The 214,556-nt window shown below is 51.6% G+C and carries 194 protein-coding genes, 1 tRNA gene and 1 other RNA gene (1 of these 196 only partly in view); 104 read left to right on the forward strand and 92 right to left on the reverse strand.

The genetic code is table 11. From position 1 onward, the window contains the following. From AArcSt2_RS10965 to AArcSt2_RS10975, 3 genes are all read right to left on the reverse strand, one after another. On the reverse strand, positions 1–900 hold the 5' portion of the coding sequence (locus AArcSt2_RS10965; protein ID WP_250584594.1) for a GDP-mannose 4,6-dehydratase. Its footprint begins 87 nt before the window's first position; the window shows 900 of its 987 coding nt (coding positions 1–900); its start codon is at positions 898–900; the stop codon falls past the left edge of the window. Between the two features lie 45 nt (positions 901–945). Further along, positions 946–1,773 carry an undecaprenyl-diphosphate phosphatase gene (locus AArcSt2_RS10970; RefSeq protein ID WP_250584596.1) on the reverse strand — a complete coding sequence of 276 codons (828 nt, stop codon included), beginning with the start codon at positions 1,771–1,773 and terminating at the stop codon, positions 946–948. A gap of 68 nt (positions 1,774–1,841) precedes the next feature. Beyond that, on the reverse strand, positions 1,842–2,273 hold the full coding sequence (locus AArcSt2_RS10975) for a VanZ family protein (protein ID WP_250584598.1): 432 nt from the start codon (positions 2,271–2,273) through the stop codon (positions 1,842–1,844). 180 nt (positions 2,274–2,453) lie between these two features. Here AArcSt2_RS10975 and AArcSt2_RS10980 point away from each other — a divergent pair, with 180 nt between their 5' ends. From AArcSt2_RS10980 to AArcSt2_RS10995, 4 genes are read left to right on the forward strand one after another with little or no spacing between them, the layout of a single operon-like run. Next, entirely contained in the window at positions 2,454–4,865 is a 2,412-nt protein-coding gene (locus AArcSt2_RS10980) for a transglutaminase TgpA family protein (RefSeq protein WP_250584600.1), read from the forward strand. Then, positions 4,865–5,614: a DUF7269 family protein gene (locus AArcSt2_RS10985; protein ID WP_250584602.1), complete on the forward strand. Its 750-nt coding sequence runs from the start codon at positions 4,865–4,867 to the stop codon at positions 5,612–5,614. Before AArcSt2_RS10980 ends, AArcSt2_RS10985 begins: the two co-directional genes overlap by 1 nt. Continuing rightward, positions 5,607–6,905, forward strand: coding sequence for a DUF58 domain-containing protein (locus AArcSt2_RS10990; protein ID WP_250584604.1), 1,299 nt, complete (start codon positions 5,607–5,609; stop codon positions 6,903–6,905). The genes AArcSt2_RS10985 and AArcSt2_RS10990 overlap by 8 nt, the downstream gene beginning before the upstream one ends. Then, the gene (locus AArcSt2_RS10995) at positions 6,902–8,410 is read left to right on the forward strand and encodes a hypothetical protein (RefSeq protein ID WP_250584606.1); all 1,509 of its coding nucleotides are present in this window, start codon (positions 6,902–6,904) and stop codon (positions 8,408–8,410) included. The genes AArcSt2_RS10990 and AArcSt2_RS10995 overlap by 4 nt, the downstream gene beginning before the upstream one ends. Before the next feature lie 164 nt (positions 8,411–8,574). Here AArcSt2_RS10995 and AArcSt2_RS11000 read toward each other — a convergent pair whose 3' ends face one another. Continuing rightward, positions 8,575–9,555 carry an AAA family ATPase gene (locus AArcSt2_RS11000; RefSeq protein WP_425493661.1) on the reverse strand — a complete coding sequence of 327 codons (981 nt, stop codon included), beginning with the start codon at positions 9,553–9,555 and terminating at the stop codon, positions 8,575–8,577. A 101-nt stretch (positions 9,556–9,656) separates the two neighbouring features. Here AArcSt2_RS11000 and AArcSt2_RS11005 point away from each other — a divergent pair, with 101 nt between their 5' ends. The 6 genes from AArcSt2_RS11005 (at position 9,657) to AArcSt2_RS11030 (ending at position 16,242) form a co-directional block, all read left to right on the forward strand. Continuing rightward, complete coding sequence (locus AArcSt2_RS11005; RefSeq protein WP_250584608.1) at positions 9,657–10,475, forward strand: DUF4330 domain-containing protein; 819 nt, start codon at positions 9,657–9,659, stop codon at positions 10,473–10,475. A gap of 6 nt (positions 10,476–10,481) precedes the next feature. Then, positions 10,482–11,213 (forward strand): hypothetical protein, encoded by a 732-nt coding sequence (locus tag AArcSt2_RS11010; protein ID WP_250584610.1) that lies wholly within the window; start codon positions 10,482–10,484, stop codon positions 11,211–11,213. A gap of 118 nt (positions 11,214–11,331) precedes the next feature. After that, positions 11,332–12,789, forward strand: a complete 1,458-nt coding sequence (locus AArcSt2_RS11015; protein WP_250584612.1) for a sugar transferase — start codon at positions 11,332–11,334, stop codon at positions 12,787–12,789. A 63-nt stretch (positions 12,790–12,852) separates the two neighbouring features. Beyond that, complete coding sequence (locus AArcSt2_RS11020; RefSeq protein WP_250584614.1) at positions 12,853–14,136, forward strand: nucleotide sugar dehydrogenase; 1,284 nt, start codon at positions 12,853–12,855, stop codon at positions 14,134–14,136. A gap of 2 nt (positions 14,137–14,138) precedes the next feature. Beyond that, a complete protein-coding gene (locus AArcSt2_RS11025; RefSeq protein WP_250584616.1) occupies positions 14,139–15,245 on the forward strand; it encodes a glycosyltransferase family 4 protein in 1,107 nt (368 codons plus the stop codon). A 61-nt stretch (positions 15,246–15,306) separates the two neighbouring features. Then, positions 15,307–16,242, forward strand: a complete 936-nt coding sequence (locus AArcSt2_RS11030; RefSeq protein ID WP_250584618.1) for an NAD-dependent epimerase/dehydratase family protein — start codon at positions 15,307–15,309, stop codon at positions 16,240–16,242. Positions 16,243–16,257: 15 nt separating this feature from the next. Here the strand turns inward: AArcSt2_RS11030 and AArcSt2_RS11035 are convergent, their stop codons facing one another. Beyond that, entirely contained in the window at positions 16,258–17,430 is a 1,173-nt protein-coding gene (locus AArcSt2_RS11035; protein ID WP_250584620.1) for a hypothetical protein, read from the reverse strand. A gap of 292 nt (positions 17,431–17,722) precedes the next feature. On the opposite strand from AArcSt2_RS11035, the gene AArcSt2_RS11040 reads away from it, so the two are divergent. Continuing rightward, complete coding sequence (locus AArcSt2_RS11040; protein ID WP_250584622.1) at positions 17,723–18,829, forward strand: glycosyltransferase; 1,107 nt, start codon at positions 17,723–17,725, stop codon at positions 18,827–18,829. Between the two features lie 90 nt (positions 18,830–18,919). Here the strand turns inward: AArcSt2_RS11040 and AArcSt2_RS11045 are convergent, their stop codons facing one another. Further along, on the reverse strand, positions 18,920–20,035 hold the full coding sequence (locus tag AArcSt2_RS11045; RefSeq protein ID WP_250584624.1) for a glycosyltransferase: 1,116 nt from the start codon (positions 20,033–20,035) through the stop codon (positions 18,920–18,922). Between the two features lie 89 nt (positions 20,036–20,124). Next, on the reverse strand, positions 20,125–20,832 hold the full coding sequence (locus AArcSt2_RS11050; RefSeq protein WP_250584626.1) for a ParB N-terminal domain-containing protein: 708 nt from the start codon (positions 20,830–20,832) through the stop codon (positions 20,125–20,127). Positions 20,833–20,946: 114 nt separating this feature from the next. Here AArcSt2_RS11050 and AArcSt2_RS11055 point away from each other — a divergent pair, with 114 nt between their 5' ends. Further along, on the forward strand, positions 20,947–22,371 hold the full coding sequence (locus AArcSt2_RS11055; RefSeq protein ID WP_250584628.1) for a flippase: 1,425 nt from the start codon (positions 20,947–20,949) through the stop codon (positions 22,369–22,371). 1 nt (position 22,372) lies between these two features. On the opposite strand, the gene AArcSt2_RS11060 is transcribed toward AArcSt2_RS11055, so the two are convergent. Then, positions 22,373–23,401 (reverse strand): alkaline phosphatase family protein, encoded by a 1,029-nt coding sequence (locus AArcSt2_RS11060; protein ID WP_250584630.1) that lies wholly within the window; start codon positions 23,399–23,401, stop codon positions 22,373–22,375. 812 nt (positions 23,402–24,213) lie between these two features. Further along, positions 24,214–24,390, reverse strand: coding sequence for a HalOD1 output domain-containing protein (locus tag AArcSt2_RS11065; RefSeq protein WP_302928891.1), 177 nt, complete (start codon positions 24,388–24,390; stop codon positions 24,214–24,216). A 424-nt stretch (positions 24,391–24,814) separates the two neighbouring features. Here AArcSt2_RS11065 and AArcSt2_RS16730 point away from each other — a divergent pair, with 424 nt between their 5' ends. Next, on the forward strand, positions 24,815–24,949 hold the full coding sequence (locus AArcSt2_RS16730) for a hypothetical protein (protein WP_302928894.1): 135 nt from the start codon (positions 24,815–24,817) through the stop codon (positions 24,947–24,949). Between the two features lie 230 nt (positions 24,950–25,179). Here the strand turns inward: AArcSt2_RS16730 and AArcSt2_RS11070 are convergent, their stop codons facing one another. Continuing rightward, positions 25,180–25,395 (reverse strand): hypothetical protein, encoded by a 216-nt coding sequence (locus AArcSt2_RS11070; protein WP_250584634.1) that lies wholly within the window; start codon positions 25,393–25,395, stop codon positions 25,180–25,182. Between the two features lie 232 nt (positions 25,396–25,627). On the opposite strand from AArcSt2_RS11070, the gene AArcSt2_RS11075 reads away from it, so the two are divergent. Next, complete coding sequence (locus AArcSt2_RS11075) at positions 25,628–25,942, forward strand: hypothetical protein (RefSeq protein ID WP_250584636.1); 315 nt, start codon at positions 25,628–25,630, stop codon at positions 25,940–25,942. Here AArcSt2_RS11075 and AArcSt2_RS11080 read toward each other — a convergent pair. Next, a complete protein-coding gene (locus tag AArcSt2_RS11080; protein ID WP_250584638.1) occupies positions 25,923–26,147 on the reverse strand; it encodes a winged helix-turn-helix domain-containing protein in 225 nt (74 codons plus the stop codon). The two genes, AArcSt2_RS11075 and AArcSt2_RS11080, sit on opposite strands and share 20 nt — an antisense overlap. Positions 26,148–26,409: 262 nt before the next feature. Here AArcSt2_RS11080 and AArcSt2_RS11085 point away from each other — a divergent pair, with 262 nt between their 5' ends. The 5 genes from AArcSt2_RS11085 (at position 26,410) to AArcSt2_RS11105 (ending at position 29,078) form a co-directional block, all read left to right on the forward strand. Further along, positions 26,410–26,619, forward strand: coding sequence for a hypothetical protein (locus AArcSt2_RS11085; RefSeq protein WP_250584640.1), 210 nt, complete (start codon positions 26,410–26,412; stop codon positions 26,617–26,619). Then, entirely contained in the window at positions 26,616–27,485 is an 870-nt protein-coding gene (locus tag AArcSt2_RS11090; protein ID WP_250584642.1) for a DUF8008 family protein, read from the forward strand. Before AArcSt2_RS11085 ends, AArcSt2_RS11090 begins: the two co-directional genes overlap by 4 nt. A 436-nt stretch (positions 27,486–27,921) precedes the next feature. After that, a complete protein-coding gene (locus tag AArcSt2_RS11095; protein ID WP_250584644.1) occupies positions 27,922–28,173 on the forward strand; it encodes an AbrB/MazE/SpoVT family DNA-binding domain-containing protein in 252 nt (83 codons plus the stop codon). Beyond that, positions 28,174–28,608 carry a PIN domain-containing protein gene (locus AArcSt2_RS11100; RefSeq protein ID WP_250584646.1) on the forward strand — a complete coding sequence of 145 codons (435 nt, stop codon included), beginning with the start codon at positions 28,174–28,176 and terminating at the stop codon, positions 28,606–28,608. Between the two features lie 272 nt (positions 28,609–28,880). Next, positions 28,881–29,078 carry a hypothetical protein gene (locus AArcSt2_RS11105; protein ID WP_250584648.1) on the forward strand — a complete coding sequence of 66 codons (198 nt, stop codon included), beginning with the start codon at positions 28,881–28,883 and terminating at the stop codon, positions 29,076–29,078. Between the two features lie 42 nt (positions 29,079–29,120). On the opposite strand, the gene AArcSt2_RS11110 is transcribed toward AArcSt2_RS11105, so the two are convergent. From AArcSt2_RS11110 to AArcSt2_RS11140, 7 genes are all read right to left on the reverse strand, one after another. Beyond that, positions 29,121–29,741, reverse strand: coding sequence for an ArsR/SmtB family transcription factor (locus AArcSt2_RS11110; protein ID WP_250584650.1), 621 nt, complete (start codon positions 29,739–29,741; stop codon positions 29,121–29,123). Positions 29,742–30,051: 310 nt separating this feature from the next. After that, on the reverse strand, positions 30,052–30,414 hold the full coding sequence (locus AArcSt2_RS11115) for a hypothetical protein (protein ID WP_250584652.1): 363 nt from the start codon (positions 30,412–30,414) through the stop codon (positions 30,052–30,054). Between the two features lie 9 nt (positions 30,415–30,423). Then, a complete protein-coding gene (locus tag AArcSt2_RS11120; protein ID WP_250584654.1) occupies positions 30,424–30,609 on the reverse strand; it encodes a hypothetical protein in 186 nt (61 codons plus the stop codon). Beyond that, positions 30,599–30,949 carry a HalOD1 output domain-containing protein gene (locus AArcSt2_RS11125; RefSeq protein WP_250584656.1) on the reverse strand — a complete coding sequence of 117 codons (351 nt, stop codon included), beginning with the start codon at positions 30,947–30,949 and terminating at the stop codon, positions 30,599–30,601. The genes AArcSt2_RS11120 and AArcSt2_RS11125 overlap by 11 nt, the downstream gene beginning before the upstream one ends. A gap of 85 nt (positions 30,950–31,034) precedes the next feature. Then, entirely contained in the window at positions 31,035–31,679 is a 645-nt protein-coding gene (locus tag AArcSt2_RS11130) for a helix-turn-helix domain-containing protein (RefSeq protein WP_425493662.1), read from the reverse strand. Between the two features lie 490 nt (positions 31,680–32,169). Next, complete coding sequence (locus AArcSt2_RS11135) at positions 32,170–33,444, reverse strand: RNA-guided endonuclease TnpB family protein (RefSeq protein WP_250584660.1); 1,275 nt, start codon at positions 33,442–33,444, stop codon at positions 32,170–32,172. Further along, positions 33,441–33,596 carry a DUF2080 family transposase-associated protein gene (locus AArcSt2_RS11140; RefSeq protein ID WP_084777756.1) on the reverse strand — a complete coding sequence of 52 codons (156 nt, stop codon included), beginning with the start codon at positions 33,594–33,596 and terminating at the stop codon, positions 33,441–33,443. Before AArcSt2_RS11140 ends, AArcSt2_RS11135 begins: the two co-directional genes overlap by 4 nt. Before the next feature lie 52 nt (positions 33,597–33,648). Between AArcSt2_RS11140 and tnpA the strand changes: the two genes are divergently transcribed. The 3 genes from tnpA (at position 33,649) to AArcSt2_RS11155 (ending at position 35,436) form a co-directional block, all read left to right on the forward strand. Further along, positions 33,649–34,092, forward strand: coding sequence for an IS200/IS605 family transposase (tnpA, locus tag AArcSt2_RS11145; protein ID WP_250584662.1), 444 nt, complete (start codon positions 33,649–33,651; stop codon positions 34,090–34,092). Between the two features lie 163 nt (positions 34,093–34,255). Then, positions 34,256–34,912 (forward strand): helix-turn-helix domain-containing protein, encoded by a 657-nt coding sequence (locus AArcSt2_RS11150; protein WP_250584664.1) that lies wholly within the window; start codon positions 34,256–34,258, stop codon positions 34,910–34,912. A gap of 110 nt (positions 34,913–35,022) precedes the next feature. Continuing rightward, the gene (locus tag AArcSt2_RS11155; protein WP_250584666.1) at positions 35,023–35,436 is read left to right on the forward strand and encodes a DUF7344 domain-containing protein; all 414 of its coding nucleotides are present in this window, start codon (positions 35,023–35,025) and stop codon (positions 35,434–35,436) included. Positions 35,437–35,566: 130 nt separating this feature from the next. Here the strand turns inward: AArcSt2_RS11155 and AArcSt2_RS11160 are convergent, their stop codons facing one another. Together AArcSt2_RS11160 and AArcSt2_RS11165 are read right to left on the reverse strand one after the other, a co-directional pair. Further along, positions 35,567–37,177 (reverse strand): bacterio-opsin activator domain-containing protein, encoded by a 1,611-nt coding sequence (locus AArcSt2_RS11160; RefSeq protein WP_250584668.1) that lies wholly within the window; start codon positions 37,175–37,177, stop codon positions 35,567–35,569. A 140-nt stretch (positions 37,178–37,317) separates the two neighbouring features. Further along, positions 37,318–39,054 carry a histidine kinase N-terminal 7TM domain-containing protein gene (locus tag AArcSt2_RS11165; protein ID WP_250584670.1) on the reverse strand — a complete coding sequence of 579 codons (1,737 nt, stop codon included), beginning with the start codon at positions 39,052–39,054 and terminating at the stop codon, positions 37,318–37,320. A gap of 19 nt (positions 39,055–39,073) precedes the next feature. On the opposite strand from AArcSt2_RS11165, the gene AArcSt2_RS11170 reads away from it, so the two are divergent. From AArcSt2_RS11170 to AArcSt2_RS11180, 3 genes are all read left to right on the forward strand, one after another. After that, entirely contained in the window at positions 39,074–39,214 is a 141-nt protein-coding gene (locus AArcSt2_RS11170) for a hypothetical protein (RefSeq protein ID WP_250584680.1), read from the forward strand. A 108-nt stretch (positions 39,215–39,322) separates the two neighbouring features. Beyond that, positions 39,323–46,357 carry a carboxypeptidase regulatory-like domain-containing protein gene (locus tag AArcSt2_RS11175; protein ID WP_250584682.1) on the forward strand — a complete coding sequence of 2,345 codons (7,035 nt, stop codon included), beginning with the start codon at positions 39,323–39,325 and terminating at the stop codon, positions 46,355–46,357. 391 nt (positions 46,358–46,748) lie between these two features. Continuing rightward, positions 46,749–47,894, forward strand: coding sequence for a Fic family protein (locus AArcSt2_RS11180; RefSeq protein WP_250584684.1), 1,146 nt, complete (start codon positions 46,749–46,751; stop codon positions 47,892–47,894). Between the two features lie 117 nt (positions 47,895–48,011). On the opposite strand, the gene AArcSt2_RS11185 is transcribed toward AArcSt2_RS11180, so the two are convergent. Both AArcSt2_RS11185 and AArcSt2_RS11190 read right to left on the reverse strand, forming a co-directional pair. Next, the gene (locus tag AArcSt2_RS11185; protein WP_425493663.1) at positions 48,012–48,350 is read right to left on the reverse strand and encodes a toxin-antitoxin system TumE family protein; all 339 of its coding nucleotides are present in this window, start codon (positions 48,348–48,350) and stop codon (positions 48,012–48,014) included. 89 nt (positions 48,351–48,439) lie between these two features. Then, on the reverse strand, positions 48,440–48,955 hold the full coding sequence (locus AArcSt2_RS11190) for a DUF7342 family protein (protein WP_250584688.1): 516 nt from the start codon (positions 48,953–48,955) through the stop codon (positions 48,440–48,442). Positions 48,956–49,460: 505 nt separating this feature from the next. Between AArcSt2_RS11190 and AArcSt2_RS11195 the strand changes: the two genes are divergently transcribed. Beyond that, positions 49,461–50,534, forward strand: coding sequence for an AI-2E family transporter (locus tag AArcSt2_RS11195; protein WP_250584690.1), 1,074 nt, complete (start codon positions 49,461–49,463; stop codon positions 50,532–50,534). A 231-nt stretch (positions 50,535–50,765) separates the two neighbouring features. Here the strand turns inward: AArcSt2_RS11195 and AArcSt2_RS11200 are convergent, their stop codons facing one another. Next, positions 50,766–52,364, reverse strand: coding sequence for a PAS domain S-box protein (locus AArcSt2_RS11200; protein WP_250584692.1), 1,599 nt, complete (start codon positions 52,362–52,364; stop codon positions 50,766–50,768). Between the two features lie 194 nt (positions 52,365–52,558). Here AArcSt2_RS11200 and AArcSt2_RS11205 point away from each other — a divergent pair, with 194 nt between their 5' ends. The 9 genes from AArcSt2_RS11205 to AArcSt2_RS11245 all read left to right on the forward strand — a co-directional run bounded on the left by AArcSt2_RS11205 (position 52,559) and on the right by AArcSt2_RS11245 (position 72,956). Further along, on the forward strand, positions 52,559–63,175 hold the full coding sequence (locus tag AArcSt2_RS11205) for a choice-of-anchor D domain-containing protein (RefSeq protein WP_250584694.1): 10,617 nt from the start codon (positions 52,559–52,561) through the stop codon (positions 63,173–63,175). Between the two features lie 367 nt (positions 63,176–63,542). Continuing rightward, a complete protein-coding gene (locus AArcSt2_RS11210) occupies positions 63,543–64,244 on the forward strand; it encodes a nitrous oxide reductase accessory protein NosL (protein ID WP_250584696.1) in 702 nt (233 codons plus the stop codon). Between the two features lie 784 nt (positions 64,245–65,028). Continuing rightward, on the forward strand, positions 65,029–65,442 hold the full coding sequence (locus AArcSt2_RS11215; RefSeq protein ID WP_250584698.1) for a DUF7985 family protein: 414 nt from the start codon (positions 65,029–65,031) through the stop codon (positions 65,440–65,442). A gap of 11 nt (positions 65,443–65,453) precedes the next feature. Next, a complete protein-coding gene (locus tag AArcSt2_RS11220) occupies positions 65,454–67,196 on the forward strand; it encodes a DUF8186 domain-containing protein (protein WP_250584700.1) in 1,743 nt (580 codons plus the stop codon). Then, on the forward strand, positions 67,193–68,038 hold the full coding sequence (locus tag AArcSt2_RS11225) for a hypothetical protein (RefSeq protein ID WP_250584702.1): 846 nt from the start codon (positions 67,193–67,195) through the stop codon (positions 68,036–68,038). Before AArcSt2_RS11220 ends, AArcSt2_RS11225 begins: the two co-directional genes overlap by 4 nt. Then, positions 68,035–69,111, forward strand: a complete 1,077-nt coding sequence (locus AArcSt2_RS11230) for a TrbL/VirB6 family protein (protein WP_250584704.1) — start codon at positions 68,035–68,037, stop codon at positions 69,109–69,111. The genes AArcSt2_RS11225 and AArcSt2_RS11230 overlap by 4 nt, the downstream gene beginning before the upstream one ends. Before the next feature lie 6 nt (positions 69,112–69,117). After that, positions 69,118–70,239: a TraC-like domain-containing protein gene (locus AArcSt2_RS11235; RefSeq protein WP_250584706.1), complete on the forward strand. Its 1,122-nt coding sequence runs from the start codon at positions 69,118–69,120 to the stop codon at positions 70,237–70,239. Next, the gene (locus tag AArcSt2_RS11240; RefSeq protein WP_250584708.1) at positions 70,232–72,328 is read left to right on the forward strand and encodes a VirB4 family type IV secretion system protein; all 2,097 of its coding nucleotides are present in this window, start codon (positions 70,232–70,234) and stop codon (positions 72,326–72,328) included. Before AArcSt2_RS11235 ends, AArcSt2_RS11240 begins: the two co-directional genes overlap by 8 nt. Positions 72,329–72,725: 397 nt before the next feature. Further along, positions 72,726–72,956 (forward strand): hypothetical protein, encoded by a 231-nt coding sequence (locus tag AArcSt2_RS11245; protein WP_250584710.1) that lies wholly within the window; start codon positions 72,726–72,728, stop codon positions 72,954–72,956. A gap of 731 nt (positions 72,957–73,687) precedes the next feature. Here the strand turns inward: AArcSt2_RS11245 and AArcSt2_RS11250 are convergent. The 4 genes from AArcSt2_RS11250 to AArcSt2_RS11265 form a co-directional block, all read right to left on the reverse strand. Continuing rightward, positions 73,688–74,026: a toxin-antitoxin system TumE family protein gene (locus tag AArcSt2_RS11250; protein ID WP_250584712.1), complete on the reverse strand. Its 339-nt coding sequence runs from the start codon at positions 74,024–74,026 to the stop codon at positions 73,688–73,690. Positions 74,027–74,163: 137 nt separating this feature from the next. Then, on the reverse strand, positions 74,164–74,616 hold the full coding sequence (locus AArcSt2_RS11255; protein WP_250584714.1) for a type II toxin-antitoxin system VapC family toxin: 453 nt from the start codon (positions 74,614–74,616) through the stop codon (positions 74,164–74,166). Beyond that, on the reverse strand, positions 74,613–74,906 hold the full coding sequence (locus tag AArcSt2_RS11260; protein ID WP_250584716.1) for an AbrB/MazE/SpoVT family DNA-binding domain-containing protein: 294 nt from the start codon (positions 74,904–74,906) through the stop codon (positions 74,613–74,615). Before AArcSt2_RS11260 ends, AArcSt2_RS11255 begins: the two co-directional genes overlap by 4 nt. Before the next feature lie 882 nt (positions 74,907–75,788). Next, positions 75,789–76,535 carry a DUF8170 family protein gene (locus AArcSt2_RS11265; RefSeq protein WP_250584718.1) on the reverse strand — a complete coding sequence of 249 codons (747 nt, stop codon included), beginning with the start codon at positions 76,533–76,535 and terminating at the stop codon, positions 75,789–75,791. Positions 76,536–76,635: 100 nt separating this feature from the next. Here AArcSt2_RS11265 and AArcSt2_RS11270 point away from each other — a divergent pair, with 100 nt between their 5' ends. Further along, on the forward strand, positions 76,636–77,109 hold the full coding sequence (locus tag AArcSt2_RS11270) for an ArsR family transcriptional regulator (protein ID WP_250584720.1): 474 nt from the start codon (positions 76,636–76,638) through the stop codon (positions 77,107–77,109). Between the two features lie 517 nt (positions 77,110–77,626). Here the strand turns inward: AArcSt2_RS11270 and AArcSt2_RS11275 are convergent. Beyond that, positions 77,627–79,009 (reverse strand): ATP-binding protein, encoded by a 1,383-nt coding sequence (locus AArcSt2_RS11275; protein WP_250584722.1) that lies wholly within the window; start codon positions 79,007–79,009, stop codon positions 77,627–77,629. Positions 79,010–79,481: 472 nt separating this feature from the next. Here AArcSt2_RS11275 and AArcSt2_RS11280 point away from each other — a divergent pair, with 472 nt between their 5' ends. Continuing rightward, positions 79,482–83,222, forward strand: coding sequence for an ATP-binding protein (locus AArcSt2_RS11280; protein ID WP_250584724.1), 3,741 nt, complete (start codon positions 79,482–79,484; stop codon positions 83,220–83,222). Between the two features lie 52 nt (positions 83,223–83,274). Here AArcSt2_RS11280 and AArcSt2_RS11285 read toward each other — a convergent pair whose 3' ends face one another. Continuing rightward, positions 83,275–84,567, reverse strand: a complete 1,293-nt coding sequence (locus AArcSt2_RS11285; protein ID WP_250584726.1) for a phage NrS-1 polymerase family protein — start codon at positions 84,565–84,567, stop codon at positions 83,275–83,277. Between the two features lie 1,102 nt (positions 84,568–85,669). On the opposite strand from AArcSt2_RS11285, the gene AArcSt2_RS11290 reads away from it, so the two are divergent. Next, positions 85,670–86,845: a sugar phosphate nucleotidyltransferase gene (locus AArcSt2_RS11290; RefSeq protein WP_250584728.1), complete on the forward strand. Its 1,176-nt coding sequence runs from the start codon at positions 85,670–85,672 to the stop codon at positions 86,843–86,845. Between the two features lies 1 nt (position 86,846). Next, positions 86,847–88,646 (forward strand): glutamine--fructose-6-phosphate transaminase (isomerizing), encoded by a 1,800-nt coding sequence (gene glmS, locus AArcSt2_RS11295; protein WP_250584730.1) that lies wholly within the window; start codon positions 86,847–86,849, stop codon positions 88,644–88,646. A gap of 66 nt (positions 88,647–88,712) precedes the next feature. Here the strand turns inward: glmS and aglG are convergent, their stop codons facing one another. Then, positions 88,713–89,666 (reverse strand): glucosyl-dolichyl phosphate glucuronosyltransferase, encoded by a 954-nt coding sequence (gene aglG / locus AArcSt2_RS11300; RefSeq protein WP_250584733.1) that lies wholly within the window; start codon positions 89,664–89,666, stop codon positions 88,713–88,715. A gap of 225 nt (positions 89,667–89,891) precedes the next feature. Between aglG and AArcSt2_RS11305 the strand changes: the two genes are divergently transcribed. Then, positions 89,892–93,065, forward strand: coding sequence for an oligosaccharyl transferase, archaeosortase A system-associated (locus tag AArcSt2_RS11305; RefSeq protein ID WP_250584735.1), 3,174 nt, complete (start codon positions 89,892–89,894; stop codon positions 93,063–93,065). Positions 93,066–93,088: 23 nt separating this feature from the next. Here the strand turns inward: AArcSt2_RS11305 and AArcSt2_RS11310 are convergent, their stop codons facing one another. Next, positions 93,089–93,616 carry a DUF8173 domain-containing protein gene (locus AArcSt2_RS11310; RefSeq protein ID WP_174653306.1) on the reverse strand — a complete coding sequence of 176 codons (528 nt, stop codon included), beginning with the start codon at positions 93,614–93,616 and terminating at the stop codon, positions 93,089–93,091. A 306-nt stretch (positions 93,617–93,922) separates the two neighbouring features. Then, the gene (locus AArcSt2_RS11315) at positions 93,923–94,672 is read right to left on the reverse strand and encodes a hypothetical protein (protein ID WP_250584737.1); all 750 of its coding nucleotides are present in this window, start codon (positions 94,670–94,672) and stop codon (positions 93,923–93,925) included. Positions 94,673–95,558: 886 nt separating this feature from the next. Here AArcSt2_RS11315 and AArcSt2_RS11320 point away from each other — a divergent pair. From AArcSt2_RS11320 to AArcSt2_RS11335, 4 genes are all read left to right on the forward strand, one after another. Next, positions 95,559–98,165 (forward strand): BGTF surface domain-containing protein, encoded by a 2,607-nt coding sequence (locus tag AArcSt2_RS11320; RefSeq protein WP_250584740.1) that lies wholly within the window; start codon positions 95,559–95,561, stop codon positions 98,163–98,165. Between the two features lie 891 nt (positions 98,166–99,056). Next, positions 99,057–100,004 (forward strand): archaeosortase A, encoded by a 948-nt coding sequence (gene artA, locus AArcSt2_RS11325; protein ID WP_250584903.1) that lies wholly within the window; start codon positions 99,057–99,059, stop codon positions 100,002–100,004. A gap of 256 nt (positions 100,005–100,260) precedes the next feature. After that, positions 100,261–100,818 (forward strand): DUF7342 family protein, encoded by a 558-nt coding sequence (locus AArcSt2_RS11330; protein ID WP_250584742.1) that lies wholly within the window; start codon positions 100,261–100,263, stop codon positions 100,816–100,818. Positions 100,819–100,823: 5 nt separating this feature from the next. Next, positions 100,824–101,264, forward strand: a complete 441-nt coding sequence (locus tag AArcSt2_RS11335) for a toxin-antitoxin system TumE family protein (RefSeq protein WP_250584743.1) — start codon at positions 100,824–100,826, stop codon at positions 101,262–101,264. Positions 101,265–101,342: 78 nt separating this feature from the next. On the opposite strand, the gene dph5 is transcribed toward AArcSt2_RS11335, so the two are convergent. Then, the gene (dph5, locus tag AArcSt2_RS11340; RefSeq protein ID WP_250584745.1) at positions 101,343–102,140 is read right to left on the reverse strand and encodes a diphthine synthase; all 798 of its coding nucleotides are present in this window, start codon (positions 102,138–102,140) and stop codon (positions 101,343–101,345) included. A gap of 216 nt (positions 102,141–102,356) precedes the next feature. Here dph5 and AArcSt2_RS11345 point away from each other — a divergent pair, with 216 nt between their 5' ends. From AArcSt2_RS11345 to AArcSt2_RS11355, 3 genes are all read left to right on the forward strand, one after another. After that, the gene (locus tag AArcSt2_RS11345; RefSeq protein WP_250584747.1) at positions 102,357–104,141 is read left to right on the forward strand and encodes a PAS domain-containing protein; all 1,785 of its coding nucleotides are present in this window, start codon (positions 102,357–102,359) and stop codon (positions 104,139–104,141) included. Between the two features lie 103 nt (positions 104,142–104,244). After that, positions 104,245–104,985 (forward strand): alpha/beta hydrolase, encoded by a 741-nt coding sequence (locus tag AArcSt2_RS11350; RefSeq protein WP_250584749.1) that lies wholly within the window; start codon positions 104,245–104,247, stop codon positions 104,983–104,985. A gap of 384 nt (positions 104,986–105,369) precedes the next feature. Further along, positions 105,370–106,560, forward strand: a complete 1,191-nt coding sequence (locus AArcSt2_RS11355) for an orc1/cdc6 family replication initiation protein (RefSeq protein WP_174653315.1) — start codon at positions 105,370–105,372, stop codon at positions 106,558–106,560. A gap of 970 nt (positions 106,561–107,530) precedes the next feature. Here the strand turns inward: AArcSt2_RS11355 and AArcSt2_RS11360 are convergent. The 3 genes from AArcSt2_RS11360 to AArcSt2_RS11370 form a co-directional block, all read right to left on the reverse strand. Next, on the reverse strand, positions 107,531–107,710 hold the full coding sequence (locus AArcSt2_RS11360; protein WP_250584751.1) for a hypothetical protein: 180 nt from the start codon (positions 107,708–107,710) through the stop codon (positions 107,531–107,533). Positions 107,711–107,872: 162 nt separating this feature from the next. Then, positions 107,873–107,945, reverse strand: a tRNA-Thr gene (locus AArcSt2_RS11365). A gap of 116 nt (positions 107,946–108,061) precedes the next feature. After that, positions 108,062–109,102, reverse strand: coding sequence for a class I SAM-dependent methyltransferase (locus AArcSt2_RS11370; RefSeq protein ID WP_250584753.1), 1,041 nt, complete (start codon positions 109,100–109,102; stop codon positions 108,062–108,064). A gap of 100 nt (positions 109,103–109,202) precedes the next feature. On the opposite strand from AArcSt2_RS11370, the gene AArcSt2_RS11375 reads away from it, so the two are divergent. Further along, positions 109,203–109,496, forward strand: a complete 294-nt coding sequence (locus AArcSt2_RS11375; RefSeq protein WP_250584755.1) for a hypothetical protein — start codon at positions 109,203–109,205, stop codon at positions 109,494–109,496. Positions 109,497–109,640: 144 nt separating this feature from the next. Here the strand turns inward: AArcSt2_RS11375 and AArcSt2_RS11380 are convergent, their stop codons facing one another. Continuing rightward, positions 109,641–110,864, reverse strand: coding sequence for an ATP-binding cassette domain-containing protein (locus AArcSt2_RS11380; RefSeq protein WP_174653319.1), 1,224 nt, complete (start codon positions 110,862–110,864; stop codon positions 109,641–109,643). Beyond that, on the reverse strand, positions 110,861–111,973 hold the full coding sequence (gene btuC, locus AArcSt2_RS11385) for a vitamin B12 ABC transporter permease BtuC (RefSeq protein ID WP_250584905.1): 1,113 nt from the start codon (positions 111,971–111,973) through the stop codon (positions 110,861–110,863). Before btuC ends, AArcSt2_RS11380 begins: the two co-directional genes overlap by 4 nt. 60 nt (positions 111,974–112,033) lie before the next feature. On the opposite strand from btuC, the gene AArcSt2_RS11390 reads away from it, so the two are divergent. From AArcSt2_RS11390 to AArcSt2_RS11410, 5 genes are read left to right on the forward strand one after another with little or no spacing between them, the layout of a single operon-like run. After that, positions 112,034–113,203, forward strand: a complete 1,170-nt coding sequence (locus AArcSt2_RS11390) for a PGF-CTERM-anchored ABC transporter substrate-binding protein (RefSeq protein WP_250584757.1) — start codon at positions 112,034–112,036, stop codon at positions 113,201–113,203. Between the two features lie 52 nt (positions 113,204–113,255). Then, positions 113,256–113,534 (forward strand): signal recognition particle subunit SRP19, encoded by a 279-nt coding sequence (gene srp19, locus AArcSt2_RS11395; RefSeq protein ID WP_174653322.1) that lies wholly within the window; start codon positions 113,256–113,258, stop codon positions 113,532–113,534. A gap of 4 nt (positions 113,535–113,538) precedes the next feature. Continuing rightward, positions 113,539–113,772 carry an H/ACA ribonucleoprotein complex subunit GAR1 gene (locus AArcSt2_RS11400; protein WP_250584758.1) on the forward strand — a complete coding sequence of 78 codons (234 nt, stop codon included), beginning with the start codon at positions 113,539–113,541 and terminating at the stop codon, positions 113,770–113,772. 39 nt (positions 113,773–113,811) lie between these two features. Further along, positions 113,812–114,771 (forward strand): presenilin family intramembrane aspartyl protease PSH, encoded by a 960-nt coding sequence (locus AArcSt2_RS11405; protein WP_250584760.1) that lies wholly within the window; start codon positions 113,812–113,814, stop codon positions 114,769–114,771. A gap of 38 nt (positions 114,772–114,809) precedes the next feature. After that, positions 114,810–115,217: a hypothetical protein gene (locus AArcSt2_RS11410; RefSeq protein ID WP_250584762.1), complete on the forward strand. Its 408-nt coding sequence runs from the start codon at positions 114,810–114,812 to the stop codon at positions 115,215–115,217. A 32-nt stretch (positions 115,218–115,249) separates the two neighbouring features. On the opposite strand, the gene AArcSt2_RS11415 is transcribed toward AArcSt2_RS11410, so the two are convergent. From AArcSt2_RS11415 to AArcSt2_RS11425, 3 genes are read right to left on the reverse strand one after another with little or no spacing between them, the layout of a single operon-like run. Beyond that, positions 115,250–115,735, reverse strand: coding sequence for a PUA domain-containing protein (locus AArcSt2_RS11415; protein ID WP_250584764.1), 486 nt, complete (start codon positions 115,733–115,735; stop codon positions 115,250–115,252). 52 nt (positions 115,736–115,787) lie between these two features. Beyond that, positions 115,788–115,988, reverse strand: a complete 201-nt coding sequence (locus tag AArcSt2_RS11420) for a hypothetical protein (RefSeq protein ID WP_250584766.1) — start codon at positions 115,986–115,988, stop codon at positions 115,788–115,790. Between the two features lies 1 nt (position 115,989). Next, positions 115,990–116,487 (reverse strand): LabA-like NYN domain-containing protein, encoded by a 498-nt coding sequence (locus tag AArcSt2_RS11425; RefSeq protein WP_174653328.1) that lies wholly within the window; start codon positions 116,485–116,487, stop codon positions 115,990–115,992. A 141-nt stretch (positions 116,488–116,628) separates the two neighbouring features. Between AArcSt2_RS11425 and AArcSt2_RS11430 the strand changes: the two genes are divergently transcribed. From AArcSt2_RS11430 to AArcSt2_RS11440, 3 genes are all read left to right on the forward strand, one after another. Continuing rightward, positions 116,629–116,871: a hypothetical protein gene (locus tag AArcSt2_RS11430; RefSeq protein ID WP_174653329.1), complete on the forward strand. Its 243-nt coding sequence runs from the start codon at positions 116,629–116,631 to the stop codon at positions 116,869–116,871. Positions 116,872–116,901: 30 nt separating this feature from the next. Next, entirely contained in the window at positions 116,902–117,276 is a 375-nt protein-coding gene (locus AArcSt2_RS11435) for a hypothetical protein (RefSeq protein WP_250584768.1), read from the forward strand. Between the two features lie 68 nt (positions 117,277–117,344). After that, positions 117,345–117,638 carry a hypothetical protein gene (locus AArcSt2_RS11440; RefSeq protein ID WP_250584770.1) on the forward strand — a complete coding sequence of 98 codons (294 nt, stop codon included), beginning with the start codon at positions 117,345–117,347 and terminating at the stop codon, positions 117,636–117,638. A gap of 5 nt (positions 117,639–117,643) precedes the next feature. Here AArcSt2_RS11440 and AArcSt2_RS11445 read toward each other — a convergent pair whose 3' ends face one another. Both AArcSt2_RS11445 and AArcSt2_RS11450 read right to left on the reverse strand, forming a co-directional pair. Continuing rightward, on the reverse strand, positions 117,644–118,663 hold the full coding sequence (locus AArcSt2_RS11445) for a sensor histidine kinase (RefSeq protein WP_250584771.1): 1,020 nt from the start codon (positions 118,661–118,663) through the stop codon (positions 117,644–117,646). Between the two features lie 82 nt (positions 118,664–118,745). Continuing rightward, entirely contained in the window at positions 118,746–119,717 is a 972-nt protein-coding gene (locus tag AArcSt2_RS11450) for a hypothetical protein (RefSeq protein ID WP_174653332.1), read from the reverse strand. Positions 119,718–119,923: 206 nt separating this feature from the next. Here AArcSt2_RS11450 and AArcSt2_RS11455 point away from each other — a divergent pair, with 206 nt between their 5' ends. The 3 genes from AArcSt2_RS11455 (at position 119,924) to AArcSt2_RS16910 (ending at position 121,960) form a co-directional block, all read left to right on the forward strand. Further along, positions 119,924–120,766 (forward strand): SDR family oxidoreductase, encoded by an 843-nt coding sequence (locus tag AArcSt2_RS11455; RefSeq protein ID WP_174653334.1) that lies wholly within the window; start codon positions 119,924–119,926, stop codon positions 120,764–120,766. A 146-nt stretch (positions 120,767–120,912) separates the two neighbouring features. After that, complete coding sequence (locus AArcSt2_RS11460) at positions 120,913–121,638, forward strand: DUF4013 domain-containing protein (RefSeq protein WP_250584774.1); 726 nt, start codon at positions 120,913–120,915, stop codon at positions 121,636–121,638. A 52-nt stretch (positions 121,639–121,690) separates the two neighbouring features. Then, positions 121,691–121,960, forward strand: coding sequence for a DUF8145 family protein (locus tag AArcSt2_RS16910; RefSeq protein WP_250584776.1), 270 nt, complete (start codon positions 121,691–121,693; stop codon positions 121,958–121,960). Positions 121,961–121,974: 14 nt separating this feature from the next. Here AArcSt2_RS16910 and AArcSt2_RS11470 read toward each other — a convergent pair whose 3' ends face one another. Further along, positions 121,975–123,003, reverse strand: a complete 1,029-nt coding sequence (locus AArcSt2_RS11470; RefSeq protein WP_250584778.1) for a succinylglutamate desuccinylase/aspartoacylase family protein — start codon at positions 123,001–123,003, stop codon at positions 121,975–121,977. 48 nt (positions 123,004–123,051) lie between these two features. Here AArcSt2_RS11470 and AArcSt2_RS11475 point away from each other — a divergent pair, with 48 nt between their 5' ends. Both AArcSt2_RS11475 and AArcSt2_RS11480 read left to right on the forward strand, forming a co-directional pair. Continuing rightward, a complete protein-coding gene (locus AArcSt2_RS11475) occupies positions 123,052–124,377 on the forward strand; it encodes an oxidoreductase (protein WP_250584907.1) in 1,326 nt (441 codons plus the stop codon). Between the two features lie 91 nt (positions 124,378–124,468). After that, positions 124,469–125,101: a VOC family protein gene (locus tag AArcSt2_RS11480; protein WP_174653337.1), complete on the forward strand. Its 633-nt coding sequence runs from the start codon at positions 124,469–124,471 to the stop codon at positions 125,099–125,101. Positions 125,102–125,133: 32 nt separating this feature from the next. Here AArcSt2_RS11480 and AArcSt2_RS11485 read toward each other — a convergent pair whose 3' ends face one another. Beyond that, complete coding sequence (locus AArcSt2_RS11485) at positions 125,134–126,864, reverse strand: sensor histidine kinase (protein WP_302928932.1); 1,731 nt, start codon at positions 126,862–126,864, stop codon at positions 125,134–125,136. Positions 126,865–126,998: 134 nt separating this feature from the next. Between AArcSt2_RS11485 and trxA the strand changes: the two genes are divergently transcribed. Both trxA and AArcSt2_RS11495 read left to right on the forward strand, forming a co-directional pair. Next, a complete protein-coding gene (trxA, locus tag AArcSt2_RS11490) occupies positions 126,999–127,418 on the forward strand; it encodes a thioredoxin (protein ID WP_250584782.1) in 420 nt (139 codons plus the stop codon). A gap of 55 nt (positions 127,419–127,473) precedes the next feature. Next, positions 127,474–127,989: a CNNM domain-containing protein gene (locus AArcSt2_RS11495; protein ID WP_250584784.1), complete on the forward strand. Its 516-nt coding sequence runs from the start codon at positions 127,474–127,476 to the stop codon at positions 127,987–127,989. 17 nt (positions 127,990–128,006) lie between these two features. Here the strand turns inward: AArcSt2_RS11495 and AArcSt2_RS11500 are convergent, their stop codons facing one another. Together AArcSt2_RS11500 and AArcSt2_RS11505 are read right to left on the reverse strand one after the other, a co-directional pair. After that, positions 128,007–130,526: an efflux RND transporter permease subunit gene (locus AArcSt2_RS11500; RefSeq protein ID WP_250584786.1), complete on the reverse strand. Its 2,520-nt coding sequence runs from the start codon at positions 130,524–130,526 to the stop codon at positions 128,007–128,009. Then, the gene (locus AArcSt2_RS11505; RefSeq protein ID WP_174653342.1) at positions 130,526–130,966 is read right to left on the reverse strand and encodes a hypothetical protein; all 441 of its coding nucleotides are present in this window, start codon (positions 130,964–130,966) and stop codon (positions 130,526–130,528) included. Before AArcSt2_RS11505 ends, AArcSt2_RS11500 begins: the two co-directional genes overlap by 1 nt. A gap of 70 nt (positions 130,967–131,036) precedes the next feature. Between AArcSt2_RS11505 and AArcSt2_RS11510 the strand changes: the two genes are divergently transcribed. The 3 genes from AArcSt2_RS11510 (at position 131,037) to AArcSt2_RS11520 (ending at position 132,943) form a co-directional block, all read left to right on the forward strand. Continuing rightward, on the forward strand, positions 131,037–131,672 hold the full coding sequence (locus AArcSt2_RS11510) for a DUF8102 family protein (RefSeq protein ID WP_174653343.1): 636 nt from the start codon (positions 131,037–131,039) through the stop codon (positions 131,670–131,672). Between the two features lie 113 nt (positions 131,673–131,785). Beyond that, positions 131,786–132,238 carry a universal stress protein gene (locus tag AArcSt2_RS11515; RefSeq protein ID WP_250584788.1) on the forward strand — a complete coding sequence of 151 codons (453 nt, stop codon included), beginning with the start codon at positions 131,786–131,788 and terminating at the stop codon, positions 132,236–132,238. A 69-nt stretch (positions 132,239–132,307) separates the two neighbouring features. After that, positions 132,308–132,943 carry a DUF8130 domain-containing protein gene (locus AArcSt2_RS11520; protein ID WP_250584790.1) on the forward strand — a complete coding sequence of 212 codons (636 nt, stop codon included), beginning with the start codon at positions 132,308–132,310 and terminating at the stop codon, positions 132,941–132,943. A gap of 24 nt (positions 132,944–132,967) precedes the next feature. Here AArcSt2_RS11520 and AArcSt2_RS11525 read toward each other — a convergent pair whose 3' ends face one another. Further along, positions 132,968–134,119, reverse strand: coding sequence for a pyridoxal phosphate-dependent aminotransferase (locus AArcSt2_RS11525; protein ID WP_250584792.1), 1,152 nt, complete (start codon positions 134,117–134,119; stop codon positions 132,968–132,970). Beyond that, on the reverse strand, positions 134,116–134,520 hold the full coding sequence (gene ribH / locus AArcSt2_RS11530; RefSeq protein ID WP_174653347.1) for a 6,7-dimethyl-8-ribityllumazine synthase: 405 nt from the start codon (positions 134,518–134,520) through the stop codon (positions 134,116–134,118). Before ribH ends, AArcSt2_RS11525 begins: the two co-directional genes overlap by 4 nt. A gap of 109 nt (positions 134,521–134,629) precedes the next feature. On the opposite strand from ribH, the gene AArcSt2_RS11535 reads away from it, so the two are divergent. The 3 genes from AArcSt2_RS11535 (at position 134,630) to purE (ending at position 138,475) form a co-directional block, all read left to right on the forward strand. Further along, positions 134,630–136,603: a flippase activity-associated protein Agl23 gene (locus AArcSt2_RS11535; protein WP_250584794.1), complete on the forward strand. Its 1,974-nt coding sequence runs from the start codon at positions 134,630–134,632 to the stop codon at positions 136,601–136,603. A gap of 70 nt (positions 136,604–136,673) precedes the next feature. Next, positions 136,674–137,858 (forward strand): 5-(carboxyamino)imidazole ribonucleotide synthase, encoded by a 1,185-nt coding sequence (purK, locus tag AArcSt2_RS11540; RefSeq protein ID WP_250584796.1) that lies wholly within the window; start codon positions 136,674–136,676, stop codon positions 137,856–137,858. After that, positions 137,855–138,475, forward strand: coding sequence for a 5-(carboxyamino)imidazole ribonucleotide mutase (gene purE / locus AArcSt2_RS11545; RefSeq protein WP_174653350.1), 621 nt, complete (start codon positions 137,855–137,857; stop codon positions 138,473–138,475). Before purK ends, purE begins: the two co-directional genes overlap by 4 nt. Before the next feature lie 8 nt (positions 138,476–138,483). Here purE and AArcSt2_RS11550 read toward each other — a convergent pair whose 3' ends face one another. Continuing rightward, complete coding sequence (locus AArcSt2_RS11550) at positions 138,484–139,797, reverse strand: hydroxyacid-oxoacid transhydrogenase (RefSeq protein ID WP_250584798.1); 1,314 nt, start codon at positions 139,795–139,797, stop codon at positions 138,484–138,486. Further along, positions 139,794–140,600 (reverse strand): N-acyl homoserine lactonase family protein, encoded by an 807-nt coding sequence (locus tag AArcSt2_RS11555; protein WP_174653352.1) that lies wholly within the window; start codon positions 140,598–140,600, stop codon positions 139,794–139,796. The genes AArcSt2_RS11550 and AArcSt2_RS11555 overlap by 4 nt, the downstream gene beginning before the upstream one ends. A 230-nt stretch (positions 140,601–140,830) precedes the next feature. Here AArcSt2_RS11555 and AArcSt2_RS11560 point away from each other — a divergent pair, with 230 nt between their 5' ends. The 15 genes from AArcSt2_RS11560 (at position 140,831) to AArcSt2_RS11630 (ending at position 157,465) form a co-directional block, all read left to right on the forward strand. Beyond that, on the forward strand, positions 140,831–141,244 hold the full coding sequence (locus tag AArcSt2_RS11560) for an NADH-quinone oxidoreductase subunit A (RefSeq protein ID WP_174653353.1): 414 nt from the start codon (positions 140,831–140,833) through the stop codon (positions 141,242–141,244). Further along, complete coding sequence (locus AArcSt2_RS11565; RefSeq protein ID WP_174653354.1) at positions 141,241–141,939, forward strand: NADH-quinone oxidoreductase subunit B; 699 nt, start codon at positions 141,241–141,243, stop codon at positions 141,937–141,939. The genes AArcSt2_RS11560 and AArcSt2_RS11565 overlap by 4 nt, the downstream gene beginning before the upstream one ends. Continuing rightward, positions 141,936–143,597 (forward strand): NADH-quinone oxidoreductase subunit D, encoded by a 1,662-nt coding sequence (locus tag AArcSt2_RS11570; RefSeq protein WP_174653355.1) that lies wholly within the window; start codon positions 141,936–141,938, stop codon positions 143,595–143,597. Before AArcSt2_RS11565 ends, AArcSt2_RS11570 begins: the two co-directional genes overlap by 4 nt. 5 nt (positions 143,598–143,602) lie before the next feature. After that, the gene (locus tag AArcSt2_RS11575; protein ID WP_174654597.1) at positions 143,603–144,694 is read left to right on the forward strand and encodes a complex I subunit 1/NuoH family protein; all 1,092 of its coding nucleotides are present in this window, start codon (positions 143,603–143,605) and stop codon (positions 144,692–144,694) included. A gap of 1 nt (position 144,695) precedes the next feature. After that, positions 144,696–145,157, forward strand: a complete 462-nt coding sequence (locus AArcSt2_RS11580) for a NuoI/complex I 23 kDa subunit family protein (protein WP_137198856.1) — start codon at positions 144,696–144,698, stop codon at positions 145,155–145,157. A 130-nt stretch (positions 145,158–145,287) separates the two neighbouring features. Beyond that, positions 145,288–145,548: an NADH-quinone oxidoreductase subunit J gene (locus AArcSt2_RS11585; RefSeq protein ID WP_174653356.1), complete on the forward strand. Its 261-nt coding sequence runs from the start codon at positions 145,288–145,290 to the stop codon at positions 145,546–145,548. Continuing rightward, on the forward strand, positions 145,545–145,940 hold the full coding sequence (locus tag AArcSt2_RS11590) for a proton-conducting membrane transporter (protein ID WP_174653357.1): 396 nt from the start codon (positions 145,545–145,547) through the stop codon (positions 145,938–145,940). Before AArcSt2_RS11585 ends, AArcSt2_RS11590 begins: the two co-directional genes overlap by 4 nt. Continuing rightward, positions 145,940–146,242 carry an NADH-quinone oxidoreductase subunit NuoK gene (gene nuoK / locus AArcSt2_RS11595; protein ID WP_250584800.1) on the forward strand — a complete coding sequence of 101 codons (303 nt, stop codon included), beginning with the start codon at positions 145,940–145,942 and terminating at the stop codon, positions 146,240–146,242. Before AArcSt2_RS11590 ends, nuoK begins: the two co-directional genes overlap by 1 nt. Before the next feature lie 3 nt (positions 146,243–146,245). Continuing rightward, positions 146,246–148,288, forward strand: coding sequence for an NADH-quinone oxidoreductase subunit L (gene nuoL / locus AArcSt2_RS11600; protein ID WP_174653359.1), 2,043 nt, complete (start codon positions 146,246–146,248; stop codon positions 148,286–148,288). Further along, the gene (locus AArcSt2_RS11605; protein WP_174653360.1) at positions 148,285–149,808 is read left to right on the forward strand and encodes a complex I subunit 4 family protein; all 1,524 of its coding nucleotides are present in this window, start codon (positions 148,285–148,287) and stop codon (positions 149,806–149,808) included. Before nuoL ends, AArcSt2_RS11605 begins: the two co-directional genes overlap by 4 nt. Then, positions 149,808–151,352, forward strand: a complete 1,545-nt coding sequence (locus AArcSt2_RS11610) for an NADH-quinone oxidoreductase subunit N (protein WP_250584803.1) — start codon at positions 149,808–149,810, stop codon at positions 151,350–151,352. Before AArcSt2_RS11605 ends, AArcSt2_RS11610 begins: the two co-directional genes overlap by 1 nt. Before the next feature lie 92 nt (positions 151,353–151,444). Beyond that, a complete protein-coding gene (locus AArcSt2_RS11615; RefSeq protein ID WP_250584804.1) occupies positions 151,445–152,908 on the forward strand; it encodes a DHH family phosphoesterase in 1,464 nt (487 codons plus the stop codon). Positions 152,909–152,964: 56 nt separating this feature from the next. Beyond that, positions 152,965–153,747: a CBS domain-containing protein gene (locus tag AArcSt2_RS11620; protein ID WP_174653363.1), complete on the forward strand. Its 783-nt coding sequence runs from the start codon at positions 152,965–152,967 to the stop codon at positions 153,745–153,747. An 83-nt stretch (positions 153,748–153,830) separates the two neighbouring features. Further along, positions 153,831–155,846 (forward strand): hydantoinase/oxoprolinase family protein, encoded by a 2,016-nt coding sequence (locus AArcSt2_RS11625; protein WP_250584806.1) that lies wholly within the window; start codon positions 153,831–153,833, stop codon positions 155,844–155,846. Further along, on the forward strand, positions 155,843–157,465 hold the full coding sequence (locus tag AArcSt2_RS11630; RefSeq protein ID WP_250584808.1) for a hydantoinase B/oxoprolinase family protein: 1,623 nt from the start codon (positions 155,843–155,845) through the stop codon (positions 157,463–157,465). The genes AArcSt2_RS11625 and AArcSt2_RS11630 overlap by 4 nt, the downstream gene beginning before the upstream one ends. 11 nt (positions 157,466–157,476) lie before the next feature. On the opposite strand, the gene AArcSt2_RS11635 is transcribed toward AArcSt2_RS11630, so the two are convergent. Beyond that, on the reverse strand, positions 157,477–157,704 hold the full coding sequence (locus AArcSt2_RS11635; protein ID WP_250584810.1) for a DUF7543 family protein: 228 nt from the start codon (positions 157,702–157,704) through the stop codon (positions 157,477–157,479). 35 nt (positions 157,705–157,739) lie between these two features. After that, positions 157,740–157,907 carry a hypothetical protein gene (locus AArcSt2_RS11640; RefSeq protein ID WP_250584812.1) on the reverse strand — a complete coding sequence of 56 codons (168 nt, stop codon included), beginning with the start codon at positions 157,905–157,907 and terminating at the stop codon, positions 157,740–157,742. A gap of 118 nt (positions 157,908–158,025) precedes the next feature. Here AArcSt2_RS11640 and AArcSt2_RS11645 point away from each other — a divergent pair, with 118 nt between their 5' ends. Further along, on the forward strand, positions 158,026–159,141 hold the full coding sequence (locus tag AArcSt2_RS11645; protein WP_250584814.1) for a M24 family metallopeptidase: 1,116 nt from the start codon (positions 158,026–158,028) through the stop codon (positions 159,139–159,141). A gap of 24 nt (positions 159,142–159,165) precedes the next feature. On the opposite strand, the gene AArcSt2_RS11650 is transcribed toward AArcSt2_RS11645, so the two are convergent. The 10 genes from AArcSt2_RS11650 to purH all read right to left on the reverse strand — a co-directional run bounded on the left by AArcSt2_RS11650 (position 159,166) and on the right by purH (position 170,494). Then, the gene (locus tag AArcSt2_RS11650; RefSeq protein ID WP_174653369.1) at positions 159,166–159,570 is read right to left on the reverse strand and encodes a GNAT family N-acetyltransferase; all 405 of its coding nucleotides are present in this window, start codon (positions 159,568–159,570) and stop codon (positions 159,166–159,168) included. Between the two features lie 18 nt (positions 159,571–159,588). Further along, positions 159,589–160,353: an archaeal proteasome endopeptidase complex subunit alpha gene (psmA, locus tag AArcSt2_RS11655; protein ID WP_174653370.1), complete on the reverse strand. Its 765-nt coding sequence runs from the start codon at positions 160,351–160,353 to the stop codon at positions 159,589–159,591. Positions 160,354–160,360: 7 nt separating this feature from the next. Then, entirely contained in the window at positions 160,361–160,843 is a 483-nt protein-coding gene (locus AArcSt2_RS11660; protein WP_250584816.1) for an Rpp14/Pop5 family protein, read from the reverse strand. Further along, positions 160,840–161,472, reverse strand: a complete 633-nt coding sequence (locus AArcSt2_RS11665) for a class I SAM-dependent methyltransferase (protein WP_250584818.1) — start codon at positions 161,470–161,472, stop codon at positions 160,840–160,842. The genes AArcSt2_RS11660 and AArcSt2_RS11665 overlap by 4 nt, the downstream gene beginning before the upstream one ends. Next, positions 161,456–162,151 carry an RNase P subunit p30 family protein gene (locus AArcSt2_RS11670; protein WP_250584820.1) on the reverse strand — a complete coding sequence of 232 codons (696 nt, stop codon included), beginning with the start codon at positions 162,149–162,151 and terminating at the stop codon, positions 161,456–161,458. The genes AArcSt2_RS11665 and AArcSt2_RS11670 overlap by 17 nt, the downstream gene beginning before the upstream one ends. 53 nt (positions 162,152–162,204) lie before the next feature. After that, a complete protein-coding gene (gene treF, locus AArcSt2_RS11675) occupies positions 162,205–163,749 on the reverse strand; it encodes an alpha,alpha-trehalase TreF (RefSeq protein WP_250584822.1) in 1,545 nt (514 codons plus the stop codon). 35 nt (positions 163,750–163,784) lie between these two features. After that, complete coding sequence (gene folP, locus AArcSt2_RS11680; protein ID WP_250584824.1) at positions 163,785–166,253, reverse strand: dihydropteroate synthase; 2,469 nt, start codon at positions 166,251–166,253, stop codon at positions 163,785–163,787. Positions 166,254–166,332: 79 nt separating this feature from the next. Beyond that, positions 166,333–168,093 (reverse strand): hypothetical protein, encoded by a 1,761-nt coding sequence (locus AArcSt2_RS11685; RefSeq protein WP_250584826.1) that lies wholly within the window; start codon positions 168,091–168,093, stop codon positions 166,333–166,335. After that, the gene (locus tag AArcSt2_RS11690; protein WP_250584828.1) at positions 168,086–168,859 is read right to left on the reverse strand and encodes an ABC transporter ATP-binding protein; all 774 of its coding nucleotides are present in this window, start codon (positions 168,857–168,859) and stop codon (positions 168,086–168,088) included. Before AArcSt2_RS11690 ends, AArcSt2_RS11685 begins: the two co-directional genes overlap by 8 nt. A gap of 51 nt (positions 168,860–168,910) precedes the next feature. Beyond that, entirely contained in the window at positions 168,911–170,494 is a 1,584-nt protein-coding gene (purH, locus tag AArcSt2_RS11695; RefSeq protein ID WP_250584830.1) for a bifunctional phosphoribosylaminoimidazolecarboxamide formyltransferase/IMP cyclohydrolase, read from the reverse strand. Positions 170,495–170,680: 186 nt separating this feature from the next. Here purH and purB point away from each other — a divergent pair, with 186 nt between their 5' ends. Continuing rightward, positions 170,681–172,087, forward strand: coding sequence for an adenylosuccinate lyase (gene purB / locus AArcSt2_RS11700; protein ID WP_250584832.1), 1,407 nt, complete (start codon positions 170,681–170,683; stop codon positions 172,085–172,087). Positions 172,088–172,168: 81 nt separating this feature from the next. Then, positions 172,169–172,489 (forward strand): zinc ribbon domain-containing protein, encoded by a 321-nt coding sequence (locus tag AArcSt2_RS11705; protein ID WP_250584909.1) that lies wholly within the window; start codon positions 172,169–172,171, stop codon positions 172,487–172,489. Positions 172,490–172,496: 7 nt separating this feature from the next. Here the strand turns inward: AArcSt2_RS11705 and AArcSt2_RS11710 are convergent, their stop codons facing one another. From AArcSt2_RS11710 to AArcSt2_RS11745, 8 genes are all read right to left on the reverse strand, one after another. Continuing rightward, complete coding sequence (locus AArcSt2_RS11710; RefSeq protein ID WP_250584835.1) at positions 172,497–173,294, reverse strand: universal stress protein; 798 nt, start codon at positions 173,292–173,294, stop codon at positions 172,497–172,499. A 73-nt stretch (positions 173,295–173,367) separates the two neighbouring features. Then, positions 173,368–174,507 carry a M20 family metallopeptidase gene (locus AArcSt2_RS11715; RefSeq protein ID WP_250584837.1) on the reverse strand — a complete coding sequence of 380 codons (1,140 nt, stop codon included), beginning with the start codon at positions 174,505–174,507 and terminating at the stop codon, positions 173,368–173,370. Next, complete coding sequence (gene dapF, locus AArcSt2_RS11720; protein WP_250584839.1) at positions 174,504–175,391, reverse strand: diaminopimelate epimerase; 888 nt, start codon at positions 175,389–175,391, stop codon at positions 174,504–174,506. The genes AArcSt2_RS11715 and dapF overlap by 4 nt, the downstream gene beginning before the upstream one ends. Next, the gene (gene lysA / locus AArcSt2_RS11725) at positions 175,388–176,731 is read right to left on the reverse strand and encodes a diaminopimelate decarboxylase (RefSeq protein ID WP_250584841.1); all 1,344 of its coding nucleotides are present in this window, start codon (positions 176,729–176,731) and stop codon (positions 175,388–175,390) included. The genes dapF and lysA overlap by 4 nt, the downstream gene beginning before the upstream one ends. Then, complete coding sequence (locus tag AArcSt2_RS11730; RefSeq protein WP_174653385.1) at positions 176,728–177,567, reverse strand: 2,3,4,5-tetrahydropyridine-2,6-dicarboxylate N-succinyltransferase; 840 nt, start codon at positions 177,565–177,567, stop codon at positions 176,728–176,730. The genes lysA and AArcSt2_RS11730 overlap by 4 nt, the downstream gene beginning before the upstream one ends. Before the next feature lie 25 nt (positions 177,568–177,592). Then, positions 177,593–178,372: a 4-hydroxy-tetrahydrodipicolinate reductase gene (gene dapB, locus AArcSt2_RS11735; protein WP_250584843.1), complete on the reverse strand. Its 780-nt coding sequence runs from the start codon at positions 178,370–178,372 to the stop codon at positions 177,593–177,595. Continuing rightward, on the reverse strand, positions 178,372–179,298 hold the full coding sequence (gene dapA, locus AArcSt2_RS11740; RefSeq protein ID WP_250584845.1) for a 4-hydroxy-tetrahydrodipicolinate synthase: 927 nt from the start codon (positions 179,296–179,298) through the stop codon (positions 178,372–178,374). Before dapA ends, dapB begins: the two co-directional genes overlap by 1 nt. A 223-nt stretch (positions 179,299–179,521) precedes the next feature. Then, on the reverse strand, positions 179,522–181,603 hold the full coding sequence (locus AArcSt2_RS11745; protein WP_250584847.1) for an alpha/beta hydrolase family protein: 2,082 nt from the start codon (positions 181,601–181,603) through the stop codon (positions 179,522–179,524). A gap of 102 nt (positions 181,604–181,705) precedes the next feature. Here AArcSt2_RS11745 and AArcSt2_RS11750 point away from each other — a divergent pair, with 102 nt between their 5' ends. The 5 genes from AArcSt2_RS11750 to AArcSt2_RS11770 all read left to right on the forward strand — a co-directional run bounded on the left by AArcSt2_RS11750 (position 181,706) and on the right by AArcSt2_RS11770 (position 186,513). Then, a complete protein-coding gene (locus AArcSt2_RS11750; protein WP_250584849.1) occupies positions 181,706–182,485 on the forward strand; it encodes an inositol monophosphatase family protein in 780 nt (259 codons plus the stop codon). 203 nt (positions 182,486–182,688) lie between these two features. Next, positions 182,689–183,381 (forward strand): YqjF family protein, encoded by a 693-nt coding sequence (locus AArcSt2_RS11755; protein ID WP_250584851.1) that lies wholly within the window; start codon positions 182,689–182,691, stop codon positions 183,379–183,381. A gap of 106 nt (positions 183,382–183,487) precedes the next feature. Further along, on the forward strand, positions 183,488–184,231 hold the full coding sequence (locus AArcSt2_RS11760) for a DUF7260 family protein (RefSeq protein ID WP_250584853.1): 744 nt from the start codon (positions 183,488–183,490) through the stop codon (positions 184,229–184,231). A 96-nt stretch (positions 184,232–184,327) separates the two neighbouring features. Further along, positions 184,328–184,786 (forward strand): PH domain-containing protein, encoded by a 459-nt coding sequence (locus tag AArcSt2_RS11765; protein ID WP_174653392.1) that lies wholly within the window; start codon positions 184,328–184,330, stop codon positions 184,784–184,786. Continuing rightward, a complete protein-coding gene (locus AArcSt2_RS11770; protein ID WP_250584855.1) occupies positions 184,783–186,513 on the forward strand; it encodes a PH domain-containing protein in 1,731 nt (576 codons plus the stop codon). The genes AArcSt2_RS11765 and AArcSt2_RS11770 overlap by 4 nt, the downstream gene beginning before the upstream one ends. On the opposite strand, the gene AArcSt2_RS11775 is transcribed toward AArcSt2_RS11770, so the two are convergent. The 4 genes from AArcSt2_RS11775 to AArcSt2_RS11790 all read right to left on the reverse strand — a co-directional run bounded on the left by AArcSt2_RS11775 (position 186,468) and on the right by AArcSt2_RS11790 (position 189,312). Next, positions 186,468–186,830, reverse strand: coding sequence for a VOC family protein (locus AArcSt2_RS11775; RefSeq protein WP_250584857.1), 363 nt, complete (start codon positions 186,828–186,830; stop codon positions 186,468–186,470). The genes AArcSt2_RS11770 and AArcSt2_RS11775 overlap by 46 nt on opposite strands. 43 nt (positions 186,831–186,873) lie before the next feature. Then, positions 186,874–187,524, reverse strand: coding sequence for a bifunctional 4-hydroxy-2-oxoglutarate aldolase/2-dehydro-3-deoxy-phosphogluconate aldolase (locus AArcSt2_RS11780; RefSeq protein WP_174653395.1), 651 nt, complete (start codon positions 187,522–187,524; stop codon positions 186,874–186,876). 61 nt (positions 187,525–187,585) lie between these two features. Continuing rightward, the gene (locus AArcSt2_RS11785) at positions 187,586–188,347 is read right to left on the reverse strand and encodes an ABC transporter permease (protein ID WP_174653396.1); all 762 of its coding nucleotides are present in this window, start codon (positions 188,345–188,347) and stop codon (positions 187,586–187,588) included. Beyond that, the gene (locus AArcSt2_RS11790) at positions 188,344–189,312 is read right to left on the reverse strand and encodes an ABC transporter ATP-binding protein (RefSeq protein WP_250584859.1); all 969 of its coding nucleotides are present in this window, start codon (positions 189,310–189,312) and stop codon (positions 188,344–188,346) included. The genes AArcSt2_RS11785 and AArcSt2_RS11790 overlap by 4 nt, the downstream gene beginning before the upstream one ends. 82 nt (positions 189,313–189,394) lie before the next feature. Here AArcSt2_RS11790 and AArcSt2_RS11795 point away from each other — a divergent pair, with 82 nt between their 5' ends. Then, on the forward strand, positions 189,395–190,858 hold the full coding sequence (locus tag AArcSt2_RS11795) for a molybdopterin-dependent oxidoreductase (RefSeq protein ID WP_250584861.1): 1,464 nt from the start codon (positions 189,395–189,397) through the stop codon (positions 190,856–190,858). 63 nt (positions 190,859–190,921) lie between these two features. Next, positions 190,922–191,938 carry an aldo/keto reductase gene (locus tag AArcSt2_RS11800; RefSeq protein WP_250584863.1) on the forward strand — a complete coding sequence of 339 codons (1,017 nt, stop codon included), beginning with the start codon at positions 190,922–190,924 and terminating at the stop codon, positions 191,936–191,938. Between the two features lie 6 nt (positions 191,939–191,944). On the opposite strand, the gene AArcSt2_RS11805 is transcribed toward AArcSt2_RS11800, so the two are convergent. The 4 genes from AArcSt2_RS11805 to AArcSt2_RS11820 all read right to left on the reverse strand — a co-directional run bounded on the left by AArcSt2_RS11805 (position 191,945) and on the right by AArcSt2_RS11820 (position 195,288). Next, positions 191,945–192,928, reverse strand: a complete 984-nt coding sequence (locus tag AArcSt2_RS11805; protein WP_250584865.1) for a Gfo/Idh/MocA family protein — start codon at positions 192,926–192,928, stop codon at positions 191,945–191,947. Positions 192,929–192,931: 3 nt separating this feature from the next. Further along, positions 192,932–193,168, reverse strand: coding sequence for an Rdx family protein (locus AArcSt2_RS11810; protein WP_174653401.1), 237 nt, complete (start codon positions 193,166–193,168; stop codon positions 192,932–192,934). Between the two features lie 65 nt (positions 193,169–193,233). Further along, positions 193,234–193,917, reverse strand: coding sequence for a DUF7546 family protein (locus AArcSt2_RS11815; RefSeq protein ID WP_250584867.1), 684 nt, complete (start codon positions 193,915–193,917; stop codon positions 193,234–193,236). 15 nt (positions 193,918–193,932) lie between these two features. Then, entirely contained in the window at positions 193,933–195,288 is a 1,356-nt protein-coding gene (locus AArcSt2_RS11820) for a heme o synthase (RefSeq protein ID WP_174654599.1), read from the reverse strand. A 177-nt stretch (positions 195,289–195,465) separates the two neighbouring features. Here AArcSt2_RS11820 and coxB point away from each other — a divergent pair, with 177 nt between their 5' ends. After that, positions 195,466–196,188: a cytochrome c oxidase subunit II gene (gene coxB, locus AArcSt2_RS11825; protein ID WP_174653402.1), complete on the forward strand. Its 723-nt coding sequence runs from the start codon at positions 195,466–195,468 to the stop codon at positions 196,186–196,188. A gap of 157 nt (positions 196,189–196,345) precedes the next feature. Here coxB and AArcSt2_RS11830 read toward each other — a convergent pair whose 3' ends face one another. After that, positions 196,346–196,786 carry an FAD synthase family protein gene (locus AArcSt2_RS11830; protein ID WP_174653403.1) on the reverse strand — a complete coding sequence of 147 codons (441 nt, stop codon included), beginning with the start codon at positions 196,784–196,786 and terminating at the stop codon, positions 196,346–196,348. Beyond that, the gene (locus AArcSt2_RS11835) at positions 196,783–197,259 is read right to left on the reverse strand and encodes a Mov34/MPN/PAD-1 family protein (protein WP_174653404.1); all 477 of its coding nucleotides are present in this window, start codon (positions 197,257–197,259) and stop codon (positions 196,783–196,785) included. Before AArcSt2_RS11835 ends, AArcSt2_RS11830 begins: the two co-directional genes overlap by 4 nt. A gap of 106 nt (positions 197,260–197,365) precedes the next feature. On the opposite strand from AArcSt2_RS11835, the gene han reads away from it, so the two are divergent. Further along, positions 197,366–199,267 (forward strand): Hef-associated nuclease, encoded by a 1,902-nt coding sequence (gene han / locus AArcSt2_RS11840; RefSeq protein ID WP_250584869.1) that lies wholly within the window; start codon positions 197,366–197,368, stop codon positions 199,265–199,267. A gap of 17 nt (positions 199,268–199,284) precedes the next feature. On the opposite strand, the gene AArcSt2_RS11845 is transcribed toward han, so the two are convergent. Both AArcSt2_RS11845 and AArcSt2_RS11850 read right to left on the reverse strand, forming a co-directional pair. After that, entirely contained in the window at positions 199,285–200,967 is a 1,683-nt protein-coding gene (locus tag AArcSt2_RS11845; RefSeq protein ID WP_250584871.1) for a phospholipase D-like domain-containing protein, read from the reverse strand. A gap of 52 nt (positions 200,968–201,019) precedes the next feature. Further along, positions 201,020–202,315 carry a HEAT repeat domain-containing protein gene (locus tag AArcSt2_RS11850; RefSeq protein WP_250584873.1) on the reverse strand — a complete coding sequence of 432 codons (1,296 nt, stop codon included), beginning with the start codon at positions 202,313–202,315 and terminating at the stop codon, positions 201,020–201,022. A 203-nt stretch (positions 202,316–202,518) separates the two neighbouring features. Between AArcSt2_RS11850 and dpsA the strand changes: the two genes are divergently transcribed. Then, positions 202,519–203,064, forward strand: coding sequence for a DNA starvation/stationary phase protection protein DpsA (gene dpsA, locus AArcSt2_RS11855; protein ID WP_250584875.1), 546 nt, complete (start codon positions 202,519–202,521; stop codon positions 203,062–203,064). 61 nt (positions 203,065–203,125) lie between these two features. Here the strand turns inward: dpsA and AArcSt2_RS11860 are convergent, their stop codons facing one another. Together AArcSt2_RS11860 and AArcSt2_RS11865 are read right to left on the reverse strand one after the other, a co-directional pair. Further along, entirely contained in the window at positions 203,126–203,302 is a 177-nt protein-coding gene (locus AArcSt2_RS11860) for a hypothetical protein (RefSeq protein WP_250584877.1), read from the reverse strand. Between the two features lie 62 nt (positions 203,303–203,364). Next, positions 203,365–204,201, reverse strand: coding sequence for a Nif3-like dinuclear metal center hexameric protein (locus AArcSt2_RS11865; RefSeq protein WP_250584879.1), 837 nt, complete (start codon positions 204,199–204,201; stop codon positions 203,365–203,367). Positions 204,202–204,317: 116 nt separating this feature from the next. Here AArcSt2_RS11865 and AArcSt2_RS11870 point away from each other — a divergent pair, with 116 nt between their 5' ends. Together AArcSt2_RS11870 and AArcSt2_RS11875 are read left to right on the forward strand one after the other, a co-directional pair. After that, positions 204,318–205,406 (forward strand): NADH:flavin oxidoreductase/NADH oxidase, encoded by a 1,089-nt coding sequence (locus AArcSt2_RS11870; protein WP_250584881.1) that lies wholly within the window; start codon positions 204,318–204,320, stop codon positions 205,404–205,406. Positions 205,407–205,461: 55 nt separating this feature from the next. Next, the gene (locus tag AArcSt2_RS11875) at positions 205,462–206,253 is read left to right on the forward strand and encodes a DUF7547 family protein (protein ID WP_250584883.1); all 792 of its coding nucleotides are present in this window, start codon (positions 205,462–205,464) and stop codon (positions 206,251–206,253) included. A gap of 21 nt (positions 206,254–206,274) precedes the next feature. Here AArcSt2_RS11875 and AArcSt2_RS11880 read toward each other — a convergent pair whose 3' ends face one another. Together AArcSt2_RS11880 and AArcSt2_RS11885 are read right to left on the reverse strand one after the other, a co-directional pair. Further along, positions 206,275–206,649: a Zn-ribbon domain-containing OB-fold protein gene (locus AArcSt2_RS11880; protein ID WP_250584885.1), complete on the reverse strand. Its 375-nt coding sequence runs from the start codon at positions 206,647–206,649 to the stop codon at positions 206,275–206,277. A 1-nt stretch (position 206,650) separates the two neighbouring features. Beyond that, the gene (locus AArcSt2_RS11885; RefSeq protein WP_250584887.1) at positions 206,651–207,802 is read right to left on the reverse strand and encodes a thiolase family protein; all 1,152 of its coding nucleotides are present in this window, start codon (positions 207,800–207,802) and stop codon (positions 206,651–206,653) included. Between the two features lie 88 nt (positions 207,803–207,890). On the opposite strand from AArcSt2_RS11885, the gene AArcSt2_RS11890 reads away from it, so the two are divergent. From AArcSt2_RS11890 to AArcSt2_RS11900, 3 genes are all read left to right on the forward strand, one after another. Beyond that, positions 207,891–208,304, forward strand: coding sequence for a DUF7548 family protein (locus AArcSt2_RS11890; RefSeq protein WP_250584889.1), 414 nt, complete (start codon positions 207,891–207,893; stop codon positions 208,302–208,304). Positions 208,305–208,377: 73 nt separating this feature from the next. Continuing rightward, positions 208,378–208,691: signal recognition particle sRNA (ffs, locus tag AArcSt2_RS11895), an RNA gene on the forward strand. A gap of 92 nt (positions 208,692–208,783) precedes the next feature. Then, positions 208,784–209,059: a DUF7111 family protein gene (locus AArcSt2_RS11900; protein ID WP_174653415.1), complete on the forward strand. Its 276-nt coding sequence runs from the start codon at positions 208,784–208,786 to the stop codon at positions 209,057–209,059. Between the two features lie 11 nt (positions 209,060–209,070). Here the strand turns inward: AArcSt2_RS11900 and AArcSt2_RS11905 are convergent, their stop codons facing one another. Further along, positions 209,071–209,784 carry a protein sorting system archaetidylserine synthase gene (locus AArcSt2_RS11905; RefSeq protein ID WP_250584891.1) on the reverse strand — a complete coding sequence of 238 codons (714 nt, stop codon included), beginning with the start codon at positions 209,782–209,784 and terminating at the stop codon, positions 209,071–209,073. A 113-nt stretch (positions 209,785–209,897) separates the two neighbouring features. Between AArcSt2_RS11905 and AArcSt2_RS11910 the strand changes: the two genes are divergently transcribed. Both AArcSt2_RS11910 and AArcSt2_RS11915 read left to right on the forward strand, forming a co-directional pair. Then, the gene (locus tag AArcSt2_RS11910; protein WP_250584893.1) at positions 209,898–210,311 is read left to right on the forward strand and encodes a cupredoxin domain-containing protein; all 414 of its coding nucleotides are present in this window, start codon (positions 209,898–209,900) and stop codon (positions 210,309–210,311) included. Positions 210,312–210,382: 71 nt separating this feature from the next. Beyond that, complete coding sequence (locus tag AArcSt2_RS11915) at positions 210,383–211,747, forward strand: hypothetical protein (RefSeq protein WP_250584895.1); 1,365 nt, start codon at positions 210,383–210,385, stop codon at positions 211,745–211,747. Between the two features lie 24 nt (positions 211,748–211,771). Here the strand turns inward: AArcSt2_RS11915 and AArcSt2_RS11920 are convergent, their stop codons facing one another. From AArcSt2_RS11920 to AArcSt2_RS11935, 4 genes are all read right to left on the reverse strand, one after another. Then, a complete protein-coding gene (locus tag AArcSt2_RS11920; protein WP_174653419.1) occupies positions 211,772–212,416 on the reverse strand; it encodes a 30S ribosomal protein S3ae in 645 nt (214 codons plus the stop codon). Between the two features lie 14 nt (positions 212,417–212,430). Further along, positions 212,431–212,691: a KEOPS complex subunit Pcc1 gene (locus AArcSt2_RS11925; RefSeq protein WP_174653420.1), complete on the reverse strand. Its 261-nt coding sequence runs from the start codon at positions 212,689–212,691 to the stop codon at positions 212,431–212,433. Beyond that, positions 212,688–213,899 (reverse strand): exonuclease RecJ, encoded by a 1,212-nt coding sequence (locus AArcSt2_RS11930; protein WP_250584897.1) that lies wholly within the window; start codon positions 213,897–213,899, stop codon positions 212,688–212,690. The genes AArcSt2_RS11925 and AArcSt2_RS11930 overlap by 4 nt, the downstream gene beginning before the upstream one ends. Before the next feature lie 71 nt (positions 213,900–213,970). Next, complete coding sequence (locus AArcSt2_RS11935) at positions 213,971–214,435, reverse strand: 30S ribosomal protein S15 (protein ID WP_174653422.1); 465 nt, start codon at positions 214,433–214,435, stop codon at positions 213,971–213,973. Positions 214,436–214,556: the final 121 nt, after the last annotated feature.

Raw genomic sequence — 214,556 nt, forward strand, 5'->3', positions numbered from 1 at the left:
GGTTGGCTCATAGCCAATGAGCCTGGTTGCTTTCTCGATATTTGCGTGCGTATGCTCGGCGTCACCATCGCGAGCATCTGTGTATTTGATGTCGAGTGTTGGATCGATCGCATCGCGAACGGCTTCAGCTAATGCCGTGATTGAAATGTTGTCCGTCGATCCGATGTTCATTGCCTCCCCATCAGCGCTGTCGTCTGTGAGGAGCCGGTGGTTTGCGTCAAGGATATCTGCAATGTACGTGAAGTCACGAGTCTGCTCACCATCGCCATATATTTCGGGTGGCTCACCGCGCATGCATCGAGAGACAAAATTACTGATTGCCATGTTTGGCCGCATTCGCGGTCCATACACGGTGAAGTACCGAAGCGAGACGGTTGGGAGTCCATACACTTCGTTATACACACGTGCGTAGTGTTCGACTGCAAGCTTGGACGCCCCATATGGAGAGACTGGCTCGTTTGGGTGGTCCTCGTCGTATGGAAGATACTGTGGCTTTCCATAGACAGATGAGGACGATGCATTCACAACCCGATCGATGTCGTGTTTTCGAGCGGCCTCAAGGATAGTTTGTGAGCCGTTGATATTGTATTTGGTTACCTTTGTTGGCTCCTCAACGCTTGCACGAACGCCAGCTTGAGCTGCTTGGTGGTACACAACATCTGTTTCCGCCATGAGCCGATCGACCAGTTCTGTATCCGTAACTGATCCTTCAACAAAGTTGTAGCCCCCATCTGTGTTCTCGGCAGCGTATTGTGCGACCTCTATATTGTGTTCTTTCAACCCGATATCATAGAAGGGCTCGAGAATATCGATCGCCGTGACGGTGTGGCCATCAGTGACAAATGACTCGGCCAAATGCCCGCCGATAAAGCCGGCCCCACCAGTGACGAGAATGTTCATACACAGACATGACTGAGTGTCCAAAAAGCAGTTTTGATTCAGTGGCTAGACAAGAATGGAGACGAGACCGCCGCCAACGATCGCCAATCCACCGAGTCCAAAACAGATGAGCCAGAACGGAAGGCGTTCAACGATTTTCATCAGCGCATCGATCGTCAGATAGCCCACGATTGCGCTGGTGATAGTTGCGAGAAATGCTGCAGTGGGGCTGATTCCAGGGAGGCCACCAGCTCCAACAACAGTAAGCGCAGCAGCACCAAGGCTCGCAGGGATCGATAGTAAGAATGAGAGTTGAAACGCGGCTGGTGGATCGTAGCTACGAAACAGGAGTGCACTCGTCGTGATACCCGATCGAGAAATGCCGGGGAGAATAGCGATTCCTTGGGCAGCACCGACCAGACAAGCATCGACAAAGGTTGGCTCCTCGCGAAATCCCATTCCAACAGACTCGGATGCGAGTTGGAGGACTCCAGTCAAGATTAAGAGCACACCAATGAGTGCAATGAAGATGCCGCCTGTAAGTTCGCTTGCAAAGTCAACAGCGTAGATATACAGTGGAATGCCAACAATCCCGGTTGCAAGACAGGCCAGAATAACAAATGAGACAAGGGCATTCTGGGGTGCAAACGCGGCTTGTGGCTGCCAGCCAGGAATCGATCGGGTTGCAGTTGCGATCTCATCGCGATAGTAGCTTGCCGCCGAAATCGTCGTTCCAATCTGTAAAAAGAGCGCGAGCTGCAGTGCAACATCTGGTGAGGTTCCGACGAATGTCAAAAACAGTGCCAGATTACCCTGGCTCGAAACCGGAAGCCACTCAACAACACCTTGAACAGCACCTGCAAGAATCGCAACAGCCAGCTCTGTGTAACTCACTGACAGGTACTTTTTGAGTAAGAATATAATAGGTGTCGATCCACCGTTTAGCGTGATACTCGGACGGGCTATTTGGCGAAGCCAATGACACGATCGGTGAGGTGCCACAGTGCAACGCCGGTTGCAGCGCCGATCGTATTCACCAGAATATCTACCAGACTAAATGTTCGGGTAGGGAGTGTGTATTGCAGCAGTTCGATGAGTGCCCCAAATCCAACGGTGATAAAGAAGACACCAATCAGCAGTTGTGATCGTGAGTAATCCAGATGAAAGGTTGCATATGAGAGTGCAACAGCAAGCCCCATGTAGCCAAGAAAATGCAGCCACATCGAGTATGGGAAGATGCCAAAGGGGCCAGACGAGATGCCACCGCTCCCTGGGGCGGGGACGATCGAATAGTACAGGAGGAGCAAAATTGCAGCCGTCGCAAGAAAGACTCGCACTGAAAACGGAAGCACTGGAAGGCGAATGCTGTGTTTCTGTTTAGGCGATCGGTCCATGGAGGTCTGTCTACTGTTTTGAAATGACTCAACACCCAAAGCAGTTCGTGATTTGAATTCGCGTTGTCAATTGGTCGCGGAAGAGCACTCGGTGAGTTTATTATGCGCAAAGCTACAATCGTCAATAGATAGATGAGTGCATCGAGTGGGCCCCGACAAGATCGTCGGGTCGGAGATTTTGTGATTGCTCTCACGTGTTTGCTTGCGCTTGGACTGCTTGCAGTCTCATTTACGGGCGGCGCAACACTCGGTGCACCAGGAACTGGGGATGAAACAGACACCACGACAGCGGCCGTTGAGCGAGTTGATCATCCTGGGCTTGTTGGCGGTGGGAGTCTGGGTGGTGCTGCAGAGAACCCGATCGGAACCGGTGTGGCAAACGAATCGAATCCGTTCACCAACAGCTCCGATGAATTGCAGTTTGTGGTAGAAACCACCCAGCCGAGCTACTGGCGTGTTGATGGCTACACCACATACGAGAATGGAACGTGGGTACGGACCGGTGACTCCGAGCGGTACAGCGACACACTCGCTGCGACTGGACGTATCAGTGATGAGGTGTCTCACCAAATAACACTCACACGACAGGCAAGTGCAGCACCAACATCCTGGCAGCCAGCGACGATCGAGAATCTCGATGATGTTGGCGTGGATGTAAGTTCTGAAACCGGGCTGTTGCTTGTTGAGCCAACACCAATCGGCCGTAATTACACTGTCGAGACATATCAGTACGAACCGGACCTCCAACAGCTTCGAAGCTCACAAGAAAACTATCCTGCCTCAATCCGACAGCAATACACCGCCCTGCCGGATGACCTTCCAGACCGTATCTCGGTGTTAGGTGATGAGCTAACTGAAGAGACCGAAACGCCGGTTGAAGCGGCCTGTGAGATCGAATCGTGGATTCAAGACACGCATGACTACGATCGATCGGTAACCCATGATGAAGCAGGGGCAGACCCGATCGAACAGTACCTGTTTGAGATGGACGCTGGGAACGCAGAGTATGCTGCATCGAGCATGGTCGTGTTGTTGCGATCGCAAGGCATCCCTGCTCGGTATGTCACTGGCTATGCGCCAGGTGCGATTGACGGAGATGGAACGTATACAGTACATAGCGTGCACTCACACGCATGGGTTGAGGTGTATGTGACTGGTCATGGTTGGATTCCGTTCGACCCAACCGATCCTGCCGATCGGATGGCTGTTGAGTCGGACGCGCTCGGTCCAGATACTGAGATGGCAGATGTTATGCTTCCATCCCAGTGTGGGGAGCCGATCGAGGCTGAAGAAGATGAAGAGAGTACACAGGACGACGATACAGATGATACTGAAGACGGCTCAGGTGGGACTGAAGATGGCTCCACAAACCAGACGGAAGAGAATGAGGAGGGAGACTCTGAAGAAGAAATCCAAGAGAGCGAACTAGAGATCACGGTCTCAGTTTCACCAGAGCCGCTTGTTATTGGTGGCGACGCAACGATCGGCACAGAGATCGAGAATGAAAATGATTCACTGTCGGGAGCGACAGTGATGCTGAATGAGAGCGTTGTTGGCGTCACAAATGACAGTGGTGGGCTTGAGTTTACAGTTCCATCATCGATCGACGAGGGTGAGACTACCCTTCGGATCACAGATGAAGATCGAGAGATCGACCATGAGCAGACGGTCACTGTTGGAGAGTTACGTCTCACCAGCGATTCCGAAGAGGTATTGGCGCTGCCGGGTCAGAACATCTCTGTAATAACAACCGTCGGCGAGGAGCCAGTCGAGAACGCGACGATCGCCCACGACGGTTCGACGCTTGCACAGACGGATTCGGATGGAGTCGCTTCGATCCCGATCTCAGCAACCGGCGTCACGGTGTCGGCTGAATACGTGGGGCAGTCTGTGACGCTCTCGGTGACGAATCAGTTCTTGCTTTTGACGGGATTGGGTGTGTTTATTCTCATTCTTGGCACCGTTGGTACAGTACTCTCATCCCGTGAATCGGATACAATTAGTACCGCACAGACACGGATTAGTGGGCTTAGCGATCGGATCGAGCAGCGACTCATCAATGCGATCGCATGGATCGAGGCAACACTCACACGCCCGGAGCTGCGCACTGAGACATCACTTGGCGCAAAACTGTGGTGGGTGGTTACTGCACCAATGGTTCTGCTCCGTGCAGTATGGAAGCGCCGCCCTGATTCGATCGTCAGCGCAATCTGGACATCTGTGTACGGATTCTATACGTTCATTCGTGGACTGTTTGGACGGGGAACAGAAGCAGAGACAGATCCAACAAGTGAGAATGCATCCGATCGAGATTCGACGGGATCGTCAGATCCAGAAGCGCAGGGCCGATCCATCGGTTCGATCTGGCGCTCATTCATTCGGGTCGTCTTTGGCCGTATCTCTCCGAACCAAACAGCAGGCGAGCTTGCACAGCAGGCAATTCAGAAAGGATTCCCACGAGAACCCGTGATTCGAATTACAACTGCGTTCCGTGAAGCTGTGTATGGGCCACGTCGAGACGGGCAGGATATGACAGAGGCGGCGACCGCACTGTCTGCGATCGAGCAATCACAATCGGAGGAGACAGAGTAATGCAGATTGATTTCAATCTGGATCGTGACCAGACGATCGCTCGTATCCAACAGGTTGGCCCGATCGCGGCTGCAGTGGTATTACTGCTTGTTGGCGGATTGCTTGCCTTCTTTAGCGGTCCACTGCCATCGGCCATCGCTGATCGGGTTATCACTGTGATTCCATCGCCGGTAACGACAGTACCGATCGTGTTAGCACTCCTTTTGGGGCTTGTCATGAGTGTCTATCTTCGGTCGGGACACACAGACCACCCTGGTGGATTAGTTGATCGTGACTCGCCACCCGAAAAACCACGCACAGCACCAGTTCGCGTTGGTGCTTCGTTTGAGTCGACACTCACAGAGGCAACAAACACGGTTCGCCTCAAAGACGTCTCATACCAAGAAACGGAGCCGTACGAACAACTCAGAGAAACAGCGATCGAGCGACTCCGACTCACACAGACACTTGATCGCGAGGAAGTCGTCACAATGCTTGAAGAAGGTCAGTGGACAGAGACCGCGGTCGCACAAGCATTCTTTGCCGAGACGCAGGCGTATCCGCCCGGGTTTCAACTTCGACGTTGGGGTGAACCAGGGGCTGCATATCAGGAGGCAATTAGACAGACAACTGTTGCGATCGGCCAGATTGGGACCGAGCGTGCTACTGAAGCGGAGTCAGACGCATCGATGACGTGGAGACAGCGCCTTGCGTCGGCAGTGGGAGTGGAAGCCACAACAGCAGATGAGCAGGTGACAGAGAATGTTTGAACGATCGACTCGCTGGCGGGTTGCGATCGCGATCACGATCGCACTCAGTGCGGTTGGGGTCTGGCTTGGCCAGTCGCTGTTGTTTGTGGCTGCAATGGTCCCGATCGTGTTTGTAGCGTACAGTGCATTGACGAGTGCACCTGCAATAGATGAGCAACTCGTACTGACACGCACCATTCGGCCACAGTATACGTATGCTGGTCGAAGCGTCTCAGTAACGCTCACCGTCGAAAATCAAAGTGCGCAGACAATTCCAGACCTTCGGATTGTCGATGGCGTCCCAGCGGAGTTGGCTGTGGAGGATGGCTCACCACGTGCAGGGTTGACGCTCCGTAGCGGAGAGACAGCGACTATTGATTATACGGTTCGGTCCCGCTACGGTGAGTTTCAGTTCGATCCAGCAACAGTCCGAACACAAAGTCTCTCCGCAGCAAGCATCTATACGACGACGGCTGCTGTGTCGGGTGACACGCAACTCACCGCACAGTTCGATCCACAGCAGTACCCACTGCGAGATGAGACAACGGCACTGTCTGGTGGGTTAGTTTCGGATCGAGCCAACGAAGGCCTTGAATTCCACAGCATCCGTGCGTACCACCCTGGCGATCCAATCGCACGGATTAATTGGCGACAGTATGCTCGCGAGCGGGTGCTCTCAACGATCGACTACCGAGAAGAAGAAGCCACAGAGGTCATTCTCCTTGTCGATGCTCGTGTGCATTCGGCAGTCGCGCGAACGGACACATCACCAACAGGGACGGAGCTGTGTGTCTCGATCGCTGCTGAAGCACACACGGCGCTCTTGGACGCACAGAACAGCGTTGGCGCAGTTTCTCTAGGTGTCGATGATGCAGAACGTCCGTGGGCGTGGGTTCCACCACAGACGGGACGACGCGCACAGTTACAGATCGAGCAGTGTTTGGATGCGGCCGCAGCGACCGTTGAGCCATCGATCAATCAGGCCGATCGAAATGAGGATGACCCTACACCGCAGGCACTTATTGAACAACTCCCTACGGGGAGTCAAGTGCTCTTTCTGTCGCCATTGTGTGATTCGTATCCCTTAGAGTTAATTCGGCAGTTGGATGCCACTGGCCATCCTGTGACGATGTACACTCCGGATGTGACTGGTGGTGAGACCGCAGGTGGGAAGCTTGAAGCCGTCCGCCGATCGAACCGGATCGAGACGCTTCAAAAACGAGGTGTGACTGTTATTGATTGGGACCCGGATGACCCATTGACTGCGGCGCTCAGTCGTGGAGCCGTTACTGGACGAGGGATCCGAGTATGAGTGAGAGAACGCTGTCTTCGGTTCGCAGTGCAATTCGTGTTGACGAGGGGACAGTCTCCTCGCAAAGCGCGCTTATTACGGCTGTGATTGCGATCGCCGCACTGCTTGTCGTCGGTGTGAGTACAGGCTATCCACTCTTTGCAGTGGGTGGTCTCATTGTCGGTGCGCTCTTTGCAGTGACGATCGCCACGGTTGGGACGGTTGGCCTTCTGATTCCGTTTATTGGTGGAGTCAGCGTGTTGGTTGTCGGGGCTGCAGCTGTTGGACTCCCTGGATACGCTGTTGTGTCTGGAGCGTCGATCGGGGCATGGATTGCAGTTGCTGGCAGCTGTGTCGGCTTTGGCCTTGCTCGATTCCGTGTTGCTGCATTCGGGGATGGATCCGTTGCACGGGTGATCGGATGGCTACTCCGTGTCGGAACCGTGGCTGGGATCTATGGACTCATTTTGTTCGCACTCCTGTTTGATCTCTCCTCACTGTTCGAGGTGACTGCACTTGGTGGACTTTCGGAACTCGTGGTTCCAACCACAGACACCGGACGTATTCTCGGCTTTGTCGTGGTATCGTGGCTTGCGGTTGGTGGTGTCTGGATTGTGTCGGTTGTTCTGCCGCCCGCATCTGTGCTTCCAGAGTCGAAGCGATCGGTGTATATGGCAATTGTCTCTCGATCTGTTTCGACAACTGGAGCAATACTTGGCGTTGGGAGTATTCTCGTTGCATTAGTTGTCATAATAAGCGTAGAAACAGGACTTGCAACTGGGACCGTTAATGCGACACTTGGCCTTGTGATGGACTCTGCGGCACTACGAACGAGTTTTGTGCGAGTGTTTCTCACCGCGGTAGTGCTGTCAGGTGTAATTATTCTGGCTCGATCGATCGGCATGGACACCCTGTTTGGCCATGTCTGGTGGTCCGTCTCTGCGATTGTCTGTGCAACCGGACTGTTTGTGGTAACGATCGTGAGTGCGCCAACAGTCGCAGGGGCTGTTGTCGGTGCAGAGCATGAGCATGTTGCGCTCATTGAGACGATCGTCTCGCTCATTGGCGCAGGGACCGCTGGAATGGCACTGTGGGTACTTGTGTTATTTTTGGTGAGTATGGGACTGCTTGTGTTCCCACTGCTTTCTGAAACCCGTCTTGTGTCGCCTGCAACTGCTGGACCACGGTTTGTCGTGTTCGGGCTCGTGATTGGTGTTGTGAGCAGTGTCAGCGCTGGCGTCTCATCGCTGGTTGTCCTGTCGGTTGCCGTCGCTTCCGTCCTTGTGTGGGATATTGGTTCATTCGGCGTTGGCGTGACTGCCGACCTTGGAGCATCTCCATCGCACACAGGTGGTGAGGTTGTTCATGCCGGGGCAAGTCTTGTGGTTGGCACACTTGCACTTGCAGTGACTGCGATCATCTCGTGGCTCCTCGAAGACGTGACAGCAAGTGCTGATGGAACGATCGTCGCGGTCATACTTGCAGTCGGTGCGGCAATCGTCCTCAGTGCGGTACTACGTGGTTAATTAGAAGTAGAAGGGAGATAACAATGCGACCGGATGGCGGAGAGATGGTATGCTCTCTGGCATGGCGATCGGTATTGCAGTGGCGCTCTTGTGGGTCGGCGCAGCGCTTTGTGTGCTCTCGTTGTTGTATGCGTTTGGTGAGTCAGTTGCTGAGCCGTGAGTGACTATGCTTCAATCGCGGGGACCGCAATCTCTGAGAGTACGTCTGAAACAACGTCGCGGCGTGAGACTCCATCAATGAGTGCCGCAGCGTTCAGCACCAGTCGGTGTGCAAAGACATCCACTGCAAGCTGCTTCACATCATTTGGTACAACGTAGTCTCGGCCACGGATGACTGCACGAGCACGCGAGGCTTCGAGCAATCGCTGGATTCCACGTGGGGAGACACCAACATCAGTCCGTTGGTGCTCTCGGGTTGCGCGCCCAATATCCACAATATAGTCACGAACGTCCGGGGCGACATGGATGTATTCAGGGACCTCTTGTACCGTTTTGAACGTCTCCGGATCGACAACTTGGTCAACCGATGGGGCCGCAACCATTCGTTCAATCCGTCGATCGAGCAGTAGTCGCTCATTCGTTCGATCTGGATAACCGATCGAGGTTTTGATAATAAATCGATCGCGCTGGGACTCAGGCAATTCGAATGTCCCCTCCTGTTCAACCGGGTTCTGTGTCGCAATGACAAAGAATGGTTCCGGGAGTGCGTATGTTGTGTTGCCAACGCTCACTTGCTTTTCTTCCATTACTTCAAGCAGTGCCGCCTGTGTCTTTGGTGGGGCGCGGTTAATCTCGTCTGCAAGCACAATATTCGAAAAGACAGGCCCACGTCTGAACTCAAAATCACCGTTTCCTTCGTTAAATATCGTTGAGCCAGTGATATCAGACGGCAATAGGTCGGGCGTGAACTGGATCCGGTTGAATTCCAATCCAAGTGCGCCCGCAAGTGATTGGGCGGTTAGTGTCTTGCCAGTCCCCGGGACATCCTCAATGAGAACGTGTTGTTTGGCAAGCACACCAGTCACAATTGCTTCCAAGAACGACTCACCGGCGATCACCGTCTCTGAGAGCCCACCCAGGAGCTCTGTCGTGATCTCCGCGGACCGATCGACACCGATCGGTGGCTCACCAGCATCCTCGTGCATGAATGTAGCCTTGCAAGGCGATCGGTTAACAGTTATTGAATTGGTGTTTCGAGAGTAATATTAAAGATTTTAACGCGCTGAGAACCAGATACGTACAAGTTATGGCTGATGATTCCAGGCTGTCCGCAGTTATTGATGATGACGGACAGCTGTTTGGCTTAATTAATGTTATTGACGCACTTGTTGTTCTTTTTGTTATTGCGATTATTGGTGCGGGGATTGCGCTTGTTGGTATTGGTGGTGAACCAGCTGATACCCGCTATGCTACGATCGATCTTGGTGAACAACCGGATTATACGGCGAACCAGATTACAGTGGGCGATGAATGGGATATTCAAGGAAGCGCGGATGTGTTGACTGTCACTGACGTCTTTCTTGCCCCAACCGAAGATGGCGATCGGAATGTGGTTATCAGAGCCGAAGTGAACGGTACGGCGATCGATCCGGAAGCGCAAGAACAGAGTGCGATCTCCTTTGCTGGTGAGCCGCTCCGGTTCGGTCGTGATCTTGAGATTGAAACACCACAGTATGTCGTCGAAGGTGTTGTTACTGATGTTGGACCAGAGGAGTCATTCGGTACCGAAGCAACTCGTACCGTCACTGTCGAGGCAACTGAAATCCCACAGAACCGTGTCGATCGGCTTGGTGTTGGCTTAACGGAAGTCATGCGAGATGATGAAACCGCAACCGTAACTGATGTCTCCGATGTGGCCAGCGAAGAGGTCAGAAGCGGCGGTGATGGGTTTGAGGTTGTTGAGCACCCACGCAACCGTGATGTGACGATGACAGTTGATATGACTGTCCGTGAGTTGGATGATGGCACAGTGCTCTTCCGCGGCAGTTCACTCCGAATCGATCAGTCGATCGTCTTCGAATTTGATGAAGTCACATTCGAAGGTGAGGTCGTCGCCATCGAGTAATAGCCTATGAGTACAGATTCTGAGCCGGACTTTAGACGCGGGTCGATCGCAGTCCGTATCTATACACAGTTGCGATCGTGGAGTCACGACTCGATTATTGTGACGTCGCTCACTGACGGTGCTGAAGAGCCACCGATCGGTGTCGATCGATCCGCAGGCACCGTCGAGAGTGAGAGAAGTGAGAGTCAGTTTGAGATGCCCACCGCCGGCCCACGATCGACATCAACTGTGTATCGTGTGTATGTTGGTATTCGTCGATTCGTTGAATCCTCGTGGCTCTATCGGTGGCTCACAGCAGAACCCGACTCGGAAGTGATTGTGATCGATCTTCGAGAGACGTTTTCTGCAGGTCCTGTGTTGCGACAACTCGATCGACGGATTCGTGACGTGATTTCGGTCATTCCATCTTCGCTCGGTCTTCGGAATGGGTTCCAGCTTCGATCGCGGTTCGTTGTGCGACCACTCCGTGTGTGTAGTTTTGTGTTGCTTGTGAGTGTGTTAGCTGGCCTTTCGAGTTTGGTTCTCACTGGAGCCGACATTGGGATCTCGACATTCCTGTTGTTAGCCTTGTTGTTAGTCGCGGTCCGTGGTACGCAGAGTACGCGATCGTTGGCTGCGGTACAGGCGACATGGTGGTATGAGCGGGTTTCGGCTGCGATCGAATCCTCTGTGTTCATGGACGCGGTTGATCCGCCACCAACTGCTGACGATCCTGAGTCGATGCAGAATCGTCACTGACTGGATCTATTTCGATCGATGAGTAGGATGGGTCCATCTGGAAACTACTCCTGTCATATCAAATAAATACTTCAACGTAAGGGAATGTTTTTGTAGCTAACAGGGTACTGTTTTTTCAATGATACATGGATGGTGGTACCGATCGTGTAGTCTGATCGGTGCTGTACTAATTACTGCCGTGGGAGTAGTAATCGCAAACCATCCGTTTGCACAAGCGCTGACAACAACCTATGTGCCACTACTGTGGCGGCTTGATCCTGTAACATTGACTGGAGATGCGTTCCAGATCGCGACTTGGACGAGCGTTGTTTTGGTTGCTGGCGCGCTTGTTCCGCTATTTAAACCACGGCCATGGCGAGTGTTGGATGTAATCACGTATACGCAGAAGCGAGTGGTTGTTGCAGGGCTTGCGCTTGCAACGCTTGGCTATTTTAATTGGAGCTACCGACTGCCACGCTCAACGCTTGCCATCTTGATTGCGGTGTTGCTCGTCTTGTTGCCGCTTTGGTTTGTTTTGATCCGAACCAAAACACCGAATGATCACGATCGGACAATCATCGTCGGCGACGACCTTGCACAGATAGAAGAGATTGCAGCATCAAGTTCCGGTGAGATTGTCGGCTATCTGAGTCCCCCAATTACGTACGCTGACGAACCGCCACAACATGATGCGACACAGCCGAGTCCGATCGTTGCTGATGGGAGTGGTGCATCGGTAAACGACATTGGCCTTCCTCGGCTTGGTGGGCTTTCAAAACTTGAGACGGTATTACTCGAACACGACATTGATACGGTTTGTTTGGCGTATCGCACTGCCGATCGGGGTGAGTTCTTCGGAACGCTCGATCTCTGTCATAAACACGGTGTTGCCGCGAAAGTGCATCGTGAGTATGCAGATGATGTACTGACGAGTGCTGAAGATGTCTCAACGCTTGCCCGTGTCGATGTTGAGCCATGGGATCCACAAGATTACGTCTTTAAACGGTTGTTTGACATCGGGTTTGCTGGATTTGGATTGCTCGTGCTCTCGCCGCTTGTTGTGGTTATTTCGATCGCGATCAAGTTGGATAGTCCAGGGCCGATCTTTTACACACAAGACCGGACGGCAGGCTTTGGGGATACGTTTCCTGTGTACAAGTTCCGGAGTATGGTTCCCGAAGGAGACTCTGCAGCACCAGTGGATGATGCAGAGAACGATCGGATTACTCGTGTTGGGCGTGTCCTTCGGAAGACACATATGGATGAGGTTCCGCAGCTATGGTCGATCCTTGTTGGCAATATGAGTGTTGTCGGCCCACGTGCGGCGTGGACTGAGGAGGAACGAATACTTGAACAGGAAACCGATGCTTGGCGAAAACGGTGGTTTGTCAAACCAGGATTGACTGGATTGGCTCAGATCAATGGGGCAAAGAGTACAGACCCAGATATGAAGCTCCGATACGATCTGCAGTACATCCGAAAGCAATCATTTTGGTTCGATCTGACGATCGTTATTCGACAGTTGTGGCAGGTCGCTGAAGATGTTATCAGAATGATTGTGCAAAACACCGGTAAAATAAATAAAAAAGGCGAATGAAAAACAGCCTTACAATATCAAGCATATTATAGTTTCATAAATAACAAATTAGTAAACAACACTATGAGTGAAAAATATAAGATAGACACGGTAGGGGTTATTGGATTGGGCTATGTCGGATTACCACTTGCATTAGCGCTTGTGAAATCAGGATATGATGTGATTGGTGTTGATATTGATGAGCAACGAGTAAATCAACTTCAAAATGGCAGTTCATACATTGGAGACATATCAGATGCGGAAGTAAGTAGAGCAATTGAACGAGGGTTTGAATCGACAACAGAATATAACGACCTCAGGCAAGTTGATGGCGTTTCAATCTGTGTCCCAACACCACTTAGAAAGTCTGGGCAGCCAGATGTTTCGTATGTGGTTGACGCAAGTGAGAGGCTTACATCAATTCTAAGTGAAGGCTGTACTGTAGTTTTGGAAAGCACTGTATATCCAAGTGCGACTGAAGAAGTTATCGCAGAGCAGTTTGAGGAGAATGGTTGGGAAGTGGGAAAAGATGTTTTTGTAGCGTTCTCTCCTGAAAGAATTGATCCCGGTAATGAACAATATGGTGTCCAAGATATTCCAAAAGTTGTTGGTGGCGTAACAGAGCCTTGTGGTGACCACGCTGTGGCATTATATGAGCCTGTTTTTGAAGAAGTCGTTCGTGTCGCTAGTAGTAGCGAAGCTGAATTTGTTAAGTTATTAGAAAATACGTTTCGTGGGGTCAACATTGGGTTAATCAATGAATTAGCAGTTACTGCTAATAGTATGAATATAGATATTTGGGACGCGATCGATGCAGCAGCAACGAAACCATTCGGGTATATGCCGTTTTATCCTGGCCCTGGGCTTGGTGGTCACTGTATTCCGATCGATCCGCAATATCTCTCGTGGAAAGCTAAACAACACGGACTTGAGACGCGGTTCATCGATCTTGCAGATCGGATAAACCGTCAAATGCCAAAACATGTTGTTAATGAAGTAACTGCTCTACTCAATAAGAATGGCCTTCCCGTGCTTGATTCAGAGATTCTTATTTTGGGAGCTGCTTACAAAGCTGATGTCTCAGATACACGTGAATCGCCCGCGATTGATATTATTGACTTATTACAGGAACGAGGTGCAAATATCAAATATCACGACCCTCATGTGGACAAAATCACCACTCGTGAATGGAGGCTTGAGTCCATACCGCTAACGACTGGCTTACTACAGGAACAGGACTGTGTAATAATTGTCACAAACCATTCTGATATTGATTTATCCATCGTTGTCGAGTGTTCATCACTCATTTTCGATACTCGAAATGCAACAGGAACATTTAGTGAACAATCACATATCTACCGCATATAAATATGACTGAGAAACCACGGGTATTTCATTTGATTACACGATTACTCAAAGGTGGTGCAGAAGCAAAAACGATTGAAACAGTTACCGGACTAGATCAGTATGAATTTGTTGTTGGATTTGGTTCTTCATTTGATTCAGATCAGGTTGAATATTTGAATGATAACAATATATACTCAAAACAATTCAAAACAATCCAACATTATAATCCAGTCACTAGTGTCCCAGCTGTGCTTTCGGTTGCAAGATACATACAGAAAGAAGACTTTGATTGTGTCCATACTCATTCAACAGAAGCCGGGATAATTGGTCGCTTTGCTGCAGCACTCACTGGTACTCCAGTTATACATACTGTTCACGGTGTTCCGTTTGCCGATGACCGGAATACAGTGCTAGAATCGTTTATTCTTACCTGTGAAAAACTCGCAGCTAAACGGACTGATTGCATAGTCACGAACGCAGATGCAATCAAGCAAGATTATCTTTCAAGAGGTATTGGTTCTAAAGATCAGTATACTACCGTCTACAGTGGTATCCAAATTGAACAGTTTGATAAAGCATCGCCCGCACCAGATCTTGACACATCTGCAATATCCATTATAATGGTTGGGCGGCTTGCAGACGGAAAAGGATTTGAGGATCTACTAGATGCTTTACAGCTGATCGATACCGAAAGAATATCAGTCTATTTTGTTGGTGAAGGCCCGATAAAAAACCGTCTTACAAGTCTTATTGACCAATATGACTTACATCAAACAGTACAAATGCTTGGATACCGTGACGATATTCCAGAGCTTATGGCTGGGGCTGATATACTTGTTCTTCCTTCGTATCGTGAAGGGACACCACGAGTTATAACTGAAGCAATGGCTAGTGGGCTTCCAGTTATTTCCACAAACATTGCAGGAATCCCGGAACAGATACAACATGGTACAAATGGCTACCTTATCTCACCAGGAGATGTTGAAAGTCTTGCAGTCTATATAGAGAAATTAGTTGAATCACAATCACTCCGAAAAGAGTTCGGGCAGGCAGGACAAGAGCGTGTAAGAAAGTTTTCTGTAGAGCGGATGCTAACTGATATTGACTCAGTATACCAAACAGTTATATAAAACAGATATTAATTCTAAGTGATATGAAAGTATTTATTGGGTTTCTTTCCAACTATGCGGTATGAAAACGTCTGTTATAACTGGTGTGGGTGGTTTTATCGGCTCAAATTTAGCTCGCGAGCTGCTTGACCGCGGACATCATGTTCGAGGTATTGATAACTTATCTACTGGAAGACGGTCAAACATAGAGGACCTCCAAGATCTTGATTCATTTGAGTTCTATGAGCGAGACCTCGCCACAGACTCAGTTGATGACATATTGTCAGAGGTAAATTATGTATTTCATCAGGCCGCTGTTCCCTCTGTTCCACGGAGTGTTGATGACCCTCTAACAACAACTGAAGCTAACTGTGTTGGAAGCACTAATCTATTGATTTCGGCACGTGATAGTAATGTGGAATCTGTTGTTGTTGCGTCTTCTTCCTCGGTGTATGGATCTGGCGGTCAGTTACCCAAACACGAAGAGCAAGCAGTGAACCCCGAATCTCCATATGCACTGTCTAAGTACTGGACTGAAAAACTTGCCGTACAATTTTCAGAATTATACGGACTAAACACGGTTGCACTCCGGTATTTCAATGTGTTTGGTCCTCGCCAAGATCCGTCCAGTAATTATGCAGCAGTTATTCCAAAATTTACTAACATGTTACTCAATGGAAACCAGCCACCAATATATGGTGATGGGGAGCAATCAAGGGATTTCACATATATCGATAATGTTATTCAAGCAAATATCAAAGCAGCTGAGAGTGGCGTTGGTGGTGAAGTATTTAATATTGCTTGTGGTGATCGGATTACTGTAAATGAGCTTGTCGAAAAGCTCAACGATATAATTGGGACTGACATTGGGCCCTTATATGATGATCCCCGTCCAGGTGATGTAAAACACTCACATGCAGATATTAGCAAGGCAAAATCCCAGATTGGTTATGAGCCACAAGTAACTGTTGATCAGGGCTTGACACAAACAGTGAACTATCTACAAAATAGTGATTAGAATATTATAAATTACTTATTTTGTTTTTGAACGGTAATCGGAATAAACTAATCTCATTTTATATTGCTCGGTAAATCCAATCGCACCAAGGGCAAAAATAACCCAAGAGAACGTTTGACGTTGTCGTACAGTTGTTCCAACATTTACAGAGATAATCCCATAGAGTGTAATAAAGAGAACCAAACCTGCCAGGAGCCCAGTAGCTAGCCCTAAATTACGACGTGAAAGAGCAACCCATCCTCGAATTGCAAAAATACTAAATACAATCATAATTACTGACTCAAATACCGTTAAATAATCGATGATATTCTCAGCCATCCAAGGGAAAGGGGCATATAAAAAATAGATTCCCATTAGTGGCGCATAGAGTAGAACATCTGTAGGCGTCTGTAATGTAACGTCTGTAAGGTACTGGGTTCTTCCCCCTTCACGAATCCGTGCACCACGCATCCACATTAGGAAATCTAAGATACCATCTCTGTGACGTAAGATACCCAACCAATTAAATATTTGATTTATTACGGGGGTAAGTAGTAAGGATGTCGCAAAAAAAACAAATACAGCAGTTAGATAATATTCTTTTTTTAAATGTGTTAAAGAAATTATTGTAAAGAATACCAGTGCATATATCGGCAAATTCTCTATTCGTAATAGCGATGCGGTCGTGATTGAAATTATAATAAGTATAAGTCTAGCAGACTTCTCGATCTGGTATGGAATAACAAATAGTCTAATTGAATATGTTAGTGACGCGAGAATTGCTGCGTCTCTAAGGATGACAGAGTGTAGTGCAACAGAGCTTGGAAGGAAAATAAGTGGTATAACAGTTAACAGAGCTGCTTGAGTTGAATGGAAGTATCTTATGAGTAAATAAATGTTAAAAATTGCAAACGATCCTAAGAACGCGACAAATATTTGTGCATATACCTCACTTGGCCCCGGCAAAAGCCAAAATGGTGAAATAAATAAACCCCACGTTGGTACTGTGCTTCCAAGAGAATTAACAAGATCACTGATAGGAACGTTTCCTGAAGCAATTTCATGCGCCTGATTGGCAAATGCGAACGTATCTGCACCTTGGTCTGGATTGAGTGTAGTAAGATTGGTAATCAAGACTCCACCAAGACGAACAATAAATGCACAAGTAAGAACAACAATTGGCTCAGTGACGTCCTGCTTGTTCAACACTAATAAAAAGAGGTTTGATTCACAAAATAAGTTTGTTGATTTGGTGCAGTCCACGTTACAAGCAGAAAATCAAAAACAAGGAAGGCGACGATCGTAGTAATTTGATAATACTGTCTCTGTAACAGATAGTAACTAATAAAACAAAAGAAGCCAACGACAACAGGCGTAGTAATCATTAATTTACCATTCTATATGAATAAAATAGATATATCCCTTACCAACTCTGGAAACTATTATTACTACTCAATCGCAATACGATTGCCTTTTCACTTTGAACATTTATCATAATCTAATGGTCGGTGTCAATCGCCAAACAATACTTTATATTGTGCCGGACCTCACAATCGGGGGGACAGAGACAACGTTGGTGCACCTAATTAATAATTTGGATCCAACGTTGTATGACATCCACATATGTACAATTACAACACCAAACCCACTCCGTGCTAAACTCCACGACCATATTGGATATCATAATATTGGTGCCGAAAAAAAAGAAAGTATTTTTGCAACAATTAAGTTTATCAAATTAGTCAATTCAATCTCACCAGATATCCTACAGACATTTCTTAGGTATGGAAATATTGTCTCACCTCTTCCGACCCTATTCAACCGCAAGATGTCTGTGATTACTGGTATACGTGCTGTACCAGACAATCTCTCCGCTCCAAAAGACTACGTTGAACGAGTTGGCTTGGTTTCGTCTGATTGTGTTGTCTCAAACTCTGCTGCAGGCAAAGAGCACGCTATACAGCGTGGTGTTTCTCCGGATAAAATTGAGGTGATACCAAATGGCCGTGATATGTCTATCTTTGAAAGGGCAACTCCCGCAGAAGATATTGAATCGCTCCGATCGAAGTCGGATACAAAAATTGTTGGAACAGTAGGCCGACTAATCAAACGAAAAGGTCACCACGATTTATTAATTGCTTGGGAGGAGATTTCATCCGAATATAACAATGCAGAGCTGGTTATCGTTGGTGGTGGGCGGGAGAGAGAAGCAATTGAAGACCGAGCATCTGAACTGGGCATTTCTTCGTCCGTACACTTATTAGGTACTCGAAGAGACGTACCTGATGTATTGGAAGCACTTGATATCTTCGTCTTTCCATCTCATTTTGAAGGGCTCCCTGGTGCACTTATTGAGGCAATGGCTTCTGGATTACCCATCGTGGCGACCAATGTTGATGGTAATGCAGAACTGATTGAGCATGGTACTTCAGGTCTTTTAGTACCGGCAAAAGAACCAACGCAATTAGCAGACGCACTTGTAACATTACTGTCGGATACCGATCGTTGCGAAAGGTACGGTAATACAGCTCATCAGCAAGCGATTTTAAATTATTCAAATGAGAAAGTGGTGACAAAGTTTGACCAATTGTACAGACAGTTACAGTAGAATTAATAATTAATTTATTGTTTGACGCTAAAACATAATTATAATAGATCTACTTATAATTCGTTCTGAACCGGTATGATTAGTCGTCATCTAATTAAACAGCACTGAGAGATACTCATTTACAATAACTGATTGCTCAAAGTCCATTGCTCTATTGACTAATTTGATTGAGTCGATCGGATCTAATAATGTGTTCTCTATGGCAGAAGCCAGTGCGGTTTCATCACCAACAGGAGTAAGCGTTCCAAATTCACCTCCTTGGAGTATTTCAGCAGGACCGTTCGGACAATCTGTAGAGACAACTGGGGTACCTGTTGCCATCGCTTCAACTAATGCAATCCCAAAGCCTTCCAGGCGAGATGAGAGAGCAAATACATCACTTCTATTCAGATATGGATAGACGTTATTAATATATCCAATTAAATCAACTTTATTCTCAATTCCAAGTTTTTTAATTAAATCTTCTAAATACCCCTTTTGTTCACCAGTCCCCATTATTATCAACCGAGTGTCTGGAAAAGTTTCTTCAATGATTTTAAAAGCTTGGATAAGAGTCTGGAAATCTTTCACGGGTGCTAGCCTTCCTGCAGCGATTATAACATCTAAGCGATCATTCTGTAACCATTGATGTTCGATCGGTTCGCTTATTTTGATGTCAAAATTAGGTCCAATTACAGGGTTGTATATCACTGATATTTTTGATTCAGTAATGCCTGTGACATTGGAGATATCCTTCGCAGATCCTTTTGAAACTGCAATAATATGATCTGCCATACGATAGCTCACTGGGAGAATCGCATCTATAGCTGCGGAGATAATGTTGCCATTTTTTGTTTTCTTCAATGATGGTGTACTATGTACACCGATCGCAACTTGAGTATCAGTAAAAGATAGTTTGGTACTCCAAACAGCAACGATATTCGCATGTGTATGTCCTGAGAGTAAGACATCAGGAGAGTACCTACGCAGATATTTTATCATCGGAACTATACTTTTTAGTACCCGCCCAGCTCTTAAATCTATAACTCGAACGCCGTCGGGGATCTGTGACTCAAATGAACCCCGACGATCGGCGACAACGATGTCAACCGCAATCCCTCGTTCAAGAAAGCCTTCTGCAAGATTCAAAAAACAACGTTCGATCCCTCCAGGAGTAAATGTGGGAAAAAAGAGAGCGATCGAGGGTACAGAATCAGCACGTGCCATTATATATAATAGATACTAATTTGGGCCAAATTACAGTTTCGTTTTATTACAGAGATCAAGTTCCGAGATTTATTCCGCTCCCAGATCACTTATTGAAACAAGATATCTGGATGATTAACATATTGTTCGATTCCATGCGTATTTCCAACGTACATTTGATCTCTGATCTTTTGCCATTCAGTGTGACGAGTTCTGATACGGACCGGAATACGGTCTATTTCCAGTAATTTGACTATTGAAAGACGGTGTGCTCCCCCTGACCACAAGAATTCGCCATTACGGCTGACATGAACTGTTATCTCTTTTCTTTCGGGAGGAAGCAATGCTTCAGTATCCAATGATTCGATTTTATTTTGTGTGATTTGTTTTTGTGGACGATAGCCATATTTCTTAATAGAATTGTATAATTGGTCAAGATGAGTACAGCGTTTGATTAGATTAGATTTATTTTTGATTTTCTTGTAAGATCCACTGTTCTCAACCTGTTCACACATGAACTCATAATAGTCTGTATCCTCCCAGCGAACATTATTTACAAAATGCTCTTCGAACGACCGATAAACCACGTCTGATTCGAATGGAACGGTGTCAAGATCCCAATCACCTCCAACAATATCAGTAGGAAGTATCCAACTAGTTGATGGCGATTTAACAGGCTTATTTTTTATTTTTTTAGGCGATATCCAATATAATTTATACGGAAGTAGTGGTGCGCAATTATTTTTTTCCAATAAGAATTTAGTCAACTGATAACCAATTATTTTTCTAGTGTTGACAATATTTTCAGTGAAATTCATTAAAAAGGTCTTTAATAATACGTTGCTATATCTCTGAATATAAGTCTATATGTTTCTTGTCTAGGTAGGTTCGAAAACTGTATTATTGTTTACCAGTGTACACTACATAATCAAATGCGCTTGGGACACACAACAATTATTTATTTTATTTCCAAGTTTGCCGGATCAATCATTAGCTTTATTGCAACAATCTATTTTACTCGCCTCCTAGGTGCCGAAATTTATGGGTATTATGCAATTATACTAGCGCTTGTCTCGTGGTTAACAATAATTAAAAGTATGGGATTAAGCCAAGCCGTGATTAAACGTATGTCTGAAGATGAGGAAGAAGCAGATGAATTTCTCGTTGCCGGGACGCTTATTATACTGGTAATTGTAACGGCGATCTCATTAGCAATCCTATATTTTGAATCCCAAGTGAATGCATACATTGGCATCCCTGCCACAGAATTTGTTATATTACTATTAGTTGCAACAGTATTCAACGATTTTACAAACTCTGCTCTGAATGGAACACACAAGGTACATATTTATGCTCCTTTGTCTGCGCTCCGGAAGGCTGGTCGTAATGTCATAATGGTCGGTTTGGTTGCGATCGGTTGGGGGCTTTCGGGGATGCTAGTTGGGTATGCTGTAGGAACAATCGTGATTTCGTTACTAGGTTTGTGGTACGTGAAAATATCGTTTGTCCGTCCAACTAAACGACACATATATAGCTTGATTAATTTTGCAAAATATGCATGGCTCGGAAGAGTAGATAAAAAAACGTTCAGTAACATGGATATTATTGTTCTTGGATTGTTTGTGCCCGCTAACTTAACTGGTATTTATGCTGTATCTTACACGGTAGCTACATTTTTGAGTCTTTTTGCGGCTGCAATCTCAACCACTCTGTTTCCAGAGATGAGTAAACTCTCAGCTCAAAACAATTTGGAGCAAATTAGTTCATTAACAAAAAAAGCGATAACATACTCTGGTTTACTCTTAATACCGGGCATTGTTGGTGCTGCAGTTGTTGGCGACTGGATCCTTCAAATCTATGGATCCGAATTTAGTGCTGGGTGGCATGTACTTGTGATTTTAATTGTTGGTGTCACAATATACAATTACAAAAAACAGATCAATAATGTACTTGCAGCAATCGATCGTCCAGACCTAACATTCAAGATAAATTTTATATTTATTGTGTCAAACGTATTATTAAACATTATTTTAGTTTGGAGAATCGGATGGATAGGAGCGGCTATTGCAACTACTGTTTCTGCAGTAATTGGGTTTCTGATTGCGTACCATTATTTAAATAAGAATGTACATATTAAGATACCATACACAAATATTGCTTATCAATGTATTTCAGCTCTTGTTATGGGAGGGTTTGTGTACTTCTTTAGATATTTAGGAGAGACATTTTTTATTGAAGCATATTCAGTTAGTTTTGTTCTATTACTGGTTGCTGCTGGAGCAATAATATACATAGCTTTCCTCTCATTGATCTCAAAGCAATTTAGAACAATCATAAAAAATAATATTTCAATTTAAATCAGTCTTTATAACCAAGTGCTGACAGTCGCTCTTCAATTAAATCATTCTCAATGGAGCTATTTTCCGGCTGGTCAGTATGAATTTCTGGTCGTTCTCCATTCTCAATTATAAACCAAGGTACCTTTCGTAATTCAGGTAAATATAACTCCCTAGGGTGGCCTATCGCAATATTGTTATTATTTGTGCGTTTTTTGTGTGCAAATCTCCAAATTCCAGACCGATCACCCAACAATTCGCCATGGTCAGACGAAATGACGATTCGTCCTTCTAGTTCAGACAAGAGATCTTCTACATTTGACAACACATATTCAAGATTTTCGTTATATATCTTTTGCAGTTCATCGACACTAATGTAACCTTTCCTTGCTGCGATTTTTAACGTACTTAAATATTCTTTTTTGTTTTGATCTGTTTTAGAGGAGCTACCAATTAAGATGCCATCTTCTGCGAGAGATTCTCGTATTTTTGATGCTTTCGTACCAAAATATGGGCTATGTGGCTGCATTAAATGAATAATCATACGTTTGTTAGGATACTTGTTGGCGGCTTTTAGTGCAGTATTAATAACCGTATTAGGATCTAAACTATCCCATGTGGGATGTAGGCTATCGCTCTTTTCTTTGTTTTTGGTAAAAATAATGTTATAAAAAACGTCTTGGCAAATTCTTGCACCCCAACCGTTTGCAGTAACGTAAACAGTATCAAAGTGTTGCTTGTTTTCAAAGTTTTTTCGACAAAATTCCTCACTGTGAGATCCTTTTGAAATGCGAGACTCAAGTGTTCCACCAAACGTATTGAACTCAATAAATGAATCATAACGACATGCGTCTAAAAGTATTAAATAGTCCCAATCTTCACTCATAACTTCGGTTCCTCGACCATAGTGTCGCGTGAATTTCTTTTTTCCTATTGTTTTATGTGGTATTTTACTTGTGTTTAATACGATTCTTTTTAATTCTTTAAGTATCAAACTTGGTTCCTTGATAGCACGAGAGAGATTACGTTGGTTATATTTCTTAGGAATCATAAATTAGTATTCTGCCTTACAATAAAAAAAAGCTCGAAATGATCTGGTATATGAATAGAATTTTAAATGGTAGGTTATTTCTGACTGTAGTTCGGAATACACTGGTTATGATCGAACAGGTGCTAAAATATGTAGCAGCATCAATACCAACTGTATACCAAGTTCCCCATGGCTCACTATTCCAACGACACGCCGAGATATAATTTGGATCCAATAATCATAAATTTGTTGATACTCATAGAAACCTACACTAACGTACTATCAAGTCCGGTAAGGTACACAAAGTAGAACTCCCAACAATGCCGATTTCAGTACTACTGCTCCCACACTAGGTACGCCTTGCAGCTGTTGGTGTCTTTCCGGCGATCATTTTTTCTGGGTCGCTGGTCACGGTCTCCTAAACCGCAATTGACGACGCCCAACCCTCGCTAGTACAGCTATCTCACTGACGACACGCCGCGCTTGTGATCGTCCTCGCTAGTGGTTCTGGTATCTTAATGGAAACTAGACAGGCATTCCTTCCGCATCGAACGCCATTTTTGATCACCGACGTCATCGTCAACACGATCGGAGCTAGTGGTGTCCTTATCTGGTTCGCTCTACGACCATATTTTAATTGTCGATCACTTACATCACTTGTGACCAGATCGAGAAAGAAATCAAATAAATAGCGAATTCTCAACCCACTTTGAGGTGGCTCTACTGTTCTACCTAATTGATCGAGGGTACAGTAATTATCTCAAATACGATCTCTGGTCGTATTGGCCCACGGTTCAATCACAACGGCCACGACATCGATCGATCCAAATTCTTCACTGAATTTCGATCGCCTCTTCATGAACTACGATCGTACAGTCGGCATACACAAACTGGACACAGACGCTGTCTCCAGATAACACAAGCGTGGTCAACGCCTCGACATCGATCGCGTGTTGCAGCGGTGGCAACTGCTCCACAGACGTACTGTTGGCACAAGCGATTCGCTCCACGATCGACAGTCAGATGCGACCCACATCGTGATACAGACAACTCATGTTTCCGAACCCCAACACGTGTGGACACACACGAAGGGAAACAAGACGAGTAGCGATCGATCGGTACAACTTGGGCAGACGGTCGAGAGAGCAGATGGTGAGACATATGCCTATGGTGTATCCTCTGAAATCCCACAGAGTAGCACTCACACCCAGACGCCGATCGTGGCAATTCGCCATCAGATATTTAGCACGACGTAGACAATGCAGAGACACTCCCCTCTGTGGGAGTATGTGCGAGAAGGAGCACTCGTTTCCACACTGGCGCTCCTTCTCCACGCACATTTTGTGCGCATCCTGTTGTTCTTATCGAAGTTTATAATCATTTTCGGGTTCCTGACAGTCACACATCACGCCACTCCCCAGTAGAGATGAAGATATGAGACGAAACAACGCATTCGATCGGCTCTCCCCCGCTTTTGAATTAAGCCGCTCACTCATCCACGCTGGCAAAAGAGTCACGGAGATGGCTATGGATGAGACAGTGTATGCAGATTGTGTTCATGTGTCATGAGTGTGGAGACTCGTTCACTGCCGGTGTGGATAACGAATGGGGCACGTACGAGTTTATTCGGTGTCCCGCCTGCGGGAGTGCTAAAACGACGCGTGCTGTAACGGTTACTGAAGATTGAACTGAAATAAATCAACGAACAGAATGACATAGAGACGATACTCCTATCCAGATCTCAAACGAGCGCTAGGTCCCTGCGTGGGTTCGATGAATACCCAAATACAGAGCGTGCATCACTCCAACGAGGCTGGCTCAGGATCTGTTGTCGTTTCGAAGAACAACGTCACCTGCTCGTTCGGGTTGAGATTATCGATCAAGAGGCCGAACTCATCTTTACCGGTAAACGATCGGACGCGAGGTTCAGGGGCTTCTGATGCCGATCGCTCACAGACGAGTTCGAGCGATCCGGTTGCATCGGCGCGTAAGCTGATCTGATCAATCTGTGCCATTTATGCACATACGATCGCCGATTAGATAACCCATTGTGTTGGTGTGTCATGGTCGCGTTCTTCTTATGACCGCGTGTCTAGCCACCGACAGCACCATTCGATGATGACGCTGCGAGGAGTGTAGGGCGATAGCGATCTCGACCAGATCCTCAACTGGAGTCCGATCGAGACCACACCAAGACATGTCGATCGAACCGAATGATTATACAGACCGCTCACAACAGAGTGTACAATGCTTGAATTCGGCTCGTGGTATCCATACAACCAGATACTCGCAGTGTTGTGTGGGTATGCGATCGCCGCAGTGGCGTTTGTTGCGTACACCCAGACTGATGATCGATCGTTGCCGTATTTTGGCCTCGGTCTCGTACTGCTTGCAACAACGTTTCTGTTGCCGTTACTTCCAACGGACACGATTCGACCATCAACAACCTTGACAGCCAACTTTGTGCTGCTCTTTGCCTGTTATGCACTCATCGGGTATGGGATTTTGTTGCTGTGGAAACGGCAGCGACCTCGATCGGCAGTTACTCACGCGGATCGTTAATCAGCTCGTACACGCCACGACCGATATTTCGAACGTAATCTGCAGCCTCTAACAGTTGGAGTCGCTGTTGTACATACTGTCTTGAAACGCCAAGATCGTCAGCCAAGTTTGATGGTACATTTCGCCCATCACGAAGCAAGTCTAAAATTTGGTCGTCTATTTCCTTTCGATCGAGGCCCATTGGCACCATATTCTCGGTCGACATAGTTTATTGTTGTTTTTGACTAGTTTAACTGTTGTCTATGGCTATTCTATTGTACTTGACGATAGTAAACTACTAATGAATACACGTGTAGTATTGAGACACAACACAGGATTTCGCCGCAGAATATCTGTGGCCCGGTGTACCAGCACCGGACCTGTGCCTGAGATAGGCAAATGATACAGACGCAAACTACATACAAACGTATTTCGGACGCCCAGCCCGATCGATCGACCCCCATCACCAACGTTTCGGAGGGGACTCAATGAGTCACACACACGTCGAATTGGTTTGTGAGTGGACACCCGAAACCGGCCAACCGCATCGAGCCGTGTACGCAACAGATGCCCACGGGTGGCTTCGGATTGAAGCGCGGTGGACAGGGACGGAGTGGCTCGAAGTTGGCTGTGAGCGCATTACCGCGTTCTCGATCGACGGGAACACCGCACACTCACTGGAGGAGGCCACCCAATGAGCACCCACGATGCGCTCCTCGATCGACTCGCAGAACTGGAAGCCACGGTCTCGTCTCTCCAAACAACAGTCAACAGACTGGAAACAAAAACCCAGACACTCGAAACCGAGAACGATCGCCTCCGATCGCAACTCGAACAAACGACGAGCGAACTGAACGCAAAGACGGACGCACTCACCAAGAAATCACAATACAACAAAGATCGCGTCGAAGAGCTGCAAGCACGGGAACTCGAAAAAGGTGCACATCTCCAGACCGAACACGTGGACACGCGGACGATCGACGTCCCGAACAACCGACTCGAAAAACTCGCGAAAGATGATGGGCAGACGTATTATCGCCTCCCTGAACAGGAGGACCCACTCGATCGAACGAGCACAATACAGCTCGCGTATGGAGATCTTCTCCCGATCCAACAACTCGCCAGACTCGACGAGGAGATGCTGCGATCGACCACGTCGGCACTCCCAACTCGACTGGCCGCGAAACTGTGGAAAGCCCGGATAGATGACACCGTCGGCGACAATCCATGGGAACGTGGCTCGAAAACAATCAAAGAGTACATCAAAGCAAGTGACCTCAAACACTGGATTCGCAGACAAGAGAAAGGAGTGAGCGACAGCTACGCAAAGAAGTTAGTCTCACGGACGATCGACGCCCTGTTAGATCTTACAAAAAACAGAGTCGCAATCAGACGGAAGAAAGAACGAAAGAACGGCCTCGCCTACACGGAGCGTCGACTCATCATTCCGAGTGATACAGCCATTCCAGGTGAGCGTCCAAACGTGACTCGATCGACAGCAGACACGGAGTCGAACAGCGATCGAGCCACACAGAAACCAGAGACAGCTGGTGTCCACGGGTAGGACTGTCCACCGGCTAGAGTAAGCCACATATCGCACTCCCAAGCGGGACTCTCACGGCTCACACCAACCCATTCACACCGATCGGCCCTGTGTTTGCACTCTCGTTACTGTACAGTCTGTCGATCGATCGGTCGTCGTCGGTCAGAGAGAGGGACTGCCCAGACATCCACATCCGAGGACACCAGTTGTCTCCAGAGCGACCCAACACGATCGGACTGCGACGCAGACAAAGAACGGTGGATCATACGTAAGCGACGAATCTTCGTCTCACGATCAGAGAGTATACTCCGAGGAACTCGCCCGGTTCTGTCTGCAGGGATGGGCAGTGAGTGGTTCACCTCGTTCGTTCTGTCGTGGAGTAACGCCTATGACCGCGATCGTGTGACTCGTATGAAAACACACTAGGCTTTTGACCGATTGTCTCATAGTGAGGGCTATGAGCAGCGATCGAACCAACGCCAAAAGCACGGTCTCGGGAAACCAAGCAAATATTCCCGCTCGTATTCGACGTGAACTCGGGATCGCAGATGGTGATCAACTCCGCTGGAATCTCGAAGCCGATGGGACGGTTCGCGTCCAAGTTGTCCAACAGCACACGGGGACGTTTGCGGAGTTCGACGGCTACGACGGTGAAAAGCCGACAGATGTGACAAGTGAACACGATAGTTGGGGCGTCGACGTCGAATAAATGCCACGAGCACTCATCGATACGACTGTTCTTTTTGCAGCCGCATATCGGCGAGACAGTTTACACGAGACCGCACTCCCAATCCTCAGGAGAATCGACGACGGGACCCTCCCCGAAGCGGTGGTCCTTGACTACGTTCTCGCGGAAACGCTTAACGGACTCACGACTCATGCTGGCCATGACGCTGCTGTTGATCTCCTCGACCGAATAGAGAAGAATCGTCGCTTCCATATCGACTCGCTCAACGCTGACGCCATTTCGACGGGGAAAGCCCTGTTCCGACAGCACAAACCCCTCTCCTTCGTAGATGCATGCATTATCGCATATATGCAAACCGAGGGACTCGGCTATCTATATGCATTTGATGACGACTTTGACGCAGCCGAGGACGTCTATCGGCTTGACACAGCGATAAACCCGTACGACCCAAACTGACGCCGACACACGTTTAATTTTTTGCGCTACCAATGAGTGGCTATGCGATCGAGATACAGACCTTGGACGCTTGCAAGTGAATTACAAAAATAAAGAATCACGTTAGTCGAAAAGCATTCGAAACGGCACTCATATGGATGGAAGGAGGAAGCCCACAACTGAAGTCGTGGGTTACTGACAAAGAACGGTTTCAAACCAGTGTCTGGACCAACACGTGTGAGCGGTCTCGATCTAGGTCATGAGTTTCGATCGCTCGATCGTGGATACTGATCGTGCCCCTAGCATACTCGAACTGGATGCAGACGTGTTTCTCTCCAGACAATGCAACCGCGGTGAGCGCTTCGCTGTCGATCGGCGCGTGGACCGATGATACTCGATCGATCGTCGTCGGTCAACACGAGCTTCAGCGACGGCTTGTTCCAACGATTCTAAATGGGGGCTTGGTGATTTTCCCAGACTTCGGAATATGACCGTATCTACAACGTTTGCCGTGTGCAGCTGTTTTAACCGACTCATTTATTATCGGTCAATTCTGAAAACAGATCATCTTCGGCCACATCAGCAGGGGAATATGTAGTCGGGCTTGGACCGTCGCCGCCAATGTCGTGAATCTCATACAGTGCTTCAAGGAGATCGTACGTTGTCCCATGTGAGAGGTCAGTCAGTGCCGCGATTTGTCGGATCGTGACTTCACCGTCACTGTGTGCGTTGATCAGATCGTGAGCAAGTGCAAATGTTACAAATCCATGTTCATCACAGATACGGTTGATGATCGGATACGCATCAGACCGTGAGATGACTGCAACAAGCTTTGGGGTAATGGTAATTTCTATCCCACGAATGGTGAGCGTCAGTTCGAAGTCCTCTGCATTGTACGCACGTGTGGCACTGTCATCTTTCGTTTCAGTAATGAGTCCTGCCCGTTCTAACCTGTGTAGATACTCATAGACCGTCTTTTTTGAGACTGCTACTTGATCGGCGATTTCGGGAGCAGTCACACCAGGTGACAGTCGAATAGCAATATAGAGGTCCGCAAGGTTCGTATTTGTGAGCAACTCTGTGAACGTCGATAGTCCAGTAATCATGGTTGGACCATTGCCCACGTTCCGGACATGCTCGGTATCGTAGCTCATTGTATACTGTTACGAAACTCGAAAATATAAACGTTGATGCAATCATCAGGTACTCGTGCGGAAAGTGTCAACACGCCGTTTGCAATGTATAGAAATACTTCGCCACCGAGAATCAGTAGGACAACTAAGCGACGAAGAAAAGACGATCGATCGGTCGTCGTCGGTCATAGAGAGGGACTCCCCACACACCTACTCCGAGGACACCAGTTGTCACCAGAGAGCTCTGATATACCGATCGTGAGGCATCTTTTCTACAGCCACTGACGATGAACGTCATGCGATCGCCGATCTCGACTACTCTGATATTGAATCACGGGTCGATCGACTTGTGGGCTAAAACAGAATAATCGTCATCGATCTGTGCAGGAAATCGACGCACCTCGTTGAATTCCATTCCTCGCCGTACCTCGTCTTCGAACCTATCGAACTCGACGAATTTCATATCCGATAACTCGGGGAGCAGGACGTGGTGGAGCTCGTAACAGACCGTGAGGTACTCTTCGTAATCAAGTGTCTCTCCCTTACAAAGTATCGGATCAGCAGGGATCGAACGTTCTTCCAGTAACGCACGTAATACTCGCCCCTGTTGCGCTGACAGCACGCTTTCGATTCGAGTACCAGTACAGAACTCGTCACTCACGGCTCTGTTACCTTCGATCGCTCCAGTCTTCATTGCGCTTGGTCACTCTGGATGCCCATTCTTTTTGACTTCAGTGACGACCACGTCCCAGTCCGGATGTTCGGCACCGTTCCGACATGCGAATCCTCCCTCCACATCGACTTCATTCTCGTAGGCCCTGCGAAGGAGCGCTTTCAGCTCCTCGCGCAATTCCATCTTCGAGGTGATGGGCGTCTCCTCAGAAGTCATCTTCCCCTGTTTCGTATTGATCCGCATGTTCGTGACCTTGAGAGATAGTGACCACACCGTAGCTGGACACGGTTATCGCGTGATCCGCATGTGTAAATGAGACGTTGATATCTCCGATCGTTCCGTTGCGAACGCGGACGAGCGCATCCAATGCGTCTGGGTCAACAGCGGAATAGAGCGGGTCCAGTTCAACCGAATCAACGGCCATCACTTCTGCCAACGTTGCGCTGACAGCCATGCTTGCAGGCGTCTTCTCGAGATCAAACTGGCTACGAACTGCCCCAGTCTCCTGATGATCCTCGATCGCCTCTACGCCCACTTTAGAAACTATTCCATCCATTTCAACTCATTCTATCAGTCTGAACCAGTTCAAAACGCGCACTGATAATACAGAGGGTTTATAACAAATCTACCCGCGAGAACGCTCACAGCGCACCCATGAGCGTCGCTCCAATGAGGCGTCGATGTCCGCGTCGGAGTCGTGACGAAAGCGATTGCTGAGTGATGCCGAGTTCGTCAGCAATCTCTTCGAGCGACGCCTCACGAGGGGTGTCGAAGTAGCCACGCTTGTACGCCAATACCAGCGCCTCGTGCTGGGTTTCGGTCAGCTCGTAGCCCTCCCCCTGGATCGGAAGCATTGCGTGGACTGCGGTGATCGTTATCGGGATATCGTTTTGCTGGCAGTACTCTCGAAAGTCAGCGATTGCCTGCCGAGCCTCTCCGCGCACCTCAAATTGCCACCCATCTTTCGTTCCAGTGCCGGTGAGCAGGACGACGTTAGCTTTGGCTAGGGCAGTCAGGACACCAAAATACTCGTCTTTCCACTCTGCACGCATGAGATACTCGTCCTCGACGCTATCGATCAATCGAATGCCCTTCACGCCAACGTGTCGTTCGAACTCGGCTTCGATGTCCTCGGTTTCCACGCCACGCACCCAGAAGTACGGGATGACCAGTGTCTGGTGTGGAATCAGTCGCTCCAGTTCGACTGTCACTCCCGGCAAGCTCTCGAAGATACTCCCCAGTGGAAACTCCGCTACCGGACTTGTAAACTCCATCACAGTCGCCATGTAGGAACCTTCGTCCGACATGTGGATAATTGACGTGGCTGGTGTACCATGGCGTCGAGACAGGCTAAAGCACGGCCTATGACATCCTCCTCGGCGTAAACGCCGAGGTTTCCTCTCGCTGTCTGTGGCGGGCCCACAGACACGGAGGCAAGATTCCCTTGCAGTACTCCGGTTTGTGTGCTGTTCGTCAGTCCTGTGAAGGAGTGGTGTACTTGAGTATCTGCTTGAACCACATAGGCCGTGCCATCGACCTGACTCAGCCTTACGGCAGAGTCTCACATCGGGCAGGCTCGCGTTTTTGATAACGGAGGAACGCCAAGCCACCTCCAATTTTCCCAAGTGAGCTATCTAAACATAAGGCTTGATTCAAATTAAAACCCCGGTTTGAGAGACACTCGGCGCGATTCACGCCCGGCGTAAACGCCGGGACTCTCTCGCTGTTATAGGTAGGTGAACTGCCTCGGGGTCAAGCCCCGAGGCTTCCCGTGGTTTAGTCGGACACTCCCATCCGACCATCGGCCTGATAGCCTCGAACGGTCGGGCGGGTCACGGTCGGGGCGTCCACAGCCCCCGATGCCTGCCGTCGCACCTTCCGAACAACGGGAAGGCTGTTGAGAGCAGGCACATTCCAATCGAGTTTCTTCACGCCTTTCACGGCGATGTTAACGCTTGCACCACGGTCGCTGTGGTCTTGATGGCCACAGTCTTTGCACTTGAACCGCTTCTTGTTACGGTTCGCACGTTCTGTATGTCCGCACATCGGACACCGCTGGCTCGTGTACGCAGGATCAATCCGCGAGGTCGGGATGCCCTCGAACGACGCCTTGTACGACGTATAGAACTGTAGGGCGCGGAACGGGAGGTGGTGCAAGCATCGGTTCATTCGCGTGCCGTAGTCGATACTGTCGCGCATCTCTTTGAGGTCTTCAAAGACGATGCACGGCTTCTCGAACTGTTGGCTCCACTCCACGATGTGCCGAGATACCTTGTGGAGTCGGTCGCGGACAAACCGTTCTTCGCGCCCTTCCAACGTGTCGTGGATGCTGTCTTTCCCGGCGTTCTGCACGCGCTTCCGCATCGTGAAGTAGCGGTGGCGCTCGAACTTGATTTCGGGGAAGTCGATGACCAACGAGTCCTCGACGCCATCCTCGGAGAGTGCGGTGAGAGCCACGTTGTCCTCATTCACGTCCACGCCGACAACCGTCCGTGAGTCCTGCTTGTCCCGAACTGTTTGTTCGGTGTTGGTGACGTTGACGTGCAACTCAGGAGTGTCGTTGTGGAACAGGGCCTCCGCCGTCCCAATCTTCCACTCGTCACTTTCGAGTGCGGTCTGGAGAATATCGAGGTGAGCGTCACTCCCTTCGAGGACGCCCTTGACGTGGTTGTACGGTTTCGCGCTGATTCGGAACGCCACATTGCCATCGTCGGTGAGCGACAAATTGTACCCCTCCTCGTAGTTCGCACGAAGCGGGTACGCACCGTCCTTGGTGTGGCTCGGGAGCCCGAAGTCGTCGTACTCGTAGTAGTTCTCCATTGCACCGAGAGCCTTAGCGACAACGCGCTGAGTCGTGTTCTTCACGAGGTTGGCATCGTCTGCCACGCGGTCGGGAATCGTATTCCAGTCCACATCTTCTTTGGCGAGACGGATGGTTTCGTTGTACACCGAGCGGGCTTCGAGCGTGGCGTCGTACAACAGGCTCTTGTTATCACTCTGGATGTTGAGCTGGAAGTCCAGAGTCTTGACGAGAGCCTGTGAGCCTGTCATTCTTCGTCTTGTTTGGCGGGTTCTGAGGTTCGGACGACTTTCACGTCGGCCCCACGCCAGCGTTTAGGAACGGTGACGTGGGCACTGTTCCCGAACGGTTTGACCTCACCGTCGAGAACTTCTTCGCCGTCGATTTCAAAGCGATTCACCATACCTATGTATATATTTTGGATATACTTAACTGTGTTGGTGGAGTGGTTCGATATGGGCGAGAAGCGGTCGAATCACACGGTGTACAACGTCAACTACCACTTCGTGTGGTGTCGTCAATCGGAGATTGACTGCTTGCAAATCTCCGGTTTGCAATGTCCGAAATATCGCCACTCGATTCTCGAACCCATCGAGGATTCGCTGGAAGCGAGTTTTCGCAACGTGTGCGACGAGTACGATTACGAGATACTGTCGTTCCACATCTCACCCGGCCACGTACACCTGTTCTTGTCAGCCCATCCGAAGCACGCCCCGAGCGAGATTGTACGAACTGTCAAGAGCATCACGGCGCGGGAGATGTGGGAACAGCACGAGTCTTTCTTGGAGGAGTATCTGTGGGGTGGTGGATTCTGGGAACAGTCGTACTACATCGGAACGGCAGGAACAGTCTCAACAGAAACGATTGAGCGGTACATCGAGCGGACAGAACACGTCTAAGTGTCGGCTTCACCTCGGGGTCAAGCCCCGAGGCACTCGCCTTGTTTTCTCTGTAGAATAGCGCATCCCCCGAACAGGGAGAGCTGGTTGAATAATGACTAGGCATGGTGTACCATGTCATTTCCTTTTGTACGGCCCAGAACAAGTATTCTTACATGAGAGTATGAGTGTGATCACGAAGATACGAATTCCACCCGACGACTTCGAACTCGGGCAGATACTCCAGCTTGATGAAGCATCGGCTATCGAACTCGAAACGCTCGTGCCCACTGGGGACGTTACGGTGCCTCTCTTCTGGGCCTACGAACCGGCCGAAAACGGGTTTCTCGATGCCGTCGAACGCTATCCGACAGTCAATAGCGTCACAGAGGTGGACGTGTTCGACGACAGGGTCCTATTCAGACTCGACTGGGATGCGAGCCAGGATCATCTCTTTCGGTGCATTCTGGATCACGAGGGGCAAATATTGAGTGCAACAGGAACCGCTGAAGGGTGGGATTTCGAGATTCGGTTCCCTCACCGCGAGGCATTGAGTCAGTGTTGGACGTGTTGCGAGGACGCGCACATATCGCTGAAAATTATCAGTGTATACAATCCCACGGATCCGGGGGTTGGTCCGTGGTACGGCTTGAGCGAGCCACAACGAGAAGCGCTCATGCTTGCCGTTCGAATGGGATACTACGACATCCCACGAGGCTGTACAACCGAAGAACTCGCGGACAAACTCGGGATTTCTGATCAAGCAGTGACGGAACGGCTACGTCGTGCCATCGGTACGTTCACACGGCATGCACTCTTCACCCCCGAACCTGAGGCTTGACATCCACCCACGAGTGAAGTCGTGGGCTTTCTCCTTGACTTTCTGTAAGTCGATCGGCTGGCACCCATTGTGCATCATGGGATAGAAGCAAACAGCTGGGACTCCGGTATATGAGTATGGATGAGAATGGAGAGCGAGGAGTATCTGATCTACAGGGGATCGACGATTTACCCAGTCCTGCGGAACAAGAGCGACCGATTTCCCCCGATGGGATTCTGTCAGCAGTAGGGAACGAATACCGACGCGCCATTCTTAACTCTCTGAATAGTGCTTCCGATGGGATACTGGAATACGAAACACTCGTAGAGCACGTTGCGGATAAGGTTCGAGACGACGACTCAGATCAAGAAACTGAGGAACACCGACAACGAATCCGAATCGCACTTCACCATACCCATCTCCCAAAACTGGAGGAGGTCCGGATAATCGACTACGAGGGTGGAACGGGCCACGTTCAGTTTGTTGGTGGTGAGCTGGAACAAGATCTCCTAACACTGGTCGAGTCGTACGACGCCTACGAGTGACAGAATATCGGACTGGCTTCCCCTCGCTCGACCGAATTCACCGGCCATTCAAAGGCGACTTCAATGGCAGATTCTCCACGTCACTGTGTGTGCGGGGTTGTTGACATAACGTTGTTCGGCACATTGCGACTCACTGCTTATGGATATTGGATCGGAACAACTTCCGCTGTGCGGCTCGGAGGTGTTGGGTGAATGTCGCCCGTGAGATATCAAGCGCATCGGCAAGTTCCCCGGTATTATTTTGGCGTGGTCGCTCAAAGTAGCCTGCCTCGACAGCGAGTTCGAGGACCTGCTGCTGCCGATCGGTCAACTCGGTGGTTGTGTTTGATTTCGTTGAGCGATGCGTTTTAGACGCGGTCCAAAGTGTGGTGACTGCGTCTTTGCCACAGCATTCAGAGAGCACATCAACACATGCGTTTACGGTGGTTTCTCCACTAAGAACGACAGAGAGACGTGCATATTCGCTGTTGACAACGGTTTGTGAGAGTGAGACGCCAGTGTCGACGAGTCGTGTTTCGGGGACCGGTGACTCGGTGATAACTCCACACAGGATGCGGTTATCTTCATCAGTTCGATACAGATCGATCGAGACGATCGAATCAGTGGCATCAGCCGCCTCTGAGAGGTCATCGTCGGTCGGTCCGTCGATCGTTGTTACGTAGAGTACCTCCCGATCATTCCGTGGAATGACACTGGTTACACGTAGTGTCGTCCCCGCAGGCAGATGTGATGCGAAGGTAACTAACGGGTGACAGTCGCCAGTGAGCGTAAATTCAACGCTTGTGGAGGCCGATGACAGCAGAGTTTGCTTCCAGGTGTTCGTCTGGAAGGCATAAGCGATCGTGTCGGCGTATGCCGAAAGCAATTGCAATTCGCGATCGTTGATTTGGGCTGCGTCACTATACACAGTGAGCACACCGAACTGGAGCGTCTCGTGGCTAATCGGTACCGCCGCAACTGACCGAAATCCATGGCTGATCGCACGCTTTTTCCATGCATCATCATCCGGTTTGTCTGTGTCGGGAAGCGTTTTGACAACAGACTTGGTGTCAGCGAGAGCAACAAGAGTTGGCTCGGTGCTATCGGTCGGTCTCGTGCCGGGTGTGATCGTGGCTTCGAGGTAGTCAGTGTCGCCAATTGTTGAGAGAGGGATAACCCCACGATCGGCATCGAGGGTTGCGATCCACGCACAGGCATAGCCTGCAGTGACCAGTTGCTCACAGATATTCTCACCAAGCTCCGATCGCGTGGCCGAACTGGTCACCGTTTCGAGGAGTCGCTCCTTGCTCTGGCGTTCACGAGTTAGTGCTCGACGGGTTCGATCGGCCGCTACCGCCGAGATGATACGTTCTGCGAGTTTTGATGGTTGTTGGCTGAGGTGCAACTTCCGGATGTAGTCGGTGACCTGCTCACCGATCGCCTCACTGGCAACTGTTTCATCACCCTCGCCAGTCACGAGAATAAATGGGAGCTCAACGTTATCGGTGCGGACACGTCTCAAGAGGTCAAGGCCGGTCCCATCACCGAGTTGATAATCGCAGACAATACACTCCGGGGGCGTCTCACTAATTGCATTCATTGCGCTCTCGAAACTCGTCGCTGTTGAGATACGGAGTCGATCGCTTGCTCGTTCAAGCAGTCGCCGCTGTGTTCGGACCCACGTCTCCTCATCATCGACCAATAACACCGAAATCGATCGGTGGGATGCAGGAATGGATGGTAATTCTCTCGGCTTACTCACGGCCGTCCTACACTCCTTGAGCGGCAGAGACACAAATTACCTGCGCCGCTCCGAGCTAATATTATCATAAGTTATAGTATCGTGATTGCCTACTAAAATGTATGCCACTGTATGGTGGTATTGTCAGGATTTTTTGCGAATTACTCTACGTGTGGATCGATCTCAATTTCGAAACGTGCACCACCCGTCGTTCCCTCAGTAATCGACAGCGACCAGCCGTGGGCCTCGATAATAGTTCGGACGATCGCCAAGCCATAGCCGGACCCACTACCGGTTGAAACCCCAAATTCGAGCATATCCTCACGTCGATCGACTGGAATGCCTGGCCCATTGTCTTCAATATAAAATCCAGAACCGGTTGATAATTGACCGATTCGAACCGTTGTTGCGCTTGGCTGTCTATTATTGTTGTCAGATTCTGTCCGATTGTTCGTTGTACCGTGTTCAGCAACATTCGTAAACAAGTTCTCAAAGGCTTGCTGGAGTCGGCTGGCATCTGCCCACAGCTGAGCTGTCGAGTCAATTGAGAGGGTAAGATCATCGGTATCGACTACTTCCCACGCGTTGCGTGCAATGCATTCGAGATCGCAGTTGGTTGGTGTTTCGACATCAGTGCTTTCACGGGCTAGCGTGGGCAATCCCTCGGCAAACACTCGGAGTCGACGGTGTACTGTTTCAAGATCGTCGATCGACTGTTTGACCTCCGCCTGAGGGGAGTCGAGATCGGATTTGATGAGGTGCAACAGACTCTCACCGGTTGCTAACGGCGTTGATAAGTCATGTGAAATCACGCTGGCCAAGCGTTCGAGCTGTTCGTTTTTTGCGTTAACACTCTCCTGTTGTCGTTTTTGAAGCGTGATATCGGTCAAGGAGACAATACTTCCATGTTGGGTCTTGCGGTTCGGATAGACTCGACGAACACGGGCAATGTACTGCCGAGACGTTCCATTAATTGTGATGACACACTCCATCGCCGTCTCAAGTTTTGGATGGAGGCCACCAGCAGAAAGTAGCGTCTGAGGGAGGACATCGGTAATATCACTGCCTTCGAGAGATCTGGTGGGGAAATCAGCGTCGAACAGCGTATGAGCGGCGCGGTTGGCATCGAGTATCCGGTTCGAGCTACTGATAACAAAGACCGGATCTTCAAGGGTATGAAACACGCGTTCGTGGGCGATCGGAACAAATCCAGTCAGTTCGCTCCGTTGGACGAGTATCGCCAACGGGATGCCCGTGAGGACAAAAACAACAGGCGTGAGATCTGCTGTCGGAATCGGTTGCATACCGAGATGAAACACGGCGTTGGCGACCCACGGCGCACTCAAACAGGCCAAAAGCACTAGTGATTGTCGACGATAGAGTTGGTTTTTTGTGAATATTTCGGCGACGATCAGAGCGGAACCAATCAGCAACAATCCATACGCGTAAATAATATTGATTCGGTGGCCGACTGCGGGTGGCGTGTCGAGCAGGACGACGCCGTTGATTGTCGTGACCAGCGTATCAGCGTAGAATAACGAGTGAAAGGGCGCAGTCCAGACGAGTGCGAGAACGACAGCGGGAACGACTGATAGCAGGACGATCCGCTGTCGCGAGAGCCAGGCCTCACGATCAGTGTATTGTATTGCGAAGACAACCCAGACTATGGGCGCAGACACAACTGACAGATATGACAGTTGGATAAAAAATAGAAGCCATTGCTCGGTTGAAGCGATTAAATAACCAACATATGTTGCCGCCCAAAAGCCGATCACAAGCAGAAATAGCCCAAAGGTGAACGAAGGTTGTCGTCGGTCGTATTTGACCAACAGTGCGATCGCTAGCAAACTACCGATGAGAGCTGACCCGGCGTATGCAATCATCCCAGCAACATACATGAGTCTATGACTATCTTCTATGTCAACCAGTACGATTCTATCGGTTCGCCTCACGTCAGTTCGAAAACGCATCGATCAACCAGATGATGGCGATCGGCCTGCACAGTATCTTCCATCATACCACGATGCGCTGGTATCCGACTTATCAGGGCTCTATTAGTATTATCTGATATCTAATGCAATATTTTCCTCATCCAAAATCCGTTCAATGTCGATCGTCGCTGTTTTTTCCAAATCGGGATAGGGCTGCTCACCGCCGAGGGGCCTCATGGTGACTACTCGTGCATTCTTAACGGCGTCATCGGGTATCGACCTCAGAGGTTCGACGAGGGGGTTTTGGTTTGCAGCAATCATTTTTGTCGTCGTGATGAGTGGTGGGGTTGTCGGGATGGCGGCAGCCGACTTTGACGCGAGTGAATCAAGCGTCTCGGCGACGTCACCTCACGTCGCAAACGGTTCCGATGCCTCCACTGTAACGGTCTTGGTCAACGATACTGCGGGCACTCCGATTACGGGGCTAACCGCAAGTAACGTCAGCATCTCACTAACCGGCGATGCAGTAGTTGACGATGGATTCGAGGAAACATCGGAAGCTGGCGTTTACGAATTTACCGTCACGAACACCGAAGTCGAAACAGTCACAACCACCGTCACTGTCGACGATTCAGAGCTTGGTGACCAACCTGAAACCGCCTTCGAGCCACAGACAGCGACAATCCGTGGTCAAGTCGAGGATACGACGTTCGAAACGGGTATTCCAAACATCGAGATTACCGCCGAAAACGGCGCTGGGACGTACACGGCTCAAACGAACGACGACGGCCACTACACCGTCGTCGTGCCCGGAAACGACGATTCATACACGGTGAGTGCCGATCCAGACGGCTGGGACGGAACCTCGACGACGACAGCATCAGTCGGTGACGGCGAGGACGTGACCGGCGTCGACCTCGAGCTTACGGGCGATGCGGACGTAGGGATAACTTGGAGAGATAACCGTACGGATGAGCGACTCGAGGGAGTCGCAGCGATAGTCGAGAGCGACAGCCTGGGGAGTGCGGAGTTTACGGGCGATGATTCCGGCTCGATGGATTTCACTGTTCCCAGTGGGCCCATCTACCCGCTGACCGCTTCGAAAGACGGATACAGGGATCGCACAATCTCCATGACTCCGGGCCCCGTTCTAAGATACGTGATAGGCGGCAACGCCGAACTCACCGGCTCGGTTACCGATTCCGAGAGCGGCGGCGGCGGAGTCGAGGGCGTGACCGTCACCGCCGAAAACGGTGCGGGAACCTACAGTGCAACGACCGATTCAGATGGCACCTACGAGATCGATGTGATCCCCGGAGATTCGACCTACGACGTGACGTTCGAAGCAGATGGGTACGAGTCACGTACCTTCACGGACGAGCCAATCGAAGACGAAACACCCCGCGAACTCGACGCCGAACTGACGGGGACCGCCACGATCAGCGGCACGGTCGAAGACGAGCTGTTCGAGACGGCTCCTCCCGGTGCAACGGTTACGATCTCGGGCGAACAGGAGTACGTCGTGGAAACGGACGACCAGGGAGCGTACACGGCTACCGTCGCCGGAGCCGGCCAGCAGTACGTCGTCACTGCGGACGCTGCGGGCTGGAGTGAAGAGAGTCGAAGCGTCCAACTCGATGACGGCGATACCGAATTTGAGTTCGACTTCGACATTGCGGGCAACGCGGCGGATTCGGTCACGGTGAAAGACGCCCTGGCTGGGAGCACACTCGAGGGTACAACGATCGTCGTCCAGAACGAGACGCTCGGGGAAATCGACCCCTTCGAGACGGATAGCGACGGGATGGCAGAGCTAACGCCGCTTCCCGGCGGGTTCACCTACACCTACACGGTCGACGCCGACGGCTACGAGACGGCCGAAGAGACGACCGAAATCGGTGACGGAGAGACCATCGATCGAGAACTCGAACTTACCGGCGCTGGTTCGATCAACGGTTCGATCACCGATGACGTAACCTCAGAGCCGATCTCAGGTGCGACAGTGACCGTTGAGTATCCCGACGGCAGCTCGATCGTTGTCGACGAGACGACGGATGAAGACGGCGCGTACACCTTCACGGGCGTGCCGACCATGGGATCGGAGTACAGAGTGTCTGCCGAGGTAGCGGGCTACGAAGACACCACTGACACCGTCTTGGTTAATGGAGATGAAGCACTCGACTTCTCGGTAGTTGGTGACGGGGCACTTGAGGTCACCACAGAAGACGCACTCTTCGGTGACGAACTCACAGATGCGTCGATCGAACTCCGTCCAATCGACCGTGGAGGCATCTACGAAGGAAGCCATCAGGGAGATGGAACCTACCTTGTTGAGAACGTCCCCAGCGAGGTCGAGTACGAACTGTTAGTCACCACCCCTGGTTACCTAAAGAACGAGACCATCCTGAGTCTCGACGAGAGCGGAACAACAGCCCTCGGCGAACCACGACTACTCGAGGGAGATGCAATACTCGACGTAAGCGTCACTGACGCTGCCATTGGGATTTCGATCGAAAACACGTCGGTGACGGTCAAACGTGAAAGTGACGGTACAACGGTCGATCTTAGTGAAACAACCGATGACTCCGGCTCACTTGAGACCGCCGTTCCGGGAACGAACGAGGAGTACGTTCTCGAGGCCAGTGCGAATGGCTACGATTCCGGAAGCGTACACACCGGCACGATCGAGACTGGTGTAACCGAAACGGTCGGTGTCTCGCTTGAGGGAGACTCGACCATTGAGGGGACAATAACTGATCGGATCACTGGCGAACCGATCGACAACGCGAACGTCGAGGTCGTGTATCCGACGTTCACGCTTGAGACGACAACGGACGCTGGGGCCTACGAATTCACGGCGGTGCCCGGTGACCGCGAGTACGAAGTGACGATCGATGCTGCCGGCTATCGTTCGAACACTACGACTCTATTGGTTAGGGGAACGACGGTTGTTGACGATACGCTCTTGATCAATCGCGAAGGCAGTGGAACGGCCGGAGATCCGTATTTGATCACGGACACCCGTGAACTCCAGGCGATGAACGCGGAGCTCGACGCTCACTACGTGCTTGAGGCTGATCTCGATGCGAGTGTCGCCGACTCGTGGAATGATGGGCACGGATTCGAGCCGATTGGTGATGGTAACGACGAGTTTACAGGGATGTTCAACGGAAACAGCCACACAATTTCTAACCTCAGTATCGAACGGGACGAGAGTGAAGTCGGTTTGTTCGGTGCGACTGACGACGGGGCACTTCTCACCAACGTGGAGTTGGTTGACCTAACGGTTATGAGTGCATCTTCGGGTAACAACGCCCGAGTGGGCGGTCTTGTCGGCTGGGATAAGGGCGGAAAAATCAAGAACTCCTCTGTCACTGGCCACGTCACTAATGATGGAACTGGGAGCAACCCGCGGGTGGGTGGACTCGCCGGACAAAGTAGCGGAAATATTTCTGATTCTCACACGGCTGGCACCGTCACTGGTGGCGGTAGGGCAGGTGGTCTCGTTGGTGATAACCGTGGAGATATTTCCGATTCCTATAGTAGCACTGATGTCACCGGATCTGGAAATCTCGTAGGTGGCCTTATCGGGGCTAACGGCTTCGGAGCAGATATCTATGGGTCGTATACCACCGGGACTGTTGATGGCCATGACAACGTGGGTGGCCTTGTCGGTTCGATTGAAAGCGGTGACATCACCGAGTCGTATGCTACTGGTGCGGTCGACGGCAACGACAACGTAGGTGGCCTCGTTGGATTTAGTGAGGTTACTATCTCGAGATCGTACGCCACTGGTTCGGTCGACGGCAACAACCGCGTGGGTGGCCTCGTCGGCGAGAATGGAGGGACTGTTGAGAACAGCTATTGGGACATCGAAACGACGACTCAGGATGGCTCTGCTGGCGGAGTAGGTCTTACTACGATCGAAATGAAAAGTGCACATAACAAGCTCGACGGATTCGACTTCGAGAATACCTGGGATGTGGTCTCCGATCAAGACGTCTCCTACCCGTATCTGCAAGCGAATCCGCAAGACCCCGAGCCAGGGCGTGAGATGATCGAAGACATCACGATCTCACTCGAAGACGATGAGATTGAGCAGTCCCAAACAACCGCAGCTACAGTACACGCAACACTTTCGCAGTCGGGCAAGAATGAGGTGACAAGCGTATCGAGTTTTACATCATCTAACCCGTCCAATGCGACAGTCGATGACGATGGCATTGTCACTGGGACTGGCGTCGGTACCGTCACAATCACCGGATCCTATGGCGGTCAAGAAGTGAGCGAAACACTAACAGTTACACCAGGACCGTCTGATTCGGTTGAAATCGATACAGAACCACTGGAATCTGCTGCCGGTAAAGCAATCGAAGGACCACCAGCCGTGGTTGTATCTGATGAATTTGGTAATCCGACACCGAGAACCAATGTTTCGGTTCGCGTGGTGAATGCTGCTGGAGCGATCGTACGTGGCGAACTGGAGGTTGAAACGAATGAATCAGGTATCGCTACGTTTGATGACCTCGTTATCGAGACTGCTTCAGACTACACACTCGAATTTACCATTGATGATTCCGACGAGGATGTAAGCGAGTCAGACAACGCAATCAGTGAGTCGTTTATTATCGAGGCAACGGATCCAGAGGAGATTACGATTGGTACCCAGCCAGACATAGCTCAGACTGCTGGAGACCGGATCACTGGGCCACCAACCGTCACCGTTACCGATGCATTCGGAAATCCAACACCGGAGACCACCGTTTCAGTCACCACAGTGGATACTGGTGGAGCAATCGTGAGCGGAACCACGGTTGAAACGAACAGCACGGGAGTTGCCACGTTCAACGACCTCGTCATTGAGACCGCTGATGACTACCAGCTTGAATTTTCGATCGAAGGTGTAAGTGAATCTGACACCGTAACCAGCGACACCTTCACCGTCGAACCCGCAGATGCCAGTGTAGTCACTACCAAGACACAGCCGATCGATACCACTGCTGGCGAATCAATTTCTGGTGTACCGACAGTCAGTGTCACTGACACATTCGGAAATCCGACCTCCGAAGTCACTGTTTCAGTCGCTACGGTGGGCGATGGTGGAGAAATTGTAAACGCTAACACGGCCGAAACAAGCAGCACAGGAATTGCCACGTTTGATAGTCTCATCATTGAGGTCGCCGGCGACTACGAACTCGAATTCTCGATCGACAATACAGACTCTGGCGTGGGTGAAACAGATACTGCAACGACAGCAGAATTCACTGTCAGACCTGCAGAGACCAACTCAATTGGAATTGAGACACAGCCAACGACATCGACCGCTGGGGACATTATCGCCGACTCACCGAGCGTCAACGCGACAGACGAGTTTGGAAATCCAACTGCAGGAACCAACGTTTCGGTTAACACAGTCGACAATGACGATGCGATCGTACGCGGTGAGACAACAGTCAAAACGAACACTACGGGAATCGCAACATTTGACGATCTCGTTATTGAGACAGCCGCCGATTACCAACTGGAATTCTCGATCAACAATGCCGAGGATGGGATCGCACAATCTAACACCACGACTAGCACCACATTCACTGTCGAGCCAGCAGATTCCAACGCAATCGTGATTGACACCCCACCAGACACAATTCAGACTGCTGGAGAGGCGATCACTGGTCCGCCGACCATTCTGGCCACAGATCCGTTCAACAATCCAGTTTCAGACGTTACTGTCTCAGTTACCGTCGTCGACGACGGCGGATCGACCGTGAACGATGAGACCGAGCTCAAAACCAACAGTGAAGGAATCGCTATGTTCGATGATCTCATTGTGGAAACTGCCGCTGAGTACCAACTGGAATTCTCGATCGACAATACAGACTCTGGTGTGAGTGAACCAGCTACTGCAACGACGGCAGAATTCACTGTCAAACCTGCAGACGCTAACTCGATCGAAATCAAAACACAACCAGCTGAATCAACTGCTGGAGAACCAATCTCTGGACCACCAACAGTGAAAGTCTTTGATGCGTTTGACAATCCAGTTGCCAGTGAGCATATCACGGTGACAATCAACAATTCAGCAACACTTGATGGCACTCTCGAACAAGAGACAAACAGCACTGGTGTTGTTGTGTTCGACAATCTGTCGAATGAAACTGCCAACTCATACGAACTAACATTTGGACTTACTGACGATAGTACGGTGAATGCCACAAGCGAAGCGTTTGAGATTATACCAACTGCACCGCAAACAAGTTCATCACGAAGTACTACCACTGTTGCACCGCCGTCGATCGACGTACAGATGACAGACGAATCGACGATTGACGTCACTGGGGGTCAAGCAGGTGATGTTATCGAGATTAGCGACGAGACAACTGAAACAACTGGAGCGCTCGGTGCACAAGACAACATTTCGGTTGATAGCCTGTCAATCGAACTTGCAAACACCCGTGACTTCTGGTTATCTATGGAAACGTTCGAAATCGGGGACTCCAGAGAGCGTCTGGAAGAGCGGACCGAAAACGGACAGTCAACCGTTGCAGCAACGTTCGAGACCGAAACCGGAACTGTTGCAGTTGGGTACGTCACGGTTACCCACAATCTCGAGTCTACAGATGTCGCGAATGTCACGTTTGAGTTTAGAATCAGTCAGAGCGATCTAGATAATCTCGGTCTTGAAACCGAAGATCTGCAATTACACCGCCAGTCCGATCGCTGGACGGCACTACCGACTGAATATATCGAATCGGATGGATCACACTACCGGTTCGAAGCGAGTTCACCAGGCTTTTCATCCTTTGCGATTGGAACTGGTGCACCACTTACGACTGTGACCGAAGCGACGATTGAAGAACCGAATCTTGTGGTAGGCGAAGTTGCCACAACAGTGGTAACCGTCGAGAACCGTGGTGAGTACGCCGCCAATAGCACGATCGAACTGCATGCTAATGGAGAAGTCGTGGATAGTGACCTCGTGACAACCCCCGCAGGCGAGACGGTCGAAATGACGCTCTCGTTTGAACCAACACTCGGAGACTATGAAATCTCTGTAGATGGCGTGCATGCTGGGCAGCTTATTGTCAGTGGCGACACCCAGGAACCGGATGAGGGGATCCAGCACAATACAACAACAGAAGAGCAACGTGGTGGAGAAGACGAGACCGATGACACCGTAGATCTCCATGGTCTGTTACTGATTGGTAGTATGGCCGTTATTCTCGGAGGCATTTGGCGATGTCGACGTTCGCTGTTCGACTCTTCGGAGTGAGGTCCTTCTTGATCGATCGTCGCTCAACACGAGCCACTTCCCACACTCTATTCCGAGGACACCACTTGTCCACACCCGTACACCCAATCGATACTGTTGAAATTCCAGGAAACAGACACTCGAAACACCAACAGCTCGAGGGGAAGCTCCGTGACATCCGCGTTGTTGTTCTGTGGAGTGCCGGTCGCGATCGCAAAAAAGATTCAGTGTCATTTTTCGACATATACGATTGATATATGTATTCACATACGTACTATACGTAGATTCTCTATCAGCGTTCCAAATATACTATTTGCGTTTGATCTTCCGTACGATCGGGCTTGCAGGCCTCCTACGTATACTGAGTATAAAAACAGCTATATCAGTAGAGGCATATAATAGTATTACTGAAATGCCCACAAAAGAGCTTCCTGATCGTGCGCCCGGAAAATACGTTCCCTACCACCCAAATCCATACTATTCGCCGGAACCACTCCCAGTGGAACCGAAGCTCGAAATATCCGAACAGACACACAATTTGGTAGCGGATGCTGCATATCAAATCGGTCGTGTCGATGGCATCAGTTCAACAGTCGGCTTCTCCGCGGTTCTATATACATCACTCATACGTATCGAGGCTGTCGAATCTGCACGTATCGAAGGTGCAGATGTTGCGTATCAAGATGTCGAAGCATATCACACAAGACAACCCGCAGGCGAGGCGGGCGCAACGATCGAAAAAGATCTGAAAGAGGCGCTCAACTACGAGAGTGCGCTCACGTATGGGCTCGATAGAATCGGGAGCGGGGCACCGATAACACTCTCACTAATCAAAACGCTCCACTCGATGCTGCTTGAGGATGTTCGAAACGAGGGTGATGTCATTGGGAATTTCCGTGATCATATGGTTCATCTCACGAGTGCACAGACAGGACAGCGTCCGTTCGTCCCACCGATTCCAGAGGCAATCACTGGACTCATGCAGTCACTGGAGTCATACATTCAGATGGGTGGACAGTACCATCCGCTCGTCGATGCCTCCATCATACACTACTTTTTCGAGACAGTTCATCCGTTCTCGGATGGAAATGGTCGCCTCGGTCGGCTGTTAATTATTCTGTATTTAACGAGCGAGGGCTACCTCGAAAGTCCATACATATATCCGAGTGCCTACTTCAATCGTCACAAAGTCGAGTACGTTGAGCGTATGCGTGCGGTGAGCGAGAAAGGGGCGTGGGACGAGTGGCTTACGTTCTTTCTTGAGGGGCTCAGAAGCCAAGCGAAGACCTCGTACAATCGGACGCATCGGCTCCGTGATCTCCAGGAGCGCTACGAAAAAGCGTACCCTGGAAGTACGAATACGGAGATGTTTGCTCGGCAGTTACTCAAGTATCCATACTTTAGACCACTCGACCTCGTAGAGTATCTCGACGTTTCACGCCGAACAGCCTACAAGATTGTCGACGACCTTGAATCGGATGGCCTCATCGAAGAAGTAACTGGCAAAGAACGCGGGAAAGAGTACAAAGCAGTCGAGGTATTCGATATCCTCCAGTGACACGATTGCAAGGCAGCATTCACACAGATTGACCTCCTCACGCGCCTAAAGACGCTGGTATGCGCTCGCACTGTGTGTCAATTTCGGTGGAATATCAAAGTTACATCCACGCTCTAGTTAGTCCCACAGCCCCTCGATACGCTTTCTAACGTATTCAAGGATGATCTGACAGACATCTCGATGATCGATCGGCCACTGGGCATCTTCTGCATCGATCCGACTGGCCGTTGGCGGCGGATGAAAGTGCCCTCGTGAGTTGTGTGTATTCGGATGCCGATCCCACCGACACTTCCACACACCATCCTGATGGATCTCTTGGTAGTGGAAATTGAAGTCTTCGTTTTGGTACCAGCGGATCTCAAAGCGAGCAGATACGCCTACTGGATAGTATTTATCAGCCATCTCAACCCGAAGGTGCAGTTTTTCTTTCTCAACGATCGCAGCAGCGTCGACCATTCGACTCCCTGCGAACCGCGAGCGCATGTGCTCCAATACTGGCCGATCGATCGGCCCCGGACTTGCTCCATCGCCCATTGGCACCATCGTTAGGTGTGAGATGGTGCTGTGGAACTAGCAGACGCTCTCCGAGCACGCTCGTGGAGGTGGCGTTCTTCGATCGCAGTAGCCCAATCGCCAAGAGCGACGTATACGTCGTCGATCTGCGCTGGGTCGAACGCAAGCGCGTCGACTTCAGCAGGCGAGTCAACACTGTATTCATCACGGTACGCCTCAATCTGGTTGGTTAGCTCTGAGACGCGAGCTTGCAACTCCTCAATCGTATTGTTTACTCGTAGTTCGTTCACCCGTCGCCATTCAAAATAGTCGTCGTTGCGCTCGTATCTGGCTGGCCGCCCCTCGTGGTATATAACAATGCCAAGATCATTATAAAAGGATAGATGTGTCCGCGCAGATTCCGTTGAACAGTCTGCCCGCTCAGCAATTTCTGCAGCTGTCATCGGTTCGCGGGCGTGAAGCACTGCCCCATACACCCGCTGTTTTGTGTCTGCAGATTTGAACGGGCGATCGAATGGGGGTGGACCGTTTCGGTGGTCGTCTGCCATATTGCTTCTAAGAGATAGAACCACATATTTCTTTCTCCAACAAAAATATATGGCCAAGTACGGCTTTCTTCACTCAAAGATTTTGTCGAATCACTGAAGTCACAGGTATTCTCCTTGACCACCGATAAATACTGCACTGGCCCTCAAGCAGTCGATTTCGCTTTTATTGACTTTGCCAATAGCAATAGGACTCGTCTCCTATTTTTTCGGCGACACCCTTGTATCCGGAGTTCTACACGGGTTTCTTATGGCAGCTGTTATCCTACTCTATTATTATTGGTCAAACATGCTTGGAAACCCCGAAGAAGCAGGATGGTTCAGTAAAGACAATAAGTAGTCCACACGACCATCTTTCCCTGCGTGCGCGATCTGTAATTACCCTGTACTGACCGCGACTGGGTCAAAACATATCACTTGCTGAGGATTTCAACAGAGCCGAACCGATCGATTGTATGGTGTTTGACTAATTCTACTTATGTTGGCTCGGACCGATTGTTTGAATCTCATGAGGTGGAGCGTTTCATCGAACGATGGAGGGCTGCCCAAGACGATCGGCTGGTGGCTTTTTGCGATCGCTCTGTTTCTCGTCCTCGTTGTGGCGTTACAAACCTACATTGGGTGGATTGTGTTTGGAGTCTTCCTATATCATGTCGCCCGTCCGGTTGCCAGACGTCTTCAACATCACGGCGTTTCACCGGGACTCTCTGCGCTCCTTTCATTTGGGCTCATTATGCTACCGTTCATGGCAGTTCTGGGGGTGTTCATTGTGTTGCTGCTCGCAGAGCTTGCAGCGATCGAGGCGACGGACGTGGAAGCACTGTTGGAAAGGCTGTTTCCACGGCTTGCAATAGAGACCCTCCCCACGAGTGAGGATGAACTATATGCGTTTGTTGAAGTCCTACGGAGCGATCCAACACTCGCCACATTGATTCCGTTGGTGAGCGGGTTCGTCGGGACGTTCACCGTACAAGCGTTCAACGTGTTGATCACATTCGTCTTCGCGTTTTTCCTCGTTCGAGATGAGCGAAGAATCGATTCTTGGTTCCGCTCCACCATCGTAGAACGCGAGTCAAACGTGTATGCGTATCTGAAAGCGGTTGATCGGGGGCTCGCCTCAGTCTACTTCGGATATACGCTCACCATTATCGTGATCAGTATTGTAGCCGTAATCATCTACAGTGTGTTGAATCTCCTTGCTCCACCAGGTCTCGCAATCCCTCATGCGATACTTCTCGGCTTTGCCACTGGACTAATTTCGGTGATTCCACTCATCGGTCGGAATCTGCTGTATGGGTCGATTTTTCTCTATCTCACTGTCGTAGCATATCAGACAAATTTGAGATATGTCTGGTTCCCGATCGTGTTCTACATTGTAATGGGGGGCATCTTCGACAACGTCATTCGAACGTATGTTCGGCCCTCCCTTTCTGGTCGTCTCTTTCACACGGGTTTCGTCATGTTCGCGTATCTCTTGGGACCGGCTATTTTCGGGTGGTATGGGATATTCCTCGGCCCGTTCATCATGGTGGTCACCATTCAATTTCTGCGAGTTCAGCTGCCGAAAATGCACCCCCACTAAAATGAACGGTCACAGTCCAGTACGAGACTGTAGGGATTTCCGAGACTGGCGACGGAAACAGCCGTCTCATCGATCTGAATATAGAGGCGGTATTTCTCACGGTGTGTTGATTTTCTCTGTATTGTGATCAGCAACACCGCACAAGACTCGCGCACTGTATTCAGCACGATATTCTGAATATCCCTCAGTCATGCTAGACCGCTCAGTGTTGACCAAAGCCAACTGATTGTATTATTTTTCGAACGTTTCAGAGAAGACCTTCTTTTCGGCGGCTCGCAAATGGTGGAGAAATGTCGACTGTGAGATGTCAAGCGTCTCAGCAATATCTGCGGCTTTTGATTGCTGTGGCCGATCGAAAAAACCCGAAACTGCGGCAGCGTGAAGCGCCTGTTTTTGTTTGATGGTCAATGATTCGAATGGCGACGGAGTGGTGTCCTCGACAGCGCGGACACTCCGTGTCCGGACGGTTGCCTCAGGCCAGTGTGTCCGAAGTGCCTCAATCACAGTCGAAATATCTGCCATCTTTGGAAACTGTGTCACAAGCTCCGTCGTACCGCCTGCAGCCGTCATGGAAGCGATCGACCCACCATAGTTGGTAATAATCGTCCCAAGAACGGGCTCTGGAACACGTATCCGAACAACTGCAGGCTGGCCATCGCGTACCGGCGTGATGTCTTCGACACCAAAGACGGTGCTCGCAGCATGCGTGAGTAATTTCACCGCCACATCATCGGTCCGTATCAAGTATGTCACCATCCCACCATCGGACTGTAACTCGTGACTCCGAAGCTGAGTCTCCTCAGGAAGCGATGGAGCGATCGACAGCGCTGCCAAAAAGTGGCTTTCATCAAGCTTCACGGACACTTCAGTCAATACGTCCGACCTGAGGGTATCACGTTGACGCTGCATGTTCCGTTTGAACCCAAGCGCTGCTGCGAACTCAGCGACGAGCGTCCGTGTGAGTGATGTCTCTGGCGTCTCACGGACGACAGTCAAAACGCCATCAAAGACGCCACTGTGTTCGAGTGGAACTGATCGAATACACGTCAGGCCACAGTCACGCAACCGATCGGCAAGCGCAGGATTGTCGACCGAATTGACAGTGACCACCCGAGGTTGACCTGTAGAAAGCACTGCACGTGTGCTCTCATCGACTGCAGTTTCGGCATCTTCCTCAGGTGAGTCACTCCGCCGGAAGGTGTCATCACCATAGTGTGCGTCGATCTGATGTGGTGGGTCGATCGCAGCTGTACCACGGTGCCGACGGACAACCCATGCCCCGCTATACCCATGTGTTTCAACTAACTGCTGGCAGACATTCTCGGCAAATGTTCCGTCCGTGGCGGTCTGTAACAGCAACTGTCGGATCGCCTCCTTGCCGTCACGCTCAGCTTCCAGTTGACGCTTTGCCTCCTCAAGCTGCTTTTCACGTTCTTTTCGGGCAGAGATATCTCGAGTATTGACAACGTAGTAGCCTTCGGGTGTGGGGGTTGACGATCCAATGCTTTCGATCCACTTGTAGCTGCCATCAGCGACCAAAAAGCGGTGTTCAACGATTTCAATCTGATGCTCAGTGGCGCTCGTCAGTGCGTTAAACGCCTCGAGAACCCGATCGTGATCGTCGGGATGAAAGTACTCTGTAACATGCGTTCCAACAAGTTCGTCCTGGTCATACCCATAGATATAGTCAATGGCGGGGCTGTCGTACCGAATAATTCCGTCTTCATCTAGCAGGGTAAGAAGATCGCTTGAGTGCAGCGGCATGGTCTCGAGCCCTGTGGCCGCTTCTAATTCGATCGACCCCACTGTTTCCGACCGATCTTCAGTCATTATCTGAGAGAGATGCCACCCACGTAATTACCCTTTTGTGTCTGTTGACAGGCTGTTTTCGTTATATATGCATATGCTGCTTAAGTACCATTCTGGAGTCATGCAGGATATACAGATTATTTGGGCTGCATAACGCGTGGTTGTCCGGGCAACCGGTGATGTGCAGAAATTGAACACAATACATGACCGGAGACATGAGAGACACAAACGGGCGAACCGAGAGAGAACAGTCGATACTAGGCGATCGGTTTTCGATCTCAACTGTTGGAGGGCGGGTGCTGCGGATGTGCGTCCTTATTGGTGTATTGCTACTTGCTGGTTCGGTGGTTGGTGGTATCGCAGCGACCGAGGAGACAGTTGAGATTAGCAACTGGAGCGAACTACAGAGTATTGAAGACGATCTTGATGGTGACTACATTCTTATCGCTGATCTTGATAAAAACACCGAGGATTACGACGCCGTTGTTGGTGACGGTGATTTCAGACCGATCGGCCCTACCTTTACTGGCTCGTTTGATGGAAACGGGCAGACGATTTCTGATCTCGTAATTGATGGAGGGTCGAACGTCGGTTTGTTCAGCACAAGCGAGGGTGACATTCACCGGTTGGCACTCCAAGATGTAGAAATTTATGGAGATGATAATCACGTCGGTGGCATCGTTGGTTCGATGGACGGGGGTAGCATATCGAAATCGTACGTAACTGGCGAGGTTAGCAGTTCGCGTGTCGGAGTCGGAGGTCTAATCGGTCAAGGAACCGATGGTGAAATCAACGCCTCCTATACGATTGTGGATGGGAGTGTTGGAATATGGAGTGTCGGTGGATTGGTCGGGGATGTTCGCAGCGGAACACTCTCTATCAACGAGAGTTATGCTTTGGGGACACTCAGTGGTGATGACCGTCTTGGAGGACTCGTTGGCGATGTCGTAAGTGGCACGGTCAACATCGAGAGCGTCTATTGGGACAGAGAGAGGTCCGGGGTAACCAACACAGCTGGCAGGGTTGGGCCTTCGGCAACGTTGTCGACGAATAACGTCAGTGGCCTATCCAGTGATGAACTCAAAGGCGATGCCGCTGTGACAAACATGGACGGCTTTGATTTCGATGCGACGTGGGCCGTCGAAACTGGAGATATTATTTCCCATCCGTATCTCCAGTCGACACCGCAAGATCCCGCACCCGGACGTGAGAATACCCGATTTGCTGGTGGGATCGGAACTGCAGATGATCCGATTCAGATAGAAACGTGGGAGCACTTACACAGAGTGAGTGAATCGCTTGACGCTCACTTCGAACTCATTGGCGACCTTGATGAAGAAACAGATGGGTACGAAGAATACGTCACTGACCCTAGTGAGGGATTCGAACCGATCGGAAGTGGGGCTGATCCGTTCACCGGGGAGTTCGACGGCAGCGGCTACGTGATCGACGGATTGTACATCGATCAAAACGGAGATTACGTCGGATTGTTCGGTTCTGTCGGTAGCACGGGCCGCTTGACGCACGTTGGTCTCGATGCAGTCAACGTAACCGGCAATGAGTACGTGGGTGGAGTAGCCGGGGAAAGTGCAGGCGAAATCGACCAATCGTGGGTGAGTGGAAACGTAACCGGATCGGTGACTGTCGGTGGACTCGTTGGCCACACCACGGGAACCGTTGTCGAATCGTACTCCGTGGGCACGGTCACAGCAGAGTCTGCTGTCGGTGGACTCGTCGGCTCCACTGGGTCGTCCAGTGCAGTTTCCGAATCGTACGCGGCTGGCGACATCGAAGCTGATACCGAGTTTGGCGGATTGGTTGGGGTGAACGATGGCGAAGTGTCGACTTCGTTCTGGAATGTCGATGTAGTCGAGTCTGGAGACGGTGCGGGAGTAAACGACGGCACAGTCGACGCAACAGGGCTTTCGACTACTGAGATGAAAGGCGAGGCAGCTGTGGCGAACATGAGCGACGATTTCGATTTTGATGCGACGTGGACCGTCAGAACTGGTCACATCATTTCGTATCCATATCTGCAGTCGACAGTCCAAGAGCCTGCACCTGGATACGATGATCTGCGGTTTGCTGGCGGCCTCGGTTCCAAAGACGAACCACTAGAAATCGACACGTGGGAGCACCTTCACAACGTACGCCAAGAGCTTGATGGCCACTTCGAACTTGTTGGTGATTTAGACGACCAGACGGAGGGATACAGCGAGTACGTCGCTGATCGGAGCGTGGGCTTTGAGCCGATTGGTAACGGGAACGATCCATTTACCGGAACGTTTGAGGGTCACGATCACGAAATTAGGGATCTTCGAATCGATCGTTCAGAAGCGAGTAATGGGAAAGATGCGGGGTTGTTTCTGTACGTAGATGGGGGCGTGATTTCTTCGGTCGGGATTATTGATGGAGAGATAACCGCTGCAGACGGGAGCCGTGGGAGTGCTGCCACTGACGGTTCAGATGCGACAGACGGTGAGAACGGTGGCGATGCGGCTGGATTAGTGCTCGTCAACAATGACGGTGCTGTACGCAATTCGCGCGTCACAAACACGATCGTGACCGCCGGTTCCGGGGGTGCTGGTGGGAACGGTTGTAGTACGTTCGGACAATTCGATGGATGTTCGGGTGATGACGACGGAGGTCTAGGAAGTGCCGGTGGTGACGGTGGTGACGGTGGTGACGCGGCTGGTGTTGTCCTTGGTAGTATCGATGGAGCTGTAAATAATACGTACCTCACCGGGTCCACCGTAACAGCAGGATCAGGAAGAAACGGGGGTCACGGTGGTGATGGCGGTGACGGTGCACTTCCCGGTGGTGATGGCGGTGACGGCGGAACGGCGGCGGGTCTAATCGAATACATAGATGGGGAAGATGCGGTTATTACCGATTCGTACGTCGACGACACTGTAATTACGGCCGGTTCAGGTGGGAGGGGTGGTCCCGGATACGACGGGTTCCAGTCTAGTCCAAACCCTGGTGCTGGTGGTGATGGCGGCGCTGCTGCGGGTATCGTCTCGGACATTTCCGATGGAACGGTTCAAAATGTCTATATTTTCGCCACAAATATTGACGCTGGGTCCGGTGGTTCGGGAGGAGATGGTGGTACACAAGACCCCAATGGCAGTCCAGGAGACGACGGTCCTGTAGGTACAATCGTCGTTGAAAACGGTGGTACCGTCTCCGCCAGCTACTGGAGTACGGACACAGTCAATCAGAACGTATCCGATGGTGGTGAGGGATTGACGAGCGCCCAGATGCGAGGGCCGACTGCCGAGGATAACATGAACGGCTTCGACTTCGCTGACACGTGGGCCGCTGGAACCAACCCCGAAGAAGGATTCCTCGTGTCGTTGCCGTACTTACAACAGAACCAGCAGGTGCCTGCACCGGGTGCAGAATCACTCTTCGCTGACGGAAACGGCACCGCAGAGAATCCGTATCAGATCGAGAACTGGGAGCACCTCCACAACATCCGCGAGGTGCTCGACGCGAACTACACATTGTCTGGTGACCTCAATGAAACGGCACCCGGATACGAAACCTATGTGGCTGACCCAACTGCTGGCTTCGAACCGATCGGTGATGACGACAATGCATTCAACGGGACGTTCAACGGCAGCGGATTCACGATATCGAATCTCGAAATCAATCAACCGGATATGAACCGAGTCGGTCTGTTCGCAAAGCTCGATTCAGGTTCTCATGTCGAATACGTTACGCTCGAGTCAGTTAGTGTCGAAGGAAGCAGTATCGTTGGTGGGTTAGTCGGTGACAACGCCGACGGTACCGTACACGACTCATTCGTCAGCGGGAGCGTCAGTGGGAGTGATTCCGTCGGGGGGCTCGTCGGGAGCAACCGCGCCGGGATACACAACTCGTCGACAGACGTGGTAATCACCAGTGCCCGAGGCGGTGGACTGGTCGGCTACAATGATAATAACGCAACCATACAGTCATCAGTCGCAACTGGCGTTATCAATGGAGACGACGAAACGGGCGGGCTCGTTGGGTGGAATGATGGTGGGACGATACACAACTCGTACGCGAGTGGCTCTATCGATGGCAACGAAAATGTGGGGGGTCTCGTTGGGAAAAATGGCGGCGAGATTAAGGAATCCTACTCGGTCGGCCCTGTAGACGGCAATAGCAATGTTGGCGGACTCGTCGGTACCAGCGACGGCGGTACAGTCACGAACTCATACTGGGACGTCGAAACTACCCAACAGACAGAATCTGCCGGGGGGATTGGTCTCACAACCTTGCAGATGACTGGTGACCGTGCTGCAGACAACATGGATGGCTTCGACTTCGGTGAGACATGGGTAGCTGGGGAGGCTGACAGTCAAGAAGGCGGGCTAACTGTGTTCTACCCTGTCTTACAAAACAATACGCAGGAACCGGCACCCAGCACGAGTCTATACGATACCGGCGAGGGTACCGTGGACAACCCTTACGAGATCGGTGACTGGTACCAGCTTAATTACATCCGTGTAAGTCTCGACTCGGAGTTCGTCCTCACGGGCGATCTCGACGAGGACTCACCGGGCTACGAGCAAATCGCCGGGGCTGACGCTAACGGCGGCGATGGCTTCGAGCCGATTGGTGACACCACCAACAAATTCAATGGCGCGTTTGACGGGAACGACCACACGATTTCGGATCTGGTGATCGACCAGTCGAACAGTCAGGAGATACCCGTCGGGCTGTTCGGATATGTCGGTGGGGACGGAGAGATCAACAATGTCACGCTGGTCAGCGCGAGCGTGACGGGCGATGAGAGTCAAACGGGGTTTGACCAAGACCGAACGGGTGCGCTTGTCGGGTTGCTCGAGGGGACTGTCACCAATTCGAGTGCTGAAGCAGACGTCGTCGGTGGGGACTCTGTCGGCGGGCTGGTCGGCATAAACGACGGTGGCACCGTGAGCGAGTCGTACGCCACCGGTGATGTCGACGGAAACAATAATGTCGGTGGGCTGGTCGGCGACAATAACGCTGGCATGGTGAGTGAGTCGTACGCCACCGGTGATGTAGGAGGAAGGGTTGGTGTCGGTGGACTGGTCGGCGGAAACAGTGGTACCGTGAGCGAGTCGTACGCGACGGGTACGGTCGACGGAGAAACCAATGTCGGCGGGCTCGTCGGTCTCGACATCGATGGGGACGTACCTGACTCTTATTGGGATACGGAAGCAACCGGCCAAGACGACTCCGCTGGTGGTCTGGGCCTCACCACTATCGAAATGAAGGGCGCAGATAGCCGCCTCGACGGATTCGACTTCCAGAATACGTGGGACGTCGTCTCCAATGAAAACGTCTCCTACCCGTTCCTCCAAGCAATTGCTCAAGAGCCCGCACCGGGACTCGAAGCGGTCGAGGACATTAGCGTCTCGCTCGCAGACACCGAGATCGAACAGGGCGAAGAAACCTCGTTCACGGTGACCGTGTCGCTCTCGGAGTCGGGCGAAAGTGAGGCAACCAGGCTGTCGAATCTCACCTCGTCCAATCCCGCAAATGCGACCGTCGACGAAAACGGCACGGTCACCGGAACCGGCGTCGGCAACGTCACGATCACGGGGAGCTACGGAAGCAAGGAAGATAGTGCAATCCTGACCGTCACGCCTGGTCCCTCCGTCGAGGTCGACGTCGAGACGCAGCCAGCCACCTCGACTGCTGGCGAACCACTCGTAGGTCCGCCTGCTGTCCTCGTCACTGACGAGTTCGGTAATCCCACACCGGGAACCAACGTCTCGGTTACGGCAGTCAACGATCCAGACGCACTCGTGAGCGGCGACCTCGAGGTCGAGACAAACGAATCGGGCATATCCACATTCGACGACCTCGTCATCGAGACTGCCGCCGACTATGAGCTCGAATTTAGCATTAATGATGCCGAAGACGGCGTCAACGAATCCGACACCGCGGTCAGCGAGGAGTTCACTGTCGAACCCGCAGACCCCGACTCATTCGAAATAGAGACACAGCCGAATGCCAACCAGACCGCTGGCGAGTCAATCACCGGCTTGCCAGCCGTCAACGTCACCGATGCGTTTGACAATTCCATTTCTGGACTCACCATTTCGGCCACCGCGGACGGCCCCGGTCCGGTCGTGAGTGGTGGCAAGGCCGACACGGATGGTGAAGGAGTCGCCACCTTCGACGACCTCGTGATTGAGACTGCCGGTGACTACCAACTCAACTTCTCAATCGATGGCGAGGGTCTCGAACACGTGACCACCGACGATTTCACCGTCGAGCCTGCAGATGCTGACTCAGTCGCAATCGTTACCCAGCCAGCCGACTCCACTGCTGGCGAGTCGCTTGCGGGCCCACCAACAGTGAACGTTACCGACGAGTTCGACAATCTTGTCGACGGAATCAGCGTTACCGTCTCTGAAATGGGTGGATATACGTTTGATAACGGAACGACGACCATCGAAACAGTCGACGGAATCGCCACCTTCGACGACCTCGTTATCGAGACCGCGGCCAACTACGAACTCGAGTTCTCGATTACCGACGCCGAAGATGGCGTGGTGGAAGCCGACGATGCAGCCAGCGATGTGTTCACCGTCGAACCTGCCGATGCCAACTCGGTAGACATCGACACACAGCCAGCCGACTCAACTGCTGGCGAGCTGATTGTTGGCCCGCCAACAGTAAATGTCACTGACACGTTCAACAACCCGATTGCAAACAAAAAGGTTACCGCAACGATCAACGGATCGGCGACGCTCGATGGGGCGACCGAAGCAGCGACCAACAGTACTGGTATCGCTGTATTCGATCAGCTGTCGAATACCACTGCAGACACCTACGAATTGTCATTCGCACTTACCGAGAACAACGCAGTGAACAGTATCTCCGACGCCTTCGAAATCACACCGGCTGCTCCCGACAGGCTTGCGGCCACCAACGTCACCGAAACAGCCGGAATCGAAGGAGAGATTACCCTGACGCTGACCGACGAGTTTAGCAACCAGATTCCCGGGGAGACAATCAGCGTTTCCGATGATAGCAATATAAGCAATCTCGCCGAAACAGCAATAACGAACGAAAGCGGTGTCGCAGCGTTCAGCTTCAATGAAACGACGAGTGGTACCTACACACCAACATTCGACGTCGCCGAAGATGACACGGTCACCGAAAGTACAACGGTCACGATCGAACCAGCTGCACCGATAAACTTCGGAATCGAGACCAACGGTCTCGTCCACACCGTCTCGAACGACTTCACCGACCAGAACGCGTTGAACGTCTCTGTCACGCTCAGCGATCAGTTTGACAACCTCATTCCCAACGCAAATGTCACTGTAACCGATGACGGAATCGGGACGATGGTTCACCCTGAGCAAGAACAGAAAACCGACGAAAACGCAACCACCTTGTTCACAATTCAGACCGCAACACCGCAGGAGAACCTGAACTTCACGTTCACGGAGCTCGAATCAGGGGAGAATAATTCAGCCGTGCTCGAAGGTGTCGATTTCGAGCCAGCCCTTCCACAGGCCCGTGGCTCGGCCAGCTCCTACACGGTAACTCTCGGGACCAACGTCACCTTCCGTGCGAGCGATTCGATCGTCCCTACCGGCAGCAATCCACAGTACAATTGGACGTTTGAAGACGACGGTACGGAAATCGAAAATGCGACCGGTCTTACGCACACGACAAATTTCACCCAGCCTGTGACACTCACTGCTATCCTCAATGTGACCGTGGCGAATGAAACAAGCACCGATACCTTCACAGTCCACGTCCAAGATCGTCAACGCCCGACCGCTCGGCTCACCGCCCCTGAAACGGTGGCTGTTGGTGAGTCGTTCGAACTTACTGGGACCGAGTCGACTGACAACATCGGTATTGCCGACTACGAGTGGGACTTCGGCAATGGGACTGTGGTCAACGGACCAACGCTCAACGAGACGACCGGAAATTACACCGAGCCGGGTGAGTACGATGTCACGCTTACCGTCACCGACACGAGCGGCAACACCGATACGAACACGACAACCCTCATTGCTGAGGGTGCAAACGCGACACTCTCGACCAACACGATCGACTTCGGGGAGATTGGAACAAACTCGACGACCACCGACTCGATCCGAATCTCGAACGATGGGACGACAGCGCTGAACATCACTGACACGACGGTTACCGGTACCAACGAGAGTGCGTTCACGATCGTCGGCAATGACAACCCACGTATTCGCCCTGATGAAAGCCAGTCACTGCGAGTTGCTTTCGAGCCAACCGCGGTCAACGAAAAGAACGCAACGCTTCGTATTATGACCGAGAACAACACCGGACCAGACCGCTTTGAGATTGCTGTTAATGGCGTTGGAATCCAGAGCAATCTTAGCGCAGTGGCTTCGAGCGTTGACTTTGGCAGTGTTGATCTCGCGACCCCTGTCGAACAGAATGTGACGATCGAAAATAACGGTACTGACAACGCCACAATTGAGGCAGTTGCACTCCTTGGAAGCGACGCTGATCACTTCAATATCACCACTGAGCCATCCACAATTGTGGCAGGCAACTCTGAAAATATCACCGTCACGTTTGGCCCACAGGCTGTTGGTAGCAAGAGTACAACTCTCCGTATCGAAACCACTGATGGTGATTCTGCACGGGTTGCACTCAGTGGCACTGGTGAAGGACCACAGCTTAACATTCCATCAACCAGTCGATCGGCTGGGTCGATCGGTAGTGGAACCGACACAACGGCAACTGCCACACTCAGAAACTACGGCTCACAGCCACTCAATATTACAGACTTCACACTCACGGGGGCTGACAGCGAGGCATTCGAAATCGTAACCGACGTCGATGGGCTCGTCATTGCACCAGATACTCGCGAGCGGGTCGAACTGCAGTTTGCTCCTGACGCACCTGGTGAGTACACCACAGTGCTCGAAGTTGCACATAATGACACGACCATGGATACGGCCGAGATTACATTCCGTGGGACCGCAGTCTCCGCCGATATCGATGTTGATCAGACAACACTCGACTTCGGAACAACCGAAGTTGGCCAGTCTGGATTCCTGAATCTCACGATCAGCAACGACGACAACTCGGGAGCTGCACTGAACATTACCAGCACGTCGATTGTTGGTTCGAACAGCGAGGACTTCAGCATTGAAAATCCAGACCGGCCATTTACCGTTGCGGCTGGCGAGGAGCGCGACCTACAGATCAACTTCACGGCGCTTGCTGCGGGCGCACGCGAAGCACAGTTACAGATCAACAGCGATGCAAACCAAGGCCAGACCAACGTCTGGCTGAGCAACACGCGAAGCTACATTGTGGTACAAGAAGTGAGCAACCCAACAGTCAATATTGACGGTCGGAACCTCGATGAAGGAACCGATCGGATGCTCAACGTCTCGACACCGAGTACTCGTGCATCGGATGTGACCATTGATGAGCTTGGATTTACAATGCAGCGAGATGGCGACTTCGAAATGAATCTCATAAACGGCGAGTCAGCGTTCGATAACGCATTCGATGCCGACTCCGACACGGAGATCGTCCAGTACGTTGGGATAAAACATCTCGACCATCTCTCAGACGATACCTTCGCAGACACGTCACTCATCTACCGTGTTGACACCGACGCACTATCTGAGAGCATCGACCCAGATGATGTTGCAATCCATCGATACGACGAAACGAGTGGCGAATACGTCGAACTCGATGCAGAGTTCATTGAGGAGCGTGGTGGGCAGTTGCATTACATTGTGGAGACCCCAGGCTTCTCCGAATTTGTGATCACAGCCACTGATGCCGAAGACGACACACCGGGGACGGCACCAAGTACTGGTGGTGGCAGTGGTAGTGCTCCAGCCCCATCATCGATCGACATACAAGTGACAGGTGAATCGACTGTCGAAGTCTCTGGTGGTCGAGCAGGCGATACGATCAGAATCAACGATGAGACGACAGGAACCAACGGAACATTTGGTGGACAAGGAAACATTGTGGTTAATGAGATCTCAGTCGAGCTTGCAAGCACTCGTGACTTCTGGCTGACCGTCGAAACGTTCGAATTTGGTGACGCAAGAGCGAATATGGAAGAGACAAGCGAAAACGGACACGCATCGGTCGCAGCCACGTTTGAGACCGAAACAGGAACCCTCTCAGTCGGATACATCACCATCAGACATAATCTCGAACCTGAGGATATCGTGGATGTACACTTCGATTTCAGTGTCAACCAAAGCTATATAGACACTCTCGATATTCCTACCGAGGAGGTTAGTCTGCACCGTCAGTCCGATAACTGGACCGCACTGCCGACCAATTACATCGGTGCAAACGAATCGCACTACCGATTCGAAGCGAATTCGCCTGGTTTCTCATCATTTGCGATCGGAACTGGTGCACCGGTTACGGTTGTAACCGATGCAACGCTTGATGAGTCGGAGCTCGTGGCGGGCGAGACAGCGACAACATTCGTAACCGTCGAGAACCGCGGTGAGTTCGACGCCAATAGCACGATTGAACTGGATGCTGACGGAGTCGTTGTGGATAGCGACACGGTGGCAATCCCTGCGGGTGAGACGATCGAGACAACGCTCTCGTTCGAGCCAGCAGTCGGCGAATATGAACTCTCGGTAAACGGTGTCGACGTCGGACACCTCACCGTCGTCGACGACGCTCACGAACAATCCGAAGACACTGACACCGATCGAGGAGAAGAAACAAGAGACGCAGAGGATGAAACTGACGGAGCCATCGATCTCCGCTGGCTATTCCTGATCGCGATCATCCTTGTTCTCCTCGCGGTACTCTGGCGATACCGAACACTCTTGTTCGATTCGAGTGAGTGAGTGACTGCCCACAAGCGACAAACAATCGAAACAAGACGATGTTGATGAACAGATCAAAGCGGATCTGCTAATCTGTGATATCGAGGCAGCCGGAACTCTCATACATATCGCCTCGGTCAAAAACAAACACGTACTCGTGCGGAAATTATCGCTACGTTTGCAATGTATACAAATACTTCGACATGGAGAATCGGTAGGGCGACTAAGCCACGAAAAGAAGGTTATTGTCGGTCAACACGGACTGCTCCCTACACACTCTGCTCCGATGACGCCAGTTGTACACAGCCGCATACCCGATCGATCAGTAGATAGGGCGTTCGACTATCATACCAGATCTGTTATGTTTTTAGGGGGCGAATTAGTATATATGCCTTCAGAGCGCTGGAAGCCGACCCGACGAACATTTCTTGGAACTACGATGTCTGGTACAGCGATCGCGCTGGCTGGGTGTACTGGTGACGCGGACGGTGGAAACGACACCAATGAAGATACGGTGAACGAACCCGAAGACAGTGACCTGGACGACAGTGAGCCTGAAGATGAAGATCAGCAGGTAGAACAGTTGGATTCACCAGCAGAGTTCCCTGATGGTGAGGAGTGTGCGGTCTGCAATATGGTGACACCTGACTATCCAGAGTGGAATGCCCAACTGGTTGGGACAGATGGAACGAGAGTGTACTTTTGCTCATCAGGCTGTATGTCTACTTACATAGCCGACCCCGAACACTTCGGCGGTGATGATGAAGAGATCGAGAACGTCTGGGTCACCGACTACGAGACAGGAGAACTCATCGACGCGACAGAGAGTTATTACGTCCGCGTCAAAGAGTCAAGCCATGTCGACGATGTTATGATGAAAAACCCGACGCCGTTCACCGATCGTGACGGCGCTGAGACGTTTATTGACGAACTCAACGACGGGTTTGATGCTGACTACGATCGGGATGCGGATGTCATCACGTTCGACGATTTTGATATGGACAATGCGATGTTCTACCGAGAACAGTTCTTCGAGAACGGAGACGATCACGACCATGACCACGATCACGACGACCACAGTGACCACTGACTGACTCAGTGAGCGTGACCAGACAACACCAACGGTCTACATAACTGGCTGTCAAAGACTGCGTATCTCGCACAGAGACAGACCAGATTGTAACCTTCTAATTAAAATCTGTATTTTTCCAACGACGCAGAACCGCTTGACCTTGTTACGATTCATTAGTAACTGGTTTGAAAGAGTTAAAACACCGGTAACATCGATAAATATCAGAGGTGTCATTTGCCTCTGGTGCGAACGTATCCTCGTTTCGTAGTTTTAGGACCAGTCTACTCTCACAATTGGGACAGACCGGACGATTTGATAACATATTGAGCAAAAACGCCATATCTTATACAATGAATATATTGTAGTCTTATTGATAATATTACCTGCCCATGCTAGACTGAATCTTCATATTCAGCACGAGCACAAACACAGATCATCTTCAAAGGACTTCAACAGAGCCATATATTTTATGAGAAACAGCATTTCTGACTGAATTCTAGACATTCGTTCAATTAGATATGTTATTTTACAATATTACTGCAATTTAACAGCATATACACCGATATATTTACTAACCGGCAGGGTTGAATCTGAGTACTAACAATGACGTAGTCCACTTGATCCTCAGAATATGAAGATGATAAACTGGACCTGACTGTCACCGGGCAAAATTGGGAGTTGGTTGTGCTGATGTTTGTTGAACAAATGCTGTACATTGAGCTGCAGCTTTCGTGACGATCGAGGCTGAGCGGTAGAGTCGCATACAGATCTGGTGGACATGTTCATTGGGAAAATAGTTAGAATGAATTCAACTAACGAAAACACAGATTCTACCGTTCATCGGTATCGACGTATTGTTTCAGTAGGAGGGCGTCCGATCGTCTTGGCAGCGATTATTCTCGGGATTATTGCAGTTGATCCTGTTGCTGCACAGACGGATGCTATTTGTGATGCACAGGGATTGCCAGAGATGGTTTCAGGATTTTTCCAACTCACGACAGGGCTTGGATTGCTCGGACTTGTTGTCGTCTGGCAGGCTGACTCGTTTATCGAGATGTTTACCGTAGGGCCACAACAGCGAGAAGCACTCAAGCGCCACAAACAGACAGCACTCAAATCAGCGGTGATTCTCGTTGTTCTTGGGCCGTTGTATACGGTAGCAGGATCGACGATGGGACTCCCACTCGCAGAGTGTATCGACCTCACTCCGTGGTAAAGGGTGACAAAATGGGTGCAGACTCAGCATACCGATCGATCGTGGTATGTGCGTGTCTGGTATTCGGGCTGACGATCGCGTCGATACCGATCGATAGTGTTCGTGGTGAGCCGATATCGGATCCAGAACCGCTGAGCGATGATGAAGTCGCGACATTGTGGTCAAAAGAGCCCAACCAGTGCCTGACTGACGAGGAATATGAATCTCGGTACGATGTAACCCCGACTGCAATGCAGACGCTTGCAACGTGTACCGACATTACGTTCAAGAGACCGCCAGATACCGCTGAAAGATGGACTGCAATAGACTTCGAGCAGCTGCAGGCAGGTGGCGATCGAACATCGATCTATCCCGAAGGTGCGTCACGGACGGATAGTGAATTGATTGCGGATGCACACGTCTCGATATTCTCGGTTCAACCATCGACACGGGTGCATCTTGATGACACCGTAGTGCCGCTGTATATCGCTCCAGAAGGGACCGTACGATCGTTCGTAGATTATCGCGTCCGATCGCCTCCTGAGCCATCAGATCTCGATGAGAACGCCACAGTTGAGTGGAGCGTTTTGGAGACAGACATCACCGAGATACGGGTATATACAGACGACACAGAACAGACGAGTGTTTCTGGATCACATACATCCGAAATTCCGTATGCGTTTGAATACGCGGGTCGATCGTCGCTTCGAGTAGAGGCAGATATCGAGGCCACAGCTCAGACTGAAATAATAGGAAATGAGACCGTCACTCCTGAAACTGAGATCTATACCGATCGGCTCACTGTTGAATCTGAACAGGATGTCGTTGTGTACGACCCTCGGGTGCAGCGTTATATTGCGGAGTATCCAGACGGTGAGACTGCTGTTGGAATCTTCACTGCACAGCCGTGGGATAGCTATACGCTCTCTTCTAGTTCGGATGCAGAAGTTCGCGGTGTGTGGAGATATTACACTGGCAAGGATACTGGGTGGGAGACGCTCACTGAGCGATCGGGCACGCACACAACGACATTGGAGGACACCGCGGTTCCGGTGTATGTTCACGCGTATCCATCAGAGAGTGGCCCTCGCGTGGAACCAGTTCGTGACGGTCCAACGATCGAAGAGGTGTGGGGAACCCAGTATGAGTCACCTGCACCGACAGTTCACGAACACGTCGCGATCGATATTGTGGACAGTCCGTATCAGCGATCGTACGGGGTTGCCACAAGATACGACCACATCGAGGTTGACGAGATGGTTGTTCACGGGATTGTTCGTGGAACAACGATCGACGTAACTGACGAGCAAACAGAGATTCGAACCGTTCGAAATGCAGAGCTCGAAGCTGAAATTATTGATCAGACTGAGAGTGAGGCAACAGTCCGACTCACCCTTCGTGATGCAGAGACGGGTCTGCCGATTATGCTGGAAAACCCGTTCGAAAATCCACAGTTTGCACCGATTAGTGGTGGATCGCGAACGGGGTATGTGACGATCGCTGGGGAACGTCTGGAGACAGACATCTCTGGTGTTGCAGAAATCACATTGACTGAGCCAGGTGTTCAGGCTGCAACATATCATCCAGAATCGTGGCTCAACCGTGATCCAGCGTATACTGGAGATACAGTTTCGGTCTCTTGGCATCCACTCACAACGCTTGATGGGTGGGTCACTGCAGTAACAACTACCGTCTGGTGGTCACTTCCATTTCTCGTTGCGATTTATGCAGGTCTCCGAATTAGTACGTTCCTCCGTTATGACGACAGCTTATGACACATAATACATCATTTTCCAATCGAACAGATACATCATCACGGCGATCGGTACTCACATCCATCGCGACAGTCGGGGCCATTGGAGTGGCTGGCTGTCTTGGTGATGATGAAGACGCACCAACTGAGCCCGATCGAGGGCCATTTGCAGATATACGAATTGAAGGCCTTGACATTGTTATTGAGCTCGATCGAGATGCAGACCCGATCGAGGTAGTGAACGTAATCGATCCGACAGGCAGTCTATTTACACAACAACGAATTGAGGCTGGAGTTACGAGAAAGACAGTCCAGCTTGGCACAAGCTATGTTCCCGGAATGTACGAATTTGTCGCACTCGTAGACGACGAACCGATCGGATCGACTGAGCATAAAATTGAGCCTGAGCTTGAAATTGTTGACCTCAAGCTTGGACGGGATCACCCAGATGAGATGTATGAAAATGCGACTAGCGTCGATACGATAACAAATGCGATCGTGACTGTGAAAAATAGTGGATCTGGCCCCACGGGAATCACAAAACTTCAGTTCGAAGGTGATGTTCCATTTCCGACTCGGGACAGTTACGAAGATAGTGGCATTTACGATACTGACAGAGGCTTTGGTGACGCAGATTTTGTGGATGCACCACATGGTAGGGAAACAGTCCTCTACAGCAACACAAGACCCTTTTTGTTGACTAGTAATGTTGTCGAATGCACCCCTGATACAACCGAAGGTATCTTTTTTTGTCGTATAATCACGTCCCACCCAGATCTCATTGTTTCAAAACAGTATGCTGTGCAGTATACTGGAGAGTCACTGCCAGAATGTGAAATCGCGATTGAGGAGCAGAATCCGTGAGCATCTCACTTACTGATTTTGGTAGACGGTGGTTTGAGCAGTCTATCGACTCAGTTATTGAATGGTTCCAACAAGGATTAGCACAGGGATACGAGGATCTGACGGAGATATTTTTCGGAACACCGACACCGAACACAGATGGTGCGTTTGTCTTTGGTGTGCCAACGAATGAGCCATGGATACAGATCTATGACTCACTGGTTGGCGGGGAGGTAATGTTCATTTCTTTGCTTATTTTGCTCATTTGTGTTCAAGCACGAAACACGATCCGTATTTTTAATATTGGAAGTGCATACGAAGCTCGACAAGCACGGATGAGTGGCTGGGTTGGTGCAGTGCTAATTGTCACTTGGTACTGGCTCAGTGTGTTAGTGCTTTATTTTGTCAGCGGCTTCACGATCGCTTTACTTCCAGATATTGGAACATTATTTAACACTGTTTCAGGATTACTTGACCTTGGATTTTCAAATCCAGCATTAGCTTTATTGCTCACATCGATCGGCGGGATTTCGATGTGGGTGCTGTATGCATTGCTGTTTCTCCGGGAGATGTTGTTGTACGTCTTCGTCTATGGGATGCCGATCGGGATTGCGGTTGCGTACGGGAACGTTCCGATCGTATCACAGATCGCGAAACGGCTGTGCTTGAAATTCATTCCACTTGCGATCATGCCGTTACCGATCGCGATCCTGTTTCGAGGGTATGACTTGCTCTTCGGTGGGGATGGAACTGTTCTCATCCCAGAGAGTGCGTTCTTGAAGTCGCTAATTGCGGTTTCACTACCGTTGATCGCTGTGATCATCATTTGGAAACTCTTCGCGTATGCAACACCGATCGTGACAAGAGTAGCACGTGGGACAACCCGAACAGCGGTGACTGCGGGCGCAGTTGTCGGTGCGGGATATCTTGCTGGACCGGTTGCAGGAGCGACTGCTGCTCGATGGGGGCCAACTGCAGCGGTAAGCCAAACCATCCTTAGCAAGACACGATCGCGGAATACAGCTCCAGATTCGAATAGCCAGCAGAACGCACCGATGTATCGTCGAACCGAGAATGACCCCCGAAATAACTAATCGAATATGACAGCAGATCAAAACCCAGCAACGCGACGAATTATGGATACGATCGGTGATACAAGCCGAATTCCAATCCTCAATATCGAGGAAGGAGATGTATACGTTCTCTTTGGCTTCCCGATCGCGGGGCTCGTTGGTGCGAGCCTCATTGGAATAGACGCACTCACACTGCCGCTAATCATGATCGGGATTGCAGTTGGTGTGGCAGTTGTCTATGCGTCGCCTCCACACTTGCCAACGACAACGTGGCTCTCCGATAGTGCACGCTACTACTTTCTCAGGCCGAGAATGACATACAACGTTCCACGATCGGTCCGATCGGATCTCGATGCAAAAGCAACGATGAACACAAGCGGTGGGGTGGTCCAATACACACCATTTCGACCAGATGAACGGACACAAGACCTCACACAAATCAAACGAGCATGGCCTGGTGCACGAACGATCGAACGGACTGATGGTTCGATGGTAACGATGCTTGAGGTTGATCCCGGGAATATGGATTTTGCAATGTCCGATGACTGGGCAAATATTCAGTCACTTGGTGAGTCATTCGCCAATAACGACCTCGACTTTCCACTTACCGTGTATACAACGACGCGATCGTTTCCAGTGGAGAAACTCACAACGCAGATTGACAAACGTCTCGGCGATCGTGATGTTTCTGAGTCACCGGTATTTCGCCGACTTCTCGAAGAGTATCGACAAGAGCGCCCAAAAGAGCTGAAAGACACACAGTCAATACAATACTATCTCGGTGTTGAAGTGGCACCGATCGAGGTGTATCAACATACACGTGCAGAGCCCTCGCCACTTGAACGATTGACAACGTTCCCACTGATTGGGTTGCTGTTTATTCCATTTGTGACGAGACGAGAACAACTTACAGAGGCACAGTTGCGTGCACAACTCTTTGAAGAATTGGAATCACGCTGTCGGACCGTACAAACAGAACTCGTTGGGAAAGCCCATGGCTGGTCTTCACAGCGTCTGAGCACGGTCGAATTATTCGTTCTCTCGATGGACTTTTGGAACGGAGAAGAGCACCAGTATGGCGATCAACCCAACGTGATCCGATCGCAGCCAGCGATCAACCACCGTCGTCGGGAGGATGTCGATGAGTAGTACGTCACTTACGCCGATCGCAGTATTCCAACTGTTACAACTCTCGATCGAAGAGACAGTCGCGATTGCGGTCGTTTGTGGATTCATTGGTGGGATCTCCATCGGATACATACGGAGACGAATCCGCGATCGAGGAGAAGAAGAGCTGGACCTGTCTACTATTTTTGATCCGGATATCTTAGAAAACGCCCCAACTGAAAGAGATGCATTTGACGAGATTGCCGATCGGCATGTAGATCTGATTGCACCGGATGCGATCGAGTGGAAAACCCGCACAGCCCGTGTTGGGGATACGTGGACCTCAACACTGTATATTGCAGATTACCCTGATTACCCGGCAGATGGATATTTAAACGAGTTATTCACACTGACGGACGTGAAGTTTGATTGTACGATCCGGTTGGTTCCAAAAAATCAACAACAAGCACGAGATGAACTCCAAAAAGTCGCAGACAATCTCGTTGCCGATGCAGAAATTGAGCAGAGCGTTCGGCGATCGTACCTCCAAGACCGTGCAGGTGATGCCGCAGCGACATACAAAGCGGTCGAAGCAGGACAGCGTGTGTTTTCGCAGGCAATGTTCCTCACGATCCGTGCAGAGACTGAGGTTGAACTTCAAGATGCAGTAGCAACGGTACGGAGCCGTCTCCGAGATTATCCTGCAAATATCTCACCAAAGACTGCAATTTGCAAACAAGATCTCGCACTCCAAGCTACATCGCCACTTGGAACAAACACATTTGGCCGTGAAGCAGTTGCACTTGGTGGTGCAGTTGGTGCACTCTTTGCATCACTCCACCGACCAACAATTCTCGAAGAAAACGGTGTGGAATTTGGGACACACAGACAAAACAACAGTCCAGTTGTGATCGATCCATTCGCACGAGAGAACGGCTATGCAATGTTCACCGTAGGCGATCCAGGGTCGGGAAAATCATTTGGGGCAAAACAGCAGTTCCTCCGATCGATTGCGCAGTCTGAGGATCGAATTGGGATCATTTTGGAGCCACTGAACAACTGGGCAGGTGTTGCAGAAGCACTCGGTGCACGCCGAATCACCGTGGGTGGAAACATGGGCCTGAATCCGCTGGAGATCAAGCCCACACCGGAGCACGTACAGCGTGTGATGGGTGATGATGCAAGCCCGTTCAACGAGAAGAAAGACAGCGTGATCAGCTTTCTTACAAACTACTTTTCTCTCCGTGGGATTTCCCTTGACGATCGCCGAACAACACTCGAGCTTGCGATTGATACCGCCTACCGCAATGTTGGGATTACCGACGATATCGCGACGCATTCAAATCAAAGTCCAACACTCCGTGATGTGATTGAAGTTCTCGATTCGATCGTCACCGATCCAGAATCATACATCATCAAAACCACTGCTGAAGCCAAGAAACTCCGTGGAGACGCAACGTGGTTAATCGATCAACTTCGACCGTTCGCACCAGATGGCCGATACGCACCACTTGGCCGATCGACTGAGTTTGAGATTCGAGATGAGAAACTCATCTACCTTGACCTTGCCCAACAGGAAGGGAATGTCGGTGGGAGTACAAGCCTGTTAATGCAGCTGTTGATATCACTCGTGTATGAGCGAAGCAAAGAGTCAGAGATGGAAGTTGTGTTCGTCATTGACGAAGCTCGATACATCATGCAGGATGCTGCGAGCCTTTCGTTCCTCGAAACCGTATTTAGACATCACAGACATCACGATCTCTCTATTCGACTCGTAACCCAAACCGTGGATGAGTTTTTCCAACATCCAGAGTCCGAAGCAATCCTTGACCAATGTGCAATTAAGCAGTTCCATCACCTCGATGGGATGGACGAAACATGGGCTGCAGAGTTCGGCCTCAATTACGCTCAAATGCGGTTTGTCCAAGACGCGCTTCCAGGAAATGAGCGTGCAGGGTATTCAGAAGCACTTGTTGGTATTGATGGTGAATGGAGAGGTATCGAAGTCCGCGCACTTCCAAAAGAAGCTGCAGTCATCGATTACGATCCGACACTCGCTACGAAATCCGACCGATCGAGATCTAGCACCTCGAATTCGCCCAATACAACAGCGATCGCCGATCTCGACTAATCTGATATCTGATATTGAATCAAGGATCGATCGGCTTGACATCCTCCCACGACTCAAGTCATGGGCTTTCTCCTTGATTTTGTGTAAACGACGGGATTCTCTCCTCGAAAAAAGAGAGCAGAGGATTTCGACAGAGCCACTTAAGAGTACTTTCACTCCGGTTGGCATATCCTTTTGACTACAGAGGAGGAACATACGCGTGTACGACTACTGAACCTATGGTGGACTTCATGCTTTCATACATTTCACTGCTGATCAACAAGCTACCGTCACGATCGGAGAGTACCCAGTACGTAGAGTGCCGGCACTGTGGTTCGTCAGTCGTCGATCAACTGACTAGCTGTTCTCAGTGCGGGTCAACTGAGTTCTCAAAATACCGTTTCGAAGGGTGAGACAGATGTGGGAATCAAAACGATCGTTTCCAGCGTGGATTGAGAATGCGTATGATGCAGTTGAAAAGCGATCGAGTGAGAGGGAGTATTCACTCCCTCGTGAAGAAGCAGTGCTCGTCATCCAAGCAGCAGGTGATGATCTCACGGAATATGAAGCAACTCATGCGCTCGAACAGTTGTTGAGCCGTGGGTGGATATACGAGGTTGATGGTGAGATCAGAATTACTGAACGCTGAGTCGGAGGGACGCTATTAGTCAGTCCTCTACAGAGATACAGCGAGAGTGCCTCGGGGCTTGACCCCGAGGGTGAATCGCGTAAGCTTTGTTGCTAGTTCCACCATATTAACGAGTACAGTTGCGACGTGGATTAAAGACCTTAATCCGAAGCAACTGCGCGCAGTTGCGAGGAATGCGATACCTCTCAAAACCCGCGCTCTTGGCGTGGTGAGACGGGTGTTGTCGGGTCGTGGTGGAGCGGCCGGCCCTCACGGACACAACGGGTGTTCGGGTGTTAATTCCAACCGACCCATTTCGGGGAGGTCGAGGGGAATTAAATTCGCCTGCGTCCATCCGTCCGTTTCTGGACAGCATGGACAAAACGGTGAAGCCTCGAGGCTTGTCCCCGAAGTACTTCACTGGTGTGTTCGGAAGCTGGACGGTGAGATAGACTTCGAGTACGATCGCGGAAATGTGGTTACAGTGGTGCTTCCCGCACTCCAAACTGACAAAGCAAAAACGCAACTTCTCGAAAACGATTAGCCGGATTCGAGTATTCGATCGTGCTCGTCGGAGGGGATTCTGGGGACCGTCATCCCCAATATAAAATCCACTCGTGTCGTCAACTATTCCAACGGTAATACTTCTTAGCGACCAATTTTTGAAATGTCTCACTGTCAGCAGTATCTTCAATTCAGTCACGGAGTCTGTCAATCTCGGTGAAAATATCAAAATCGTATCCACGCTATGGTTAGTCCCACAGTGCCTCGATACGCTTTCTAACGTATTCAACAACGATTTGACAGACATCTCGATGATCGTTCGGCCACTGGGCGTCTTCTGCATCGATCCGACTGGCGGTTGGTGACGGATGAAAGTGCCCTCGTGAGTTGTGTGTGTTCGGATGCCGATCCCACCGACATTTCCACACACCATCCTGATGCACCTCCTGGTAGTGGAAATTGAAGTCTTCGTTTTGGTACCAGCGGATCTCAAAGCGAGCAGATACGCCTACTGAATAGTATTCAGGAGCCAGTTCAACTCGAAGGTGCAGTTTTCTTTCCTCAACGATCGCAGCAGCGTCGACCATTCGACTCCCTGCGAACCGCGAGCGCATGTGCTCCAATACTGGCCGATCGATTTGTGGGCTAAAGTAGAATAATTGAGCTAACCAACAACAGTATGTTGTGACCGCTGTTTGTTGGTTAGTAATGTGCCTAATTCCGTTCAGGCAGGTTCTGTCCGGAACCGTTTGAGAACGAAGTGTTTTGGGCTGTCCGCTTCGATATCGTCGTAGTCGTCGTCAGCGCCGACGAGAAGAGCGGTCTCTGTCTTGTGAGTGTTTTCTGCGGTTGCAAGTGCGTAACTATCACCAAGTGCAGGATTGTAGTTGAGTATCCATTCTGCAGCATCGTCCCAGTGTTGGCCTGCTGGTATGGTCTGTATACCCATCTCTGAGAGCCATGAAATATATTCGTCCGCATCCTGACGGCTGTACTTCCGAGCGAGGGTGTATTTGACTTCCGTGAGATTGACTGTCGAAATGTGGCCGTTAATTTCGCCTTCGTACACGGCATCGAGCCAGTCAGTAACGATATCTGCGCCTGTTTCACCATCTGCGTGCGCAACTAACGGTTCAGTGTCGAATACAACACTTTCCACGGTATCTGGACCTATCATTCGTCTGTATCGAAGTGCTGGCTGCGTTCGTTTCGGTCCTTGTCTCGATGTTCGTGCAAGAGTTTGGATGCGGGTTTATCCGTGCTGGCCTCGCGGTTTGCGAGGAGTCCTTGCATGTCTTTGGGTTCAGGGACTCGTTCAACGACAACTTCGTCTTCTTTATTCCGAAATCGAACTCGTCCAGGTGCGTCAATTCCGAGCTTTTCGCGGAATCGTTTCGGAATCGTTGCCTGTCCATGCTTGGAGACGCTAACAATTTCTGATTCATTATTATTTTCTGTTTTACTCATAGTTCATAGTATGAATTTGTTCATAGTTATGTGTTTTGTCTGATCTTAGCCACGGTATGACTATTGTTGCACTTACACGAAGTCGAAGAGAAAGCCCACGACTTGAGCCGTGCAGAGGATGTCAAATATCCAGAATGGTTGGCGCAGAGGATGTCAAATCCGAAATACCACGTTCCTTCGGTGTTCTAGATTAGCGATCGCTGCGAGGAAGGATGTCAATTCACGAGCGATTACGATGATTGCGTCACTGATCACAATCGGTTTGTGATCCAGAACAGAATGATTGAGCTAACCAACAAGAGCATGTTGTGACCACAGTCTGTTGGTTAGTGGATTCGTTGCGCGTGATTGTGGAGAAATTCAGATCTCCGAAATTTTCTGGTATGATGATCGCCAATCTCGACTACTCTGATACTGAAGCGAGGTACGATCGATTGTATGGTGTTTGACTAATTCTACTTATGTTGGCTCGGACCGATTATTTGAATCTCATGAGGTGGAGCGTTTCATCGAACAATGAAGGGCTGCCCAAGACGATCGGCTGGTGGCTTTTTGCGATCGCTCTGCTTCTCGTCCTCGTTGTGGCGTTACAAACCTACATTGGGTGGATTGTGTTTGGAGTCTTCCTATATTATGTCGTCCGTCCAGTTGCCAGACGTCTTCAACATCACGGCGTTGGTCATGTTCGCGTATCTCTTGGGACCTGCCATTTTTGGGTGGTATGGTATATTTCTCGGCCCGCTCATCATGGTAGTCACCATTCAGTTTTTGCGAGTTCAGCTACCGAAAATTCACCCCCACTGAGATGAGTGGTCATGTTCCCGTACGAGAATGTGGCGATTTCTGTGACAAGCACCAATAGTCGAACGTGAGGTATCATGCTCACGGAACGTTGGACAGTTGTTCTTCAAGTTCTGCCGTCGTAGCCCACGAAAAGCACTGATTTAGCGATTCAAGATGGAGAAGAGAATCAGTTATGACACCGCTATACGACGGTCTGCGTCTGTTCAACTCGGCGTCCAAGTGTGAGTCAAGGTCCGATTTCGATATGTCTAGCTCATGGGTGCCAGCGTGTTCAGCAAGCGTAGTAAGTCTCTCATCAAGATTATCTGCGTGATATGCGAGTTCGATCGCCCGAGCAAAGATCGCGTCTTCAGTTGTGAGTACGGATTTGTCCTCGTAGTGTTCTTCTAGCGATCGAGGGAAAAGATATGTACGGCAAAGCAGTGTTGGCCGTTCAATGCGCCCAAACTCTGCGACTGCACCACCAGTATTGTGTTCTAAGATGAGTGGGATGGCATCTGCGTATAGGGCGTGTAGAAAGAATTTCACTTTGAGAGCCGGGATATCATCTGATACGTGCAGATCGGGTTGTGTGGCGAGGAGATACGCATAGGCATCGTGCCGGTAATTCAACACATCGAGTGCTTCATCAAGCCGGTATTTGAACGGTGGTTCGTAACTACCCAACACGAAGTATGTCGAATGGGGGCCAAACAAGTGTTCGTGGCGTTCTCGCATGTACGATAGCAAGCGTTCACTGTCCACTGGGTCGAGTTCTAGACCGTAGAGAACATCATCTAAAATAAAGTCCGTGAGTTCGTCCGTGTTTTCTGGTATCTTCCCCATATCAACCAGTAAGGAAATATAGTAATATAACCATACTGGTCTAACGTTAATACGTCAACCCCATATATTTATACTGGCTGCTACTGTACGTTTAGATACTATGGCCGATATATCCGCACAGGTGGCCACTGAGAGTGAGAAAAACCCGTTAGAACGGCAGCGAGAGCTGATGCAACTGCTCTCCCAGGAAACACGTCATAGCATTATTCAGGCACTCCTCGGCCATCCAGAAGTCCTTGCGTCGGCGGCGGAGATCAACCACTTCGTTCCGAGTAAAGCAAAAAAGACAGTCGAAGAACAACTGGATGTTCTTGTTGCCGCGGATATTTTGGCGATTTATAACCATACGCTAAACAAACAAAAGCGTGGTTTACCGTGGAAATTCTACGGGTTCACCACGCATGGTACTGATATTCTTGAAGACTTTAATTACCTCAAGGCAGTCCCCATGGCCCGAGCAGTACACCAAAAAACGCGGAAGCCTGAGAAGATTATACGGCATGAGACGGCTCCGCGACCGCCGCTCCCAGATCCAGTTCGTGTGACGTTCAGACTTAACAACGAAAGTGGATAAGATCAAAATGTGCATTAGTCCAACTCGGCTGGTTCGGTTTCTGTCGTCGTTTCGAAGAACAGCACAATCTGCTCGTTCGGCTTGAGATTATCAATCAAGAGGCCGAACTCATCCTTGCCGAGGAACGATCGAACTCTGAGTTTTGGGGCTCTTGATGCCGATCGCTCTTCTCGACTACTCTGGTATTGAAGCGAGCAGCGATCGATCGTCGGTCATAGAGAGGAACTTCCCACACACTCTGACCCGGGACACCAGTTGTCACCACAGAGCTCTGACATACGGATCGTGACGCATCTTTTCTGCAGCGACTGACGATCGACTTGATGCAATCGCCAATCTCGACTACTCTGATATCGAAGCGAGGTACGATCGTCCACTCAGCAGACTTGAACTGAACGCAGACGTGTTTCTCCCCAATTGACACAACCAGTGTGAATTCTCCCGTCAGGAACCCACGACTGAAGTCGTGGGCTTTCTCCTTGACTTTCTGTAACGCCGTTTACGGCGAGGAAGGATGTCACTTGCTGAGAATATCTTCCAGTCCAAATAATCGCAAGTCGTCCCGTTCAGCCACTGCTTCTTGAACAGATCGGGTTGCCCCGCTTCGAGTAAACAGCGCATACTCTACATTGACGTCTCCGTTAATATCAGGAGTCCATCTAACTTTCTCGGTGTGCTCTTCGAGTGATGCAAGCGCACCGTAGTCAAGGGGGGCGTTTGTAAACTTACACTCACCCACAACCATTGTCCCATCTGTAGTGAAACCGACAACATCAACCTCGTGGCTTTTGTACCACCACCGACCAATATCTAAGAATATTTTATTTGGGTATAGTCTTGGAAGTGCGTCCTGACAGAGCACTTCAAATTGAGGGCTCACGAAGTCAGCAAGCTCAGGTTCAATAACTGCCTCGTATGCCTCGTTTTCCAACCGTTCGTATCGATCTTCATTTCCGTATACAAATCGAAACCAAAACCGGAACAGTGGATCAAGAATTCGATAGCGGCCACGGCGAGATCGAGCTTTCTCTTCCGTGAGTGGGACCTCACGTTCGATTAGTCGAAGCCGTTCTAATTTCTGGGTGTAGGTCGAAATCTGCTTTCCATCAATCCCGACCATCTGTGCAATCTCATTTGATGTGGTATTCCCTGCAGCGATCGCCTTGAGAATCGCAAAGTACCGATTTGGCTCCGTTAATTCGGTTCGGAGGACATACTCGGGTTCGTTATGAAGATAGCCTCGCTGTGAGAGAAGCGATTCAGAGATCACAGTTTTGAGGTCGTGATCAAGATCGATACCATCGAGATAGTATGGGATACCACCAAAGACGCCCCACGAAAATATCCGGTCTTCGGGCGTGTAGCTTTCCGGGAAAAACTCTTGGGCTGCTCTGAAACCGAGTTGGCGGAGATCGATTTTTTCGGTAAACCGTCCATAGAGTGGACTGTTTCCTAATAGCGTTGCCTCCTCCATCATACTGATTGATGACCCAACGAGAACGAGTGTTCCACTCGTGTTCTGGAGGTGCTGGTCCCACAACCGCTGGATCACCGAAGGGATACTCTTGTCTGCGTCGATGAGATACGGGAACTCATCGAGTACGACAATTCCTCCCTGTTCGATGAGGTACCCAAGTAGAGACTCCCAACTTTGTTTGACGTGTTCAATTTCATGGAATGCATTGGAGGCGATATCAACAAATTCGTCAAGTTGCACCTGTGGTGTTGTCTGTGTCGCCTGATATATGATGGCACCATCTCTTCCCTCGAGTGAGTGTTGAACGAGCTGGGTCTTTCCGAGACGACGACGTCCAAAAATGACAATCAGCTCTGGGTTGTCAGAACTGTAGCATTCTCGTAGTCGAGATAGTTCGACTTCCCGATCGACAAAGCGTTCCATACGCGCAGATATTCCCCCAAGGGGTTAATCATACCGAATAGCCAAATTTAGAATAGGCTATTTGAAAATAGGCTATTTCAGTTTTGGTACACTGGGGGTGGTCAGGGGAGTGCGACATTCTCGCGTGAACCACCTCGGGGTCAAGTGGTTCGAGACGCAGAGCGTCTCCTCATCACGGAGGTCAGAGATTTCCGTACGACCCCGAGGCACTCGCCCCGATTATCTGTAGGTTAGCGAGAAAACCCACGACTGAGATCGTAGGAGGATGTCACTTGTGACACTGATCTTCGGGTTCTGTGATCTCAGTACGAGATCTTGTGCAATCCGATCAACAGTCACGAAATCGTGTGAGTTTGGTTAATTGAGAGGATAAGAGGCGTCCAGAGACGCTTATGTACACCGTCGCAAAAGCACGCTTGCTGATCGACACCGGGCACACACGTTCGTCACATTCAGCGTGTACATTCAGAAAATGTCATCCAGAAACACAGAAACAAAACCGGGCACAGAGACATATCGATCGTTACGAATTCGGCCAACACATGATCCACTGGATCCATCAACCGTCGAAAGTCACTTTCGGCGACTCCATCGACTCAAGCGATCGACAGAGCCGGAATCGAAATGGAAACAACTCTTTTCACGTGAACAGCCGATAACGATCGAATGGCTACTTGTTACAAGCGGGCAGACAGATGCACCACTCGAATATCACATCAGCATTGACTCACCAGACGAATCGGATATCCAAGCACTCACACATTTGTGCCGAGGATTATTCCCAAACACCTACGAGATTGAACAGATTGATCGAGATCCGCTGGAAACACTTACAACACCCAGCCCAGAACACGACGACTCAATAGATGAGATACCCGACGTTGTTGGAATAGAGTTCTACGGCGTTGCAGAGCGCCGTGAAGACTGGCAAACACGACTAACGCCATTCAGCACGTTTGAAGAAGAAACACAGACACGACTCCCACTCACCGCGATCGTTGAAACACTCTCGACAAGCACACTTCCAATGGCCTACCAAGTGCTGCTACACCCCTACCGAGATTGGCGAGCAGACGCCCTCGATCGGCGGTATCGACTCGAACACGGGCGCGAGACCATGGCCGATCGGTTTGTTGATGATTGGTTTGGCCCAACAACGACAGAACAGCAACCAAACCGATCGGAAACACTGCACGAACAAGCACACCACAGAGACCCCGCAATACGACAGCGCCTGACGGACCTTGAACACAAAGACGCACAACGATCGTTCATACTTAATGCGCGTGCGATCGCGATCGCCGTTGCAACATCCCCAGACAAAACGAACAGTGAGACGGCAACTGGAGAAAACAAAAATCACAACCGAGAGCAACCCGATGCACTTGGGACAATACGAGAGCTACAAACTGCCCTTGAATCAGTGAGCGGACTCCACTACCAAATTAGAGGGGTTGAAAAAACAGGCGACGATGCACAAAACCTCTTAGAGACAATACAATCGCGGAGTGTGTGTGAACCAACCTACGATCGGATTGCGACACGCCTGCCGTGGACAGAAAATACAAGCCAAGGGATTATTGCCGATCCAACAGAAGCGCCCGCATTCTGTCTCATCGATGCAACCGCACTGACTGCAGAAGGAACACGAGGACTCTCGACGACACCCAAAGAACGGACCGCTCTCGCTCAACCACCAACAGCACAGCTCACACACTACCGCGAAAATGGACTCACGATCGGCCACCCGGTGACACAAGATGGAACACCAGAAGAAACACCGATCGCACTTCCACCAAGCCTCCAATCGCTCCACGTTGCGTGGTTTGGAAAAACGGGATCAGGAAAAAGTACGTCACTGATAAACGGTATTTTGGACAACCACGACGCAACCGATGGGGCTGATATTCTCATTGATCCAAAAGGAGACGGCATGTCTGAAAGCTACCTACTATCGCACTATGCTCGCTTTGGGACACTCGATAACGTCTACTACTTTGACTGTGCACAGACACTGCCCGCACTCTCGTTCTTCGACATACGACAACAACTCGAAGACGGGATCGATCGCACCAGCGCAGTTGAAGACGTCGTCGAACACTACATAGAGATTCTCACCGGTATAATGGGTAGAGAACGATTCGAACGGGCAGTTCGATCGCCAGATATCATCCGATACCTTCTCAAAACGCAATTCGATCCCGTGCATGGAAAAGATGTGTTTAGCCACCGCGACCTCCAAGCACTCACAGCCCAATTTCAAAAAGCACAAGAACCACCGACAGTCTCCGACAAAGAACTGCAACTCATGCTTGACGGTGTTGCAGCAAACAGCAAGCGATCATTTACCGAGCTGCTCCAAGGCGTCGCCAACAGAATCGAAAAAATACCACTCGATAAGCGCTTGGGAATGATATTCAATAATACTCCTACCCCTGGGACAAGCGACCCCTATTTCGATCTCCGATCGATACTCGACAAGGATGCGGTTGTGATAATCGATACTGGAGGACTCCGCCCAGAAAGCCAACGTGCAATGACGCTTCTTATCCTCTCAACACTATGGAGTGCACTTCGGCGTCGGACACAACAACAGACAGAAAATGCCGAACTACCTCTCGTCAATCTATACATCGAAGAGGCAGCTCACCTTGGTGGATCAACACTGCTCTCAGAACTACTCTCACAATCACGATCGTTTGGGCTCTCAATAACACTCGCAATGCAATTTCCAGCGCAGCTCCGACACGCAGACCCACGAGCCTACGCAGAAGTCATCAATAACGTCTCAACAGTCGTTGCAGGAAACGTCTCCGTCGACACCGACCTCGCACAACGATTCGCAACCGAAGCGATCGACACAACAGAAGTCAGCAACCGACTGCGAGCACTCCAACGAGGAGAATGGATGGTTCGACTCCCAGCAAAATTTGGAAATCCAGAGCCTCAACCATTTCTCGTTACAAGTGCAGCACTCCCAACCGGGCACCCAGATGGTCTCACACCACTCACCAGTGCACAAGAAACCGGATTCAAAACAGCACTTGACACCGTATACGATCGCACACGACTCAACTACGGGCTCGATCTCTCACGTGCAGACATGCGAACCTCGATCGAACAAGATACCCAACAGACTAAACTGACACACACTGATGAAGCAAAAGAACCTCAGCCCACCGAAAAAACCGAAACAACAGAAGACATACGTCTCAACTCAGCACTCCCATACACAACACATCTCCCAGAACCGATCGACTACGATCCAGAAATACACGCGCTGGTCTGTGAAACCTGTCAAAACCGATACGATCCAACAGCACAAGGGATGCGGTTTGCACTCATGTGCTGCAATCAACTCTCCAACATCTCCAGAGACGACATCCCAATCTGTGATATATCACTGAAACTCTCACGAAAAGAACGCCGCCAAAGCCCATTCACAGATGCCCAACTCAGACTCCTACAAGTAGTCTACACAGCACACCAACGCCACTACGATCCTAAAACCGAATACGATCCACTCTACGACAGTATGAAACTCCTCGAGGAATACGTCGGCATCTCACCTGAAGAACGAGACGAGCTCGTCGACACAAAACACCTCACAGTCGACTGTACGTACCCACACAAACTCTACACTGTAACATCAAAAGGACGGAAAGCTATCAAAATCGGTCACAGAGAAGGTATCGCATATGGACACACACAAGGCGACCTCAATGAATCCACCCTTCACATCATTATGGTCGAGCTCGGTCGACGATACATCGAAGAAACATACGTTAACGATCGAGACTCCCCAGTAACTGAAGCACTCTCATATTACGAAGTCAAAAACGGTGACGCAAAATCAAGACTCGATGCAGTTGGAATCGACAAAAACGAGAACATCATCATCACACTTGAAGCCGAACGATCGAACCATGACTCTCGAAGAGCGGTCCCCTCAGACTACGACAAAATGGCAACACATGAGCCAGAAGCAGCAATCTGGGTCGTGAAAAACAGAGATGGAGCCCATAACGTACTCAGTGCACTCAATGAGCCACTTGAAGGTGACCCACGTGTTGACAAAACATACAGCCCAACATCTCCGCCCTCGATGTTCATGATCGATGAACCAGGGTTTACTGACATGCTCACGCTCCAACAACTACAAAAGATGATCCCCCAAACAAAATACTTCGACAATCAAGACCCAAAAGTGTGACTCACAATGCGATCGTGTTAAAAAAACACACCTCACATACGATCGGCTCCACTCAGCGAGGCAGCCACCGAAGATACCACTTCCTCGAAGGACGCTCCGAGCGCGCCTCTAACTCAGCCTCAACCTCCAGACGCCGATCGCGTTCAATAGAAAGCTCCTCTTGAAGTGACGCATTCTCCTCAACAAGCGACTGAATCCGATCGGTGAGCTCATTGATCCGATTCAAATAGACGGATACACCCTCTCGCGTTTCTCCTACATCACCATCCGAATCTGCAAAATTGCCATCAGACGTCGATTCATTACCACTAGATGACCCAGAGTCACCCCAATCCGATCGAATAGACGACCGTGCTGGTGTATAAAATTCACTCGTCATACCAATAGCACGCTCGATCGTCTTCTCTCCGTACGTACTTCCATCGGAGAAATGGCTCACATCCCACTTCTCACGAAACAGATCTGAATGACGAAACAGACGATCCATCTGTACACGATCCCCATTGCTCCAAAAAGCAAGTATCATACATAACGCCATATCTGCTTCCGAATGGCTATCATACCCCTGGATATCACCACGCCACAACCGATCGAACTTATCCCCATTTGCCGCACCCTGGGCACGAGATACTAACTCTGCATCGTCAAGGCTGCTCTCCGATCCAGAACCCAGTCCACGATCGCTTGTTTGTGATCTTGAATCCACGTCACGATCGGTTCCCTCACCCAACTGTAATCCACGATCACCTACTGCATTACCCTCCGTCTTAGTTTTGTTTCCACCTGTCTTCTCCTGAACTGGATTAATGTACCTCGCATGGACCGATGCAAGCGCAGCACTTCGCTCTTGCAACTGTTGTGGCCGTCTACGAACCCGGTCTCCAGTAACTGTGAAAAATCGAGCATTCTCATATAGTTCAATCCCACCTCTACGATTCCCACCCGATGGGAGTTCGCCAGTCACCAGAACATGATATCCCGTTTTTGAAGGACTAATTTCAGTATACGAATCGAGTTGCTCTATAATCTCTTGTGCCCAGTTCTCCGTCACACCAGTATCTGGATCACGACACTTGTCAAGATCAACACCCACGATCGGATCCTTATCACTGAACACAAACCCGATTCCTGTTGCGTTCCCATCCGAAACATACGACAACGCCGTATCTAGTGAACACCACGTCGACCGATCGGTCGTTGAAGCATAGCTTCCACTCGACGGATTTATCGGTACTTTCGTCTGTTTACTATCTCTATCTCTTGTCTGTTCGTCCCAACACACCCACTGCTCACGATCGATGAGTTCCTGTGGAATGTTTTCCCGAAGTGGCAACGGTGTGGTCATGATATTCAGCATCTCCTCACTAAATATGAACTAGCCTATTCCGATCGCCTTGATTCCTAAAAGAAAATCAAAATGAAATCATACCGTCTACGAGTGGCGTTTATTTCTCTATAAATGATATATTGTCTTCTCAAAAAGCAATATACACCGCAAGTGGTTGGTCCGATCGCGGGTGTAGCAAACGATCGCTTATCGATGGATCGAACGAATGAGTGTAGACTCGACAGATGCTCCCTGAAGCACGTGGGCTGATACAGAATCAGCCAGAAACCAAATCAAAAAACAAGCGTGACGACGACAGAATGGATCAGTCGATCGTGGAGAGAGACCGTATACGACTGTTTTATACGAAGAAGGTACTGCTTACATACCCGATCGATCGTAAAACAACACCACCTTTTTAGAGTTCTGTGTTTAGACACACCCTCGAAATGTCCATATATTCTTTGTCAGCGAGTTGGATCTCCAATCAAAATGGGTGTTGCGTGAAAATCACTTTTAGACACTTCACCCCACTCAAACGCCGGTGTAGCGGTGTAGAGACTATTCAACACTCCGACGATCGATCGATAGTATATCGGTGAGCAATACTGTAGTATATTCAAGTTTAACTCGCACTCGATCGCACGTGTATCTGTGTCGATTCAATTGTAGACTAAGTATCCAGAAAAAGGGATTTAGAGACTCACTGAACCAATTTGAAGCGCATATAATTTGCCTCTAAGCAATCAGCAATCATCACAATACGTTTCAATTCCCGATCGATCGAAGAAGCTACAGCCGATCAGCCGCGAGCAGCAGTTTCTACACCCACGATCGGATCAACCACTTGCGGTATCTGTTCGGAAAATCAAAGCTAGCAAACAGTCACGTACCCATTGGAAGCCAAGATGCATGCCGATCGCACAGCCATCCACACAACCCGTACAAAACAGAGACTGACACTAGTAGTTCTGACATCCTCTCACGACTAAAGTCGTGGGCTTTCTCCTTGACTCTGTGTAAACTTCCCGTGACTTGGGCCGATCTGGGTTCCAACTTTTGTATCTGTGAATGTCAAAGATCACACAGCATTCAAGTATGGTAACGATATAGCACATACATGGCTAATCAAACACCACCTGCAGTTATTCTTGCAGCTGGGGAAGGGCGTCGATTGGAACCCCTGACAAATCGACGGCCAAAACCAATGCTTCCGGTTACCAACAGACCGCTGCTCGAATACGTAGTTGAAGCGGTTGAGAATGCCGGCCTCGATCGGATTATTTTCGTCGTTGGATATTACGAAGAGCGGATCAGAAACCACTTTGGCGATGGTGATTCGTGGGATGTGGATATTGAGTATGTGACGCAGGAGAAACAGCTTGGAACTGCACATGCGCTCTTGCAGGCAGCACCGCTGATAAACGAGCCATTTGTGCTCTTGAACGGCGATCGGATAGTCGAGTCAAAACTTGTTTCGGACGTGCAAGAAACGTTGGAGACGACCGGTGGCCCGGTTGTGTCTGTGACGCCTGCGGAGAATCCTCGACACTATGGCGTTGTCGAACTGGACGGTTCGGCAACTCGTATTCAATCGATTACTGAGAAGCCAACCGGCCCGATCCAATCGAATCTCATCAATGCCGGTGTCTATGGTTTCGACCAATCGATCTTCGATGAAATCACACAAACGACGGCCGATTCTGGTGAGCTGGCAATCACGACGACACTGACCAACCTCCTTGTAGATCAAGACGTACATGTGGTCCAGTATCGTGGGCAGTGGCTGGATGTATCGCATCTCTGGGACCTACTCACGGTGAATGCTGCATTGGCTGGCCAGCGTTCAGGGGAACGCTCCCCGGAGTCTGATAAGGTCTCAATCGCAGCGGATACGGCTATTGGTTCGGATGTCAAAATCGGTCCGCATGCGTCGATCGGAGGTGGAACTGCGATCGGTGCTAACGCAACTGTTGAAGCAAATGCAGTTATTATAAACTCGATTATTTTCCCGGATACCGTGATTGAAGCCGGTGCGGTCGTTCGTGATGCAGTAATCTCGGAAAATACACGTGTTGGTGCGAACGTGACGATCGCAGGTGGCGATACACAGATGGTTGTTGATGGGACCGTCTACAAGGACATTGCACTCGGTGGTGTGGTTGGTGATAATGCAACTCTCGGCGGCGCTGTGACGATCGCCCCGGGTACCGTTGTTGGTGATGGGGCATCTATCGAGGACGGGGCAATTATCAGCGGGCACATTGAATCAGATGCAATTGTGAGGAGGGGATAGTATGTGTGGAATTGTTGGCTATCTTGGTGAGGATCCGGCCGGTCCGATCGTGTACAAGGGATTACAAAACCTCGAATATCGAGGTTATGACTCTGCAGGTGTCGCCCTTGTCGGTGAAGAGTTGACAGTGCAAAAGCGATCCGGCGAGGTTGGCGCGCTTTCGGTTCCCGAGATCCCATCTGCAGTTTGTGGTATTGGCCATACACGGTGGTCAACACACGGTCCACCAACGGATGAGAACGCGCATCCACACACAGGGATGACGGGTGAGGTTGCAGTTGTTCATAATGGGATCATCGAGAATTACGAATCACTTCGAGAGTCACTCAGCGATCGAACGTTTACCAGCCAGACTGATACGGAAGTTATTCCCCATCTGTTGGAGATCGAGTTAGAGGACGGTCACGATCTTTATACCGCTCTCAATCGAGTTGTCTCACAGTTGGAGGGAAGCTTTGCAATCTGTGCAGTGCATGCTGGCCGGAACGAGATTGTTGCCACACGAAATCAGAGCCCGCTTGTGTTGGGCCACGCCAAGGATGGTGTCTTCCTTGGTAGCGATGTGACTGCATTCTTAGAGCACACGCGCGACGTAACGTATCTCGAAGATGGGGATATTGCCGTATTGCGACCAGGAGACGTCCATGTGTACCGAGATGGTACTGAGATTGCGTATCCGATCGAGACGGTGGAGTGGGAAGCAGATGCCGCAGAGAAGGGCGGCTATGAACACTTCATGCGCAAAGAGATACACGAGCAGCCGGCATCACTTAGGCAAACACTCTCTGGGCGGATTGATCTCGATCGTGGAGCTGTCGAATTAGATCTTGAATTCCCGAAAGGGTACCTTTCGTCGGTCGAGGAGATCCAGTTCGTCGCGTGTGGGACATCCTACTATGCGAGTTTGTATGCGGCCCGGCTGTTCGAAGAGATTGCTGATATTCGTGCGACCGTGTCGATCGCAAGCGAGTACACGTTTGATGGTGGGCGTGATCCGTGGCGAACCCTGACGATCGCCGTTACCCAAAGCGGTGAAACTGCCGATACGTTAGGCGCAATTCGTCGTGCCAAGCGCGCTGGTGCACAGACATTGGCGGTGACAAATATGTTGGGGAGTTCGGTGAGCCGTGAAGTGAAGAACTCGGTGTTTATTCGAGCTGGCCCAGAAATCGGTGTTGCTGCAACGAAAACGTTTGCTTCCCAAGTAACGACGCTTGCACTGTTGGCAGTATACCTTGGCCGTGAACGAGGCGTGTTATCGCCGTCCGACGCTCGATCGATCTTGGAGGACTTGCGTGGATTGCCAGGTGGGGTTCAGCAGGTCCTTGACAACGAAGCAAGTGTAAAAGAGGCGGCAGTGGCCTATCAGGACTCGGATGCGTTCTTTTTTGTTGGTCGCCGACATGGCTATCCGGTTGCCTTGGAGGGTGCACTAAAACTGAAAGAGATCTCGTACGATCACGCAGAAGGCTTTGCCGCCGGCGAGCTGAAACATGGCCCACTGGCATTAGTGACTGATAACACTCCGGTGTTGGCAGTGTTGACTGATGGTGGAAATATCCCAAACACAGTGAACAACCTTGTTGAGGCTCAGACACGTGGCGCACCTGCGATCGGTGCCATCTCCGAATCACATGAGATTGATTCACTAGACGTTGGCTTTGAGGTTCCAGACGCAGGGCTGTTTGAGCCGCTAATTGCCAATGTGTATTTCCAGCTGTTTGCGTATCATGTCGCAAATGAAAAAGGACGACCGATCGATAAACCACGGAATCTGGCAAAGAGTGTAACTGTCGGTTGATATTCTCCCCACGCTAAAGTGCGAGGCTTTCTCCTTGCACTTCCATAATCCGCTGTGAGGTGGAGGTCACGCGATCGACATCTCCGAGCCATCATCATTAGATAGCTCTCGCTTTGTCAGCCCGTACATGTAGCCAAAGCCAACAGCAGCCGTGAAGACGAAAATCGCAAGCAACTGTTTCACCTTCGACAGCGATGGACGTCGAAGCAACGACACAATACGAAGCGGCACAAATGTCAACAACAGCTGTTTCAGATACTCGTTTTTATCACCGCTCGTTTCAGGCAGGATCAGGTCCATAATTCGTTTTGAATAGCCTTGCCAGAACGATCGTTCGACGAGCCACCGAAAGTCACCGCGATACGCAAATAACGTATGATGCACAACGGCATTCGTATTGTAGATCACACCCTTGCCAGTCAGTTTTCGGATGCGAACACAGACTGGGGCTTCGTGTGCCTGGATATGCCGATCGCCTTTTCGACCGGTATTCTCGTCGTATCCACCAACCGCCAAGAACACATCCCGTTTGTAGGAAATATTCGAGCCATAGGTGTTGCGCAACTCCTCCATGTGCTCGCCCATCCCGCGTTCATCACAGCCAACCAACCAGTAGAACTCGTCGGGGAAGAAGTCGGGTTTTCCATCCACCCAGTTTGGAGCGACATAGCCCCCAACTGCAACCGCATCCGTACGCTCGTACACGCTCGCCAACTCTGAGATCCAATCCAACGCTGCGGTTGCATCGTCATCAATCATCGCCACCACCTCGCCACTTGCTAGTTCTGCCCCTTTCGTTCGAGAGTAGGAGATCCCTCTGTTTGCATCGTTATTGTGGAGTACCGTATTCTCGATCGATCCAAAGTCCGATCGGACACGATCGAATACCTCCGGGTTTCCATCAACTACGATCACAACTTCAAGCGGGTCGTACGCCTGTGCTAAAACACTCTCAACACAGTCGGAAAAAATATCGTACCGATCCATCGAGTAGGTACAAATAACGACAGAGACATCCATTACTCACAGTTTCAAACGATTTCCGAATAAGAGTTACTGTCCTCACTTCCTGCCTCTCACACGAAGTCATACACAGCGGCGAATAACATGGCTTGCACCGATCGTCAGTGCGACTCTCGATCGGTACTCACATCCTTCTTTCACGCAAATATCGCATCCAGGTGTTGTTTTCGCTACAAAGACAGGTCAAAAGGCTTATGCGCGTTTTGCTGTACGAGTTACACAATGAGTAAGCCGACTGAACAGGGCGAGAAAACGGGCCGATCGTTATTCTCGACGTCCGAAGACAGTTCGATTGTGGATGTCTTCGAACGAGTTTATCATATTCCACTCTTGGGCGCAGTGATGGCGTTTATGCTGTGGATACGGGTACAGTCTTATGACAACTTCATCATCAACGGTGAAATCTTCTTTACAGGTAACGATCCGTGGTATCACTTCCGCGAAACGAGCTATACGGTGCAGAACTATCCGTTTACGATGCCGTATGATGTGTGGACAAGCTATCCGCGCGGCCAACTTGCCGGACAGTTCGGAACGCTTTGGGATCAGCTCGTCGCAACCGCCATTTTGATCGTCGGGCTTGGAAACCCGACCGAGATGCAGGCCGGAATGGTCATGTTGGTTGCAACAGCAGTCATGGCAACGTTGTGTGTGATTCCAACGTATTTGATCGCGCGCCGCTTTATCAGCCGCCCTGGAGCACTCTTTTCGGTGCTTCTTCTCGCACTGATTCCGGGGCAGTTCCTCACCCGGAGCCTTGCGGGATCCTACCAGCACCACGCCGCAGAGACGTTTTTCATGGCGATGGCCGTCTTCGCAATGCTTGTCGCGGTTTCAGTCGCAGAACGACACACCCCCGTGTGGGAGCTTGTTGTCGATCGGGACGTCGCCGCCCTCAAAAAACCGTTCCTCTATAGCGCACTCGCGGGTGTCGGCACCGCACTGTATCTGTATGTCTGGCAGCCGGGTGTCCTCCTTGTCGGTATCTTTGGTGCATTCTTCCTGATCAAAATCACGGCGGATGTCGTACACAACGATACACCGGAGCCAGTGACGTTCGTTGCCGCGGTCTCGATGACCGTTGCAGGGCTGATGATGATCATCCCGCTTGAGCAGTTCAGTTTCGGTGTTACTGATTACTCCTACACCCAGATTTTCCTCCCGATCGCCGTTGCAGCTGGAGCCGTATTCCTTGCGTTCCTTGCACGCCAGTGGGAACAACGCGATCTTGACACAACAACCTACCCAGCAGCGGTTGGTGGGATTCTTCTCGCAACGATCGTTTTCCTTGCGGTTGCATTGCCAAGCGTCTGGTCATTGTTGTTCGATAACTTTGTCCGCTTCATTGGGTTTGGCGCAGCAGACACTCAGCAGACGATCGCCGAGGCACAGCCGCTCCTTGGCCAAGGAGAGGGTGTTGAGCCGGTTATTCGAGAGTATGGCCTGACCTTCTTCTTTGCAGCAGTCGGGCTGCTTGCACTGATTCTCATGCCGTTGTTCCGATCGGATGATGCAAATCATTCGTTCTATGCTGGTGGTGGGCTTGCGATCGTTGGGATTCTGGTTGCACTGCCGGCACTGCCGGAAGCCGTGTTCGGATTGATTGGCTTCCCGTGGCAGCTTGGTGCGTTCATGATTGGTGCGTTGTTGCTTATCGGAGCGATGTACCAAGTCGAGTATGAGACCGAAACGATGTTGCTCATCGTGTGGACTGGCTTTTTGATCGCCGCAGCATTCACACAGGTTCGATTCAACTACTATCTCGTCATTCCGGTCGTGATCCTCACCGCAATGGTGTTTGAGTCCGTGATTCGGTGGGCCGACCTCAACGCAGACACGGCAACTGAGGCGAAAAACAAACTCACAAACATTGAGGGATGGCAGGTGATGGTCGTGTCGGCGATCGCACTTGCAATCATTGTTCCGGGATTGGTTGTGCCGATCGAAGCGGTTGGGGCATCAAACACCGCATGGGATGTTGGCGCGGGTGCAAGCCCAGGTGCCGTCATTGCATGGGACGACTCATTCGATTGGATGCAAGAGGAGACCCCATATCCGGGCGAACTCGAAGGCCACGATAACGCGCTTGAGTATTATGGCACCTACGAGAACCCAGGTGATGGCAACTACGAATATCCGGAGGGAACGTATGGCGTGATGTCATGGTGGGATTACGGCCACTGGATAACAACGCAGGGTGAACGCATCCCACATGCAAACCCATTCCAGCGAAATGCAGGGGAAGCGGCAAACTATCTGCTTGCCCCAACTGAGGATCAGGCTGAAGATGTGCTTGATGATATCAACAGCGACAACGAGGCCGACGCACAGACCCGCTATGTAATGGTCGATTGGCAGATGGTCTCACCAGCATCGAAGTTCAGTGCGCCGATCGTCTGGTATGATGCGGAAGACGTCTCACAGGAGGACTTCATCCAGCCAACCTATCCACAGATGGGTGAGGAGTTTGGCCAGCCGATCTTTGTCCGTGAACATCGCTACTATGAGAGCCAGATGGTTCGTCTCTATGAGTATCACGGCAGCGCCGTTGATCCATCACCGATCGTCGTCGAAACCCAAGAGCAGACCGTCGAAACAGAGGCGGGTGGCCAAGTGACGATCGATGCGGTCGATCTTGAAGGCGGTATTCAAGAGTTCGACACGATGGAGGAAGCAGAAGAGTATGTTGACGATAATCCAGGTGCACAGATCGGCGGGCTTGGGCCGAATCCAAGCGAGCGCGTTGATGCGCTTGAGAACTATCGGTTAGTGAAATCCGCGGAGACACCTGCATCGTTCTCGAACAGCGATCTGCAACAGCAGACCAGCATTATGGACCAAGTTGGTATCTCCGAGGAGTTCCACGGACTGACGACTCCACAGTGGGTGAAAACATTTGAGCGTGTTCCGGGGGCAACCGTTGAGGGAAGCGGTGCGCCAGCAAACAGCGAAGTCAGCGCACAGGTAGAGATGCGCGATCACACGACAAATGAAACGTTTGTCTACCAGCAGTACGCCGATGCGGATGAGAACGGAGAGTTCGAAATGACGCTTCCATACTCAACCGTTGGCTACGATGAGTTTGGCCCAGAGAACGGCTACACCAACATCGATGTCACAGCGGAGGGAGAGTACCAGTTCACCGCGGTTGACGAGGATGCTGAGGATGAACTTGAAGCACAGCTCATTGGCGTTGCTGATGTTGATGAAGCACAAGTCGTCGGTGAAGACGAGAGTGCGGTCACTGTTGAACTTGACACCCCAGAGATCGACTTTGAGGAAGAGGAAGAAGAAGCAGATGCAGACGGTGACGGTGACAGCTCCGAAGAGGATGACGAGAGTGACGAACAGTCACAGCTTGCTGCGCCGGATGTTGCGCTGACACCGATCGGCTAACACATCACCGGACTCTCTTTTTTTTATCGTACGTGCTGATAGGTTGCGCCGATACCAAGCATTGCAAGGATCGATCCAACGATAGGGCCGACGATCGGAACAATAGTGAAAACGCCAGAGAGTATACTTGCGATTACGATCGCCCATGTCCAGCTCTTGGTGAACTGTCGGGCAAGCATGAGATAGCCGAGATGTGCGTAGATGGCGGCGACGAGGATGAGTGGAATTGCCAGCAGTATGCCAAAGACGGTAATGAACAGTATCAGACACACAATAATGAGGGCAAGACTGATCGCAAGCCCATACCACAAAGTGCTGAGGAGTTCGGATCGAATCAGGTCGATCGAATCCCGAGTGAATGCGGGTGTTATTTTGACGAGTCCGGTCGAGACAACCGCACTGAATACCGCCGCAACGAGAAACTCGGTGAATAGTGAGAACTCACGCGGTGAGAGTGCTGGCTGTTGGGCCGCAACCGAAGTGGTACAGACGATCGACACGGCCGTCATCACAAGCAGAAATTGAGCATACTGCCGTATTGGAGAGCGCATCACGAAGCGTACGTTTTGCGTATTAAAAAAAACTTGTCACCCATGTGTAGTATCGTCTCGTCATGCTTGGTGGACGTTGCGATCGATCGGTCGTCATCGGTCAGTGTGAGAGACTGGTGGTGAATATGTATCTGTGGACACCAGTTGTCCACGGGTACAGCTGTGAGTGTCGGGTCGTGTTGCTTGAAGGTCTGAGTCTGAGTCAGCGTCAACAGGTTTGGGCGGCGTTGGAAGGACTGCGTGCAGTGGGGATCTGAGGAATGTGATTACGGATCGATCGGCCAGTACTGACCGCGATGTTGGTGCTTATTCTGCGTCGGTGTTCATGCTTCCATTCACGCCTGCTTCACCGTCGGGGTTGGTGACGGTGACATCAAATGCTCTCCCGATGTCGATCGTCTCGTGTTCACCATCATTGCCGTCGATCACTGCATTGACTAGCACTTCGACAGTCGTGGTTTCGGAGTCGCCAGCCGCGATCGATCCATCACTGAAATCCGACCCGTCGATCCCATCTGCCGCATCCGTAATATCAACGCGATCGAAGGCGAGGTCGATCGAACCTGAGACTGCATCGAATGAATCGCTTGTGTCCGTGATTTCGACGCGATCGCCTGCGTCTTCCGTAGACAGCGATTCTAAGAAAATAACTTCGTTTGCAGTATCAAGTAGAACACGGATTGATATGCTTACTGAATCAACACCGTCTCCGAAATGTTGCCATTCAACAGTGAGTTCTGGTTCGAGATAGACTGCATGTACGGTTCCGTCATTGTTGGTCACCGCGGTATCTTCGGCGGTGATCTCTGAAACGATCGCATCACTGGCTTGTGCTGGTTCTGAGAACGACCCAACCGTTCCGAGCCCGGCAAGTGCCATTCCGACGGCGGCAGTGCCTCGCAAGGTTGCTCGCCGTGAGAGCGATCGACGCTCCGACGCGGATTCACCATGCTGTGCTGGTGCTGGTGTGTCAGTAGCGTCACGGTTCGACGTACGCGTACGATTCGATTCTATGTCTGTATCTGTGTCCGTATGTGCATCATCGTCGTCTGTCATGCAACAAAGACTCCTTGTGGTTGGTCACAACCCGCCGCGATCGATCGAGAGCATATATGCCCGACTGCTCGATATCACGGCAAACATGGGTGCAACCGATCCACTGCAACGTGGCATACTGAGACGAATTTACATATGAATTCGGATTTCAACTGCCGGCGATCGGATCGACTCACCATGTCAGGCCGGGCTGTGCCGCGATCGTATATAAATCTGTGGAGGGAGTTCGTGGTGGACTCGATCGACAGCGGTGGTTTGCAGCTGAATCTACGTCTACATCTACATCCACATCTATGTCTACGTCTGGACTTAGATCTGGATCTGAATCTTGACCCACATCTGCATTGGGGTGTACGTCAATTTTGCATCTGGATTCAAATGATCGATCGAAATGGGTACGTGATGCGTGTTTGAATCATGCTACTGATTGGTGCTCTTTACTGGCTACAGACGATCGTTGATCAGTCCAGAGACGCCTCCATTTGCTCGTGAGTAAGGAGGGATGACCGCTGTATGATCGTTCATTTGATCGAAATAAGATCCGATTAGTATTTTTCATTGCCCTTGCGTGCGAGGCGCGCGACCGTCAGACGGAGCCGAGAAAGGCGGCATTTCTTGCTGGTTATGCTACACCCTCACACACATATCAGACAGAAAGTATTTATCCCTTAGTCGATCGTTGTGCTCAAAAATGCGTGCCGTGCATAATCAGACCCTACTTTGTCGTACAAAGGGAGAAAGTATTTACCAGAGACTTCAAAAAGGAACAATGTAACCTCGCCGCGAGTGGGTGATCCGATCGTCGATTTCCACCGAGACATCACGGGCGGGGGGGATGTCGACTGGAATCCGATCGCGAGTATCCACACCTTAACACAGAATAAACATGACTAAGAAAAACACAGACTATCGCACCAAGGGACAAGCCGTGTTCCTTGCTGCGCTTATGGTTTTATCCATGGTTGCTGTCCCAATGGCATTCGCCGGCGGTGCTGCAGCAGCTGCGGATGACGTTAGCAGCGTAGATGTTGATGACGTCAAAGCAGGGGCAAGTGCAGACGCCCAAGAAGTAACGTTCGATATAGAATTCGAGAATGATGTTGAAGACAGTGATACAATTGAGTTTGACCTGTCTGCAGCGGTTGATGCTGGTGCCGTTCCATTTGCAGCGGATGCCAGCACTGATAACGACAACATCACGGTATCAAGTGTTGATATCGATGAAGACAACGTTTCGGCAGAAATAGACTACAATGGTGAGGATGGAGAAAACTCTGCAGAGGTTACTCTTACACTCACTCACGACCTATCTGATGTTGATCCTGCTCTCGGTGTTCCAGTCGACTTCTCAAACGACGATAACTCAATCACTGGCAGTACAACATTTGACGTGGTTGGCGTAGATATCGGCCAGACTCGAGCATATCAAGGTCAATTCATCACTACAGATCAAGCTGATGGTGACGAAGAAATTGAACTGATCCGCGACTTCGATGATGACAATGATTTCATTGATGTCACAAACGCAGATGATGGGTTCGCATTCTTCGCGACAGATGATCTTGAAACCAGTGAAACTTACTCCTTCGTTAATGCATCTGGTGACGAGATTGACAACATCCAGATTACAGCAAACCGTTTCAGTGCAGACTGGAACGATGATTCTGTAGACAACCAAGGTGAGACAACTACCAGTGTTGAGCTCGATGCAAACCGTGGAACATACGATGTCCACGTCACTGCTGAAGGGCTCGACAATGATGATCTCGATGACATCTTTGGAGGAAACAGCGAAGCATTCCAGACAGAAGATGGTATCCTGCTTGAGTCCGTCAACGACGGTGACTTTGATGCAGACTTCGATGATATCGACGCTGGAGATTATGAGTTCGAATTCGATATGACTGACACAGTCGCAGACGCTAGCTCAACCATCACTGTTGAAGATGGTGAGGATGCAGATGTTGAATTCGTTGAGGACACTGTCGATGTCGCACAGGGAGACATTGCAGAGATTGATGTTACCGTAGAGGGTGGCCAAGAAACAGCGACACTCATTATTGGTGAGTTCGATGAAGATGGTTACCAAGCAATCATCGAGATTGACGACATTGATGAGTCTGAATTCACGATTGAATTCAACACATACCTTGCAGGTACTGATGGCGAGGGAGATATTGTATCCAGCGAGGATGCAGAGGTAACCCTCGTCAATGAGGACCAAACAGAGCAGAATGATATCGACGGCATCCTTGATGTCGACGATTACGATATGTACCTCAACTCAGGTCTGTTCCAGGATGACTACACTATCGGTGATGACGATGACGTCGAAGACTTCATCGACGATGCTGATGAAGTTGGTGCACTCTTCGTTAACGATCGTAACGTTGGCGGAATGAACCTCTGGACTGCATCTGCAGACAATGCAGGTGACATTGAGGACGCAGACGACATCGCTGACGCGATTGACGCAGGTTCCCTCACAGAGACCGACACGATCGCATTCGGCGATGCACTTGTCCACCAGATTGAGCTCGACGGCATTGGTGGATTCATCGCAGCAACTGAAGAAGAAGACCTTGATGAGGCTCTTCTCTCGCTGATTCAGGATGAGGAAGTAGTTGACATCGTCGTCGAACAGACAGACGAGACACGCCAGGCAAACCGCCAGGCAAAAACACTCAACACCAGTACGCTTGAAGCAAGCGATCTTGAGGTTGTTTACGAGGGTGGCGAACTCTTCGTAATCTTCCCAGAGCTTCCAACCGATGAAGACAATTGGGACCGTGAGCGCACACCAGCAGACGGTGATGAGTTCACAGTCGATCTTGAAGTAACTGACCAGCGTATCCTCGAAGTCGGTGACTCTCAGGATACACCATTCAATACAATAGATACTGACGACGAAGATGCTCTCATGATTGGCTCCGAATTCGGTGTTGCAGACCGTGACGCAGAATTCGATGTTGAAGACATCGACGGTGACGACTACGTAACCGTTGAAGCTGAAGAAGATCAGGAAGTTACTGGTACAAGCAACATTGCACCAGGTAGCGAATTCAACGTCCGCCTCAACGGTGAGGGTGACGCACGATTCGTCAAAACGGTCAACGACGTTGTTGTCCAACCTGACGGAACCTTCAGCGCAACCTTCGACTTCAGTGACGAGAGCGTTGATGACGAGTTCCGAGCGCAGATCCGACAGGGTAGCTTTGACGAGCGCCCATCGGCTGACGGACTCGTTGTAGATGCTGATGTCGAAGAGACAGAGACTGAAGAAGAGACTGAAACACCAGAAGAAACTGAAGAGCCAACAGAGACTGAAGAACCAGAAACTGAAGAACCAGAAACTGAAGAACCAGAAACTGAGGCTCCAGCTGACGACGACGGCGACGACGAAACCGGTGACGACACACCTGGATTCGGAGTCATTGTCGCACTCGTTGCACTTATCGGTGCAGCAATGCTCGCAGTCCGACGCCAGAACTAAGTAATTAGTTCTCCCCGGACTTTCGAGTTCATTCGTTTCAGTTGAACTCGCTTCAACTCAAACTCACACACACACACACACACAACCACTCACGAACCGCCGATCGATTGTATCGGCACTCGTGAACTCCTTTCTTTCCGGCACCGAGCCGGATTTTCACAGGATTACACCACAGAGCGATAGCCACAGCCGTACCGATCGCGGGCTATTGCGACACGACCCACTGCGATCGAGGAATACACACACTGCCACGCACCCCAACATGGGTTGAAGCAATCAAGACTGAGAATCCCGATCGCCGGTAGAACCCATTTTCTGATGGGTGAGACACAGGATTTACAGCCGATAGCCAGAACACTTTTGACAGTCGTTCTCTACAGTCTATATGTCCCGGAAACGGTTCTCGCGGCACCGTTCGGATGGGGCGTGATGACTGCAAGAACCCTGACGTATTTGTCAGGCGATCGAGCACCGGAGACCATCACTATCATAACCGACAGCACAGATCCCGCCATACGTCGTCGTACTGTGTTCGACGAGGCACCCCCCGTGCTGTCGCTTTTGCGACCACCAATACCCTGAGAGCGATCGCTCCCACACTAACACACGCATACGATAGCGTCACTCCCTGCGACTCCGCGACCGGACTTCGTACTCTCAAAGCCAACCCGTTTAGATCGGTTCTGACCGATCGGCTGTGAGTCACGGAGGCCTGATTTAACACCATCTTACTTGCAAGACATAGCGTGGTAACGAGAGCGTACGACAGTTGTGCGTCCGGCTCGCAGTGAACGACAAGGGATTTATCCGCGCATTACGCATCATAGGCTAATGGACCCGATCGCGTGGCTCCGTGCTGAAATATTCTCTTTTGGCACCCTCGCAGATGCAATGATCTGGCTGTCGATCCTCCTCTTTCTCACAGCCAGCCTCCTTGAGTGGCGAGCACACAGAACGGATGGGAGCCTCCAACCAGCCCGCTACACGGCAGTGGCGGCATTCGTCGTCTTCGGTCTGTTCTGGTTCAACGTCTTTCCATACTTTGCATTTGAACACCAGAGCTACGTCGAAGGGATCTTGAGCCTTGTCGCACTCCCGCTCTGTCTCTATACGGCCAAACTTCTCTATGAGGGTCGAAATACCCTGTTTATTCTCTCACGAGCGATCGGTGTGATGGGCCTCCTCTATCTCCCATTCGAGACAATTCCCGCAATGACGATCGCCGGCATCCATATCCCTGAGCCACGGCGCGTCCTGATCGAGTTCGTCGCAGATATCACCGCCGTCATCATCAGTGCAATGGGGTATGAGTATGTGTTCACCGAAAGCATCGAAGGCTATGACGCAGCCTTCCTGTGGACGCTCGAAGATGGACACCAATATCGTGTCTCAGTCATCCTTGCGTGCACTGGTATTGGAAGCATGGCGATCTTCGGCGGACTCATCGCCGCAGTCAAAGCGCCACTGAAACGAAAACTCAGTGCGATCGCGCTTTCGTTCTCAATCATTTTCGTGCTCAACATCATCCGTATGGTGTTCATCACCGTCGTCACCGGCAACCAGTATATGCACTGGGCACCCGATCTCGTCCTGTTCCTCTTTGGAGCCGACAATCCGTATCGAGTCTCCTTCCTCGTCTCCGATCGGATCATTAGCCAGTTCGGGGCCGTCATCGCGCTCATGGTCATTGCATATCTGGTAGTCCGAGTGCTCCCAGAACTGCTTGTTGTTCTCGAAGACTTGCTCTACTTGCTCACTGGCGAGGAACACAACCTCGAAGAAGCACTCAATCTCCCACGGACGGCAGTTGGCGAGGATCCAGCGCTGCGATCGGACTGAGCCAGCTGCAGCGATCGTATGCAACCCGCGTTCGCGATCGGCTTCGATCGAGTCAATCATACTTGAGGGACGTCAGCCCCGCCGTGGACAACTAGTGTGGAACGGAGTAAAGATACGATCGGCCGATTGGAGTACACACCGTGATTGAGCAGTCACGATAGTGAAATGCAGTATTCGCGCGCCTCTCGATGGACCACCAATAACATAATATATGTGCGCCAACACATATATATGCGCCACAATCAAAACAGACAGTATGAGCGATCGAAATACAAAGCGAGACGACGAACCAAAGTCTGTACCCACAAAAAAGCGATGGACAGATGGACGAACGACGTTTCAGCGTGTGTATGATGTTCTCGTTGGGACAACAGAGCCAAAAACAGCGGGTGAATTCGCTGCGGTAGCAGACTGCTCGGAGAATGCTGCTCGGAATGGGCTTGAACAGCTAGTCGAGATGGATATTGCAACAAAGACCACCGGTCGTCCAGCAACGTATCGGCGGAACCAATCGTATTTTGTGTGGAAACGGATTGAAACGATCGCAAAGACACATACGCGAACAGAGCTGCGTGATCAGCTCGACGAACTTATTGCTGCAGACTCGCAGTTCCAAGACCAGTATAGCGTTCCAACGCCGGATGCAGTTGCCGCGATCGAGGAGACTGACCACCCAGAACAAAAAACACACGAGGAGATCCATACATATTGGGATGAGCTGACTGAATGGCGAACTGTTCGTCGAGATATTACAGTCATCTCACGAGCACTGCAACGGATCGACGACACAGCAAATGAATGGGTACAGGCCTAAGTCTAATGGACGGCGGTAAGATACCGAGTGGCCCACTTGATATTCCAACAATTGAATCCATTGCACAGCGATCGCACTCACATCCGCTTGTTGTCAGCGCCCAATTTCGGCCAGATCGAATCTCACCACGGGTGCTTGAACTAGAACTTGATTCGCAGCAGTATCCAGATACGGTTCACACAGTCAGACTCGATGTTCGATGGTTCGAAGGAGGCGACTACAGTTTTCATTATCACGAGAAAGTGGAGAACAATCAATGGCACTGTCGGTGGGATCGCCATCCAAAACCGGACAACCCTCGATCGCACTACCATCCACCGCCAACAGCAGCGCGTGTTGAACCATCACCGATCGATGAAGAACACCATCTTGGCGTGCTGTTTACGGTGTTGGATTGGGTTACAGCCCGCGTGGAGCGTATACACGAAAGCACTGATCACCAATAAGCCAACGGCATCTGTATGGATGGCCGAGTGTCAGCCCGTCCACAGACGTATGCGATCGACCTTCACTGACGATTTGGACTATTCAACAAGCGATCGCGGCGCACCAGCCAACGAAACAAGCGCATCGGCCTCGATATGATGCACGTCGCCCGGAATGACGAGCAGATGCAGCGGCTCACCAAACTCTTCAGTAGCAAGCACAGACAACGTGTCAGCTCGGACAACCGGCTCAGGACTCCCTGCACGAGCAACAACAACCGCCAGCTCATCTTTCCACCCAGAAGCCAACAGCGCCGCCGCATAGTCGGCCGTCATAAACTCCTCGTGCTCATCAGGCCCACCCCGCCGAGGCACATAATCCACCTTGATATCCAGATAGACGATCGTATGCAAGCCGCGTTCACGATTCGCTTCGATCGAGTCGATCATACTTTGTGGCACATCATCCCCACCGTGGACGAACGGGAACGGCAGCGTCACTGCTTTGCCAAAGCGATAGTTCTGCAAGCCAGTCAATCCACTCGCCGCAGTCTCAGCGGTCACCCCATGAATCACACGAGTCTCAACCCCACGTTCTTCGGCTCGAATCCGAAGATCGACGTGCGTTGTTGAGATCATGGTATCACCCGCCGTCAGAAAGACCACGTCCTCGGTTTCTGCAGCCGAGAGGATCGGCTCTGGATCCTGCTCAACGCCAGCGCGATCGCGGACTTCAATCTCAACATCGTGTGCAGCCTCCAACTCCGAAACGGTTGCCCCCACTAACTGACTGGTGTAGAACTCAGCAAAAACGCGATCGGCCGATAGAATCCGGTTCCGGCCTTCAACAGTCACCGATGATGCGTCATAGAGCCCAAGCCCAACAAAGGTAAGCATACAGAGACTGGTTGGCCGATCGGATTAAACACCGCGATCGATCAGTCGACGAGACACCCTTTTAACAGTGGATCTGTGTTGCTGATGGTGGCGCATCTCACCACAATGACAATGAGTACCACAAAAATCTGATCTTACAATAACTACGAGCGATCAGATTGTATACTTCTCAAAGTATAATAGCTGACAGATGTAATGATAATCAAATCAAGACGTATGTTGTACCCTAACTCTCCAACCTACGTTGGAGCGATCGTTATTCACGACAAGGACGAGGTTATCCACGTTACAAGTTCATTTCTGTCACTCTTCAATTTTGACTCTCGTGAGTCAGTTATTGGGGCATCAATTCGTGACTATATTGCACCTTCAGACCACGACAGATTAGTTGGTCAGTTCGATCGGATTGAGACAGGCTCCACACCCGCATTAGGCCTCGCTATCACGATTTTAGACGGGAGTGGCGACTCTCGAGAAGTGATCACGCTCAGCTCACCCATCAAGTGGGAGGGCCAAAACAGAATTCAGACGCTCTTTTTTGATATTGATTCGGAACTCAATGCCTCCGGACTGGTCACGAAGACGATGGATTCCTCGCCGATCGGGATCTCCATCGCTGATGCTCGACAAGATGATGAGCCACTGATCTATATCAACGACGGGTTTGTCCAGCTAACAGGCTATCCACGCGAAGAAATCATTGGGCAGAACTGCCGGTTTCTACAAGGGGAACAGACCAGACCGGAGCCTGTGGCGAAGGTACGCAATGCGATCGAGAATGAGGTACCAGTCACAGTCGAATTACGGAACTATCGCAAAGATGGATCGATGTTCTGGAACCGGCTCTCAATCCAACCAGTCACCAATGACGATGGCGATGTGACCCACTTCCTTGGCTTCCAAGAGGACATATCAGCACAGAAGGCATACGAACAGGAACAGACATTGTTCGAAACACAAGCGAATGCGGTTGAGAAGTCGCTGTTTATTACGGATGTCGACGGGACAATCAAGTACGTCAATTCACAATTCGAAGAGACAACTGGCTTTATGGCTACGGAAGCGATTGGGCAGACGCCACGGATACTCAACTCTGGCGCACAAGACAGCGCGTTTTACGAAGCGTTGTGGGAGACGATTACGGCTGGTGAGGTGTGGGAAGCAACCATTACGAACCAGCGGAAAACCGGGGAGCGATATACGGTTGAACAAAAGATCGTTCCGATTACGAATGGACATGGAGAAATTACACATTTTGTGTCTGTTGAAGATGACGTCACTGACCAACAGTTCACGGAGGAAGTGCTTGGTGTGATGAGTCGTGTCCTCCGACACAACGTGCGGAACTCGGTCAACGCGATCCAGGGGTACGCTGAGATGCTCGAAGACAAGACAGTAGATCCAGGTGACAGAGCCGCACTGAGAGCGATCCAGAATCAAGCCGCACAATTAGAGGCAATAAGCAACAGGTCACGTGATATTCGTGAACTCTTTCGGCGGCGATACGAGCAACACACGATGGGCGTCGAAACGATTGGAAAGTTTGTCGAGCAACGCAGAGCACGTCATCCGGATGTAGATATCGACTTTTCGATCGATGTGAGAGGTGGTCGCCACATTCAAAACGGGAGCCTGCTCCAGATTGCAATCGATGAGGCCCTCGAAAATGCAATCGTGTATAGTGACCAAGAACGGCCACAGATCGAAGTCACAGTAACAGAACTCGTAGACGCAGGAAGTATTCGCATTGAGATTGCAGACGATGGCCCCGGAATCCCGCAAGATGAGTGGAACGTGATCTTAAGCGGGACAGAAACACCACTCGCGCATGGATCGGGGATCGGCCTCTGGATGATGTACTGGACGATCACCGCATTAGGCGGGACACTTGAGCTCACGGATAACGAACCTCGAGGGAGTATCATCACCTATGAGCTTCCGATCGGCACGATCGAATCCGATCTCATAGAGCAGAATGATCAAAACAGGCCAAACAAATGATATTTTGAAATATGACACTTCAGGGTATCATTATCAAGACGACTGTGAGCGATAGTGAATATACGCTCGATATGCTTACCCTCATTCACAGAGGCATTTCTGTATGAGTTCGAAAGAACGGATCGCCGTCTGGATAGTCGTACTCGTCGTTGCAACGATCGCCGGTGCCATTATTGCACTCGACTACTACAGCTACGAGGCAACGGACACAGACATGACTGCGATCGAAACAGAACAGGGCGTCTCGATCGATCGCTACGGGCAGGGCTATACAATTGCGAGCGACCAGCCAACCACAGACACGATCGGACTCGTCTACTACCCCGGAGCACTTGTTGACCCAGCAGCTTACCTGCAAACGCTGGCACCGATCGCTGGCGAAGAAGATGTCCACATCATCATTCCAAAGATGCCGCTTGATCTTGCGATCACCGATGTTAACCGGGCCGATCGAATCCAATCGGACTATCTAATGATCGACACCTGGGTTGTTGGTGGACACTCCCTTGGTGGTGCAGCAGCCTGTCGATACGTCGAATCCAGCGAGACGGACGGACTCCTTTTGCACGGCTCGTACTGTGATGTGGATATCTCCGAGCAACCAATTTCAGTGCTCTCGATTCTTGGAACGGAAGATAAAATCATCAATCAAGAAGCTGAACAAACAGGAAGAACACTGCTGCCACCGGATGCAACGATTGTCGAAATCGAGGGAATGACACATGCGCAGTTTGGCTCCTATGGCGAGCAACGAGGTGATGGCACCGCGACAATCACCGACGAAACTGCACGCGATCGCCTCACCGAAACGACACACCAATGGCTCGCTGAACAGTTCCACTAATACCACACCCACACCCCTCATTTCGTCTGTTCTTCGCTCCGAAGGTAGGGGGCTGTCTGGACGATCGGAGTATACTCTAACCACCCCACTATTCGTTCGTTATGCTGACACATGGCACACAGCTACAAGTCCGATCGGGTACACCCACACCCCTCATTTCGTCTGTTCTTCGCTCCGAAGGTGGGGTGGGGTGTTGAATGAGGGCACAAATGACCAAAATGTTGAACACCCACACCCCTCATTTCGTCTGTTCCATGCTCCGAAGATACCCCCTCGATCGCAGCGACAGTCACAAAAAGCAAAACATATATAAACCAAACGAATCACACGAAACATACAAAACAAGGTATATATACAGTTAGTAAGTAACTAGCGTATACTAATATGGACGATCCGTTTACAGATATTACACAGACCCTTTTTGAGGACAAGAATATCCTCTCGGAGGAATATCGTCCAGATATTATTCTCGAACGCGACTCCGAAATTGAGGCATATACAAACGCACTCAAAGACGTTCTCTTTGGGCGAAACCCGGCAAACATCTTCATTTATGGGAAAACGGGTGTCGGCAAAACTGCGGTCACCGAGTACATGATGGATGCGCTCCGATCGGAAGTACAGAACCGTGCTGAAGCAGACCCCCTCCACGTCCACTCGATTAACTGTAACGACCATACGGTTTATCGAACGGTTCGAGCACTCATTAACAGCATTCGAGACGACACAGACGATACCTTCCCGGAAACCGGTCTCTCAACGGCATACGCTCTCGACACACTGTATGAGGAGATGGACGATCGCGAAGGATCGTTCCTGTTCATTCTCGATGAGATTGACCACCTTTCCAATCCAGATTCACTGTTGTATGAACTGCCCCGTGCACGTGCAAACGGAAATCTCTCAACAGCACGAGTTGGTGTAATCGGTATTAGCAACAACTACACGTTCCGATCGACACTCAGTCCAAAAGTCAAAGATACGTTGATGGAAAAGGAGATCTCGTTTTCCCCATACGATGCAAGCGAGCTCAAATCGATCCTCACCCAACGTGCTGAAAAAGCGTTCATTGAAGATGCGTACGATAACTCCGCAATCGCACTCTGTGCTGCAATCGCAGCCAAAGACACAGGGAGTGCACGGCAGGCGATCGATCTGCTTCGAGAAGGAGGCGATGTTGCTGAAGAGCGCGATGCAACCACAATCACTGACGAACACATCCAACTTGCAGAAGAGCGTGTCCAACGCGGCCGAGTAAAAAACAAGGTTCGAGACCAGACGATTCATGGCCAACTTGTGCTTGAAACCGTTGCCCGACTCGAACTCGATGAAAAAACACCTGCGAAATCAAAAACGATCCGAACACAGTATGAGAACGTTGCAACAAATTGGGGTCACGATCCACTGACAACGCTCAAAAGTATTCAAAATCACCTCGCAGATCTAACAATGCTCGGTTTTCTCGATCGAACGGAACGTAATGAAGGCCGAGCTGGTGGTGTCCACTTCAAATACGAACTTGTCATGGACGCTGATGCAGTTCTTGAAACTCGACGCGATCTTGAGAGTGCATAAGTCCTCACACCTGTCGGGAATACATTCCACATCTGTTGAGAATACATTCTTGTACTTCTGTTTTGATAGCTGAGCCGTATCGCCAAGGTGACTCTTACCACCAACACACCCCTCATTTCGTCTGTTACACTGACACACGGACCAATACACTATATTTGAATCTTTTCAACCCGGTTACAATCACCGATATTATCCGATCGATACACCCCCCCACCCCTCCTTCGGAGCAGAGAACAGACGAAATGAGGGGTGTGGGTGTTGCATATAGACCCCTCATTTCGTCTGTAACTCGATCGTGCACGCGCTCAGCATTAAATAAGCGTTGGAAAGACGTGGAGGCAGGGACCAGTGCCGCAGGTGGTGCCATCAGATGATCCGGCGACGATCGGTATGATGCCTCCAGCACACACTGTGTCCACAACCCTATTAAAATTATCTCTCAATTTACCAAGAGATGGGCGGTGACAATCCGAAGGACTGTCGAAGTGTGGATATGCCTACCCAATCACGCTGCGCAGTATGCTCGCTACGCTCGACAGTCGATCGGTGGTCTCACTGGGGGCCATTCCCAGTACCAATTGTATTCAGTAGCTAAATTAAAAAATATATGTGTGGTTTCACAATCTTTGTCAAGAAAATAAGCGTATAGTAGCCACAGATCATCTGTATACAGCAGCCACGTATGTTTCACGTTGTCACTGACCATATTCACAATTCATCAGCAATTGTTCTCTCCGAATAGTCGGCGATCGCTCTCTTCACGATAAAAATGCGTCAACGATCGCCCACACCCAACCAGGTGTAAAATTTGTATACCGTTCGCCGACGCAATTTTACCCACGAAAACAGTTAATATAAATATACCGTTAACAACGATATAAAATGTTATTAAGATAGTTACCAAATAACTATCATTATCACGATAACATCTTCAAAGTACTGACACGGAGACAGTCGAACGGTCGGACATTCAATACCGTGGTCGGAGATCAGAGAGGATTCGACGACCCAGCGCTAACAGCCCGAGCAGTACGATCGCATAGACGATCGCCCCTCCCAACCCAATCAACCCAAGCCCAACAAGGAGCAACACACTTGTTAGTGAAATCACTGCAATTCCGATCCACAGCACTCGATCGTTTTCGCTCATGCTCTCAGTTGGTCGGTTCTTGCATGTAGGCTCACCGCTTGCGGTCGAGGATAATTAAGTCGAAAAACGAATTCTCGATCGCTTACGGTGAGACGACAGTTCTCAGCAAGAAACATCGTCTTTGATCGACTACGAAAATTCAGGGGATCAAACCCTTTTTGAAGCCGGTGGAGGGATTTGAACCCTCGGCCTAATCCTTACGAAGGATTCGCTCTGCCAGCTGAGCTACACCGGCACGGTGTCGTACACTCTGTAGTACCGCGATCGATCGGATAAGCGTTGCGAAAGAAGTGACGACTGCTACTTACAACCATACAGAAACTTTGCAATCCGATCGACCTATTTTACTCATCACTCATCGACGCGATCGAGCCGGAGATCGAGACAGACGTTCACCTCGTGTGGTGAGTACGATCGCACAACCGTCTCACCGATAACAGTCACCGAATACGCGCCCGCAGCAGCAGTCTCAAACCGCTCAATTCCCGGTGTAAACGGATCGGCCGCTGACTGGATATCGTAGTAGTGAACCACACACGAGTCACCTGCAACCTCGATCGCGGTCTCGACAAACGCATCCGCACTGTGTGGCAGGTTCATCACGATGCGATCGGCCCAGTCGCCATACTCCCGACTCACATCTCGAACATCGCCACAGTGAGCAGTAATCCGATCGCCAACACCGTTTCGTTCGGCATTGGTGGTAAGATACTCGATCGCAGTGTCGTTCAAATCAACCGCAACAACAGCCGCCCCCCGTGCAGCTGCGGGGATGGCAAACGGGCCTGCACCAGCAAACATATCAAACACATGCTCACCAGCCGAAATCTGTTCTGACACCCGATTTCGCTCGGTTGCGAGCCGCGGCGAAAAGTACATCTCTGAGATATCAACAAGAAACTCGTGTCCATACTCCTTGTGAACCGTCTCCGTTGGCTTCAAATCGGCCTCGGTATCCGAGACCAAGACGTCCCACTCGCGGATCCGAAGCTCGCCTTGGATTGGAGAGGCTCGGTTGACGATCGTCTTTGCAGGAACATGTGACTCACCGACTGCGTCTGCGATCTCACGTGCAGTCTCGGGATCATCTTCATCCAAAATGACGATATCACCAAGTCGATCGATCGATGGCTCATAGCCGAGAATATCCGCAGGCGATTGTGGTTTCGATCGGCGCTCCAATGGCTGTGATTCAATCACAGCGGCCCCCTGTTCGGACTCCAACACAGCACTCGCTCGCTCTGGGTCAGTCACTGGAATACAGAGTCGTCCATCGATCGACGTAATGGCATACGCTGCGTCCAACACATCAGCGTCTGCAAGCGCTTGTCGCGTTGTCTCCCCCGAAGTCGGGGCAACACAAACACATGGAACGGACTCCAACTCACTCATGCTGTAGTGGTGATGGCCTAAACGAGTAACAATACCGTTTTTATTGTCGATCTCCCTGCAATCTCGATTGTATTTTGCAGGTGGAGGTACAAGCACATCTATGTCCGACGACTGGGCAGACGATCCACAGTTTCCAACGCCACAGCCTGGGCCCTCTGGCGATCGGCTCAAGGTTAGATTTGCGATCAGCCTACTTGTTGCGATCGCTCAATTACTCATTTTTTGGGATCTCGTCCTGTCGTCACTACAGTTCATTTGGCCACCAACTGAACCACGAACGCAGTGGGTGACGTTCGTCCTCGTCTCTGTCGGCTCCTTCACCGTCATTTCCGTGCTCATTGGCACGCTCATCGGTGACCAGCTGTACGATCGGTGGTTGAAGAACGTGATGTGAACAAACGGTCAGATATACGAGTGAATACTGTTCTCTGCTAAACGGACTGTAGGTTTTATATCATATTGTTATGATATGTTAACTGGGCATATACCAAAGAATTGAGGCACCTGTTTCGCAGCAGTCGAGTCTGGCTCTCGGCTGTCAATAGCTGTTAATTCGCGCATCTTTGTTATCTACAATTGCAAAAATAACCGATCGGATCTCGTCAGTCTGTTCTACTTGCCACCATCGATCGGAATCAACGGTAACCGAAGACAGTAGTTCGCGATTCGTCTCATCCAGTGGTTGTACAGCGATCACGTGGTCTGCCTTGTCACAGGCACGAACGAGGTCCGATCGGCACTGCTCTGAGGGTGGTGACAGTGGTGATGTTGTAATCGTTTCAAACCCGTGTGCCGTTGCGGTATCAACAGCGCTATCGGTTTTAGAGAGGATTCCGATCGATCCGGTGATACCAGATTCAGCAGCAGAAACGATCACATCACGTGCAAGCCCACCATGGCCAACAATATGGACGGTTTGTTCGCATTCATTGGATGGCACTGACGAAAGTGGCACAACACGTTGGGTCGCGGTCACAGGATCTGTCGGGATTGCGACTGACGTCTCGAATGCGGCTTCGATCGCATCTTCTCCCAATACCTCTGCAGGTGACCCCTGTGCAATCACGTCACCAGACGCAACCAACAAGAGCTCATCACAGTATCGGGCAGCCAGATCAAGATCGTGAATGGCAGCAATTACGGTCCGTTCTTCGGATGCAAGCTCACGAACAAGCGAGAGCGTCCGCGTTGCGTGGTTGATATCCAAACTTGCAGTTGGCTCATCTAACACCAAGAGAGGCGTCTCCTGTGCAAGCGCACGCGCAACCAACACGCGCTGGCGTTCACCACCACTGACGGCTGTAATTTGTCGATCGGCAAACTGGGACGTCTCGGTCGTCTCGAGCGCGGCTTCGACCGCACGCACATCATCATGATCCATTGCACCAAACCGTGAAATATGTGGGTGTCGCCCCATCTCAACGATCTCACGAACGGTAAACGAAAACGAGAGCAGTGTCGACTGTGGGACCGACCCAACAAGCCGTGCCATCTCCGTTGCTCCGCATCGTGACACCGATCGGCCGGCAACGGTAATCTCTCCATCGTCGATCGGGCCGGTCCCGTTAATCGCTCGCAAGAGGGTTGTTTTCCCCGCGCCATTCGGGCCGATCACACCAACAACGCGGCCCCGATCGATCGTACATGATACATCTGACAACACCGTACTCCCACCGAGAGAGACCGAGAGCGACTCCACTGAGACGATCGGCTCCTCTGTCGCGTTTGTAGCGTCTTCGAAGTTCGCGGCTGTGGTGTTCACAGGCTGTGCACCTCCCGTGAAACAAGCAGGTAGATAAAAAATGGCGCGCCGAGCGCAGCGGTTACGATTCCGACCGGGATATCAGATGCCCCAAGCGCAGTCCGTGCGATCGTGTCGGTAATAACCAAAAACGACCCGCCGGCAAGCGCAGCCGTTGGTAACAAAATTCGATGATCGGGGCCCACAATCAACCGAACCATGTGTGGGACAATTAGCCCCACAAAACCAATAATTCCTGACACGGCAACCGCCGCTGCAGTAATCACACTGGAAAGAACCAACAGTATTTTTTTGGTCCGCTCAACTTCCACTCCCAACCCTTTCGCATCGGCCTCTCCAAGCAGGAGGACATTGAGATCGCGTCCGTACGCCAAAATAATGAGAAACAGCAGCGGTACAAGCACGAACGTGATGCCGACATCGCCCCAGCGAGCGTTTCCAAAATGTCCCATAAGCCAGTGGACAACTTGACGGAGGCTTTCACCGCTGTAGAGCTGTAAAAACGTAATCACCGAACCTAAAAACGCCTGTATTGCAATCCCTGCGAGCAACAGCGTCGCAACTGGTGTTTTCCCACCCTCTGTTGCAATCATATATACGACAAATGCAGTTACGACCGCGCCGACAAATGCAGCCCCGCGAAGCCCCATTCCGAATGGGATCATCGCAGGCGCAACAATGAACGCGACTGCCCCAACCGCCGCACCTGAGGAGACGCCAATAATTGAGGGATCGGCCATCGGATTACGGAAAAAGCCCTGCATAACGGTCCCTGCAGTTGCAAGTGCAAACCCCACCGCTGCGGCAAGCAGAATCCGAGGGAGTCGAACCCCAATTACGATCTGTTCATGCACCCGATCGGTTGCAAACGAAAACGGAGCTCCCCAGACGATATTCATCGCCGGGATCTGGAGCACACTAGATCCGATCGACACCTGATCAGACGAAACGGCAACCCCAACCGGGATTGACACCGCATTCAATATTACCTTCAGAACGTTGATCGGTTCAATATACACCGGCCCGATCCCTGCACTGACAATAATCGAGAGACACAAAAGCGCCGCTAACCACGCAGCGTGTGCTACAGCGGTTCGGCGCGCTGTCATCATATACAAGCGCACTTGCAGTAGGTAAATACTTATTGCATTACTGTCTTCGTATGGACGATGTCACTTCGTCACCACACCAAAGTATTGCTTCTTATTCTGATGGTGTCGCTTGCTGCGATCGGTGCGACACCGATGGCTGCAACTGCCGCACCAACCGCAACCGATGCCGCCTCAGTACAGACCGCCGAAGAATGCGAGTTCCCGATTACACTCACTGATGCAACGGGAGAAGAGGTGACGCTTGAGGAACCACCGGAACGAGTTACAACAACAAATCCAAGCGTCGCACAGATTATGTGGGAGATTGGGGGTGCCGAGCAAGTCGTTGGTACGTCACAGTTCGCCCACTATCTTGATGGCGCTGAGGACCGAACAAACGTCTCCTCGACAGAGTTTGGTGTCAATATCGAACTTGTCGTGAGCACCGAGCCGGATCTCGTGCTTGCACCATCTGCAACAAGCGTCGAGACGGTCGAAGCCCTCCGCGATGCAGGGTTGACGGTCTATCACTTCCCGGAAGAAACCGACTTCGATGAGGTTCGAGAAGCGACCACGATCGTCGGCCAACTCACCGGGAACTGCGAAGGTGCGGCCGAAGCAAATGCGTGGATGGATGCAAACGTTGAGGCAGCCGCTACCGCAACTACAGATGCCGATCGCCCGGGCATTATGTATCCACTCGGTGGCGACTTTGTTGTCGGTGGAGACACGTTTATCCATGAAATGATCGTCGCATCCGGCGGCGACAACCTTGCGGCCGACGAGTTTGACGGCTATCAAGTGATGAACGATGAAGTTGTTCTGTCGCTCGATCCGGAATATCTTATTGCGACCGAAGAGTCCACGTTTGTGCTTGAAGAGGAACCATACGCATCAACGCGTGCGGTTGAAAATGATGCGATCGTGATGATGGAGGTCAACTACCTCAACCAGCCTGCACCACGAAGCGTGGTGTTCTCGGTGCAGAATCTCACCGCAGAACTTCATCCTGATCTGTACGATGAGAGCGACTTTGTGAGCAGAGCGGAGGCTGCAGCGCTGGTCGATTCCGATTCAGCAACTGATGATGCGGACACCGACGATGCTGGAGATGACGCAACACCGACAGAGACTGCAGCCGACGATGCAGCCGGCGATGCTGACACGGACACAACGATCCCTGGATTTGGTCCCGTCGCCGCGATCGCTGCACTGATACTGAGTGTGTTGTACTTCCGACGCGACTAACACGCTGTAGAACTCCGAAACCGTATTAGGAGGGGCGACCAGTGATTAGCGTATGGTCGAGAACGTCATCTACCCCGCCTATTTTGATATCGAGCTGACCCGATCGGAGGGGCGGCGCGTCCCGAAAGATCTCGCAGTCGAAGAGCCAACTGTTGATGAGCTTGCAAAAGCCGTCCAACAGGTTGGATACGATGCCACCATCGAACGAGACATGACCTACTCCCGTGAGTACGAACCACGAGGAAGAGTGCTTGTGAACCGATCGGACGACTCCTCAAAGAACGACCTTGTGCAAGCAGTGGCCGCTTATATTGGCATCCTCAGAGGGTAATACAATGGCATTAGCACGTGTTGGGACGGTTTCTCGAACCGCTGGTGGGCTTGCGATCGTCCGCTGTCGCGATGAGACCTACCCTGATATCGGAACGATGGTTGTTGATGAATCGCTCTCGTCTGTTGGCCGTGTGGTCGATGTGTTCGGGCCGACCGATCGCCCATATGTTGGCATTACTGTCGACGATGACATCTCGCTTGCGTCGATCGTTGGGAAAAAACTGTACGCAAGATAAAACACAATCCCCATACCGATCGCTCTCGAAACAATCTCCATGTTCCCTCGCGAGTATCGTGGTGTCGCCTTTGCGCTCTTTCTTTTTGTTATCGTACAAGTCGGGGCCTTAGCTCTCGTACAGACATTTTTTGAGCAGGGTTACCAAGCTGTTGAGAACCCGGATGACCCAACAAACAGTATCATCTACATCGGTGCGATTTTTGTTGCCACCGGACTGATGCTTGCAGCGTTCAAATATAATCTTGATTGGGTTATTCGGCTGCTTATTATCTTTACCAGCGGGATGCTTGCGTACTTCGTGTTTGCGGCGCTCCTTCCGCCGGTTGTGAGTCTCGCACTTGGCGGCGGCATCATTATCGCGCTTTATGTCTACCCCGAATGGTATGTGATCGACACCGCTGGTGTGCTTATGGGTGCGGGTGCAGCAGGCATCTTTGGCATTACGTTCGGGATTCTTCCAGCACTTATTCTATTGATTGTGCTCGCCGTTTACGATGTGATTAGCGTCTACGGGACCGAACATATGCTTGATCTTGCAGACGGGGTGATGGATCTCAAAATCCCAGTCTTGTTGATTATCCCGCTTACACTCTCGTATTCGATCCTCTCAGATGGTGATTCGGATACGGATACAGATTCGGATAGCGATACAGATACGAATTCTGATACTGCGGGTGAGCAGGACGATCGAAGCCGGGATGCATTCTTCATCGGGCTTGGCGATGCTGTCATCCCTGCGGTGCTTATCGCGAGTGCGGCGTTCTTTTCGCCAGCCCCTACCTACGACCTTTCGATCGTTGTCCTCAACACACCCGCGTTGCTTGCAGCGATCGGCATGAACATTGGTCTCCTCATTCTGATGTGGATGGTAATGAAGGGACGTGCACATGCCGGCTTACCGCTCCTCAATGGCGGTGTCATCGGTGGCTACCTCCTTGGATCCCTCATCGCAGGCGTGCCACTGCTTGAGGCGGTCGGGCTCGCAGGCTTCCTCTGAGAAACAATTAATTCCCTTCGTTGAGGAGGTCTCCACACATGGACATCCTCCGCTCGATCGATTCGACGAACTTTACACCACTTACAGTATTCCTGTCCGTCGTTGTTCTCGCGAGCGCAGGGACAGTCTTTTTTCCACAGCTCCCAGTGCAGATTCCCACCGCTTTGTGGCTTATATTGACGCTTGGTGTTCCAACACTGCTTGCGATCGTCGCACTGCTTGCAGCCGTTGGTGATGGATTTTGTATCCACACGTTTGTTGAACAGCTCCTTTCGATCGGGACGCTTGTACTTGTGGGATGGACGATCGCCACAGTACTCTTCAGTAGTAGCGGTGGTGTTAATTTCGGCCCGCTGTTCGTGCTTGTCGCTGCGAGTGTGCTTGCCATCACACTCCTTTCTGGTTTGTTTGTCGAGGCACTCAAAACGCGCTCTCCAACGGCTTGAGATAGGACGATGTCCGCTCGATCGAGAGGATCTTAGTGCTTGCCATCTCGAACTTTGACTGCCATCCCGCTTGCAAAGTCCATCATCCCATCCGCAGACAACTCCGCTCGGCCCACACCCAGTAGCTCCCCATCGTAGTGTTCAACGAGTATCTCATCACCCGGTCGAATCACTGGGTCAACATCCTGGACGAACTTCGCAAAGACGTTTTTTCCATCTCGGACAAATGGTGCAGAGTCGTCACCAACAATAACCCGATATGCCGGTGATTCGAGTGCGTCCGCGAGCCGTTCCCCACCAGCGTAGCCAAGCGTGAATCGTCCATCCGTCGCGTAGGTGACCACACGCGTTCCGGAGACGATGATTTGTCGCGGGCGTCCGCTGCTTGTTCGTCGAATATCGATCGGCTCATCAGTGGGAAACAGTGCGTTTCCAGCACCAGCACCGAACTGGTAATCCGCAATCGTTCGGAGCGATCGAAGCGACGCTCGATCGGCGTCCGACAGCTGTGTACTCATATATATGCTCGTTTCTGACGCCGGTAGAAAGCGGTTGCGTCCTTACCACCGCTCATCGGCGCCTCGTTGGTTTGGTCGGCAACAGCCGAATCCGAACCACCGCTAACATGACAAAAAAGAGCACCCCAAACGTCACGCCGATCGCAGTGCTTTGAAACGCCACACGCCCGAATGCAAGCCCGATCGCCATCCCGACAATAAACGGAACTGCAAGCAACTCAACAGGAAACGGTTCTGAAGACTCTTCTGACATACTACAGTAAGAATGTCTCTTCCCGCTCAGCTAAATTAATGAAGGTATCGGACGCAGCTACCAGTTCATCTGCTGTTGAGGAGCCGAATCCCATGACCTCAACTTTAACGCCCTCATGTCGAAGGTGTGAGCAAAGCCGCGAAAAATCGCCATCACCAGTACAGAGGACAATCGCATCAACATGGGAGGCAAGCGTTACTGCATCGAGGCTCATTCCAACATCCCAATCCGCTTTTTTTGAGCCATCTCCGAATGTTTTGATATCCTTGATTTTAGTCTCAAACCCGATATCAGTCAGTGCATCAAAAAACGTCTCTTCCTCTGGTGAATCTGCCCGGATGACATACGCAATCGCTCGGACGAGCGATCGGTCCGCGACTGCTTTTTCAAGCAGTGAGGAGTAGTCAATATTCCGTGAGTAGAGACTTTGCGCCGTATGATAGAGGTTCTGTGAATCCGCAATCACAGCAACCCGTTGGTGCGGGTGAATATCTGTCATATATACGCTCCATCGCGTGGTTCCTTAGTCTTTGGTGCTTTGACACCAATCCACCTCACGGAGAGAGCCTCACCGCTTCTAGTGTAGGCGAATCCATCAGTGACCGTACGATTAAGACGCCACAAAACAAATAGTGATGTAATGGCTTCTACAGGCCCAACCGACGAGTATGGTGAAATGAATGAGACCCAGACGTGGCCTGAGCTAGCGATCGCAGTCTATGACCGGCTCACAGGCCGTGGTGCAGAAATCACGTACGAGTTTGAGGATATGGAGGTTGACGTCCCAAACAAAATCGGTGATGATGCAGACCATGCCCGGTGGAGACTTGACGGGACGCTCAAAGTGAGCACCCGAGCAAAGTCTGAGAATAAACTGAAGTGAAGTGAGCTGGACTGACCTGAAGTGACAACTGTGAGCCGTGAGCCACCGTTTACCGAGACGTTCGTCCTGGACGCAGAGCTTACGCTCTCTCACGGAGATACAACGTTTTCGATTTGGTCCGAAGGAGGCCGGTTGGTACTCAATGCACCATCAATCCGATCGCTCAGACTATTGGATCAACTACTGACGACAGAAGCGCTCCCAGAGCAACTCACAACGCTCCGAAGCGAACTAGTCACTGCTGGCCCACCACTAGAATTGCAGGTTCGGCGTGTGCCGATCGCTCGAAGTTGTGACCCTAAAGAGACATCATCACGTGGTGAAATCCACACGACATATGCAGACCACTCGATTCTGGTTCTTCCGCGCGGGCTTTTATCAGCCGCAATCAGGTGGCTACCCTAACCCAAGGTGGCGCTGCACCAACTGAAAATCGCCGGTGGAATAACTATGCTGGAACACCGAGTAGATGTATGAGTATGGACGGCTCTACTGAGCACGCCGTTTCGGATGATGTATCAGCGGATTCATGGCTTGCAATGGTCGATCGGCTCCTTGATGAGGGTGTTGATAGGGCAGAAGCGATCGAATTAACGGCTGAAGAACTTGATGTTGATATTCCGACACGGTTTGGAACTGATGCAGCGCGCGCGAACTGGCGATTCAACGGGACGGTTCGGGTAACGATTGATGGCAACCGAGCACCGCTTGCAGCGTGGCTCAAACTCTGGAATAACCGACTTGATTCCGAACAACCGGATTCGTAAGCTAACTACGCTGGTTTTGGAAATGACAGTCCAAATGTTGTTCCAGAATCACTATCACCTTCGACCCACACCTGCCCACCGTAGGTTTTGAGCAACGCATCCACAAAGAAGAGACTCATTCCGTCACCGTGATTTAGCGGACTTGTTTCACAGCGTCCGAATAGCTCGTCTGGATCGGTCACCGAAATTCCGGGCCCGTTATCGGATATATACACCACGACAGCAGCCGGTGTCTCCTCGATTGTTACCTCAACAACCGGTGTTTTCGACGTGTTATGGACAATCCCATTTTCAATGATTTTCTCAAACGCATCTCCGACTGCATGATTTGCAGTTGCCCGATATGGGGCCTCAGTTGTGGGGCCAACCACTGTTGCCTCTGGATACTGTTGTTGTATTGCAGTGACTGCATCGTGGAGAAATGAGTCAATACGGACTGCCGACGTGACCTCATCATCTCGCGTGAGCAGATACTCGAGTTTTCTGGCCGTATGTGCACGATCGACAATCTTGTCAAGCCGACCTTGTACCATCTCAAACTGTGCTTTCTCTTCTTCTGTTGTTACACGATCGGAGAGCAGCTGCACATATCCTTGAACCACGTTAATATCATTTCGAATATTGTGCCGCAGCACACGGCTTAATAGGTTGAGCGATCTCGTGTACTGCCGTTGTTTTGTGAGGTCCGTAAATACTCCTGCCAAACAAATAACCTCGTTATCTTCAGTAATTGGAACTGCAGATCCAACACCGTATATGACGGTTCCATCTTGCGCCAGGAGTTCAGTTTCGCCGTGCCATGTTTCGTTGTTAAGCGTTGCTGAAGCCACTTCTTCGAGAACTTCCTCATCAAAAAGAATGTCCGTAACTGGTGTCCCTAACAGCGTTGATAGATCGTCATATCGAAGGAATTTCACTGCAGCCTCGTTTGCATCTTCTATGACGAAATTGCAGCCGATGATTAACGCGGGGTTCTGGATTGACCGAAACACATCTTCATAAACCTTGGAGGAATAGTCGGCCATTCAACTGATAAACAAACGATGCGATCGTATAATAATTTTGTTCAAAATATCAATTAAGATACTAGTATGTGTATTTCAAATATCATTTTAATCCGTACGCCTTGACATCAATTTCAAGCAACTCTCTCATTCCGTCGATAAAATCATATGCATCAACGCTTTCTAATCCGTGATTGGTCTGTAACAGATCTCGATAGGTTCGGTTCCACTGCATGAGCAGTTCTTGCTCGATTGACGTATCTCGAATCCGATCGATAATTGTCGCTGTCGACACCGCTGATGATTGAAGTTCCTCAATTGTTACTACTCCGCGATCAATCGCGGTCACAACAACGTTTGACGTGTAGTCATCTTCGGCAAGTTCCCGCTCCCATGTCGTTACCCAATTACCAATTCTGGCAAGTTTCTGTGCCTCCCATGTAATATCTCTAAATTTGGATAGATCATTGACCGAAAATGACGGCGAGAACGCAATATCAATCCCAACATAACAGAATAGCAGCATGTTGTATGTATCATACTGCTCGATCGCGGTTGGGCTTGTAATCTCAGGGCCATCGTTGACAAGGCGATTATAATCCATCGTGTTCAACGACTGACGGATATCAAACTCGAGAAGTTGCCGGAATTCCTCACGGCGTGGTGCTTTGTCTAAGAATTCGATCGTTTGTGCCCATGTATCTTCAAGCAATGCAAGCTGTGTGCAATCAACTAAATCGCTATCGTACACCGGATCAACGTTTGAAAATGGAATTTTCCGGCCTTGCTCGAATGTTCCATGGTCACGATGGCGCTCTGAGATATCATCGAGGATCGTCATAAAAACCGAGAACCCGAATTTTGCTTTTCGAGCCGTGTTTCTATATTTCGGTGGGACAGTTGACAACTCAAATTTTGGGAACACGTAGTAGAGCCATTTCCAGAGCAACTCATCTCGATCGTCGGTGATCTCTGCATATCTCGACAACAGTTGATCAAATTCGGTCGGAACCGACACTGACTGCATATTTTTGACGAGCTTTTGCTCTCCCGCACGGTGGGTTTCTATAGACATTTCAACTGTCCAGTGCCGTCCACCTGTATTAAAATTCAGTATTCTATAAATTAAATTTAAATTAAGTACTAACAAATTAAATATATTTCAGAATCGTGTGATAGTATCTCACTCTGAATAGGTGTACACATCGTATGAATCCCCCCGATTGCCAGTAAACAGTACACACCCGTACAGTTTTTACGTTCCTTCGAGTGGACAGTAGTATGGATATACCAGATCTCACCGACAAAACAGCATTCATCACTGGCACAACGCGTGGTATTGGAAAATCGATTGCACTTGCGCTTGCCGAAGCCGGGTGCAACATTGTCTCAACAGGAAAAACAGTCGATGACAGTGAGAGTGACCTCGAAGGGACGATCCACAAAACCGCAGCAGCATGTGCTGAACATGGTGTTGAAACGCTTGCTATTCAATTGGATGTTCGAGATCCTGCTGCTGTTGAAGCTGCAGTTGAGCATACTGTTGATACATTTGGTGGCATTGATATTGTTATTAACAACGCAAGTGCGATCCAACTCGCGAACATTGCGGATCTCCCACCGAAACGATTTGATCTCCTCACTGACGTGAACATTCGCGGGACGTTCCTCGTCTCACGCGCGTGTATTCCACACCTGCAAGCCAACGAAGACGGTGGCTGGATTCTTACGAACGCCCCGCCAATTACGGTCGATCGCGCTCCAGGGCTTGCCCCATATGCGTGGTCAAAATTAGGGATGTCGTTCTTGACGCTCTCACTTGCGCACGAACTGAAAAGCGATGGTATTGGTTGTAACACGTTTTGGCCCGAAACTGCGATCGACACCCGTGCAACACGATACTTCGGATTGGGAACCGAAGACGACTGGCGAACACCGGAAATCGTTTCGGATGCGGTGCTCTCGATCCTTACAAATGATCCAGCGGAGTACACTGGAAATGCACTGTATGTCGAAGACATACTCCGAGACGCCGGTGTAACCGATTTTTCGGAATATAATGTGACCGCGGGTGACCCCGCGCCGATGTCAAAACAGATGTTTGAACTCGAAGGTGGGTTCTAACAAACTATCATATAGTTAGTAAACGACTTTTCTTTGTTGTATTATATTTGCTGTGTATTGGTCGATCGTCTCTCAATTATGTTCACAAGTATCATCTCACACTACTACTTTATGACCTCACAGCGCTATCCTTTCTGTGATCTACAATGATTCAAGAGTCACTACAATACCTACGAAACGGTGATGATCCGCTCAAGACAGTTCTTATCGGTGGGCTTCTTGTTATTCTCTCGCCCTTGCTCATCCCGTTGTTCACATTGACCGGTTACATTCTGTCAGTACTTCGACGCACATCGAACGGTGATGACACACCGCCAGTGTTCGCTGAGTGGGTTGACACAACGATCGATGGTGCAAAAGCATGGCTTGTTATGTTCGTTTACGTCGTTCTCCCCGGAATCATCCTGACAACCGCGGGTGCTCTTGCTGTGGTTTCAATCCTTTCGGTTTCAGCACTCCCTGCTGAACTACAGGCATTCGCTGGCATCCTTGGATTCGGTACTGTCGCACTTTTGTTCCTCCTTGGAACGATCGCTGCACTCGCCGGATTATACATCACACCCGCTGCCGTTGCGAACTACGCCGACACAAACAGTATCCGCGCCGGGTTTGCACTCCGAACGCTCTGGCCAGTGCTCACCTCGCGTGAGTATCTTGTTGGTTGGTTAACCGCTGCTGTTGTGATCCTCGTTGGCTCGTTGGCCGCTGGATTAGCCGGCTCGATCCCTGTTGCCGGCTTCATCGTTGGCGCAGTGGTGAGCTTCTACGCACTCGTTTCTGCGTACTACATCATTGGCCAGACGTGGGAGGATGTACGACCGCAACTCGCAGAAAAAAACGGGCAAACCACAACTGAACAAGCAGCAGTCTGATACAGAGACTACTGCCCAATTCGCTTTTTTAGATTGATCACGTAGCGTTACCATGGAGGTTCCAACAGCGCAACCCTCACGGTGTCCTGTCTGTGATTGTCCGTATGAATCAGTTTCACAGCACGATCGTGGTGTGATGGTCAATCTCCTCGATAACCCCCGTTACCAGCGCGTCTGCTTCGAGCCCGAGACGATCGATGATGTTCCCCAACTGCTGTTCTTTCATCATAATCATGAACAGCTTAATACATCACAAGGGAGCGAGCGGCCAACGCTCGGAGAGACGGCTATCGATAAACCCAACTCTCCCCCGTCACATTAGAACTAAAAGATACGTCAGACCCACGCCTGCTCTGTGAATTCTCCAGACTCGATCTCCCGTTCAATCTCACGAACGGTCGCCTCATCAACGCTAACAAGATGACAGAGCGGATGTCCCGGTGCGGCAACTGGGTTCTGCAACACACCCACAAGAAGACCCGTAAATGGTGCTGTAACAATCTTCTCTCTCGTTTTGAAGTGGTTTGTGATCGTACAGATGGTGTCTCCTTCATATACAAGCGGATGCTCATACTGCATGTCGACGAGTCCACCCGTGTCTGCACGGAGCCAGGTCTTATCCTTTGCTGAGTCAATAACTTTCGTCCAACCAGGCCATGTTACTGGCTCTCCTGGCAGGAGTTCATACTCCGCTAACACGCTTTCAATACCGTGGAGTGCCCGATCGATAAGCGCCGGCTGGAAGCTGTGGGCTTTCCCCATCTCGACAGTAATTGTGGGAATTCCATCCGTTGTTGCGACGGATCGCAAACTGCTCCCATCTGCATCTCCGGAGAGAATAAGATTCGATCCAAACGATCGGGCGAGCCGCTTGACAGCCGGATTTGCCATATCTGCTCGAACGTGATACATCGTCGTCCGATTCCGTGTTGATGTGTGCAGATCGATTCCGAGATCACACTGTTTGATGAACGTCGAGTAGATTGCATTTGCCATCCGCTCTGCCGTGTTTGACTGTGCTTTCCCGGGAAACGATCGATTCAGATCAAGGTCATAGATCGGAATATATCGCTGTTGAGCAAGGTACCCCGGAACATTACAGACATGGATACACACAAGCGTCCCATGAATCTCCGATGGCGTGTAGCGATCGGCAACCTCTTGAACAACTTTCACCCCGTTAAGTTCGTCACCGTGGAGTGCGGCTGTAATATAGACAACGGGTCCGTCATGCTCGCCATTGATGATTGTGACGGGAACCTCGACTGGATCCCCAAGATACGTTTCGCTAATCTCATATCGAATATGTCGCACATCACCCGGATCAACCTCTGCATCATATCTGAATGGCGGTTGCTTTGCCATGACTGGTACTTACAGGCAAAGAACGAATAGTTCCCGGTTCATATACTCATTGTGTCCTCACTGCTTCACCAGCCGATCGATATCGGGACGCACACCCTCCGCAACCGGCTCTATCGAGCACCGTTGTTGGAGTGTGCTGGAAACGGGCCGGATGCGATTGAGACACTCATTAGCGATCTCGTCCCTGCTGCCCGATCGGGTGCTGGATTGATCTGTCAAGGGGCAACGATAGTCCGGTCACCCGGTGGCTGTGCTGCGCCCGAGATGACGTATGTCGATGACCCGAAGTTTGTTGCTGATCTGCAGCAGCTCACCGATCGCATACACGATCACGGCAGTTCGATCGCCATCCAACTCGAACACGGCGGCCTTCGGAGCATGGAGACGTGGCATGCTGGATACCGATCGACGCATCCAACGCTCACCCAACTGGCAGTCTCTCGGCCACCACCACTGCTTCGGCTGCTCGATCGGTGTGGGTTTCTCAATTATAACTCACAGGTCCTCTCGACGGATGACGTGTATGAACTTGCCGCAGCGTTTGGCCGATCGGCAGGCTACGCAGCCGATGCTGGCTACGACATCATCCATCTTGCTGGCGCAAATATGGGAATTATCCATCAGTTTCTCTCCCCATTCTACAATCGACGGACAGACGAATTTTCGGATGGCGTTCGATTCCTTGAGGTCGTGTATGATGAGATTCGATCGCAGGCTGGCTCGATCCCAATTATGACAAAAGTTCCCGCTGAATCGGCTGCTCCGCGAGTCATTCGACGCCGGCTCACAACAGCCGATGCAATTGACATCTGTTGTCGCCTCGAACAAATTGGATTTGATGCTGTTGTCCCAGTCTCCGGCTCTGTGTTTTGGGATATGAGTATCATCAAAGGCGAGTACCCCGCCCGTGCGTGGAATGATGACCGGTTCAACTCCGGCTATGCGGACGCGTTCGGTGGCCGGTCGCGATCGAAACTCGTTGCATTCGGCAACTGGGTTGAATCACTACTGTACGATTTCACGCCAGCGTGGAATGCGGGACTCTGTGCGGCCGTTAGACGGACGGTTGACATCCCAGTGCTTGCGGAGGGTGGGATTCGAACACGAGGAGAGATCGATCGACTCCTTGGTACTGAGTGTGATCTGGTCGGACTTGGACGTCCATTCTACGCCGAGCCTGAACTCCCTGCCCGACTGCTCTCCGATCGGGCAACCGCAGACACTGCCGTTGTGTGTGAAAACTGTAACAACTGCACGGTCCCGCAAGCAGCCGGCGAACCAGGTGTCTGCCGTACGCCAGCGGTACTCAAACGCGCTGGTGAACTTCGAAAGGCTGGTGCGTATGAGTACGAACACACCCAAGACCACGAGTGAGACATGTCGACACAGTTCAACGGACATCGATGTCACGTGGAGACACCGTTGTTGCTACGGAGTATATGCGTACAGAGCGAGTAGGTACTGTATGAGCAATACACCTGCAGATCAGCTTGATGAACCAATTACTGCGGAGACGCCAGACAGCGCTGTTGGCGTCACTGGCGTCGACCACATTACGCTCGTCGGGAGCAATGCTGAAGATACCATCAACTTCTACCGCGATATTCTGGGCCTCTCGCTCGTCCTCAAACAACCAAATCTTGATGCACCCCACGTAACACATCTCTTCTTTGATGCTGGAGATGGTCGGATTATTACGTTCTTTGTTGAGGACGATCGCCAATCCAATCGTGGCCCACAACGGACGCCGCTCGGTGGCGTCCACCACATCTCCTTCAGTTTTGAGCCCGATCGGCTCGAAGAAGTTAAACAGGGATTGTTGGACAACGGACACCGATTCAACGAATTTAACCGTGGAATCTTCTACTCGCTGTACACCACTGACCACAACGGGTTCGTGATCGAACTCTCGACGGACAAGTATGAGATCCCGGACGATCGACGCGGGGAAGTGCTTGCCCTTGCGCACAAAAAGCGCGTTGAAGACGGCTCCGAATACGCCAAAGGCGAGCACCTCAAAGCAGCGCTTGAAGAGCTCGGACTTCCTGTTGAGGAGGCTGCACTCCCTGAAACTGCCTCCGGTGCTGGTGGGTTGTAAGCGGCAAACCGATTATTATACAAATCAGCGTGCTATCTTTGCCTCTCTTCTGCAGTGTGAGTAGCAACTTCGAATATCGCTCCGTCATCCGATCTATTTCGCACTGAAATATCCCATTCATGGGCATGTACGAGCGATTCAACGATTGCTAATCCGAGACCGGTGCCACCGTCACGATCGGAATATCCGTATTCGAAGATGTCGTCGTGTTCTTTCGGTGGTATTCCAGTGCCATTATCAGCCACATAAAAGCCACCCTGGGTTCCATCCCCGAATTCCGGTACGCCAACAGTAACCGTCACATGGCCCTCGTTGTGCTCAACCGCATTCTGAAAGAGATTTTCAAACAGGCGCGCCAGCAACACTGCATCACCAGAAATTTCATATCCTGGAGGGAGTTCCACCGTTAGCGTCGCATCTGTCGGATTACGTTCTCCCCACACACGAGTGATGAATGGTTCAAGCTCGATCGGATCCGGGTCAACAACTGCCGTTTTTGCACGTGACAACGCAAGGAATTCCTCGATCATCGTCTCCATTCGGTCGTGGGCTTTGCGTACCTCTTCGAGCTCTTCGGAACGATGTTCGTCCTGTGCAAGCGACAGATACCCTTTGGCAGTTTGTAGTGGCCCGCGAAGATCGTGTGACACAACGGATGCAAACCGATCGAGCTGCTCGTTTTGTTGCTCAAGCGTCTGCTCTTTTTCTTTTTGTGCAGTTATCTCTTCGATCGTGATGACAAACCCAGCTGGCTGTGTAGCCTGTAACTTGATCGGAGATTTTGTCACGATCGCGTGCCACGGTTGTGCCGTTGATTCGATTGTTTGTTCGACTTTCATCGCTCCGGTAGTGTCTAACAGTGTCGCCGCTTCAGGCAGGGCTGCCGATAGCTGTGAGCCGACAAACGTATCATTTTCAGCCTCGATTCGCGACGAAAACGCAACGTTATGATCAATCACACGTCCCGTAATCGTCGTCACTACCACGGCCGTATTCATCTGCTCGACTGCGATTTTCCGCCCGATTGGGGCGACCTCAAAGAGCCGATACCTGATAATCGAGATACCAAACAGTATGGCAGACCCTCCAAATGCAAACTGCATTGGGTTTGATTGCGGACTCACAATATGTAAAAAGACGAGAACATTCACAATGACCGGAAGTGTGAACGCGAAGCCAATCATGAGTATCTGACTGACGACCAGCGAATCACGCTGGACGTACAAAAACTGAAGCAAGACGACACAGCCAACCGAATAGAGCGCGTACGAATATAGTTGCCACGCGTAAAACGGCGTTTTGAGCGTCCGTTCAATCGTTACATACGAACCGACCGTCACCCCAAACACGCTAGTTGGTTCTACCGTAGTCATGTACCCAGTATACATCCATGTTGGATTCGCCCATACGACCGACCCAATAATGAGGACGTGCATGAGCGCACCGAACCCAAGCAAGCGGGTAAACAGAACACGCCGGTTAGTATAACTAAGTGTAAACCACAAAAATGTGTACAACAAAAGTGGAATAACAACTGCATTACCAAGATTTAGTATCGTAAGCCGCCACTCGAGCGGTGTCGTTATTTCTGCGGCAACAGTAAGCACCAGTAGTATCGAAAGGACCCCAACATAGCAAATAAATGCACGTAGATACTGCTGTCTGTATCCTTTCTGGTGATAGTAGATTCCATATACAGTGAGAGCCATTGTTGCACATCCAACCAGTATCAACGGTGCTACTAATGGCGAAAGCTGAAACATTCGGCAATTAATATCAATCAAACAACCAATATATGTGTTGTCATTCAAACAGTATTTTACAGGATCCAATAACGCTGTATTTGGTTGTGTACAATCAACACAATACTTATTCTCTCAGAGGCCCAATTTGAGGCGTGACCAGCCAAGACGAAATTGATGCCATTCGTGAACAGAAACGGAAAGCTCTTGAATCAAGACTGGATCAATCCGATTCAAACGCCACCGGAAGTACCACACCAACCGATCCGGTACACATTACAAGCGCAACCCGTCTCTCGGATATCACGAATACCAACCGTATTGTGCTCGTTGACTTCTTTGCAGAGTGGTGTGGTCCATGCAAGATGCTTGAGCCGACGCTGGATGAGCTTGCAGCCGAATCCGAAGCCGCGATCGCCAAAGTTGACATAGACCAACACCAACAACTCGCCACACAGTACGGCGTTCAGGGGGTACCGAATCTGATTCTCTTCGTCGATGGATCACCAGCTGAGCGCGTTGTAGGTGTCCAACCAAAAGCGCAGTTTGAACAGCTGATTGCCAGACACGCATAGTCTGAGAAGCCGACTAGTACACCAGTGTTATCAACGGCCTGTCTGAATAGCAGGTATGGATACGATCATTCTACTTATCAGTGGCACCATTATAACATGTCTGCTCCTCCTCTGTAGTGCATTCTTTTCAAGCTCCGAGACGGCAGTGTTTGCGCTCCCGTCAGACTGGGTCGCACAACAAGCAACAACAGATGATCCGCGTGCGAAGGCGCTCAAAAAACTGCATGGTGACCCCCATCGATTGCTGGTGACGCTTCTTGTGGGCAATAATATTGTCAATATCGCAATCTCAAGCATCATTACGATGCTCGTCATCGGCTACCTACCGGCTAGCGTCTCTGTCGTTGTCGCAACAATCCTCACAAGTGTTATCATCTTGTTATTTGGTGAGATTGTTCCGAAAGCATATGGGCTTGCAAATGCGCAAACATGGTCGCTAACGATCGCCAACCCAGTTCGGTTTGTTGCGTGGGCGCTTTCTCCACTTATTTCGATCTTTGATGGAATCACGCGCCGCATGAGTGCGTTCATCACTGTAGACACAGCCATCGAAAGACCCTATAGCGACTGAACACTGCTGCGTTACACTCAGTGAGCGATCGCTTGATCTGCGAGATATCTGTCCCACAGCAGCAACAGACTTGGCAACACCAACACGCTCGCAACCCATGCAAACGCGATCGTCAATCCGGTAACAATTCCAAACCGCTGCAGCGACGGAACCAACGTGAGCGCTAAGATCCCAAAACCTGCAACCGTTGTCACCGCACTTGCGAGGAGCGCCCCGCCGGTTCCTTTCACTGTTGCATCAAGTGCGCCAATCGCATCCACTGCGGTTGGCCGCTCTTGGACGAACCGCTCCGTGATATGAATCGCAAAGTCGACCCCAATGCCGATCGCAATGCCAGTGATAATCGCGGTTTCACTGTTGTACGGAATCCCGATGAGATACATTGTGCCGAGAATCCAACTGAGTGCGAACAGCACTGGTAGCATTGTCACCGCACCCAGTGAGTAGGAGCCGTGTCGACGTCCAAACAGCAATGACAAAAAGACGCCAACAAGCACAAGCGTCAGTGCGAACGTCGTCACTAACGTCTCTAACACTGATTCTTGAACCAACTCGACGATGATAAGCGGTCCTGTTGCGATCGCAGCGACCTGTGATGGTTCATCTGCAACCGCTGCAACCGATCGCATCTGTGTCAACACCGCCGCACCGCTTGCATCCCCACGGACAGTGATATCGAGACGAAGTGCCTCATATCCGCCAGCACCATCACGGGCAACGACTGCGGCCATCGCCTCTTCATCCGCAGCAAAGGCAGTATCAAACAGTTGCCCAATATCCGTATCTGGAACGCCGTCATCTGTCGTGTCAGACGCTTCGAACTGCGTTTCGACGGTTTCGTTTTCTTCTGCGATCGACGCAATCACGTCGATTGGTGTCTCAACAGCAGCATTACCGTTTGCAAAAATGAACGTCACATCTTGTTCGCTAGCCGTCTCTGTAGCCGCAGCTACGCCAGATATGGTCGCTTCGTCGGTGACATCACCGCGTATCAGAATATCGATTGCGGATTCTTCATTAGCCCCGCCAAACACGGTATCAAGGTAGATTGCATGCTCTTTGATTTTGTACTCTCCGGGGCGGAACGGCTCTGGAACACTGTCCATCCAGGCCGGGCGATCCTCCGGGATGAAGTCGTTCTGATCAATACTCGTCTCGACATTTACCGCACCGTACACTCCGGCGAGACTCACCAACAAGACGATTGCGACGATTACCACTGGTGCGCGTTTGGCACCTACAGCACCAACGCCCAAGAGCTTCGCTGCGAGTCCCCCGGTACCGAATGCGGACTTTTGTCGGTCGATACCTCGGGCCTCCAAGAACAGCTCAATCTCATACTTTACTGCTGGGAGTAACGCACCAAAAATGACGAATGCGGCAATGATCCCCAAGCCACTCAGTAGACCAAAATCACTGATTGACCCTACGTCACTCGTCAGATTCGAAAAGAATCCGATTGTGGTTGTAATTGTTGTAGCACCGATCGCAACCACAACGCCAGTCAGACCTAGTACGGTCGCGCGTGTTACATCCGCACCGGGCTTTTCGCGCTCTTCTCTGTATCGCATCACCACGTGTAACGCATAATCAATGGAAAGCCCGATGAGGAGGAATGGAACGGCAATCAGAATTTGCGTAAACTCGATGTTTAACCAGCCAACAAATCCGCCCATCCATGCCAGTACGAGAACAATTCCACCCAATCCAAGCGTAATATCAATGATGTCACGGTAGGCGATCGTCAACAGCACTAAGACAAGTACGAGCGCAATCGGCCCAATCAGTGCAAAGCTTTCGCCGGTTGCCTGTCCAGCCAGCTCGTCGACAATTCCGGGGCCAAATGCGAACCGATCGAACTCACTGTCACCACTGGAGGCAAGCTCATTAATCGCAACTTGTGCGGCAACAAGCTCCGATGGAAGCTCGTCTGCGCTGGGCTCGCCTCGATCGTGGGTTACAATGAGTAGCTGCGCCTCGGCCGCCCCTGTGTCAGGATCGAACGTCGATGGGAAGAATCCAAGAATATCTTGATCGCCATCCTCAGTTAGATCGCTCACAATCTCCGCAATACGCGATTCCGACTGATTCTCGATCGCTTGTATCTGATCCTCAAGCGTTGGGTCGGACGGAGGCGGTCCGTCTGCATCTGCTAACGAAACAAAGCCAACAATATTCGCAAGCCCAAAACTCGGAGAGCCCTCCGAAAGCGTCGGGGCGATCGTCTCGTTTTCACGAATTGCTTGTTGCAGTTCCAACGACTCAAGCAACGCGTCTTTTGTCACTGCCCGATCGGAGCCGCTCTGGTCGCGAATGACAACAAGCGTTGTTACCGTTTCATCGCCAGTGTCAAAGTTGTCATCAATATACGCCGCCGCATCTGCCTCCGGTGAGTCGGAATCAAATCCAGCAATGACGAACCCACCATCGGTCATGGTGACGCCATAGCCGACCACACCGATCAAGAGTAAGACAATGAGAACGGTAGCTTTGCTGTGCTGTTGAATGAATTGGACGTATCGATCGACGAGGTCCATTACAACACTCCGGTCATCGCAACGGCAACCAATCCAACAACTGCAGCACTCTCATACCATCGCCTGCTTCGGTCTGCTGCTGCTTTTGTCTCCCCAACCGACACTGCCTGTGCAAGTTTTCCGGTCCCAACACCCAACAGTCCAACGAGAAGCATCCACAGTCCGATAGACGCCAGCACCATCCACCCTGATACGGTCCCCACCAGTGAAGCAATGGTATGCTGTGTCGACGTGAGATACACCTCGGTCAACAGTACAGTTGTTCCAGAGACTGCAACAACAGCCGCGAACCGCCGACCAATTGCTCGAACGGCATGTGCGGAAAGCCCGTCCTTGCGTATCGTTGGAACAACGATCGCAGCCATTGCAACCGTTGCACCTAACAACACAACCACAGCGACCACGTGGAGCGCTTCAATTACTAGTTGCCCAAAGCTCATACTGTCTGATACATGTTCTCTCCCTAATGCGTTAGGATAAATACGGATGTCGTATAATCCATAATAGATTATGAATGGCGAGGAACGGGATCGTGGAATTCTTTCGGCGGCTGATCGTGCCTATCTCAGGGGTGAAAAAACGTTCACCCACGAGCAGTCAAAACGAAATGCAGAAGCACGAATCAGAAACCGAGTCCGGGAGGCGACTATCGACTTCATGCTACTGGCTCGATTTCTCAAACAGAAGGATCGCGAGCAGATCTTTCAAAAACACCTAGACGACCCTGCGTTTCACAATGGGGTTCGAGCAGCACTCTCATTTTATTATCTCGGCTGCAAAGAGGCCGGGCTCGAATTTGAGCATGTCTTATCGCCAGCGATCAGAAAAGCCGAAGAAATCTATGCAGTCAACCGGCTCGGCAAAACTGCAACCGTTGACCTCACGTTTGTGGTTGACGTCGATCACCGGCAATCTACTGACGATGTGGCCGATCGGCTCAAAACAGGCGAACCGGTCTCACCACCTGCACTGTTCTCGTTGATGGTTGATGGCCACGATGTGATAGAGCAGGTTGATACATTCCGTATCCGTCTTGGCGTTGACACAGGCTATCTTGATGAAGCAGAGTTCGTTGCATCGCTCGCGGATCATTTGGATGCAACAGCGGTTGATTCGGACGATCAATACGCAGTCATCAGGCGATGACATCCTCCTCGCCGTAAACGGCGGGACTCTCTCCTTGAGTCAGGTAGTCTTGTATTCTCGATCGGTAGGAATCAACAACCAATTTCAACACCCACACCAACAAATCAACTACTGTGTACGATCGAATCCTGATTCCAACGGACGGAAGTGAAGCTGCAGTCGAAGCGACCGCACACGCGCTCGACCTTGCGAAACGGCATGATGCGTCGCTCGATATTCTCAATATTGTCGATCACGAGCGTCTCGGGCGGATGGCACCACAGCTCGGAGCCGATCAAATCCGCGACGCACTCACCGCAGAGGGTGAACGATCAACAGCGCTCGTGGCTGATAAAGCCGACAGAGCAGGTATCGATACCAAAACGATCGTCAGAGATGGGATTCCTGCCGATACGATCGTCGAATACGCAGAGAATGAGGGTATTGACGTCATCGTCATGGGAACGACTGGACGATCGGGACTCGATCGGCTTCTGCTTGGCAGCGTTGCTGAGACGGTTATTCAACAGACACAGATACCCGTATTCCTTGTCAAACAGCCGAAAGATGCTGATAGCTCAGATTAGCTAACCACCGTCTCTCATCTCTAGGCAGTGCCTGCCAAATTTTTTATCAAGGCTACGTTATTCACTATCATGCCACACAATTGCAGTCGAAGGAGGGTGTTCCTCCAGGTTGGTGGCTGTCTGGGGGTCGCCTCGCTCACTGGCTGTATTGATAGGACACTGCGCCGACTCGAGAACATTCCAGAACCGCTTGAGGGGCCCCATCTACTTACCATCGAAGAGGTGACGGAAGAATCAGACTCCGACGAGCTCCCAGTCGAACTTTCGTACGAGGTTGATGATAGACGGATTGCCGAAGACGACCCTGCGCGTCTCTCGATCAGTCTGAAAAACACCAGTGATCAAACACTAATGTTACGTGCTAATGGCCCTCCCTGGCCGTTCGGTGTCCGCATGTTGCTTCCAGAGGATGGTCACGATAATGATGATGGTCTGGAGCCGGTTACGATGTGGACTGATACCTACGAAGAAACCGATGAGGTCACGACAACACGACATCGTGAGGTTCGGAGTGCTAGCGATAGGCACGTTCATGAGGAACTATCAGGTGGAGAATCGGTCACGGAAAACTATCGACTCTACCTCGATTCTGCATACTTGTCAGTCGGAATATACCGTATGACAGTGGCAGCACGAGTAGATGGAGGGGTAACAGAAGGCTCGCGCCGGATTGATTTTGACAAGATCACTATCGAATCTGAATAACCTCGAAACAGCTGTGTATACCGTTTAAATATAATCGTGTGCGGCGAGTCGATCGACCGCCTCACGGAGTCGCTCTTCGCTTGCCGCATACGAGATTCGAGCATACCCTGGTGCGTTGAACGCACTTCCAGGAACGGTTGCAACGTGTGCGTCCTGAATTGCACCCTCACACCATGCCTGGTCGTCGTCAGCAACAGGAAGCATCATGTAGAATGCACCATCGCCCACTGGGACATCAACATCGTGTTCTGCAAAGAGCTCAACAAGCATATCTCGGCGCTCCGAAAATGCCTGCCGCATCTCTTCAACGGCATCATCAGTTCGCTCCGAAAGCGCCTCAATACCAGCATGCTGTACGAAGTTCACTGCACAGGAAACCGAGTGCGAATGCAGTTTACCGGCCTCTGCGATAAATTCTTCAGGCGCGTGGAAATAGCCAAGCCGCCAGCCAGTCATCGAGAACGCTTTTGAGAAGCCGTTGATTGTCAGTGTCCGATCGCCCATCCCATCAAGCGATGCAAGCGAGGTTTGTTCGACACCGTAGGTAATTCGCTCGTAGATCTCATCGGAAATCACTGCGAAGTCATGCTCAACCGCAAGGTCGCGGACACCCTCAAGCGCTGCATCAGAAAACACAGCACCGGTTGGGTTTGATGGTGAGTTCACGATGAGCAGTTTGGTCTCATCCGAAACAGTCTCTGCCAAGTCATCAAGTCCGGGCTCAAGTTGGAAGTCATACGGTGAGAGATCAACCCGCGACAACGATCCGCCGGCGAGTTTGACCATTGCCTCATACGACACCCATGCTGGATCGAGCAAGACAACCTCATCTCCATCGCCGATGAGCGTGTTGATCATCTCATACAGCGATTGTTTGCCACCGGGAGTAACGATGATCTCACCTGCGTCTGCGTCGATGCCGTTTCCACGGAGTTTCGTTGCGATCGCCTCACGAAGCGCAGGAATTCCGTTCGATGTGGTGTAGCCTGTGTGCCCTGCATCCATCGCATCTTTTCCAGCCTCAATGATGTTCTCCGGCGTCGGGAAATCAGGCTCTCCAACCGAGAGATTGACAACATCTTCGCCCTGTGCCTCTAACTCGCTTGCAAGGTTACTAATTGCAAGCGTTGCGCTCGGCTCTACCCGTCCAATTCTGTCTGCAAACTCGAAGTTCATGCTAGTACCTCAACCATATCGATCGCTGCGTTTACCGCTTCCGCTCCTTTCTCGATTCGTTCTCGTGCCTCCGCCCCACTCATTCCAGGTCCACTCACGCCAAAGGTGACCGGTTTGTCTCGATCGAGACTAAGTTCGGTCAACGCTTGTGCGGTTGCATCAGCGATGACGCGATCGTGATCGGTATCTCCTTCGACGATCGCTCCAATCACTGCAACGGCTTCAACGTCGCTCCGACGTGCGAGACGGTCGGCCGCAAGCGGAGAATCATACACGCCTGGAATCGGTATTGTCTCAACAATTTCTGCGTTACGCTCGGCGGCGGCGCGTTCGGCTGCTACCTGCATCTCTTCAGTGACTGACGCATTGAATTGCGCCACCACAAGCCCAAGTGTAACCATATCAAATCTATCCGGCGGTTACAGCAAAGAACTACCGTTACGATCTGAGAGTGGTTAATTCAAGCAGCGAACAGAAGAGTTGTATTCCCGCAGTGTTCATAAAACGTATATGCGTGGGCTTGCCGACCCCGATCGATCCGAGCGAACACTCCTTGTTGTGCTCGGTATTACGCTCCTTTCGCTTGCTGTTCGGCTCTTTGATCTTGGTGGGCGTGTGTTCCATTGGGATGAAGGTCGCGTTGGCTACTGGACACTCCGGTATATCGAGACTGGGTTTTTTGAGTATAGCCCGATCATCCATGGCCCATTCCTCCCGATTACAAACGGCTACATCCTCTCGATCCTCCCTGCCACAGATGCGAATGCACGGCTCATTGTGGCGATCGTTGGTGGACTCCTCCCGCTTTCAGCGTGGCTCTTTCGTGAGCGACTCCGCGATACAGAGGTAATTGCGCTCTCTATACTTCTCGCATCCACGCCAATCTTGCTGTACTACAGTCGATTTATGCGGAACGATATTCTCGTGGGTGGATTCGCATTTCTTGCCTTTGCGTTTGCAGTTCGGGCGATCGATACGCACGATATCCGAAAGCTCTACCCTGCGGCATTCTTCCTTGCACTTTCGTTTACCACAAAAGGGAACGCAATTCTGTATGTTGCATGTTTCGGTGGTGCACTCTTTCTGGCGCTTGATCACAAACTTGTTCGAGAATCTCGACAGAACGGCTCGCTCAAAACAACGCTCCGAAACTGGATTACAGCAGCACGATCGGAGCTTGCGAAACGCTCAGGACGTATTCATACTGCTCTCTGGATCCCACTCCACACTCTAGGACTTGCGGGAACATTCCTTGCAGTGATTGTGTTCTACTACACTCCACGTCCGGAGTTTCACACCGCCCTTCGAGAGCCATCACAGTGGGGTTGGATGCTTCATGTATCGACGATCGGTGCCGCGGAGAAACTCTACGATCTATGGTTCGACAGTGGGCTACAGGGGCACGACTATCTTCCATACCTGTTTGATCTGACAGAGACACTCGTCTACGGTGCTGGGATCTTGATCGTGTTTGCTGTTCTTGGATTTATCGCAGACGGATATGCGCGAGCCGATCTTGATACGGAGACTGGCTCACGGGCGATTGTTGCGTTCACCTTCTATTGGGCAGTGGCAAGCGTCATTGGCTACCCGGCAGCAACCGATATCCGCGCTGGCTGGACAGCGACACACGTTGTACTCCCGCTTTCGATACCAGCCGCTGTTGGGCTCGCCTACACGTATCGGGTTGTAAGAAACACATGGCAAACACGAACTGAATCGGCTACGTCTGCACCGTCATCAGCACAGCCACACGCGACAGATGGTGGGACAGACACAAGTGAGACTGTCAGTGGTGAGGAAACAACTGAAACTGAGACCGAACACAACGCCACCCCACCCAAAGCAAGGCGCATTCTTGGATTGCAGCGATCACACGCACTCACACTCACGTTGGTCTCTCTACTCCTGCTTGGGGCTGTCGTTGGGCTTGCTGCGCCAAACGCAGCCTACTGGAACTCAACGAATCCAGACCATACGGAGATGGTCCAGTGGGCACAACCGCACAACGACGTGAAACCAACGCTCGAAGATGTCGATCGCGTCATTCGCCATACGGACACGGGTGACAGCGCTGACGTGCTCTTTGTTGGAACAGCCAATCCAAACAATGCTGACGATGTGACACTGTATCTCGAAAATGAGTCCACTGCGGAGACAAAACCAGTAGGTGGACCGGCATGGCACAGTCGGCTCCCATTCCCTTGGTACATAGAGCGCGCAGGTGGCCACACTGAGAGCGTTCCACCGGAGGCAACTGCTGATGAATTTGTTGACGATGCACCGCCAGTCATAATCGCACGTGATTGGGACCGATCGTGTGACGATGAGGGCGATCGCTGTCTTGATGCGGCATTCAGCGATGACTACGTCGCATACGAACACGAGGCCCGACTGTGGGCCTACGAGCTTGTGTTCTATATTGATGAAGAGGCACTTGCCGATGCCCGTGCTGCAGATGGACTCTCCGATCGGCGCGAATAACGCATAAACGTGTGTATGTGGTCGACCTTTGTGGGAACGTTTATGCACTAACATCTACAATCGATCGACCGTGACCCTCACTGTCCCAGGACCAACTGTTGGCGTTATTGGCGGGGGCCAACTCGGTCGGATGCTGGCTGAGGCTGGTTCGCCGCTTGGTATCGAACTGATCGTGCTCGATCCAACACCGGAGTGTCCAGCATCGCTTGTTGCTCGTGACCAGATTGTTGGCTCATTCGATGATCCAGATGCCGTCGAACGGCTTGCAGAGCGTGTTGACATCCTTACCTTCGAGATTGAACTGGCCGATCCGGATGTTCTCGAACGGGTAAGCGACACATACGACGTTCCAGTTCATCCCGATCCCGAGACGCTGCGGATGATACAGGATAAACTCATCCAGAAGGAGACGCTTGCACACGAAGGAATTCCTGTGCCGGAGTTTGTCGGTGTCGCAGGGAAAAAAGATCTTACACGGGCGATCGAAGAACTCGATGGCGTCATGGTAAAAGCCCGTCAGGGTGGCTATGATGGACGTGGAAATGCGCCCGCGATCGAACCGGAACACGCCGAACATGCGATCGAATCCGTTGGCGGTGATCTCATGGCAGAGGCATTCGTCCCCTTTGAGCGCGAACTCTCCGTGATCGGCGTCAAAGGCGCAGACGAAATTGCGACCTATCCTGTTACGGAGACGATTCACGAAGAAGAGATACTCAGAGAGAGTGTTGTACCTGCGCGCGCGGATCAGGCACAACTCGATCGAGCGATCGATGTCGCTGAAGATGTTCTTGAGCTGCTTGATGGTCGTGGTGTCTACGGTATTGAGCTGTTTGAGACACAAGGTGGTGAGATTCTTGTGAATGAAATCGCACCTCGTCCGCATAACTCGGGCCACTGGACTATCGAAGGCGCAGAAACCTCTCAGTTTGAGAATCACCTTCGCGCAGTGCTTGGGTGGCCGCTTGGCGCAACCGAACTTCGTGCCCCAACCGTGAGTTCAAATATCCTCGGTGATGTCGAAGAGCCTGAGCCAGCAACGCTTTCTGGGGTTGAGTCGGTACTCAAAACGCCACATACGCAACTTCACTGGTACGGCAAACATAACGTTAGACCGCTCCGAAAAATGGGGCATGTGACTGTAACTGACCCGACAGCAGATCCGGATAACTTGGCTGCGAGATCCAATCTACTTGACCACACCCGAGAGACGGTTTCAACACTCACCTTCACACAATCCACAGAGGAACAATGACACAGCCTGCAGAAATCACCGACCTTATTGCTCAGTTAGAAACGGAAGCCGACCAACAGCGTGACCCGGAGACAACACCTGATGTCGGAATCATCATGGGATCGGACTCCGACCTACCAACCATGGAGGGTGCATATGATGCCCTCCTTGCGTTGGGATTTGAGGAACAAACAGACTTTGAGAATCCTCCGGAGAGCAGATTTACGTTCGAAAGCTACGTCATCTCCGCACACCGGACGCCTGGGCTGATGTATGCATACTGTGAAACGGCAGCCGATCGTGGACTTGATGTTATTATTGCAGGTGCGGGCGGAAAGTCCGCTGACCTCCCGAATATGACCGCATCGATCGCCTACCCAATTCCGGTGATTGGTGTTCCAGTTCAGGAGAAGTCGGTTAGTTCGGTTATCGGGATGCCAACAGGTGCGCCGATCGTCGCGGTCGACGCTGGGAAATCATTTAATGCAGGTCTCTCTGCGGCCCAGATTCTCTCTCGGGAGCATACGGTGCTCCGCGATCGACTCAACGACTACCATACTGACTTACAAGCCGGTGTTGGAACGGTCTCAAAACAGCTCCACGACCTTGGCCGAGACGGGTTCAAAAATCAACAGTAAGCGCTGCGCTATTCCCAGTTGTGCAGCGCGTCCTCGAATATCGCGTGAACGTCAGCTTTTGTAACCGGTCGTGGATTACACCTGAGCAGTCGCTGTTGACTCTCTACTGTTCGTTCGGCAAGCCAGTCGATATCATCTTCTTCAATTCCTGCAAGTTCTGTGAGGCCGCTTGGGATCACTGATAGGTCGCGTTGGAGCCGAATATACTCCTTTTTTGCCTCATCTGCGGCCGATCGGGTGCTCATCCCGCTCGTGTCCGCACCTAACATCTCTGCAACCCTCACAAACCGTTCTGGATCGCTTGCAACGTTGTATCCCAGTGTTGTCGCGGGTGTCAACGCAGCGATCGTCTCGCCATGATAGGTGTGATACCGATTCCCGACTGGATACGCCATCGCGTGACAGACGCTTGCTCCCGCCGTCAACCCTGCAATGGCACCGAATAGCGCTCCCCGTAGCATTGCCGACCGTGCTTCCAAATCGTCGCCGTTGTTGACGACGCGGCGGATGTTGCTGGATAAGAGGTCGATCGCTTTCTCGCTGAACATCTCCGTCAGGCCAGTTCGTCCAGCATACACTGGTCGATCGCGTGGATCGGACGGACGCAAGAGCGTGTCGTATGGGTGGGTTGTGTAGCCTTCGATCGCATGTCCAAGCGCATCCATTGCGGACTTTGCAGACATCTCCGGATCAAGCGTTGTCGTCAGCGTTGGATCAAGCACTGCGGCATCCGCACGGATATGATTGCTCGAAATCCCCTCTTTGATCTCTTTTTCAGGAACCGACAGGATCGCAACCGGTGAGATCTCAGATCCGGTCCCAGCGGTTGTTGGCATGAGCACAAGCGGCGGGCCGGATTCTGTAAGCGGCTCTCCATCGCCGGTCGGTGCTGCAATGTAGTTGATTACCTCGCCACCGTTTGCGATAATCGTTCTCGTCGCCTTTGCAATATCCAAACAGCTCCCCCCACCAAGTCCGATGTAGAAGTCATAGCCCGCATCACCCATCTCTTCGCGAACGAACGAGACACACTCATCGACGATCGAAATCGATGGCTCACGCTCGGATTCGTCCCACACATCAGCCTCGTACCCATCTGCTTCTAGTTGGTCGGATACTCGATCGACGTGCCCGAGCGAGACGAGCGTGTCATCTGTGACAATAAGCCCACGACTATCTGTCGGCACGCCGAGATCGGCGAGCTGAAAACCAACTTCATTCGTTGCGTCCGCTCCGAACCGTATCTGTGGCATCTGGATATGCCACACGGACTCTGTGGAGAGCTCATGTGGCGATGCAGAGACCGATCGTTCGTAGCTCACTGTCCCCACCCATCCTGAATTGTTGCAAACTGATCCGGGTCGTGTCCATAGATAACCTCTGCATCGTGTTTTCGTTGGAGATTTTTGATCAGTTGTAGACTCTCAAACCAGTACTGTTTGCCCCACAATAGATGTGCACCAAGTGCGATCTCATCTTCATAATTCTCTTTCTGGTACAACTCATCGCCAGTGAAAATCACCGTCCCATCGTCATCTAGATGAATCATCGTCCCTGTTAGCCCGGGCGTGTGTCCGGGAAGTCTGATGAACTCGATATCCTCGAAGTGCGTTTCACGATCGCGATGCAGTATTTCCCAATTTAGATCGTGATCGAAGTCATCGAGAATGTATGCGCCGCTTCCTTCTGTGGTTTTTGCGCTGTAGTAGGCATACTTAAACTCCTTTTCATGCACGAATATCGGCACGTCAGTCCCATCGAAGAATTCCAAGCCACCTGCATGATCCAGGTGTAAGTGCGTCTGAAAGACGTAGTCAATATCCTCAATTCCAAACCCAGCCGCTTCCAGATCGTCATCTAACCGATGTTCGTGTGCGTCATACGGATAGAACGCCTGCGAGAGCGCATCCGGCCAATGGCCATTAAGCGCGTCATGATGAGAGCCGGTGTCCCACAAGATGGTTCCTTCCGGATGTTCGATTACAAGACTCCACACTGGAATCTCACTATAGTCTGTATCCGGGTTTGGTTCATCCTTTGTTCCAAGCACATGACCCTCCATCATATAGCTGAGGTCACATTCGAGCGATCCGCGATCGAGTACGTGAACAGTTGCATCTACCATAAGTTATGTTAGCACCGTTTGTATATTATGTAAAATAATTATAAATTTAATCCTCAGTGGACAGTTTATCAGCGACGCTGTCATCTCTGTTGTTTTTTGCGCTCACACTAAGACACGGATTGGACTATTTTCACGTGTTCGTCGCTAACCCGACCGATTTTACGTGGCGCCAGAAAATCAACGCTTATACGGGTGGGTTTCCAACCGTCGTACGTTACGGAGAACCCGGTATGTCATGGATCGCAATCGGCGCACTGGCGGTCGTTGGCGTAGGCATCCCATTGGGGATGATGGCTGCGTCAGCGTTACTTCGACCAAGTGTGCCGGAACAAGGAAAAAGCGCTACCTACGAGAGCGGTGAGATTCCGACGGGAACAGCGCGCAGCTTCAAGTTTAACATTCAGTACTACATGGTTGCGCTGCTGTTCGTTGTGTTCGATATCGAAACCGTCCTCGTGTTTCCGTGGGCAGTCATCTACAGCGACGCTGTAGAGGTTGTCGGCATAACACGAGCGCTAGGACCGATGTTACTTTTCATCGGAATCCTACTCATCGGTCTTGTATGGGCGTGGCGGAACGGTGCGGTCAGTTGGACCAAAAGTCCCCGTGCTACCCGTCGTAAGACAGAAAGAGGAGACGCATGAGCAGTGATCAACCGTTCATAACTGACGATTCGCAAGTATTGACTGAGACGCGTGATGCCCGACTCACTGGGCAGGACGACCGGTTCAACTCTCGGCTTCGTGAAGCATTCGGCTCGTCGCCGTTTATTCTCACAAAGTTCGACAAGTTCATGAACTGGGTTCGTGGCTCGTCGATGTTCATGCTACAGTTCGGTATTGCCTGCTGTAGTATTGAGATGATGCACACCTACGCCGTCAAGCACGATCTTGACCGTTTCGGTGCGGGTGTGCCTCGAGCATCGCCACGACAGGCGGACGTAATCATCATTCCCGGAACGATCGTTTCGAAGTTCGCTCCGCGTATGAAACGCGTCTACGACCAGATGCCAGAGCCAAAGTTCGTGATCGGCATGGGTTCATGTACGATCTCTGGTGGGCCATTCCAGGAAGGATACAATGTCGTCAAGGGTGCTGAAGAAGTTATCCCAGTTGACATCCATATTCCTGGCTGCCCACCACGACCAGAGGCACTCGTCTATGGTGTTGCAAAGCTCCAAGAGCGGATTGCAAACGGTGAGTCTTCACCGGTTGTCGTCAAACCATACGAACTTGAGCAGTTTGGCGACTTGAGCCGCGATGAGATTGTCGATCAGCTTGCAAAAGAGATTGATACAGACGATCTGGTTATGCGATACAATTGGGCTGATTCACCATGAGTTTGGAAGAGCCACTCCCAGATACGGTACAAGAACAGTCCGCTGACGATCTAGAAGCGCTTCTCGGCGATCTGGTTATTGGCCGCGAAGAGCACATCAATGCACCGGGATTCGTTATTCGACCAGACACAGTACAGGAGTCGCTTCGACGTCTTCGCGACGACGCTGGATTCGATCACCTCTCCTGTGTCACCGCACAAGAGTATGAAGACCGATTCGAGTCGATCTACCACTTGAAAAAGTTCGACGACCCAACCCAAGAGGTCAGTGTCGTCGTTCCTGCTGATAAAGAAAACCCGGTCAGCCAATCCGCAGATGCGGTCTTCCGTACTGCAGACTGGCATGAGAGAGAAGCGTACGACCTTGTTGGAATTCAGTACGAAGATCATCCAGACCTTCGTCGTATTCTTCTTCCTGACACGTGGCAAGGCCATCCACTTTCGATGGATTACGATCAGGATCAGCCACAGATCGTTGCACTGCGAGAACACGCGAACCCACTGCAAGAAGATCACCGAAGTGAGACGGACAGTGATACGATGTTCCTTAACATCGGACCACACCATCCGGCAACACACGGTGTGCTTCACGTCAAAGCAACCCTCGAAGGTGAGCAGATCGCAGATGTTGAGTCTGACCTTGGCTATCTCCACCGATGCGAAGAGCAACTTTGTCAGAACTCGACCTATCGTCACCAGATCATGCCGTATCCTGATCGGTGGGACTACATTTCCGCTGGGTTGCTCAACGAGTGGGCATACGCGCGTGCGGCCGAAGACCTGAACGATATTGAGGTCCCAGAGTACGCACAGATCATCCGAACGATGGGTGCAGAGCTGTGCCGAATGGCGGCTCACTTCCTCGCACTTGGTACGTTTGCACTCGATGTGTATGGGGACTTCACGGCAATCTTCATGTACGCAATTCGCGATCGTGAAGAGGTCCAAAATATCCTTGAAGATCTCACCGGCCAGCGACTGATGTTTAATTACTTCCGGCTCGGTGGCGTTGTCTGGGACCTTCCAGAGCCACGCGATGAGTTCTTCGAGAATATTCGTGACTACCTCGATGAGCTTCCAGAGCACCTTGAGGAGTACCACGATCTCGTCACCGGAAATGAGATCCTCCAACTGCGAACGATCGGAACCGGTGTCCTTCCACCAGAGGTGGCAAAAAGCTACGGCGCAACTGGACCGGTTGCCCGTGGATCAGGTATCGATTACGATCTCCGGCGTGACGATCCATACGGCTATTACGATGAGCTTGATTGGGATGTCATCGTTGAGGATGGCTGTGACAACTACAGCCGACTCCTCGTTCGAATGCAAGAGGTCGAACAGTCTGCTCGAATCGTTGAGCAGTGTATTGATCTACTTGAAGACTGGCCGGAAGATGAGCGAAACATCCAGTCTAACGTTCCACGAACGCTTCGACCGGACGACGACACGGAGATCTACCGTGCAGTTGAAGGTGCAAAAGGTGAACTCGGGATCTACATCCGCGCGGATGGGACCGACAAGCCAGGCCGATTTAAGATTCGGAGCCCGTGCTTCTCGAATCTCCAAACACTCCCAGAGATGTCCAACGGCGAGTATGTCCCTGACATGATTGCTGCACTGGGAAGCCTTGACATTGTTCTTGGTGAGGTGGACCGATAATGGGTATGGGAGCACTTGCACTTCAGACGGAACAACTCCTTCCTGAGCAGATTGCAGAACTGCTCGGACTAAGCGGTGTCCCCGGAGAGATCGTAGGTGGTCTTATTGGTGCATTCCTGATCGCAAACATCATGTTGACCATGACTGCGATCGCAGGACCGTGGGCAAAACGGAAAATCACCGCCGCGTTCACCGATCGTATTGCGGTGAACCGAATCGGTCCGTTTGGACTGCTTATTATTATTCCTGACGCGGTTCGATTGCTCTCGAAAGAGCTGATCGTTCCAGAGGGTGTCGATCGCCCATCGTGGGACCTCGCACCGATTATTCTCCCGGCTTCCGCACTGCTCGGGTTTGCGGTTATCCCGATGGGTGACCTTGGCCCGGTAAACATACACCTTGCAGATCCAGAAGCAGGACTCGCGATCGTCTTTGCGTTTGCGTCGATCGCATCCGTTGCACTGGTGATGGCAGGCTACGCATCGAATAACAAGTACTCGCTTATGGGTGGACTGCGCGCAGTCGCGCAGAACATCGCATATGAGATCCCGCTGATTATCACTGCACTGTCTGTCGTGATTTTCGCTGGAACGCTTCAGATGAGCGAGATCGTTGCAGCACAAGGAACTGCACTCTTCACTATCGCTGGCGTGTCAATCCCAGCATGGTATGCGTTCGTTAATCCGTTCGCGTTTGTACTGTTCCTGGTTGCAAATATGGCTGAAATTGGCCGTAATCCGTTCGACATTCCAGAGGCACCAACCGAGATTGTCGCCGGATACCAGACCGAGTACTCCTCGGTCTACTTCGTCCTGTTCTACCTTGGTGAGTTTATTCACATCTTCCTTGGTGGGGCAATCATGGCTGTTGTGTTCCTCGGTGGTGCCGCAGCACCGATCCCAGCGCTTGAGTTCATCCCAGGCTTTGTCTGGTTCGTAATCAAGATCTGGGCGTTCTTCCTGTTCACACAGTGGTGCCGTTCTGCGCTACCACGTGTTCGGATCGATCAACTGATCGAAATTGGTTGGAAAGGAATGCTCGTGCTTTCCTTTGCAAACCTGGTTCTCACGGCCATCATCGTGGGGGTGATCATCTAATATGATTGGACTGCTCAAATCGATGGCAACAACGATGAAACACGCACTGGACGGGAAGACGTTTACCGTCGAATATCCCGAGACTGCACCTGAAGTGAGCCCACGGTTCCGTGGTGTCCACAAGTTCAGCCAAGAGCGCTGTATCTGGTGTCGCCAGTGTGAGAACGTCTGTCCGAACGATACGATTCAGATCGTTCAGGACGATATGCGAAACGGCGAACAGTACAACCTCCACATTGGACAGTGTATCTACTGCCGACTGTGTGAGGAAGTGTGTCCGGTTGATGCGATTTTGCTTACGCAAAACTTCGAGTTCACCGCAGACACGAAAAACGAATTCGTCTACAATAAAGAACAGCTCAAGAACGTCCCTTGGTACAAGGGCATCGATCCGCTCAACTCGCGCAACCCAGATCGAAGCGCGTGGGTCGGTGAGGGTGACGGCGAAATCGACTATCAGTGAGGTAAAACACCCACAGTAGTCACCTGATTTACTATTATGTGTATGATTAATGACATATAAACGGGTAAATCGGGCCGTTCACGGATCGTTCTCGAAATCTTCAAAGGGATTCCTATAGGAAAGTCACACAATGGTTTATGAGACCATCGCGTTCGCGCTGTTCGCCCTTATCACATTGGGCTTCAGCCTGGGTGTCGTCTTGGCCAAGGATGTGTTCCACGCATCTTTGCTTCTTGGCGGTGCTCTGTTGAGCGTCGCGGTGCACTACGTGATGCTGCAGGCAGAGTTCCTCGCAGCGATGCAGATCCTCGTCTATGTAGGCGGAGTTCTCATCTTGATCACGTTCGCCGTAATGCTCACGCGAACCGATCCGGAGGTGAGTAACGTATGACAACTGATGAAACTGAGAGTGCCGGATCAACAATGATTCCCGGCCTTGCAGCGATCGGCCTGTTTATCGTAATGGCTGTCGCGTTCGTGCAAGCATCCTTTGGGGAACCGGTTCTGTTCCCCGAGGGAGAAAGTATCGTCGCGCACATCGGCTATGCGCTGTTCGACTTACAAAATGACATGGGAACGATCGCCTCGGAAGGGTTCTTAGCAGCCTTTTTGATCATCGCGATCGGTCTCGATGTCGCAGTCGATAGCGCGATCTTCCTCGCAAAACGCGAAGAAGGTGGTTCGATCGTATCCGCAATTGCAGATGGTGGATGGGAGTCACCGGCTGATGCACCAGATGCAACAGCTGACACCCAGCCGCTCAGCGATGGGGGTGACAAATAATGGTCCCACCAGAGTACTATCTGTTGCTTTCAGCAGCCGTGTTCTGTATCGGGCTGTTTGGTGTCCTCACGCGAAAGAATGCGCTCTACTTTTTGATGTCCGTTGAGCTGATGCTTAATGCAGCCAACATCAACCTGATCGCATTCTCGCTGTTTTGGGGCAACATGACAGGGCAGACGTTTGCACTGTTTGTGATTGCGCTTGCAGCCGCAGAGGTTGCAATCGGAATCGGTATCATCCTTGTATTGTATCGTAACTTCGGCACCGTCTCCGTTACAGACGCAACGACGATGAGGTGGTAATAAATGGTAGCTGCATTTGATTTTGTTCCGGCGATCGTTCTTTTGCCGTTTGTTTCGTTCCTGATCGCCCTCTTTGCAGGCAAATATATGCCAAAGGGAGGTGCGTTAGCGGGAATCGCGGCTACAGCTGGCTCGCTCCTCCTTTCGATTTGGGTTGCGATTTCGCTGCTCGGTGTCTCAGGTGAGCGAATTCATCAGGAGACCATCTACACGTGGGCAACCGGTATTGGCGACCAACCGTGGGAGCTGACCTTCGGTGTACTCATTGATCCGCTGTCAGCGCTCATGTTGATCATCGTCACGTTGATCGCAACGCTCGTGCACGTATTCAGCCTTGGATATATGAACGACGAGGGCGAAACTGGTCTTCCACGCTACTACGCTGGACTTGGCCTGTTTACCGCTTCCATGCTTGGGTTCGTCGTCGCAGACAACCTGCTTATGGCGTTCATGTTCTTCGAGCTTGTTGGACTCTGTTCGTTCCTTCTGATCGGCTTCTGGTTCCGCCGTGATGGCCCACCATCCGCAGCAAAGAAAGCGTTCCTTGTCACCCGATTTGGTGACTACTTCTTCCTGATTGGTGTGGTCGCAGTGTTCGCAACGTTCGGTACTGCACAGTTCGCTGGCCCGGAGTCGTTCCCTGTACTCGCTGAACAGGCGGTTGCAGGCGATACCAGTGTTGTAAACACCACATTCGGTCTTGAGCCGACACAGTGGTTCACGATCGTTGGACTGCTTGTCCTCGGTGGTGTTGTCGGTAAGTCCGCGCAGTTCCCACTGCACACATGGCTTCCTGACGCAATGCAGGGTCCAACCCCTGTCTCGGCACTGATCCACGCAGCAACAATGGTTGCAGCAGGTGTCTATCTGGTTGCTCGGATGTACGGCTTCTACGCTGTCTCCCCAACCGCGCTTGCAATCATCGCGTTCATTGGTGGATTCACTGCGCTCTTTGCGGCAACAATGGGTGTTGTCAAACGGGAGATCAAACAGGTGCTTGCATACTCGACGATCTCACAGTACGGGTACATGATGCTCGCACTTGGTGCAGGCAGCTACGTCGCAGCAACCTTCCACCTGATGACACACGCGTTCTTCAAGGCACTCTTGTTCCTTGGTGCGGGTGCGGTCATCATTGCGATGCACCACAACGAGAATATGTGGGACATGGGTGGATTGAAAGACAAGATGCCAGTCACCTACGCAACGTTCCTTGCAGGATCGCTTGCGCTTGCTGGGATCTTCCCATTCTCAGGCTTCTGGTCGAAAGACGAGATTCTGTATGAAGCGTTCATTTATGGTCTCAACGACCCACTACTTCTCGGTGGGTGGGTAATGGGTCTGCTTGCGGTTCCAATCACCGCATTCTACACCTTCCGAATGGTGTTCTTGACGTTCCACGGTGAGCCACGATCGGAGACTGCTCGCAACCCACACGGCTTTGGGTGGAACGTGAAAGGACCGCTCTCGGTGCTTGGTGTTCTTGCAGTCGTTGCAGGATTTATCAACATGGTTCCAGTGCAGAAACTGACTGGAATTGAGCTTGACTTCCTTACCCAGTACCTCGACAGTGGTGGAGAAGGCCTGACGTACTCCGGATACAATGCACTGCTTGCAGAGTACGGTGGCTACGAAGCAGGTGTTGTTGGTACTGAAGTAACGACACTCCTCATTGCTGCTGGCCTCTCGCTTGGGCTTGCAGTGACCGGACTGCTCGTTGCGTTCAAACTCTACAACGTTCCTGAACCGGTCGAGCACACTGCAAAACTCGGACAGGTCAAAGACGTACTGTACAACAACTACTACCAAGACGAATTCCAGGTCTGGATCGCACACCGAACACAGTCTGTCGCAGCAGTCGCGGACAAGTTCGATCAAGGTGTTATCGATGGCGTTGTAAACGGAGTCTCCTCTGTGAGCCTCTTCGGCGGTCGTCGGATGAGAAAGCTCCAGACAGGGCTTGTTACTAACTACGCTGCATTGCTCACCCTTGGGCTTACGGCGTTGCTTCTCGCGTTTGGTCTCCTCGGAGGGTGGTTCGTATGATTATTGAAGCACTTATTGCATTCACCTTTGCAGCCGCACTGCTCGTCTTTGCAGTGCCGAATAAGTATGCTGGAAAGGTGGCATTCGGTCTCAGTTTGGTTCCCGTCATTGGGAGCCTCTACATGTGGTCGCTGTTCGAATCCGGCGGCAACGCCCTGACGGGCGGTGATATCGCCTTTGAAACGATTATTCCGTGGGTTGAAATTGCAGGAATTCAGGTCCAGTGGTTTGTCGGCGTTGACGGTATTAGTCTGCCGCTCGTCGTTTTGACCACATTCTTGACCTCGCTTGCGATCGTCAGCGCGTGGACGCCAATTAAAGAACGACAGAGCCAGTTCTACGGGCTCATGCTCTTCATGGAGGCAAACCTGCTTGGTGTCTTCATGGCACTTGACTTCTTCCTGTGGTTCATCTTCTGGGAAGCAGTCCTTGTGCCGATGTACTTCCTTATCGGTGTTTGGGGTGGTCCACGCCGAAAGTACGCAGCGATCAAATTCTTCGTCTACACGAATGTTGCGTCGCTTGTGATGTTCATCGGATTTATGGCGCTCGTCTTCGGCCTCAACGTCGAAACGTTCGGCCTTCCGGAGATCACACAGGCACTTGCAAACGATCAGCTTGGAACGTGGTTCGGCATTGCGCCTGACACACTCAAACTGATCGCCTTCTTGGCACTGTTCGTTGGATTCGCAGTGAAAGTCCCAGTCGTCCCAGTCCACACGTGGCTGCCGGACGCTCACGTTGAGGCACCAACGCCGGTTTCGGTTATGCTGGCTGGTGTCCTTCTGAAAATGGGTACCTACGCACTGCTTCGATTCAACTTCACAATGCTGCCGGAGCAGGCAAGTTTGCTTGCAGTTCCGATCGCCATCATCGCTGTTGTTTCGGTTATTTACGGCGCAATGTTGGCGCTTGCACAGACGGACCTCAAACGGATCGTTGCATACTCCTCTGTCTCATCGATGGGATACGTGATTCTTGGACTGATCGCCTTCACCGAGTTCGGTGTTGGCGGTGCAACGTTCCAAATGGTTGCTCACGGACTCATCTCCGGACTGATGTTCATGTCGGTCGGTGTGATCTACAACGCGACCCACACACGGATCGTCTCGGACATGTCCGGGCTGGCTGATAGAATGCCGGTCGCGGTTGGAATTCTCATTGCAGGTGCGTTCGCGTACATGGGACTTCCACTGATGGCTGGGTTTGCCGGTGAGTTCTTCATCTTCGCAGGCTCGTTCGGATCGACGTTCCTTCCATACGCGCCGATATTCACCGCGCTTGCAATGTTCGGTATCGTCATCGTTGCTGGCTATCTGCTGCTTGCGATGCAGAAGACCCTCTTCGGTGAATACCGACTTGAGACGGATTATGAAGTCACGGCTGCACCACTGCACGATGTCGCACCAATGGCAGTTCTTCTGCTCGCGATCATCGCGCTTGGGGTCGCACCGTGGGTGTTCTTAGATATGATCTTCGACGCCGTTGCTCCTATCCTTGCTAACGGGGGTGGGCTCTAATGGATCCAACTGTTGTAACGACCGCAGCACTGCAGTCACAGCTCCCTGAGTGGACTGCACTCGGACCAGTCATCGTCCTTGGGCTGACTGGCCTGCTGCTCTTGACAATCGATGCAATCTGGCCAAAACGAAACGCAAACACAACGTATGCGATCGTCTCCGCTGCCGGTGCGATCATCGCACTTGGTATCACGGTCTGGTATCTGGTTGCAGGAACCGGCCAAGAAACCCACGGCGGTGCAATTACGCTGTTCAGTGAGGCGATCGTCGTCGATGGAATGGCGTTGTTCTTCACTGCAATCTTCACAAGCGTTGCAGCCTTGGTTATTGTGGCAAGCCACGACTATCTGAAAGGCCATGAGAACTCCGCAGAGTTCTACTCGCTTCTCATGTTTGCAACGACCGGGATGGCACTCATGGCTGTCTCGAACTCGCTTGTGACCGTCTTTGTGAGCCTTGAGATGGCATCGCTGCCATCATACGCACTTGTTGGATTCCTCAAGAAAGACCGTGGAAGCGTCGAGGCAAGTCTCAAGTACTTCCTCATCGGTGCGCTCTCCTCGGCTGTGTTCCTCTTCGGTATCAGCCTCATCTACGCTGTGACTGGAAGCCTGCTCTTAACCGAGATTTCAGCACAGTTCGCAGATGGTGGTGTGGCAGGATTCGCCGGCGTCGCAGGAATCGGTGTCCTGATGATCGCGGGTGGGTTCGCATACAAAACCGCATCCGTTCCGTTCCACTTCTGGGCACCGGAGGCATACGAAGGCGCACCAGCGCCAGTAAGCGCATTCCTTTCGAGTGCGTCGAAAGCAGCCGGATTCGTCGTCGCATTCCGTGTGTTCGCAGAAGCGTTCATGCCACTGCTCGAAGTAACCCCGGCGATCGACTGGGCGCTTGCATTCGCAGTACTTGCCGTGCTGACAATGGTTGTCGGTAACTTCGCTGCAGCAACCCAAGAGAACGTCAAGCGAATGCTTGCGTACTCCTCTATCGGTCATGCTGGGTATGCACTGATTGGACTGGCTGCACTGACTGCAGGTGGCCCACACAACGGAGATGTTATGGGTGCCGCAATGGCTCACCTGCTCATCTACGGATTCATGAATACTGGTGCATTCCTGTTCATCGCAATGGTTGAGTACTGGGGCGTTGGGAGAACCTTCGAAGATTACGCTGGTCTCTCACAGAAAGCTCCGCTTGCCTGTGTTGCGATGGCTGTCTTCATGTTCAGCCTTGCAGGACTGCCAGTGTTTGGCGGATTCTTCTCGAAGTATGCACTCTTTGCAAGTGCAGTCAGCGCAGGCTTCTGGTGGCTCGCCGCGGTTGGTGCAGTCACAAGCGCGCTCTCGCTGTACTACTACAGCCGTGTTGTGAAGGCGATCTGGATCGAAGAACCAAACGGAAACCTCGATGTAATCGAGTCGAAACCAACTGGTCTGTACGCTGCAATCATCTTCGCAGCTGTTGCGACGGTGCTCTTGCTCCCTGGCTTCCCAATCGCACTTGAAACCGCAGAGGCAGCCGCAAGCGCACTCTTCGCATAACGCGACCGATTGGATTTTTGTTTCTTGTTTTATTCAGTTAATTCGACCAGTGAACACGGTAGCGTTTTCCGAGTCGATAGCGACAGTACAGTATGGTCCGCCGGTTGGTGCTTGGACACGGCCCAGTAGGGGGAGATGTAATTGAGCAGCTAGCGGCTTCTCACGGAGATCTCTTTGTTATTACAGATGACGCTGGTTGGGTTACAACACTCCGCGATACCAATATTACTGCGGTCGAAGCTGACCCAACCGACACAGCAACATATCCTTCAGATATCGACTTGGTTGTCGTCACTGACGACACACCGGACACAGTCATTGCTGCGGCAGAGTCCGCTCGTGCTGCATTCCCGGACGCATTTATTACTGGTGTTCACACACCCGGAATGACGAATCAGCAACGACAACAGCTTAATTCGATTGTTGATCAGTCGATCGATTTTACAGAAATACTCTCCAAGCTTGTCCTAGATGCTGCATCAGGGGTTGGTGGGCAAATAACGGTCTCTCTCTCGGCTATGCTTCGATCGATCGACGGCCCGTTAGGAGTATTCGCACATGATAACCCAGATCCGGATGCGATCGCGAGCGCTCTGGCCTTCGCTGAGCTTGCCTCGAAGATGGGGGTCGACGGTCAAGCCTACTATTTCGGAGAGATCTCACACCAAGAGAATAGAGCGTTGGTAAATCTGCTTGAGATTCCAATTACGCAGTGTGACCCAAATACGTTTGACCCGAATGCATACGGCTCCATTGCGCTTGTCGATCACTCACAGCCCGGAATAAACAACAGTTTGCCGGAAGAGACACCAGTTGATTTTGTTATCGACCACCATCCACCTCGCGTTCCAATCGATCGAGACGGTCGGTTCGTTGATATTCGACCGGATGTCGGATCAACGAGTACACTCTTAGCGGAGTACTATCAGCGGCTCGGGTTCAAGCCTACAGAGCAGATTGCAACTGCACTTGTCTACGGGATCCGAACGGATACGAAGGATTTCACACGAGAGGTTTCTCAGGCGGACTTTGAGGCTGCAGCGTTCCTCTATCCATCCACCGATGAATCAGCCCTTGGACGAGTGGAAACTCCAAGTGTAGGCCCGGAAGTCCTTCGGACAACAGCAAAGGCAATCAGAAACAGGGAGGTTCGAGGCACTGCACTCACAACCTGCGTCGGCGAAATAAAAGATCGAGATACGCTGTCTCAGGCATCAGATCTCCTGTTAACAATGGCGGGTATTGAAACGACTGTCGTCTACGGATTTATGAACGGCGTTGTATATGTCTCAGGGCGGGCTCGTGGATCCAAAATTGACTTGGGTGAGACCTTCCGTGAAGCGTTTGACCAGATTGGAAGCGCTGGTGGTCATACAGATATGGCTGGTGGACAGCTTCCACTTGGGATTTTAGAGGACGTTTCAGAACCATCAAAACAAGAGCTTGAGACGGTTGTGAGAGATATTGTTGCTGGAAGATTCTTTGAAACACTCGATAGTGCACCACAAACACCGGTGTACGATGCCGATGAGTTGGCAGCGTTCCCAGAAGACTAAGAACGAACTCTATTTACCAAGCAGTTTTTTTCACCCCACCGCACGTAGCGAAAGCAATGACACAGAAGCCAACCGTCGGCGAATATATGACGCGAGATGTCGCAACTGTCTCGCCGACAGACACCGTTGCTGCAGTCTCAAAACGGATTGTTGAAAGCGAAGAGCATAACGGATTTCCGGTCTGTAAAGGCCGGAAAGTAGAGGGATTTGTGACGGCTCGCGATCTGCTGTTGGCTGATGACGCAGCACCGATTTTTACTGTAATGACTGAGGATCTCATCGTCGCGCATCCAGAAATGAAAGTTACTGATGCCGCACGAGTGATTCTCCGATCGGGAATTCAAAAGCTCCCTGTCGTTGATGATGCAGGTAATCTTGTTGGGATTATTTCGAATACGGATGTTGTTCGGAGCCAGATAGAACGGGCAACCCCAGGAAAAGTTGGAAAACTAATGCGGACACTCGAACAGATACACGACATTGAACTGACCGAAGAGCGCCGCCAAGTCAAGATTGCATCACTTATTCCAACGCAGGGGCGAGTGTATGCAGATGAACTCGAAGGTCGTCAGTACGAACTGCATCGAGGGCTTGCTGAGCCCCTTGTTGTGATTGACAACAACGGACAGCTGTATCTTGCAGACGGTCACCACCGTGTGCTTGCTGCAGACCAACTCGATATTGAAGAGATGGATGCATACGTGATCCTCATCGAGTCTCCAATTGAGTTGGGGATGGCAAAAACTGCTAAGAAGGAAGGGTTGGTTTCAATCTCAGATATCTCGATCGTTGATTATGCACGACATCCGCTTATTGAGACAACAGAACGACTGCAGTGAACCACGATTCGTAATTGGACCGATCTCGTTACTTGTGATTCGCCGAACCGAATGACTTTGTGCCTTCCTGTGCCACCTGCAGTATGAATACTCGCCGTGTACGTGTCGGCGTTGATGTTGGCGGTACATTTACTGATGCAGTGTTACATACCGAAACTGCTGTTTTCACCGCAAAAGTTCCAACAACCGCAGAACAAAGCAGCGGTGTACTGAACGCGATCGACGCAGTGTGTGCAAAAGCAGATATTGAACCTGATGAAATCGACTCGTTTGTTCATGCAATGACTGTCTCGGTCAACGCGTTGCTTGAAAATGACGGTGCAAAAACAGCATTGCTTACAACGGCAGGATTTGAAGACGTCCTCGCGATCGGTAGACAAAGCCGACCCTCACTGTATGATCTTTCTGTCCAAAAGCCACCAGTGTTAATCCCTCGAAGCCGCCGTATTGGCGTCACAGAGCGAGCAACCATCGATGGCATCGAAACGGCTGTTGATCCAGATGAGATTGAATCGATCGTAGACACACTCACGGAGACCGGCGTTGAGAGCGTCGCCATCTCATTTCTTCATGCATATGCACACCCGGAGAACGAACAGCGTACAGCTGCTCTGCTTCGGGAGAAACTGGATATACCGGTTTCTGCCTCACATGAGATTCTTTCGGCTTTCAGAGAGTATGAACGGACCGCAACAACGGCTGTCGATGCATATGTTGCACCAGCGATCGATCGATATCTCGGAAGCCTGAGCAAAACGGCGACAGAGCGGGGGATTCAGCGTCCCCGCATTATGCAAGCAAACGGTGGCATCGCCGCAGTCGAGACGGTGCGAGAGACACCAGTCACAACGGTTCTTTCTGGACCTGCTGCTGGTGTTGTGGGTGCAAACACAAATACACCTCCTGGGACAGATGTCGTGACGTTCGATATGGGCGGTACATCAACTGATGTAAGTCTGATCCGTGACGGTACAACCGAAATGACAACAGCAGCGACAATCAATAATCAGCCGATTTCGATTCCGATGGTTGATATCCACACCGTTGGTGCTGGTGGGGGGTCGATCGGTTGGATTGATGATGGTAGTGCGCTCCGGGTCGGTCCACGCTCTGCAGGCGCAGAGCCGGGTCCTGCATGCTATGGCCACGGTGGGGTGGAGCCAACAGTGACAGACGCGAATGTCGTATTAGGCTATCTTGGAACCCAATCAACAGTTGGTGAATCACTCTCACTGGATCGAAGCGCCGCTGAAACCGCCGTTGATCAACTGGTAGACGCCGCTCAATTAGACACTCGGTTGGAAGCCGCTTTCGGCATCCATCGAATCGCAAATGCAAACATGACACGTGCGATCCGATCGATAACCGTTGAAGAAGGCCATGACCCTCGATCGTTTGAACTGGTGGCATTTGGCGGTGCGGGGCCGGTACATGCAGCGGCACTCGCTTCGTCACTGGGCATACAAACGGTTCGGATCCCATATGCGAGCGGAGTTCTCTCTGCATACGGGCTGCTTGCGGCGGATGAAAAGCACACCGCTGTAAAGACCGTCCGGGAACCACTGGATTCGGTATCTCCGTCAACGATCGCTGCCGTGCTTGAGTCACTTACGACCAACGTTGTTTCACGATTGGACTCGCAATTTGATCCCAGCGATGATCGCGTTACCGTCACGCACACTGGGGCACTCAGATATCGCGGTCAAAGCTTTGAGCTGCCAGTTGAGCTACCAGACCCCTTCGATCGTCCCGTAATTGCAGACAGATTCCACACTGCGCACGAACGGGCGCATGGATATCAGCTCTCTGACCCGATCGAAATCGTAACGGTCCGATCGACACTGATTGGGCGGCGTGACCCGATCTCGATACCATACTCCCCGGACGGTACGCCGTTCACTGGCACACGATCGGCATATTTCGATGGTGAGTTCCGTGAGACCTCGGTCTACAGACGAAACTCGGTGTCACCAGAAACCGACATTACTGGTCCTGCTGTTATTGAGTCGGCAGAAACAACGATCGTCGTTCCACCACAATGGGGTGCGAGTACAACAACAGATGGCACCATTGTTCTCTCAATGGAGGGTTCACAATGACACGTGAGATCGATCCAATTACGCTCGAAATCATCCGAAATCAGCTTGAAGGAATTGCAGAGGAGATGGGTTCTGTCCTCATTCGAAGCGCATACTCACCAAATATCAAAGAGCGACAAGACTGCTCTACCGCATTGTTTGATCATACGACAGCGAAACCACGAATGATTGCACAAGCAGAGCATATCCCAGTCCATCTAGGGGCGATGCCGGCAGCAGTGGCTGCAGTCGTTGCCAAAGATCCCCACCCAGGAGATGTCTGGGTATTGAATGACCCATTTACAGGTGGGACACACCTTCCTGATGTAACAATGGTCTCGCCCATTGCACCTGATGGTGAGATAATTGGCTACGGTGTTTCGAGAGCCCATCACGGCGACATCGGCGGGATGACGCCGGGAAGTATGCCTGCTGGTGCACGCGAAATATATCAGGAAGGACTGCGATTGCCACCAGTTCCGATCGTTACTGGTGGTGAAATAAACCAACATGTGTTGTCAATTCTACTGGCGAATGTTCGTAATACGACTGAACGACGAGCAGATATTCAGGCACAAATTGCAGCCAATACGCGCGCAGCAGACCGGCTCAAAGAGCTCCAGGCCGAATACGGGAGCGAACTGCTTCCGGATGCATTTGATGCGGTTATAGACTACTCGGAAACACGGATGCGATCGGAGATCGCTTCGCTTCCGGATGGGACGTACCATGCAACTGACTATCTGGAGGGAGATGGGATTACAACGGACAATATAACCATCGCTGCGGCAGTAACCGTGCAAGGGGAGACACTTGCAGTGGACTTCTCGGGAACAGACGCACAAGTTGCAGGGAATACGAACGCTCCACGAGCGGTGACAGAGAGTGCGGTCTATTTTGTTGTTCGAGCAGTAACAAACCCGGATATTCCACCGAATGAAGGCTGTTATGCACCGATCGATATTTCGGTTCCTACAGGATCTCTTCTCGATCCAACGGCGCCTGCAGCTGTTGTTGGTGGCAACGTTGAAACAAGCCAACGAGTCACTGATGTTGTCCTCTCAGCATTCGCTGAAGCACTCCCTGAATCAATTCCCGCACAGAGTCAAGGAACGATGAATAACCTCATAATCGGGAGCCGTGAGAGCAGTGGATTCACTTATTATGAGACTATTGGCGGTGGCTTTGGTGGACGTCCAACGGCAGATGGTCTTGACGGTGTCCAGGTTGGAATGACAAATACCAAAAACACGCCGATCGAGGCAGTAGAGGTTGAATATCCAATGCGTGTGGAGCGATATTGTCTTCGTCCAAACAGCGGCGGTGCAGGTATGTACCGAGGTGGCATGGGAATTGAGCGATCGATTACGATCTCTGTCCCTGCAACGGTTTCAGTGCTTTCGGAACGCAGGATAATTGGCCCCCGTGGCGTTGCCGGTGGGCGCGATGGCGCTGTTGGCGAGAACCTTCTTGACAACGAACAGGTTCCAGGGAAGTTTACTCGTGATGTCCCAGCAGAAACGACGGTTACGATCCGAACACCTGGTGGAGGCGGATATGGCGATCCCAAAGCACGTGATCTTGATGCAGCAGCAGCTGACTGGCTTGATAAACTGGTGACAACAGACAAAGACACGTAGTGTCCCTGGGTTCACTCTTGTTTGTACTTTGTCTGCCACGACTGACAGATACGGTCTGCGGCCTCCTCATCGGATGCAATTGTTTGTTCATACGATCGACCACCCGGTGCCTGTTCCAGTTTGTCTAGGCGTAGTACAAACTTCCCATCTGTACGCTTTCGTTTTCTAATTGTGACATACCCATCCGATCGCGCCCATTCGTCGATCGTCTCTGTCGCCATTGTGTGGTCCCAACTCATATCGGTCTTTTTGTGCTGGCGATAAAAATAGTATTCTACGGCCGTGGGGTAAATCCATCACCGAATGTGAATCCACTGAACCTTTCTGCGGTATTACATGCTGGGCAGATGGGGAATCCAAGAACGGTGTACTCAACGCTTGTCGACCGCTTGACTGTCCCACATGATTTACAACGGAAGTATGATTCTTGTTCAACTGACATACTTGATAGTCACAGTATACTAACTTATTCAATTACCCCCTGTTAGCTGTTAATGGGCGATTAAAACGGAATTCAGGGGGACGGCAGCTATTTGCAGACGCCACGAGTGCACTATGATATGCACGATCAGTTCGGTACGCGACAACAGGCAGTCCAAACCCGTTTGCAGCAGGTGGGTGCGGATGCATTAATTCTGTTCCCCAGCCGCAATCTCCAATACCTCACGGGATTTTATGAAACACCGAGCGAGCGGCATTTTCTCTATATCCTTCCAGCTGTGGGTGAGTCACATGCAGTCGTTCCTGCACTCGCTGTAGAGCAGTTTACTACAACTGTTGCTAACATAGAGATAGACATTCACTCGTGGGATGATGCCACTGGGCCGGATGCTGCGCTTAGCCAAGCAGTTACTGCACTCTCACTTGCGGACGGTCACCTCCTTGTTGACGATTCTCTGTGGGCCCGATTCACCCACCATCTTCGAGAGATCGCACACGAGGCGACATTCGGGCTTGCCAGCGAGGTCTTATCTGATATTCGGATGCGAAAGGACGCTGCAGAGCGTGACGCACTTCGTCGGGCTGGTGCGGCAGCTGATCAAGCTCTGGAAACTATTCGATCGCTTGGTTCGGATGCGATCGGTCTCACTGAAACGGAACTCGCACACACAATCGAAACGGAGCTCACAGCCGCGGGTGGAAGTGGTGTTTCATTTGAGACGATTGTTGGCTCCGGGCCGAACGGAGCCATGCCACACCGCAGCCACAGCGATCGAGTGATTCAACCCGGTGATCCAGTTGTGTTGGACTTTGGCACCCGCGTTGATGGCTATCCATCTGACCAGACACGGACGGTCGTGTTTGCTGGTGAGCCGACAGCTGAGTTCAAAACGGTACATAAACTGGTCAAGCAGGCCCAGCAGGCTGCCGTTGCTGCCGTCTCACCGGGTATGACCGCAGGCGAAGTGGATGCTGCCGCACGCGATCGGATTGAAGCCGGCGGGTATGGCGAACAGTTTATCCACCGGACTGGGCATGGTGTCGGTCTTGAGGTACATGAAGCACCAGATATTGTCAGCGGAAGCGACACCGTTCTTGAACCGGGGATGGTGTTCAGCATCGAACCGGGAGTCTATCTCAAGGGGCAGTTTGGGGTTCGGATCGAAGATCTCGTTGTTGTTACTGAAGATGGCTGTGAGCGGCTCAATACGACCGACCGTGGCTGGGACTGTTGAGCAGGCGATCGTTCTGCGAGAATATCACGTAATCCGTTTGTACATCCCTTTTGACTCGGGCCGTACCGGTTCAAACCCGAACCGCTCGTAGAACCCATCGACATCCGCAATAAGTGTGATATACGCGGATCCGACTGCATTCATATCCAGATACGCCATGAGCCGTTCCATAATACGCGTCCCAACACCGTTTCCTTGATGATCCGGCTCGACTGCCATATCCGAAATCAGATAGACTGCACCGTCGTCTCCAACGATTCTTCCCATCCCGATCGCCCGACCGTCATGATACACGGTCACAGCAAAGATCGTATTCGGGAGCCCCTTTTCAACAGCAGCCAGCGATCGGGGGGCCATATTAGCCTTCTCACGGAGTCGGATAAAATCGGCTGGAGCGGGTGGTTCTGTCGTAAATGTATACTCGTCCATCAAAAACAACTGCGTCGATTATTCGTCGTCGCTTTCTTCATCCTCGTCTGTGGCAAGCAACCCATGCGTTTCGAGAATCTCTTCGAGTTCCTCGACAGAGTGCTCGTGGTATGTTTCGGTTTCGGCGTTGATCGTTGCGACACCAAGTCCGGTTGGCTCAAGGCCGTCATCGCTTGAGGCGTCCTCAAGCGCTTCGAGTGCAAGGGCGATTCCGTCTTCGAGGCTCATCTCCTCATCGTACTGCTCTTCGAGGTACTCACGAATGTCTGCTCTGTTTGCGCCGATCGAGAGCGCCTTCCACTCGTATGGTGTTCCCGATGGGTCGGTTTCAAAGATTCGTGGTTCGCCATCCTCGATACCGCCAATAATCAGTGCGACGCCGAACGGTCGTGCGCCACCGATTTGGGTGTACTGCTGGATGTGATCCGTAATTGTTTTTGTGAGCGTCTCGATGCCGATCGGCTCGCCATATCGGAGTCGATTAACCTGTGACTCACGACGGGCGAAATCAATCAGCTGGCGAGCATCTGCGACGTGGCCTGCGGACGCAACACCGATATGCTCGTCGGCTTTGTGAATCTTTTCGACGCTTTCTGGCTCCATCAGTGGCGATCGGCTTCGTTTGTCTGCCGCGAGGATAACTCCTTCTGCGGTACGGATGCCGATGCTTGCGGTTCCTCGTTTGACAGCCTCACGGGCATACTCCACCTGATAGAGGCGACCATCCGGCGAGAAAATAGTAATTCCTCGGTCGTAGGCTTGTTGTTGGGCTTGTCCCTGCATAGTATCACTAGTACTCAATATCGAGTTCAGTCGCGCCAACGAACCCTGATGGCAGCTGGATCTCCACCAGGCCATCACGCCGATATGCGGGGTGGCGTCCGTTCGCGAACGCGACGTCGTTCTCTTCAGATATTCCGGCCGCGCGTCCTAAATACCTTTCCTCACAGGCACGGACCGTGCCCGAAATTCCACGGACATGGATACCGACAGCGGTTCCGGATACCCTCGACACACAGGCGATCGCCGCTCGTGCCCGATCGGTTTCTTCTCTCCGGGTTCGAATCACTGCCTCACCGACTCCGTCTTCAAACCGGCAGCTGTACACTGTGAGGTCGACGTCCGCACTCCCTGGATCACCAAGCAGATTGCCTGCCGAATACCACAACTCTCGCTGGAGATCTTTTCGCCTGATATCTGTATCTGGGTCTGTCTCAATTCCAACCGCAATGTAGCGCCAGCGCTGTCGGAAATGTTTTGGGAGGTGCTTCATTGCACTACGGTTTTGTCGCGATCGACTGGCACGCGCTCGCCGACGAGGACACCAACCTGGTCGTGTATCCGCTCCACTGCCGTCAGCGCAAAGCCGGCATCGGTGAACATATCTGCTAGTGCACCAACGGTTGCGGGATCATCAACGTCCGGACTGTAGAACGGAACGTCAGGGTCGGGCTCCCCGAAAAACATCACATCCCCCAGCACGAACCGATCGGGCTTATATGCCGCTATCTGTTGGATTGCCTCGCGTTTCTCCTCATCAGAGAGGTGATGTAGCGCATAGTTTGAGGTAACAATCGTCACCTCACCATCATAGTTTGGCTCGCGGAAGCGTCCAATTCCGAATGTGACGTTCTCGATTCCTCTTTCTGCTGCTTTTTGTCTCGCTTGCTCAAGCATCCCCTCACTAATATCACGCCCAATCACCTGTTTTGCAGCCGGTGCAAGCGCGAGTGCGATCGCACCCGTTCCTGTGCCTAAGTCTAATACCGTATCGTCTTTTGTTGGGGCAGCGTGATCGACGACAAGCGAACAACAGGCGTGATACTCCTCGCTTTTTGAATCATCATATTCGGCTGCCTTTTCGGAAAATCGTGCCGCGTGTTCCTCAACTGTCTTCTTCATACCTACCACATTTGACCCCCGGTGCAATGAACGACTCGGCCATCCGTTCACGATTCCGACCTGCAAGCCGCTCCCACTCAGAAAGCCCTTGTTCGATCATCTCTTTGCTAAACCCGATCGCTTCACCGACTGCAAAAAACTCACGAGGCGCTCTGAGATGTCGGTGTGATTCCGCACGATTACTCACGACATATGGGGTGTCGTACTGCAAAACAAGCTCACGAAGCTTTCTAAGACTCTGTAATGACTGGACTCTGTGCCCCCCAGTCTGTCGGAACGCCGGTCCAAAATCAAATTCGACACGAACGCCGTGCTCCTTGGCTGCTCGTGCAAGGACATGGTTAAAATCACCATTGTTCTGCATTGGTTGGGTAAGCACATCAACTCGATCCTGCTCAACCGCAAACCGATTGAGTGCGTTTGTCCCGCCGTTCACTGCTAGTATTGTGGCCGATCGGCGAAAGTTACCGATTGATCCGGATGCGCTGTCCGGGGAATCCGCATCAATTTCGATTCCGCGGACAACATCAACACCGAACCGATCGTAGATTGCCTCACGATCAAACTCAGCCTCACGCGTTCGGACGACAATCCCGCTGAACCCATAGCGTGACGCAGTTGCGGCATATCTGCTCACCGTTGTGTCGCCATTCGGATATGCAGCCACCGCTTCGTACATATACCCGTTTTTGTCGGGGGATGGTTTGGTGTTTGTGCTTTCAGAAGCCGCTGCTACGGCTGCGGTGGTTGTGTGTGATTTCGTGATTCTCTAACGCCAAACGCACGAGTAACACCGTTTGTCCACCCAAATCCATCTTGAAGGTCGTACTCGCCACCACCAGCCTCGCCTGTTGCATCGACGACATCGTACTTCTCGACTACCTTGCCCTGCTCATCGAACACGCGCTCTGTCAGCGTCCGCCACCGGGTTGCGATTCGATCGGCAAATTCTGTCTGCCCATACTGGTCGAGTCCTTCGACAGCAAACCACTGTAATGGCGCCCAGCCGTTCGGATAATCCCACTGTTGGCCGCTTTCGGTGGGTGTTGTTACGAGTCCACCTGCTGAGAAGAACTTCTTTTCAAGTTGCGTTTTGACTGCATCGGCTCGATCGTCCGCAGCAACACCAAACGTCAGTGGCACAACGCCCGCGAGCGTCCACTCCTCTGTTGTGGCTTCCGCGGTGAAATCGTAGTCGAAATAGAACTGCCTCTCGGCATCCCAACAGTAGCGTTCAATCGCATGTTTCCGCTGTGCTGCGCAGTCACGATATGACTCTGCGGCGCTCGCCTCTCCAATAGCGTCATGCCACCGTGCAAGCGTCGATTCGAACCCATACATGATCGCATTAAGATCAACCGGCACGAGTTCCGTTGTTCGAATTGTTTCCAGCCGATCGCTGTCACGGAGCCAACGACTGCTAAAGTCCCAGCCGGACTCACAGGCTGCGCGAAGGTCTCTATACAGCTGGTTTCGATCGGCGACAGGCACGTTCTTAGCAAGCTCGACATCCTCTTTGTATGACTCTGGACGTGGATCTGCTCGATCGTCAAAGTAGCGGTTACACACGGTTCCATTCGGAAGCCGTACAACACGACGAGATGCTGGGTCTGCGGCAGTAACCGTCTCTGCCCCATCCATCCAGAAGGTGTACTCTTTGTCGAGTGCGTTGAGATATGGTTTCACTGCCGCAACTCCATCTACTCGCTCCAAGATTGAGACCAGCTTGAAAAACAGCGGCGGCTGGGATCGAGAGAGGAAGTACAGCCGATTCCCGTTTGGAATATGTCCGAACTCATCGATAAGATACGCAAAGTTGTCACACATCGATCGTACAAGGTCGATATTGCCTGACGCTGCAAGTCCTTCTGCGGTGAAGTAGCTGTCCCAATAAAAAATCCCACTGAATCGTCCGCCTGGAACGATATATGGGTTGGGGAGCGGAATACGTGACTGTCGGTTGGTGGTCTGTACTTTATCCGAGCTGCGAGTGAGGTGGACCCAGAGGTGGTCGATGTGTGCATCCAATGTTTCTGCGCTGTGGGTAAACTCGACTCCGGGCTCTGCGGGAGGTTCAAATGCACGATCGACGAATGCCGCCAGATCAAACGATGGATCATCCAACTTCGAAACGGCAGCCGCAATTTCGTGCTCGTCAACAACTGGTGTGCTATCGACGAATCGTTTCGAATCCGCAAAGAGTCCAGCACGTTGGACGGCCTCAAAGAGTGGGCCAGAGAGCTGTGGATAGGTTTCTGTTGGATGCCCGAAAGTCATATACTACGGTTGTAGTAACGCGGGCTAAAAGGAAGTTACGAGTCGATATCTGCTCCGGCGTTGTTTGCAGCATGGATAACATCAACTGCGGCTCGATTTTCGTCAACGTCGTGTACTCTAATCACATCCGCTCCTCGATCGGTTGCAAGCGCTGTCGCCGCGATCGTTGCAGCAAGCCGGTCAGCAGCATCACGATCGATGTGTCCGAACATGGACTTGTGTGAGTGTCCAACAAGCACCGGACAGCCAAGCGCATGGAACTCACCGATCCGGTTGAGCAGCGCAAAGCTTTCTTCGGCAGTTTTCCCAAATCCAAGCCCCGGATCGACGATTAGCTTCTCCCGCTGTATTCCGGCTTTTTCAGCTAGCAGCACACGCTCTCGAAGTTCGTTGATCACATCAGCGACAACATCATCATAGTCGATAATTCGATCGGGGTCAACCGGTGTATCGATCGAGTGCATAATAATCACCGGTACGTCACGTTCGGCGGCAAGCACACGCATCTGTGGGTCTTCTAGACCGGTAACATCGTTGATGATATCCGCCCCGGCGTCAAGCGCGGCTTCTGCGACGGCCGCTTTCCGTGTATCCACTGAAATGTGTACGTCTAACTCCGAAATTGCCGCAATAACGGGGACGATTCGATCGATCTCCGTCTCAACAGAAACTGGCTCCGCACCAGGGCGGGTGCTTTCTCCACCGATATCGATGATGTCAGCACCAGCTGCACACAGCGACTCTGCCTGTTCTTTTGCAGCCTCCAAATCAACGTACTCTCCGCCGTCATGGAAACTATCCGGTGTGACATTGAGAATTCCCATGATCGCGGTCTGTGTGTCCCACGGATAGTCGTTGTCCGCGGCCGACCTCGCATCCGATCGCCTAATCTGTCCGTAGATTATGTCTGCGATCGAAGACAACCCCGCTGATTGCTTCTGTAACGCTTCATTCAGCTTCGTGAAGGCGGCTGTTGAGCCAGTTAGTAGGATCGTTTGTAGCTCACCAGTCGTCGTCACACCCGAGACCGCACAGTCGCCACCGGCACGGACCATCGACTCACTGATGATGGCAGCTTGACGGTGAGAAACGGTGAGCTCGATAGTGTGATGTGTTGTTTGTTTGGCGAATCGATCGATCGTTTCAGTGTCCATCTCCGCATGGGAAAGCAGTTGCTGGGCACGCTCCTGATTCGGGACTCGCTTTTCTGTGGCAGTACGGGTTATTTCTGTTCGTACCTCTGCAACAAGGAATAGCGAGCCGGTAAGCAGAATACAATCTCGCTCGTTGGCTTTCGATCGTGCAGTTGCCAGTGCGTCCGAAACCGTTCCTGCAGTTGCTACATCTTCAGCCCCTGCAGCACCGAATACCTCCGCAAGGACAGCTGGATCCTCGGCTCGATCGAGGTTCGGCTCACAGGTAACCACTGTATCGGCTTTCGGAAGTGCACCAACCATCTCATCGTGATCTTTGTCATGCATTGCCCCAAAGACGAGGTGGAGGTTCTCATACGAGAGCGTTGAGAGCGTCTCTCCAAGCGTTTCACATGCTGCTGGATTGTGTGCACCATCGAGAATGAGAAATGGCTGTTGTTCGACGACCTCAAACCGTCCCGGCCAGTGCGCGTTTCTCAGCCCCCGTTCGATCGTCTCACTGCTACTTTCGAACCCTGCGATCGCTTCGAGCTGTTCAACCAGTGCGACTGCAAGCGCAGCGTTTGTTGCTTGATGCGCACCAAGCTGTGGAATCTGGCTTGTAATCGTCTGTCTCTCGGTTTCGATCGTGACTTCGGATTCAATATGATTCACTCGACCGTTATATGTTGGTGAGACCTCACTGCCTTCTCCAACAGTAACAACACTACCATTGACTTCCTCCACAACCGATCGCACCACAGCTAATGCCTCGCCAGTTGTGCCGGTGACAAACGGTTGGTTCGGTGGGGCGATCTTTGCTTTCGTTCGGGCAATCTCCTCGATCGTCTCTCCGAGTACACCAGTGTGTTCAAGCGTCACGTTGGTTACACAGCCACAGAGCGGATCGACTGCGCTGGTTGCATCATACTCTCCACCAAGGCCAACTTCGAGCACTGCAACATCAACCCCTTCGCGGGCAAAATACCAAATCCCCATTGCGGTCACAACCTCAAAGAATGTGAGTGGGTTTCCGGCAGCCGCTCGCTTGATCAAAAACGGCCGTGTTCTATCGATGAATTCCGAAATGGCTCCTTTCGAGATCATCCGCCCATCGATTCGAATTCGTTCCCGGACGGTCTCCAGATGTGGTGAGGTGTAGAGCCCAACGGTATAGCCTGACTCTCGAAGAATCGACTCCGTCATTCGAGCAGTACTTCCTTTCCCGTTTGACCCTGCAATCTGTATGAATTTCACGTCGTCCTGCGGGTTGTCCACTTCCGCAAGCAGTTCCGTCACCGACGCTGTACCGGGACGGACGGAGAACCGGCGGAGATCGAAAAGAAAGTTCGCGGCCTCGTAGTAGTCCATACTGCCGAATTTCGCTGCCGCCGCTTTAGCATACTGGTCCCGGACGATCGTTCACCGATCATCCCTCTACGCTTCACGCTCACTCGATGACGGCCGTATCAATGCGGTCGATCGCAATCCGACGGCCGATCAATCCACACACCACCAAGAGAACAAGCGGAAGGATGTAGCCACCTACCCAAACCGAGGTTGGCGACAGTGTTGTAATCGTTGCTCCAGCAGCCTCAAAGAGTGGCGCCGGTGCTGCGACAATGGAGGCCGCCTCTATGGCAAGGATTTCAAGCAGTGCAGGGATGACCGTTCCAATGAGCAGTGCGACACCCTGTTGTACAGTTGTACTGGAGAGTGCAGTGACGGCTGCGATGCTCGCACATAGCACGATCGGAATCGTGTAAACCACGGTTGCAATCATACTGGGTGGGACTACCTCCCGATCGCCAGCGATCGACGTTGCGCTGAGTCGTGGAAATACCGTCCCAACGCCTGCGGCGATGGCATTTCCGACAAGAATCAGAACCAATCCGATGCCACCGATCGCGGCAATCGTTAACAGTGGGTGTCCAGCAATGAGGCCACTCCCCACAACACCGATCACAACGACTGGCACACCAATCGTACGCGATGGCAGCGACAGTCCCTGAAGATACGTTGAACCACCTATCCCACTCGTGAGCAGTGCTGGCCGGACTGCACCGAGATCGCCAAACGGATTGAGGCTTGTTGCTGCACACAGAAACCACGGCACTGCGATCGCAATAATAATTGGAAGCGGCTGTAGCGCTGCCTCAATGCCAGTTGTCACTGCAATATTCCCAAGAAACACCGAAAACATGAACAGCGGGAAGATGAGAAACCACACCAAACTTGGATTTCGACGAATCCGAAGCAGTGAGACTGTCCCAATGCGATCGGCCGCGATCGAATCGGTCCAGAGCGGAACTGGTTGTCGTGCTGTATGCAGTGCACCATCCGGACTCGAAGCGACCGTATGAGGTTCGGACCGATCAGATTTGGGCTTCGAGTGATCCACTGGAACATCCGACCAGAGACGTGTTGCAAGCCGCGTCGTAAGCAGAACGCCGCCGAGCAACAGTCCGATCGAAACTGTAGTTCCAATCACCGCATACGATGGCACAACAATCACTGGGGTTCCAAGCAGCGCAAGATCAAGGAGCCATGCGATCGGTAGCTGCCCAAACACTGCCCAACTGAACAGCGTCGTGACGTTGTTGAGCATGATCCCCCCGAAAAACACGATTGCAATCACGAAACTCAGTATCGTCTTATATTGTGCGATAACGCGAACCCGGGTAACTAACAGCGCGGCGGTGAACCCACAGACCGCCCCAAGTGCGATCGTCGACAGAAACAGCAGCACTACCGTAAGCGGGATTGTTACCAAAAGCAGCGGTGAGGCAAACCCATACGCAAGCACAATTGTGATTAACCCCAAGATAGGGGCGACGTATGCGCCTGTTCGGAGCGTTTCTGCAAGCAGAATCCCGACAACGATCGCTCGGTCCGGAACAGTCGATCGGAGGAGATCAATATGATCCGGCGTATGCTCGTTTTGCGCAATACGGGAGGCAGAAATAAACGCAATAAATAGCCACAGAAATCCAACTGCACCTCCTCGAAGCTCTGGTGTAAGCGGTATTGCGATCGAAATCTCGTCACGCGCCTGTAAGAAGACATACGAGAACAGCGATAGCGGAAGCAGGCTGAACGAGAGTGCACCAACAAGAAGCACAACCTTCGCTGTGTCCGATCGGATCTCTCGACACGTTCGAACAAATTCCGTCCATCCAAGCTGTGTCCCAAGCCGAACCGACTCACTCATGCTGTGGCTCCGGTGCAGCACGCTCCATCCCTCCAGGCGGCTCACGCGTAATGGAAAGGAAGACGTCTTCGAGACTCTGTTTGTCACCGCTCTCTGCGCTCTGGACAAGTGCCATCGGCTCTCCTTCCGCAACTAATCGGCCCTCATTGAGCACTCCGACCACATCTGCATGCTCCTCAACGACAGGGAGAATATGCGTTGAGAGAAAGACCGTTTTCCCGCTTGCTGCGAGATCATCGATCATTGTCCGCATCGTCCGCGCAGCCCGCGGGTCAAGCCCACTTGTCGGCTCATCAAGAAAGAGGACTGCGGGGTCGTGCAGCTGTGCCTGAATGAACGCTGCCTTCTGCTTCATCCCCTTCGAATAGGAGGAGATACGATCGTCCAAATCGTCGATCAGAGAGAGTGCTGTTGCTAATCGATCGATCCGTTCCGTAGCTTTCTCGATCGGTATCTCCCGTAATCCTGCGATATACTCAAGCTGTTCTCGTCCAGTGAGTTCATCGTATAGTGGTGGTGTCTCCGGGAGGTAGCCAATGTGTTTTGCTACTGCAGATCGATTCTCGATCGACGCACCCATGATGTGTGCTGTCCCATGCGTGGGTTTGAGCAGGGTTGCCAATATCCGCATCGTGGTCGTTTTCCCTGCACCATTCGGGCCGAGAAAGCCATACACTGTGCCAGTCGGAATAGTTACCGATAAATCAGATAGTGCAACGCTCTCACCGTACTGTTTGGTGAGGCCGTTCGTTTCAATAGCAATCATGGAGGGTTTACTGTCAGTTCCGCTACCGACCCTATTACTTTTTTGCTGTCGTTAGTCGTGTCTGAAACAGCGCAGCCCGGTGAACGCCATCGCCATATCGTGTTCATCTGCCGCTGCAATCACGTCCTCGTCATTGACGGACCCACCGGGCTGGATCACCGCTGTAATCCCTGCTTCTGCAGCCGCTTCGATCCCATCCGGGAATGGGAAGAACGCATCCGAGGCCATCACTGCACCATCCGCATTTTTACCATCTGCATCCCGATTGGCCTTCTTCGCTGCCAGTTCAACCGCATCAACACGCGACACCTGTCCAACGCCAAGCCCCACCGTTTCAGTCCCTTTGGCGAACAGAATGCCGTTCGATTTGACGTGTTTGAGTGTTTTCCATGCAAACAGCATCGTTTCGACTTCCTCAGCAGTCGGTTCACGCTCTGTGACAAATTCGAGGTCAGTCGTATCTGGTGCCGCCAAGTCCCGCTCTTGGACTAATCGCCCACCAACGATCGGTTTCTCGGTTAGTCGCTCAGTAATCTCTCCAAGTTCGCCTACATCGAGGACACGAAGATTCTTCTTTTCGGTAAGGACATCGATCGCTGCCTCTGTGTAGCCAGGGGCGACAACAACCTCCTTAAATGAGTCAACGATCGCTTCCGCAGTGTGTGCGTCACAGGTTCGGTTCAGCGCAACAATGCCACCGAATGCACTTTTTGCATCGGTTCGAAGCGCTCTGTCGTACGCCTCAGACAGGCTCTCCGCAGTTGCCGCACCGGCCGGATTTGTGTGCTTAATAACCGCCGCTGCTGGCTCATCAAACTCTTTGATTAGGTTCAGCGCACCATCTGCATCGTTGTAGTTGTTATATGAGAGCGCTTTTGCACCTTCGTTGAGCTGTTTTGCACTGACAACGTTCGCCTCCGCACAGCCATCATTTGCGTACACTGCGGCATCTTGGTGTGGGTTCTCTCCGTACCGGAGTGTATCCGAAAGCTCATCAGAGACGAGCCGACGCTGTGGGAAATCCCCACCAGTATCGCCTTCAATCTCGACCGTTCCAGCCTCCGTATCGACTGTTACACGATCTTCTGCAAACCATCGGACTGCTCGTGGATAGGCTGTAAACTCACCGTCCTGTAGCACTCGTGTTTTGAGCGAATCTGCGTTGTCGGATTCGTAGACCGGAACTGCCTCTTGGGTTACGATCGGTCCGCCATCAACCTCCGAAGTTACAACGTGCACTGTGCAGCCAGTCATTCTGACACCGGCAGAGAGCACCTGCTCGTGCGCGTCCATCCCTGGGAACGATGGCAACAGTGATGGGTGGACATTGAGCGTTGTTGGTGCGTGAGAAATGAATGCCTCTGTTAGCACACGCATGTAGCCGTCGAGACAGATAATGTCGAAATCATAGCTCTCAAGCTGTTTGAGAACCCGCTCCTCGTGAGATTCACGTGATTCGTTTTCGTTCTTTGTCACAACTTCGGTTGGAATCCCTCGCTCACTTGCAGCCTCGATAACGGGTGCACCATCTGCATTCGTGAGCACGACAGATAGCTCTGCACCGCCGGGTGCTCGATCGGCAATATGCAGTAGATTTCGGCCACGGTTGCTTGCAAGCCCTGCGATTTTGATCATACCTGATTCTCTAAGCGCGGATGAAAAACTATTGCGGTACAGACTGTGAATATATCCACGTCCATGCATCTATTCTTTGTTCGAGGCGCGCACACACGTTTCTGATATACACGATACTGGTTATATTATTCTCAATCCGAAGACTGAACCGACATTCTTTTTTCCATATCAACTGGAGATGCGACCATGACGCTTCCTCGAGAGGATCCATTGGCTGCGGTTTCACCGCTTGATGGTCGCTATGCGCGCCGGACAGCACCGCTCAGTGGCTATGCAAGTGAATCGGCACTGATGCGTGCACGAACTGAAGTTGAGGTAGAGTACCTCATCGCACTGGCTGACCTACCAGAAACGCCGATCGAATTGGATACTGACGCCATCTCTGCACTCCGAGAAATCGTCTCCGAGTTTGATGGTGCTGACGCTCGACTCATCAAAGAGTTAGAGGTCAGCGGTGCACATGGATACACGGCAACTAATCACGATGTCAAAGCGATCGAGTACTTCGTTCGCATCCGACTTGATGAGTCCCCAGCGACCGAGGACGCAGAACGACTGTATCCATGGATTCACTTCGGGCTGACAAGTGAGGATGTCAACAACCTCGCACACCGACTCCTTGTTGGGGGTGCAATGGAAGACGTACTCATTCCTGCAGCAATCGATCTTCGAGACCAACTCACCGACATTGCACAGGAGTATCGTGACCTCCCAATGCTGGCACGCACACATGGGCAACCCGCAACACCAACGACGTTCGGTAAAGAGATGGCTGTGTACGCCTCACGGCTCGGTACCGCAGTTGCGCGGGCACAGTCTGCAACCGGAGATCTTAGCGGCAAGCTTGCTGGCGCGTCAGGAACATACGCCGCACACGTTGCCGCATATCCGAGCATTGATTGGCAGGTATTCTCCGAATCGTTCGTAGACACGCTTGGCCTGGAACACACCCGCTTGTCAACACAAGTGAACCCATGTGACGATCTTGCGACGCTATTCGACGCAGTTCGTAGCATCAACAACATCCTGATCGACCTCGATCGGGACATGTGGCTCTACATCTCCGATCGCTATCTCGGACAGAAGACCGTTGCTGGCGAAACCGGCTCGTCGACGATGCCGCACAAAGTGAACCCGATCGACTTTGAAAACAGCGAAGGAAACCTCTCGAAAGCAAACTCGGATCTTACGTTCCTTGCAGATTACATTACGACCTCCCGACTGCAGCGTGATCTCTCCGATTCTACGGTGAAACGAAATATCGGTGCCGCATTTTCGCACTGTTTGATCGGTTACGGGAAAACTGAGGCAGGACTCGATAAGATTGTGCCGAACGAGCACGTCATGCGCGAAGAGCTCGTAAACACACCGGAGATTATTGGTGAAGCAGTCCAGACAATCCTCCGCCGGGAGGGAGACACAGAAGCCTACGAGCGTGTGAAAGAACTCACTCGTGGGCAGGACGTCACGATCGAAGATTTCCATAATCTGTTTGCGTCTCTCGATGTTGACGAGAATGTCAAAACTGAGCTGCAGGCACTCACACCCGAGACATACATCGGTATTGCCTCAGGTCTTGTTGATGAAATCTGAAGCCATTTAATACCGGCTGCCGATCGCTTATATACTCATACACAATAAGAAATTTACCGCTTGCTAGAGAACTTATTGATGATGCCCTCCGACGACTACAGCGTGTTCGATGAGGACCGGGTAGAAACCACACATGAGACGGCTGCCGATCGCAGTGATCCTGGCGATGCCACCGACACTGAAGCTGAAACACCATCACTACATGATGAGGAAGGTGGCTGTCCAAAGTGTGGCTGTACAGAAGTTGAATTTGATGATATTGCTACGACTGGAACTGGATTATCGAAACTGTTCGATATCCAGAACCGGCGGTTTACCGTTATTTCGTGCACCGACTGTGGCTACTCGGAACTCTATCGTGGCCAGTCAAAAGGCAATGTTGTCGATTTTTTCTTTGGGTAACGGTCACTTACTGGCTTGAGTGTGACACAATCACCGGCGACACAGCACGTTTTTCAACGTCTTTCGTTGTTGAGCCGAACACAAACTGTTGGAGTCGGCCTGACTGTGGTGCACCAATAACGGTGAGGTCATAATACTGTGACTGCTCAATAATCGCGTCGGCTACGTCGTCTGCCTCGAACAGCCACGTGTCAAGCTCGATATCGCCGTACTTGTCGATTATTTGTGCTGCGGTCCCTTCGAGAAATTCCTCCCCGTCTGTTTCGGACTCCGGCGTTTTTACGTGGAATAGATCAACCGCAGTATCGTGTGCAAGCGCCACCGAAACCGCAGCCTCAACGGCAAGCGGCGAGTTCGGACCGTCCGTAATCGGCACCAAGATCGAAGCGACCGAATCGAGACTCATATCTCCCGTAATGGTAAGCACATCTGCAGTGCCACTAGCAGCCAACTTTGACGCCGGACTGCTCAAAATATCATCTAATACACCAAGGTTCCGATCGCGTTTCATGACAACTGCCGTTGCATTGCAGCGAGAAGCAAGCGATGAGAGGCCCCCACTCACTGACGGTGCGTGTTGCACTGCAACGGTCTTCTCACCCGTGTCCGTAAGCGTTGATACGGATTCTGTCGATGTTTCTTCGGAAAGACAGAGCCCCACATTTCGTTTTGCGGCCAGTACGGCACCGAGTGCTGCCGCTTCTGTTCGCACTTCCGGATCTGCGATCGGTGCAAGTAGACAGCTTTCTTTTGTGCCCCCATTGTCAGCTATCACATCGCCCGTCCCAGAGACGTCCGCGAGCATATACTCTATGTGCACCGTACCAACACATAAATTGACTCATCTTTCGGAAAACAGTCACGAAACCGTGACTGATCTAGTTTGTGACAAGCGATCGAACTGCAGCGAGAAGGATTTTCCCCGCTGTTTTCACGTCTGCAGTGTTCACGTACTCGCGCTCACTGTGGGCAACGGCACCGGTTTCGTCGGCTAATACACCGGGGCCAAATACAACCGTTGGTTTTGGCGAGAAGTAGGATGCCTCAGTTGCTGCGTCGAACGATCGAACCGTGCCACCGTTGCCGCCAGTTTCATCTGTTGCAACTGTTGTGAGCGTCTCGACAAGCCGATGATTTGGATCGGTACTAAACGCAGCAAGGAATGGTGACTCCCGCTCAGTAAGTGTGAATTCGACACCAACGGTCGGATCGACCGCCGAACGAACTGCCTGTTCAATTGCAGCGCTGAATTCATCTTCAGTCTCTGGCGGGATCGATCGGCGATCGAGCGTCAGTGTACAATGTGATGGGATTTGGTTTGTTGAATCGCCACCCGAGATCACGGTTGGTGTAAGTGTCGCATGGCCAAGCTGTAGATGTGGCTCACGTCCGTCATCAAACGCCGAAATCACTCCTAATGCATCTTCAACAGCCGAAATTGCATTGACACCGCTTTCCGGTTCCGCGGCGTGTGCATTCACGCCAGTCAGTTTGAGCTGCCCTTGGAACCGCCCTTTTGCTGCCGTACAGATGTCGAGGTTTGTTGGCTCCCCGACAATGTAGAGATCACCGTCAATCGGCTCGACGTTCGGGTGTGAAATCTTCCCAGTCAACGCTGCAGCCCCAAGCGAAAGCGTCTCTTCATCAGGGGTTACTGCAAGGGTTAGCCGACCAACGGCTGGTTCTGTCCCAATGAATGCAGCTAACAGTGCTGCGAGCGGCCCTTTTGCATCACAGGACCCACGACCGAGGATCCGATCGGAGTCGCGCCCGTATGGAACGTGTGGTGAAACCGTGTCAATGTGTGTATTTAATACGAGGTGCGGGCCTGCGTCTGGGCTATCGCTTGTTTTTGTTGCGATCGTGTTACCAGCCGAATCCACAGTTACGTCGCACCCGTGTGTCTCAAGCGTTTCAACTAAGAGCGCACGCATTTCAGCGACATCCTCATTTGAAACAGTCTGCACCGCATTTTCAAGAAATACGATCGGATCGAATGCTGCTTGTACCGTGTTCATTCTCCAGGAACAACGACGGATAGCTCCCCGTCAAACTCGTGCGCAACAGGCCCTGCCAGTGTTGCTGGCCCCCGATCGGGAACCACTATCTCTAATGTTCCGCCAGGTGGGGTGACGGTTACTGGGTCTGCCGTCTCAATCCGTCCAGTTCGTTTGGCTGCGGCAACAACCGCAACTGCACCGGTTCCACACGATCGTGTCTCACCTTCGACCCCACGCTCAAACGTTCGCTGTCGGAAGCCAGCAGTTGGATCGTCAGAATCGATCGGTGATGCGAGTGTGACGTTCGCCCCCCGTGGGAAGACGTCAGCGTGTCGAACTGCAGGTGCAACCGCAGTCAGATCAACATCGTCAACATCAGCAACGAATGCCACCGCATGTGGAACACCTGTGTTGACTGCTGTTACTGTTAGCCCCTCTACGTCGTCTTCAATCAGTGGGCCGTTGTACTCGGTTGAGAGTGGGACCCGTGATGGATCGAACGCTGGTTCGCCCATCTCGATCGTGATCGTTTCATCTTCAATCTGTGCATGGCGGGTTCCTGCTTGGGTGTCAATCATAAACTCGTCAGCACCGATTTGATCATGTCCCCATGCTGCGGTGCAACGAGCACCGTTCCCACACATTGCTGCAACAGAACCATCCGGTTGTACAAGTGTCATTACAATCCGTGGCGGAGTGAATCGATCCTCCAATCCAAGAAAGAGCACTCCATCGGCACCACGACGGCCGCCATCAGGAGAGTCGATTCCTGTCTCTCGATCGCAGTACTTTCCAGCAAGTGCACCCCGATCGGGTACAGGCTCAGCCGCATCAATAATCAAAAAGTCGTTTCCAGTGCCGTGGTATTTTTTAAACGAAATCGCGTGTTGTAGTGTCCTCATTGGTCGCTCCTGTGTGCCTTGTCAGCCGTGATGTTCCCGGTAAGCGTCTGCACTGCCCGGCCACTCGAATCCGTTTCAAGCGTCGTCAACTCCGAGAGCTGTTCAGCACGCCGTCCAAGGCGGTACTCACCATCACTGTGAACCACCTCTGCGGGCCGTGGTCGGGAGTTGTACGTGCTTGCCATCTCATATCCGTAAGCGCCTGCAATACCGATCGCAAAGATATCTCCGCGTTCTGGCGTTGCTACCGGTCGGTCTTCACAGAGTACATCAGCGGTCTCACAGATAGGTCCTGCGACTGTGACAGGTGTTACCGTACCATCACGTGAGATATTCTCAATCGGATGATATGCATCATACATTGCAGGCCGAAGCAGTGTCGTCATCCCTGCATCTGTACCTGCAACCAAGGTGTCTCTCGCTTGTTTGACGGTATTGACACGTGTGAGAAGCACACCAGCATCAGCAACAACGTAGCGCCCCGGCTCGATCGCTAACTGGACCGCATCTCCTGTTGGGGTTTCAACGGTTCCAAGCGCCTTTCGCGTCGCAGCTGCAACCGCATTGAGATCGAGCGGTGGCTCATCCTCGACGTATGGGACGCCAAAGCCACCACCAACATCTACATACTCTAACGCGATCCCTGCGTCTGCAATTTTGCGGGCAAGTTCTCCCATTCGCCGGACGAGTTCGCGGTGGTTTGAGAGATCGTCACCGGAGATCCCAGACCCCGCGTGCGCATGGATTCCAACAAACTCGAAACGTGCTGCAGCAGCACGTGCAACGTCGGCTGCGCGTTCGATCGGAACGCCAAACTTCGCTGCCGCGCCTGTTTGTACTTTTTTGTGGTGGCCTGCACCAACGCCGGGATTGACCCGAAGACAGACACGGCCGTCGAATCCGCGCTCGCTAAGTCTGTCAAGAGTGTCCGCAGAGCCGACTGTAACTGTTAGCTCGGGGTTGTCTACCCAGACATCAACCACATAATCAAGATCCTCTGCTGGTGGATTGACTGCCGTGTAGTGGATCCGGTCTCCGTCGAATCCTGCCTCGGTCGATCGAAGCACTTCACCAGCAGATGCGCACTCCGCGTCAAGTCCTGCCTCTCGAACGGTCTCCAACACTGCACGACCAGTGTGGGCCTTCACTGCGTATCGAATATCTGCGGCTGGAAATGCAGCTAACAGCCGCTGGCAGTTCTCCGCTACGCGATCAAGATCCATCACGTACAGTGGGGAGCCGTAGGTTTCACTAAGAGCAAGCAGTTCCGGTCGCGTCCACTCCGAGAGGCGTCGTGCTTCGGGATTCTTCCCGGACGATGCCACTAACTCGGTGTTCATTCCCGAAGTGCCTCCTCTCGTTGGGTTGCTTCGAGCGTTTCATCTTCAACATCAGTTGCAACAACCGCTGGCTTGTATGCGCCACCAGGGAAGAACTCATGATCGCTCACGGAGGATTCGACGTAGCGAGTGAATGCGCGACGGTTCTCCGGGAGGTGTCCGTAGATGATCTCCTCTGTCACAAGATCATACACTGGAATCCGCGGAGTCAAGAGCGTGTTCTCCCCGACGATCGAGTTCTCTCCAACGCGGAAGCCGGAGGTAACACGGCAGCCTGCACCAAGCGAGACACCGTCTTCAATGATCACCGGCGCGTTCTCAACCGGCTCAAGCACCCCGCCAATGAGCGTGTTTGCGCCGAGTTTGACATTTGTGCCAAGCTGTGCACAGGAGCCAACGGTGTCACATGAATCAACGAGCGTTCCATCATCGATGTACGCACCGATGTTGACGAACGCTGGACTCATCATAATGCAATCCGATCCGAGATATGCACCGCGTCGGATTGTCGTTCCGTCTGGGGTGTTTCGTGTGCCTCGATCGGCCAGATCGGCGGTATCTCGAAGCGGAAGCACATCATGGTATGTTACGTCGCCATACACACGTGGGTGCGTTTCACGAAGCCCAAAGTTGAGCAAGATACCCTGTTTGACCCATGCGTTTGCTTCCCACGTCGTTACATCGTCGCCTGTTTTTTCAGCTGCCCGGATCTCACCTGCTTCGAGCGATTCCAAGAACGCTTCAAGCGTTGCAAGATGCTCGTCGGTTGCCTCTGCTGCTGTCAGTCCGTCTTGATACTGCTCCCACAGTGTCGTAATTTCGCTTTTGACTGTCATTGTTGGTAAATGGTCACTGATGAGTTTAAGCGTCGTCGATTGCGTCGAAAAAGTCATACCAGCCGGCTGGTTGTTCGGCAAGCCAGGCGGCTGCATCAAGCGCACCGATCGCGAAGATCGATCGATCGCCGGCCCGATGCGTCAACGATAGCACCTCATTGTTGCCCGCGACAAGCACCTCATGTTCGCCGGCAACGTCACCTCCACGCCGAGCGTGTACCCCAATCTCACCGGCTGTTCGTGGGGCATCTCCCTCCCGTCCATGAACACGTTCGGTTAGGTCCTCTCGAACTGACTCAATGTCCGAAAGGAGGGTGTTTGCTGTTCCGCTCGGTGCGTCTTGCTTCCCGTTGTGGTGTGTCTCGGTTACTTCAATGTCGTAGCTGGGCACTGCTGCGATCGCTTCCTGTACCGCACGACGCAGTGCTGCGACGCCGCGAGAGAAGTTTGTTGCTTTCAGCACGGCCGTCTCCTCAGACACTGAGTGGAGCTGTTCAACGCCCTCATCGCTGAAGCCAGTGGTTCCCGTCACAAACGGAACCATCGCTTCGGCGCATGCCGTTGCGTACTGTATCGCTGACTCCGGACCGGTGAAATCAACGACTACATCCGGCGACTCGGATGCAAGAAGCGTCGCAAATTTGCTTGCGTTGTTGATTTTGTATCCCGATATGGTCTCTTCGATCGAACTTCGGTTGACCGCGAAGGCAACAGCGACATCCTTACGATCGGCTGCCGCAGCAAGCACCTCTCGACCCATCCGACCGTTGGCTCCGGTGACGGCAACTCGTATCCCGTCACCCATTATTCGGCAGCCTCCACCTGAGCTTCCTCGGGAATGTCCCCCGACAGCTCTGCAAGCAGTGCTTCAAGCTGATCCCAATGCGTTTCCGAAAGCTCCGAAAGCGGCGATCGAATATGGCCCGGTGCGTAGCCGCGTATCTCCATTGCCTTTTTGACCGGAATTGGGTTCGTCTCAATGAAGAGCTGCCGAATAAGCGGTCCAAGCTCGTGATGCAGCATTCGCGCAAACTGGTAGTCGTCTTCAAGTGCCGCACCAACCATCGCACAGGTTCGCTCCGGCTCAACGTTTGCGACAACCGAGATCGTCCCCGAGCCACCGATCGATAAGATTGGTAGCGTCAAACCGTCATCGCCGGAAAGCACCGCAAAGTCTTCGCCGTGTGTGCGTTCGATGACCTCCGAAATTTGGTTGAGGTCGCCGGAGGCTGCCTTATAGCCGCGGATGTTTTCATGCTTTGCTAGGGCAATGGCGGTCTCCGGCTGGATATTCTGTCCGGTTCTTGATGGAACATTGTAGACGATCTGCGGGAGATCTACGGCATCTGCGATCGTCGCAAAGTGGTTGTACATCCCCTGCGGCTCCGGCTTGTTGTAGTACGGCGAAATCAACAAGAGCGCATCTGCACCCGCATCTGCAGCTCGCTGTGAGAGTTCAAGCGCCTCTTGAGTGTTGTTCGATCCGGTCCCCGCAATCACAGGAACATCCTCAACTGCATCAACAACCGCTTCGATCACTTCAACATGTTCGTCATGGGTGAGCGTTGCAGACTCACCAGTCGAGCCAACCGGAACGAGGCCATCTACGCCTGCGGTTTCAAGCCGTTGTGCATCTTCTCTGAGTGATTCGGTGTCGATCTCGTTCTCGTCCGTAAACGGCGTCACCATCGCTGGGAACACGCCGCTAAAGTCAATGTCTGTGTCTGTCATGGGTATCGTCTGGTGGTTGTATCCGTGTGGTCGTCACTCTGTTCTGAGTCAGGTTCTCACCCGGAACGGGGTCGCCACTCCCGCAACGAGCGATGATCACACGCGTTTTTTTAAAAAGCCCGAATGCACCGCTACGCAGAGGCGATCGTCTGCGACTGACACGGTGCGGTTCACAGTTACAGTATGTTACGGTCCGGAACTTATACGTTTTGTCTTGCGTAGGCTATGCTTGTGGATCAAAGCGCTCGTACCACGAAATGAGCTCAGTGAGTCGATGGATCGCCCGATCGGGTGTGCCAATATTGTGATGCTCTTCGGGATACACAACCAGCTTGGCGTCAACGCCCTGCTTTTTTGCGGCGATATAGAGCTGTTCTGACTGGCTTGGTGGACAGCGCCAATCTTGGCCACCGGCGGTGACGAGAATCGGCGTTTCAATGGCCTCCGCATCAGTGATTGCGGATGAGGCATCAAACGCTTCAGGTGAATCCCACGGTGTCCCGTATTCGTTCGTCATCCAGACGTGGGTATCATCGGTTCCGAACGCCGATCGAAGATCATAGATCCCATGTTCCGGTGCCGCAGCAGTGAACAGATCCGGCTCTTGTGTGATAAGATATCCTTGCGCAATGCCACCGTAGGAGAAGCCATATCCAAATATGCGATCGGAGTCGACCCATCCGCGATTGATCACGTCCGAAACGCCAGCAGTGATGTCTTCGACCTCTTTTGTGCCCCACTGGCCGCGAAGCGCTTCCGAAAACTCGCGCCCAAACGAGGATCCACCACGGTAGTTCGGTCGAAGGACAACATATCCGCGGCTGGTCAGTGCTGCATGATCGAAGCTAAAGACTGGCTCATCGTAGGAGATTGGCCCACCGTGAACTGCAACGACGAGCGGATGTGGCCCATCGTCCAGCGTCACGTCTGGGTCGTGATAGACAATCCCCGAAATCTCGACACCATCTGATTCCCAACTGATTCGTCTGACTTCGGGAAAAGAAAACTCCGATCGAAGGTCGCGGTTTACATCGGTAAGGCGTGTTGGCTCGTCGGATCCAGAAAGTGCCTCGACAGGGAGTGTATACACATCTTGCCCCTCATTAGGGTGAGACAAGACCATCGCTGCGGTTCCCCCAGCAATACTGAGTTGGAGTGCTGCTCTGTCATCCCCTTGTGCGTCAAATACGCGATCGACCGTCGAAACATCAGATTGGTGCACCCCGATTTTGATTGGGCGTGTTTTCGCTTCATCACCAATGAGCGTATACAAGGTTTCCCCTCCGGCCCACTCCAGCGTTGCATTGCGTGCGACTGTTCGATCGAGGTCCGGCGTGACTGAGCGATACCCCTCAGCAGTAGACACACAGACTTCGCTTGGAACGCACCAATTTGTCGGATCGCCAGCCACAAATGCCAGTGTGCCACTCGGTGACCACGCGGGGGCGCTTGCAGTCACGTCGCTGTCTGTCTCTTTGTTGAGATTCGACCCATCCGGATCAATCGTATACAGATCAGCTACATACGTGTCGTCTGGGTTGTCCGTCCGACAGGACACAAACGCAATCCGATCGGTTGGGCCCCACGCAGGCTGTAATCCGGACAGCCCTTCCATAGCACCGCCACCGTATGTTTCATCCAACCGGGTCTCTTCGCCTGATTCGAGATCCACCACAAACAGATATGATGTGACTGTATCGAGGTAGCCGACACCGTCGAGTTTGTGTTGGAGTCGCTCGGTTTCGATTGGGCCGCCCTCTTTTCTCTCGTCGAGGTACGCCTGTTCGTCGTCTGTTGGATCACGAGCACTGATGACGAGGTTGTCGCCATCCGGTGACCAGTCAAACTCTCGGACGCCATACGCTCGATCGGTCACCTGACGAGCATCTCCACCGAATGTGAAATCAAAGAGCCACACCTGTGTCTCTGGCTCATCATCCGACGGTTGATCAGTCGCTTCATCATCGGCTTCCACTTCGGCTTCAGTTTCAGTATCGGATTCGTCATTCGAGTCACCGTCGCGAGTCCATCCAACTTGTCGATCGGTGGACTCCTCTCTCGTTGCAAGAAATGCAAGCCGATCGCCACTTGGTGACCACTGTGGTGCTGACGCACCGGAAACCGTCGTCAACTGGTGTGGTTCGCGTGAGCCGTCCGTCGATGTGACAAACAGCGATGAGATCGGCTCATCTTCGGACTGGTTGTACGCCGTCGCAACATATGCGACACGAGAGCCATCCGGCGAGACCGCGATCTCACTAATTTGAGTGAGATCATAGTACGCCTCAAGCGGGAGTGGTGTCATACACGCACCACAAAGCCGACTCCATTAGCTGTTCGGAGAGCGGCAGCGAATTCCGATTATCCGATCGACGAACTCATTAGATACGCTTTGTTGTTTTCTGGTATGTCTACGCCCTCACTTGATGAACTTGCATCGGTGGCTGAAACTGCTGCCCGTAGTGGCGGTACATACCTTCGCGAACAGTTTCGAAACGGAGTCGTTGATGCTGAGTTTGGAACTGATGATGTGAAGGCTCGAGCCGATCGCGAGGCAGAATCCCGTGTGTGTACCGTTATCGAAGAGGCGTTCCCAACGCACGCAATTCACGGCGAAGAGTTTGGGCTAAACGGTGCTGAGAGCGAGTATCTGTGGGTTGTTGATCCGCTGGATGGAACCAACAATTTTGCAAGTGGGATTCCGATGTTCGCAACTGCGGTTGCCGTGGTACACGATGGGGAGCCAGTCGTCTCTGTCATTTATGAGCCGCTCACGGAGTCGCTCTACACAGCAATAAAAGGCCATGGCGCAACATACAACGGTGAGCCATTCACTGCGTCTAGCGCGCTCCCAATCGAACATGCAACCGTTTCGTTTGTGCTAGGCATTGATGCGGTACGCGATGCGTCACTCACTCACACTGCGGAGCTGCTTGAAACCGAGTTCCGATCGTCTTGTAAACGGGTACTCCAAAGCTGGGCCCCATGCGTTGACTGGGGGCTTGTATCGCGTGGGTCGATCGATGGAATCGTTTGTTTCTATCCAGATATCTACGAGCAGCACGCTGGTGCCCTCCTTGCTGCAGAGGCCGGTATTCATGCGACAACGAACGAGCAATGGTATGTTGGCGCGGCTGAGAAGTCCGTTCACGATACGCTGCTTGAATTGACAACAAGGGTGCTATGAATCCAAACTGTTGTGCCGTATAGAAAAGGGGACTGCCCGTAGAATGGTATGTTGGGTGTGGGTTGAGTATTCACGGTGCGACGTATATCGCGCGTCCCCATTTCGACGAGAGCACACTATGAATAAATATCTTGTGGTGTGTCAAATATCGGCTACGGGGTGCTGAACCGATTGGTCAAGTGTGTGGATCACGTAGTATCTGTATGTTCTCACGACCCTCAAACCGCCTTCTTGAGATGACGTGGGAGGATGGGCTATTTATTCACTGGCCGGTTGAACCAGACACGATTGCGTCCACACTCCCCGACGGCCTCTCTGTTGCAACACATGACGAAGATGCATGGCTTGGTATTGTTCCGTTTGAGATGGCAGATATTCGTCCGGTTGGATCCCCGATCGGACGCTCATTCCCCGAGCTGAACCTCCGAACATACGTGGATGGCCCTGCAGGCAAAGGCGTTTATTTCTTTAATCTTGATGCAGCAGATCGTGTTGGTGTCCAGATTGCTCGTCGACTATTCTCGCTTCCATACTATACCGCAGAGATGGCGATCGATCGGTCCGAGAATGGTATCCGTTTTCAGAGCCGTCGGACAGAGCCATCAGCATCACCGGCCCGGTTTGATGCTACATATCGCCCCACCGGTGATGTGTTTACTGCGAGCGCGGGTTCGCTTGAAGCGTTTCTCACTGAAAACTATCGATTCTATGCACACGGAACTCGGCTCTATACGGGGACGATTTCACATGAACCATGGCCACTTCAGGATGCAATTGTCAATATAAAGTCAAATACATTATTTGAAGCGGCTGGTTTCACACACTCATCAGGTAACCCACATGTCACTTATAGCAAATCGATAGATGTGAGTGCAGGTAGGCCGAAAAAGGTGTAGCTATTTTTATTGACTATATACTCATATCCAGCGCTCTATTGGTTCACATAGCAGAAAATATAAAGAATACGATGGTTTTATCGACTGTGACAATAATGCACGCATAATGAGTTCCCACCTCGAACCCGCATATAATTGTGTGCGTGAAGAGCGGCGTCGGGTGGATGACGAACGAACCGCATTTAAAACATTTTTACGCCGTCTCGATCGAATTACTGTCGAATCGACAAACACACAGCTCTCACCTAGCGGGATGACTGTAAATACAGCTAATACAACCGGTGTTCCACCAAAATTGCAGTCCGCATATGAATCGACTGTGATGGCGGTTCCACACTACGATATTGATTATGACGAACCCTTTGAGGTTCATTTTGGGGCCGAGTTCAGCGACAAATTAACCGCTATGCTGTCCGTTTCGCCTGCATTCACACCACAGCTCCGCGGTGCTGTCATTGCAGGAGCACAAAAAAATTACAAAGAGCGTGCTGAGTTTGTTACTCGATTAGACCAAGAATTAGAGTCACTGCTCACAGCCCAGACCGAAGCCACGTCGATATATGAAAAAATCGAAGTAAACGATCATACCCCGTTGTCAAACCGATCGTTCAATGAGCTTCTTGCGTTGTATGCGCTCGTTTGTCGACAACAGGACCGGCTTGATGAGCTGGCGGTATCACGACAGCATACAATTGCCCGCGTCAATCATGGGATTAACAGCAACCTTGTCGATCTTCATACGTACCTGTACGATGAGCCAACATTCCCTGTGCTTGCAGCAATTGCTGAACTTGCAACAACGCTCCACACTGCACAGTCTCGGATTGAGCGTGAACTCATCTACCGATAACGGATTACCCTCTGGATGAACAACTGATATTTATACGCATCCGCTTGGTAGCAATAGTATGCTCGCTGTCTTGTCGGTAGCTGTGGAGGTACAGCGATGAAGTCGCTTCATCCACGCATTCGGATTTTATGGGTTGTCCGTGCAGTGATATTTGCAGTTATAATCGGTGCGATCGGTACTGCAGGTGCACAGACACTCGGTGCACCAATCTGGATCCCGATTATATTTGCTGTTTTGCTCCTCCTGCTTGGCGTTGTTCACTCACTGCTTCGATACCGAAAGTGGGGCTATGAGATCCGTGATGATTCGCTCTATCTCGAACGCGGTGTGCTGACTGAAGTCCGTACAGTGGTTCCGCTCGTTCGAATCCAACATGTTGACTCTCGCCGGAGCGCACTCGAACGAACTGTTGGCCTTGCAAGCACAGTTGTCTACACGGCCGGATCTCGTGGGGCAGATGTTCGAATCCCTGGCCTTGAGCCGGATACTGCATCGGATCTCCGTGAACGGCTTAAAGGGCTGGCAATCGAAGCAGATGGGGAGGATGCGGTGTGAAACTGTCGCCAATCTCGGTTCCATACCGCGCGTTCCAGAAGGGTTTTAGCCTTCTCATTATGCTCTTTTTTATTTCTTCAACGGGGGCTGGAGGGCTCGGTGGATCTGTACTCATTGTCCTTGGTGCGGTTGGAGTACTAGCCGTGACTGTTGGGTATGAACTGCTGTACTACCAGCGATTTTCGTATGTGCTTACAGACGACACGCTGGACATCCATTCGGGTGTTGTGAGCCGTCGCGATCGCGAAATCCCATATCGACGCATCCAGAATGTTGACGTGAGCCAAAACATTGTTCAGCGAGCGCTTGGTATCGCTGCAGTCAACGTTGAAACGGCCGGTGGAAGCTCCACCGAAGCAGTTATTCAGTATGTGACTGTCGATGCTGCAGAACAGCTCCAAACGGACGTTCGTCGGCTCAAACGACGAGAGCGGTCAGATACGGCTACAGATGAGGAATCAAAAGAGGCAGTTGCTCCCGATCGTGAGGAGCTGTTTTCGATCGAACCATCCGAGCTCGCCCTTGTTGGAGTGTTCTCTTTTGATCCACGTGTTGCGGGCATTATTCTCGCGGTACTTTCGGGTTCGATTCCGTTTGTCTCCCCTGCGCTTCCGGGGGATGCAACTGGGGTTGTCCTCTTCGTCTTGCTCGCCATTATTGGCGTCTCAATTATTGCGCTATCGTGGGTTGTCGGTGCAATCTCTGCGGTGGTCAACTTTTGGGGATTCACGCTTACGCGGACGGAAGATGAGCTACAGTATGAGCGCGGACTGCTCCAACGATACAGTGGGACGATTCCATTCGATAAGATCCAGACAATCACTATCGAAGACAACCCACTCAAACGGCAGTTCGGCTATGCAACACTCGGCGTTGAAACCGCAGGATATGCGCCAGGACAGGCCGGATCTCGTGGCAGTGAGGCTGCGGTCCCGCTTGCGACGATCGATCGGGTTCACCGACTTGCACATGAGCTAGAGGAGTTTGGTATCCCTGAATACACCCGCCCACCGAAGCGAATTCGCATTCGGTACTTCATTCGGTATGTGATGGCGATTGCAGTTATTTCCGCAGTTGCCTTTGCAATCACATGGGTGTACAATATCACCTTCCCATGGTACCTCCCCCTGATTGCGGTCCTACTCTCGCCTATTGCTGCACACTACAAATGGCTCCACCGTGGCTACTGGCTCGGTGACGACCACCTTGCAGCGAGAAGCGGATTCTGGACACGACAGGCAAAAATCGTCCCGTACTACCGAATCCAGACGGTCATTGATAGCCGGACCATCTTCCAGCGTCGATGGGATGTTGGAACGGTTATCGCGGATACTGCAGGCTCGCTCTCCGTACTCGGCAATGATGCTGCTGCGATCGACATCGACGAGCAGGAGGTTTCAACGCTCCGTGAGGAACTCAACGATCGGCTTCAGGCGTCACTCCGAAAGCGAGAACAACAAAAAGCACAAGAGCGCGAACAACGTCGACTGCGAGCAATTGAACAACAGAAAGCACAAGCGCAGGGAGTTGACGTCGCCGAACCAGCCTCATTTGAGTGGGCCTCCCCCGTTGACACCGATCCGGAATCAGCGTCACCAAAACCAAAACCAAAACCAAAATCAATCGACACCGACTCACTCACACCCGCTATTACACCAATACCTTCGAGTGAGGATCAACATCAGTCCGACACCGATGAATCAACCGAGTCGGATACAAACACCTGAAACTCGACTGTCCGATCGTCGGGATCCGTTGCAAAGAACTGATAGATATTGTATGTCTCATTGAGATGTGGCGTTTCGATCGCCGCGTCACCGACGATTGAGTGCATCTCATCAACCGCTGCTTTTGAGTCGTACACAAACGTCAAGATACTACACGAATCAGTTTGCTCACGATCGCAGAAGCCGAATAAGAGATTTTCGTACTGTAAAATGGTGCAATCCGGCTGTTCGAGCCAAACCGTTGCACCGATCGTCTCTGTATAAAATCGAACGACTGAATCGTAATTTTCGGTTGCATAAAACACAATCCCGGACATACAACACCCACACCGCCGGATTTAAAAACTGTTCCGAGAGCAACTATTCCGATCGTGCCGCTTCGACCGCATCCGAGAACTGCTGTGCGGTCTCGGTAATCGCTTCGAAATCGCCACGATCGATCGCATCATAGTCAATCAATGAGCCGCCAACACCAACTGTTGATGCACCAGCGTTGATGAACTCGCCTACATTCGCTAAACTAACCCCACCGGTTGTCATGAGTGGCACCTGTCCGAGCGGCCCTTTAATTGAGCTAATATGGCCTGGACCAAGCGTTGACGCAGGGAACACTTTCACAACATCCGCACCGGCCTCGTATGCGGTGATCACTTCAGTCGGTGTCATCGCACCAGGCGCGACAACGGTTCCATATCGATTACACAGATCGACAACATCCTCGTGGAAGCTTGGACTCACTACGAACTCCGCCCCAGCAAGCGTCACTGCACGGGCCGTCTCCGCATCAAGTACCGTCCCAACACCAAAGATTGTCTCATTACTGTCGAACGAGCCAGTCACGTCTTTGAGCATATCAGTAACGCCGGGCGTATCTGCTGTCAGCTCGATCGCGGTCACACCACCGTTTTTGAGGGCCTCTGCAACCTCGATAATTGTATCTGCATCTGCCCCACGAAGCACCGCAACGACCCCACTCTCCTCAATCCGCTGTAGATCCGCTGATTTACTCATTCACGTGTAGTTATTTCGTCGACCCTCTTAAGCGTCGGCGGTCGACCGCTGTGAACGACGCCTAATCTGTCTGTGGAATCGCGTACGCACCGATCGCAAAAATAACACCCGCGAGCCCAGCTAAGATCGCGATTGACGGAAACAGCGTATCACCTGCCGCGGGGAATGTCACTGCACGAACGCCCCGTGAAAAGTAGGTCAACGGTGAGAGTTCGATCGCGGGGATAAACCACGTTGGAAGCAGTTCAAGCGGAATGAACGTATCCGAAAGGAACAACAGCGGTAGTGCGATCGTGTTGCTTGCTGCGACGGCTCCATCTTGGGAATCAGAGAGCCGGCCAAGAATTGCACCCACCCCACAGAATAGGATGACACCTAAGACAATCAGTGGGATGAGCCACAGCAGCTCGATCGTGACTGGGAGCGTTGCAGCCGTAATTGCAACGACAAGTCCCAAGATGAGGAGGCTTGCTAATCCAATGATTGCGATGTTAACCAGTGTTTGTGCCAAGAGCCACTCCGCACGCGTAAGTGGCGTTGTGGCAAGCTTTTCAAATCGATTTCCATCTCTGTATCGGGCAACTTCACTGCCGACACGCGAGAGCGGTGTGAACAGAACTACCGTTGCAAGATAGCCCGGAATATAGTATGCGGCGGGCTCAGCAAACAGCCCACCTTCGGTTGGCTGCGTCCGCACAAGGGCACCGAAGATAACAACCAAAATCACTGGGAAAAAGAAGGTGAAAAAGACAGCCGTCCGGCGTCGAAGGAATGAGTGCCAGCCGGCAGTCGCCTCTGCCCTGATACGTCGAATGCGGCTCATTGTGTCACCTCTGTCTCTTCAGCCGCTTGCTCTTTCACAACGCTCGCACCGGGTGTGAACGTCCCCTCGAACGTTTCACCCGTGAGTTGTAGATACACATCTTCGAGCGTTGGCTCAGTCCATGTCAGCGAATCATACTGTATGTCTGCCGTATCGATCGTTTTGATAACTGCTGAGATGTCGATCGGTGAGACGTTATGAATGACAACTTCGGAGACGCCGCTTTCGACCGTATACCCGCTCTCTGTCAGTACTGAGACTGCGCTTTCGAGTGCTTTCTCTGCAACTTCGATCACGAGCCGGCTTGTACCACCATGTTCCTGAATGAGTGTGTCCGGCTCTCCAACGGCAACGAGTGAGCCATTTTGTAACAACCCAACCCGATCGGCCAACTGTTCTACCTCATCCATCGAATGGCTTGTTAAAAAGATCGTGGTACCATTGGCGGCAAGCTCCTCAAGCAACCCCCATAATGCACGTCGGCCTACTGGATCGATCCCAGTTGTAGGCTCATCGAGAAATAACAGATCCGGTTTATTTACAAGCGCAATTCCCACACAGGCTCGCCGTTTCTGTCCGCCAGACAGCTTTTCGTACCATGTATCTGCAGACTCAGCTAACCCAACGGAATCGAGAATGCTCTCTGTCTCTTCCGGTGCATCGTACAACCCACCGTAGTATGCAATCAACTCACGCGCGGTGAGCCGCTCGGGCGGCGTAAAGGACTGTGGCAACAACCCAATTCGATCGCTTTGTACTGACTTGGGGGATTCACCAAACACAGTCACCGTTCCTTCGGCATCAGTTGTCCCAGTAAGTGCACGAATGAGTGTTGTTTTCCCTGCCCCGTTCGGCCCAATAAGCCCGAATATCTCGCCCGTTGAAACCGATAGCGACACACCATCAACCGCGACTGTGTCACCGTACGATCGACGAATATCGTCGGCAACAAGGACCTCGCTCATAGCTACTTCTCTGAACGGTCCAGACCTAAGAATTCTGTTTCCACTGGCAAACCAATTTAGCGACGGCACTCCACTGGACTGTATGGACCGATCGAAACTGGTGACTGCTGGCTTTGCGTCACTGCTTGGTGTCTGTTGTGGCGTCCTTCTCACCGGAGTTGACGGTCTCATTGAGCCACTGTTTCGGGTTGCAGTGCTGTACGCACCCGCAATCGTTGTCAATACTGTGCTTGGAATGTTAGATAGCGGTGCTCGAACGCTGCTGTCTGTCGCCTCTGCGGTTGGGTTCACGGCCATCCTCTTTTTGTTGGTCGCGATCTCGCTGTGGGCCGGTGGTCGTGAGCGCCGCGATCCATGGGGTGCGGCGATCGTCATTACACTTAGTGTTTCGTTCATCTACACTGTCTTACTTACTGGTCGGGCACTCCCTGCGGTGGGCGTTGCTGGAGGTGTGTTTGCAGGCGTTCTTATTGATCCGGGACACGCGATTCGGCGCGGGGCACCCGAAAAAGACCGCCGGCGAAGATTCCTTCGAACGGTTGCTGGCACTGCAGCCGCAGTCCTTCCAATCGGCGCGTTTGGAAGGTACCGTAACCGCGACCCACCGCCGATCGACGCCGTTGATCTTCCTGGAACCGCACAAAGTGACGTTTCGGAACTGCTTGAGCAAGCACACGCGCGATCGTTCTCGCTTCCCGGCTCTCCGGATCTGATCAGCGACATTGGGGAGTTCTACACGGTGGATATCAATCGGCGACCGCCTGTTGTCGATCGTGATCAGTGGACGCTTTCGATTACTGGTGCTGTTGAGCAGTCCCTCACCGTCACATTCGATGAGTTAGTAACCGAACCGTTGCTGACTGCACCCGCAACGCTCCGCTGTATTGGCGATACACTCAACGGCCCACTGATGGATACTGCTGTCTGGACCGGTGTGGAGCTCGCTTCGCTGCTCGATCGAGCAGGTGTGGTTGGTGAGCATGCGGTTGTTCGCGGTGCCGATGGCTATTTTGAGCGGCTCCCCCAAGAGACGCTTGAAACCGCGATCGTGGCCGTTGCAATGAACGGTGAGACGCTACCGAGAGCACACGGCTACCCTGCGCGGCTTGTCATTCCCGGGAGCTGGGGAAAAATCAATACGAAATGGGTGACCGAAATTGAGATCCTAGCCGAACCCGGTGACGGATACTGGACGAACCGCGGCTGGAACGGAACCGCCCCGATGCAGATCGTTGCGAAACTGTGGTCGATCGATTCAGACGGAGACACAATCCGGATTGGCGGCCACGCATATGGTGGAGACACCGGTATTTCACGGGTCGAAGTCTCAACAGATGGCGGACACAGATGGGATGATGCGAATCTCTCAGCGCCAGTTACAGACGACGACGCTGTTTCGCGCCAGTGGGAGTATTCGTTTACACGTACTGACGATACACACGAGGTTGTGGTTCGGGCGTACGACCGGTCAGGAAACCGCCAAGAGCAACCCACAGCCGATGCATTCCCTGATGGACCCACCGGATGGGTCACGGTCGAACTCTGAGGATGCTGCGGTCTGGTTTGTGGAGACCCACACAGTGAAGGGATAAACTGGCGTATATGAAACATGGACTCTCGACAACTCGGTGCGACAGGTACACGCGTCTCTGAACTCTGTTTCGGGACCTGGCGATTCGGCCGCCGGACCGGTGGCGTTCTTGAAACCTCACAAGAGGATGCCCACGAGCTACTCTCTGCGTTTGCCGATCGTGGTGGGAACTTTATCGACACCGCCAACGTGTATGGTGACCCAAACGGGACAAGTGAGCGTTGGATTGGGAACTGGCTTGAAACACGTGACAGATCCGACTACGTGATCGCGTCAAAGGTCTACTTTGGCTTTGACCCGGACAATCCAAACGGCTCTGGGCTTTCGCGAACACATATCAGAAACCAGATTGACGGGACGCTCGATCGGCTTGACACGGATTATCTCGATCTCTACTACATCCACCGCTGGGACGAGAACACGCCGATCGAAGAGACACTACAAGCGCTCAATGGGCTTGTTGAAGACGGTCGGGTGAACTATCTTGGAGCCTCAACGATGGCTGCATGGCAACTCACCAAAGCGCTGTGGAAAAGCGACGTGAACGACTACGCACGGTTCGACGTTACACAACCGCTATTCCACGCCGCCTACTATGAGGACGTTGCTGAATATCTTGATGTGTGTGCGGATCAAGAGATTGCAGTCTGTCCATATTCGCCGCTTGCTGGTGGCTTTTTGACTGGCAAATATGAGCGGGATGATCCCGATGACCCGAAATCGGTCCGCGCCCCGGATGGCTCACGCGGTAGTTTTGATGAACGATTCGAACGGTTCTATCTCTCTGCTCGTGGCTGGTCCGTGCTCGAAACAATCCAGACGATCGCAGACGACGTTGGTGCAACACCACCACAGGTTGCACTTCGATGGCTGATGGACCAATCCGAATTTACGTGTATTCCGATCGTCGGTGCACGAACGATCGACCAACTGGACGAAAACGTTGTTGCAGCCGAGATTTCATTAACAGCAGACCAACACGATCGGATCACCGACGCGCGTTACGATGAAGACGGGAACATCATCAAAACATAGCTCACACTACCCGAAGTAGACGGTCTCTCCCTGTTCTGCTGCTTCGTATGCACCAAGCGTTAGCTTTGCTACGTTGAGTCCGTCTTCAGCTGGAATTTTAAGCGCTGCGTCGCCGTTGATAGCGTCGATCGTATTCTGCAGTTTCCGCTTGGTAAGGGTGTCAAACTCCGGCTCTTCAATATAGTGTGTTGTCGTCTCTCCGTTACTCGTGTGCTCGATCGTCTCTCCATCAAAGTGAATCACGCCATCTCGGCCGAAGATTCGGATCGACTCACCGGGGGCAGGTGTCGATTGGCCGGCACCACTGACGCTGATGCTCGCAGTGATTGGTGTCTCGTCTCGTTCGAGCGACACTGCGAGCGCGCTGTTCACATCAACAGCAAGTCCGTACGCATCGACTACTGCTGCAACTGCGTTCGGTGTGCTTCGAGTGGTCCAAAGCACTGCATCAAGCAGGTGTGATCCAGAATCAGAGAGCTGTCCACCACCCGAAAGCGCGGGGTTCCCACGCCACGAGGCAGCTGCGAACTCGAACCATTTTTGCTCGAGATGACAGCTGATTGTATGTGGCTCACCGATCGACCCCTCATCAATGAGTTCTCGAATCGTCTCATACCGTGGGTCGAAATGACGCTGATAGCCGACTGACAGGACAAGGTCTGACTCCGCTGCGAGCGCGATTAACTCTTCACCATGAGAGACGTCTGTGACAAACGGTTTTTCAACATGTACGTGCACGCCTTCGTTTAGACAATCTTTGATTCCCTGATAATGCAGCGTATGTGGAGTGACAATGTTTGCAAGATCCGCATCTGTCTGTTGCAGCAGTTCCTCGTGCGTTTCAAACGTCGGACAGCCAAACTGGTCGGCAAATAGTTCACGGGCATCTGGCGATGGGTCCGCTCCACCAACAAGTGTGACCCCCATCTCATCGAGAACTGCTGCTTCGCCACGGCCAAGATCGCCGAGCCCAATTGCAATAACGTCCATAAATTAGCTCTGAAGATATGGTTTCACACGACGAACGATCGCATCCACATCGTAGTCGTCCGCTGTCTTATCAAATATAACCTCACCATCTGCCCGGACAACAAAAATGCCATCATCGCCTGTCACAAGCGAGACTCGATCGAGCGATTCTCCAAACTGCCGCAACAAGGCTTCCTGAACGTCTTGGGCCCGATTTAACATGCCGCACGGTACACAGTATTCAATTTCTACAGCGGTCATCTACTACTCTCTCACAGTTCGATAGGGAAAAAACGTCAGTAACGAGCAACGATTGTTGTGTCTCGCTATTGATCGCGCCCGCTGAGCAGTGAGGTGAACGTTGGACGCCAATAGAGCAACCCAACGGTGAGCAAGAAGACGCCTGTTGAGAGTTCGTACGAGAGTTCCAGTGCTGAAGCAGCAAGTACGGAGCCACCACCAAACAGTGACGACGCAACGATCGCAATGATCGGCCACGAGCAGGAAACACATGTAAACAGGCCAATGACTGCCGCCTTTGCGGACGCTGCTGTATCAATAACTGCGGCATACACAAGGTATGCCAGTGCAATGTACCCAATTACATACGCAGGCATGAGTGTAATATTGATGTAGTAGCCGCTGTAGAGCGCCGCTGGACCCCACCCTGGTGGGAGCATCCCGATTCGTGCACCGGTTGCGGCATCACCGACACCGAAGCTAATGAGCCCGCCAGCAATTGCAAGCAGTCCAAAATAGCTCGCTGCAATTGCGATCGCTCGTTTTCTGACCGACGCATCAACTGGTCCAACGTCAATGTTGGTCAAAACCCAGACACCGACGTTGACCCAAATCAGCCCAAATAGTGTGAACTGGTACGATCGCACTACATTATCGGTCAACGTCACATATGCGAACACTGCAAGTAGCTGTGTGTTGATAAACAGGCCCCAGTAGAGCCATTTTGACTCCGGTATTGGGATCGAAATTGCGTTGCTATTGTTGCTCATTAGTTCGATAGCTACCTAGAATGCCAATCCTTCGAAAACGATTGCAAGGAGTACCACGCCAAGATATGCATTCGAGGCATGGAACGCACGGAACGCAGCAGACTCCGTCTGCTCGTAGTGGAGTCGAACAACCATCCATAGGAATATCCCGCCAAAGACAACCCCTGAAACAACGTATATCCAACCAAGTGTGCTCGAGGCAGCAAGGACCGCGGCTGCAATGAGTGTTGCACCCAGGTACCAAATAATGTGGCGTCGCGTAGTTGTTTCACCCCGCACGACTGGCATCATCGGGAAGCCACCACGCTCGTAATCGTCTTTGTATGCAAGCGCGAGGTTATAGAAGTGCGCCGGTGTCCACAAGAAGATGAGTGTTGCCAAGAGTATCCCCCCGAGACCGATCTCGCCGGTGACTGCTGCCCAGCCGATCAATGCCGGAAGCGCACCTGCTGCACCACCGATCACTGTGTTCTGGACGGTGTTTGGTTTGAGTATTAGTGTATACACGATACTGTAGAAGATGATCGCGGTCAGCCCGAGAATCGCAGCTAACCAGTTAATCGTCGCAAAGAGTCCAACTGAAATAACGGTCAAAAACAGTCCAAAGGCGACTGCGTTTCGAACCGGGACAAGATCGGTTGCGAGCGGCCGATCGTTTGTTCGCGCCATTCGTCGATCGATATCCCGCTCAAGGACGTGGTTGAACGTTCCTGATGCACCGATCGACAACGATCCTGCAATCAGCGTTGCAGCAACAGTGTATGTCGTGAGCCCGGGGCCACCTGCAAGCGCCATTGCGGCTGCGGCAACGAGACAGAGTAACCACATGAGACGTGGCTTCATCAACCGGAAATACGCATTGATAGTGGCTTTCGCTCGTGGAATTGGATCCGTTGGGATGTGTGGTGTGTGTTCTTCCGGTGATGGAAGCGCTTCACTCGGCTCTAACGTTTCATTTTCTGGTCTGTCGTTTGGATCGCCTGTTTCTGCTTCGAGCCACCATGCAAGTCCTGCAAGCAGTGTTCCAAAGATGGTAATACCAACAATCAGGTGGACCCCAGAGAGATATGCTGGAACCGAGCCGGTTGCGACTGCAGCTCCAACGCCGGCTTGAATCGGATACAATACGGTTGCGATCGTAATAACTGCCTTCACTCGCCGGCTCGTCTCGCTACGCCATGCAAACACTGCTGTTGCAACGACCGCGATTCCAACCAGGAAGGCGACTATGCGATGCCCGAATGCAATCCATCCATCTGTTGTTGCTGGCAGCTCCCATCCCGAGCCGCAGGCTGGCCATGCCGTACAACTAGCCGCTGCGTCAGTTAATGAGGTTGCGGCCCCTACGACAAGCAGTAGATAGACGCCCATTGCGGTTGCCGCAAGCACTCCAGGAAATCGATCGGGCGTTCGCGTCACTACTAGAGTGGTTGGCAATCGGGCTATTTATGCCCCCCGTTTTGCTGCTGTCTCGACCATCATGTGTATCGGTTCGATCGTCTGGAGTCAGTAGGTATTTACGGGGGCCTTTCTAAGACAGGAACAAGCATGAGAGCAAAGCGTATTGCGCTCGTTTCGTTCCTCTCAGTTGCCTTCCTTGCGCTGCTGGCACAGCCAGTTGCTGCACAGTCGGTGACTGCAGACCTCATCAACGAGCTCAACAACAAACTCCTGTATGTGGCGATTCCGATCACGCTTCTTACGCAGATTATTCTCATTTATGCGGTTGTGAAGTTCCGCAAGAATGAGGAACCAAAGCCAACGAAAGAGAACCGTAGACTCGAAATTACGTGGACTGTTGCAACGGCAATCATTCTCCTTTTTGTTGGGATTGCCTCCTACGGGGTGATGGCTGACGAGAACGTGACCTTCACCGACGAGGAGATCGCTCCAAATGAAAACGATGTGTTGGTTGAGGCGGAATCATACCAATGGGGGTGGAACATGTACTACCCGGAACACGATCTCGAAGTTGGTGCTGATGAGGTTGTGATCCCAAAAGACCAGGACATATACTTTGAAATATATGCCGAGGACGTGATACATGGATTCCACGTTCCTGAACTTGGCCTGAAAATGGATGCCTTCCCAGATCAGACTGGTGTGTTGAAAACAGTCGTTAACGATGAAGGCACATACCAGGGCTACTGTTCGGAGTACTGTGGCTTGGCACACTCACAGATGTACTTCACAATTGAAGTCGTAAGCCAAGAAGAGTACGATGAGTGGCTCGAAGAGCAGATTGAAGAACAGCACGGCGAAGACGCCTAATTTCGGTTTTACGCTTTCAATTCTTTTATTCTCATTTCATTATACAATAGCGTACTGTTTAGCTTTTCACGTAGTACGTGACGGCGCTCACGCTGTGCGACAGATTATAGAAAGGCAAGGAGAAAGCCACGACGCCAGTCGTGGGTGGACGTCAATGCTATCGTCTTTCAGAAAGAATCCGATCGATAATCTGGCCTGTTGAGAGCAATTCGGTCTCATATTGTGGCTCCCGGCCAGATGCACGTTCGAGTGCACACTCGATCCCTCGCTTGGCGAGGGCTGCACCGATCGCGTCTTCATCGTGATGCTGGTCGTAGCCAAGTACGATCACATCTGGATCAATCCGCTCGATCGGCACAAAAATATCCTCCGAATCACCGAGATGTGCCTCATCAACAACTTCGAGTGCGGAAACCATATCTCGCCGTTGCCGATCGGAGAGGATCGGTTTTGCTTTGTGTGTCACATTGTTTCGGCGAGCAATGATCACATGTAACTCGTCGCCGTATGAGGCGGCATTTTCTAAATAGTGAATGTGGCCTGGGTGAAGAATATCAAACGTCCCTTGTGCGATCACACGTGTTGGTTCGCCGCTCATAACTCGCGATCGATATCCTCTTGTGTGAAATCAAAGAACTGCTCTTCAGGAAGTTCAACATCTAACACGTCTAGTGTTGTCTGTTGACCACTATTATCAAATGCTTTCCAATCCCCCCAGCCATACGGTGCGCCAACGATGATGTGGACGTCACCACTCGTGAACGTCGCCAAATCAGCGTCACTTGGACGGAGAACACCACTCGGATGTGAGTGCACAGAGCCAACAGATTTGATGTCATTTGGAATCATCGAGGACTGAACGGTCGCACTCGTTGCGTTCGATCGCGTACCAGGGATGATAAGCACATCCGTGATTACCTGTCCCTTTCTGTCCAAACCGAGTTTTCTTGAATCTTCTGCACGAAGCATTCCCATATACTCGTTTGGGTGTGTCTCCTCGGATGCCTCAAGCGCAAATCGAAGCGTATCACGTGCAATGCCGAGTATCTCCTTCGATCGAAACAGCCGCATTGTGCGTATATCCGGTCGGACTGTGTGTAAGACTTCCGAAACCACCGATCCAGTGTGGCGAACGGAGATAACAAGCTTAACACGTCGGTCTGTCTAACGAACCATCATGGCAGATAATTCCGCCGGGGATTCCGGCGCTGGAGACGACACACAAGCTATCGTCTTCGATCTCGCTCCGGATTGCACCCTCGAGGATGTCGAGGGTGGAGCGAACTACCATGCCGTTGTAAACGGTGTGGTCGACTACGGCGTCTTTGTTGATATCTCCGATACGGTTTCCGGCCTTGTTCACGAATCGAATCTTGAAACAACCCACAGCGTAGGTGATCGACTCGTTGTTTCGCTTGATGAAATCAAGCCGAACGGCGATATTTCATTTACAGTCCCATCGCTGTCGAACTACCAGACTGAGATTGTCGAGCACGAGCCAACGATCGATTCGATCGCATCCTTGGTTTCGGGCTCAGATACAACCATTCAAGGGGCGGTTGTACAGATCAAACAAACTGGTGGTCCGACACTGTTCCATATCGCAGACAACACTGGTATCTTGATCTGTGCTGCGTTCGAAGATGCAGGCGTTCGAGCATATCCTGAGGTTTCCCTCGAAGATATTGTCCGCGTTTCAGGGACTGTCAGTACGCACGATGGTATGAGACAGCTTGAAGCTGATTCGATCGACATTCTCACTGGCGACGCCGAAGCGGACGTCAAAGCCGACCGAGAGGAATCGATCGCAGCACGCGCTGAGCCTGCTGATCTCGAGCCGCTCATCGAGTGGGATGCATTTGAGCCAATCTACGAGGATCTCCGAGCGGTTGCAACGCTGCTTCGTCGGACTGTTCTTGAGGGGCGTCCAATCCGTGTTCGCCACCACGCAGACGGGGACGGAATGTGTGCATCGATACCCGTGCAGTTCGCGCTTGAAAACTTCATTGCATCCGTTCATGAGGATGCAGATGCGCCGCTACATCTGTTCAAGCGGCTTCCGAGCAAAGCGCCATTCTACGAGATGGAAGACGTGACACGCGACCTCAATTTCGCACTAGAGGGGCAGGCACGACATGGCCAGAAACTTCCATTCCTCCTGATGCTCGATAACGGATCAACTGAAGAGGATGTCCCTGCATATGAGAACCTTGCACACTACGATATCCCGATCGCAGTGATTGATCATCACCACCCGGATCCGGAAGCAGTTGAGCCACTCCTTGACGCCCATGTCAATCCATACCTGTATGGCGAGGATTATCGGATTACCACTGGCATGATGTGTGTTGAGTTGGCCCGACTGATTGATCCAGCCATCACTGAGGACCTTCAGCATGTTCCTGCCGTTGCTGGGCTCTCGGATCGATCGAAAGCCGAAGCAATGCAACGCTATCTTGATTTAGCACAGGATGCAGGCTATAACGAAACTGATCTTCACAATATCAGTGAAGCGCTTGACTATGCCGCACACTGGCTCCGATACAGTGAGGGGAAAGCGCTTGTCAACGATGTCTTAGATGTCAACTGCGACGATCCAGACCGACACAATGAGCTTATTTCGTTCCTCTCAACGCGTGCTGAGAAAGATGTTGCTCGCCAACTTCGCGCCGTTGACCCACACGTTGAGCACGAGCGACTCGACTCCGATTCACACCTCTATCGAATTGACCTGGACGACTTCGCACATCGATTCACCTATCCCGCACCGGGGAAAACAACTGGAAACCTCCACGATACGAAAGTCAAAGAGACTGGTGAACCTGTGATTACGATCGGCTATGGGCCTGATTTTGCGGTGCTCCGATCAGACGGTGTCAGACTGGACATCCCACAGATGGTTACAGAGCTTAATAATGAGCTTCCGGGAGCTGGCGTCTCCGGCGGCGGTCACCTTGTTGTTGGCTCGATCAAGTTTGTCAAGGGTCGACGCAAAGCAGTCATTGACGCACTCGTCGAAAAAATGGCACAGGCAGAACTTGATGAGGCGCTTTCAACGACGGCACTGATCGACGACTAAATCACATCCAGTCGTTTTTATTCGGCGAAAATGATCGATCGATGAGCATACGCGATCGTTCCGATCGCAATCAGCCCAATCAGTATGAGCACACCACCCTCCACGTACCGAACTGTTCGCTCATCGTGTTTGTCTGTTTGCCAGTCAGCAGCGAACACAGATCGGTAATATGTTGCCACCTCGGCGCTCTCGATCTGCACTGCAACCTCACGATTTTCTCGGGCCGAATTATCGTTCCAGTTGAGGCTCCCAACGATCGTCGTATTATCTACAACGAGTCCTTTCGCGTGAATCTTGCCGTACCTTCCGTTTGGCTCATCAACACGCACCGCTAACGGATAGTTACCTGCATCCGCCTGCCGATTCATGTGTGCCGCAATCGCGTTGTTTTCCTCATTGCTGTACCATGCATCCGAAAGCAGTATTTTAACATCGACACCCCGTTTTGCGGCCGCAACCGCAGCACGGACCATCCGCTGTTGTGGGCTGGCAAGCTGTGGCTGCATAATCAACACTTCGTCTTCAGCCGATCGAAGCATTTTGACGACTGCATCCTCTGCATTACCCGGTGCGGTGAGGACAGATACTTGATCGGCGGTATGTTTTTTTGCTCGGTGAGCGGTTTCAAACTCACCCGCGGCGACAGGCTGTTCAGTAGTGTCTATTTGTGTACGGTACGTCTCCCATGAAACCGTATCTTTCCAGCCCGTATCATGGTGGTACACGGTGTAGAGTTCATTGGCGGTCCGGTTATTCTCAATTCGTACTCCCCACCCCCGGCTCTCCTTCCCACCCGTCCCTGCGGGCTTCCAATTTTCTGTCAGTACAACCGCATTATCATCTGCGATCGCATACTTTGGGTGATGGAATCGGAACCGGCTCCGATCACCACCAAGAACGTGTACAGTGACACCTTCTGCAACAAGTGTATCAAGCACCGATTTCTGCTGCTCGCTTACGCCTCCGACCGGGTTTCCATCAACAAGAACAGATACGTTTGCACCCCGATCGTGTGCCTCAACCAGCGCTTTGGCAGCCGTCCATGACTCAAACGTATATGCACCAATATGGACGCGATCGGTCGCAGTTGCAATCGGTTCAATCGGCTGGGCTGGCGTGTCTGGAAGAACGAACGTCTCAACGGTTGCGGGTCCAGTATTGACTGTTTCACGGAGTGTGAGTCCTTCTGGAATCCATTGTTGTGATGCATTCCGGTGCCAGCGGTCGCCCTCTGTCGCACGGTCATAGGCGATCTTATCGACCATTTTTCCGTCCCGCTTGAGCGTCAGCGTCTCCCCATCCTGCGAAAGGCGGAACCGAGACGCCGTTTCGTACACTGGATAGCGTGTGATATTTTGTGTGAGGTGTGGGTCACGAGTGACTGCGATCGGTCCAGTGTGATTGCGTGGGAGTGACACAGTTGAGACCCCATCTGTGAGGGTCCAATTTCCCGGCTGTGCGAGTGTCACAACGACATATTCGCCCCGATTTTGTGGAACTGGCAGGTTTGGATAGACTTTGATAATTGCTGAGTGATTTTTTGTCCCAGTTTCCGTCTCTGTCTCAATCTCGGCTTCTGTTACGTTTCCACTCTGTATTGCTGGTGACTCCAGTGCAAAGACTGGTGTCGATCCGATCGTCCCTAGACCGACTGCTAGCAGGCTACAGACAACGGCGAGCACAAGCGCGTTCGATCGCACACGCTCTCTGGCTCGGATTCGTATAAAAATCTATGGCGATGGACGGTCTGATCTACGCTGATGGTGCGACTGCGTTCAGCTCTTTTGTTGCCTTCTGAATCTCGGTATCGACAACAAACGCATCATCCGACTCGAGATCGACAACACGCTCGAGTGCGCGTTTCGTTCCGATCTGCCTGAGCGCCCATGCAGCGCTTGCCCTGACATTCGGGTTCTCATCTGTCCGGAGTGTATCTGCCAGTGGGGCGATCGCACGAGTATCACCGAGCAACCCGAGTGCACGCGCCGCGTATGGTCGAACGTTGTCATTCTCCATAATGAGTTTGTCAGCAAGCGGCTGGGTTGCGTCGGTATCGCCAATCTCACCAAGTGCCTTGAAGACTACCTTCTGTAGTCCAGGGTTCTTGTCGGTATCAACGTAGTCGATGAGGGTCTCGACTGCCTCTGCTGCCTGCATCTTGCCAAGGATCGAAATTGCGAACTGATCGCGCTTGTTTGCTCGCTGAAGCATCGTCTCGATCGCTTCGTCAGTTGCGGCTCGTTTGCCCATTCGTTCGAGTGACTCGAGACAATGGCGCTCCATGAAGTCCGACTGAAGACTATCAAGCGCAAGTAGAATCATATCGACGTTCCCACGCTTTTCGTGCTCTTTCAGCGCAGACCACTCTGGTGGGTAGTCTTTGTAGTGTCCGAGCACATCGTAGTAGCCCTCTGCTTGGAGCTGTTCGTACGTTTCGAGATCATCCCACTCTTCGGCAGCATCAACAGCCGATGCAAGCTCATCCGCAGCTTCGACGAGTGCCTCGATTGTGTCTGTATCCTCGTCAGCATCGAGCTCTGCGGCGTTGATCGTTGCGACGACGTCTGCCAAGGCGTTTGTTGCCTCGTCTACGTCAACAACGTCCGGGTCAAAATGATCATCAAGCGCTTCACCTGCTGCAGTAGCAAACGTCTCTACTGCGGTCAACACGTCTGGCTCCCCTGCGACGGTCCATCGTGTCTCTTCAACCGTCTCTGAGACCTCCTCGACAGTCTCGATAACATCGGATGCGTATGGACCGCGCTGGGATTCCAACTCATCACGGAGACTGCTCAGACGACCTTCGAACGTCTCGTTTGGATCATCTTCGTCCTCGTCATCCGGTACTGGGAGTTCAGATGCCTCGAGATCGGATTCGATCGCGTCCAACGCTGCTTCGATCTCATCGAGGTCCGCTTCTGTCTCTGCGTCTTCAATCGTCTGTGCTGCTCCATCAAGCCGTTCGATAAGGCTCTCTTCGGAGACGGACTCGGCATCCGAATCAGTCTCGGCGTCGGTCGGCGTCTCCTCATCCTCGCCGTTGCTCATATGCTGGAAACTGGGTGCGACTGTCCTAAGAGCGTTTCCCTTTGCGTACCACAGCTGATTGCTGTGACAGCAGTGCCCATGCTCTCTTGGATGCTGAACCACGTATCCGATCACAACGCAAAAAGAAAATTATTTTCTAAAAAGAAAAATAACATTTGTGATAAAGCATCTTTAAGTGCCTGTAGTACGAACATTGAGTTGCTATGAGCACCCAAAAAACCGTTCGGAGGCAAGCAGGCTCAGTTGAAGAATCATCGCTTCGTCTTGACGAAGAGAAAGCCTCACAAATTATTGAGGCGCTCAATACGGACCTCGCAAATGCGTACGTTCTGTATCACCAGTTGAAAAAGCACCACTGGAACGTCGAAGGTGCAGAGTTCCGTGACCTGCATATCTTCCTTCAGGAAGCATATGAGACGATCGAGGAAGGCGCAGATATCATTGCAGAGCGTGCACAAGCGATCGGTGGTGTCCCAGTGTCTGGCATGTCAAACCTTGAGGAGCGAGCAACAGTCACGCCAGAGGACGAAGATGTCTACAGCGCTCGAGCGTCACTCGAAAACGATCTTGAAATGTACGGCGACATCATCGAAGGAATGCGCGAGCACATCCGCCTCGCAAACAATCTCGGCGACTACGCGACTGAGCAGCTACTCAAAGAGATCCTCGTTGACGTTGAAGAGGATGCCCACCACATCGAACACTACCTTGAAGACGACACGCTCGTTGTCGAAGGTGCCCTAAACTAACTCACAACCACACAGAGTACTAAAACAGCCCCACACGGCGTTCTATCTTATTTAACCGAAGTTACTGTTTGAGTGTAACTGTATGATCGGTCGCAATCCACCCGTCGCAGTTACCCTCTTCTGTAAATACGAACCGATCCGGTGAGGCACGGAGCGCAGAGATACAGGGGACCGTGTCTATGTTTTGAGATGGTTCCCGAGTTTCCTCGCAGTTTTCACGAGTATCCGATGCAGGCATGTATGGTGTTAGGTTCGCCTAAACTAAAATAGGTTTTGGTTGCCCTAATCCAATACGCTCTTTCAGCGGCCGATCGTACATCCCGAAATTGGCGTACACTCGACCCCATGTGCTTCCAACGTATCAATGAGAACGTTGAGTCCGATCGCGTCACTTGCAATGTGGCCGGTAATGACGAGATTCTTTCCTGAATCTTGAAATTCCTCTCGAAGCGTTTGTGTGTCACCGGGTCCGATATGGATGTAGACGACCGTATCAACGCCGTGCTCAAAATACGCCCGAGCAACATCTGCGCCACCGTTTGTGCCTGCGGCGTGATGGACTGCAACCGTTCCAAGCTCGTTCTCAGCGTCACCAAGACGAGTCTTGATTTCTGTCTGTGCATCCTGGAACTCGTCAAACTCAGCGTAGAATGCATCAACAAGATCTCCAACACTCGCATCATCAGCAAGCGAATCAGCCACCTCATCCATCATCCGGCGGCCGATCTCATCAGGCGCGAGGTGGATGTTCATATATGGTTGTCCAAGCAGCTCTGCAATGCTTGGATCATGTCTGAAGTTCATCGAATGTGCTGCGTGATCCATTCGATCGATAAGCCCCTTTGCAGCCGCCGATGCCACGTCTTCTGGCACCCCGTGAGCGGTCATGAACGAGATCTGTTTTTCTAACACTGCAGTAAACTCCAATCGTGCGCGATCGCCAGTCGGATGATGTGCAAGTGCAAGATCATAGCCCTCTTGTGCGGCAAGTTGGATCTCTGGACTCTCAAGATCAATTCCAACCAGTGCCGTTTCGATATCCTCTCCCGGAACATAGATTGTACTATCTCCCGGGATCGTGTCCCAATCAACTAGTTCTAAACTAAGATCCATTATTTCGGTCGTCGAAAGTCCCATACCGCTATTTTTGTCTGCATTGGTCAGTAGCCACCGAAACCGGCAACCCGGACTAGTCATCGGCAATCAAGACCGCAGTCCCTAGCCGTATTACGCTCGGATACCTAGGTTTGCTGATGACAGAGACGCTTTTCGATCCGCTGACAATCCGATCGACAGAGATTCCGAATCGGATTATGGTCTCACCAATGTGTCAGTACTCCTCGGTTGATGGGCTGGCTGATGACTGGCACAACGTTCATTTAGGCAGTCGGGCAGTTGGTGGTGCAGGTATTGTCATGGCTGAAGCAACAGCAGTCACCCCTGACGGTCGAATCTCTCCACAAGATCTCGGTATCTGGAGTGATGAGCATGCTGATGCGCTTGCGCCAATCACACAATTTATTCGGTCACAAGGAAGTATGCCGGCGATCCAACTCGCACACGCTGGCCGAAAAGCAGGCACATACCGCCCGTGGGAGGAGCACTCCGGTCCCGTGCCTCTCGACACAGGCGGATGGGTCCCCGTTGCTCCGAGTGATGTCCCATACCCGTATGAGGGCGACGATCGTGGTGTGAGGAAACTCTCGATCGACGACATTGAGCAGATCATTGCGGACTTCAGAGCCGCAGCGGTCCGTGCAAAGCACGCTGGGTTTGAAATCGCAGAGGTCCACGCAGCCCACGGCTACCTCCTCCATGAGTTCCTGTCACCGATCTCGAACACACGAGACGATGATTACGGTGGCACTTTTGAAAACCGCGCCCGGATCGTGCTCGAAATTACGGAGGCAGTTCGAGAGGTGTGGGACGATGATAAGCCAGTGTTTGTCCGCATCTCTGCAACGGATTGGATCGACGACCGTCCATCATGGGACCTTCAACAGTCGATCAAGCTGGCGCCGCTTCTGCAAGCGGCCGGTGCAGATCTGATTGATGTGAGTTCTGGTGGGATTCACCCTGATCAAGCAATTACAAACACTGGCCCAGGCTATCAGGTCAGCTTTGCGGAGGCAATTAGAAACGAGACCGACGTTCCCGTTGGTGCAGTTGGGGGGATCACGGATGCAACACATGCAGATGCGGTCATCAGAAACGAACGAGCAGATCTCGCAATTGTTGGACGGGAACATCTCCGCGATCCGTACTTTGCACTCCACGCTGCGTCTGAGCTTGGTGTTGACGTTGAGTGGCCGCCACAGTATCGTCGGGCAAAGCCACGCTAACCCGAATCGCAGAGAGTCACGAACCCTTAACCCGCAGACGGTCTAATTAGTAGGTATGCCTTCCCGCTCGCCCCGTGACGATGCTCTCGACGATCGGCTATCGGAGTTAGAAGAGACGCTTGCAGAGCTTCGCCGTGAACTCAAATCGGATATTCGCCGACAGCCACCACGGCCACCGAGCCTTGGTGAGTTGCTTCGGTTCACCGAACAGTATACGATTCCGACGCTGATTGCGATGCTTGAGGCGACGATCCGATCGCTTGAGTTGCTCCAACGAACCCTCAGACTTGCCGATCCTGGTCGTGCAGCACGCGAAGAGGGCGGCGCTGCTCGGCGTGAGTTCGATCGCGTCCGTGGCGAAGCAAGCGGACAGCTAGCTGAAAGCCTCTCTGAGCTTCGACGTGCACTATCAGAGGCCGATCTCCCAGAAAATCCAGAGTCACGTGCTCTGATTTCCGATGCTCGTACCCTCACCGAAGAGATCGAAGATCGGCTCCGGGATGCCGAACGTGATGTTCGTCGTGAACTCGATCGTGAGAACCGGATCAACCGCGAGAAGTCCGACACGGATACGCAATCCGATCGGCTATCACACCGACGAGATCGGGGGATCATGATTGATGTGAATGACGAAACGGACGGGTCGGAGTCTGGTGATACCAAATCAAAGCCAGAGCAAGAGCCAAAATCTGAATCAGAATCAGACCCAGAAGTCGATGTCGACTCTGAGCTAGAATCGATCAAGGCTGACTTACAAAAAGATGAGACGGGTACCGATTCTGCCTCTAACAACGAGAATGATGAAGACGAGGACGACGACCTGGACGGAGACGCGACTAAAAACTAAGCAGTAAACGTCTCTATAGCGCTACTCGATCGGCTCAAACCGATACCCATCCCACGACTGACTCGCTGGCTCTCTGATTCCTGCGCCGGGTTCTCGTAGCTCTTCTGCGTACACCGGCTGTACTGTCTGTCCAATTTCCACATTACCGGTTGTCACCTGTCCAAGCGCACGGACGGGTTCTCCATCAACGTCGAACTCGACGATTGCAATGTGGTTTGGTTCGCGTACTCCCGGTGGCGTTGCATACGATGTTGTCCACGTAATAACCGTTGCAGTGTACTCGCTGAGGTCAACTGTTGACACTGGTTCACTTCCGTCGGGTCCGCGCGGATGTGCTGGATACGTAATACTTCCATCTGCATACACTGCGGCCTCGAATGGCGGCTGTTCGCTCATCTTAGTTCGCCTCCATAATCGTTGTCGTCACACAGTTTCCGAATCCACCAACGTTACACGCAAGCCCCACATTCGCATCGACCTGTCGTGGTCCTGCATTTCCGGTAAGCTGCTGATAGATCTCATATACCTGCGCGACACCGCTTGCACCCAGTGGATGCCCTTTTGATTTGAGTCCGCCCGACGTATTGATCGGAAGTTCGCCATCCCGATCGGTTACACCGTCCTCAATGGCTTTCCATCCCTTCCCCTTCTCGAAGAAGCCAAGATCCTCCGACTGGAGGAACTCAAGAATGGTGAACATATCGTGCAGTTCTGCGACATCGATATCATCTGGATCCATGTCAGCCATCTCGTAGGCGATTTCACTCGAATCGACAACACCACCCATTGTTGTTGGATCAGCACGCTCGTGAACAACGTGTGTGTCGGTTGCGCCGCCGATCCCTTCGATCGTCACGTAGCTGTCGGTGTACTCTTTTGCGACTGATTCAGGGCAGAGCAACAGTGCGGCCGATCCATCTGTGATTGGGCAGAAATCATACAACCGCAGCGGATCCGCAACTACTGGTGACTCCATAACCGTCTCGAGATCGACCTCCTTTTGAAACTGTGCATGTGGGTTGTCAACGCCATTTTTGTGGTTCTTCACCGCAACTTTTCCGAGACTCTCCCGTGGTGCATCATACGTGTCAAGATAGAGCCGAGCGGTCAGTCCTGCAAACGATGGCAGTGTTACTCCTTGTTTATATTCAACCGGATGTGTGAGCGACGCGATGACGTCAGTTGCCTCTGCAGTCGATCGGTGCGTCATCTTTTCGCCACCGACAAGCATCGTCATCTCCGATGCACCCGACGCAATCGACTGCCATGCGGCGTAGACACCAGCACCGCCTGATGAGCTTGTTTGGTCGATTCGCGCGGTGTATGCCGGGAGTGCTGCAAGATCATGTGCAAGCGCATTTGGAATGCCGGTTTGGCCTTCAAATTCGCCGCTTGCCATATTCGATACGTACAGATGATCGAGTGCCTCCGCTTTGACGCCCGAATTCTCGAGACATGCGGCCCCTGCCTCCGCGAGTAGCTCGCGGACCCAAGCGTCGCGCTGCCCGAACTGGGTCATTGCTGCGCCAATAATCGCAACGCGTTCCATAGCGAACGAGTGCGTGCAATACCCTTACCGGTTTCCTTTCATGACGGGCTCTCGGTTCTTTTATCAGCAAACCCGACTACTATCAGATATGGAACTCGATCGTGTTGCACCGTATCTTGGTGCAGTCGCCTGTCTTGTCTTCGCAGCGGTCCTTTCAGCACCGTATCTTATCGTTGACGGGCTCGCAGCGCCGATCGGAGAGTATTACGCCGCAGGACCGCTTGGCATTGCCGGAGGGGTCTTTTTGTCCGTCCTTGGGGTTGTGATCTTTCTATCGGGTGAACGTGGTCGAGCAGATTCGGATCTCGTTGCGGGAATCATGGTTGTTGTCGGTGTTGCGTTATTCGCAATGACTACGCTGTGGGCCGTTTGGATTCCTGATTCCGTGCTGTTTAGTTTCCCACAAGAGTACTCTTGGATCGAGTACCACCCGTGGGTCAGTGTTGCGCTCTCATTTATTATTGCGACTATTGGCGCAGTGTACGCGTGGGCTGTTTTATAAACATAACCGATTTTTGTGAGATACAAGCGTGGTTCCGAGTCGAAAGGCCCTTATGTCGGTCGGTTGTATCTGAAACTGGACTAGGTCGGGCAGTTAGGCCCTGCTCATCACCCGCCATAGAGTCTTTAGCGGGGACCAAACGCTGAAGGCGTCCAGTCAGACCGACTCGGGCCCCAACAGCCAACGTAGAAACCTCGTCCGACGGGGACAGCGGTTCAGCGTCCTCGCTCGCAGGAGCGATCGATGCTGTCTCGTCGGCGATACCGGGTCAGGCACGGAAGTGAGCAGCCCATCGCCGGACGTGCGTCGCTCGTTGGGTCGCGGGGTGGAGGAGGCAACTGGGATTCCCCGTGTCTGGAACGCTAGGCAATTTCAGCCCGTCCACATTCATATCGTATATAATATCTCTCTTGTACGAGAGACATCAATCGAGAACAGAAACCGGTAGATACGACTGTCTGCACATCGTATCAATAGCCATGGTAGAGACGCAGTTAGAGTCGAATGGAATCACTGCAACATACGAAGAGGCCAATGGAGAACGAGTACTTGTGTTCACAGGATCGGGCGGTTCGGCTGCGATCGCACAAAATATTGACGGCTATGCGATGCTCAAAGTCCGTCCAACTGTCGATGGCGATGAGCTAGAGCGCTACTACGGATTCGATATGGCACTCGACCACGCTGCAGAACTCCTCGCTGTGTCAGTGCATGAACTACCGATTCCAGAGGCAGCAGATGATATGGGGATGTAGCCTGCGAATTCCTATGATCGTTTCCGAAGCGGCCCCCAATCAAGCCCATCGCGCCAGTAGTAGATCGGCGACAGCGTGAGATACGCTAAGGCGAGAATCAACAGCGCAACCGCAAAGTTTCGTCCTACGTCTCCCGGAAGCAAGATTGCGAGTGCTTGGACGACACCCATTACAAGCGCATCCTGTGCATGCAGATCGGGATAGGTAATCGTCGAGACCATAAGTAGTGAGAGAAGCGCTGTGAGTCCGATCAAATACCATGGCTCGGTATATCCCGACAGGACGCTTGCGGCTAATATTGTTGCTGCAAGGGTCGTTTGTGCACCTTGTGTTTCCTTGACATCCGTATCATACGCGGTGTAGAGTCCAAGTCGAGCCACTGCCATTGCAACGAACACGGCTGCCACACCAAGGCCGATTGCGACCATTCCCAACTCGGTCTCTACTGACCAGGTCTCAAACGTAACTGCTGCAATCAATACCGCAGGTGCAACGCCAAACGATGCAACATCTGCAAGTGAATCCAGGTATGGGCCAGCGGGTGTTCCTCCACGACGCCGAGCAATGACGCCATCCAGCCCATCAGCGATCGCACCCAACAAAATCAATCGGGCAGCAAGCCCTGTATCAATGATCGCAACTGCGGCTGCGAGAAACCCAAGTGCTGCGTTGGCGATCGTCACTGCATCAGCCAAACCAAGCAGTCCAACGAATCTGGGTTTCATAATTCGGTGCATGAAGAGGGCGGATTTACGTGTTGTTATCTCCGGTGCTTGGATGAGTCTCAATTTATGAGAGAAACCGCGGCCCCTAAATTGCTGACGCACCAACCATCAATATGGACCGCCGACGCTTCCTCCACTGCACTGGAGCAGCAGCGACGCTTTCTCTTACAGGCTGTGTCACACTGTTTGACGATGGTGAGTATGATATTGGAATGACTGCTGATGCATTCACTCCGGAAACCTATACTATCGAGGTTGGTGACACGGTAACGTGGGAGAATACGAGCACACGAGCGCACACTGTGACTGCTTACGATGAACTCATTCCAGAAGACGCGGAGTTTTTTGCGACTGGTGGATACGAAAATGAACAAACCGCCAGAGAAGAGTGGGCAGATAGAGGTGGTGGCGGCATCGACAATGGAGAACAATTTGCACACACGTTTGCGGTTCCTGGAAACTACGGCTATGTGTGTATACCACACGAACAGGGCGGGATGATCGGGACGATCGTTGTCGAAGAATAGTTTACCAGTAAGATTTACTTTCCACCTCGAAATCTCGCCATAACAATACCGTCGCTTACCCTCTCGCTCATGTGTCTCATAAATTCACCCGAAGAGCAGCGTTGAAAGCCGTTGCTGGAGGTGCTCTTGGGACCGCGCTTGCTGGCTGTGCAACAATCAGGTCACAGAACCCATTCGCTACTGATGAGTACCCGACCCCACAAACCGTGGCTGACCCGCTGAGCAATCGTCCACAGTTTCGATACAAAGAGTCAACGACAGAGCTTACACGGGTTGATCTCCGTGGACATGGTATCGATCAGACGGGAGAAACATCGGTCGCGGATGTCATTGAATCTGCAGCACGAGAGGACCGCCTGCTTGAACTACCACCAGGTGAGTATATGCTTGATCGAACCGTCGTGTTGGAAGATTTTCAGCGGTTAGGGATTCGCGGAAATGACGCAACGATCCGGCCTGCAACGGGAACAAACGAATACCTGTTTATGGCTGAATCGCCAGATTCGAATGCAGAGTTTTGGTTTGAGGATCTAACGTTCGACCTTTCAGAGTCCGGTACCGGTGGTCGTGCACTACAGGCTCGAGTCGATTCACAGCTTTTTATAAAAAACGTCAATGTCATTGGCACGTTAGACAGTGGCCCAAACGTCGTCAGACTTGATGTGACGGACGCTGATGGGCATGCGAGCATTGACCAGCTCCGACTTCCTGATGGCGCACTCCCGGAAACCAACATTTCGGGTTGTTACGTTGGTAACACCAACGAGGGAGACCTACACTTTCGAGAGTGTGTTATCTCCGGATTCCCAGACAACGGGTTGTATGCAGATCCACCAGATGGCTCTATTACCGTTGATGGTGGGTATTTCTCAAATAACGGGATCTCGAATATTCGTGTAAACGGTGGCTCGCTTGTCCGAGGAGCCCATGTTCGATGTGACCAACCACGACCGGGCACCAATAATATGCGGGGAATCCGCCTCACAGATTACGACGCTCAGTCGGAGACAGAGCCTGCGGTCGTTGATGGCTGTCGCGTTGAAATGTATGATATTACACACAGTGATGGAGCGATTGAACTCTCCTCACAGCTCTGGAATGCGATCATTCGAAACACCCACATAACTGTTGATGTGGATGACCTAAACGCGATCCGCGTAAAACCGCCTCGTGGTGCGTTGTTCCCGACTGCAACAACGGAAAGTCTAGTCTGTGAAAACGTAGTTATCGACGGAAGTGCAGCAGGCGGCGCAGCTGTTTTAGTGGCTGATCGTGATAACACCACATTTGACAATATTAGTATCTCACAATCGGGTGCAGATCGCCACGGTATCGAATTTCGGCGTTCAGCCGGACACAGCGTTGCAGCGTATCAACACAGCGTTACCGGTGAGTCGCTGCTTCTTGATCAAGCAGAAGTCTCTCACAGCTCGTAAAAAATAGAATATTGGGTGTTGAAGTTACTCGTCGACTGCAACGTCTTCTTCGTCGACGTCGACTGCTGCTTCTTCTTCTGCAGCAACTTCTGCAGGTCGTGCACGAAGGCTCAGCTTCTGCACCTCAACGCGTCGAAGTGGATAGATCGTCTTTGCCTCACCGTAGATCGCCGATGAGAGGCGACCTTCGATGATACTGTCAACAAGCTCTTCGAACGTCCGCTCTGAGCCCGTCTCTTTGACGAGGTCGATCATGACACGGCGAATTGCAGCCTCTTGACTTCGATCTGCCTTTTTGGTTGTGAATGCGACTGGCTGGATCTGAACACGGTAGTCGTCTTTCGTAAGGACTGTGATGCTTGCATCAATCTTGGATGCCCCACGTCGGACCAGACTCCGAAGGTAGTCTCGGGTCAGTTCGTGTTGAATGAACTCAGTGTATGCTGAGTCGCTGCCAACATCCGTAATCTTGAATGTTAGTTTGGTATTGTTCGCGCCGGCGTCTTGTTTAATTTCGCCAAGCGTGGTCTCGATCGTACGACCGATGATCTGTTCTGGTTCTTCTGCGACGGTCTCACCAAGCTCTGCGCGGTCGAACTGCTCGGGCGCGAGTACGGTGTACCATCGTTTTCCTCCTCGTTTCTGTCGTGATACTGATCGTTCACTCATAATTGTAGTCTAAGCTAATCTGATTGGTTTGTAGTTGGTCGGCTGTGCTGTGTACATGACGTAGCTACTGACACGGCGACACCAAGATTGACGAGATAATCGTCAACGGTCGCTTGTAGTCCTCCAGTCGTCTCTCGAGCAATCGTGGTCTCAACCTGCGATCCCGAAACAGCGGTCTGCATCTCATCGGTATTATCAGGAGCAATTGCTGCACGGATAACCGATGGCTGCGTATGCGTTGTTGATATCGTTGCCGTTCGAGTATTCTCACTCATTTGAGCACCTCTCGAACTGCGGCAATGAGTTGACTCTCTAGCTTGTCTTCAGTGCCGTTTTCGATCGCAATCTGTGCACGCTGTGTTGTCCCTGTGGTTTCGGCATCGAACTCCGAGCCAACAGTTTCCATTGCGTGAATTGCAGACTGTTGCGTTGTGATTCGAAGTGCTCCGTAGTGTGTGTCATCGATTGGTGCTGTTCCGAGCACTAACACTGCTGGCTCCTTCGATCGTGTGGTAGCAACTATCCGAGCAACGGTCGACAACACTGACGCTCGATCGACCGTTGTCCGTACAACGACAAGCCCATCGTAGCGGCCTGTTTGCGCCGATCGAATTGCGTTGTGTGCTGCTTTTGACTCCGATCGCCAACAATCGAGAGCTGCCGTTTTAAGCGGCTCATATTCCGGTGAAAGCGCATACGCGAGTGCAATTCCAGGGTGTGCTGTCGAAACGGTTTCAAGCACATCTGCAAGCCCTTCGACGGTTGCAAGCGGCCCATTTGGTGTTTCGTACGGGCGCAACACCTGTCCGATCGCGTTTGCGGCGGTCTCCGCATGTTCGCCACCTGTTGCTGCGATCGCAACACGGCTTGCAAGCCGTGTCCGTGCAGCATCATCAAGCTCTGCGGGAAGCGCGAGCTTCGAAAGCAACGCACTCGCTGCTGGTGGCTCTCCAGAGAAATCTGCGTGAAACAGCGTTGAATGTGCAAGTCCATCAGCAAGGTCGTGTGTGGCGCGACCAACTCCTGGTCGCTGGACAACACGCCGGTGCTGAACTGCCGCATCTACTAATGGGCCACTTCCGCTCTCACCTGGTGTAACTCCGGCCGCAACGACACCAGCCAGTGCAATCACTGGATTTGGCTCAATTCCTAACTCACGAACCAGCGCCGCACTTGCGACGCTCGCCGGTCGATCGCTCCCAACAGTTGGAAGCACATGCTGTTGCTGAGTTTCCGATTGTGGGGTACCGATCGACACAATAATGTCGTCGGTCGAAGGGTCACTCTCGGTCGATCCGGTTGTCACCCGTGCGTGATATGGAATTGACCGTGTTTCAAGTCCCGCAACAAGCACGCTCGCCGCGGCGATCGCATCACCTGTTGGTGCTGTCCGAAGGTGGACAAACTCGGCCGTGTCGATCGCGTTCGCTGTGACACCAAGGGCGTCAGGGGCAGCGTTGGGCGGTGCGTGTGCGTCGGACATTGCGTTGTAATTTAATTTACTGGATTGTGATACCGCGTAGTGTTGTGTCTTGTGTCAGGTAGTCACGACGCTTATTCAAGCAGTTTGACTGCTGCGTCGTAGGTGTACTTGAACTCCTCATCGAGTTCGTCGCCACGGTAGTAGTTTACGAGGCGGCGAATCTTTGACTCGGTGTTCTGGAGTGCGCGTTTGTTCTGGTAGTCCTGACCGTTCTCGTCAGCGTGGTTACGGAGTCGAACTGCGCGCTCCATAAGCTTGTAGAGGTCTTCCGGAATCTCCGGTTTTGCATCGTTCTCTTCGAGAATCTCGGTGACTTTTTTGCCAGTTGCGAGTTTGACGTTCGGAACTGGAACACCTTTGACGCCTTCGTCGCGGAGCGTGAGGCCGATGACGCTCGGGTCGTGGCCTTGCTCTGCGAGTTCAACAACGCGTGCTTCAATTTCGTCTGCGTCTACGTCACTCCACTCCGGGGGTTCGTCTGCCACCGGCCGGTCCGAACCGGACGAGCCACGGCGGCGGGTATGCATTCGTGCCATTGTTTGAAATTGGAACGGCACAGGCCGCAAAAACGACATGACCGACTCCCGAGGCTCACGATCGAACTACGATCGATCAGCTCACGGGGTACCGGCGCACTATCGCAATCCCAAGCCCAAC

Source organism: Natronocalculus amylovorans, from assembly GCF_023638035.1.
In the GTDB taxonomy this organism is placed as follows: domain Archaea; phylum Halobacteriota; class Halobacteria; order Halobacteriales; family Haloferacaceae; genus Natronocalculus; species Natronocalculus amylovorans.

Bases quoted from the DNA above. Each gene is read 5' to 3' on its own strand.
- AArcSt2_RS10975 (WP_250584598.1), bottom strand. From the start codon at position 2,273: ATGGACCGATCGCCTAAACAGAAACACAGCATTCGCCTTCCAGTGCTT.
- AArcSt2_RS10985 (WP_250584602.1), top strand. From the start codon at position 4,865: ATGCAGATTGATTTCAATCTGGATCGTGACCAGACGATCGCTCGTATC.
- AArcSt2_RS10990 (WP_250584604.1), top strand. From the start codon at position 5,607: ATGTTTGAACGATCGACTCGCTGGCGGGTTGCGATCGCGATCACGATC.
- AArcSt2_RS10995 (WP_250584606.1), top strand. From the start codon at position 6,902: ATGAGTGAGAGAACGCTGTCTTCGGTTCGCAGTGCAATTCGTGTTGAC.
- AArcSt2_RS11000 (WP_425493661.1), bottom strand. From the start codon at position 9,555: ATGCACGAGGATGCTGGTGAGCCACCGATCGGTGTCGATCGGTCCGCG.
- AArcSt2_RS11005 (WP_250584608.1), top strand. From the start codon at position 9,657: ATGGCTGATGATTCCAGGCTGTCCGCAGTTATTGATGATGACGGACAG.
- AArcSt2_RS11010 (WP_250584610.1), top strand. From the start codon at position 10,482: ATGAGTACAGATTCTGAGCCGGACTTTAGACGCGGGTCGATCGCAGTC.
- AArcSt2_RS11015 (WP_250584612.1), top strand. From the start codon at position 11,332: ATGATACATGGATGGTGGTACCGATCGTGTAGTCTGATCGGTGCTGTA.
- AArcSt2_RS11020 (WP_250584614.1), top strand. From the start codon at position 12,853: ATGAGTGAAAAATATAAGATAGACACGGTAGGGGTTATTGGATTGGGC.
- AArcSt2_RS11025 (WP_250584616.1), top strand. From the start codon at position 14,139: ATGACTGAGAAACCACGGGTATTTCATTTGATTACACGATTACTCAAA.
- AArcSt2_RS11030 (WP_250584618.1), top strand. From the start codon at position 15,307: ATGAAAACGTCTGTTATAACTGGTGTGGGTGGTTTTATCGGCTCAAAT.
- AArcSt2_RS11040 (WP_250584622.1), top strand. From the start codon at position 17,723: ATGGTCGGTGTCAATCGCCAAACAATACTTTATATTGTGCCGGACCTC.
- AArcSt2_RS11045 (WP_250584624.1), bottom strand. From the start codon at position 20,035: ATGGCACGTGCTGATTCTGTACCCTCGATCGCTCTCTTTTTTCCCACA.
- AArcSt2_RS11050 (WP_250584626.1), bottom strand. From the start codon at position 20,832: ATGAATTTCACTGAAAATATTGTCAACACTAGAAAAATAATTGGTTAT.
- AArcSt2_RS11055 (WP_250584628.1), top strand. From the start codon at position 20,947: ATGCGCTTGGGACACACAACAATTATTTATTTTATTTCCAAGTTTGCC.
- AArcSt2_RS11060 (WP_250584630.1), bottom strand. From the start codon at position 23,401: ATGATTCCTAAGAAATATAACCAACGTAATCTCTCTCGTGCTATCAAG.
- AArcSt2_RS16730 (WP_302928894.1), top strand. From the start codon at position 24,815: ATGAGACGAAACAACGCATTCGATCGGCTCTCCCCCGCTTTTGAATTA.
- AArcSt2_RS11070 (WP_250584634.1), bottom strand. From the start codon at position 25,395: ATGGCACAGATTGATCAGATCAGCTTACGCGCCGATGCAACCGGATCG.
- AArcSt2_RS11075 (WP_250584636.1), top strand. From the start codon at position 25,628: ATGCTTGAATTCGGCTCGTGGTATCCATACAACCAGATACTCGCAGTG.
- AArcSt2_RS11080 (WP_250584638.1), bottom strand. From the start codon at position 26,147: ATGTCGACCGAGAATATGGTGCCAATGGGCCTCGATCGAAAGGAAATA.
- AArcSt2_RS11085 (WP_250584640.1), top strand. From the start codon at position 26,410: ATGAGTCACACACACGTCGAATTGGTTTGTGAGTGGACACCCGAAACC.
- AArcSt2_RS11090 (WP_250584642.1), top strand. From the start codon at position 26,616: ATGAGCACCCACGATGCGCTCCTCGATCGACTCGCAGAACTGGAAGCC.
- AArcSt2_RS11095 (WP_250584644.1), top strand. From the start codon at position 27,922: ATGAGCAGCGATCGAACCAACGCCAAAAGCACGGTCTCGGGAAACCAA.
- AArcSt2_RS11100 (WP_250584646.1), top strand. From the start codon at position 28,174: ATGCCACGAGCACTCATCGATACGACTGTTCTTTTTGCAGCCGCATAT.
- AArcSt2_RS11110 (WP_250584650.1), bottom strand. From the start codon at position 29,741: ATGAGCTACGATACCGAGCATGTCCGGAACGTGGGCAATGGTCCAACC.
- AArcSt2_RS11115 (WP_250584652.1), bottom strand. From the start codon at position 30,414: ATGAAGACTGGAGCGATCGAAGGTAACAGAGCCGTGAGTGACGAGTTC.
- AArcSt2_RS11120 (WP_250584654.1), bottom strand. From the start codon at position 30,609: ATGACTTCTGAGGAGACGCCCATCACCTCGAAGATGGAATTGCGCGAG.
- AArcSt2_RS11125 (WP_250584656.1), bottom strand. From the start codon at position 30,949: ATGGATGGAATAGTTTCTAAAGTGGGCGTAGAGGCGATCGAGGATCAT.
- AArcSt2_RS11130 (WP_425493662.1), bottom strand. From the start codon at position 31,679: ATGGCGACTGTGATGGAGTTTACAAGTCCGGTAGCGGAGTTTCCACTG.
- AArcSt2_RS11135 (WP_250584660.1), bottom strand. From the start codon at position 33,444: ATGACAGGCTCACAGGCTCTCGTCAAGACTCTGGACTTCCAGCTCAAC.
- AArcSt2_RS11140 (WP_084777756.1), bottom strand. From the start codon at position 33,596: ATGGTGAATCGCTTTGAAATCGACGGCGAAGAAGTTCTCGACGGTGAG.
- tnpA (WP_250584662.1), top strand. From the start codon at position 33,649: ATGGGCGAGAAGCGGTCGAATCACACGGTGTACAACGTCAACTACCAC.
- AArcSt2_RS11150 (WP_250584664.1), top strand. From the start codon at position 34,256: ATGAGTGTGATCACGAAGATACGAATTCCACCCGACGACTTCGAACTC.
- AArcSt2_RS11155 (WP_250584666.1), top strand. From the start codon at position 35,023: ATGAGTATGGATGAGAATGGAGAGCGAGGAGTATCTGATCTACAGGGG.
- AArcSt2_RS11165 (WP_250584670.1), bottom strand. From the start codon at position 39,054: ATGTATGTTGCTGGGATGATTGCATACGCCGGGTCAGCTCTCATCGGT.
- AArcSt2_RS11170 (WP_250584680.1), top strand. From the start codon at position 39,074: ATGTCAACCAGTACGATTCTATCGGTTCGCCTCACGTCAGTTCGAAAA.
- AArcSt2_RS11175 (WP_250584682.1), top strand. From the start codon at position 39,323: ATGGTGACTACTCGTGCATTCTTAACGGCGTCATCGGGTATCGACCTC.
- AArcSt2_RS11180 (WP_250584684.1), top strand. From the start codon at position 46,749: ATGCCCACAAAAGAGCTTCCTGATCGTGCGCCCGGAAAATACGTTCCC.
- AArcSt2_RS11185 (WP_425493663.1), bottom strand. From the start codon at position 48,350: ATGGTCGACGCTGCTGCGATCGTTGAGAAAGAAAAACTGCACCTTCGG.
- AArcSt2_RS11190 (WP_250584688.1), bottom strand. From the start codon at position 48,955: ATGGCAGACGACCACCGAAACGGTCCACCCCCATTCGATCGCCCGTTC.
- AArcSt2_RS11195 (WP_250584690.1), top strand. From the start codon at position 49,461: ATGAGGTGGAGCGTTTCATCGAACGATGGAGGGCTGCCCAAGACGATC.
- AArcSt2_RS11200 (WP_250584692.1), bottom strand. From the start codon at position 52,364: ATGACTGAAGATCGGTCGGAAACAGTGGGGTCGATCGAATTAGAAGCG.
- AArcSt2_RS11205 (WP_250584694.1), top strand. From the start codon at position 52,559: ATGAGAGACACAAACGGGCGAACCGAGAGAGAACAGTCGATACTAGGC.
- AArcSt2_RS11210 (WP_250584696.1), top strand. From the start codon at position 63,543: ATGCCTTCAGAGCGCTGGAAGCCGACCCGACGAACATTTCTTGGAACT.
- AArcSt2_RS11215 (WP_250584698.1), top strand. From the start codon at position 65,029: ATGAATTCAACTAACGAAAACACAGATTCTACCGTTCATCGGTATCGA.
- AArcSt2_RS11220 (WP_250584700.1), top strand. From the start codon at position 65,454: ATGGGTGCAGACTCAGCATACCGATCGATCGTGGTATGTGCGTGTCTG.
- AArcSt2_RS11225 (WP_250584702.1), top strand. From the start codon at position 67,193: ATGACACATAATACATCATTTTCCAATCGAACAGATACATCATCACGG.
- AArcSt2_RS11235 (WP_250584706.1), top strand. From the start codon at position 69,118: ATGACAGCAGATCAAAACCCAGCAACGCGACGAATTATGGATACGATC.
- AArcSt2_RS11240 (WP_250584708.1), top strand. From the start codon at position 70,232: ATGAGTAGTACGTCACTTACGCCGATCGCAGTATTCCAACTGTTACAA.
- AArcSt2_RS11245 (WP_250584710.1), top strand. From the start codon at position 72,726: ATGTGGGAATCAAAACGATCGTTTCCAGCGTGGATTGAGAATGCGTAT.
- AArcSt2_RS11250 (WP_250584712.1), bottom strand. From the start codon at position 74,026: ATGGTCGACGCTGCTGCGATCGTTGAGGAAAGAAAACTGCACCTTCGA.
- AArcSt2_RS11255 (WP_250584714.1), bottom strand. From the start codon at position 74,616: ATGATAGGTCCAGATACCGTGGAAAGTGTTGTATTCGACACTGAACCG.
- AArcSt2_RS11260 (WP_250584716.1), bottom strand. From the start codon at position 74,906: ATGAGTAAAACAGAAAATAATAATGAATCAGAAATTGTTAGCGTCTCC.
- AArcSt2_RS11265 (WP_250584718.1), bottom strand. From the start codon at position 76,535: ATGGGGAAGATACCAGAAAACACGGACGAACTCACGGACTTTATTTTA.
- AArcSt2_RS11270 (WP_250584720.1), top strand. From the start codon at position 76,636: ATGGCCGATATATCCGCACAGGTGGCCACTGAGAGTGAGAAAAACCCG.
- AArcSt2_RS11275 (WP_250584722.1), bottom strand. From the start codon at position 79,009: ATGGAACGCTTTGTCGATCGGGAAGTCGAACTATCTCGACTACGAGAA.
- AArcSt2_RS11280 (WP_250584724.1), top strand. From the start codon at position 79,482: ATGTCATCCAGAAACACAGAAACAAAACCGGGCACAGAGACATATCGA.
- AArcSt2_RS11285 (WP_250584726.1), bottom strand. From the start codon at position 84,567: ATGACCACACCGTTGCCACTTCGGGAAAACATTCCACAGGAACTCATC.
- AArcSt2_RS11290 (WP_250584728.1), top strand. From the start codon at position 85,670: ATGGCTAATCAAACACCACCTGCAGTTATTCTTGCAGCTGGGGAAGGG.
- glmS (WP_250584730.1), top strand. From the start codon at position 86,847: ATGTGTGGAATTGTTGGCTATCTTGGTGAGGATCCGGCCGGTCCGATC.
- aglG (WP_250584733.1), bottom strand. From the start codon at position 89,666: ATGGATGTCTCTGTCGTTATTTGTACCTACTCGATGGATCGGTACGAT.
- AArcSt2_RS11305 (WP_250584735.1), top strand. From the start codon at position 89,892: ATGAGTAAGCCGACTGAACAGGGCGAGAAAACGGGCCGATCGTTATTC.
- AArcSt2_RS11310 (WP_174653306.1), bottom strand. From the start codon at position 93,616: ATGCGCTCTCCAATACGGCAGTATGCTCAATTTCTGCTTGTGATGACG.
- AArcSt2_RS11315 (WP_250584737.1), bottom strand. From the start codon at position 94,672: ATGACAGACGACGATGATGCACATACGGACACAGATACAGACATAGAA.
- AArcSt2_RS11320 (WP_250584740.1), top strand. From the start codon at position 95,559: ATGACTAAGAAAAACACAGACTATCGCACCAAGGGACAAGCCGTGTTC.
- artA (WP_250584903.1), top strand. From the start codon at position 99,057: ATGATCTGGCTGTCGATCCTCCTCTTTCTCACAGCCAGCCTCCTTGAG.
- AArcSt2_RS11330 (WP_250584742.1), top strand. From the start codon at position 100,261: ATGAGCGATCGAAATACAAAGCGAGACGACGAACCAAAGTCTGTACCC.
- AArcSt2_RS11335 (WP_250584743.1), top strand. From the start codon at position 100,824: ATGGACGGCGGTAAGATACCGAGTGGCCCACTTGATATTCCAACAATT.
- dph5 (WP_250584745.1), bottom strand. From the start codon at position 102,140: ATGCTTACCTTTGTTGGGCTTGGGCTCTATGACGCATCATCGGTGACT.
- AArcSt2_RS11345 (WP_250584747.1), top strand. From the start codon at position 102,357: ATGTTGTACCCTAACTCTCCAACCTACGTTGGAGCGATCGTTATTCAC.
- AArcSt2_RS11350 (WP_250584749.1), top strand. From the start codon at position 104,245: ATGAGTTCGAAAGAACGGATCGCCGTCTGGATAGTCGTACTCGTCGTT.
- AArcSt2_RS11355 (WP_174653315.1), top strand. From the start codon at position 105,370: ATGGACGATCCGTTTACAGATATTACACAGACCCTTTTTGAGGACAAG.
- AArcSt2_RS11360 (WP_250584751.1), bottom strand. From the start codon at position 107,710: ATGAGCGAAAACGATCGAGTGCTGTGGATCGGAATTGCAGTGATTTCA.
- AArcSt2_RS11370 (WP_250584753.1), bottom strand. From the start codon at position 109,102: ATGAGTGAGTTGGAGTCCGTTCCATGTGTTTGTGTTGCCCCGACTTCG.
- AArcSt2_RS11375 (WP_250584755.1), top strand. From the start codon at position 109,203: ATGTCCGACGACTGGGCAGACGATCCACAGTTTCCAACGCCACAGCCT.
- btuC (WP_250584905.1), bottom strand. From the start codon at position 111,973: ATGACAGCGCGCCGAACCGCTGTAGCACACGCTGCGTGGTTAGCGGCG.
- AArcSt2_RS11390 (WP_250584757.1), top strand. From the start codon at position 112,034: ATGTCACTTCGTCACCACACCAAAGTATTGCTTCTTATTCTGATGGTG.
- srp19 (WP_174653322.1), top strand. From the start codon at position 113,256: ATGGTCGAGAACGTCATCTACCCCGCCTATTTTGATATCGAGCTGACC.
- AArcSt2_RS11400 (WP_250584758.1), top strand. From the start codon at position 113,539: ATGGCATTAGCACGTGTTGGGACGGTTTCTCGAACCGCTGGTGGGCTT.
- AArcSt2_RS11405 (WP_250584760.1), top strand. From the start codon at position 113,812: ATGTTCCCTCGCGAGTATCGTGGTGTCGCCTTTGCGCTCTTTCTTTTT.
- AArcSt2_RS11410 (WP_250584762.1), top strand. From the start codon at position 114,810: ATGGACATCCTCCGCTCGATCGATTCGACGAACTTTACACCACTTACA.
- AArcSt2_RS11415 (WP_250584764.1), bottom strand. From the start codon at position 115,735: ATGAGTACACAGCTGTCGGACGCCGATCGAGCGTCGCTTCGATCGCTC.
- AArcSt2_RS11420 (WP_250584766.1), bottom strand. From the start codon at position 115,988: ATGTCAGAAGAGTCTTCAGAACCGTTTCCTGTTGAGTTGCTTGCAGTT.
- AArcSt2_RS11425 (WP_174653328.1), bottom strand. From the start codon at position 116,487: ATGACAGATATTCACCCGCACCAACGGGTTGCTGTGATTGCGGATTCA.
- AArcSt2_RS11430 (WP_174653329.1), top strand. From the start codon at position 116,629: ATGGCTTCTACAGGCCCAACCGACGAGTATGGTGAAATGAATGAGACC.
- AArcSt2_RS11440 (WP_250584770.1), top strand. From the start codon at position 117,345: ATGAGTATGGACGGCTCTACTGAGCACGCCGTTTCGGATGATGTATCA.
- AArcSt2_RS11445 (WP_250584771.1), bottom strand. From the start codon at position 118,663: ATGGCCGACTATTCCTCCAAGGTTTATGAAGATGTGTTTCGGTCAATC.
- AArcSt2_RS11450 (WP_174653332.1), bottom strand. From the start codon at position 119,717: ATGTCTATAGAAACCCACCGTGCGGGAGAGCAAAAGCTCGTCAAAAAT.
- AArcSt2_RS11455 (WP_174653334.1), top strand. From the start codon at position 119,924: ATGGATATACCAGATCTCACCGACAAAACAGCATTCATCACTGGCACA.
- AArcSt2_RS11460 (WP_250584774.1), top strand. From the start codon at position 120,913: ATGATTCAAGAGTCACTACAATACCTACGAAACGGTGATGATCCGCTC.
- AArcSt2_RS16910 (WP_250584776.1), top strand. From the start codon at position 121,691: ATGGAGGTTCCAACAGCGCAACCCTCACGGTGTCCTGTCTGTGATTGT.
- AArcSt2_RS11470 (WP_250584778.1), bottom strand. From the start codon at position 123,003: ATGGCAAAGCAACCGCCATTCAGATATGATGCAGAGGTTGATCCGGGT.
- AArcSt2_RS11480 (WP_174653337.1), top strand. From the start codon at position 124,469: ATGAGCAATACACCTGCAGATCAGCTTGATGAACCAATTACTGCGGAG.
- AArcSt2_RS11485 (WP_302928932.1), bottom strand. From the start codon at position 126,864: ATGTTTCAGCTTTCGCCATTAGTAGCACCGTTGATACTGGTTGGATGT.
- AArcSt2_RS11495 (WP_250584784.1), top strand. From the start codon at position 127,474: ATGGATACGATCATTCTACTTATCAGTGGCACCATTATAACATGTCTG.
- AArcSt2_RS11500 (WP_250584786.1), bottom strand. From the start codon at position 130,526: ATGGACCTCGTCGATCGATACGTCCAATTCATTCAACAGCACAGCAAA.
- AArcSt2_RS11505 (WP_174653342.1), bottom strand. From the start codon at position 130,966: ATGAGCTTTGGGCAACTAGTAATTGAAGCGCTCCACGTGGTCGCTGTG.
- AArcSt2_RS11510 (WP_174653343.1), top strand. From the start codon at position 131,037: ATGAATGGCGAGGAACGGGATCGTGGAATTCTTTCGGCGGCTGATCGT.
- AArcSt2_RS11520 (WP_250584790.1), top strand. From the start codon at position 132,308: ATGCCACACAATTGCAGTCGAAGGAGGGTGTTCCTCCAGGTTGGTGGC.
- AArcSt2_RS11525 (WP_250584792.1), bottom strand. From the start codon at position 134,119: ATGAACTTCGAGTTTGCAGACAGAATTGGACGGGTAGAGCCGAGCGCA.
- ribH (WP_174653347.1), bottom strand. From the start codon at position 134,520: ATGGTTACACTTGGGCTTGTGGTGGCGCAATTCAATGCGTCAGTCACT.
- AArcSt2_RS11535 (WP_250584794.1), top strand. From the start codon at position 134,630: ATGCGTGGGCTTGCCGACCCCGATCGATCCGAGCGAACACTCCTTGTT.
- purE (WP_174653350.1), top strand. From the start codon at position 137,855: ATGACACAGCCTGCAGAAATCACCGACCTTATTGCTCAGTTAGAAACG.
- AArcSt2_RS11555 (WP_174653352.1), bottom strand. From the start codon at position 140,600: ATGGTAGATGCAACTGTTCACGTACTCGATCGCGGATCGCTCGAATGT.
- AArcSt2_RS11560 (WP_174653353.1), top strand. From the start codon at position 140,831: ATGTCATGGATCGCAATCGGCGCACTGGCGGTCGTTGGCGTAGGCATC.
- AArcSt2_RS11565 (WP_174653354.1), top strand. From the start codon at position 141,241: ATGAGCAGTGATCAACCGTTCATAACTGACGATTCGCAAGTATTGACT.
- AArcSt2_RS11570 (WP_174653355.1), top strand. From the start codon at position 141,936: ATGAGTTTGGAAGAGCCACTCCCAGATACGGTACAAGAACAGTCCGCT.
- AArcSt2_RS11575 (WP_174654597.1), top strand. From the start codon at position 143,603: ATGGGAGCACTTGCACTTCAGACGGAACAACTCCTTCCTGAGCAGATT.
- AArcSt2_RS11580 (WP_137198856.1), top strand. From the start codon at position 144,696: ATGATTGGACTGCTCAAATCGATGGCAACAACGATGAAACACGCACTG.
- AArcSt2_RS11585 (WP_174653356.1), top strand. From the start codon at position 145,288: ATGGTTTATGAGACCATCGCGTTCGCGCTGTTCGCCCTTATCACATTG.
- AArcSt2_RS11590 (WP_174653357.1), top strand. From the start codon at position 145,545: ATGACAACTGATGAAACTGAGAGTGCCGGATCAACAATGATTCCCGGC.
- nuoK (WP_250584800.1), top strand. From the start codon at position 145,940: ATGGTCCCACCAGAGTACTATCTGTTGCTTTCAGCAGCCGTGTTCTGT.
- nuoL (WP_174653359.1), top strand. From the start codon at position 146,246: ATGGTAGCTGCATTTGATTTTGTTCCGGCGATCGTTCTTTTGCCGTTT.
- AArcSt2_RS11605 (WP_174653360.1), top strand. From the start codon at position 148,285: ATGATTATTGAAGCACTTATTGCATTCACCTTTGCAGCCGCACTGCTC.
- AArcSt2_RS11610 (WP_250584803.1), top strand. From the start codon at position 149,808: ATGGATCCAACTGTTGTAACGACCGCAGCACTGCAGTCACAGCTCCCT.
- AArcSt2_RS11615 (WP_250584804.1), top strand. From the start codon at position 151,445: ATGGTCCGCCGGTTGGTGCTTGGACACGGCCCAGTAGGGGGAGATGTA.
- AArcSt2_RS11620 (WP_174653363.1), top strand. From the start codon at position 152,965: ATGACACAGAAGCCAACCGTCGGCGAATATATGACGCGAGATGTCGCA.
- AArcSt2_RS11625 (WP_250584806.1), top strand. From the start codon at position 153,831: ATGAATACTCGCCGTGTACGTGTCGGCGTTGATGTTGGCGGTACATTT.
- AArcSt2_RS11630 (WP_250584808.1), top strand. From the start codon at position 155,843: ATGACACGTGAGATCGATCCAATTACGCTCGAAATCATCCGAAATCAG.
- AArcSt2_RS11635 (WP_250584810.1), bottom strand. From the start codon at position 157,704: ATGAGTTGGGACCACACAATGGCGACAGAGACGATCGACGAATGGGCG.
- AArcSt2_RS11640 (WP_250584812.1), bottom strand. From the start codon at position 157,907: ATGTCAGTTGAACAAGAATCATACTTCCGTTGTAAATCATGTGGGACA.
- AArcSt2_RS11645 (WP_250584814.1), top strand. From the start codon at position 158,026: ATGCACGATCAGTTCGGTACGCGACAACAGGCAGTCCAAACCCGTTTG.
- AArcSt2_RS11650 (WP_174653369.1), bottom strand. From the start codon at position 159,570: ATGGACGAGTATACATTTACGACAGAACCACCCGCTCCAGCCGATTTT.
- psmA (WP_174653370.1), bottom strand. From the start codon at position 160,353: ATGCAGGGACAAGCCCAACAACAAGCCTACGACCGAGGAATTACTATT.
- AArcSt2_RS11660 (WP_250584816.1), bottom strand. From the start codon at position 160,843: ATGAAGCACCTCCCAAAACATTTCCGACAGCGCTGGCGCTACATTGCG.
- AArcSt2_RS11665 (WP_250584818.1), bottom strand. From the start codon at position 161,472: ATGAAGAAGACAGTTGAGGAACACGCGGCACGATTTTCCGAAAAGGCA.
- AArcSt2_RS11670 (WP_250584820.1), bottom strand. From the start codon at position 162,151: ATGTACGAAGCGGTGGCTGCATATCCGAATGGCGACACAACGGTGAGC.
- treF (WP_250584822.1), bottom strand. From the start codon at position 163,749: ATGACTTTCGGGCATCCAACAGAAACCTATCCACAGCTCTCTGGCCCA.
- folP (WP_250584824.1), bottom strand. From the start codon at position 166,253: ATGGACTACTACGAGGCCGCGAACTTTCTTTTCGATCTCCGCCGGTTC.
- AArcSt2_RS11685 (WP_250584826.1), bottom strand. From the start codon at position 168,093: ATGAGTGAGTCGGTTCGGCTTGGGACACAGCTTGGATGGACGGAATTT.
- AArcSt2_RS11690 (WP_250584828.1), bottom strand. From the start codon at position 168,859: ATGATTGCTATTGAAACGAACGGCCTCACCAAACAGTACGGTGAGAGC.
- purH (WP_250584830.1), bottom strand. From the start codon at position 170,494: ATGATCAAAATCGCAGGGCTTGCAAGCAACCGTGGCCGAAATCTACTG.
- purB (WP_250584832.1), top strand. From the start codon at position 170,681: ATGACGCTTCCTCGAGAGGATCCATTGGCTGCGGTTTCACCGCTTGAT.
- AArcSt2_RS11705 (WP_250584909.1), top strand. From the start codon at position 172,169: ATGCCCTCCGACGACTACAGCGTGTTCGATGAGGACCGGGTAGAAACC.
- AArcSt2_RS11710 (WP_250584835.1), bottom strand. From the start codon at position 173,294: ATGCTCGCGGACGTCTCTGGGACGGGCGATGTGATAGCTGACAATGGG.
- AArcSt2_RS11715 (WP_250584837.1), bottom strand. From the start codon at position 174,507: ATGAACACGGTACAAGCAGCATTCGATCCGATCGTATTTCTTGAAAAT.
- dapF (WP_250584839.1), bottom strand. From the start codon at position 175,391: ATGAGGACACTACAACACGCGATTTCGTTTAAAAAATACCACGGCACT.
- lysA (WP_250584841.1), bottom strand. From the start codon at position 176,731: ATGAACACCGAGTTAGTGGCATCGTCCGGGAAGAATCCCGAAGCACGA.
- AArcSt2_RS11730 (WP_174653385.1), bottom strand. From the start codon at position 177,567: ATGACAGTCAAAAGCGAAATTACGACACTGTGGGAGCAGTATCAAGAC.
- dapB (WP_250584843.1), bottom strand. From the start codon at position 178,372: ATGGGTGACGGGATACGAGTTGCCGTCACCGGAGCCAACGGTCGGATG.
- dapA (WP_250584845.1), bottom strand. From the start codon at position 179,298: ATGACAGACACAGACATTGACTTTAGCGGCGTGTTCCCAGCGATGGTG.
- AArcSt2_RS11745 (WP_250584847.1), bottom strand. From the start codon at position 181,603: ATGACACCACTCCCGCTTGAGGCGTACTATGATCTCACTCAAATTAGT.
- AArcSt2_RS11750 (WP_250584849.1), top strand. From the start codon at position 181,706: ATGTCTACGCCCTCACTTGATGAACTTGCATCGGTGGCTGAAACTGCT.
- AArcSt2_RS11755 (WP_250584851.1), top strand. From the start codon at position 182,689: ATGTTCTCACGACCCTCAAACCGCCTTCTTGAGATGACGTGGGAGGAT.
- AArcSt2_RS11760 (WP_250584853.1), top strand. From the start codon at position 183,488: ATGAGTTCCCACCTCGAACCCGCATATAATTGTGTGCGTGAAGAGCGG.
- AArcSt2_RS11765 (WP_174653392.1), top strand. From the start codon at position 184,328: ATGAAGTCGCTTCATCCACGCATTCGGATTTTATGGGTTGTCCGTGCA.
- AArcSt2_RS11775 (WP_250584857.1), bottom strand. From the start codon at position 186,830: ATGTCCGGGATTGTGTTTTATGCAACCGAAAATTACGATTCAGTCGTT.
- AArcSt2_RS11780 (WP_174653395.1), bottom strand. From the start codon at position 187,524: ATGAGTAAATCAGCGGATCTACAGCGGATTGAGGAGAGTGGGGTCGTT.
- AArcSt2_RS11785 (WP_174653396.1), bottom strand. From the start codon at position 188,347: ATGAGCCGCATTCGACGTATCAGGGCAGAGGCGACTGCCGGCTGGCAC.
- AArcSt2_RS11790 (WP_250584859.1), bottom strand. From the start codon at position 189,312: ATGAGCGAGGTCCTTGTTGCCGACGATATTCGTCGATCGTACGGTGAC.
- AArcSt2_RS11795 (WP_250584861.1), top strand. From the start codon at position 189,395: ATGGACCGATCGAAACTGGTGACTGCTGGCTTTGCGTCACTGCTTGGT.
- AArcSt2_RS11800 (WP_250584863.1), top strand. From the start codon at position 190,922: ATGGACTCTCGACAACTCGGTGCGACAGGTACACGCGTCTCTGAACTC.
- AArcSt2_RS11805 (WP_250584865.1), bottom strand. From the start codon at position 192,928: ATGGACGTTATTGCAATTGGGCTCGGCGATCTTGGCCGTGGCGAAGCA.
- AArcSt2_RS11810 (WP_174653401.1), bottom strand. From the start codon at position 193,168: ATGACCGCTGTAGAAATTGAATACTGTGTACCGTGCGGCATGTTAAAT.
- AArcSt2_RS11815 (WP_250584867.1), bottom strand. From the start codon at position 193,917: ATGAGCAACAATAGCAACGCAATTTCGATCCCAATACCGGAGTCAAAA.
- AArcSt2_RS11820 (WP_174654599.1), bottom strand. From the start codon at position 195,288: ATGGGCGTCTATCTACTGCTTGTCGTAGGGGCCGCAACCTCATTAACT.
- coxB (WP_174653402.1), top strand. From the start codon at position 195,466: ATGAGAGCAAAGCGTATTGCGCTCGTTTCGTTCCTCTCAGTTGCCTTC.
- AArcSt2_RS11830 (WP_174653403.1), bottom strand. From the start codon at position 196,786: ATGAGCGGCGAACCAACACGTGTGATCGCACAAGGGACGTTTGATATT.
- AArcSt2_RS11835 (WP_174653404.1), bottom strand. From the start codon at position 197,259: ATGCGGCTGTTTCGATCGAAGGAGATACTCGGCATTGCACGTGATACG.
- han (WP_250584869.1), top strand. From the start codon at position 197,366: ATGGCAGATAATTCCGCCGGGGATTCCGGCGCTGGAGACGACACACAA.
- AArcSt2_RS11850 (WP_250584873.1), bottom strand. From the start codon at position 202,315: ATGAGCAACGGCGAGGATGAGGAGACGCCGACCGACGCCGAGACTGAT.
- dpsA (WP_250584875.1), top strand. From the start codon at position 202,519: ATGAGCACCCAAAAAACCGTTCGGAGGCAAGCAGGCTCAGTTGAAGAA.
- AArcSt2_RS11860 (WP_250584877.1), bottom strand. From the start codon at position 203,302: ATGCCTGCATCGGATACTCGTGAAAACTGCGAGGAAACTCGGGAACCA.
- AArcSt2_RS11865 (WP_250584879.1), bottom strand. From the start codon at position 204,201: ATGGGACTTTCGACGACCGAAATAATGGATCTTAGTTTAGAACTAGTT.
- AArcSt2_RS11870 (WP_250584881.1), top strand. From the start codon at position 204,318: ATGACAGAGACGCTTTTCGATCCGCTGACAATCCGATCGACAGAGATT.
- AArcSt2_RS11875 (WP_250584883.1), top strand. From the start codon at position 205,462: ATGCCTTCCCGCTCGCCCCGTGACGATGCTCTCGACGATCGGCTATCG.
- AArcSt2_RS11880 (WP_250584885.1), bottom strand. From the start codon at position 206,649: ATGAGCGAACAGCCGCCATTCGAGGCCGCAGTGTATGCAGATGGAAGT.
- AArcSt2_RS11885 (WP_250584887.1), bottom strand. From the start codon at position 207,802: ATGGAACGCGTTGCGATTATTGGCGCAGCAATGACCCAGTTCGGGCAG.
- AArcSt2_RS11890 (WP_250584889.1), top strand. From the start codon at position 207,891: ATGGAACTCGATCGTGTTGCACCGTATCTTGGTGCAGTCGCCTGTCTT.
- AArcSt2_RS11900 (WP_174653415.1), top strand. From the start codon at position 208,784: ATGGTAGAGACGCAGTTAGAGTCGAATGGAATCACTGCAACATACGAA.
- AArcSt2_RS11905 (WP_250584891.1), bottom strand. From the start codon at position 209,784: ATGAAACCCAGATTCGTTGGACTGCTTGGTTTGGCTGATGCAGTGACG.
- AArcSt2_RS11910 (WP_250584893.1), top strand. From the start codon at position 209,898: ATGGACCGCCGACGCTTCCTCCACTGCACTGGAGCAGCAGCGACGCTT.
- AArcSt2_RS11920 (WP_174653419.1), bottom strand. From the start codon at position 212,416: ATGAGTGAACGATCAGTATCACGACAGAAACGAGGAGGAAAACGATGG.
- AArcSt2_RS11925 (WP_174653420.1), bottom strand. From the start codon at position 212,691: ATGAGTGAGAATACTCGAACGGCAACGATATCAACAACGCATACGCAG.
- AArcSt2_RS11930 (WP_250584897.1), bottom strand. From the start codon at position 213,899: ATGTCCGACGCACACGCACCGCCCAACGCTGCCCCTGACGCCCTTGGT.
- AArcSt2_RS11935 (WP_174653422.1), bottom strand. From the start codon at position 214,435: ATGGCACGAATGCATACCCGCCGCCGTGGCTCGTCCGGTTCGGACCGG.